This window comes from Microcella sp. (assembly GCF_025808395.1).
Lineage (GTDB): Bacteria > Actinomycetota > Actinomycetes > Actinomycetales > Microbacteriaceae > Microcella.
Window position 1 is genome coordinate 567,160 of the sequence record NZ_CP075524.1, and the last position, 229,889, is coordinate 797,048.

Here is a 229,889-nt window from a genome sequence, read left to right on the forward strand (position 1 = left end):
CCACCGCTCGCACGCGCCCGTCACCGCCTCGCGCCCCGTCGACGTCACCGTGGGAGACGACACGTTCACGATCGACCACGGCGCGGTGACGATCGCTGCGATCACGTCGTGCACCAACACCTCGAATCCCTCGGTCATGCTCGCCGCGGGCCTGCTCGCGCGCAACGCTGCGAAGAAGGGCCTCACGGCGAAGCCGTGGGTGAAGACCACCCTGGCTCCTGGGTCGAAGGTGGTCACCGACTACTACGAGAAGGCCGGGCTCACCGACGACCTCGAGGCTCTCGGCTTCTACACGGTCGGCTACGGGTGCACCACGTGCATCGGCAACTCCGGCCCACTCGCCGACGAGATCTCTGCGGCGATCAACGAGCACGACCTCGCCGTCACTGCGGTGCTCTCGGGCAACCGCAACTTCGAGGGCCGCATCAACCCCGACGTCAAGATGAACTACCTTGCGAGCCCGCCGCTCGTCATCGCGTACGCCCTCGCCGGTTCGATGAACTTCGACTTCGAGACCGACGCTCTCGGCACCGACCGCGACGGCAACGAGGTCTTCTTGCGCGACATCTGGCCCGACGCCGCCGAGGTGCAGTCGACGATCGACTCGTCGATCGACACCGCGATGTTCGACCACCAGTACGCCTCGGTGTTCGAGGGCGATGAGCGCTGGCGCTCACTGCCCACCCCAGACGGCGCAACCTTCGAGTGGGACCCGACCTCGACCTACGTGCGCAAGCCCCCGTACTTCGAGGGCCTGACGCTCGAGACCACCCCCGTGACCGACATCGAGGGCGCGCGCGTTCTCGCGAAGCTGGGTGATTCGGTCACGACCGACCACATCAGCCCCGCGGGGTCGATCAAGGCCGACTCTCCTGCCGGTCGCTACCTGACCGAGCATGGCGTCGACCGCAAAGACTTCAACTCGTACGGCTCACGTCGTGGCAATCACGAGGTGATGATTCGCGGAACCTTCGCGAACATCCGTCTGCGCAATCAGCTCTTGGATAACGTGGAGGGCGGCTTCACGCGCGATTTCACGAAGCCGGATGCCCCGCAGACCTTCATCTACGACGCCAGTGAGAACTATCAGGCCGCCGGAGTGCCGCTCGTGATCTTCGCGGGCAAAGAGTACGGTTCGGGGTCGAGTCGCGACTGGGCCGCGAAGGGCACGAGCCTGCTCGGTGTCAAGGCTGTCATTGCCGAGAGCTTCGAGCGCATTCACCGCTCGAACCTCATCGGCATGGGTGTCGTTCCGCTGCAGTTCCCTGCGGGGGAGTCGGCAGCGAGCCTCGGGCTCGATGGCACCGAGGTCGTCGCGATCTCGGGCATCACCGCACTCAACGAGGGCACGACGCCGCGCACGGTGCGAGTGGTCGCCACCCCGAGCGCTCACTCGCCCGAGGGCAAAGAGACGGTGGAGTTCGACGCGATCGTGCGCATCGACACCCCGGGTGAGGCCGATTACTACCGAAACGGCGGCATTCTGCAGTACGTGCTGCGCAGCCTCGTCTGAGCTCTCAGAAATCGTCGGTGAACACCCAGCTTGTGGGTGCCGCCGAGAGGCGGTGCCGCGAGGTTGCTCGTTTAGAGTGGTGAAATGGCACTGCTCGATGCGATCCGAACACCGCGTGACCTCGACCGTCTCACCGAGGCGCAGCTCGTCGAGCTGGCCGACGAGATCCGCAGGTTTCTGGTTGCAGAGGTGTCGAAGACGGGCGGCCACCTCGGGCCGAACCTGGGCGTCGTCGAACTCACGATCGGCATTCACCGCGTATTCGACTCACCGCGAGACGCGATCGTCTGGGATACCGGCCATCAGTCGTACGTGCACAAGCTGCTGACCGGTCGCCACGACTTCTCGCGCCTGCGGCAGAAGGGCGGCCTCGCCGGGTACCCGCAGCGCTCAGAGAGCGAGCACGACATCGTCGAGAGCTCGCACGCGTCGAGCTCGCTCAGTTGGGCCGATGGCATCTCTCGGGCCTACGCCATGACTGAGCAGCACGACCGTCACGTCGTGGCCGTCGTCGGCGACGGTGCTCTGACCGGCGGCATGACGTGGGAGGCGCTCAACAACATCAGCGACGACAACAGTCGCAACCTCGTGCTCGTGGTCAACGATAACGGCCGCTCATATGCGCCGACCATCGGCGGCATGGCGAGGTTTCTCTCGACCGTGCGCACGCGGCGCTCGTACTACCGGTTTCGTCGAGGCACCGAGAAGGTGTTCGGCTTCTTCGGCGCACCGGGGCGAGCCGTCTATCGTGGCGTGCGCGGCGGGCTGCACGGCTTTCTCTCGCGCTTCACCAACAACGAGGCGCTCTACAGCAATCTCGACATCAAGTACATCGGCCCCGTCGACGGTCATGATCTGAAAGACGTCGAGCGGGCGCTGCGCCAGGCGAAGGAGTACAGTGCGCCGGTGATCGTGCACGCGATCACCCAGAAGGGCAAGGGCTATGAACCTGCCCTCGCCGACGTCGCCGATCAGTTTCACGCAGTCGGCCAGATCGACCCCGAGACCGGTGAGTCGGTCGAGCAGGCCAGCCGCCCGTCGTGGACCTCGGTGTTCGCCGACGAGATCGTCGAGCTCGCCGACCGCGATCGCCGCATCGTCGGCATCACTGCTGCGATGCTGCGGCCGACCGGTTTGCACAAGCTCGCCGAGAAGCACCCTGACCGCATCATCGACGTGGGCATCGCTGAGCAGCACGCGGTGGCGTCGGCTGCTGGCCTCGCCTACGGCGGCATGCACCCCGTGATCGCCGTCTACGCCACCTTCATCAACCGGGCATTCGATCAGGTGCTCATGGATGTCGCGCTGCACAAGGCCGGTGTCACCTTCGTGCTCGACCGGGCCGGGGTCACCGGACCCGACGGCGCGAGCCACCACGGAATGTGGGATCTGTCGATCTTGCAGGTCGTGCCGGGCATTCGACTCGCGGCGCCTCGCGATGCCACTCGACTTCGCGAAGAACTCGCCGAAGCCGTCGCCGTCGACGATGCGCCGACGGTGGTGCGGTTCTCGAAGGGCAGCGTCGGCACCGAGTTCGATGCCGTGCGGCGTACCGACGACGGCGTCGACGTGCTGCGTGAAGCGCCTCACAAAGACGTTCTCATCGTGACGGTGGGCCCCATGGCGAAGATCGGGCTGGAGGTCGCCGAACGGCTCGCCGATCAGGGCATCGGAGCCACCGTCGTCGATCCGCGCTGGGTCGTGCCGGTGCCGCAGAGCGTCATCGAGCTCGCGCGCGATCACCGCATCGTCGTCAGCATCGAAGACGGTGTTCGCGTCGGGGGCATCGGCACGCGCATTCGGCAAGACCTGCGCGCTGCCGGGGTCGACACCGCTGTCGACGAGCTCGGCCTTCCCGATGAGTTTCTCGAGCACGCTGCGCGCGACGAGATTCTCGAGAGGGTCGGTCTCACCTCACAGGCGATCGCTCGCGACCTGGTGGCGCAGGTGCTCGGCACCCGCATCCCCGTCGCACGCCCGCTGCCTGACGAGCAGGCGGCGAGCGTCGATCACGACGAGCGCGCCCGATAGATCGACTCGACGGCGCCAGCTGAGCCGAGCGGGCGCACCGATTCGAGGTGCCACGGGATGCTCGCCGCGGCATGCGGCAGCACAGGGGTTCCTGCACCCAGCGTGACGGGCATCGTCGTGACCTGCAGCCGGTCGATGAGGCGGGCGTCGAGCAGTGCAGCGGCCAGGATTCCTCCGCCGACGACCCAGGTGTCGAGCTCGCCAGCGACAGCGCGTGCCTCCAGAAGTGCCGCCTCGGCGTCGTCTGAACGCCGAAAGTCTGCCCCGTCGATCGCGGGCAGGTCGCCGTGCGTGACCACCCACGTGGGCGTCGCCGCATAGCCCCATTGCTCAGAGTGCTCTGCGAGCCAGTGATAGGTGCCCGCGCCCATGACGATAGCGCCGACACCCGCAAAGAAGTCGTCGTACTGCTGCTGAAAGTCGTCGAACCCGAAGTCGAGCAGCCAGTCGAGCGAGCCCTCTCGGTCGGCGATGAAGCCGTCGAGGCTCTGGGCGACGTAGTAGATGGTGCGCGAGGTCATGCGGGCACCTTAGCGGCGGCCTCCGACAGGGGAGGCCGCCGCTCGTCGTCGATCAGCGGATGCCGCGGATCGGCGGGTGGTGGAACGTGTCGCCGAACACCCGCTCTGACGCACCGACCCGGTCGAGGAACGGAGTGACCCCGCCCATCTGGAACGGCCAGCCCGCGCCGAGGATCATGCAGAGGTCGATGTCTTCAGCCGCCTCGACGACACCGTCGTCGAGCATGCGGTGAATCTCATCGGCGAGGCCGTCTTCGAGTCGAGCAGTCAGTTGCTCGACCGTGTAGGGCTCGGAGCCCTCGGGCCGGTGCTTCGCCACGATCTCGAGCGCCTTCTTGTCGATGCCTTTCGACTGGCCCTTCGAGTCTTTCTCGAGCAACACGCCCGCTTCGGCGAGCTCGTGCAGGGCGCGAGACTCGAAGAATCGGTCTGGGAACGCCGAGTGGTGAGTGTCGAGCACGTGCGCCCCGACCTTGAGCCCGACGAGATCGAGCAGCACGAAGGGATCCATGGGCAGCCCGAAGTGCCGCTGGGCCTCGACGACGGTCTCGAAGGGAGTGCCGAGCTCGACGGCGTGCATGGCCTCGCCGAGCACCTTCGCGAGAATGCGGTTGACGACGAACCCGGGCGTGTCAGCCGTGATCACGGCGTTCTTGCGCAGAGCGGCCGCCGTGGCCATGGCGGTGGCCAGAGTCGCCTCGTCGGTGGCGGGCGAGTTGACCACTTCGATGAGCGGCATCACGGCGACGGGGTTGAAGAAGTGGAAGCCCACGACGCGCTCGGGGTGCGCGAGCTTCGCGCCGATCTTCTCGACCGAGAGCGACGAGGTATTGGTGGCGAGCACGGCTTCTGGCGAGATGTGCTTCTCGATCTCGGTGAAGACGTCTTGCTTGATCGACAGCTCTTCGAAGACGGCTTCGATGACCCAGTCGCAGTCGGCGAAGTCGGCCTTGTCGATGGTGCCGCTCAGCAGCGCTCGCAGCCGGTTGGCTTCGTCGGCGTCGATGCGGCCCTTCTGCTCGAGCGTCGCGATCTCACCGCGAATGTAGTCGAGGCCCTTGTCGACTCTGCTCTGGTCGAGGTCGGTGATGACCACGGGCACCTGCAGGCGGCGCAAGAAGAGCAGAGCGAACTGGCTGGCCATGAGCCCGGCTCCGAGCACTCCGACCTTCGTCACCTTCTTCGCGAGCGACTTATCAGGCGCCCCGGCGGGCTTCTTGGCTCGCTTCTGCACGAGATTGAAGGCGTAGATGGATGCTCTGAACTGGTCACCCGCGACGAGGTCGGCCAAGGCCTTGTCTTCGGCCGCGAAGCCCTCGGCCTTGGTCGTGTTCTTGGCGGCCGCGAGCAGCTCGAGGGCCGCGTACGGCGACTTCGCGACCTTGCCGAGTCGCTTCTCCAGCGTCTTGCGGGCGATGCCGATCGCGACATCCCATTTGACGGCGCGCTCGATCTTGCCGGGCTCGTTCGGGCGCTTGACCTTCACAGCACCCGAGAGCACGCCATCGGCCCAGCGCACCGAGTCTTCGATGAAGTTCGCGGGCGAGAGCAGCACGTCGGCCATGCCGAGCTCGAACGCCTCGGCGGGCTTGAGCATGCGGTTGGTCTTGAGCGGGTTCTCGATGACGACCTTGAGGGCGTTCTCGATGCCGATGAGGTTGGGCAGCAGCCAGGCGCCGCCCCACCCCGGAATCAGCCCGAGAAAGACCTCGGGCAGGGCGAGCGCCGCAGCGCTCGCATCGAGGGTGCGGTAGTCGCAGTTGAGCGCCACTTCGACGCCGCCCCCGAGGGCGAGACCGTTGATGAAGCAGAACGAGGGCACACCGAGCTCACCGAGCTTGCCGAGCGCGTAGTGGCCGAGCTGCGCCATCTGCAGACCGGCTTCGTAGCTGGGAATGTCGCCGACCTTCGACAGGTCGGCGCCTGCGGCGAGGATGAAGGGCTTGCCGGTGATCGCGAGCGCACGAATCTCGCCGGCCGCGGCTCGCGCCTTCTGCTCGTCGAGCACGGTGGCCAGTTGCGTGAGGCCCTCGGGGCCGAGAGTGCTCGGCCTCGTGTGGTCGCGGCCGTTGTCGAGGGTGACGAGGGCGAGCATCCCGCCGCTCGGCAGCGGCACGTCGCGCACGTAACTGTGCGTGACGACCTCGCCCTCGCTCAGGGCACGCAGCTCGGCGAACTGGTCGGGGGAGTACTGGGCGGTCGCGCTGGTCGCCACGGTCATGCCTTCTTTTCGTTGTAGTGCGGGTTCTCCCAGATGACGCTGCCGCCCTGGCCGAGGCCGACGCACATGGCGGTGAGGCCGTAGCGCACATCGGGGCGCTCTTCGAACTGACGAGCCAGCTGGATCATGAGGCGCACGCCCGAGCTCGCGAGCGGGTGGCCGACGGCGATCGCGCCGCCCCACGGGTTCACGCGCGGGTCGTCGTCGTCGATGCCGAAGTGATCGAGCAGGCTCAGCACCTGCACGGCGAAGGCCTCGTTGAGTTCGAAGGCTCCGATGTCGTCGATCGTGAGCCCGGCCTTCTTGAGCGCCTTCTCGGTCGAGGGGATGGGCCCGATGCCCATGACTTCAGGCGCCACCCCGGCGAAGGCGAAGCTCACGAGCCGCATCTTCTTGGTGAGACCCAGCTCGGTCGCTGCCTCGGCACTGGCGAGCAGGCTCACCGTGGCGCCGTCGGTGAGAGGTGAGGCGTTGCCCGCCGTCACCCGGCCGTGCGGGCGAAACGGCGTCTTGAGCCCGGCGAGCCCCTCCATCGTCGTGTCGGGGCGAAGGCCCTCGTCGACGGTCGCCATGCCATAGCCTGCCTCGCTGCGCAGGGCCACCGGCACGAGGTCGGGTTGAATCTTGCCGGCCTCGTAGGCGGCGGCGAGCTTCTGCTGGCTGCGCATGCCGAAACGGTCGGCGCGCTCTTTCGTGAGGGCCGGAAAACGGTCGTGCAGCCGCTCGGCGGTCATTCCCATGTTGAGGGCGTCTGCACTCACGAGCTTCTCGGCCAAGAACCTCGGGTTGGGGTCGGCATCGGCGCCCATGGGGTGGCGCCCCATGTGCTCGACCCCGCCCGCGATCGCCACGTCGTATGCGCCGAAGGCGATGCCGCCCGCAGTGGTCGTCACCGAGGTCATCGCCCCGGCGCACATGCGGTCGATCGCGTAGCCGGGAACGCTCAAGGGCAGTCCGGCGAGAATCGCCGCGGTGCGCCCGAGGGTGAGACCCTGGTCTCCTTGCTGGGTGGTCGCGGCGATCGCGACATCGTCGACGCGGTCTTTCGGCAGCGAGGGGTTGCGCTCGAGCAGCCCGATCATGGCCTTCACGATCAGGTCGTCGGCGCGCGTGCCCCAGTACATGCCCTTCTCGCCGGCGCGCCCGAAGGGCGTTCTCACTCCATCGACAAAGTAGACGTCGGTTCGTTCAGCCACAGTGGTGCCTCCCAGGGATCATCAAGCGTGCCGCTCAGCCTAGAGAGCGCGGCTCGGTGGCCGCTGGGCACCTGCGGCTTCCTACGAAGCGGGCTCGGGTGGGTCTTCTGAGACTTGGCTGGCCTCGACAAAGCCTTCGGTGATTGCCTGTGCAGTTGCGTCAATCTGCCACGGTCGTGCCCCGAGCGCCCTCATGCTCTCGGCGACGGTGCCGACCTCGATTGCTGCGGGTGGGTTCCACGCGAGGCGACGCACGTGCTCGGGGGTCAGCAGGTTCTCGAGGGGCAGCGCGAGCTCGTCGGCGATGGCCTGCAATCGAGGCTTGATCGCGCGCAGACGACGGTCGGCCTCTGGGTTGCGATCGGCCCACGCTCGCGGGGGAGGAATGCTGTCGTCGCCGCTGCGGAACGCGGGAAGATCGTCTGTGGCGAGACCCGCCTCGATCGCAGCCCACCAACGATCGAGCTGCGTGCGGCTCGCGCGACCCGAGAACGCCTTGAGCGCGGCGAGCTCGCGCTTCGACGCGAGCGCGGTGCGGGCAGCGACGATGATCGAACTGTCGGGCAGCAGTCGGCCGGGGGCGGTGTCGACCTCGCGCGCGTATGCGTCGCGGGCGAACCAGAGCTCGCGTGCCACAGCGAGAGCGCGCTGCCCCCGCACGGTGTGCAGCCCCGACAATCGGCGCCAGGGATCAGCTTTGGCCTCGGGAGCCTCGCGCGCGAGCACGGCGTCGAACTCTTGGCGTGCCAGGTCGAGCTTGCCGGCACTCTCGAGCCGAGCGTGGATGCCATCACGCACATCGAGCAGCAGTTCGACGTCGAGGGCGGCATAGGTGAGCCACGACGCCGGCAGAGGGCGGGTCGACCAGTCGGCTGCCGAGTGCTCTTTCGCCAGGTGCAGGCCCAGGGTCTCTTCGACGACGGCGCCGAGCCCGACGCGGGGCAGACCGGCGAGTCGTGCACCCAGCTCAGTGTCGAACAGCGAACCGGGCTCGAGGCCCACTTCTCGAAGACACGGCAGGTCTTGGCTGGCCGCATGCAGCACCCACTCTGCGTCGCCGATCGCCGCCTGCAGCTCGGCGAACGATCCGATCGCCGGGGGGTCGAACAAGAACGTGCCTGCGCCGCGTCGGAAGACCTGGATGAGGTAGGCCCGTTGCGAATAGCGAAACCCGCTCGCGCGTTCGGCATCCACCGCCACCGGCCCCTCCGCCGACGACAGTCGCGCGACCGCATCGAGGTACTGCTCGCGGGTCTCGATGACCACGGGCGCGGCAGCGAGCGTCGCCGTAGGAAGAGCCTCAGCGGCACCGCCCTCGAGGTCGGGCTCGTCAACCACGGGTCGCCCGTCGCGGCGGCATCGCAGTGACCCCGTCGGCCGTCGGCGGATACCCGGCGACCATGCACAGTAGCTCAGCCCAGCCCTCGATGTGCGGAGCGAGGTCGAGATCGAGCGGGGTCCACGACGCGCGCAGCTCGATCTGGGCGCCGCTGCCCTGAGCAGCGAGTTCTCCGTATCCGGTCGAGAGCACCTTGGTGGCCGTGCCGCTCGCCGCCGTGTACCGAGCGCCTCGAGTCGCCAGGGCATCGACGAGCCACGACCAGGCGACGTCAGACACGAAAGGGTCGAGGCCGATCTCGGTCTCGAGGGGAGCCTGGGCGAAGCAGACCACCCGCACGACGCCGCCCCAGCCCTCGGGCGCGTCAGGGTCGTAGAGCACGACCACTCGACCGGTGCCCAGATCTGAGTCGTCAGCGTGCCTGGCGGGGTTGACGTCGGCGGCGAGGGCGTGCGCGAACGGCGCCAGCCCGGTCGGCGCCGGAATCGCCGAGACCTGCAGCTCATCGCGCAGCACGGCCCGCTCGATCGAGGCCACCAGGCTGTCGAACACGGCCTGAGGTGTCGGCGCGGTCGTCGTGGCGGGAGACACGTGTGCAGACTAGGCGCAGTTGCTACATTCAGTGCGTGAGACTCGCCGCTCTGCGTCAGCCACGCACGTCTCGGGCTCGGTGAACGAGGTGCTGCGTCGCCCCCTCACCGCGGCCCTCACTCTCGTGGCGGTCACCAGTGCCGCACTCGTGGTGACGACGGCCTCGGTGGCCCTGCGCATCGCGCGCAACGTCGTCACCCCTCCGCGTCGACGCATCGACGATGTCGTGGTGCGGGCCGTCGACCTCGATGCGGGCACCGTCGTGCTCTCTCGCACCGCCGACACGATCGTGCCGGGTCGCTACTCGCTGTGGTTCGACTCGGGCCGAGGGCATGCCCGCATCACCGAGATCATCGCGGTCGACGAGTCGAGCGTGACGCGTCGAGTGCACTCGGTGCAGCGCGGAGACCTCACTCGAGCCACTCGCGCGCGGTGGGCGGGCTGGTGGCATCTCACTCCATCAGACCTCGAGCTCGGGTTCAGCGAAGTGGGCATCATGACGCCGATCGGCGTCGCCCCGGCCTGGCGCATCGATGCCGCCGACACGACCGACGACTGGGTCATCCAGGTTCACGGCCGAGCGGTGACGCGAGCCGAAGGGCTTCGAGCAGTGCCAGTGTTCCGTCGGGCCGGCTTCACCTCGCTGCTCATCAGCTACCGCAATGACGGGGATGCTCCCGCGAGCCTCGACGGGCGCTATGCGCTCGGCGCCGACGAGTGGGTCGACGTCGAGTCGGCGATCGCCTACGCGGTAGAGCAGGGTGCTCGCCGCGTCGTGCTCATGGGCTGGTCGATGGGCGGCGCGATCGTGCTGCAGTGCATCACCCGCTCGTCGCTCGCCCACGTCGTCACCGCCGTCGTGCTCGAGTCGCCCGTCGTCGACTGGGTGCGAGTGCTGCGCTTTCAGGCTGCCGCAGCGGGGCTGCCGGCACCGGTGCGCGATGCGGCACTCGGCATGCTCGCCTCGCACCGCGCCGCACGATGGGTCGGCCACACCGCGCCCGTCGACTTCGCTCGACTCGATCTCGTGGCACGCGCAGCCGAGCTGCAGGTGCCCATGCTCGTGCTGCACAGCATCGACGACGGATTCGTGCCGAGCGACGGCAGCGTGGCGCTGGCGGCCGCGCGGCCCGACGTGGTCACGCTCGAGCACTTCACCGTGGCCCGGCACACGAAGCTCTGGAACTACGACCCCTCGCGCTGGGAGGGGGCGGTGTCGTCATGGCTCGACTCTCTCGAGACACGCCAGCGGCCGAATTGAGCCCCGGTCTCATCGACGAGCAGCAGAGTCGGATGCACCGAGATCACCGGTGCGGGCTCGGCCGTGAGCACGGGCAGTGCCGGCCCGCCGAGCCGCGGCATGACCGTCAGGCACAGCTCGTCGACGAGCCTCGCCTCGAGAAGCTGGGCGGCGAGTCGAGGCCCGCCCTCGGCGACGATGCGTCGCAAGCCGAGTCGACGAAGGGCAGCGATGATCTCAGCGGGGTCGATGCGCTCGTCGCCGTCGAGCACGCGCACGTGGGCGCCCTCCAGCCTCTTCCTCGCTCGAGCCGCACCGCGCTCGGTCGTGAAGATGAGCACCGGGTGATCTTCACGGTCGGCGACAACTGACGACGAGAGTCGATGACCGTCGACGTCACCACTCGCCGACACGATCGCGAGCGCTGCCCGCTTCGGTCGCAGATAGCCCTCCCGCCGCACCGTCTCGGCACCGACCAGCACGACGTCGGACAGCTCGCGAATGACGCCGAGAATAGTGCGATCGGCGCGCGACGTGAGCGACTCCGAAGTGCCATCGGCGCCGGCAGCGCGGCCGTCGAGCGTCGAGACGAGGTTGAGCCGGAGGTGGTGGAGCGCGCGCGGGTCGTACCAATCGAGCAGCGTCGACCGGGCATCCTGATCACCGAGATTGACCAGCCCATCGTCGAACGGAACGACACGGCGAAGGGCCGAGCCGGCAGTGCTTCGGCGAGCGGTCACGCGGCCCAGGCTAGCGTCAGACGGCGAGGCGCGCGGCAGTAAACTAGCGCGGTGACGGCCGAACCCTCGACAAGCATGGCGCGACTGATCGACCGTCAACCGGGCATGACGGCTGCAGAGCTCGTCGGGCATCTGAGCCCGCCGCCGCAGTTCGCGACGGCAAGCCTTGAGAACTACGAGCCCGACCCTCGGTTCGCGTCGCAGCGTGACGCAGTCGAAGCGATGCGCCTCTTCGCGGGCGACCGCCCCGCAGCATCACGCGGTCTCTTCTCGCGCAAGTCGACAGCGCCGGCCCCGAAACCGGGCGTGTACCTCGACGGCGGCTTCGGCGTCGGCAAGACCCACCTGCTCGCGGCGCTCTGGCACCGCACCCGCGGCCGCAAGTACTTCGGAACCTTCATCGAGTACACCGCGATCGTCGGAGCCCTCGGCTACCGAGAGGCGGTGGCGCACTTTCGTGGGGCGTCACTCATCGCGATCGACGAGTTCGAGCTCGATGACCCCGGCGACACCATGGTCATGTCTCGCCTCCTGGGCGAGCTCGTGGCGAGCGGATCGCGCATCGCCGCGACGTCGAACACGCCACCTCACGCACTCGGTGAAGGTCGCTTCGCCGCTCAAGACTTCTTGCGTGAGATTCACGCCCTCGCCGACCGCTTCACGACCGTGCGCATCGACGGCGAAGACTACCGAAAGCGCGACATCGAGGGCCACGCCGTGTCGCTCGACGATGACGAGTTCGACGAGCGGATCGCCGACCATGCCGGCAGCGCGACGGTCGACAGCTTCGCCGACGTGCTGCGTCACCTCGCGACCGTGCACCCGAGTCGGTACGTCGGACTGATCTCGGGTCTCACGGCCATCGGTCTGCGTGACGTCGAGGTGCTGCAGAACCAGACAGACGCTCTTCGGCTCGTCGCCTTCGTCGACCGGCTGTATGACGCCCAGGTGCGCATTCTCGCGACCGGAGTCGCCCTCGACCAGGTGTTCTCAGACGACATGCTCGCGGGCGGCTACCGCAAGAAGTACCTGCGTGCGACATCGCGCATGATCGCACTCACGTCGATGCCGCGACATGCCCCCGTCGGCTGACCCGCAACTGGGCATTCGCTGTGCATCGGCGATATGCCCGCCAGGTAGGCTGGAACCGGTGAGCCGGGAAGCCTGGTCGGCGAAATGGAGCGTGCTGCGCACGCGCCGAATCACCGCCACAGCGGCGGTGTGCTCAACGACGCCCCCTCTCGAGGAGACCATGACGCCCGCCCGCCCGCTCACGTCGGACGCGACGTGACTCTCACGGCGCTGCTCGTCGCGACGCTCGCGATCGTGGCACTCACCATGGTCGCCACGCTGGTGATCGGTCGCGACGCCGGCTGGATCGCAGCCATCGGCCTCTCGGTGCTGGCGGTGCTCGTCGGCCTGCGGGTGCCCGAGGTGATCGAGCCGGGAGCCGTGGTGCGCGAGGCCGTGCCCTGGATGCCGACGCTCGACATCGCACTGCGCCTGCGTCTCGACGGGCTCGCCGCACTGTTCTTGATCATCGTGCTGGGCATCGGCGCCCTCGTCATGGCCTACTCGGCACGCTATCTGTCTGAGCGCTCGGTGCACCGACACACCGGCTACTTCGCCTGGATGCTGCTGTTCGCGTTCGCCATGACCGGCCTTGTGCTGGCGGACGACCTCGTCATGCTGTTCGTGTTCTGGGAGCTCACGACGCTGTGCTCGTTCTTCTTGATCAACCGCTCGGGGCGCCGCGCGAGCGCACCAGCCGTGCGCACACTGCTCGTGACAGCCCTCGGCGGCCTCGCGCTGCTGCTCGCGGTCGTGCTCATCATCACGCGCACCGGAACCACGGTCGTGAGCGAGGCGCTGGCCGACGGCGCCTGGCAGGCAGACCCCGGCTTCACGGCGGCGGTCTCGGTGCTCGTCGCGCTGGCGGCGATGACCAAGTCTGCTCAGTTTCCGTTTCACATGTGGTTGCCCGATGCGATGGTCGCGCCCACACCGGTCAGCGCCTACCTGCACGCGGCCGCGATGGTCAAAGCGGGCATCTACCTCGTGCTGCTCTTCTCGCCTGCGCTGGCCGGCACCGTGGTCTGGCAGTCGATTCTGGTGTCGAGCGGTCTCATCACCGCCATCATGGGCGCTGTCTTCGCCCTGCGGCGCTTCGACCTGAAAGAGATCATGGCCTACTCGACGGTGAGCCAATTGGGCTTCATCGTCGCGCTCATCGGCATCGGCACACCGTCGGCTCTGGCGACCGCTGCCCTCTACACGCTCGCCCATGCGCTGTTCAAGGCCGCGCTGTTCATGGTCGTCGGCATCATCGACCAGCAGGCAGGTACCCGCGACATCCGCCTGCTGCGAGGGCTGCGCCGCCGCATGCCGTTGACGTTCGTCACGACGGTGCTGGCCGGGCTGTCGATGGCGGGAGTCTTTCCGCTGCTCGGCTTCATCTCGAAGGAGTACCTGCTCGGTCAGATGGCCGAGCCCGGGGGGCCGTTCTGGCTGGGTCTGCTGCTGGCGGGCACTGCGGTGCTGAGCGCGACGGCGACCTTCGCATACACGGGGCGCATCGTGCTCGGCGGCTTCACCGACTACCGCGGATCTAAGCGCCCCACCGACGATCTCGATACGCATCGCATGCCCGACCGGGTTCGCGAGGCGGGCCTGCTGTTCATCGCCCCTGCCCTGCTTCCCGCCGCCCTGGGCCTTGTTCTCGGCCTCGGCATCGTCTGGCTGCACCCTCTCATCGGTGCCGCGGGCAGCGCGGCCGCGGGGCAGCCGTTTACGGCGACCTTCGCGCTCTTCGGCGGGCTCACCCTCGAACTCGCACTCTCGCTCTCGATCATCGCGCTCGGCCTCGTCGTCATCGGGCTGCGGCGTCGACTCGACCGGGTGTTCGAGCGCAGAATCTTGAGCTTCACGGCGATCGACGTGGTCGAGCGCATTCGCACCGGGTCGATCAGGCTCGGCGCTCGTGTCGGTGACCTGACCCGCAGCGACGCCCAGCCGCTGCACCTGGGCGCTCCGTGGCTGCTGCTCGGTGCACTCGCCATCGCGGCGATCGTAATGGCCCCGTCGGCGGGCGAGCTCATCGAGCCGGGCGAGCCTCTCACCGACGCTCTCATGCTCGCCCTCCTGGTGGTGACCGTCGTGCCCGCGGTGATCACCCGCTCGCGACTGACGGCGCTCATTCTGGTGGGTGGGGCGGGCTTCGTGGTCGCGCTCTGGTTCTTCGCACTCGGCGCCATCGACGTCGGGTTGACGCAGCTGCTGGTCGAGCTGCTCACGGTGGTCGCTCTTGTGCTCGTGCTGCGCAGACTGCCAGCGGTCTTCCATCGCGTCGCTCGATCACGTCAACTCGTCACCGCGCTCATCGCGGTGGGTGCTGGTGTCGCCGCGACCGTCGCAACCCTCGTCTTCACCGGCCGTCGCGGCATATCTGATGTCGGGCAATACTTTCTCGACGAGGTCTACGTCGACACGGGTGGCACCAACGTGGTGAACACGATTCTGGTCGACTACCGCGCGCTCGATACGCTCGGCGAACTGACGGTGATCGCGATCGCCGGCATCGTCATCATGGGGGTGCTCGGCACTCGCCGACTGCTCGACGAGCGCACGCCCGATCTCGACGCCTGGAGGGGCACGGCTCTCGTGAGATCAGCAGACAACACACTGCCGATTCGGGTGATCGCACGCTGGGCCGCACCCATCATCATCGTGCTGTCGATCTACCTGCTGCTGCGCGGGCACTACGAACCCGGCGGTGGATTCATCTCAGCGCTCGTCGGAGGCACCGGTTTCGCTCTCGCCTATCTCGGGGCACCGACCGACCGCAGCGCACCAGTGAGGTGGCCGTACCGCCTTCTGTTGGCTGCCGGCGTCGTCGTCGCGGTGGTGACGGGACTGGCCGGGTATCTCGTCGGCTCGTTCCTGCGACCAGTGCACGTCGACATTCCACTGCCGTGGGGCGGGGAGTACGCCTTCACGAGCGCTCTCATCTTCGACCTCGGTGTGTATTTCGCCGTCGTCGCCATCATCGTCGCCCTGCTCAACGAACTCGGCGGAGTGCGAGATCGACACGGAGAACTGAGCGAGCCCCGAGACACCGTTCACGTCGAGCTCACGCCAGGCACGGAGGTGTCCAGATGAGTCTTGCCCTCAGCATCGGCCTGCTCGCAGCAGCAGGAGTGTTTCTCGTGCTGCAGCGCGGCATGATCCGCATCATTCTCGGGTTTGTGCTGCTGACCCACGCCGTCAACCTGCTCATCATCGCCGCGGGCGGCGTCGCCCGTCGTGACGCGCCGTTCTTCGGCACCGACACCTCACAGGCGGCCGACGCTCTTCCGCAAGCCTTCGTGCTGACGGCGATCGTCATTGCGTTCGCGATCACCGTGGTCATGGCCACATTCGCTGTGATCGGCCGTCGCGATGATGACACTGAGCCCGAGACGCACGAGCCGGGCGAGCTCGACCCGACGAGGGTGGGTGAAGAACGGTGATCAGCATCATGGAGCCGCTTCTGCCGATGCTCGTGGCGGCACCGCTTCTTATGGGTGGTGTTCTGCTCGCCCTTCCCCGCCAGCATGTACTGCGCCATCTTCTCGGCATGGGCACTCTCGCGGCCATGCTCGTCGGAGCGGTCGCTCTCGTGATCGTCACCTCAGACGGAAGCGTGCTGGCGCACCAGATCGCGCTCTGGCCAGGCGGCATCTCGATTCCCTTCGTCGCAGATGCCTTCTCGAGCCTGATTCTTGCGGTGGCGGCGATCATGGGCGCCGTGAGCTTTCAGTACATGATCGCGAGCGGCGAAGCTCGGAGCCCGTCGATCACGGCGTTCGTGCTCGTTCTCATGGGCGGCGTTGCCGGCGCTCTCCTCACTGCCGATCTCTTCAACCTCTTCGTGTTCATCGAGGTCATGCTGTTGCCCTCCTACGGCCTGCTCGTGATTCTGAGCCGACGATCTGACATGGGCGGCTCGAGGCTGTACGTCACCGTCAATTTGCTGGCCTCAACACTCTTTCTCGCCGGCGTCGGCCTCATGTACGCCGTTGAAGGCACGGTGAACCTGGCCGAGCTCGCGGGCGCAGCCGAGTCGCCGGCGACGGCGATCGCCGCCGCTGTCTGCCTGGCGGCGATCGCCGTCAAGGCAGCGCTGTTTCCTGTGCACGGTTGGCTCGGCAGGGCTTACGCCTCGGCGTCGCCCGCTGTCGCGGCCCTGTTCTCGGGCTTGCACACCAAGATCGCCATTTACATCGTCTATCGCATCGGCTCCGTCGTGTTCGAAGGCGATGACACATGGATGCTCGCCATCCTGGTGCTCGCGGCCGCGACGCTCGTCGTGGGAGCGTTCGCCGCTCTCGGCGAGGCCGAACTGCGACCGTTGCTGGTCTTCCAGATGATCAGCGGCATCGGCTTCATCTTGGTCGGCGTCGCGCTCTTCACGCCCCTCGGGCTGAGCGCCGGCATCGTCTACATGGTGCACCACATGATCGTCATGGGCTGCCTGCTGCTCATCGCCGGCGCCATCGAGCAGACCTATGGCTCGGGTCGACTCGACCGGATCGCCGGGTTGCGCACGCGCGAGCCTCTGCTGACCGCGGCGTTCGTCGTCGGCGCGCTGTCGCTCGCGGGTCTGCCGCCGTTCTCGGGCTTCGTGGCGAAGTTCGCACTGGTTCTCGCGAGCGCTGACGCCGACAACGTGCTCATCGCCGCCCTGCTCATCGTCATTAGCCTGGTCGCGCTGATGTCGATGATGAAGGTGTGGGCCGCTATGTTCAACGGCAAGCGGCACTCCGACGTCGAACAGCTCGCCGCCGAAGCGCGCATTCGCGCTCGAGAGAACCTCTTCGATGACGACACCGTTGACTCGGCTGCGGTCGACGTCGAGGCCGCCCATGCAATCGAGCACCATGCTCCACCACGGGGAGCGATCACGGCGGAAGAAGACCCACATGAGCACCGGGGCACTCGCGCGCCGGCACGGCTCATCGTGCCCGCGCTCGTGCTGGCGGCACTCAGCGTGGGTCTGGGACTGGGCGGAGAGCTCATGCTCTCGCTCGCCGAGCAAGCAGCAGCCGGGCTCATCGACACGAGCGCGTACGTGCAGGCGGTGATCGGGCGATGATGACCTCACCGTGGAGCCTGCCGGTGCGGGCCATCCTGTTCACTGCGTGGTTCACCGCCCAGTTCGTCATCACGAGCGTGCGGGTGAGCCTGCTCATACTCACGCCAGGTCGACAGCCCCAGCCCGCCATCGTGCGATTCGAGATCGATGAGTTGAGCGACGCAGAGGCCAGTCTGCTGCTCGCACTCATCACGATCACACCAGACACCTTGGTGATCTCGCTCAATCGCGACGAACGGGTGATGTTCGTGCACGGCATGTTCGTGGCGGGCGACGCCGATGGCTTTCGTCGAGGGCTTCGTGAGACCCACGACCGCCTCTTGAGGGGCATTCGTTGGCGGCCACCGGTCACGGCCAGCGGTGGGGGGCACGCATGATCTCGACTGTGATCGCCGTCATCGTTCTCGCACTGCTCGCCGTGTCAGTCGTGCTCGCCGTTGTGCGCATTGTGCAAGGCCCGACGGCGGCAGACTCGGCTGTGGCTGGTGACCTTATCTTCTTCGCCTTCATCGGCGTCGTCGCGGTGTTCGGGCTCTTGTTCTCGATCGAGGCCGTCATCGACATCATCCTCGTGGCCGCCATTCTCGGCTTCCTCTCGATACTCTCGCTCGCCCGACTGCTGCAGGGGGGCCAGCGATGAACGCCGAACTCGTGGTCTCTGTCATCGGCAACGGCTTTCTCGTTCTCGGGGCCGTGATCATCGCGAGCGCTGCGATCGGCATCATCAAGCTGCCTGACCTCTACACGCGCACCAGTGCGATCGGAACAGCAGCGGGTCTCGGAGTGGCACTGATCATCGTCGGTGTCGTGACGCTCGACTTCAGCGTTCTCAATTTCATCAAGGGCATCATCGCCATCATTGCTCAAGTGCTCACGAGCGCGGTCGGCAGCTTCGCGCTGGCGCGGTCGGGGTACCTGACGGGCAGTCGTCCCGTGGCGACCACGGTTCCCGACGAACTGGCAGACTCGGCCGACCACGACGCGATCGACGCCCAGAGGGCTCTTCGCGACATCGAAGGTGACTCGCCGACTCACGAAACGTGATGTTTACGCTGGGCGCTTTCGCGTAACACTCGAGAAACACGACGACACCGGTGCTGAAACTTCTCACCTGAACACTGGGCTCGTGACCGCGGCGGATTCCCGTCGTGCTGGGTACCCCTAACCCGACGGTCGCGACCCACGTTCCACTATGAGAGGTAGAAACTGATGGATACCGGCGAACTCAGTTGGGCCATAACGGCCACCGCCCTTGTTCTCTTCATGACACCGGGTGTCGCATTCTTCTACGGCGGCCTCGTCAAAGCCAAGAGCGTCATCAGCATGATGATGATGAGCTTCGGGGCTTTGGGCCTCATCAGCGTGCTCTGGGTGCTCTACGGCTTCAACATGTCGGCCGTTGACGGGCCGGGACAGCTCTTCGGCAACCCGTTCGCTGACTTTGGTCTCATGACTCTTGCTTCGGATCTTGCCTCAGACGACGCGACGCTGGTCGCTGCGGCGAACGAGGGTCTGGTCGGCGCGACCTTCGGAGCGACCTTCGCGATCATCACCGTGGCTCTTGTCTCGGGCGCGATCGCAGACCGCGCGAAGTTCGGATCCTGGATTCTCTTCGCCGGTATCTGGGCCACTTTGGTCTACTTCCCGGTCGCGGCATGGGTCTGGGGCGGCGGCTGGATTCTCGAGCTCGGGGGCCTCTTGGGCCTCCCCGAAGTGATCGACTACGCAGGTGGAACCGCGGTACACATCAACGCCGGAGCTGCGGCACTCGCACTCGCTCTCGTTTTGGGCAAGCGTGTCGGTTTCGCCAAGGGCGCTCACGTGCCTCACAACCCGCCGTTCGTGCTTCTGGGCGCCGGAATCCTGTGGTTCGGCTGGTTCGGATTCAACGCCGGTGCAGAATTCGCGAACGGCATGGCAAACGTCGGTCTCATCGTCGTCAACACGCTCGGAGCGACAGCAGCCGCGATCCTCGGCTGGCTCATCATCGAGAAGATCAAAGACGGCAAGCCGACGTCGGTCGGTGCAGGCTCGGGTGCCATTGCTGGTCTCGTCGCCATCACCCCTGCGTGCGCCAACCTCGCGCCCGGCTTCGCTCTTCTGCTCGGCATCATCGCCGGTGTGCTCTGCGCTCTCGCGGTTGAACTGAAGTTCAAGTGGGGCTTCGATGACTCGCTCGACGTCGTCGGCATCCACCTCGTCGGTGGACTCATCGGAACCCTGTACCTTGGCTTCTTCGCCATCGGCACCGGGCTCTTCACCGGTGGCGACTTCGGTCAACTCGCCGTGCAGGCGATCGCAGCATTCGGCGTGATGTTCTACTCGTTCGTTGTCGCGTTCATCGTCGGCTTCGCGATCGAGAAGACCATCGGCTTCCGAGTGACCGAGGAAGACGAGATCGCGGGCATCGACCCGATCGTTCACGGCGAAGCGGGCTACGTCTTCGACGCCAAGTAAGCAACTCCCGTCCTTCCGCAAGGAACGACAGCAGGGGCGCTACTCTCACACTGGGAGTAGCGCCCCTCGGGCGTTGAGCGACGAAAGGGTGAGCCCATGGCCGTGAGCGATGCTGCTCTGCAGTGGCTCGCCACAGTGCTCGTAGTGCTCGTTCCCGTCGGACTCCTCCTCGCTTCGGCGCGGCGTGGCCGCGGTCTCATCATCGGCGTACTGAGCACCGGTCTAGTGGCTGCCGTGGCCTCACTGACGGTTTCCTCACTCGTGAGCAGCACCGCAGATCTGCCCGCACGGGTGCTCGACGCCGCGTTCGCCGCAGCAGTCGCGGCATCACTCGTCGTGCTCACGGCACGGAGGCTGGGCTCTGTCGGCGCAGCTGTCTTCGCCGGCTCGTGGTCGCTGCTGGTCTTTCAGCCGGTCTTCGTGGCCACGATGGGCTCGCTGCCGTCACTCGTGCAGACCGTGTTCGGCGCCGTCGACTATGCGGCAGTGCACGCCTCGCACGTGGCAGCCGCAACATCCGTCATCGCACTCACGATGTTGCCGAGGCCGGCTCTCGAGAACGATCTCACTCCAGAGACGGGTCGTGGGCGCTCTCTCATCGCGGCCGCGTTCGTCGCCGTTGGGGCGATGGGGTGGATGCTCGGAGTCGAACGCATCGTGAGTGACGCCACCGGACGCATCGCGCTCAATGCACTCGTCGGCCTCGCGCTCGGAGCCGCCGTCTGGGTGCTCACGACGCGTATCGCGGGACGACCGTTCGACGCTCGCGGTGTGGTCTGGGGGGTGGTGACGGCGTGGGGCGCCATCGGGCTCGGGCTTGCCTTCCTCTCGCCGATGGCGCTCGCGTCGACAACAGTCTTCGCCGCGGCCGCGGCCGCGGCGGTGGTCGCCAGGGGCCGCGCGGGCGCCGACAGGGGCCGTCGAGCGGCCGTGGCGGTGATCGTGGCGGTGTCTGTCGGGGGAGTGGTGCTCGCACTGCTCGCTGATGGCTTCGGGATGGCCGCCACTGGTTCGACCGCGCTCGTTCTGGGGCAGCTGGGCGCTGTGCTCGTCATCGGCATCGCCGCGTTCATGCTCGGACTGCTGTGCGGAGGCATGGCGCTGGTCGTTGTGAAGGGCAGCACGATCAGGTCGAGCTCTCGGCCCTCGTCACGGTGCGGCTGATAGCCTGCCGCTTCGATGAAGAAGCAATACCACTGGGGATACGCCGTCGTCGCCGCGACGACGCTGCTCTCGCTGCTGATCTGGATCGGCTCGATGTGGTACTTCGATGAGTGGTACGACGAGCCGTTCACCTACGTTGCGAAGGTCGGCAGCATGGGAGCCACGACGCTCATCTGCTGGACCTTCATCCTCTCGACGCGCTTCAGCGTCGTCGAGCGGCTCTTCGGCGGACTCGACAAGGTGTACAAGGCGCACCGCCACATCGGTCAAACGGCCTTCTTTCTCATTCTTCTGCACCCGCTCTTCCTGGCGGTCCGGCTGCTGCCCGAATGGCAGGAGTTCTTGCGCTTCTTCTGGTTCTCAGACGACTGGGTCAGAAACTCGGGCATCATCGCCCTGCTGCTCTTCTTCGTGCTCGTGTCGGTGTCGCTCTGGATCAGCCTGCGCTATCACGTATGGAAGCAGACGCACCACTTCTTCGGGCTGGTGCTCATCGTGGTGATCGTGCACATGATCGTGGCCAACGCCGAGATCATGACCTTCCCGGTGCTTCGGGTGTGGTTCTTCGCGTGGTTGGCGATAGCGGTGCTCTGCTACATCTACATCAGGCTGCTCTACCGCTGGATCGGCCCGCTCTACGACTACGAGGTTGTGGCCACAACGGAGCGTGGTGACATCATCGAGATCTCGCTGAAGCCAGTGCGCCCTCGACGACACCTCAAGCACCGCCCTGGGCAGTTCATCTACATCTCGTTCGACACCGAGACAGTGAGTGCCGAACCTCACCCCTTCAGCATCTCGTCGCCGCCGGAAGAACCTCACCTGCGCATCTCGGTCAAAGAGCTCGGCGATTGGACGAGCGGGCTCGACTCGCTGCAGGGCGGTGAGCGGGCGCGCATCTGGGGGCCGTACGGAAAGTTCGGCGACAACCTCGCCGCCGACCCAGACCTCGACCCAGTGCTCATCGCTGGCGGCATCGGGCTGACGCCGTTTCTCAGCATGATCAACGACGACCAGCTGATGCACGAGACCGACCGCACTATCTACCTGATCTACAGCGTCGAGACCCCAGACGAGGCGATCTATCACGACGACATCGAGTCGCTGCACCTCGACCCCGAGCGATTCGTGTACGTGCCGCACAGCTCAGACGACGACGGCTTTCTCGACGCGACGACCATCGCCGACAAGGTCGGCGGCCTCGACGGCAAGACGTTCCTCATCTGCGGGCCAGCGCCGATGATGGAGTCGATCGCCGACGACCTGAAGAAGCACGGAGTGGGAATCGAGCGCATCGCGACCGAAGACTTCAGTGTGATCTGAGGTGCGTGCAGAGCTTGCCGGTGGGCGATACCAGACTCGAACTGATGACCTCTTCCGTGTGAAGGAAGCGCGCTACCAACTGCGCCAATCGCCCGTGCGAGACCATCTTGCCATAAACGGTGGCGGCAGATTCGACCGCGCGCGAGCATCCCGTCACAAACGCGCGCCGGTTTGGCCGCTGGTGAAAATGTGGGCTAGAGTTTCGATGCAGCCCGGCAACGGGACGCGAAATGCGGATGTGGCGCAGTGGTAGCGCATCACCTTGCCAAGGTGAGGGTCGCGAGTTCGAATCTCGTCATCCGCTCGAGTGATCGCCCCAGGTAGCTGGGGGCGATCACCCACGGTGGCGTGGCCGAGAGGCGAGGCAGCGGCCTGCAAAGCCGTATACACGGGTTCGAATCCCGTCGCCACCTCACAGCTACCACACCGAGTAACACCCCATGCGAATGGGCGATTGGCGCAGCGGTAGCGCGCTTCCCTGACACGGAAGAGGTCACTGGTTCGATCCCAGTATCGCCCACCATCGTTTCCCCGGCCCAGTGACCTCGCAGTCGCTGTGGCGACTGCGCTGGTTCGATCCCAGTATCGCCCACTATCCTTTCTCCCTCGCTCGAGGCCCATCGTGAGTTTGCATCAGCAAGCGGCGGGGGACTAGCCTCGCGACTGTGAGCCGAAACGCACTGCTGATCGTGGGGGCAATCCTGGGCATCCTCAGGGGTGTGCTCGGCGCATTCTCCGGAATCGGGGGCCTCTCGACCGTGAGCATGATCGAGAGCATCATTCCCGGCTACACCCCGGTGTTCGTCTTCGAGTTCGTGCTCTCGTTCGTGGTCTTGGGTGTCGCCATCTTCGTGCTGGTGAAGTCGAACGATCCCGGCAGCGCCGGCGCCATCAGGGGATGGGGCTTCGCCATCATCGCTGCGGGAGTCATCGACCTGGTGTGGACTCTCGCGCTCGTGGGTGCCGCGCCAGAAGGCATCGCGGCGGGGCTCGGCTCGCTCGGAGCACTGGCCCTCATCGGCGGACTCTTCGTCGGCGGTGCGAACCGATTGCGCAAGGCTTCGCCGCCCCACCCGGCCTGAGGCGCACCCCGTTCTGGGGCGTCCGTCTCGGGGGCAACGCCAGTACGATCGAGTCATGGCTCTGGGGGGAGATGTGTCGGCGACCCGCGTCGCCGACAGCGAAGCGTTCGCCGCGCTGCTGCTGCAGGCGGGACTCGTGTCGGCCGAGGCGCTCGCGTTCGCACGTCAGGTGAAGCAGCGCACGGGCGCGCACATCGACGAAGTGCTCATCAGCCAGGGGCTGCTCGACACCGAGTCGTTGCTGCTCGCCGAAGCGCAAGCGTGGGGCGTGCATCCGATCGATCTTGATGCGGTGGCGTTCGATGAGAATCTGATTCGTCGGGCTCCTGGTCAGGTCTACATCGCTGAGAACTGGATGCCCATCCGGCGTTCGACGAACGGCTCGATCATTGTCGCCACGGCCAGGGGCGTCGCCCCCGAGCGTGTGGCGCGAATTCAGAGAGTGCTCAAGGAGACCGATCTGCAGTTCGTCGCCACGACGTCGTGGGGCATCAAGAATTCGTGCTTGCGGCTCTTCCGCAGTGAGATCGCCGATGAGGCGGCGAACGAATTGTGGCGTCAGAATCCGCGCATGTCGGCGCGCATCACGTTCAGCCGCAGCCAGAAGATCGGGCTCATCCTGACAGCCCTCGCGCTACTGGTGTCGGCCATCGTGTGGCCCATCGAGACGGCGATCGTCACCCTCACGGTGATGAGTCTGGTGTTTCTGGCGGGCACGAGCTTCAAGTTCATCGTCGCCATGCGAGGTGCACGCTACGACGTCGTCGAACGGGTCAGCTCTGCGCAGGTCGATGCGCTCGTCGAGCGCGAACTGCCGAGATACACGGTGCTGGTTCCCGTGTTCCGCGAGGCGAACATCGTCGGCCAGCTGATTCGCAATCTGGGGGGCATCGACTACCCGACCGAGAAGCTCGAGGTGCTGATTCTCATCGAAGAAGAAGACCACGAGACGCGCGACGCGGTGCTCACCTCGAACCCGCCCCCGCACTTTCGCATCGTCACGATTCCGAAGGGGCACCCGCAGACGAAGCCGCGAGCCTGCAATGTCGGCCTCTTCTTCGCGACCGGCGAGTACCTCGTGATCTATGACGCCGAAGACACCCCAGACCCCGATCAGCTCAAGAAGGCTGTCGTCGCGTTTCGCCGTGGCGGCAGCGAGACCGTGTGCGTGCAGGCCTCGCTCAACTATTTCAACGATCGAGAGAACGCGCTCACGCGCATGTTCACGCTCGAGTACAGCTATTGGTTCGACTACATGCTCGCCGGTCTCGACTTGGGCGATCTGCCGATTCCGCTCGGGGGCACGTCGAATCACTTCAGAACCTCGGCGCTCATCGAGTTGGGCGGGTGGGATCCGTACAACGTGACAGAAGACGCCGACCTCGGCATCAGGGCCAGCGCTCTGGGCTACCGCGTGGGCGTCATCAACTCGACGACGATGGAAGAGGCGAACACCTCGATTCCGAACTTCGTGCGGCAGCGCTCCCGCTGGATCAAGGGCTACATGCAGACGACGCTCGTGCACGCCAGGCAACCGGTGGCGCTCATCCGGCAGATCGGTCTTCGTCGGTTCTTGAGCTTCGTGCTGCTCATCGCGGGCACACCGGCGACCTTCCTCGGGGTGATCCCGTTCTACGTCGTGACGGTATTCACGATCTTCTTGCCCGTCGACACTCTCGGCCAACTGTTTCCGGTGTGGCTGCTCTGGCTGACGCTGCTCAACTTCGTCGTCGGCAACGTCATCATGATCTACCTCTCGATGATGGGCCCGTACAAGCGCGGCACCTTCCACCTCATGCTCTGGGCCCTGCTGAACCCGCTCTACTGGCTCTTGCACTCGATCGCCGCATACAAGGGGCTCTGGCAGCTCATCACCAAGCCCCACTACTGGGAGAAGACCGAGCACGGTCTGACCACTCATGTCCAGCACAACTGAGACCACGGTGCTGCGTCGAGACCGGCAGAATCGCACCGCACCTCGCACTCGGCTCGACCCCTTCCCGCGCAGCCCGCTCGCGCGATGGATGCTCCGCCTCGGGCTCATGGCCCCCCTCGTGGTCATCGCGGTGCTGGTGCAGGGCGTGCCCTCATCTGACGCGACTCCGAATGCCGGGCTCATCGATGGGGTCGCGGCGATCGACTGGAACCGGGGAGATGCCGAGTGGCTCGCCCTGCTGTATCCGCACGTCTCGAATCTGATCGCCGCCGCCAACCCGTTCGGGCGCCTCGGGCTCAGCATCATCGGTGCAGTCGCCGCCGGGTTCTTGCTGCAGAAGGTCGCTGAGATCATCGCTCAGCGAGCGATTCCGCGCTCGACCGGCATCATTCTGGTGATCGCGCTGGCGGCGAACCCGCTGTTCTTCTACTTCGCACTCGAGAACCTTCCTGGCTTCCTCGCCCTGACATTCTTCGCGCTCGCGCTGGCCGACATCGTTCGCTTCGTCAACTGGGGCAACACCGAGTCGGGTTTCCGTGGGGGAATCCTGCTGATGCTCGCCGCACTCAGCGATCCGTCGGGCATTCTCTTCGCGCTCATCGGCGCCCTGGCTTCGCCGTTCTTGCGCACGGGGCGCTCGTGGTCGCCGGGGTTGCGTGCGGCCAACACGCTCGTCATCGCCTTTCCGACGCTCGGGGCGTTCGCGACGATCGCGTTTCTCAACGTTCTCTTCTTCGGTTCTCCCTGGCCGGGGCAAGATCTCAGCGCTATCGTCGCGGGGCTGCCTGAGGGCGTCGCCGCGCTCGGCGCGCTGTACACCACGCCCACGGGATGGCTGATCGTCGCCCCGCTCGCGAGCGCCTGGCTCGTGGGCATCATCGTGCGCCGCCCGGCTGCACTCGTCGTGTCAGGCATCGTCTTCCTGCTGCTCAACGGAGCCTTCTTGCTCGGGGCCTTCCACCCCGGCGCAGCCGGCGTCACCTTCCTGCTGCTGACGCTGCTGGCCATTGCCCTGATTCCGGGCGCGCGCACGCCGCTCACCAATGCCCTGGTCGACGTCGTCGCTGTGCTGCAGATCGCGATCGCGTGGGCGGCGGCTCTCGACCGGCCTCTCGTGCTCGAGTGGATGCAGTCGGTCGCAGCCGCATCGTTGCTCGTCTTCGGCTGATCTCGAGGGCGCCGGGCGCCTCGATGCGCGCCGGTAGAGTTGGGCGAACGCATTGCCCGAGAAGGAGAACGAGTGTCTGACGCCGCCGCGGCCGAGAAGTCTGCCCCCACGACCGCACCGAAGCCGGTGGCGGTCACGGAAGCGACAGACGGATTCGGCATCTTCACCGATCGCGCCGTGGTCGCCATGCGCGTCGCTGGCGAGCTTCGCGACCTCGCCTTCACGCTGAGGCCCGGTGACGTGGCCGAGCCGGTCACGATCGATTCGCCCGATGGACTGGCGATTCTGCGGCACTCGACCGCGCACGTGCTCGCCCAGGCCGTGCAGTCGCTCAACCCTGAGGCGAAGCTCGGCATCGGCCCACCCATCACCGACGGGTTCTACTACGACTTCGATGTCGCAACCCCCTTCACGACCGACGACCTCGCCGCGCTGAGCAAGGCTATGGATCGCATCATCCGGCAGGGTCAGCGCTTCGTTCGCAGGGTGGTGACCGATGACGAGGCTCGAGCGGAGCTCGCGCACGAGCCGTTCAAGCTCGAACTCATCGGGCTCAAGGGCGCCGCTGCCGACGGGGCAGACGGCGAGAGCGTCGAGGTGGGCGCTGGCGAGCTGACGATCTACGACAACGTGAATCCGAAGACGGGGGAGGTCTACTGGAAAGACCTCTGCCGCGGCCCTCATCTGCCGAACACGCGCATGATCGGCAACGGATGGTCGCTCACGCGCGTCGCTGCTGCCTATTGGCGGGGTTCTGAGAAGAATCCGCAACTGCAGCGCATCTACGGCACCGGCTGGCCCACGAAAGACGCGCTTCGCGAGCACCTCGGGCGGCTCGAAGAGGCCGCGAAGCGAGATCACCGCAAGCTCGGTGTCGAGCTCGATCTGTTCTCGTTTCCGACCGAGATCGGGTCAGGCATGTCGGTCTGGCACCCGCGCGGTGCGATCGTGCGGCAAGAGATGGAGCAGCACGCGATGCGCCGCAATCGCGAGGCCGGCTACTCGTACGTCTACACGCCGCACATCACCAAGAGCGACCTCTTCGAGCGCAGCGGCCACTTGTCGAACTACACCGACAGCATGTTTCCGCCGATGCGCCTCGACGAAGAGCGCAACGATGACGGCGAGATCATCAAGGCAGGTCAGGACTACTACCTGAAGCCCATGAACTGCCCGTTCCACATCCTCATCTATCGCGAGCGCCCTCGCAGCTATCGCGACCTCCCGATGCGCTACAGCGAGTTCGGTGCCGTGTATCGCAACGAGCTCTCGGGCGCCCTGCACGGCTTGACGCGCGTTCGGGGCCTGACGATGGACGACGCGCACCTCTTCGTGCGCCCCGACCAGCTCGAAGACGAGGTGGGCAAGACGCTCGAGCTCGTCATCAGCATGCTGCGTGATTTCGGGCTCACCGACTTCTATCTCGAACTCTCGACCCGCGATGACGTCAAGGACAAGTGGCTCGGCGATGAGCAGATGTGGAGCGACACGACGGACGCGCTGCGGCGCGTCGCCCTGGGCTCCGGGCTCGAACTCGTCGACGACCCCGGGGGCGCTGCGTTCTACGGGCCGAAGATCTCGGTGCAGGCCCGCGATGCGATCGGCCGCACCTGGCAGCTCTCGACAGTGCAGATCGACCCGAACCTGCCCGAACGATTCGACCTCGAATACACGGCGCCCGACGGCAGCAAGCAGCGGCCCATCATGATCCACCGTGCACTGCTGGGCTCGATGGAGCGCTTCTTCGGCATTCTGCTCGAGCACTACGCCGGCGCGTTTCCGGCGTGGCTGTCTCCGGTGCAGGTCGTCGGCATTCCCGTGGCCGAGCAGTACCGCGACTATCTCGGAGACGTGATCGAGAAGCTCCGGGCGGCGGGAGTGCGGGCTGAGCTCGACGACTCCGACGATCGCATGCAGAAGAAGATCCGCACGCACACCACCGGCAAGGTTCCGTACCTGCTGATCGCGGGCGAGCAAGACCGAGCGAACGGAGCCGTGAGCTTCCGATTCCGCGATGGCTCGCAGGTCAACGGTGTGCCCGTCGAGCAGGCGATCGACCGCATTACGAGCGCGATCTCGTCGCGGTCGGCCGAACTGTAGTCGAGCATCCACTCATGACTGTCGACGGCCACGGCGCGCTCGAAGGAGTCTCTGCAGAGAACGGTGCAGAGTTCGCAGCGGTGCCTGATGCGTTCCAGCGGCTGTGGACGCCGCATCGGCTGGTGTACATCGAGAGCGGCCAGCAGCCAGACGACGATGCGTGCCCGTTCTGCCGGGCGCCCGAGCTGCCCGATGAGCAGGCGCTCATCGTCGCGCGAGGCACGCACGCCTACGTGCTGCTCAACCTCTACCCGTACAACAGCGGGCACCTGCTGGTGTGCCCGTATCGGCATATTGCGCTGTATGACGAGGCGAATGCCGAGGAGGTAGCCGAGATCGGAGCCCTCACCCAGACCGCGATGCGCGTGCTCAGCTCGACATCGGGGTGTCAGGGATTCAACATCGGCATGAACCAGGGTCGCATCGCTGGCGCGGGAATCGCCGCCCACCTGCATCAGCACATCGTGCCGCGGTGGGCACTCGACTCGAACTTCTTTCCGATCATCGCCGGCACGAAGGCTGTTCCGCGGCTGCTCGGCGAGGTTCGCGACGAGCTGGCGCGCGCCTGGCCCACAGCCTGACCGCAGTAGACTGACCCGCGCCGCCATGTACTGCAACTCTCGCGCGCTCGCGCGCGCCTCTCTCGCCGGAAAGGGCACACAGCAATGACCGAGACGACTCAGGGCTCGAGCCGCGTCAAGCGCGGACTCGCCGAGATGCTCAAGGGCGGCGTCATCATGGACGTCGTCACCGCCGACCAGGCACGCATCGCGGAAGACGCCGGCGCTGTCGCCGTGATGGCGCTCGAGCGGGTGCCCGCCGACATTCGTGCGCAAGGCGGAGTGGCACGCATGAGCGACCCCGATCTGATCGACGACATCATCGCCTCGGTCTCGATTCCTGTCATGGCGAAGGCCCGCATCGGGCACTTCGTCGAGGCGCAAGTGCTGCAGTCGCTCGGCGTCGACTACATCGACGAGTCAGAGGTGCTCAGCCCCGCCGACTACGTCAACCACATCGACAAGTGGCCCTTCACGGTTCCGTTCGTGTGCGGTGCGACCAATCTGGGTGAAGCGCTGCGTCGCATCACCGAGGGTGCCGCCATGATCCGCTCGAAGGGCGAAGCAGGCACCGGTGACGTCTCTGAGGCCACCAAGCACATTCGCACGATTCTCGGCGAGATCCGCGCCCTCTCGGCACGAACCCCCGACGAATGGTACGTCGCAGCCAAAGAGCTGCAGGCGCCGTACGAGCTCGTCGCTGAGGTGGCGCAGACCGGCAAGCTTCCGGTCGTGCTGTTCACCGCAGGCGGCGTCGCGACACCGGCCGATGCGGCGCTCATGATGCAGCTCGGGGCAGACGGCGTCTTCGTCGGCTCGGGCATCTTCAAGTCTGGCAACCCCGAAGCGCGCGCGGCCGCGATCGTCAAGGCGACGGCCGGCTACAACGACCCCGCCATCGTGGCTGCAGCATCGCGCGGTCTGGGCGAGGCGATGGTCGGCATCAACGTCGCCGACCTGCCAGCGCCGCACCGCCTCGCCGAACGTGGCTGGTAGGGCTCTTCCGCCCGTCGGCGTCTTCGCACTGCAGGGCGATGTGCGCGAGCACGTCGCGGTCTTGATGGCCCTCGGCGCGACCGTGCGCGAAGTGCGCACGGCCGAACAGCTCGCCGAGGTTGGCGGCCTCGTGATTCCGGGCGGTGAGTCGAGCGTCATGGACAAGCTCAGCCGACTGTTCGGGCTCGCTGAACCCTTGCGCGCGAGGATCGCCGACGGCATGCCCGTCTACGGCACCTGCGCAGGGCTCATCATGCTCGCCGATCGCCTGCACGACGCGATCGACGGCCAGCAGACCTGGGGCGGCCTCGACGTCGCGGTTCGCCGCAACGCCTTCGGCAACCAGCTCGACTCGTTCGAAACCGACCTCGACGTGCCAGCGCTCGGAGACCCTCCCGTGCACGCCGTCTTCATCCGCGCACCGGTGGTCGATGAGGTCGGCGCAGGGGTCACTGTTCTCGCCGCACTCGACGACGGCCGCATCGTCGCCGTCGAGCAAGGTCGACTGCTTGGCACGTCGTTTCACCCCGAGGTGGCGGGCGAGACTCGCTTTCATGAGAGGTTTCTCGAGCACGTCGCCGCCTGCAGCTGACGTCAGGCAGCCCCTCCGACGCGTGCTGGCATGACTGTTGTCGGATGGGTCGAGTAGGTGCGACCGCTCGGTGATCGCCACTCGAGCACGCCGTGCTCGAGGTGGTGAACGCTCCAGTCGGTGTGATGCTTGAGCCGGTGATGCGACGGGCACAGGTGTGCGAGATTGTCATGCGCGGTCTGACCCGCGAACTGCCAGTCGAGTGTGTGGTCGATCTCTGAGCGAGCGGCGCTGCGGCCGCACCCCGGAAACCGGCACGTTCCGTCGCGCACCCTCAACCAGAGCCTCAGATCGGAGGGCACGCTGTAGCGTTCTCGGCCGACAGAGAGCACTGTTTGCGTCTCGGGATGCGTCAGCAGCCGAGTGAACGAGGGGGCATGGGCGGCGAGCCGTCGTGCAGTCGCATCGTCGATGGGGCCGTAGCCCTCGAGCTCGGCGGGGGCGGCTGCGTCGGGCCGGCCGAGGAGGGTCAGAACCGGCACGGTGACGAGCACCTTGGCGTGCACTCCGCGGCCGAGGCCGCTGGAGGGGATGACCCCGTCGAGCAGCAAGTCGGCGAGCACGTCGGCACGACCCTGAGCAAGGGTGCGCCGGCCCGAGCCATCGGGTTCGGTGTCGTTCTCGCTCTCGAGGCTTCGCGCGATGTCGGTCAGGCGTTCGCAGATGCCGAACGCCTGCTCTGCAGGCAGCAGGGCCGTGAGACAGGCCATGCCGTCGCGCGCTGGCTCGAGGGTCACTCGTCGCGCATCGATCGCCGCTGTCCGTCGCTCTTCGATCGAGTCGGGGTGCAGGCGCTCGCGAACGATGCGAGCCCGCTGCCTGAACTGCTCGACCGTGCGAACCTCGGCCGCGGCCAGCACCGCGTCTTCGAAGCCGCCGCGTGCCTCGACGGGCAGCGACCAGGCTTGGTCGATGAGTGTCGTCGCGTGACGATAGGTGATGCGCCCCTCGGCGAGTGCACGGCGGGTGGCGGGCAGCTCGGTCTCGAGTGCCCAGGCATACTGCATGAGGTTCTCGGCTGCACGCTCGGGCAGGCGCAGCGCGGCGGCGAGCTCGGAGATGATCGTGCGGCGGGCGACGACCTCTGCGCTCCAACCAGCGATGCTCACCGCCACCTTTTGAGCGCCCTCGGCAGCGGTCACCGCCGAACGCACGTCGTTCACCAGTCGAGCACGGCGCTCGGCGATGCGGGCCTCACGCACCTCGAGCTCGATGAGCTCGTCGAGCAGCGCGTCGAGGTGCGCGTCTGCCTCGTTGCGCGCCTCGATTCGATTGCTCATGGCGATGAGTCAAGCAGCGACCACCGACAGTCGAGGCGTGCCCGATCGCCGTCGGGCAGCCGTCGCGCGAGCAGACGCAGCACAGCGCCGCCCCGGCCTGCCACCATGGGGGCATGAGCCTCTACTCTGACTACTCGGCTGCCCGCACTCGACAGATCATCGCCGACCTCATCGGTCTCGTCAGCGTCGCCATCGTCATCACCATCGGAGTGCTGGTGACCACGACGATTCGAGCCTTCGCCGCATTCGGTCGCGATCTCGAGACGGCCGGGCTCGACTTTCAGACCGGCCTCACTGACGCTGCTGAGGCCCTCGGCGACGTGCCGCTGATCGGCGACGGCATCAGGGGGCCATTCGATCTCGCGGCCGATGCAGGAGCTGCGGTGGCCGACGCGGGTCGAAGCCAGCAGGCGCTGGTCGAGACGGTGGCCATCGGAACCGGCGCGACGATCACGATCGTGCCGCTGCTGCTCATCGCACTGGTCTGGCTCGTGCCCCGCATCAGGTTCGCGCGACGCTCGACCGAACTGCGCACCCTCATCGACCGCGGCATGTCGGCAGACACCCTCGCCGTGCGCGCGCTCGGCCGGGCATCGCTGCGCGACCTCGCGGCAGTTCATCCCGACCCGGCAGCGGCGTGGCGCGATCGCGATGTCGACGTCGTGCGGGCTCTCGCGGCGATCGAGCTACGACGCGCCGGAATCAAGCCGAAGGCACTGCCGTAAACTGACCGCAGACTTCCGACCCGCAAGGAGCCCCATGTCAGGCCATTCCAAGTGGGCGACGACGAAGCACAAGAAGGCCATCATCGATGCGCGCCGTGCCAAGTCGTTCGCCAAGCTCATCAAGAACATCGAGGTCGCCGCCAAGATCGGCGGCGCCGACCTCAGCGGCAACCCCACGCTCGTCGACGCGGTGCAGAAGGCGAAGAAGACGTCTGTTCCGAACGACAACATCGATCGCGCGATCAAGCGCGGCGCCGGGCTGACCGGCGAGTCGATCGACTACCAGACGATCATGTACGAGGGGTACGGGCCCGGAGGCCTCGCGCTGCTCATCGAGTGCCTCACCGACAACCGCAATCGCGCGGCCGCCGAGGTGCGCACGGCGATGTCGCGCAACGGCGGCACGATGGCCGACCCCGGCAGCGTGGCATACAACTTCAGCCGCAAGGGCGTCATCTCGATCACCAAGACCGAGGGCGTCACCGAAGACGACATCTTGATGGCGGTGCTCGACGCGGGTGCTGAAGAAGTCATCGATCAGGGCGGCGGGTTCGAGGTCATCACCGACCCGTCGCAGCTGCTGGCCGCACGCACGGCACTGCAGGAGGCGTCGATCGAGTACGACTCGGCCGAGGCGGAGTTCGTGGCGAATCTGCAGATCGAGGCCGATGCCGACACCGCGCGCAAACTGTTCAGGCTCGTCGATGCGATCGACGACCTCGACGACGTGCAGAACGTGTTCACCAACGTGTCGTTGAGCGCCGAGGTGCGCGCCGAACTCGACGACGACGACGAGTAGCGCATGACCCGGGTGCTCGGCGTCGACCCCGGGCTGACCCGGTGCGGGGTCGGCGTGGTCGACATCGCGCCCGATCGACGCGCCACGCTCGTGGCCGTCACGGTGATCCAGACCGCTCCCGACCTCGCACTCGAGCGCCGGCTGCTCGCCATCGGCGACGAGCTCGCGGCTCTGCTCGACGAGCATCAGCCCGATGCGGTGGCGCTCGAGCGGGTCTTTGCGCAGCACAACGTGCGCACCGTCATGGGCACGGCGCAGGCGAGCGGAGTCGTCTTGCACGCAGCCGCGGCCCGAGGCCTGGTGGTGACCTTGCACACCCCGAGCGAGGTCAAGGCGGCCGTGACGGGCCACGGCTCGGCCGACAAGAAGCAGGTGACCGCGATGGTGCAGCGCATTCTGAGAATGGATGCTGCGCCGAAGCCCGCCGATGCTGCCGACGCGCTCGCCCTCGCGATCTGCCACGGGTGGCGCACTGGCGCGGCCTCGCCGGCCGTGCTCGGGGCGTCGATCGCACCGCACGGCGACTTGACCCCGGCTCAGGTGGCGTGGCGCGCGGCAGAGAAGTCGGCACGCGCCTCTAGGCTCGACAGGTGATCGCCAGCCTGAGAGGCACCGTCGTCGCTCTGGGGGGTTCCCGAGCGGTGATCGACGTGGGCGGTGTCGGCTATGCCGTGACCCTGACCGAGCGGCACGCGAGAGAGCTGCACATCGCTGACTCAGTGCTCGTGCACACCGCGCTGATCGTGCGCGAAGACGACATGAGCCTGTTCGGATTCGTCGACGAGATCGAGCTCGGGCTCTTCGAACTGCTGCGCTCGGTGTCGGGAGTCGGGCCGAAGTCGGCCATGGGAGTGCTCAGCGCCATGACCCCCGACTCGATCGCCCGTGCGATCACCGACGACGACGATGCACCGTTCAGGGCCGTCTCGGGCATCGGCCCGAAGACCGCCAAGCTCATCGTGGTGTCGCTCGCGGGCAAGCTCATGGCCCCGGCGGCGGCGAAGACCGCTGCGCAGGATGCGCCTCAGAGCGCGTCGCCCAGCACCGAGGCCGCGCTCGTCGCCGCGCTCACCGGCCTGGGCTGGCCCGAGCGCACTGCACTCGATGCGGCCCGCACCGTGGTGGCCGACGAACCGCAGGCCGAGTCGGCGGCGCTGCCCGTGCTGCTGCGCCGAGCACTGAGCCTGCTCGGCCCCGGCCACTCACGTGGTGACGTCGTGAGGGGCGACCGGTCGTGACCACTGACGACGTCTTGCGGCCCACACCCGAGAGCGACGCCGAACTGGCCTTTGAAGGCGCCCTGCGGCCGACGAGTCTCGACGAGTTCGTCGGTCAGCAGAAGGTTCGCCGGCAACTGCAGCTGCTGCTCGAGGCGGCGACGCTGCAGAATCGCTCTCCCGATCACATCCTGCTCGCAGGCCCTCCGGGGCTCGGCAAGACCACCCTCGCCATGATCGTGGCGCACGAGGGCGGTCGCGCGTTGCGGATGACGAGCGGGCCCGCCATTCAGCACGCGGGCGATCTCGCGGCGGTGCTGTCTTCGCTCGTGCCGGGCGAGGTGCTCTTCATCGACGAGATTCACCGCATGGCACGCTCGGCCGAAGAGATGCTCTACCTGGCGATGGAAGACTTTCGGGTCGACATCATGGTGGGCAAGGGCGCAGGTGCCACGAGCATTCCGCTCGAGCTGGCGCCCTTCACGCTCGTCGGTGCGACGACGCGGTCTGGCATGCTGCCCAACCCGCTGCGAGACCGGTTCGGCTTCACGGCACACCTCGAGTTCTACGAGCCCGCCGAACTGCACCAGGTGCTCGTGCGGGCCGCGAGACTGCTGAAGCTCGAGATCGGCGACGATGCCCTCGGCGAGATCTCACGTCGGTCTCGAGGCACCCCTCGCATCGCCAATCGACTGCTGCGACGAGTGCGCGACTATGCGCTCGTGCACGCGGAGGGCGCCGATCGCAGCGCCGTGCGTGCTGCGCTTGAGCTCTACGACGTCGACGAGCACGGTCTCGATCGGCTCGACCGCGCGGTGCTGTCGGCGATCGTCGAGCGGTTCGACGGAGGCCCGGTGGGTCTCTCGACGCTCGCTGCATCGGTGGGGGAGGAGGCCGAGACGATCGAGGCGGTCGTCGAGCCCTTCCTCGTGCGGTCTGGGCTGCTGTCGCGCACTCCGCGCGGTCGCGTCGCCACCACGCGCGCCTGGGCGCACCTGGGCCACACGCCCCAGCCCACCCTGACCGATGACCTATAGTTGACGGCGGGCCTCGGCTGAGCATCCGCTCGTCGACCGGCGCTCCTTCAGCGCCACGCCATAGACCTCCCTGAAAGGCTTCACTCTCATGGATCCGTTGACGCTTGTCATGCTGGGCGTTCTCGCCCTGCTGATCTTCTTCATGTTCCGCAACTCGCGCAAGCGCAAGGCAGACCTCGAGCTGCTGCAGCAGAAGATGGTGCCGGGCGCTGAGGTCATGACCAACTTCGGGCTCTTCGGCACGCTCGTCGACATCGACGACGAGCAGAACGTGGCCACGATCGAGACCAGCCCGGGCAGCACAGTGCGCGTGCACCGCCAGACCCTCGCGCGCGTCGTCGAAGATGAGCCGTTCGAGAGCGACGACGCGGCAGTCGAGATGACTGAAGACGACGCGCCTGCCGTGAGCGAGCCGACGCTCAACGAGTCGAGCCTCGACGCGCCCCCCGCGAAGCCGAAGCGCACCAAGAAGACCGAGAGCTAGACCCTCACCAGATTCTGCGCAGGGCACGTTGCTGACAGTCGTGCCCTGACACCCCCGTGAAGAAATGAGTGCCCGAGGTGGCGAGAAGCACAACTGAGCGCAAAGCCATTCGATCGTTGGTCTGGCTGCTGGTGATCATCGTGGCGTTGATCGCCGCCAACGGTGCCAGCGTGCTCTTCAACAACGGTCAATGGACCCCGAAGCTCGCCCTCGACCTCGAGGGCGGCACGCAGATCGTCTTGAGCCCGCAGATCGCCAGCGGCGAGTCGGTGTCGCAAGAGCAGCTCGATCAAGCGGTGGCGATCATCCGTCAGCGCGTCGACGCCGGTGGCGTCAGCGAGGCCGAGATCAACACCCAGGGCGGCCAGAACATCGTCGTCTCGATTCCGGGTACCCCCGATGACGAGACGCTCGCGCGCATCCAGAGCTCGGCGAAACTCGAGTTCAGGGCGGTGCTCACCGCCGATCTGGCGTCGAACACGACGGCGGGGCAGAGCCCGACCGACGACGCAGAGGGAGACGCCGCCGACGGTGAAGCAGTCGACACCGACACTGACACCGCCCCAGAGCCAGACGCCGAGCCGACCGAGGCCCCGGCTCCGACGGCGACGCCGACCAACGCGAGCGACCTGGCCTGGATCACGCCCGAGCTGCAAGAGCTGTTCGCATCGTTCGATTGCGCGAGCCTCGACGTCGTCGGCGCGAACGTGGCACCCGTCGACGAGCCCCTCGTGACGTGCGAGCAAGACTCGTCGGTCAAGTACATTCTCGGCCCCGTCGAAGTGGCGGGCGAGCGCATCGTCGACGCACGATCGGGGCTTATCGCCTCGTCGACGGGCGTCACCACCAACGAGTGGGGCGTGTTCATCGAGTTCGACGGCACGGGCACCCAGCAGTTCCGCACAGTGACCGAGCGGCTCGTCACGCTGAGCGGAGTGCAGAACCAGTTCGCCATCGTGCTCGACGGCCGCGTCATCAGCGCACCGCGCACGATCAGCGCCATCACCGACGGCCGCCCGCAGATCAGCGGCAGCTTTACCGAAGAGACTGCGCGCATTCTTGCTGATCAGCTCAAGTTCGGTGCTCTGCCCATCGGCTTCGAGGTGCAGTCGAGCGAGAACATCTCGGCCACCCTCGGTGTCTCGCAACTGCAAAGCGGCATCATCGCGGGCATCATCGGCCTGGTGCTCGTGGCGCTCTACGGGTTCTTCCAGTATCGAGCGCTCGGCGGCGTCATCATCGCGTCGCTCATCGTCGCAGGCGTCGTGACCTACCTCATCATCACCTACCTCTCGAACCAGCAGGGCCTGCGCCTCTCGCTCGCGGGCGTCGCGGCCCTCGTGATCTCGATCGGCGTCATCGCCGACTCGTTCATCGTCTACTTCGAGCGAATACGTGATGAGCTTCGAGACGGCCGCAGCGTCGATGGCGCGGTGGAGGCCGGTTGGAAGCGCGCGTTCCGCACCATCCTCATCTCTGACGTCATCAACTTCATCGCCGCAGTCGTGCTATTCCTGCTCGCGGTGGGCAACGTTCGCGGGTTCGCCTTCATGCTGGGTGTCACTACGATCGTCGACCTCATCGTTGTCGTGCTCTTCACCTACCCGATGATGCAGCTTCTCGGGCGCACCCAGTTCTTCGGCGGCGGTCACCGGCTCAGCGGCCTTGACCCCAAGGCGCTCGGGGCTGTCTACCGCGGTCGCGCGCAGTTCAGGGCTCCGGTCGGGGTGTCTACAGTCAAGGTCGCGAGTAGCAGCCGAGAGGCGCAACGTCGGCAGACGATTGCCGAGCGCAAGGCCGCCGAAGCGCGCGGCGACGGGAAGGACGAGCGATGAGCCGGTTCACGCAGCTTGGTAACGACCTCTACACGGGGGCGCGCTCGTTCGACTTCGTCGGAAAGCGGCGGCTCTGGTACGTCATCGCCGCGGTCTTTGTGATCGTCTCCATCGGGTTCACCGTGCTGCGGGGCGGTTTCGTCTTCGGCATTGAGTTCCGCGGCGGGTCTGAGTTCCGCGTACAAGGTACTTCGGCCGTCGAAGAAGGCAACGCCGCCGCGACCGCGATCGCGATCGACGCGGTCAACACCGTCGTTGCTGGGTCGAACCCCCGTGTCTCGATCGTCGGCGGCGACTCGGTGCGTGTGCAGACCGAGCAACTGACGCCGTCAGAAACCGACGACGTTCGCCGTGCGTTGGCCCAGGCCTACGCGGTGAGCGAGTCTGAAGTCAGCTCGTCGTTCATCGGTGCCACCTGGGGCGCCGACATCACGAGATCGGCCTTGCTCGCGCTCGTCGTGTTTCTCGTGCTTGCCAGCCTCGTCATGGCCATCTATTTCCGCACCTGGAAGATGGCGGCCGCGGCGATCGTCGCACTCTTCCACGACCTGATCGTCACCACGGGCGTCTACGGGGTGCTCGGCCTCGAGATCACGCCTGCTGCGGTGATTGGCTTCCTCACGATTCTCGGGTACTCGCTCTACGACACCGTGGTCGTCTTCGACAAGGTGCGAGAGAACACGAGTGAAGACGGCGTCGAATCTCGCCGAACCTTCGCGCAGTCGGTCAACCTCGCCGTCAACCAGACTCTCGTGCGCTCGATCAACACGTCGATCGTCGCCGTGCTGCCGACCGCGTCGATTCTGTTCATCGGCTCGGTGCTGCTCGGGGCTGGTACTTTGCGCGACATCGCGCTCGCCCTGTTCATCGGCACGCTCGTGGGCACGTACTCGTCGATCTTCTTGGCAGCGCCGTTCTACGTGCACTTGCGAGCGAACGAGCCAGAGGTCAAGAAGCAGGGGTCACGACCGCGCGTGGTGCGCACCGAATCGGGTGCCGTTCGCTAGCCGCCAGCACGTCAGGCCTCGCAGACTCCGGGCCGTAGAATCGAGCCGGAGGCGCGCGCATGACTGACACCACGCAACAGAGCGGGGCTCCGTTGCGCGCGCTGCTGCCGCGCATCTTCTCGCGCGCCCAGCCGGCGGGCGCGCTCGAGCACTTGCTGCGCACCGTGCGCGCAGAGCATCCCAAGGCCGATATCGCCCTCATCGAGCGCGCCTACCAGGTGGCCGAAGCGGCGCACGAGGGGCAGACCCGCAAGAGCGGCGAGCCCTACATCACCCACCCGCTCGCTGTCGCCCAGATTCTCGCCGACCTCGGCATCGGGCCCAAGACGATCGCCGCGGCGTTGCTGCACGACACGGTCGAAGACACCGACTACAGCCTCGACAAGCTGCGCAGCGACTTCGGCGATGAGATCGCCATGCTCGTCGACGGCGTCACCAAGCTCGACAAGGTCAAGTACGGCGACAGCGCGCAGTCAGAGACGGTGCGCAAGATGATCGTGGCGATGTCGAAAGACATCAGAGTGCTCATCGTCAAACTCGCCGACCGTCTGCACAACGCGCGCACGTGGGGCTTCGTGCCCGCAGAGTCGGCGCAGCGCAAGGCCCAAGAGACTCTCGACATCTATGCCCCGCTGGCGCATCGGCTGGGCATTCAGAGCATCAAATGGGAGCTCGAAGACCTCTCGTTCGCCGTGCTGCACCCCAAGATCTACGTCGAGATCGAGAACCTCGTGAAGAATCGCACACCAGAGCGAGAAGCCTTCGTGCAGCAGGTGATCGATGCCGTCAAAGATGATCTGCGGCAGGCGAAGATCAAGGGCGAGGTGAAGGGTCGGCCGAAGCAGTACTTCTCGATCTACCAGAAGATGGTGCACCGCGGTCGAGACTTCGATGAGATCTACGACCTGACAGGGGTGCGCATTCTGGTGGGCTCGATTCGAGACTGCTATGCGGTGCTCGGGGCCGTGCACGCTCGCTGGAACCCGATGCCGGGCCGCTTCAAAGATTACATAGCGACGCCGAAGTTCAATCTGTACCAGTCGCTGCACACCACGGTCTTCGGCCCCGGTGGCCGCCCGGTCGAGCTGCAGATCCGCACTCGAGAGATGCACCAGCGAGCCGAGTTCGGTGTCGCCGCGCACTGGAAGTACAAAGAGCGCACAGCCGGCGCGGCGAAGGGTTCGGGTGCGATCGAGCGATCTGACACCGACATGGCCTGGCTCGCCCACATCTCTGACTGGCAGGCAGAGACGAGCGACCCGACAGAGTTTCTCGACAACCTGCGGTACGAGATCGGCGCGAAAGAGGTCTACGTCTTCACGCCCCAGGGCAAGGTCATCGGTCTGCCCGCCGGAGCGACCCCGGTCGACTTCGCATACGCCGTGCACACCGAGGTGGGGCACCGAACGATGGGCGCCAAGGTCAACGGCAGGCTCGTGCCGCTCGAGACCGCCCTCAACAGCGGCGACTCGGTCGAGGTCTTCACGTCGAAGAACCCCGACGCGGGGCCCAGCCAAGACTGGCTGAACTTCGTCACGAGCACGCGCGCTCGTTCGAAAATTCGCCAGTGGTTCACGAAAGAGCGGCGCGATGAAGCCGTCGAGCAGGGCAAGGACGCCATCGCGCGCGCGATGCGCAAGCAGAACCTTCCGCTGCAACGTCTGCTATCGCAAGACTCGGTCGGGCAAGTGGCATCGCAATTGCGCTATGAGACGGTCGAGGCGCTCTATGCCGCGGTCGGCGAGGGCCATGTGTCGACGCAATCGGTGATCGAGAAGATCGTCGCGACGCTGCATCTCGATGCCGAGTCTGACGACGAGCCGTTCACGGTTCCGACGCGAGGCAGAACCCCCGTGCGGTCGAGCGATTCGGGGGTGCTGGTGCGCGGCGCGCCCGACATTCTGGTGAAGCTCGCGAAGTGCTGCACTCCCGTTCCCGGTGACGAGATCGTCGGCTTCGTGACACGCGGGCAGGGGGTGAGCGTGCACCGCGGCGACTGCGGCAACGTGCAAGGCCTGCTCGCCGAGCCCGAGCGCATGATCGACGTCGAGTGGGCGCCCACGACGAAGAGCGTGTTCCTGGTGCAGATACAGGTCGAGGCTCTCGACCGCAGCGGCCTCTTGTCTGACGTCACGCGCGTGCTGTCAGAGCACCATGTGAACATTCTGTCGGCGAGCGTCAACACCTCGAGAGATCGACTCGCGCTGAGCCGATTCGTCTTCGAGATGGGTGACACCACGCACCTCGATCGTGTGCTCAACGCGGTGCGCCGCATCGACGCGGTCTACGACGTGTACCGGGTCAGCAACGGCTGAGGGCAAGCCCGACGCGACGCCGGGCCCGTGCGATGTGCGACACGCTGCGGCTGCGCTCGAGCGCGCCGCGCAGTTCTGCCTCGCCCACGCCGTTGGTGCTGAGAGCGGTCGCGATGATGTCGACGACCGCGTCGTCGGCATCGAGCCGTGCAAGATCGACGACGGTGCGCAGCGGGGTGGTCACCCGAACCCCGCCCAGCTGCGCCACCTCGTCGACCCGGATGACGACTTCGCGAGTCGCCTGCAGCCGACGCGCCGTCGACGGCAGACGTGCCGCGATCGAGACGCAGGTCGACACGGTGCGGCACTCTGGCAGCCACCCCCAGACCCACGCAGCGGTGCGCTCGCTGACGATGGCGCGCGAGTCGTGCAGCGCTGGCGCGAGCGATGCCGCGCGCGCGAGCGTCGAGTCGGGCAGATCGATGAACTGGAATGCAGCGCCGATGGCCACCAGCTCGCCGTCGAGCCTCGCCGAGCTCAACTCGGCAGCGGTCAACAACCGATCGGCGTGCACCACAGGGCTCAAGCGGCTTCTCACGCCCAGCAGTGTGCACGCTCGCGGCGGCGCGAGGGGCGCCATCTGCGAATTTTGTGGAGAGTGCGCGGTGCGGGGTGAGCGGCAGCGCCCGCGCCGAGTATCAGCGCTTGTCGCTGTCGACCGCACTGAGCCAGGTGCGGCGAGCCTCGAGCGCCTCGGTCACCTCGGCGATGCGAGCGGTGTCGCCCGCAGCCGTGGCGGCGGCGAGTTCGGCTTCGAGGTCAGCGATCGCACGTTCGAGTTGAGCGGCAAGCCCTTCTGAGCGAGCCTTCTTCTCGGGGTCAGACCGGTTCCAGTGCTCTTCTTCGAGCTTCTTCACCGCGGTCTCGATCGCGCGGAGCCGGTCTTCCACCGTCTTGACCTGGTCGCGGGGCACCTTGCCGATCGCATCCCACCGCTTCTGAATGCCGGTGAGGGTGCGACGGGCGGCGACGCGGTCGGTCGCCTTCAGCAGCGGAGCCGCCTCGTCGAGAATCGCGAGCTTGGCGGCGAGGTTCTCGGCGAACTCCTCGTTCTCTCGAGCGTCGATCTCGGCCTTCGCCGCATAGAGCACGTCGCCCGCGGCCTTGAAGTCGGCCCACAGAGCGTCATCGACCTTCTTGCCGGCGCGACCCGCGAGCTTCCATTCGTCGAGCAGCCGACGGTATGCCGGAATGCCCGCTGTGCCTTGCGAGGCGAGCGCGGTGGCCTTGGCGATGAGCTCTTGCTTGCGGCTGCGGGCCTCTTTGTGCTCAGAGTCGAGCCCGGCGAAGAAGGCGCGTCGGTGAGTCTCGACGGTGGTGCGGGCAGCTCGAAAACGCTTCCACAGCTCGTCGCCCTGCTTTTTGGGCAGGCGCGGCCCGTTCTGCTGGTGGTCTTTCCAGCGTGCGAACAGCTCGTCGAGCGACGCCGAGACCTGCTTCCACTGCACAGACTGGGGGTCTTTGGCGGCGAGCGCCTCGGCGGCCTCGACGAGCGCGGTGCGTTCGGCGACCGCCGCGTCGACTGCGGCCGCGGCTTCGGCCTTCTGCTCTTCGGTGAGCTTCTCGACCGTCTCGGTGAGCGCGCTGACGCGCACGCGAAGCGACTCGAGGTCGCCCACCGCGGCCGGCTCGTCGAGCGCGCCCGTCAGCGAGGCGACCGTCTTGGCCACATCGGCCGCCGGTGCTCCGGCCTTGGCGCGCTGCTCGAGCAGCCGAACCTGACCCTCGAGCTCGGTGAACTTGCGGGTGAAGTACGCGAGGGCTTCGTCGGCGGTGCCGTCAGGAAACTGGCCGACGGCGCGCTCGACGCCGCGATCGGTGACGAACACTGTTCCGGTCTCGTCGACTCGACCCCACGATGCACTGTCGTTCACTGCCACGAGTTCTTCATCCCTTGTCGATGCGCTCGCACGATGGCCGTCCGGGCGGTTTTTCAGCGTAGTGCACGTGCTCGCGCCCTGGTGGCGCGGTCGTGCTCGCCTGACCGATCGCTATTGGATCGTGACCCCTGTGATCACGGTCGCCACGGCAGGGGGGCCGTCGGGGGCTCCATTCGCGGCGCCCTCAGCGATGACCTGCTCGAGCAGGGCATCCAGCCCGCCGGTGACGCGCCCCATGATGGTGTACCCGCCGGCGGCGTCAGACGGAATCGCCGAGTCGGCGTAGACGATGAAGAACTGGCTGCCCATGCTCGCGCCGTCGCCGCCCTGACGCGCCATCGCGATGACGCCCTCGGTGTAGATGTCGTCGAGCGGGGGGTTCTCGATCGGGCCGAATCGCCAGTCTGGGCCGCCAGTGCCATCGCCGTTGGGGTCGCCGCACTGCAGCACGAAGATGCCCTCTGTGGTGAGTCGGTGGCAGCTGAGGCCGTCGTAGAAGCCGCTCTGCACGAGCGTGACGAACGACGCGACCGCTTGCGGGGCAGCGAGCCCGTCGAGTTCGTAGTCGAGCTCGATGGCGTCGTTGATCGTCACGGTGCCCGCCCAGGTGCGAAACTCGCTCAGAGCGGGTGCCGGCGCCGCCACGGGTTCGACGGTGGGTTCGGGGCTCGCTGAGGCGACAGGTTCAGGTGCACCGGGGCCGGCGGTGAAGTAGACGACCTGCGCGGTCGCCGCCAGTGCGCCGACGACGACGAGGGCGAGCACGGCGATCACGTTGTCGCGTCGGCGACGCCGAATCTTCGTCTCGTGCACGGTCTGTCGCGCCTGATAGCGGCGAAGTCGCTCCTGCGCTTCACGATCTCGGCCGGGTGCGGCTGCCACTGCTCCTCCATTCGGCGCTGCGCGGTCTGAGTGCGGCCGGCGCCGCAGTGAACTCTAGTCGAGGGCGCCGTCGCCTCGCGCGGGCACACCGGCCAGTCGGTGCCGGCGACTAGCATCGCACCATGGATGCTCAGCCAGGCCTCGGCTCAGCCGCGGTTCCCCTGGCGGTGCGCATGCGGCCGACGAGTCTCGTCGAGGTCGCGGGCCAGCGGCACCTGTTGAGGGTCGGATCCCCTCTCGTCAGCCTGGCCAGCGACGACCCCTCCCGCGCGCCGAGTGCAGTGTCGGTGATTCTGTGGGGCCCGCCCGGCACCGGCAAGACCACGCTCGCGCAAGCCATCGCGCGCTCGAGCGGTCGTCGCTTCGTCGAGTTGTCGGCCGTGACCGCTGGTGTGAAAGACGTGCGCGAGGTCATGGAGCGCGCTCTCGCCGACCGCGACCTCTATGGCACGTCGACCGTGCTGTTTCTCGACGAGATCCACCGCTTCACGAAGGCGCAGCAAGACGCGCTGCTGCCGGGCGTCGAGAACGGGTGGGTAATCCTCATCGCTGCGACGACCGAGAACCCTTCGTTCTCGGTGATCGCGCCGCTGCTCAGCCGCAGCCTGCTGCTCACCCTCGAGACGCTGAGCAACGATGACCTCGGGCTTCTCATCGACCGCGCCATGACCGACCCGCGAGGGCTCAAGGGCGCGGTCGAGCTCGAGCCGGCAGCACGCGAGGCGCTCGTGCGGGTGGCCTCGGGCGATGCGCGGCGCGCGCTCACGGCACTCGAGGCCGCAGCGCAGTCTGCTGCGGCGGGCCACGACGGTGCGGTAGGGCATCCCGTGATCACGGCCGAGATCGTGGCGGCGGCCGTCGACCGTGCGCTGCTGCGATACGACAAGCAGGGCGACGAGCACTACGACGTCATCAGCGCCTTCATCAAGTCGATCAGGGGGAGCGACCCCGACGCCGCCCTGCACTACCTGGCGCGCATGATCGAGGCGGGCGAAGACCCGAGGTTCATCGCGCGCCGGGTGATCATCTCTGCGGCAGAAGACATCGGCATGGCCGACCCCCACGCACTGCCGATCGCTGTCGCGGCCGCGCAGGCCGTGCAGCTGATCGGCATGCCAGAGGGTCGCATCCCGCTCGCCGAGGCGGTCGTCTACCTGGCGACTGCGCCGAAGTCGAATGCCGCATACGCGGGCATCGACGAGGCGATCGCCGACGTGCGCGCCGGCCGCATCGGGCGAGTGCCGAAGCCGATGCGCGATGCGCACTATGCCGGAGCGAAACGACTGGGGCACGGCAAGGGCTACGTGTACCCGCATGACGAGCCTCTCGGCGTTGCCGCTCAGCAGTACCTCCCTGACGAACTCGTCGGCACCGAGTACTACCGGCCGACCGAGCGGGGGCTCGAGCGCGAGATCGCTGCGCGCGTGCCCAAGCTGCGGTCGATCATCCGTCGAGACGCGCGTGATGACTGAGCTCTGGTAAGCTTGCTCGGCCCGTCAGATATGGGCACATCCTCCCTCGAAGTCTCCACCGGATCGCCTCGGCGTGCGTTCGGACCGGACGGAGCGGTGTACGCCCGTGAGCCGCTGAAATTCTCGGCCACGCCCATGGAAGGAAACCGTGTCTACCAAGTCACGCACTCGCAGCAAGACCCGTCTCTCTCGCGCACTCGGCATCGCCCTCACCCCGAAGGCCGCCAAGTACCTCGAGAAGCGTCCGTACGCTCCCGGTGAGCACGGCCGCACCAAGCGCAAGGCCGACAGCGACTACGCCGTTCGTCTGCGCGAGAAGCAGCGTCTTCGCGCGCAGTACGGCATTCGCGAGGCCCAGCTGAAGATCGCGTTCAACGAGGCCCGCCGCTCGGCCGGCCTGACCGGTGAGAACCTCGTCGAGCTGCTCGAGATGCGTCTCGACGCGCTCGTGCTGCGCTCGGGCTTCGCCCGCACGACCGCGCAGGCTCGCCAGATGGTCGTGCACCGTCACATCATGGTCGACGGCCAGCTCGTCGACCGCCCGTCGTTCCGTGTCAAGCCCGGTCAGCTCATCCACGTCAAGCCGCGCTCCGAGGGCACCGAGCCCTTCCAGGTGGCCGCTGCCGGTGGTCACGTCGACGTGTTGCCCAAGGTTCCGGCCTACCTCGAGGTCGAGCTCGACAAGCTGCAGTCGCGCCTCGTGCGCCGCCCCAAGCGCTCCGAGATTCCCGTGACCTGCGAAGTGCAGCTCGTCGTCGAGTACTACGCGGCGCGCTAACGCCAGCGCAGCGTCGCGATCACCGGGGGCTTGGCCGTGCGCCAGGCCCCCGTTGTCGTCTGCACCCCCGCGTGATCGGCCCTCCTGTGGCACCGGGCGGCGGCCGCTAGGCTAGTGACTCGCCCGATCATGGGCGGCCACCATCATCCACCCCGCTGAGAGGGAGCACTCATGAAGAACGTCATCTGGCTCATCGCCGGAATCGGCATCGGCTTCGTTGCCGCCCACCAGGTCTCGCGTACCCCGCAGGGTGCCCAATTCTTCGACGATGTCGACACGAAGGCGCGCGAGTTCGGCGCGGCCGTGGTCGACGGCTACAAGGCGCGCGAGGCCGAGCTGCGCGCTGCCGTCGCCGAGGCCGAAGACACCATCGCCGACCTCACCAGCCGCCTCAAATAGCCGGCGGGGCGTCAGGCCCCGCACTCTCGATTCAGGACTCCGCCTTCATGCAGACCGCCGACATCCAACGCCGGTGGCTCGAGTACTTCGGTGCTCGCGGTCACACCGTCGTGCCCTCCGCCTCGCTCGTCAGCGACGACCCGACGCTGCTGTTCACGGTGGCAGGCATGGTGCCCTTCGTGCCCTACCTCACCGGAGTCGTGCCAGCGCCGTACCCCCGCGCGACGAGTGTGCAGAAGTGCATTCGCACCAATGACATCGAAGAGGTGGGCAAGACGCCGCGGCACGGCACCTTCTTCCAGATGAACGGCAACTTCTCGTTCGGCGACTACTTCAAAGAGGGCGCGATCGAGTACGCCTGGGAGCTCTTGACGAGCTCGCAGGGCGACGGCGGGTTCGGCTTCGATGAGAAAGACCTCTGGGTCACGGTCTACAAAGACGACGATGAGGCGATCGCGCTCTGGAAGAAGGTCGCCGGCCTGCCAGACGAGCGCATCCAGCGCCTGGGCATGGACACCAACTACTGGTCGACGGGTCAGCCCGGCCCGGCCGGCCCGTGCAGCGAGATCTTCTTCGATCGCGGCCCCGAGTACGGCATCGATGGCGGCCCGGCCACCGACGATGACCGCTATGTCGAGATCTGGAACCTGGTCTTCATGCAGTACCTGCGGGGTGCGGGCACCGGCAAGGGAGACTTCGAGATTCTCGGTGAGCTGCCGAGCAAGAACATCGACACCGGCATGGGCATGGAGCGCGTCGCCTTCCTGCTGCAGGGCGTCGAGAACATGTACGAGATCGACCAGGTTCGCCCCGTGCTGGATGCTGCTGCCGAGCTCTCCGGGCGCCGCTACGGTGCCGACCACGACGACGATGTGCGCATGCGCGTCATCGCCGACCACGTTCGCAGCGGCCTCATGCTCATGACCGATGGCGTGGCGCCCGGCAACGAGGGCCGCGGATACATTCTGCGTCGCCTGCTACGGCGCAGCATCCGCGCGATGCGACTGCTCGGTGTCGACGTGCCGAGCTTCGAGGTGCTGTTCGCAGCCTCGCGCGACGCCATGAGCGCCGCCTACCCCGAGGTGGCGCAGAACTACGACCGGGTGTCGAGGCTGGCGCTCGGCGAAGAGGACGCGTTCTTGCGCACCCTCGCGGCAGGCACGAGCATTCTCGACCTCGCGGTGGCTGAGACCACGAAAGCCGGCGGCACTGTGCTCGCTGGCGACACCGTGTTCCAGTTGCACGACACCTTCGGGTTTCCGCTCGATCTCACGCTTGAGATGGCCGAAGAGAACGGGCTCACTGTCGACCGCGATGCCTTCGACCGGCTCATGACCGAGCAGCGAACGCGCGCGAAGGCCGATGCGAAGTCGAAGAAGGGCGCCTTGGCCGACCTCTCTGTGTACGGCGAGTTTCGTGCGCACGGAGAGACGGCGTTTCTCGGCTATGACGCCCTCGAGGCAGAGACGCGAGTGCTCGGGCTCATCGTCGACGGAGCGAGCGTCGCGGTGGCGCACGCCGGAGATGTCGCCGAGGTGATTCTCGCCGAGACCACCCTGTACGCCGAGTCTGGTGGCCAGGAGTCAGACGAGGGCATCATCGTCGGTAGCGGCTTTGAGCTCGAGGTGCTCGACGTGCAGCGGCCGATCAAGGGCCTCGTCAGCCACCGGGTTCAGGTGGTGCACGGCCAGGTCGAGGTCGGAGCCGCCGCGACCACGAAGGTCGACCCGCTCTGGCGGCGCTCGGCGACGCAGGCGCACTCTGCCACCCACGTCATCCACGCTGCGCTGCGCCAGACCCTCGGCGACGAGGCCCACCAGTCTGGCTCGTACAACAAGGCCGGCTATATGCGGCTCGACTTCAGCTGGAATCAGGCTCTCAGCGCCGCCACCCGCAGCGAGATCGAAGAGATCAGCAATCTGGCCGTGCGCGACAACCTGCCCGTCGAGACCCGGGTGCTGCCGCTCGACGAGGCGAAAGCCCTCGGAGCGATGGCGCTGTTCGGCGAGAAGTACGGTGACGAGGTGCGCGTCGTCGACATCGGTGGGCCGTGGTCGCGAGAACTGTGCGCGGGCACGCATGTGGCGTCGTCTGCCGAGATCGGCATGATCAGCCTCGTGAGCGAATCGTCGGTGGGGTCGACCAACCGCCGCGTCGAAGCGCTCGTGGGCTTCGAGGCGTTTCGCGAGCTCGCCACCGAACGCGCGATCGTGCAGCAGCTGACGAGCACGCTGAAGACTCCGCGTGATCAGCTCGCCGACCGCATCGCCGATCTCGCCGCTCAGCTCAAGGCTGCTGAGAAGAAGATCGCGCAGTTCGAGTCGGCGCGCTTGAGCGAGCGGGTTCCGACGCTGGTCGCGTCGGCGGCGACGGTCGGGCCGTACACGGTGGTGGCCGAGAACCTCGGCCAGCTCGGGTCGGCCGACGACGTGCGCTCGCTCGCCACGAATGTGCGCGGCAGGCTCGGTGACGCAGCCGCTGTCGTCGTGCTCGCAGCAGACGTCGCTGGCAAGGCGGCGATCATCATCGCAACCACGCCCGCAGCACGCGAGAAGGGTGCATCAGCGGGAGCGCTGGCGCGCGTTGCCTCGAGCGTTCTCGGCGGTGGCGGTGGTGGCAAAGACGATCTGGCGCAGGGCGGGGGAGCCGACCCGTCGGCGATCGGCCGGGCGATCGAGGCAGTGCTGACCGAACTGCGCAGCTAGATGCGCTCGGGCACGCGGCTGGCCGTCGATGTGGGCACGGCTCGCGTCGGCGTGGCGCGTAGCGACCCGCACGGCCTGCTCGCGACCCCCGTCGAGACCCTCGCGCGCCGAACCGACGTCATCGCGGGCATCTCGAGGCTCGTCGACGAGCATGAGGTCGTCGAGGTCATCGTCGGTCTGCCACTGTCGCTCAGCGGAGCAGAGACGGCCTCGACGGCCGACGCACGCGACGTGGCCGAGGCGCTGGCCGATGCCGTCGACGTGCCTGTGCGACTTGTCGATGAGCGCCTCACCACGGTGACTGCGGCGCGCGGCCTGCGCGACGCCGGGCGAACTGCGAAGAACTCGAGATCGGTCGTCGACCAGGCGGCCGCTGTTATTCTGCTCCAGCACGCCCTCGACCTCGAGCGCGCCTCGGGCAATCCGCCCGGAGTGCTCGTCGACCCGCACGAAAGCCGAACAGCCGAGTGACGAACAACGACAACTGGGACGACATCTTCCGCCCGCAGCCGAGCGACGAGCCGGTGAGCCCCGAGGCCGCCGGTGCCTCGGCACCCGCCACCGACGACGCGCCGCAGAGCAGGCGGGCGGCGCGCGAGAGCGAGGGCCGTCGTGGTGCGAAGACGGGCAAGCCCGGGCGGCCACCGCGTCGTCGCAAGCGCTGGCCGTGGGTCGTGCTCGGCATCCTGTCGCTGCTGCTCGGCATCGGCGCTGCCGGGGCCTGGTATGTCTGGACCAACTACGAGCCGCAAGTGCGCGAGCTGCTGGGCTGGCAGCTGCCGAACGACTACGAAGGCTCAGGCAACGGCACCGAGGTGCTCGTGACGATCTACCCCGGTGAGATCGGCTCAGACGTCGCCACCACGCTCGTCGAGCAGGGCGTCACCATGACGTTCCAATCGTTCTACTCGTTGCTGCTCGCCGACCCGTCGATTCAGTTCGTTCCCGGCACCTTCCGTCTGCAAGAGCAGATGTCGGCGCAGTCGGCATTGGATGCCCTGCTCGACCCCGCCAACAAGGTCGAGCTGAGCGCCACCATCAGAGAGGGCCTGCGCGCCGGCGAAGTGATCGCCTCGCTCTCGGCCGGCACCGGCATTGCGATCGAAGACTACGAGGCCGCCATCGCCGACCCCTCGATCTACGGTGTTCCGGCCGAGGCCCCCAACATCGAGGGCTACCTCTTTCCGGCCACGTACCGGTTCGAGCCGAACACGACGGCCGAAGACCACATCAGAACCCTCGTCACCGAGACCTTCAGGCGACTCGATGCGGCGGGCGTCGCCGAGGCAGACCGGCACGTCGTGCTCACCAAGGCCTCGCTCATTCAACGTGAGGCGCGCATCGCCGAAGACTTCTACCGCGTCTCGCGCGTCATCGAGAATCGTCTCGAGGCCGGGTGGCGCCTCGAGTTCGACTCGGCGAGCCAGTACGGCGCTGGCGAGACAGGCTCGGTGTGGTCGAGCGGCGACGCGCTCGGAGCCGATAACCCCTACAACACGTATGTGATCACGGGGCTGCCGATCGGCCCGATCGCGGCGCCCGGCGATGTCGCGATCGACGCCGTCATGAACCCGGCAGACGGCCCGTGGTTCTTCTTCGTCACCGTCAACCTCGCCACCGGAGAGACGGTGTTCTCAGAGACCCTCGCGCAGCACGAGCGAGGCGTCGCCCAGTTGCGGGCCTGGTGCCGCGCGAGCGAGGAGAACCGAAGCTACTGTGCCTAGGCGCCTCGCCGTGCTCGGGCACCCCGTCGAGCACTCACTCTCGCCCGTGCTGCATATGGCCGCATACCGGCACCTGCAGCTCGACTGGCAGTACGACCGGCACGACGTGCGCGAGCCCGAGCTGGCCGGCTTTCTCGACGGCCTCGACAGTCAGTGGCGAGGCGTCTCGGCGACGATGCCGCTGAAGGAGCAACTGCTGCAGCTCGCCGACGAACGAGACGCCGCCAGCAGCCTCACCGGGGCGGCGAACACGCTGCTGCTCGCTGACGACGGCCGTCGACTCGCGCGCAACACCGATGTGCCCGGCATCGAACGCGCACTGCGAGACGCCGGACTCGACGACGCGACGCACGCGGTCATCGCCGGCGCCGGCGCCACGGCGCGATCGGTCATGGTGGCCCTCGAGGCCTTCGGTCTGCGCAGCGTGACGGTGGCCGTGCGCGACAGTGCACGAGCCGGTTCTGTGCTCGATCTCGCCGACGAGCTCTCGCTCGAGCTCGACATCGTGAGCCTCGCCGACTTCGCCGACGTCGTCGACGAGGCAGACGTCGTGGCGTGGACCCTGCCGAACGGGGTGCCGCTCGACGACTCGATCTCGGTCGACACACGACTCAGTGCCGTGGCGCTCGACGTCACCTACCACCCCTGGCCCGGCCCCCTCGCGGCGCAGTGGCTCGAGGTCGGCGGAAGCGTGGCGTCTGGTCGCGACATGCTGCTGCACCAGGCAGTGCGGCAAGTGCGGTTCTTCGTCTCCGGCCAGGGCGACGAGCCGCTCGACGACGAGACGGCCGTCGAAGAGGCGATGCGGCGTGCGCTCGACGCGGCCTGAGGGTCGCGCGGCCCGCGGTGGGCATCCCTCGCCTCAGGCTCGTGGGAGGATGGAGCAATGCTGCGCTGGTTGACCGCGGGAGAATCTCACGGCCCCGAACTGATCGCCATTCTCGAGGGTCTGCCTGCCGGCGTGCCCGTGCTGCGCGAGACCATTCAGGCCGACATGCAGCGTCGCAAGCTCGGCTACGGCCGCGGCGCGCGCATGAAGTTCGAGCAAGACGAGTTGTCGATCTCGGGCGGAGTGCGCCACGGCCGCAGCATCGGCAGCCCCATAGCGCTGCGCATCGGCAACACCGAGTGGCCCAAGTGGACCACGATCATGAGCGCCGATCCGGTCGACCCCGCCGAACTCACCGGTGCACGCGGGGCCCCGCTGACGAGGCCGCGCCCCGGGCACGCAGACCTCGTCGGCATGCAGAAGTACGGCTTCGACGAGTCGCGCCCCGTGCTCGAGCGCGCGAGCGCCCGCGAGACGGCCGCGCGCGTGGCGCTCGGAGCCGTCGCGCGTTCACTGCTGAGCGAGCTGGGGGTGCGACTGGTGTCGCACACGCTGTCGATCGGCCCCGTGCGCGTGCCAGACGATGCCGCGCTGCCGGTTCCTGACGACGTCGAGCGGCTCGATGCTGACCCCTTGCGATGCCTGCACGCTGAGACGAGCGCGGCGATGGTCGCCGAAGTCGACGATGCGCACAAGTCGGGCGACACCCTGGGCGGTGTCGTCGAAGTGCTCGCCTACGGAGTTCCGCCGGGGCTCGGATCGTATGTGCACTGGGATCGCCGACTCGACGCGAGGCTCGCCGCAGCGCTCATGGGAATCCAGGCCATCAAGGGAGTCGAGGTCGGCGACGGCTTCGAGACCACGCGCCGCCGGGGTTCGGCCGCGCACGACGAGCTCGTCGTCGACGACGGGCTCATCGAGCGGTTGAGCGACCGCGCTGGTGGCACCGAGGGCGGCATGAGCACCGGCACGGTGCTGCGCGTGCGAGCAGGAATGAAGCCGATCGCCACCGTGCCGCACGCGCTGCGCACCGTCGACACGTCGACGGGCGAGGCCGCGCCGGCGCACCACCAGCGCTCAGACGTGTGCGCGGTGCCGGCCGCGGGAGTGGTCGCCGAAGCCATGGTGGCGCTCGTGCTCGCCGATGCCATGCTCGAGAAGTTCGGTGGCGACTCTCTCGCCGAGACGCGTCGCAACCTCGACGGGTATCTCGCGTCGATTCCTGCGACCCTCACCACCGCGGTCGCCGACGGTCGTGCCTGAGCCTCTCGCCGAGCTGGGATCACCCGCCGTGGTGCTCATCGGCCCCCCGGCTGCGGGCAAGACTCGGGTCGGCAAGCGGGTCGCCCGCTCGCTCGACCTGCCCTTCATCGACACAGATCGCATGATCGTCGCCGAGCACGGGCCGATCGCCCAGATCTTCGAGCGCTCTGGCGAAGCGCACTTCCGCGCCCTCGAAGCAGACGCAGTGTCGCACGCGCTCACGCACCGGGCCGTCATCGCGCTCGGCGGCGGCGCCGTCATGACCGCGAGCGTCGCCGAAGCCCTCGCCGGGCATCCGGTCGTGCTCCTCACCCTCACCCCCGAGGCCGCCTCGCAGCGCCTCGACCCCGTCACCCGGCCTCTCGTGCGAGACGGCATCGACGCCTGGAGCGCGCTCGTCGAGTCGCGCATGCCCACCTACCGTGCACTCGCCCAGGCCACGTGGGATACCTCGACGCGGCCGATCGACCGCATTGCGAGCGAGGTGGCGCAGTGGGCCCGAGACCGCAGTTCAGCGCAAGGAGAACCATGACCGAGCCCACGACCATCACCGTCGAGGCGGGCAGCCCGTACGACGTCATCGTGGGGCGAGGCGTGCTCGCGCAGCTCGAGAGCGTGCTGCCGCCCACGGTGGCCAAGGTGCTCGTCGTGCACGCGCCGCCACTCGCCGATCACGCGCAGGCGCTGCGCGAGCGGCTCGCCGGGCGCGTCGAAGTGCTGCTCGCCGAGGTTCCCGATGCCGAGGGTGCGAAGCGCGTCGAAGTCGCCGCCTTCTGCTGGCAGATCATGGGTCAGACCGACTTCACGCGAACCGATGCCGTGGTCGGCCTGGGCGGCGGAGCCACGACCGACCTGGCCGGCTTCGTCGCCGCCACCTGGCTGCGCGGGGTGCCCCTCGTGCAGGTGCCGACGACCGTGCTCGGCATGGTCGATGCCGCGATCGGCGGAAAGACCGGCATCAACACGGCCGAGGGCAAGAACCTCGTCGGCGCATTCTGGGCTCCCGCGGCCGTGCTCGTCGACCTCGACCTGCTCGAGGGGCTGCCGCAGAACGAGATTCTCGCCGGGTTCGCCGAGGTCGTGAAGTGCGGGTTCATCGCCGACACCGCCATTCTCGACCTGCTCGAAGCCGACGTGACACGCGCCACCGATCGCACGAGCGACGAGTTTCGCGAACTCGTCGAGCGCAGCATCCGGGTCAAGGCAGAGATCGTGGCCGAAGACTTCACCGATGTCGGTCGACGCGAGCACCTCAACTACGGGCACACGCTCGGTCACGCCATCGAGCACGCTGAGCGCTACCGCTGGCGGCATGGGGCTGCCGTGGCGATCGGCATGGTGTTCGCGGCCGAGCTCTCGCATCTCGTCGGCTCGTTGCCCGCCGAGCAGGTCGACCGCACTCGACGCATACTGGCGTCGCTCACCCTGCCCACCGGCTACCCCCTGGGTCGCTGGAAGACGCTGCTCGCCACGATGCAGCGCGACAAGAAGGCGCGCGCCGGCATGCTGCGATTCGTGCTGCTCGATGATGTCGCGCACCCGCGGGTTCGCGGCGGCATCGACGAGTCGATGCTCTTCGCCGCCTATCAAGAAGTGGGGGAGTGATGCGCCTCGCCGATAGGGTGTCGGCATGACCGCCTCGCGCGTGCTCGTGCTCAACGGGCCGAACTTGAACCGCCTGGGCACTCGCGAGCCCGAGGTGTACGGCACGGCGACACTCGACGACATCCGCTCGTCTCTGGCGGCTGCGGCCGACGGGGTCGAGATCGACCTGCGGCAGTCGAACGACGAGGCCGAGCTCATCGGCTGGCTGCATGAGGCGGTGGATGCCCGCACGCCGGTCATTCTCAACCCGGCGGCCTTCACCCACTACAGCTACGCCCTGCGCGACGCCGTGGCACTGGTCACCGAGGCAGGCGTTGCCGTCGTCGAGGTGCACCTCTCGAACCCGCATGCGCGCGAGACCTTTCGCCACACGAGCGTCATCTCGGGGGTCGCGACGGGCGTGATCGCCGGGTTCGGCATCGACTCGTACCATCTGGCGCTCGCGCACCTGCTGCGCCTGCCGTAGGGGTCTCTCTCGGCCGTCGACTAGACTTTCGCGGCGGCGCTCACGGGCGCTGCCGAACCGACCTCTCTCTCATCGAAACGGAACACAGACTCTCATGGCGACCACCAACGACATCAAGAACGGCAGCGTGCTGAACCTCGACGGGCAGCTGTGGAACGTCATCGAGTTTCAGCATGTGAAGCCCGGCAAGGGTGGCGCGTTCGTGCGCACGAAGATGCGCAATGTGATGAGCGGCAAGGTTGTCGACAAGACCTTCAATGCGGGCACCAAGGTCGACTTCGCGACGGTCGACCGCCGTGACTACTCGTACCTGTATCAAGACGGCGCCGACTACGTCTTCATGGACACCACCGACTACGAGCAGGTCACCGTGCCTGCCGCGGTCGTCGGTGACGCTGCGAACTTCATGCTCGAGAACCAGCAGGTGACGATCGCGATGCACGAGGGTGCGCCGCTGTACCTCGATCTGCCGGCCTCGGTCGTGCTCGAGGTCACCTACACCGAGCCCGGCTTGCAGGGCGACCGCTCGACCGGCGGAACCAAGCCAGCAACGCTCGAGACCGGCTATGAGATTCAGGTGCCGCTGTTTCTCGAGGCCGGAACCAAGGTGAAGGTCGACACGCGCTCGGGCGACTACCTGGGTCGCGTCAACGAGTAGTGAGCGCTCGAAGCAAAGCCCGCAAGCGGGCTCTCGACATGCTGTACATCGCCGACGTGCGGCAAGTGCCACTCGCCGACGTGCTCGCCGACGAGGCGCGACGCGCGGCGGCTCAGCCGCAGCGGGCCTCGAGTTGGCCGTATGCCGAGCAGATCGTGCGCGGAGTCGACGAGAACCGTGCAGACATCGATGCGTTGATCGAGCAGCACGCTGTGGGCTGGACCTTGGCACGCATGCCCGTGGTGGATCGTGCCATCCTCCGCCTGGGCATCTGGGAGCTCGGATTCAATCCCGAGACTCCGGCCGCCGTGGCCATCTCAGAAGCGATGCAGCTCGCGAGCGTGCTGTCGACCGACGAGAGCGCCACCTTCGTCAACGGCGTGCTCGGCGCGATCGCTGACGCGCTGACATCGCCCGAGACGCACTCGGCCCCATGACGCTTGTGTGACGTACTGTTTCGTCACGTGTCGTCTCGTGTCTGAGCGGTTTGGCGCTCGAATGTCAGCCCTCGTACGGTGGCGGCATGTCGACCATCACGGCTCCCTCCACAGCGACGGCCGCGCTGCCCGTCTCGCTGCGCGGCGTCGGGCGCACGTTCCCCTCGCCGGGTGGTGCCGAGCCTCGACTGGTGCTGCGCGACATCGATCTGACCATTGCCCCTGGTGAGATCGTCGCCCTGCTCGGCCCTTCAGGGTGCGGCAAGAGCACGCTGCTGCGTCAGATCAGCGGTCTCGACCGGCCGTCGACCGGGTCACTGACGATCGACCGGGCGCCGGTCGCGACCGCAGACCAGCGGTGCGCAGTGGCCTTTCAAGAGCCGCGACTGCTGCCGTGGCGCACAGTGACCCGCAACGTCGAGTTGGGGCTACCGCGAGCACTGGATCGCGAAGCAGGTCGCGAGCGAGTCGCCGAGCTTCTCGAACTGGTGCAGCTCACCCCTGCGGCGGCCCTCAAGCCGCGGCAGATCTCGGGGGGAATGGCCCAGCGCGTCTCGCTCGCGCGGGCGCTCGCTCGCGGCCCCGGTGTGCTGCTGCTCGACGAGCCCTTCGGCGCCCTCGATGCTCTTACCCGATTGACGATGCAAGACCTGCTCGTCGACATCCACCGTGCGAAGCCGGCGACGATCGTGCTCGTGACGCACGACGTCGACGAGGCGCTCGCTCTGGCCGATCGCATTGTGCTGCTCGGCACTCGGCACGACCGGCCCGGTGCGACGATCAGCCGCATCCTCGAGGTGCCGGGCGCGAGACCCCGCGACCGCGCCTCGACCGTGCTCGCCCGACTTCGCGCTCAGTTGCTCGATGCGCTCGGCGTGCCGAGCCACCACGGCACCTGAGCCTCTCTGACGTCCTCTCCCACCCCATCCATTGGCCGCCCGGCCGACCACTGAAAGGCAATCATGACCATCCGCACCCGCTCGACCCTGCTGACCGCGACCCTCGCCGTGGCCGCCATGGCCATGACCGGGTGCGTTGCCGGTGAAGGCGCCCCGGCCGCGCAGCCCGAAGAGGGCTCTGAGTGGTCATCGACCACGCTCACGCTTGACTTCGCCACCTACAACCCGCTCAGCCTGATCATCAAAGACCAAGGCTGGCTCGAAGACGAACTTGGTGACGATGTCACGGTGACGTGGGTGCAGTCCGCAGGCTCGAACAAGGCGAACGAGGCTCTGCGTGCCGGCGCGATCGACGTCGGCTCGACGGCGGGCTCGGCGGCACTGCTGGCTCGCTCGAACGGCAGCCCCATCCACACGATCGCCGTGTACACGCAGCCGAACTGGGCGGCGATCCTGGTGCCGACGGGGTCAGACATCAGAGAGGTCTCTGACCTCGCCGGTCGCAACGTGGCCGCAACGAAGGGCACCGACCCCTACTTCTTCCTGCTGCAGGCGCTCGGCGAAGCAGGACTCTCGCTCGACGACATCTCGCTGCAGAACCTTCAGCACGCAGATGGCCGCGGCGCGCTCGAGACCGGCGCGGTCGACGCCTGGGCAGGTCTCGACCCGCTGCTGTCGACCTCGGTCTACAACGGCAACGCCGAGATCATCTACGACAACGTCGCGTTCAACTCCTACGGCTTTCTCAACGCGACAGAAGAGTTCATCGAGAACCACCCTGATCTCGCACAGCTCGTCGTGAACGCCTATGAACGAGCTCGTGCGTGGGCGCTGCAGAACCCCGACGAGACTGCTGCGATTCTCGCCGAGGTCGCCGGTATCGAACTGCCCATCGCCGAGGCGACGATCGCCCGCACCGTGATCGACACCGACCCGGTGCCCGGCGAGGTGCACCGCGCCGTGCTCGCGATCATCGGCCCGATCTTCGTCGAGAGCGGCGACGTGGCGAACCAGCAGCTCATCGACGACGCGCTCGCATCGTTGTTCTTCACCGAGTTCGCGGTCGCGGCAGACCCGAACGCCGTCGGCTGAGCATGAGCTTCGACGAACGCGGAACCGCGAGTCTCGCCGGCGCCGCCCGCCCTGAGCAGTCAGGGCAGGCGGCGCCGCGCCGGCGCGCCGCCACACTCTTCGGGTGGGCAGACTCGTTCGGCTTCTCGGCGGCCGGCACCGCCGTCTCTGACGGGCTCGAGGGTCGACCGACCGCGCGAACCGTGCTGCTCGGGCTGCTCGTGCCCGGCATCATCATGCTCGCGTGGTGGTCTGTCACCGAGTTCACCGACATCTCGGCGGTCGTGCTGCCGTCACCCGAGCAGGTGGTCATCGCGGGGGTCGAGCTCGCACAGAACGGGCTGCTCGGCACCTATGTGCTGATCTCGCTGCAGCGAGTGTTCATCGGGTTCGCCATCGGGGCGACGGTCGGCCTCCTGCTCGGAGCACTGGTCGGGCTGTCTCGCACCGCTTCGCAGTTGCTGGGGCCGACCCTCGGAGCGATTCGTGCCGTGCCCTCGCTGGCCTGGGTGCCGCTGCTCACGATCTACCTCGGCATCTTCGAAGAGCCCAAGATCACGCTCATCGCGATCGGCGCCGCTTTTCCGGTGTTCACGACGGTCGCCGGTGCGCTTCGACACGTCGACGCACACCTCGTCGAAGCAGGACGAGCATTCGGGCTGGGTCACACACGGTTGCTCACGACCGTGCAGCTGCCGGCAGTGGTGCCCTCGATCGTGTCGGGGTTGCGGCTCGCACTGGCGCAAGCCTGGCTGTTTCTCGTCGCGGCCGAACTCATCGCCTCGTCGATGGGCCTCGGATTCTTGCTCACCGACTCGCAGAACAACGGCCGCGTCGATCGCATCTTCCTCGCGATCATCCTGCTCGCGATTCTCGGCAAGACCACCGATGCGATTCTCGGCATCGGAGAGCGCGCCCTGCTCAAGCGCTGGGGCTAGACGCACTAGACTTGACTCGTACGACGTCCTTTAAGCACCGTCCTGTGAGGCGGGGAAGGAGGTCAGAGTGAGTGCACGCACGGTGCTGCACGACGCTGACATTGCGCGCATTCTGCGACGCATCGCCCACGAAGTGCTCGAGAGCCGTCGGGGCGATGGGCGCATCGTCTTTCTCGGTATCCCTACCCGCGGTGCCACGATCGCTCAGCGCATCCACCGCATCGTCGACGAGATCGAGCCCGGTGTCTCGAGTGTCGGATCACTCGACATCACGCTCTACCGTGACGACCTCGCGCGCACGCCGACGCGCACTCCGGCACCCACCCGCATGCCCGAGGGCGGCATCGATGACGCCATCGTGGTGCTCGTCGACGACGTGCTGTACTCGGGCCGCACGATTCGGGCTGCCCTCGACGCGCTCGTCGACCATGGGCGGCCGCGCGCCGTGCGACTGGCCGTCGTCATCGACCGCGGGCATCGCGAGCTGCCGATTCGCGCCGACTTCGTCGGCAAGAACCTGCCGTCTGCGACGAGCGAGCGTGTCTCAGTGCGACTCGTCGAGATTGATGGGGTCGATGAGGTGACGATCGAGCCATGAAGCACCTGCTGAGCACGCGCGACCTCGACCGCGACACCGCGGTGGGCATTCTCGACGTGGCCGAAGACATGGCCCAGACCGCTGACCGCGAGGTTCGCAAGCTGCCGCCCCTGCGGGGCAAGACGGTCGTCAACCTGTTCTTCGAAGACTCGACGCGCACGCGCTTGTCGTTCGAGTCAGCGGCCAAGAGGCTCAGCGCAGATGTCATCACCTTCAGCGCCAAGGGGTCGAGTGTCTCGAAGGGCGAGAGCCTCAAAGACACCGCGCAGACCCTGGCGGCGATGGGAGCAGATGCGATCGTGGTGCGGCACGCAGAGTCGGGAGCCGCGCACCTTCTCGCCCACGCCGGGTGGATCGACGCGGCGATCATCAATGCGGGCGACGGCACGCATGAGCACCCGACGCAAGCACTGCTCGACGCCTACACGATGCGCAAGCGAGTCTTCGGCGACGCGTCACGAGGCCGCGACCTCGCGGGGCTCAGGGTCGTCATCGTGGGCGACATTCTGCACTCGCGCGTGGCCAGGTCGAATGTGTGGCTGCTCTCGACGCTCGGCGCCGATGTCGCCCTGGTGGCGCCGCGCACGCTACTGCCGCACGGGGTCGAGCATTGGCCGACGACCGTGCACGAGCACCTCGACGACGCACTCGCGGTGCCTGCCGACGCCGTCATGATGCTGCGCATCCAGAGTGAGCGCATGACCGGGGGCTACTTTCCGTCGACGCGCGAGTACGCGCGCGAGTGGGGTCTCACCGCCGAGCGGTTCGCCCAGTTGGGGCCGGATACGATGGTGATGCACCCTGGGCCGATGAACCGCGGCCTCGAGATCTCTACCGCCGCCGCCGACTCTGAGAGGTCGACGGTGCTCGATCAAGTCACGAACGGGGTGTCGATACGCATGGCAGTGCTCTACCTGCTGGTCGCCAGTGCTGAGGGGGCCGAGCGATGAGCCGGCTTCTCGTGCGCGGGGCATCACTGCTCGGCGATCACGTCGACGACCTTCGCATCCGCGATGGTGTGATCATCGCGCGCGGCCCCTTGACCGCTGAAGTCGGCGAGCGGGTGATCGATGCCGAAGGCCTCATAGCGCTGCCTGGCCTCGTCGACCTTCACACTCACCTTCGCGAACCCGGCGGCGAAGCGAGCGAGACCGTGCTCTCGGGCACGCGGGCGGCCGCCGCGGGGGGATTCACCGCTGTGCACGCCATGGCCAACACCACTCCCGTCGCCGACACCGCCGGAGTGGTCGAGCAGGTCGAGCGGCTCGGAGTGCGTCACGGCTATGCCACGGTGCGCCCCATCGGTGCGGTCACCGTCGGGCTGGCCGGCGCGCAGCTGGCCGAGATCGGGGCGATGGCGAGATCGTCGGCCCGCGTGCGAGTCTTCAGCGACGACGGCATGTGCGTGCATGATCCGCTCATTATGCGGCGCGCGCTCGAATACGTGGCGACGTTCGACGGCGTCATCGCTCAGCACGCGCAAGAACCCCGGCTCACCGAGGGGGCGCAGATGAACGAAGGGCACCTCTCGGGCGAGCTCGGGCTGGCGGGGTGGCCAGCGGTGGCTGAAGAGTCGATCATCGCGCGCGATGTTCTGCTCGCTGAGCATGTTCGTGCCCGACTCCACGTGTGCCACGTCTCGACGGCGGGCTCTGTCGACGTGGTGCGCTGGGCCAAAGCCCGGGGCATCGCCGTGACGGCGGAGGTCACTCCGCATCACCTGCTGCTCACCGAAGAGCTCGTGCGAGGCTATGACGCGCGATTCAAGGTCAACCCGCCGTTGCGTCGAGACGACGATGTGCACGCTCTGCGCGAGGGCCTCGCCGACGGAACGATCGACATCGTCGCCACCGATCACGCACCTCACCCGGCTGAGGCGAAAGAGTGCACGTGGGCCGAAGCGGCCTTCGGCATGGTCGGCCTCGAGTCTGCGCTCAGCGTGGTGCAGCTCGCCATGGTGCAATCGCAGAGCTTCGCCTGGGCAGACGTCGCCCGGGTGCTCTCGACGACTCCTGCCGCGATCGGCCGGCTCGAGGGCTATGGCGCCCCCCTCGAGGTGGGCAGCCCCGCGCACCTGACGCTCGTCGACCCCTCGGCCGAGCGCACCTGGAGCACTGACGACCTGCGGGGTCGCAGCACCAACACGCCGTACTCGGGCCGTGATCTTCCGGGCAGGGTCGTGCACACGATCTACGGGGGAGTGCAGACCGTGATCGACGGGCAGCTCGTCGAGCCTGACGCGGTGGCCGCGAGGCACGCGGAGGTCTCTCATGGATAGGGTCTGGCCCACGCTCGTGATCATCGCCGTGCTCGGTGCCGTCATCGCGCTCATGGCGATGGGGTGGCGGGCGCGCCGTCGACGGCAGTCAGCGGTCTCGCGGCCTCAGGCTGTGCCCGATGCGCTCGGGCCCGCGGCGCTGAGCATCGACGGGTACTACGTCGCCACGACGCCGTCTGGCGAGCCGCTCGAGCGCATCGCGGTGCACGGTCTCGGCTTCAGATCTCGCACGACGGTGTCGGTGCACGACGAGGGACTCGTGATCGCACTGCGCGGTGCCGCGACGGTGCACGTGCCGACCCGTGACCTGCGCGGAGTCGGTCAGGCCACCTGGGCGATCGATCGGGTCGTCGAGAAAGACGGCTTGGTGGTCGTGATGTGGATGCTCGGCTCGATGCTCGTCGACTCATACTTTCGCGTGACCGACCGTGCTGAGGCGACCGCCCTGATCGCTGCCGTCGCCGACCTTGTCTCTCTCGCCGAACCCCGTGAAGGAATCGCCTCGTGACCATCTCCACCGCCGTACTGGTTCTCGAAGACGGCACCCGCTTTGTCGGGCGCCGCTATGGCGCTGCAGGGCGCACTCTCGGTGAAGCGGTCTTCGCCACCGGCATGAGCGGCTACCAAGAGACGCTCACCGACCCGAGCTACGCGGGCCAGATCGTCGTCATGACGGCCCCGCACATCGGCATCACCGGCATGAACGACGTCGACCCCGAATCGCGCCGCATCTGGGTCGAGGGGTTCGTCGTGCGCGACCCTGCCCGCATCGTGTCGAACCACCGTGCCACCCGCAGTCTCGACGACGACCTCGAGTCGAACGGCGTGGTGGGCATCAGCGGCATCGACACCCGCGCCCTGACTCGTCGCATCAGAGAGGGGGGCGCCCTGCGCGCCGGCATCTTCTCGGGTGCTGATGCCGAGCTGAGTGCCGACGAGCAGCTGTCAATCGTGCGCGACTCGGCCGTCATGACCGGGCGCAACCTGTCGGCCGACGTCTCTGTCTCGACGACGAGAGTCGCGCCGGCGGTGGGCGAGAGCATCGGCACCCTGGCCGTGATCGACCTCGGCATCAAAGAATCGACGGTGCGGCACCTCGCCGAGCGTGGCTTCGACGTGCACGTCATGCCCCAGTCGACGACGGTCGATGAGCTGCTCGCGATCGAGCCCGTCGCCGTCTTCTACTCGAACGGCCCCGGCGACCCGGCGGCGAGCGAGGCCCATGTCGAGCTTCTGCGGGCCGTGCTGCGAGCAGGGCTGCCCTTCTTCGGCATCTGCTTCGGCAACCAGCTGCTCGGCCGCGCCCTGGGGTTCGGCACCTTCAAGCTGCCCTATGGCCACCGCGGCATCAACCAGCCCGTGCTCGACAAAGAGACAGGACGCATCGAGATCACCGCACACAATCACGGGTTCGCCGTCGACGCCCCCGTCGAGGGTATCGTCGACAGCCCCGCGGGCTTCGGTCGGGTCGAGGTGAGCCACGTCGGCCTCAACGACCAGGTCGTCGAAGGGCTCCGCGCTCTCGACATTCCCGCGTTCTCGGTGCAGTACCACCCCGAGGCGGCGGCGGGCCCGCACGACTCCACCTACCTGTTCGACCGGTTCAGAGACCTTGTCGTCGCTCAGACCCAGAAGGGCGATGCCTGATGCCCAAGCGCGACGACATCACCAGTGTGCTGGTCATCGGCTCAGGGCCGATCGTCATCGGCCAGGCGGCCGAATTCGACTATTCGGGAACACAGGCGTGCCGCGTGCTGCGCGCGGAGGGCATCCGGGTCATTCTCGTCAATTCGAACCCCGCCACGATCATGACCGACCCCGATTTCGCTGACGCGACCTACATCGAGCCCATCACGCCCGCCGTGATCGAAGCGATCATCGCGAAAGAGAAGCCGGATGCCGTGCTGCCGACCCTCGGAGGCCAGACGGCGCTCAACGCGGCCATCGCGCTGCACGAGCAGGGCATTCTCGCGAAGTACGACGTCGAACTCATCGGCGCATCGTTCGATTCCATCCACAAGGCAGAAGACCGGCAGCTGTTCAAGCAGCTCGTGCTCGACGCAGGAGCCGACGTGGCCCGCAGCCACATCGCGCACACGGTGGCCGAAGCCGTCGACTTCGCCGAAGACCTCGGCTACCCCCTCGTGATTCGCCCCTCGTTCACGATGGGGGGGCTCGGCTCGGGGTTCGCGCACGATCGCGAGCAGCTCGTCAGAATGGTGACAGACGGTCTGCACCAGTCGCCGACCACCGAGGTGCTGCTCGAAGAGTCGATTCTCGGCTGGAAAGAGTACGAGCTCGAGCTCATGCGCGACAAGGCAGACAACACCGTGGTGGTCTGCTCGATCGAGAACGTCGACCCCGTCGGCGTGCACACGGGCGACTCGATCACGGTGGCCCCTGCCCTGACCCTCACCGATCGCGAGTATCAGAACCTGCGCGACATCGGCATTCGCATCATCCGCGACGTGGGCGTCGACACCGGAGGCTGCAACGTGCAGTTCGCGGTCGACCCCGCCACAGGTCGGGTCATCGTCATCGAGATGAACCCGCGAGTGTCGCGATCGAGCGCTCTCGCCTCGAAGGCCACGGGCTTTCCGATCGCGAAGATCGCGGCGAAGCTCGCGATCGGCTACCGGCTCGACGAGATTCCGAACGACATCACCCGGGTGACGCCCGCGAGCTTCGAGCCGACGCTCGACTACGTCGTCGTGAAGGTGCCGCGATTCGCGTTCGAGAAGTTTCCGGGTGCCGACTCTGAGCTGACGACGACCATGAAGTCTGTCGGCGAGGCGATGGCGATCGGCCGCAACTACTCGACGGCGCTGCAGAAGGCGCTGCGCAGTCTTGAGAAGCGCGGCAGCAGCTTCCACTGGCAGGGCGAACCCGGTGACAAGACCGAGTTGGTGGCTCTCGCCTCGACGCCCACCGACGGCCGCATCGTGACCGTGCAGCAGGCGCTGCGCGCGGGGGCGACGATCGACGAGCTGTTCGTCGCCACCGGCATCGACCCCTGGTTTCTCGACCAGATCGCTCTGATCAACGAGGTTGCTCACGAGATCTCGGCGGCGAGTGCGCTCACGGCAGACGTGCTGCGCCACGCGAAAGACCACGGCTTCAGCGACGCGCAGATCGGACAGCTGCGCGGGCTCGATGAGGCCGCCGTGCGAGCGCAGCGCTGGTCGGGGGGAGTGCGACCGGTGTTCAAGACGGTCGACACCTGCGCAGGAGAGTTTCCGGCGCTCACGCCGTACCACTACTCGAGCTATGACGACGAGACCGAGGTCGCGGCGAGCGATGCGCGCAAGGTCGTCATTCTGGGCTCGGGGCCCAACCGCATCGGCCAGGGAATCGAGTTCGACTACAGCTGCGTGCACGCGAGTTTCGCCCTGCGCGACGCGGGTCTCGAGACCATCATGATCAACTGCAACCCCGAGACGGTGTCGACCGACTACGACACGAGCGACCGCCTGTACTTCGAGCCGCTGACGCTCGAAGACGTGCTCGAGGTCATCCACGCAGAGTCGCAGTCTGGCGAGGTGCTCGGCGTGATCGTGCAGCTCGGCGGGCAGACCGCCCTCGGTCTGGCCCACGGTCTCGAGCAGGCGGGGGTGCCCATTCTCGGCACGAGCCCGAGCGCCATCGACCTCGCCGAAGAGCGCGGCCTGTTCTCAGACATCTTGAGCGCGGCTGGCCTGCGAGCTCCCCGCAACGGCACTGCCATCGACGTCGGAAGCGCCGTCGAGGTCGCCGAAGGCATTGGCTACCCCGTGCTCGTGCGACCCAGTTTCGTGCTGGGCGGTCGCGGCATGGAGATCGTCTACGACAGCCCGTCTCTCGTCGACTACTTCGATCGCGTGCGCGATCAGGCGATCATCGGCCCCGGCCAGCCCCTGCTCGTCGACCGCTTCCTCGACGACGCGGTCGAGATCGACGTCGACGCTCTCTACGACGGCGAGCGCCTCTATGTGGGCGGCGTCATGGAGCACATCGAAGAGGCGGGCGTTCACTCGGGAGACTCGGCGTGCACGCTGCCCCCGGTGACTCTGGGGCGCGACGTCATCAACCGGGTGCGAGAGGCCACCGAGAGCATCGCAGCCGGCATCGGAGTTCGGGGCCTCATCAACGTGCAGTTCGCGATCGGTGCTGGCGTGCTTTACGTGCTCGAGGCGAACCCGCGCGCTTCGCGCACTGTGCCCTTCGTGTCGAAGGCGCTCGGCATTCCGCTCGCCAAGGCGGCCTCGCTCATCATGGTCGGCCACAGCATCGACGCGCTCATCGCTGAGGGGCTCTTGCCCGAGCACGACGGGTCGCGCGTGCCGATCGATGCGCCCGTCTCGGTGAAAGAGGCTGTGCTGCCGTTCAAGCGGTTCCGCACGCGCGAGGGCGTCATCGTCGATTCGGTGCTCGGGCCCGAGATGCGCTCGACCGGAGAGGTCATGGGAATCGACCGCGATTTTCCGCGAGCGTTCGCGAAGAGTCAGGATGCCGCCTACGGCGGACTGCCCCAGAGCGGCGTGGTGTTCGTCTCGGTCGCCGACCGCGACAAGCGCAGCATCGTGCTGCCCGTGCTGCGTCTCAGCCAGCTCGGGTTCGAGATCTGGGCGACGGGCGGAACCGCCGAAGTGCTGTCGCGCTACGGCATCGCCGCGCGTCAGGTTCGCAAGCACGGCGACGCTCCGGCCGCTGAGGGCGACGACCCGTCGATCGTCGATCTCATCAACGCCGGTGAGGTCGATGTCGTCATCAACACACCGAGCGGCCGCACTGCGCGCGCCGACGGTGCCGAGATTCGCACGGCCACCGTGGCTGCCGACAAGCCCTTGTTCACGACGATCGCCCAGGTCGGGGCCGCTGTCGCCTCGCTCGATTTCGCCGATCAGCCGCTCACCGTGACGAGCCTGCAAGATTACGCGCTCGAGCGCGCGGGGCGCGCATGACCCACTTCGGTGACCGGCTTCGCTCTGTGGTGGATGCCCACGGCAGGTTGTGCTTGGGCATCGACCCGCACGACTCGCTGCTGCTGCAGTGGGGGCTCGAGGTCGACGCCGCCGGAGCCCGCGAGCTGTCGCTGCGGGCACTGGAGGCGGCGCACGGCCGAGTCGGCATCGTGAAGCCGCAGGTGGCGTTCTTCGAGCGCTTCGGCGCAGCCGGCTACACCGTGCTCGAAGAGGTCATCCGCACGGCGCGTGGTGAGGGACTGCTGGTGATTGCCGACGTGAAGCGCGGCGATATCGGATCGACGGCGGCGGCCTATGGTGAGGCCTGGCTCTCGCCGAGCTCGCCGCTCGAGGCAGACGCGATGACGGCCGTCGCCTACCAGGGTCTCGGGTCTCTCGACCCGGTCATCGAGCTGGCCATCGAGCACGGCAAGGGCGTGTTCGTGCTCACCGCCACCTCGAACCCCGAGGGGCGGGGCGTGCAGCAATCGGTGGGCGACTCGGGGCGCTCGGTGGCGGGCCAGTTGGCGCGAGACGTCGCCGTGCGCAACGCGAGTGCGCGAGGGTGGGGTTCTCTCGGCGTCGTGATCGGCGCCACCGAGCCGATCGCATCGAGCGGCATCGACCCCGTTCTTCTGCAGCACACTCCCGTTCTCGGCCCCGGATTCGGGCATCAGGGAACCCGCCTCGCGCAGCTGCGCGATGTCTACGGGGTCGCCGAGAGCTCGGTGATTCCGACCGTCACCCGCAGTGTGCTCTCGGCCGGGCCCGACGGCGTCGCGGCCGCTCTCGACGCCCACCGATCAGAACTCGAGTCAGCATGAGCACGCCGATGCCCGAGGTCGACAGAGTCGCGGCGTCTCGGGCCGCGGTGGCGGCGCGCCGAGCTCGCGCTGCCGTGAAGCAGGCCGTCAGCACGGGGGCCCGCAGCGCGAGTGATGTCGCCGAGAGCTCCTGGCGAGACGCGACCGGCCCCGAGGCCGGCCTGCGCGTCGCCGAACTGCTCGGCGCCCTGCGGGGCTTCGGGCCCGCTCGGGTCTCGCAGCTGCTCGAACGCCTGCAGATCGCTCCGGTCAAGAAGCTCGGAGGGCTCGGGGTCAAGCAGCGCGGTCGACTGCTCGAATGGCTTCACGAGCATGAATCGGTGGTGCGACGTGGGCGCCTCATCGTGCTCGCAGGCCCCACGGCGGTCGGCAAGGGAACCGTGTCGTCGTACATTCGCGACCACCATCCGACCGTGCTGCTGAGCGTGTCGGCCACGACTCGCGCACCGAGGCCGGGCGAGCGCGACGGCGTGCACTACTACTTCGTCGACGACAGCCGATTCGACGAGATGATCGCCAACGGAGAGCTGCTCGAGTGGGCCGTCGTCCACAACGCCTCGCGGTACGGCACCCCGAAGGCTCCCGTGGTCGCGGCGCTCGACGAGGGCCGAAGCGTGCTGCTCGAGATCGACCTGCAGGGCGCGCGTCGAGTGCGCGCGACCATGCCGGAGGCCGTTCTGGTGTTTCTGCTGCCGCCGAGCTGGGAAGAACTGGTGCGTCGCTTGACCGGTCGCGGCACCGAATCGGCAGAAGAGCAGGCCCGCAGACTCGCGACGGCCCGGGTCGAGCTCGCCGCCCAAGACGAGTTCGACGAACTCATCGTCAATGACGATGTGAGCCGTGCCGCTCAAGAGGTCGTAGACTTGCTCGCAGTGCCCAGCGGTGCAGCGCGCGTCACAGAGCGCGCCGGCTCGGGTGCGATGACCCGCCCCGCGGTCACGAACCGACGGGCAGAACGAGAGCGAGACACTCATGGCTGACAAGAATTCCGGCATCATCGAACCGCCGATCGACGAACTGCTGTCGAAGGTCGACTCGAAGTACGAGCTCGTCATCTTCGCCTCGAAGCGCGCTCGTCAGATCAACGACTACTACGCAGACCTGCACGAAGGCAGCCTGTTCGACAACGTCGGGCCCCTCGTCGACTCGACGGTCGACGACAAGCCCCTGTCGGTAGCGCTGCACGAGATCAACGACGACAAGCTCGTTCTCACCCGCGTGACCGACTGACGGCGACCTGCATGACCTCGATCGACGGTGAGCTCGCGCCTCGCCTGACGGTCGTCGTCGGCATCACCGGAGGCATCGCCGCCTACAAGGCGGTCGGCGTCGTGCGCGGTCTCGTGCTGCACGGTCATGACGTGCACGTCGTCGCCACCGAGGCTGCGCTGCGCTTCGTCGGCCGGCCCACGCTCGAGGCGATCAGCCGCAACACCGTGCACACCGATCTCTACGACGGCGTCGCAGAAGTGCGGCACGTCGCGCTCGGCCAGCGCGCCGACCTCATCGTGGTCGCCCCGGCGACCGCCCACACCATCGCCTCGCTCGCGGCGGGCCTCGCCGGCGACCTGCTCGGCACGACCGTGCTCGCGAGCAGAGCTCCCCTCGTGGTCGCTCCGGCGATGCACACCGAGATGTGGACCCATGCCTCGACGGTCGCCAACGTGGCCACCCTGCGGTCGCGCGGAGTCGTCGTCGTCGGCCCCGCCAGCGGCCAGCTCACCGGTGACGACACCGGTCAAGGTCGCATGGCAGAGGCAGATGAGATCATCGCGCACGCTCTCGCCGCCGCGGGGCCGAAAGACCTTCGCGGTCGGCGGTTCGTGGTGTCGGCGGGAGGAACCCGCGAACCGATCGACCCGGTGCGCTTCATCGGCAATCGCTCGAGCGGACGCCAGGGAGTAGCCCTCGCCTCGGCGGCCGCCGAACGCGGGGCGAGCGTCGTGCTCGTGGCCGCTCATCTCGACGTCGAGGTGCCATCGACGGTCACGCTCGTCGAGGTGCAGACCGCAGCAGAGCTCCACTCGGCCATGGTCGAGCATGCGGGCCAGGCCGACACCGTCATCATGGCGGCCGCCGTCGCCGACTTCAGGCCTGCCGAGGTCGCCGAGGCGAAGATCAAGAAGACTGTCGAGACGACCGGTCTCGTCCTCGAGCTCGAGCGCACACCTGATGTGCTCGCGGGGCTCAGCGAGCACCGTCGACCTGGCCAGCGCATCATCGGCTTCGCCGCCGAGACCGAGCGTGATGACGAGGCGATGCTGCGCGTCGCGGGCGAGAAGGCGCGCCGAAAGGGCGTCGACCTGCTCGTCGTCAATCGAGTCGGGTGGAACGAAGGCTTCGGCGCGACGACCAACAGCGTCATCATGGTCGACGGTGACGGTAGCGTGGTGAGTCGAGCCGAGGGCGACAAGGTGTCAGTGGCCCACCGTATTCTCGATCTTCTCCGCTGACCCTGACAGGAACACTTGCGATGACCGCGCTGCGACTCTTCACCTCTGAATCAGTGACGGAAGGGCATCCAGACAAGATCTGCGACCAGGTCTCTGACAGCATCCTCGATGCGCTGCTCACCGTCGACCCGCACAGCCGCGTGGCCGTCGAGACCCTCGTGACGACCGGTCTCGTGCACGTCGCCGGAGAAGTCACCACGAGCGGCTACGTCGATATTCCCGGCATCGTGCGCAAGCGCATCACCGATATCGGCTACACCTCGAGCGACGTCTGGTTCGACGGCCGGTCATGCGGCGTCTCGATCTCGATCGGTGAGCAGTCTCCTGACATCGCCACGGGGGTCGACTCGGCGTTCGAGACGCGCGAAGGGGGCTCGGTCGATCTCGACGATGTGCAGGGCGCCGGCGACCAGGGCATCATGTTCGGCTACGCGACGAACGAGACGGCCGCACTCATGCCCCTGCCGATCTGGCTGGCGCATCGCCTGGCAGAGCGCCTCGCCGAGGTTCGCAAGAGCGGAGTGCTCGACTATCTGGCGCCCGACGGCAAGACGCAGGTCACCATCGGCTACGAGGGCTCTGTGCCCCGCACGGTCGAGACGGTCGTGCTCTCGACCCAGCACAGTCCCTCTGTGACGACCGAGCAGCTGAGGCTCGAGGTCGAGCGAGACGTCATCGTTCCGGTGCTCGAGGCCGCGGGGTTCGATGCATCCGCCCCCCGAGTGCTCATCAATCCGACAGGCAGGTTCGAGGTCGGGGGGCCGCACGGCGATGCCGGTCTCACCGGCCGCAAGATCATCGTCGACACCTACGGCGGGGCTGCGCGACACGGCGGCGGCGCCTTCAGCGGCAAAGACCCGTCGAAGGTCGATCGCTCGGCGGCCTATGCGATGCGGTGGGTCGCGAAGAACGCGGTGGCCGCAGGGCTCGCCGATCGGCTCGAGGTGCAAGTCGCCTACGCGATCGGCACCGCCGCACCCGTGGGGCTGTACGTCGAAACCTTCGGCACGGCCCACGTCGACGAGCAGCGCATCATCGACGCGATCAGATCGGTGTTCGATCTGCGACCAGGAGCGATCGTGCGAGAGCTCGACCTCTTGCGCCCGATCTACTCGGCGACGAGCACCTACGGGCACTTCGGCCGTGAGCATGGAGACTTCACGTGGGAGCGACTCGATCGAGTCGACGCCCTGCGCTCGGAGGTCGGGCTGTAGTCGTGGCCGCAGCGCGCATCGCCCGCGTTCTGCTCGAGTCGCCCCTGCCGCAGCTCGATCGACTCTTCGACTATCAGGTTCCCGATCGGTTGAGCGACGTCGCCCTCCCCGGGGTTCGGGTCATCGTTCCTCTGCGCTCGGCGGGCAGGCAGGCCAAGGGCCTCATCATCGAGATCGTCGACGCGGTCGACTACACAGGCGTGCTCAGCGAGATCGACGAGGTCGTGTCACCGGTCGCCGTGCTCTCGCCCGATATCTGGCGGCTCATCAGGCGCGCCAGTGATCGCGCAGCCGGTGTGGCGAGCGACATCGTGCGGCTCGCCGTGCCGCCCAGACACGTGCGCATCGAGAAGGCGTGGATGGCGCGGCGCGAAGACTCCGCCGCAGCGACGGCGATGCTCGACGAGCGGCGTCCGACTGCTCCGCTGATCGAGGAGTACGACCCCGAGCGCATCGCATCGCTGCTGTCGGCAGACGCCGAGCTCGAGGGCGCCGACTCGAGTCGCCGAGCGGCACTCAGCGCGGTGCCCCACCCGGTCGAGGTGCGTGAGGGAGTGTGGGTCTCGAGCGCCATGAGAACGCTCGCCGACCTCGCCATCGCCACGCTCGCCACCGGTCGATCGGCGATCGTGAGCGTTCCCGACTACCGTGACCTCGACCAGCTCGAGGTCTGTCTCGAGTCGAGCGTCTCCGCCGACGACATCGCTCGACTCGATGCGAAGCAGCCTGCCGCCGACCGGTACCGAGCATTCTTGCGCGCGCTCGACGAGCGCCCGGTGATCGTCATCGGCAACCGCTCGGCATTGCTGGCCCCTGCCGCTGCGCTGGGTCTCATCGCCGTCTGGGACGACGGCGATTCGCTGCACGTCGAGCCGCGAGCCCCCGGTATCCACAGCCGTGACCTCGCGCTGCTGCGGCAAGAAGACACCGGCTGCTCGCTCGTCTTCGCCGCGCACGCGCGCAGCACCGAGGTGCAGCGCCTGGTCGAGCTCGGCTGGTTGACGGTCGTCGAACCGACGGGCCGGTGGCGGCGTCGCATCACGCCCACGGCACAGGCGGCCGTGGCGCACGAGGCCGCAGCCGCACGCATTCCCTCGTCGGCATGGAAGACGGCGGCAGACGCTCTCGAGCGCGGCCCGGTGCTCGTGCAGGTGGCGAGGCCCGGCTTCGCTCCTCGCATCGCCTGCGTCGACTGCGGCGAGACACCGCGATGCCAGCAGTGCAGCGGCCCCCTGTCGGTTGCTCGCGCGCACGCGGCACCCTCGTGCCGGTGGTGCGGAGTGCTCGCGCTCGACTGGTCGTGCCGCTCGTGCGGGGCGCAGCGCTGGAGGTCGGTCGGGCGCGGGTCGGCCCGCACCGCCGACGAACTAGGGCGGGCCTTTCCTGGTGCGCGCGTGGTGGTCTCCGATGGTGCGACTCCAAAGTCGAGCGCGCCCTCTGGCCGAACGCTCGTCGTCGCGACGCGCGGCGCCGAGCCGATCGTGCCGGGCGGCTATCGCGCCGTGCTGCTGCTCGACGGCGAGGGCATGCTCGCCCGCGAGAGCCTGCGCGTGGTCGAAGACTGCGTTCGCTGGTGGAGCAACGCCGCAGCCTTGGCCGCGCCCGACGCCCCGGTCGTGCTCGTCGGCGTCGGCGGGGCCGTGGCCACCGCCCTCGCGACCGGTCACCCCGAGCGGGTGAGCGCGGCAGAGCTCGCCGACCGTCGGGCCCTGCGGTTTCCGCCGGCGGTGCGCGTGGCCGCCATCGCGGGCACGCCCGCCGCCGTGGCCTCCGCCATCGAGGCGGTCGCGGCGCTCGACGGCGTCGACGTGCTCGGCCCGATCGAGCTCGAGGTGGGTCGAGTGCGCGCCATCGTGCGGTTCGACTACGCGAGGGGTCACGACGTCGCCACCCAGCTCAAGGCCGAGCTCGTGCGCGGGGCGACCGCCCGGGTGCCCCGGGTGCCGGGTGCACCGCCGCGGCGCCGCGTGCCCGCCCTGCGCGTGCGCTTCGACGACGCCGAGCCCTTCGATGACCCGGGCGTGGGTCGAGCATCCGATTGAATAGAGCCATGCCCGCTCTGCGACTCGTCATCGCCGGCAGCCCTCAGGCCGCCGTGCCGACGCTCGCCGCACTCGCCGCGAGCGACCACACTATCGAGTGCGTCATCACCCGCCCGCCGACGCCGCAGGGTCGCAAGAGGCTGCTCACCCCGACCCCGGTCGCCGACGAGGCAGCTCGACTGGGCCTGCCCGTGCTCGAAGCGCGTCGAGTGAGCGACCTCGACGACGAGCTGCTGCCGCTCGACGTCGACCTGGGCGTCATCGTCGCCTACGGATCACTGGTGCGCCCGCCGCTGCTCACCTGGCCCCGATTGGGCTGGATCAATCTGCACTTCTCGCTGCTGCCGCGCTGGCGAGGGGCTGCCCCGGTGCAGCACGCCGTGATCGCGGGCGACGCGCAGACCGGTGCAACCGTCTTCCAGCTCACCGAAGGGCTCGACGAGGGCGACATCTTCGCCACGATCACGACCCCGATCGGTGCCCACCGCACTGCCGGATCGCTGCTCGACGAGTTGAGCGAATCTGGGGCGGCGCTCGTGCGTGCGGTGGTCGACTCGCTCGCCGCCGGCACAGCGCACGCACGACCGCAGCGCGGAGACGTGACGCTCGCACCGAAACTCGGTCGCGACGACGCCCGGCTGCGGTGGAACGAGCCGGCCGAGGCAGTGCACGCTCGACTGCGCGGCGTCACGCCAGAGCCCGGGGCCTTCACGCACTGGGGTGATCAGGTGATCAAAGTGCTCGAGGCGGCGATCGCACGAGACGCCGCTGCGCTGCGCGCGGCCGAGGTGCGCCGCGAGGGAGCTCGTGTGCTCGTCGGCACCGCCACCGAGCCTCTCGAACTGCTGCGGGTGCAGCCCGCGGGCAAGCAGGCGATGTCGGCGGCCGACTGGGTGCGCGGCCTGCCGGCAGACCGCGTCGTGGTGTTCGCGTGACGCGGCGGCCCGCCGTCACACCTCGCGAAGTGGCACTCGACGTGCTGCGCGCCGTGTCGACCGACGACGCCTACGCGAACCTTCTGCTGCCGACACGGCTCCGGCGGGCCCGGCTGCACGGTCAGGAGGCGGCGTTCACCACCGAGCTCACCTACGGCACTCTGCGGCGACGGGGATACTACGATCTCGTGATCGCCGCGGCGGCAGGGCGAGACCTCGCCGCGATCGACCCGGTCGCCCTCGATGTGCTGAGGCTGGGCGCGCACCAGCTTCTCGGCATGGCCACGGCGGCGCACGCGGCCGTCTCTGAGACGGTGGGGCTGACGAAGTGGATGGGGGCCGCGAGGGCGACGGGTTTCGTCAACGCAGTGCTGCGCACCATCTCGCAGGCAGACGAGTCGACGTGGACCACTCGACTGCTCGACGGCGTCACCGACCCGGTCGAGCGGCTCGCTCTCGAGTTCGCGCACCCCGGCTGGGTCGTGCGTGCCGTGCGCGACGCGCTGCACCGTGAGGGGCGGGCGCACGAGCTGCAGCAGGTGCTCGCCGCCAACAATGCTGCGCCGCGCGTGATGCTCGTCGCGCTGCCCGGCCTGGCCGACCCCGAGGCTCTCGGTGAGGTGTCGCTCTTCGCGCCCACGGCGGTACCGTCGGCCGCGGGCGACCCCGCCGGCCACCCGCTCGTCGCGCAGGGGCGCGCACGGGTGCAAGACGAGGGCTCGCAGCTCGCCGCGCTCGCGCTCAGCCGATGCCGTCCGATCGTCGAGGGCGAGCGCTGGCTCGACCTGTGCGCTGGCCCAGGAGGCAAGGCGGCTCTGCTGGCCGCCGAGGCGAAGCTCGGGGGCGCCACGCTCGTCGCCAACGAGATCGTGCCGGCTCGTTCTCGCCTCGTACGGTCGGCGCTGCATGCCGTCGACCGCGCCGTCGAGGTGCGCACGAGCGACGGTCGTGAGTTCGGCGAGCGTGAGCCTGCCGCGTTCGACCGCATCCTGATCGATGCGCCCTGCACAGGGCTGGGCGCACTGCGACGACGGCCCGAAGCGCGGTGGCGCAAGACCGAGGGCGATGTCGGCCCTCTCGTGCAGCTGCAGACCGAGCTGCTGCGCAGCGCTCTCGCGGCGCTCGCACCCGGGGGAGTGCTGGCCTATGTCACGTGCTCACCGCACGTCGCCGAGACGACGGGGGTGGTGGATGCTGTGCTCACCGAGCGGCAGGGCGAGGTCGTGCCACTCGATGCTCGAGAGGTGCTGCGTCGCGTGGCACGCACAGAGATCGACCTTGCCGAGCTCGACAACGGTGCCGCGCAGCTGTGGCCCCATCGTCATGGCACTGACGCCATGTTCGTGCAGCTGCTCACCCGCCGGTGACCCGGTCGCTACGCTGGCGAGGTGACCGTGCGCATCAACCCGAGCATTCTCTCGGCCGATTTCGTCAATCTTCAACGAGACGTCGAGCGCATCGCGTCGGCAGATCTGGTGCACGTCGATGTGATGGACAACCATTTCGTGCCGAACCTGACGTTCGGGCCGCAGATGGTCGGTCGCCTGCAGGCGATCTCACCGGTGCCGCTTGATGTGCATCTCATGATCGCTGATGCCGACCGCTGGGCGCCGGGCTACGCCGAGCTCGGTGCGTTCTCGGTGACCTTCCACGCCGAGGCCGCGGCCGATGTCGTGACGACCGCTCGTGCCCTGCGCGAGCGCGGCAGTCGGGCGGGCCTCGCTGTCAAGCCGGGCACCGCGATCGAGCCGTACCTCGAGCTGCTCGGCGAGTTCGATCAAGTGCTGGTCATGACCGTCGAGCCGGGCTTCGGTGGCCAATCGTTCATGCCAGAGACCATGCCCAAGCTGCGGGCGCTGCGCGCGGCCGTCGACGCGCACGCACTCGACGTCTGGCTGCAGGTCGACGGAGGAGTCACGCTCGACACCATCGGCATCGCGGCCGAGGCCGGTGCCGACACGTTCGTCGCAGGCTCGGCGGTCTACGGTCGCGACAGCGTCGAGAACGCGATCGCCGAGCTGCGTGCGGCGGCGCAGGCTGCCCACGCGCACTGAGCGCGCCCGCGATTCTGGTTGGATAGTGGCATGAGCCAGAACACGAAGCCCGAGATCGACTTCTTCGAGGGCCCGGCGCCGACCGAGCTCGTCATCACCGACCTCGTCGTCGGCACAGGGGCCGAGGCCACCGCCGGCGCCACTGTCGACGTGCACTACGTCGGAGTCGAGTTCGAGACCGGCGAAGAGTTCGATGCATCGTGGAACCGCGGGTCATCGATCAACTTTCCGCTCGGCAGCCTCATCGCAGGCTGGCAGAAGGGCATTCCGGGCATGAAGGTGGGCGGCCGTCGACAGCTCGTCTGCCCCCCTCATCTGGCCTACGGCCCCGCAGGCGGCGGGCATCGGCTCTCAGGAAAGACGCTCGTCTTCGTCATCGACCTGCTCGGCGTCTCCTGACCAGACGGAGTGCACGGTGCAGGGCCGGTACCCTGGGCCGGTGAAGACTTTTGACGAGCTGTTCGCTGAGCTGAGCGAGAAAGCGCGCTCGCGCCCAGAAGGGTCTGGCACCGTCGCGCAGCTGGATGCGGGCATCCACGCCATCGGCAAGAAGATCGTCGAAGAAGCCGCCGAAGTCTGGATGGCGGCCGAATACGAGAGCGACGACTCGACCGCCGAAGAGGTGTCGCAACTGCTCTACCACCTGCAGGTGCTGCTCGTCGCGAAGGGCCTCACGCTCGACGATGTGTACAAGCACCTCTAGACCGCACTGCTGAAGATCACGGCTCGTCACTCGCGCCCCCCTCATGAAGAGAACACCATGCTGAGAATCGCCGTACCGAACAAGGGCTCGCTCGCCGAGACCGCCGTCGAGATGCTCGTCGAAGCGGGATACGCCGGGCGGCGCGACCCGCGCGCGCTGACCGTCGCTGATCCGCGCAACGGCGTCGAGTTCTTCTACCTGCGACCGAGAGACATCGCGACCTACGTCGGTTCAGGCGCCCTCGATGTCGGCATCACCGGGCGCGACCTCCTGCTCGACTCAGGGTCAGCGGCCATCGAGATACAGTCGCTCGACTTCGGGCACTCGACCTTCCGGTTCGCCGCACCCCCCGGCAGCGTCGCGCAGCTCAGCGACCTCGCGGGCATGAGGGTCGCCACGAGCTATCCGGGGCTGGTCGAGGCCTTTCTCGAACGGCACGGTGTCGTCGCCGAGCTCATCAGGCTCGACGGTGCCGTCGAATCGGCCGTGCGGCTCGGAGTCGCCGACGCCGTCGCCGACGTCGTCTCGACAGGGTCGACCCTTCGCGCGCAGGGCCTCGAGATCGTCGGGCCGGTGATTCTCGACTCCGCAGCAGTGCTGATCAGTGCGCAACCAGAGCGGGCGGGCATCTCGACGCTGCAGCGCCGGCTGCAGGGCGTGCTCGTGGCCCGGCAGTACGTGCTCATCGACTACGACCTGCCGCGCGAGCTGCTCGAGCGGGCGCAGGCGATCACGCCGGGTCTCGAATCGCCGACGGTGTCGCCGCTGGCCGACGGCAGTTGGGTCGCCGTGCGGGCGATGGTGCCGCGCGACGAGACGAATCACGTGATGGATGCGCTCTACGACCTCGGTGCGCGAGCCATTCTGGTCAGTTCGATCCACGCCGCTCGCATCTGATGTCTGTCGCCGTTCGGGTCATCCCGTGTCTCGACGTCGCCGCGGGCCGCGTCGTGAAGGGTGTCAACTTTCTCGATCTGCGAGACGAAGGTGATCCGATCGAGCTCGCCCGCACCTACTACGAGCAGGGTGCCGATGAGATCACCTTTCTCGACGTCAAGGCGACGGTTGACAACCGCGAGACGATGTTCGACCTCGTGCGCTCCACTGCAGAGCAGGTGTTCATTCCGCTCACCGTCGGGGGCGGAGTGCGAACGGTCGACGACGTGGCCAGGCTTCTCGCGCACGGCGCAGACAAGATCGGCGTCAACAGCGCCGCGATCGCGCGGCCGTCGCTCATCGACGAGATCGCCGATCGTTTCGGTGCGCAAGTGTGCGTGCTCTCGCTCGATGTCACACGAGATGCCGACTCGCCGAGCGGCTTCGTGGTCACGACGCACGGGGGGCGCGAACGCACGAGCCTCGACGCGATCGCCTGGGCACTCGAATCGATCGAGCGGGGTGCGGGCGAACTGCTCGTCAACTCGATCGACGCCGACGGTACGAAGAACGGTTTCGACCTTGAACTGATCTCGGCGATCGCCGACGTGGCCACGGTGCCGGTCATCGCCTCGGGCGGCGCCGGGTCGCGAGAGCACTTCGCCCCCGCAGTGCAGGCTGGTGCCCACGCTGTTCTTGCGGCGAGCGTGTTCCACCGGGCAGAGCTCACGGTCGGCGACGTGAAGGCCGCGTTGCGAGCAGAAGGAGTGATGGTGCGATGAACGATGCAGCAGACGTCGTGTCGCGAGTGCGCTTCGACGACGCGGGACTCATTCCCGCCGTCATCCAGCAGCACGACTCGGGCGAGGTGCTCATGGTGGGCTGGATGGACGCTGAGGCGGTGCGCCGCACGCTCAGCGAGGGGCGAGTGACGTTCTGGAGCCGTTCGCGCCAGCAGTACTGGCGAAAGGGCGACACGAGCGGCCACGTGCAGTACGTTCGCGGCGCCGCCCTCGACTGCGACGGCGACACACTGCTCGTGCAGGTCGAGCAGGTGGGTGTCGCATGCCACACAGGCGCCCGGTCTTGCTTCGATGTCGACCCCCTGCTGCCGACGATCGGGGCCGCATCATGACTGACACGACACGCGACGAGTTCGATGCCCACGTGCGTGAGGCGCGAGTCGTGCCCGTCATCCGCACGATGTTCGCCGACGCACTGACCCCCGTCGCCCTCTATCGGTCGCTCGCCGCGGGTCGGGCCGGCACGTTCCTGCTCGAGTCTGCCGAGCAGGGCGGAATCTGGTCTCGATACTCGTTCGTGGGGGTCGGATCATTCGGCGTGCTCACCGAGCACGATGGTGCAGCGGTCTGGTTGGCAGAGTCGATCGATGCCGAGCGGGCGTTCGGCGGCGACATGCCGGCCTCGTCGCTCGCCGCACTCGACGCTCTCTACGCGCGGTGGCGTTCTCCTGACAACCCCGCTCACCCTCCGCTCACCGGGGGTCTCGTCGGCTTCATCGGCTGGGATGCCGTGCGCCAGGTCGAGCACCTGCCAGACGCCCCGCCGAACGACTTCGACTGCCCTGAGCTGGGCATGACCTTCGTGAGCGAGCTCGTGGTCATGGATCACCGTCAGGGCACGGTCTCGCTCGTCGTGAGCGTGCTGGCCGACGGGGTCGACGATGACGACGCGATGTGGGCCGATGCCCACCGCCGCCTGGATGAGCTCGAAGCAGCCTTGCGCGCTCCAGCGGAGCCCGACATCGCGCGCATCGACCTCGAGGCCTCGCCGAACGCCGTGCATCGGTCGACACCGACCGAGTACCTCGACGCCGTCGCTCGATCGAAAGACTTCATTCGCGACGGCGACGTCTTTCAGGTGGTGATCGCTCAGCGGTTCGACCACGAGCTCACGGCGAGCCCGCTCGATGTCTATCGCGTCTTGCGCGCACTGAACCCCTCGCCGTACATGTATGCGCTCGCTCTCGAGACGGCCACCGGCAAGCCTTTCGCGATCGTCGGCTCGTCTCCAGAGGCGCTCGTCAAGGTGACGAAGGGGCGCGCCCACATGCACCCCATCGCGGGCTCACGGCCGCGCGGCGACACGCCCGAGCACGACGGCGAGCTCGCCGAAGAGCTGCTCGCCGACCGCAAAGAGCAGGCAGAGCATCTCATGCTCGTCGACCTCGGTCGCAACGACCTGTCGAAGGTGTGCCGGGCCGGCACCGTCGAGGTCACCGAGTTCATGCAGGTGGAGCGGTTCAGCCACATCATGCACCTCGTCTCGAGCGTCGAGGGCGATCTGCGCGATGACGCGACGCCCATCGACGTCTTCAGGGCGACGTTTCCGGCCGGCACTCTGAGCGGCGCCCCCAAGCCGCGAGCGCTGCAGATCATCGACGAGCTCGAGCCGGCCCGCCGCGGGGTCTACGGCGGGGTCGTGGGGTACTTCGGCTTCTCGGGCGACCTCGATCTGGCGATCGCCATCCGCACCGCCTTCCTGGCCGATGGTGTGGCCCGCGTGCAGGCGGGTGCCGGACTTGTCGCCGACTCGGTCGCCGAGACAGAGTTTCACGAGACCTTGTCGAAGGCGGCGGCGCCGCTGCGCGCCGTGGCGATCGCGAACGCGCTGGCGAAAGACCGCTCGTGAACCCACGTCGGGTCAGGATGCTCGCCATGGTGCTGCCGATCGCACTCGCGGCTCTCGCGCTGCTGGCCTGGTCGCAGACCTGGATCATGGTGACGCTGGATGATGGGCGGGTGCTCGCCGTCGGGGGAGGCCTGGCCGCACCGGCGATTCCGCCGCTCGCGCTCGCGGGGCTCGCGCTCGTCGGCGCTCTCGCTCTCGCGGGTGTGGTCTTCAGGGTGATTCTGGGGTTCATGCAAGCGCTGCTCGGGGTCGGCATCGTCGCATCAGCGGCGTTCGCCTTCGCTGATCCAGTGCTCTCTGCGGCATCGGCGATCACCGACGCCACCGGCGTCGAAGGCAGCAGCTCGGTGCGCGAGATCGTCACCCAGTCGGCCTCGACGGCGTGGCCGCTCGCGGCTCTCGTCATCGGTGCCGCCTCGATCGTCGTCGGCATCGGCATCTCGGCCACGGCTCGCCAGTGGCCTAATCGCGTGCGCAAGTACGACGCACTGCGCACGGTCGACTCGTCGTCGGGTGAGGGGCGCGACGAACTCGACGCGTGGGACTCCCTGAGCGACGGAGACGACCCGACGGCACGATAGACTCGACGCACGCCCCCCCGACGTGAAACAGGAGTGTTGATGAACGCGAACAACGACCCCGGCCACGGACACTCGCCCGCCGCCTGGACGGCCGTCGTCATCATGCTCGTCGCCGTGACCGTCGGCACCGTCGCGTTCTTCTTCGAGATCGCCTGGCTGGTCTGGGCGAGCGCAGCGGCAATGCTGGTCGGCTGGATCATCGGCGGCATCATGGCCAAGGCCGGCTACGGCGTCAGGGGCCCGAAGTACCGCCCGAAAGCGCACTCCTAGGTGCTCGACGGCCTCGTCGCCGGCGCGCTCGACGACGCGGCGCGACGTCGAGAGACCCGGCCCCTCGCCACTGTCGAAGCGGCCGCACTGGCGGCATCGCCCGCGATCGATGCCTGCGCGGCGCTGCGCAGGGCAGAGCAGGTCAAGGTGATCGCCGAGGTGAAGCGGGCGAGCCCCTCGCGTGGCGCGCTCGCGAGCATTCCCGACCCTGCCGTGCTCGCACGGCAGTATGCAGCAGGGGGCGCCTCGGCCATCAGCGTGCTGACCGAAGAGCGGCGGTTCGGCGGCAGTCTTGCCGACCTCATGGCCGTGCGCGAGGCCGTGTCGATTCCGGTGCTGCGCAAAGACTTCATCGCCGACGAGTACCAGGTGCTCGAGGCGCGGGCCGCCGGGGCCGATCTCGTGCTGCTGATCGTCGCCGCTCTCGATGACTCGACTCTGGCAACGCTGCACTCGCTCATCATCGAGCTCGGCATGACGCCCCTCGTCGAGACGCACGACGCCGACGAGCTGAGCCGGGCGATCGACCTCGGCGCAGAGGTGATCGGAGTGAACGCGCGCGATCTCAGCACCTTCGAGCTCGACCGCGACCTGTTCGGCCGACTCGCGCCCCAGATGCCCGACGGCGTGATCCGCATCGCAGAGTCTGCTGTCAGCTCGGTCGCAGACGTCGAGCACTACCGTCGAGCCGGCGCCGATGTCGTGCTCATCGGCGAGGCACTGGTCACCGGTGGCGATCCCGTCGCCACCCTCAACGAGTTTTTGGCGGTCTCATGAACCTGCGTGAACACGTCGGCCCCTACTTCGGAGAGTTCGGGGGGCGTTTCGTGCCCGAATCGCTCGTCGCCGCACTCGACGAGCTCGACGCGGCCTACCAGAGCGCGCGGGTCGACGCGGAGTTTCAGCGCGAGCTGCACGAGCTGCACCGCACCTACACGGGGCGGCCGTCGATCATCACCGAGGCCCGGCGATTCGCCGAGCACGCGGGCGGCGCGCGCATCATCCTCAAGCGCGAAGACCTGAACCACACGGGCAGTCACAAGATCAACAACGTGCTGGGCCAGGCGCTGCTGGCGAAGCGACTGGGCAAGACGCGCATCATCGCCGAGACGGGCGCTGGGCAGCACGGCGTCGCGAGCGCGACCGCGGCCGCTCTGTTCGGCCTCGACTGCGTCGTCTACATGGGCGAGGTCGACACCGAGCGCCAGGCTCTCAACGTGGCGCGCATGAAGCTTCTCGGTGCCGAGGTCGTACCAGTGACAGTGGGCTCGCGCACGCTCAAAGACGCCATCAACGAGGCGCTGCGCGACTGGGTGGCGAATGTCGAGAACACGCACTACCTGCTCGGCACTGTCGCAGGCCCGCACCCCTTCCCGACGATGGTTCGCGACTTTCACGCGGTCATCGGCATCGAGGCTCGTGAGCAGGTCATGGCGCTCACCGGCCGCCTGCCCGATGCCGTCGTGGCGTGCGTCGGCGGCGGCAGCAACGCGATGGGCATCTTCCACGCCTTCCTCGATGACGAGGGGGTTCGGCTCGTGGGCAACGAGGCGGCCGGTGACGGGGTCGACACTCCGTTCCATGCCGCGACGATCACGAAGGGCCGCGCCGGGGTTCTGCACGGCGCGCGCAGCCTCATGCTGCAAGACGACGACGGCCAGACGATCGAGTCGCACTCGATCTCGGCGGGGCTCGACTATCCGGGGGTGGGTCCCGAGCACGCATGGCTCGCCTCGATCGGTCGTGCTGAGTACCGCCCCGTCACCGATGCGCAGGCGATGGATGCTCTCCGCCTGTTGAGCCGCACCGAAGGCATCATTCCCGCCATCGAGACCGCGCACGCTCTGCACGGTGCGCTCGAACTGGGCCGTGAACTGGGCGAGGAAGGCATCGTGCTGGTCTCGCTCAGCGGTCGCGGAGACAAAGACATGGAGACGGCGGCGCGGTACTTCGGGCTGCTCGACGCCGCAGAGAGCGACAAGTCATGAGCCAGGTGGCCGACACCATTCGACGCCGCAATGATGAGGCCTCGGGCGCGCTCATCGGGTATCTGCCGGTTGGTTTTCCGAGCCTGAACGCGAGTGTCGATGCGGCCGTGGCTCTCGTCGAGAACGGCGTCGACATCGTCGAACTGGGCCTGCCCTACAGCGATCCGGTCATGGACGGCCTCACGATTCAACGGGCGACGCAGACCGCCCTGCGCAACGGCTTCAGGCTGCGCCACGGCTTCGAGGCCGTCGAGCGCATCCGCGCCCGCGTCGATGCGCCGCTGCTCGTCATGACCTACTGGAACCCGGTCGTGCAGTACGGCGTCGATCGATTCGCCGCTGATCTCGCGAACGCCGGGGGAGCGGGCCTCATCACTCCCGACCTGATTCCCGACGAAGCGCACGAGTGGATGACCGCCTCGCAGCAGCACGATCTCGACCGCGTGTTTCTCGCGGCCCCGTCGTCGAGCGACGCGCGCATGACGCAAGCGGTCGAAGCGAGCCGAGGCTTCGTCTACGCCGTCTCGACCATGGGCATCACGGGTGCTCGCGATGACGTCGACAAGGCTGCGCGCGGTGTCGTCAGCCGGCTGCGCGCGGCGGGTGCGACCGCTGCCTGCGTCGGCCTCGGCATCTCGACGGCCGAGCAGGTGGCCGACGTCTTGAGCTACGCAGACGGCGCGATCGTCGGGTCGCGGCTCGTCGCCGCTCTCGAGCACGGCGGGGTCGCTGAAGTGGCGGCCGTCGCCGCTGACCTCGCCGCCGGCACTCGCTAGGCTGGCGTGCGCCCCCTGAGAAAGGTCTTGCCACCGTGATTCTTCCCTTGAGCATCCCGAGCCCGCCTGCCGAATGGCAGGTCTTCAACCTCGGGCAGTGGTTGCGCGATATCGGGCTCACCTGGTTCGGCCTCAACCTCAACATCTACGCATACGCGCTGTGCATTCTGGCCGGCATCGTGGCGGCTGTCTGGCTCACCAACCGCCGACTGACCGCGCGGGGTGCCGAGCCATGGATCACGCTCGATGTCGCGCTCTTCGCGGTGCCCTTCGGCATCATCGGCGGGCGCATCTACCACGTGCTCACGCACCCCAATGACTACTTCTTCGACGGCGCTGACCTGTTGCGCACCCTCTACATCTGGGAGGGCGGCATGGCGATCTTCGGCGCCCTCATCGGTGGCGCCTTCGGCGCCTGGGTGGGGTGCCGCGTCACCGGCGTGCGCTTCTGGTCGTTCGCCGACGCGCTCGCGCCCGGTCTGCTTCTCGCACAGGCCTTCGGCCGGCTCGGCAACTGGTTCAACCAAGAACTCTTCGGGCTGCCGACCGACCTGCCCTGGGGCCTCGAGATCGATCGGCCCAACCCGGCGATCCCGGTCGGCATTCCGGCAGACACGCTCTTCCACCCCACCTTCCTCTACGAGATCGTCTGGAACCTGGCGGGCGTCGCTGTCATCCTGCTGCTCGACAAGCGCCTTCGACTGCAGTGGGGCAAGCTGCTCGGCGTCTACCTCATCTGGTACGGAGCGGGCCGCAGCGTCTTCGAGACCATCAGGCTCGACCCGAGCGAGCTGTTCCTCGGCATCCGCGTCAACGTGTGGGGCGCCTGGGCCGCCGTGCTCATCGGCATCGTCATCATCTTCGTGCAGTCGCGACGGCACCCCGGCTTCGAACCCTCGCCGTATGTCGCGGGTCGGGAGTGGTCGCTCGAGGCTCCTGTAGACTCCGAAGACGTCTACACCGATTTCGACGTCGAGGGCAATGACGCCCCCGCCATCTCCGGTGCCAACGGTTCGACCGACGCCACAAGCGGGTCCGCCGCGAAGCCGTAGTCCGCCGATCGCCACCACTTTCGATCCGGCATTCGCGGCGCACGCTGTGCGCACAACTCATCCCTGGGCCAGCGACGTCCCACTCGGTCACCGCAACCACGTGAGGACGGTTTTCGCCATGGAAGTCACATCGCCGATGCAGCGATTCTCTTCCGTGCCCGCAGCCCAGGGCATGTACGACCCTCGTCGCGAGCACGACGCGTGCGGGCTCGCCATGGTCGCGACCCTTCGCGGTACCGCAGGTCACGACATCATTCAGGCGGCACTCGACGCGCTGCGCAATCTTGAGCACCGTGGTGCAGTCGGCTCTGACGCGGGCACGGGAGACGGCGCCGGCATCGTCACCCAGATTCCCGACGGCTTCTTCCGCGCAGTCGCACCGTTCGCGCTGCCCCCGGCTGGTCGCTACGCCGTCGGCACAGTCTTCTTGCCCACCGACGACGACGAGCGCGCGGCAGAGAAGACGGCGATCGAAGCAATCGCCGTCGATGAAGGGCTCACGGTCATCGGGTGGCGCGAGGTGCCCACCGACGACTCGCTCATCGGCAGCCTCGCCAAGGCGTCGATGCCCGTCTTCGAGCAGTTGTTCATCTCGTCGGCCCGCGCCGACGACGCCGGCGTCTCGCTCTCGGGTGCCGACCTCGATCGGCAGGCGTTCCGGTTGCGCAAGCGAGCCGAGCGCGAGCTCGGGTCGTACCTGCCGTCGCTGTCGTGCAGAACCATTGTCTACAAGGGCATGGTCACGACTCTGCAGCTCGAGCCGTTCTACCCCGACCTCAGTGATGAGCGCTTCACGTCGAAACTCGCGCTCGTGCACTCTCGGTACTCGACGAACACCTTCCCCTCGTGGCCATTGGCCCAGCCGTTCCGCATGATCGCGCACAACGGCGAGATCAACACCGTGCAAGGAAACCGCAATTGGATGCGCGCTCGCCAGTCGCAGCTGCGATCTGAGCTCTTCGGCGATCTGCGCGATGTCTTTCCGATCGTCACGCCGGGCGCGAGCGACTCGGCGTCGTTCGACGAGGTCGTCGAGCTGCTGACGCTCGGCGGCAGGTCGCTGCCGCACGCGATCATGATGATGGTGCCCGAGGCCTGGGAGAACCAGACAGACATCGATCCGTCCCTGCGCGACTTCTACGAGTACCACGGCATGCTCATGGAGCCGTGGGATGGCCCTGCTGCGCTCGTCTTCACCGACGGCTCGCTCGTCGGGGCGACACTCGACCGCAACGGACTGCGACCGGGGCGCTTCGTCGTCACCGACGATGGTCTCGTCGTGCTCGCGAGCGAGATCGGGGTGCTCGACATCGAGCCCAGCCGCATCGTGCGCAAGGGGCGCTTGCGCCCCGGCAAGATGTTCGTCGTCGACACCGTCGATGGCCGGCTCATCGAAGACGACGAGATCAAGGCAGAGCTCGCGACGATGTCTCCGTGGGGCGAGTGGCTCGACGGCCAGCGCATCCACCTGAAAGATCTGCCAGAGCGCGAGCACATCGTGCACACGCCCGCCTCGATCGTGCGTCGTCAACGCACCTTCGGCTACACCGAAGAAGAGGTGCGCGTGCTGCTCGCGCCGATGGCGCAGCACGGAGCCGAACCGCTCGGTGCCATGGGTTCAGACACGCCGATCGCGGTGCTCTCAGACCGTCCGCGGCTGCTGTTCGATTACTTCACCCAGCAGTTCGCGCAAGTGACGAACCCCCCGCTCGACTCGATCCGCGAAGAAGTCGTCACGTCGATGAGTCTCGGTCTCGGCCCCGAGCGCAACCTGCTCGACGCTACTCCGCGCCACGCCCGGCAGGTGGTGCTCGACTTCCCGATCATCGACAACGACGAGCTCGCGAAGATCCAGCACATCGACCCGCGCCCCGGTAGTTCGCTGACCACGACGATCAAGGGCCTCTACCGGGTCGACAAGGGCCCGCGTGCGCTCGAGAAGCGCCTGCTCGCCATCTGCGACGAGGTCGATGCCGCGATCGACGATGGCGCGGAGTTCATCGTGCTGAGCGACCGAGACTCGACGGCAGACCTCGCGCCGGTGCCGTCGCTCTTGATGCTCGCCGCGGTGCATCACCACCTCATCCGCACCGAGAAGCGCATGCAGGTAGGGCTCGTCGTCGAAGCAGGTGACGTGCGCGAGGTGCACCACTGCGCCGTGCTCATCGGCTACGGCGCCTCGGCGATCAACCCCTACCTCGCGATGGAGACGGTCGAGAATCTCGTGCGGGGCGGCATGATCGTCGGCATCACGCCCGAGAAGGCCGTGCGCAACGTGATCAAGGCGCTCGGCAAGGGCGTGCTCAAGATCATGTCGAAGATGGGCATCTCGACCGTCGGCTCGTATGCCGGCGCCCAGGCGTTCGAGGCAGTCGGCCTCAGCCACGAGTTCGTCGAGCGGTACTTCACGGGCACGTCGAGCGTGCTCGGGGGAGTGGGCATCGACACCATCGCCGCCGAGAATGCGTCGCGGCACGCTCTGGCATACCCCGTCGCCGTGCCGGTGAACCCGCACGAGCGGCTGCAGACCGGTGGCGAGTATCAGTGGCGGCGCGAAGGGCCGCCCCACCTGTTCAATCCTGAGACGGTGTTTCGACTGCAGCACGCCACGCGATCGAAGCGCTACGACATCTTCCGTGAATACACGAAGGCCGTCGACGAGCAGGGCGAGAAGCTCATGACCTTGCGCGGACTCTTCCGCCTCAAGACCGACGAGCGCACGCCCGTGCCGCTCGATGAGGTCGAATCGGTCGAGTCGATCATCCGTCGCTTCACCACCGGCGCGATGAGCATGGGAGCCATCAGCCCCGAGATGCACGAGACCCTCGCGATCGCGATGAACCGCATCGGCGGGCGCAGCAACACGGGTGAGGGCGGTGAGAGCCCTGAGCGGCTTCTCGACCCCGAGAAGCGCAGTGCGATCAAGCAGGTCGCATCGGGGCGATTCGGCGTCACGAGCCTCTACCTGACGCACGCTGATGACATCCAGATCAAGATGGCACAGGGCGCGAAGCCGGGCGAAGGCGGCCAGCTGCCGGCCAACAAGGTCTACCCGTGGATCGCGCGGTTGCGGCACGGCACCCCGGGTGTCGGCCTCATCTCGCCGCCTCCGCATCACGACATCTACTCGATCGAAGACCTCAAGCAGCTCATCTTCGACCTCAAGCGGGCGAATCCGCTCGCGCGCGTGCACGTCAAGCTCGTGAGCCAGTCGGGCATCGGCGCTGTCGCGGCCGGAGTCGCCAAGGCGAAGGCCGACGTCATTCTCGTGTCGGGTCACGACGGGGGCACCGGGGCGAGCCCCTTGAACTCGCTCAAGCACGCTGGCACCCCGTGGGAGCTCGGGCTCGCCGAAGCGCAGCAGACGCTCATGCTCAACAACATGCGCGGGCGCGTCACGGTGCAGGCAGACGGTCAGATGAAGACCGGTCGCGACGTCATCGTCGCGGCGCTGCTGGGCGCCGAAGAGTTCGGCTTCGCCACGGCGCCGATGGTCGTCTCAGGCTGCATCCTCATGAGGGTCTGCCACCTCGACACCTGCCCGGTGGGCGTCGCCACGCAGAACCCCGAGCTGCGGAAGCGCTTCACGGGCACCCCCGAGTTCGTGATCACCTTCATGGAGTATCTGGCGCAAGAGGTGCGCGAGTACCTCGCGGCTCTCGGCTTCAGAACCCTCGAAGAGGCCATCGGTCGTGCCGACCTGCTCGACGTCGATCGGGCGATTCGCCACTGGAAGGCAGACGGGCTCGACCTCGCACCCATCCTGCATGGCCCGCAGTTCGATGACTCCGCGCCGCGCACGAAGCGAGAAGAACAAGACCACGAGCTCGATGAGCACTTCGACAACGAGCTGATCAGACTCAGCTCTGATGCGCTGCAGCACGGCGCGCCGGTGCGCATCGACCTGCCGGTGCGCAACACCGAGCGGGCGATCGGAACGATGCTCGGCAATCACGTGACGCGACTGCATGGCGAGCACGGGCTGGCCGCCGACACGATCGACATCACCCTGACCGGTTCTGCTGGCCAGAGCCTCGGCGCCTTCATGCCGGGGGGCATCACTCTGCGCCTCTATGGCGACAGCAACGACTACGTCGGCAAAGGCCTCTCAGGTGGTCGTGTGATCGTGCGCCCCAGCCGCGACTCGGTCTTCGCCGCCGAGCGCAACGTCATCGCCGGCAATGTGATCGGGTACGGTGCCACGAGTGGCGAGATGTTCATCAGAGGCATCGTCGGAGAGCGGTTCATGGTGCGCAACTCTGGCGCGACCGCGGTGGTCGAGGGGGTCGGAGACCACGCCCTCGAGTACATGACGGGCGGGGTGGCGCTGATTCTGGGCACGACCGGTCGCAACCTCGGCGCTGGCATGTCGGGCGGCGTCGCCTATGTGCACGAGCTGAAGGCCGAGCGGGTCAATCGCGATGCCCTCGACACGGGTGAGCTCGCGCTGCTGCCGCTCGATGACGACGATCGAGCTGCCGTCTCCGCCCTGCTGAACAGACACCACGACGAGACCGAATCGGCCCTGGCCGCGCGACTCATCGCTGAAGGATCGGCCGCTCTCGATCGTTTCGTCAAGGTCATGCCGCGCGACTACGCTGCGGTGCTCGTCACGCGGCAGACCGCTCTCGATGAAGGCCTCGACCCCGACGGCGACGTCGTATGGGGGCGCATCCTGGAGGTGACCGGTGGCTGATCCCCGTGGTTTCATCACAGTGCCCGAGCGCGAGCTGCCTCCTCGCCGGCCCGTTCCGATTCGACTCATGGACTGGAAAGAGGTCTACGAGCAGGGTGACCCCAGCGTTCTGCGTCGACAGGCCGGGCGCTGCATGGACTGCGGCATCCCGTTCTGCCACCAGGGGTGCCCGCTCGGCAACCTGATTCCCGAGTGGAACGACCTCACGTGGCGCGGAGAAGGCCGTCAGGCCATCGAGCGGCTGCATGCGACGAACAACTTTCCGGAGTTCACGGGCAAGCTGTGCCCTGCTCCGTGCGAGTCGTCGTGCGTGCTGGCCATCAATCAGCCCGCCGTCACGATCAAGCAGGTCGAGGCCTCGATCATCGAGAACGCCTGGAACAACGGGTGGGTGCACCCGGTTCCTCCCGAGCGACTCACGGGCAAGACCGTCGCCGTGGTCGGTTCGGGGCCCGCGGGGCTCGCGGCTGCGCAGCAGCTCACACGAGTCGGGCACACCGTCGCCGTCTTCGAGAAGGACGACCGCATCGGAGGCCTGCTGCGGTACGGCATCCCCGATTTCAAGATGGAGAAGCGCCATCTGGATGCTCGCCTCACGCAGATGCAGGCCGAAGGCACCCGGTTCCGCGCCGGTGTCGAGATCGGCCTCGACATCACCTGGGATGAGCTGCGCACTCGCTACGACGCGATCGTCATCGCGACCGGAGCCCCGGTGCCCCGCGATCTGCCGATTCCCGGCCGCGACGCGCTCGGCGTGCACTTCGCCATGGAGTACCTCACGCAGGCCAACAGGGTGCAGGCGGGCGACGAGGTTGCCGACCAGATCACCGCAGAAGGCAAGCATGTGGTCGTCTTGGGCGGCGGCGACACCGGCGCAGACTGCATCGGAACAGCGCATCGGCAGTCGGCGCTGTCGGTCACCAACCTCGCGATCGGCCAGCAGCCACCGCACGAGCGGCCCGCGACGCAGCCGTGGCCCGTGCAGCCGACGCTCTTCGAGATGCAGAGTGCTCACGAAGAGGGCGGCGAACGCGTCTTCTTGGCGAGCACGGTCGAGTTCTTGACCAACTCAGCCGGAGAGGTGCGTGCCATTCGCGTCGCCGAGACTGAGTATGTCGACGGCGCGCGCGTGCCCAAAGCGGGCACCGAGCGCGAGATCCCTGCCGACCTCGTGCTCTTGGCTCTCGGCTTCACTGGCGCGCAGGGCGACGCGCTCGATGAGCAGATCGGGCTGCCCCTCGATGCCTCGGGGGCGATGAGCCGCGGGGCCGACTACACCACCAACGAAGCTGGCATCTTCGTCGCCGGTGACGCGGGGCGGGGCGCATCACTGATCGTCTGGGCGATCGCCGAGGGTCGAGCCGTTGCTGCGGCCGTCGACGCCTATCTGCAAGGCTCGAGTGACCTGCCCGCACCAGTGAGGGCCACTGATCGACCACTGACCGTCTAGGCACACGCACGACCTCGAACTTCGCACCACCCCTACCACCACCAGCACGTGAGGAACCCATGAGACGCGCCAAGATCGTTGCCACCCTCGGGCCGGCGACAGCCAGTTACGAGAACATTCGAGCCATCATCGAAGCGGGCGTCAACGTCGCGCGCATGAACCTGAGCCACGGCACCTACGACGTTCACGAAGAGGTGTATCGCAACGTGCGCCAGGCGTCGCACGACGCCAAGAAGCCGGTGGCGATTCTCGTCGACCTGCAGGGGCCGAAGATCAGGCTCGGAAAGTTCGAGAATGGTCCGCACCTTCTCGCCGAGGGCGACATCTTCACCATCACGACAGAAGACATCCTCGGCACGAAAGACATCTGCTCGACCACCTTCAAGGGTCTCCCTGCCGATGTGAACCCCGGCGACTTCCTGCTCATCGACGACGGCAAGGTGCGCGTGCGCGTGCTCGACAGCGACGGTGTGCGGGTGCGCACCGAGGTGGTCGTCGCCGGCCCCGTGTCGAACAACAAGGGCATCAACCTTCCGGGAGTCGCGGTCAACGTGCCCGCGCTCTCAGAGAAAGACGAAGACGATCTGCGCTGGGGCCTCGGGCTCGGCGCCGACTACATCGCCCTGTCGTTCGTGCGCAATGCCTCAGACGTCAACCGGGTGCACCAGATCATGCGAGAAGAGGGTCGAACGGTTCCCGTCATCGCCAAGATCGAGAAGCCGCAGGCCGTCGACAACCTCGAAGAGATCGTCGACGCGTTCGACGGCATCATGGTCGCCCGCGGAGACCTCGGCGTCGAGCTGCCGCTCGAAGCAGTGCCGATCGTGCAGAAGCGCGCCGTCGAACTCGCCCGGCGGATGGCCAAGCCGGTCATTGTCGCGACGCAGATGCTCGAGTCGATGATCAGCAGCCCCATTCCCACTCGTGCCGAGACCAGCGACGTCGCGAACGCCGTGCTCGATGGGGCCGACGCGGTCATGCTCAGTGGTGAGACGAGCGTGGGGGAGTTTCCGGTCATCACCGTCTCGACCATGGCTCGCATCATCGCGTCGACCGAAGAGCACGGCCTCGAGCGCATCCCGCCCTTGGGCACCAAGCCGCGCACTCAAGGCGGAGCCATCACCCTCGCGGCCGCAGAGGTGGCCGACTTCGTCGAGGCGAAGTTCGTCTGCGTCTTCACCGAGTCGGGTGACTCCGCTCGGCGCATGTCGCGACTGCGCTTCCGCATTCCCATGAAGGCGTTCACCCCCTACGAGTCGATTCAGCGTCGCATGTCGTTGACCTGGGGCATCGAGTCATACCTGGTCGACCGGGTGACCCACACCGATGAGATGTATCGGCAGGTCGATGAGACCCTCTTGCGCGAAGGGCTCGCAGACGAGGGCGACAAGATCGTCGTCATCTCGGGGTCGCCCCCCGGCATCTCCGGCTCGACCAACGACCTGCGTGTGCACGTCGTCGGCGATGCCATCAACGCCAAGGCGCCGGCGTGGCAGGCTGGCGAGCACGCAGACTAGAGCGTCAGTCGGTCGGCGGCGTGACGCCGTTGCGCTCTGAGAACGCGAATTCGGGGTCGGCGGCACGCCACCGATCGGCGACGAGTTCGAACGGCAGCGTCTCGACGAGGGGGCGCACCGCCTCGTCGTCGTCGCCGTCGAAGCGCACCGTGATCTCTGCGCCATCGATCTCGCCCCCGACCCCTGCATAGCGCGCGCCGCGCAACTGCAGCCACTCGACCGCCTGCGAGTCCCAGCGCGACCCGGCGAGGATGCCTGCGCGGTAGTCGTGCGTTCGCGCGGTGTAGAGGTCGACGTGAGCCCAATCGCCGGTCTCGCAGGCGACCGCAAGACGCCGCGGAAGCTCGCGAATCATGAGTGCTGCCTGCTGCGCTGAGCCGAAGCGCTCGACCGGAGCGAGAACATGGGTGCCGAATGCCGAGAGCAGCAGGTCGGCGAGATCGTCGAGCCAGGCCGCACTGCTCTCGAGCAGTGCGTGGCTCGACTGCGCTGCCGCGGTCAGCGCGCGAGCCGCGTCGCGAGACTCTGCGAGGGCGAGCAGACGCTCGAGCACGACGATGGTGTGCCGATAGGTGCGGCTCGCGACTCCGCTGACCTCCACCCCGGCGTGCAGCGGGCTCACCGCATCGGCCATGCCCGCCAGCGCAGACTCGCCGTCATTCGTGACGGCGATCAGTCGCCCGTGGCCGGCGAATCGCTCAGCCGCCGTGATGACCTCGGCGCTGCGCCCGGTCGCCGAGACCGCGATGACCACGAGGTCGTGCGACGGGGGTGGCAGCTGCTCGGTGCTCGCCAGCTCGTCCCATACGACCATGCCGCGCGCTCGCGCTCTGCGGCTGACGCCCGCGGCCGCATAGCGGCTAGACCCCATGCCGATGATGAGCAGGCGTGAGTGCGGGGTGGCGCGAAGAAGGTCGACCCCGTCATCCGGGTGGTCGAGCTGCTCCGCGAGGGCGAGATAGCGCTCGGGAATCTGCGTCAGGTCGTCGGCAAAGCGGGCGGTATCCATGAAGGGTCCTCTGCGTCGGGTCGGGGCGAGTAGCGGTGAGAGATGGCCCAGTCGGCCGCGTACGACCACCGCGGCAAGTAGTCTCGCGCGTACGTCAGCTCGCGCACGAGCTGCGCGGCCCGCAGCCCGGGCAGACGCGCGGCGTCAAGCAGCTCGCTCGATCCTCGACGGGCGAGCTCAGTGCGGTACGCCGAGAGTAGCTGCTGCTGCATCTGCGTGCACCAGTCGATGATGCGGGGGTCATCGTGCTGGCGCCGCTTGGCAGCGATCGCTCCCACGAGGTCGATCGAGACGAGCAGGTGAGCGAGATCGACGGCGGCATCGGCCTCGTCGTGGCCGAGCGCCGCTTGTGGGTCGCCGTCGAAGTCGATGAGCGTGAACCGATGGTCGAGATCGCGCAGCAGTTGTCCGAGGTGCAGGTCGCCGTGGATGGCGAAGCGAGGCGCCGAGCCCGCGGTGAGGGCTGTCACGTCGTGCAGCATCGCGTCGAGCCGTGCGGCCAGCCGGCGGGCGAGCGGGTCATCGTCGGTCGACAGTTCGTGGGCGTCTCGCACGAACGCGCTCACGAGGTGCGCATCATCCGCTGAGCAGCCGACGGCCTCGGTCTCGCGACGCAGCGCGGCGTGCACCCCGGCGAGCATCGCCCCCACCGCGGCCGGCCATGCCGTCGACGCGCCGCCGTCGAGGTGCGCCTCCAGTTCGTCGACGGCCCATGTCCAGCCGTCGACGGCCCCCGGCACGAGAGCCGTCGCCGTCGCGACGACCGCCACGTCGTCAGGGGAGTGCAGTTCGAGGGCGCCATAGAGCGTCGGCACGGCGTCGGGCGCGTGTCGTGACACCGCGCTCACGAGCCGCACGGCGCGATCGCCGTCACCCAGCCGTGTGGTCACCTTGATGATGACGACGTCGTCGATCACGACGTTCCAGTTGGTCATGTCGACGCCGTCGCCGACAGCCCTCTCGACACCGCGCAGTGGGGGCATCGTGCTGAAGACTCTCGCCTGCACCGCAGGCGGTGCCGAGCCGGCGCCAGCCAGCAGCCCGGCGATCGCTGCAGCGACTCCATCACCCGCGGCCGCTGGCTGATCGAGCGGCCCGAGCACGGCCACACGACCCGCAGCATCCCAGAGGAGCCTTCCGGGCCCGAGTGCGACGCTACCGGCGGTTGCGATGAGATCCTCATTCTTTGAACGGCAATTGAAACAATTGTGTTACAGACTCGGCGTTTCGACCATCTTGTCATTGTCGTCAGTTGCGACTCGGTGCAAGAATCGCCGAAACCCGTTCTGGGATCACCCCGTAAGGAGGCACCATGCGCATCACACGACCCGCCATGGCCGTGCTCGCCCTGGCCAGCGCAGGAATATTGACGGCGTGCGCCGGCACCGGCGGCACAGACCCGATCGACCCCGATGCTGACATCACCCAGCAGTCGCTCACCGTGAGCATCTGGGCCGACTACTACCCCGCAGACCTCGCAGAACGGTTCGAAGCCGAGACAGGCGTGCGAGTCACGATCGTGAACCACGCGACGAACGAAGACGTCGTCGCCAAGCTCACGACGGGCGCCGATTCGGGAATCGACGTCGCCTTCGTGAGCGGGCAGTACGCGCAGGCGCTGGCAGAGCAGGGCCTGCTCGCCACGCTCGAGAAGTCGCTGATCCCCAACGAGGCCAACCTCTACCCCGAAGCGGCCCAGCTCGACTACGACCCGGGCAACGTCTACTCGCTGCCGTACGCCTGGGGAACAACCGGGCTGTGCTACCGGCCCGACCTCACCGGTTTCGCGCCCACCTCGTGGGGCGACCTGCTCGAGCCTGTCGACTCGCTGCAGGGCAAGGTCACGATGCTGGCGACCGAGCGCTGGATGGTGCTGCCCGCGCAGAAGTACCTCGGCTTCTCGGCCAACACGACCGACGCTGACGAGATGGCCGAGGTGCGCGCGCAGCTCGAGTCGACGAAGCCGCAGCTGCTGGCCTTCGACGACACCACGTTCTACGCCAAGCTCGTGAGCGGCGAAGCGGCGATGGTGCAGGCGTGGGACGGCTGGTGCAACTACGGCATCGCCGAAGACCCCTCGATCGAGTTCGTCGTGCCGAGCGAAGGCAGCGACCTCTGGACAGACACGATGACGGTGCTGGCATCGAGCCAGAACAAGGAGGCCGCCATGGCCTTCTTGAACTTCATCCTCGAACCCGAGGTGCACAGCTGGGTCGCCGAGAACATCCTCTACAAGGTTCCGAACCGCGTGGCCATGGAGGCACTCGACCCCTCGCTGATCGAGGCGTTCCCGAACATGGGCATCACCCCGGCCGAGCTGCTCGAGCAAGAGGTGCTCGTCGACTTGGGCGAGTTCACGGTCGAGTACTCGCGACTCGCCACCGAGATCCAGGCAGGCTGACCCGCGGCATGCCGGCTGTCTCGACTCGCGCGCCCGGCGGCGCGGTGGGCTCTCGCCCGCCCCGCCGCTGGGCGCCGGTCGCCTTGCTCGGCCCGGGGTCGCTGTACCTCGCGCTGTTCTTCCTCGTTCCCCTCGGCCTGATCGTCGGCTACGCCTTCCTGACGCGCGGCCGCTTCGGGGGAGTGGTGCCCGAGTTCACGCTCGACAACTTCGCCAGACTCGTCGAGCCGGTGTATGTGCAGGTCATCACGACCTCGCTCGGAACGGCGGCGATCACCACCCTGCTCGCACTCGCGCTGGGTTTTCCGACCGCATACGTCATCTCGCGACTGCCGCGTCGGTGGCGCACTACTGCGCTGATTCTGGTGCTCCTGCCGTTCTGGACGAACTTCCTCATCCGCACCTACGCCTGGATCATCCTGCTGAACGACGCTGGCTGGATCAACGGCGCGCTCGTCGCGGTCGGCATCGTCGACGAACCGATCAGGATGCTCTACACCCAGCCTGCGGTCGTCGTCGGCCTGCTCTACATCTACCTGCCGCTCATGATCCTGCCCCTCTATTCGGCCATCGAGCGCATCGATCCCTCGCTCGAAGAAGCGGCGACGAACCTCGGAGCATCCCGGTGGCGCGTCTTCCGCACCGTCACGATTCCGCTGGCACTCCCCGGCATGCTGATCGGGTGCGTATTCGTCTTCGTGCCGTCGATGGCGAACTTCGTGATTCCAGAGCTCATCGGCGGCGGCAAGTCGTTGCTGCTCGGCAACCTCATCCGCGACCAGTTCCTCAAGGCACGAGACTGGCCATTCGGTGCCGCTCTCGCACTCGTGCTGACGGCGATCCTCGTGCTGCTGCTGGTCTTGCAGGCACGGGCGGCAGCCAGAGCCGAAGGGGGTGGCGATCGTGCGCACACCTAGAGCATTCGCCGCGCCGTTCTGGCTGACCTTCGCGTTTCTGTACATTCCGATCGTCGTGGTCGTCATCATGTCGTTCAACGCCTCATCGAGCCTGTTCGTGTGGCGCGGGTTCTCACTCGAGTGGTACGCCGAGGTGTTTCGCGATGGCGCCCTGATGCAGGGCCTCGGCAACACCCTCATCGTCGCCTCGGGCTCGACGGCGATCGCCACAGTGCTCGGCACGCTCTTGGCCGTCGGCATCAGCCGGTACACGAGGTCGGGGCTCATCAGAGCCTTCGCGATCGCTCCGGCGCTGCTGCCAGACCTCTTGCTCGCCATCGGGCTCTTGAGCCTGTTCGGCCTCGTGCAGCTGACGCTCGGGCTGCACTCCGTGCTCATCGCCCACGCGGTCTTCTCCATGGCCTTCGTCACGGCCATCGTGCTCGCACGCTTGTCGCACGTCGATCCGAGTCTCGAAGAGGCATCACGCGATCTCGGAGCGGGCCCCGTGCGAACGCTGCTTCGCGTCACGATCCCGCAGCTCGCACCCGGCATCGTCGCCGGGGCGCTGCTCGCCTTCACCCTCTCACTGGACGAGTTCGTGATCGCCTTCTTCACGGCCGCACCGAACACCCCCACCCTGCCGATGGTGATCTACTCGATGGTGCGCTTCGGGGTCACCCCCGAGGTCAACGCACTCGCGACCATGCTGCTCGGTGTCAGTCTTCTCGCCATCATCGCCACGCAGCGCCTCACCCGCATCACGGAGTCACTATGAGCCCATCACCCCTGCTCTCGATCCGCCACCTGCGCCACAGCTACGGCGACACGATCGCACTCGACGACGTGAGCCTCGACATCGGCGAGAACGAGTTCTTCGCGCTGCTGGGCCCCTCGGGGTGCGGCAAGACGACGCTGCTGCGGTCGATCGCGGGCTTCGAGCATCCCCGTGACGGAGACATCGTGCTCGACGGCGAATCGTTGCTCACGAAGCCCGCCCACCAGCGGCCGATCAATCTGATGTTCCAGTCGTACGCCCTGTTTCCGCACATGACCGTCGAGCGCAACATCGCCTACGGTCTTGAGTCAGAACGACTGGCTGCAGCCGAGGTGAAGCGGCGCGTCGGCGAGGTGCTCGACACGGTGGGGCTCACGGCGCTGGCGCGGCGTCGACCGTCGGCGTTGAGCGGGGGCCAGCGGCAGCGTGTGGCTCTTGCGCGCGCCATCGTGAAGCGGCCCAGACTGCTGCTGCTCGACGAACCGCTGTCGGCGCTCGACCGGCAGGTGCGAGGCGATATGCAGCTCGAGCTCAAGCGCCTGCAGCACGAGGTGGGGCTCACCTTCGTGGTGGTCACGCACGATCAAGAAGAGGCGATGTCGATGGCAGATCGCATCGCCGTGCTCGACCATGGTCGCGTGCGCCAGATCGACACACCCGCGCGACTCTACTCAGAGCCGGCCGACCACTTCGTCGCCTCGTTCATCGGGTCATCCACCCAGTTCGCGGGCACCCTGACGGCGACCGGTCTCGACACCGCCCTCGGCACCATCACCGGTGATCACGACGGAGTCGTCGGAGAGCAGGGCATGCTCATCGTGCGGCCCGAAGACGTGACCTTCACCGACGTCGACACGGGCCGCGTCAGCGGAGTCGTGGTCGACACGACCTTCCACGGCGGCAGCACGACCGTGCGCGTCGAACTCGAGGGCGCCCTCGGCGTCATCTCGGGCACCGTGCACGCCGAAGACACCCCTCGGCGAGGCGCTCGACTCGGTGCGAGCTGGCACGACGATCGTGCCCGCATCGTCGCGGTCGACCCGCGCCCGACTCACTCGTCGGTGAGCGGATGACCCGTCGCGAGCCTCGCGTAGTCGAGCAGCAGCTCTGCCGCCTCGCTGTGCCCGATCGAGGGATGACGAGCGACGATGCGATAGCCGTAGGCATCTTCGAGGGCCACGAGGTTGCGCGCGATGCGCTGAGAAGCCTCGCGCAACGCGAAGTGGCCTCTCGCGGCTCCCTGCTCGAGCACGGTCTGGTACAGAGTGACCTGCCGGTCGAACAGCGTCGTCAGCAGCGCAGCGAGCACCGAATTGCGCCCCGCAGAACCGCCCAGTTCGCAGAGCAGGCGAACACCCGGGTCGTCTGGATCACGCGGCAGGCCCGAGACGATGAGCGCCCGGAGCCTCACCACCGGGTCGTCGGGCAGCGAGTCGATCATGCGCATGCGCTCGTCGTAGAAGCGCTCCATGCCGACACGGTTGGCCTCGAGCACGAGCTCGTCGATGTCGGGGTAGTAGTACAGCACGGCGCCAGAGGTGAGACCGGCCTCAGCGGCCACCCGGTTCAACCGCACGCCGTCGGGCCCGCTCTTCAAGATGGCGCGCTGCGTCGCGGCGACGAGCTCGTCGCGCCGAGCATCCTGCTTCTTGGGCCTTGCCATGTGTGCTGCCTCTCGCTGCGACTCGGTCGGCCTGGCCCGCCGCGGGCACTCCATGATAGGGCCGCTCGTCACCACCGACACACTCAACCCCGATGGAAAGGACACCACTCATGCCAGAGAAGCTGACGTTTCTGTTCATGCCGGAGAGCGCCTACGGCCCCACCAACAACTGCATCGGAATCGGCAACGAGCTGCTGCGTCGCGGGCACCGCGTGGTGTTCGCGGCCGAGGCGTCGTGGGCCGGCAAGCTGAGCGCGCTGGGCTTCGAAGAAGACCTCGTCGACCTCGCACCGCCGCCCGACGACGCCGTCGAGCAAGATGCCGGCCAGTTCTGGAAGGACTACATCACGGCGGTCAGCCCGGAGTTTCGTCGATCGACGAGAGAGCAGCTCGAGACCGTGACGGCACCCATCTGGCAAGAGCTCATCGACGGCGCTCGCTACTGCGAGCCGCAACTGCAGGCGATCATCGAGCGCACGAAGCCCGACGTCATCATCGAGGACAACGTCATCACCTTCCCGGCACTGGTCACCGCTGGCGTGCCCTTCGTGCGCATCGTGTCGTGCAATCCGCTCGAGGTTCGCGGTGAGGCGATCGCTCCGGTGTTCTCGGGCCTGCCCGAGACCGAGAGCGACGAATGGCACGCCTTCCGCGCCGAGTACGACCGCACGCATCGACCGATGTGGCGCGAGTTCGACACGTGGGTGCAAGAGCAGGGTGCGGCCCCGCTGCCCGACCTCGACTTCATCCACACGGGCGATCTCAACCTCTACGTGTATCCAGAAGAGCTCGACTACGTCGATGCCCGCCCACTCGACGACTCGTGGCTGCGCATCGACTCGTCCGTGCGCGAGACCGATGCCGAGCCCGAGATTCCTGAAGAGTTTCTCGCGCTCGACGGGCCGCTGGTGTACTTCAGTCTCGGCTCGCTGGGCAGCGCAGACGTCGACCTCATGCGCTCGGTCATCGCGGCTCTCGCCGACCAGCCGTATCGCGTGATCGTCTCGAAAGGCCCCCGCCACGCAGAGATCGAACTGGCCGACAACATGTGGGGGGCCGAGTTCTTGCCGCAGACCCGCATTCTGCCGCTCGTCGACCTCGTGATCACGCACGGCGGCAACAACACCACGACCGAGGCGATGCACTTCGGCAAGCCCATGGTGCTGCTGCCGCTGTTCTGGGATCAGTACGACAACGCGCAGCGGGTGCACGAGAAGGGCTTCGGCGTGCGGCTGTCGACCTACGAGTTCAGCGCCGAAGAGCTTCGAGCCGCCATCGACGACCAGCTCAACGACCCTGCGCGCGTCGAGCGCTCTCGAGCGACGGGCGAGGCCATCCGGTCTCGATCAGGGCTGCGGCTGGCCGCCGACCGCCTCGAAGCGCTGGGCCAGGGTCGCCGTCAGTGACAGAAGCCCAACTACCCGCGTCGCTGCGAGATGCAGTGCGCGCGCCGTTCTGGACTGATCGTGCCGATGCACCGGCACCTCGGGCGCCGATCGAGAACGGTCTCGAGGTCGACCTGCTGATCGTCGGGGGCGGCTTCACCGGGCTGTGGACGGCGTGGCGCGCGCTCGACAGAGACCCGGCGCGTTCCATCGCCATCGTCGACGCCGAGACGATCGGCTTCGGTGCGAGCGGGCGCAACGGGGGTTTCGTGTCGGCGTCGCTCACGCACGGTCTCGCGCACGGCGAGGCGCTGTGGCCTCGAGACATGCCGGCGATCACGCGCGAAGGCCGAGCGAATCTCGAGGCGATGCGTGCCGACTTGGAGGGTGCAGGTATCGACTGCGGATTCTCGATGGTCGGCAAGACGACGCTCGCGATCGAGCCATGGCATGTTCCGCACCTGCAGAGCGCGCACGAGCTGGCGCTGCGATACGGCGAAGACGCCGAGTGGCACGACCGAGAACAGGTGCAGGCCGATGTGCATTCGCCCACCTACCTCGCCGGGCTGAGGGTGCGCACCGGCAACGCGCTGGTCGATCCTGCCCGCATGGCGTGGGGCATGGCCGCGCACCTCGAACGCCGAGGAGTGCAGATCTTCGACCGCAGCCGGGTGACGTCGCTGAGGCGCGACGGTGCGGGAGTGATCTCGAGGCAGGCCGACGGCTCGAGCGTTCGCGCGCGGCACGTCGTCGTCGCGACCGCGGCATACCGGTCGCCGCTGCGGCGACTGGGCGGCTACATCATGCCGTTGTACGACCACGTGCTCATGACCGAGCCGCTCACCCCCGAGCAGCGATCGTCGCTCGGCTGGGCCGAACGGCAGGGCCTCACAGACGCGGGCAACCAGTTTCACTACTACCGGCTCACCGACGACGAACGCGTGCTGTGGGGCGGGTGGGACGCGGTGTATCACCGAGGGGGGCGAATCGACCCCGCACTCGACTATGCGGGCTCGTCGCATGCGCTGCTCGCTCGGCAGTTCGCCGAGACCTTCCCGCAGCTGCGCGATGTCAGGTTCAGCCACATGTGGGCGGGGCCGATCGACTCGACGACGCGATTCACGGCCGCCTACGGCACGGCCGTCGGAGGCTCAGTCGCCTATGCGATCGGGCACACCGGTCTGGGAGTCGGGGCAGCGCGATTCTCTGCCGACGTCGCCCTCGACCTGCTCGAACGAGCCGACTCGGCCCGAGTGCGCTACGGCATCGTGCGGCGGCGCCCGATTCCCATCCCTCCCGAGCCGCTGCGCAATCCGATCATCCAGTTCACTCGACGATCGATCATCAACTCCGACGCCCGCGAAGGTCGACGCAACCTCTGGCTCCGCACCCTCGATCGTCTCGGGCTCGGGTTCACGTCGTGACAGTGCCCGAGCAGAAAGGTCAACGACCATGACCACCTCCACCATCATCGCCGGCCGCAGCGAAGAGGGGCGGGGCGAGCGCATCGAGCTCGTCAATCCCGCCGACGAGATCGTCTCGGCCCAGTTCGCGCAATCGAGCGTCGAGCAGGCCTCGAGCGCGGTCTCGGCGGCGCGGGCGGCGCAAGAAGAGTGGGGGGCGCTCACGCCCGGCGCTCGGTCGGCGCACATGCTGCGGTGGGCAGACGCCGTCGAGCGGCATGCAGACTCCCTCGCCGAGGCAGAGATGCTCGACACCGGAAAGCCGCTGACCGTCGCGCGCGACGGCGAGCTGCCCTTCGCCGTCGACAACCTGAGGTTCTTCGCCGGGGCCGCGCGCAGCCTCGAGGGCACCGGGGCGGGATCGTTGAGCGAGGGGTACACCTCGATCATCACCCGCCGCCCGGTCGGCGTCGTCGCTGGCATCACGCCCTGGAACTTTCCCCTGATCATGGCGGTGTGGAAAGCGGGCCCGGCGATCGCCGCGGGCAACACGATCGTGCTCAAGCCAGCGCCCACGACGCCTCGCTCGACCCTGCGGCTCGCCGAGCTGGCGCACGAGGCAGGAATTCCCGACGGTGTGATCAACGTCGTGACCGGTGGGGGCGACATCGGAGAATCACTCGTGCGGCATCCCGAGGTCGACATGATCTCGGTGACCGGCTCGACCAGCACAGGTCGCGCCGTGATGTCGGGGGCGGTAGATCGCGTGAAGCGCGTGCACCTCGAGCTCGGCGGAAAAGCGCCAGTACTGGTCTTCGCCGATGCCGACCTCGCGAGCATGGCCCACGCCGTCGCCCTCGGTGCCACCTACAACTCCGGCCAAGACTGCACGGCTGCCACACGCGTCTACGTCGAGCGCTCGGTCTACGCCGAGGCTGTCGACGCACTGCGCGAGCGGCTCGCCGCGGTGCGCGTCGGCGACCCGCTCGATGCGGAAACCGACATCGGGCCGCTGGTGACCGGCGTTCATCGCCGGGCAGTGCAGGGCTTCGTGGCGCGAGCGACGGCAGAAGGCGCCGAGGTGCTCACCGGGGGTGTCGCTCTCGATCGACCCGGGTTCTACCTGACACCCGCGCTCATCGTCGGTGCAGCTCAAGACTCCGAGATCGTGCAGGGCGAAGTGTTCGGCCCCGTGCTCGTCGTGCTTCCCGTCGACGACGAAGCGCAGGCCGTGGCCTTCGCGAACGACAGCGCGTACGGTCTCGCATCGTCGGTGTGGACTCGCGACGTGTCGCGGGCGCTTCGCGTGAGCGCGAAGCTCGACGTCGGAGTCACGTGGGTCAACGACCACCTGCCGATCGCCTCAGAAGCGCCGCACGGGGGAGTCAAGCAGTCTGGCTTCGGCAAAGACATGAGCATCGAGCCGCTGCTCGAGTACTCGGTGAGCCGCCACCTCATGATTCGCCACGCGCTGCCGCCCGAGACCACGGGCTTCAGACCAGCGTGAGTAGTGGTGAGTTTGTACCGGCTGTGGGGCTCGAACCCACACGTCCTCTCGGACAACGCATTTTGAGTGCGCCGCGTCTACCATTCCGCCAAGCCGGCTCGGGCCGCTGCGGCCCTTCGTGCTCGACGATACCGTAGGCTCTGTGGCGTGAGTGACCAAGATCTCAACGCAAGCGCACCCCGTCGAGTCGTCGTCGCCGAGGACGAGTCGCTCATCCGGATGGACATCGTCGAGATTCTTCGCGACAACGGCTTCGATGTGGTCGGTGAGGCGGGCGACGGTGAGACGGCGGTAGCTCTCGCGACCGAGCTGAGGCCCGATCTGGTCATCATGGACATCCGCATGCCGCAGCTCGACGGCATCGAGGCGGCCAAGCGGCTGAGCGAGAACCACATCGCTCCGGTGGTGCTGCTCACCGCCTTCAGTCAGAAAGAACTGGTCGAGCAGGCGAGCGAGGCGGGCGCGCTCGCCTACGTCGTGAAGCCCTTCACGCCCAACGACCTGCTGCCGGCGATCGAGATCGCACTCAGCCGCTACCAGCAGATTCTCACGCTCGAGGCCGAGGTCGCCGATCTCGTCGAACGGTTCGAGACGCGCAAGCTCGTCGACCGCGCCAAGGGGCTCCTCAACGAGCGCATGGGCCTCACCGAGCCCGAAGCCTTCCGATGGATCCAGAAGGCGTCGATGGATCGCCGAACGACCATGCAGGCGGTCGCCCAGGCGATCATCGACCAGTTGGGCACCAAGAAGGAGTCGCCCAAGAAGTCAGGCGACGACGCATCGTCGTAGGGCTCTGAGCGCCGATCGTCAGCGGTCGCGCAGCATGTTGGTCATGCGCACGGTCGAGAGCCGGCGCCCCTGCTCGTCGGTCATGACGATCTCGTGCGTGCACAGTGTTCGACCCAGTACGAGCGCCGTGCATGTTCCGGTGACGAGCCCCTCGGTGACAGACCTGCTGTGCGTGGCATTGATCTCGATGCCGACCGCGTAGCGGCCCGGCCCGGCGTGCATCGCCGACGAGATCGAGCCGAGGCTCTCGCCCAGCACGACGTGCGCGCCGCCGTGCAGCAGGCCGATCACCTGGGTGTTGCCCTCGACGGGCATGGTGGCGACCGATCGCTCGGCCGAGAGCTCGAGAAACTCGATGCCCATGCGCCGCGTCAGCGCTCCGCCGCCGCTCGAGACCAGTCGTTCGAACAGCTCTGGGTCGAGGTCGGGGGGCAGGATCGTCATGATTGGTGTCCTCGAAAGGGGCAGGCAGTGTGCCGTTCACGGCGTCGGATCGCCTGAGTAGGCTGAGCGGCGTGACGAACTCCGACAAGCCTACTCTGCTGCTCATCGACGGTCATTCTCTGGCCTTCCGCGCCTTCTACGCTCTGCCGATCGACAGTTTCGTCACGCGCGACGGCCAGCACACGAATGCGATCCACGGCTTTCTCTCGATGTTCTTGAGCCTGCTCGCGAAAGAGAAACCGACCCACGCCGCTGTGGCGTTCGACATCTCGCGATTCTCGTTCCGCACGCGCGAGTACCCCGAGTACAAGGGCACGCGCGGCGAGACGCCGCCCGAGTTCGTGGGGCAGGTGCCGCTCCTGCAAGAGGCACTCGCAGCCATGAGCATCCCGACCATCACGAAAGAAGATTTCGAGGCAGACGACATTCTCGCGACGCTGGCGACACGGGCGGCCGCAGAGGGTTTCCGCGTGCTCGTCGTCTCGGGCGACCGCGACACCATTCAGCTCGTCACCGACGATGTGACGCTGCTCTACCCGAACGCCCGCGGCGTGTCTGAGCTCAAGCGCTACGACCCCGATGCGGTGCGCGAGCGGTACGGCGTGAACCCCGAGCAGTACCCCGAGATCGCGGCGCTCGTGGGCGAGACGAGCGACAACCTTCCGGGTATCGATAAGGTCGGCGAGAAGACCGCGGTGAAGTGGATCACCCAGTACGGTTCGCTTGACGGCATCTTCGAGCACATCGACGAGATCGGGGGAGTGGTCGGCACCAATCTTCGCGAGCAGCGCGACCGGGCCGAGCGAAACCGCAGGCTCAACCGCCTGGTCACCGACCTCGACCTGCCCGTGGCGCCGCACGACCTCGATCGTCGGCCGATGGATGTCGCCGCGGTCAAGCAGGTGTTCGAGCGGTTGCAGTTTCGAACGCTCACCGAACGTGTGCTCAAGATCGCCGAGGCCGAGGGCGCCGATATGGGCGAGGTCGCCGAGACCGCGCCGCGCACCGACCTTCCCGCGGTGCGCACGCTCGTCGACGAAGAGCTTGCAGCGTGGTTGCGCGCCGCCGATCAGGCCGGCCTCGAGGTCGCGGTGGTGGTGGATGCTCCGCACGGGCAGCTCGCCGCCTTCGGTCTTGCCACCGCCACCGAATCGGTGCAGGTGAACTGGGCCGCGCACCGGCCCGACTATGCGGCTCTCGAGGCGTGGCTGTCGAGCGACAGCCCGAAGCTGCTCGCCGATGTGAAATCGGCGGCAGGAGTGCTCGCCGGGCTCGACATCGAGCTCAACGGGGTGGTGTGGTGCTCTCGACTCGCCGCGTGGCTCGAGCGCCCCGGTGCCAAGTCGTACGACTTGGTCGATCTGGTGCGAGACGCGCTCGACGAGTCGATGCCGCAGGCCGACCCGAACCAGCTGGTTCCCGACACCGCGAGCATCTCTCCGGCCACGGTGGCGTGGTTCTTGCATCGTCTGGTGGGTGAGCAGCGCCGCACCCTGCCTGAGTCGAGCGCTGGGGTGCTGCGCGACATCGAACTGCCTTCCGCCCCCGTGCTCGCGCTCATGCAGCGCACGGGCATCACCGTCGATCGTGCGGCTCTCGATGCCCTCAACGCAGAGTTGGGCGCGACGACGACCGACATCGCGCAGAGGGCGTTCGCCGAGATCGGGCGAGAAGTAAACCTCGGGTCGCCCAAGCAGCTGCAAGAGGTGCTGTTCGACGAGTTGGGCATGCCGAAGACTCGCGCGACGAAGACGGGGTACTCGACCGACGCTGCCGCTCTCGCCGACCTGCAAGAGGCGCATCCGCATCCCTTCCTCGGTCTGCTGCTGCAGCACCGCGACGCGACGAAGCTCCGTCAGATCGTCGAGACTCTTTCTTCGGCGATCGCCGCCGATGGACGCATCCATACGACCTACGATCAGACCGGCACGACGACAGGGCGCATCTCATCGACCGACCCGAACCTGCAGAACATTCCGGTGCGCACCGAGGTCGGGCATCGCATCAGGGCGGCCTTCACCGCCGGGGAGGGCTTCGAGAGCCTGCTCACGGCCGACTACTCGCAGATCGAGATGCGCATCATGGCGCACCTCTCGGGCGACGAAGGCCTCATTGAGGCGTTTCGGTCGGGCGAAGACCTGCACCGCTTCGTCGGAGCACGCATCTTCTCGGTCGATCCGGCAGACGTGACGCCCGAGATGCGCACCAAGGTGAAGGCGATGAGCTACGGGCTCGCCTACGGGCTCAGTGCTTTCGGCCTGAGCAAGCAGCTGCGCATCGACACCTCTGAGGCGAAGCAGCTCATGGCCGACTACTTCGCGAGATTCGGCGCGGTGCGCGACTATTTGCGCAGTGTCGTCGAGCAAGCGCGCGCCGACGGCTACACCGAGACGATCTTCGGCCGCCGCCGGCCGTTCGCCGACTTGAAGAGCACGAACCGCGTGCTGCGTGAGAACGCAGAGCGACAAGCCCTCAACGCCCCCATTCAAGGCTCGGCTGCCGACATCATGAAGATCGCGATGAACACCGTCGCGGAAGACATGGCGCGGCAGTCGCTGCGCTCGCGGATGCTGCTGCAAGTGCACGACGAGCTCGTCTTCGAGGTCGCTGAGGGTGAGCGTGAGGCGCTCGAGGCGATCGTGCGCGAACGCATGGGCGCTGCGGCCGATCTCGCGGTGCCGCTCGACGTGCAGGTCGGCGTGGGCCGTGATTGGGACGACGCTGCGCATTAGGCTGGCGGGCATGTCTGACTCGACCGCACCACGAACGCCCACCGCCGTCGACACGATCGCCGAGCGCTGGGTGTCGACCCTTGCAGAACTCGTCCCCGACGTCGCGATCTATGCCGGGGTGCCCGGCCCCGTCGAGCGCTTCGCCGACTATTCGCCGTCTGGCACTGCGGCGCTGCGCGCCGCCGCCGAGGCGACCCTCAGCGAACTCGACTCGTCGACCCCCGTCGACGATGTCGACCGCGTGACGATCGCCGATCTCTCGAGCGAGCTGCGGTTGCAGCTCGAGCTCGACGACGCCGGATGGACGCAGCGCGACCTGAACGTCATCGCCTCACCCGCGCAGAGCGTGCGCGAGATCTTCGACCTCATGCCGACCGCGACAGAAGCAGACTGGTCGACGATCTCGACGAAGCTCGCGAACGTCTCAGACGCGCTGAGCGGCTATGCCGAGACGCTGCGCGAGGGCATTCGCCTCGGGCGCACTCCCGCCAGACGGCAAGTGGTCGAAGTGCTCGTGCAGGCGCGGCGCAACGCCGGCGCTGACGGCTTCTTTACCGAGTTCGCCTCGTCGGCCGCGATCGATGGCGGCACGCTGAGCGAAACGCTGCAGAGCGATCTGCAGCGCAACGCCGACGGCGCGCGCCAGGCCTATGCCGACTTCGCAGAGTTTCTCGAGCACGAGTTGGCGCCGGCAGCGGGCGACGTCGATGCCGTGGGTCGAGAGCTCTACGCTCTGCACTCCCGCAGCTTCCTCGGCGCGACGATCGACCTCGACGAGACCTATGAGTGGGGAATCGACGAACTGCGGCGCATGGTCGACGAGCAGACGCGGGTCGCGAACGAGATCGTGCCGGGCGCGAGCGTCGAAGAGGCCATCGCCCATCTCGAGCAAGACCCCTCGCGCAAGCTGCACGGGCGCGAGGCGCTGCAGGCGTGGATGCAGCAGCTGAGCGACACGGCGGTCGACGAGCTGTCGCGCACGCACTTCGAGATTCCTGAGCCTGTGAAGCGACTCGAGTGCATGATCGCGCCCACTCCGGGTGGCGCGATCTACTACACGGGCCCCACCGATGACTTCTCGCGCCCCGGGCGCATGTGGTGGAGCATTCCCGAGGGCGTTGACGAGTTCGACACCTGGCGCGAGACCACGACCGTCTACCACGAGGGCGTTCCCGGCCACCACCTGCAGATCGGGCAAGCCGTCTACAACCGGGCGCAGCTCAACTCGTGGCGCCGGCTGCTCGCCGGCACGAGCGGGCACGCCGAGGGCTGGGCGCTCTACGCCGAGCGCCTCATGCAAGAACTGGGCTACCTCGACGACCCCGCCGACATGCTCGGCATGCTCGACGGCCAGCGCATGCGCGCCGCGCGGGTGGTGCTCGACATCGGCGTTCACCTCGGCAAGATCCACCCCACCACGGGTCGTGTCTGGACGAGTGACGACGCCTTCGCGTTCATGCGCGAGAACGTCAACATGAACGACGGGTTCGTGACGTTCGAGGTGAACCGCTATCTGGGCTGGCCCGGCCAGGCGCCGAGCTACAAAGTCGGCCAGCGCCTGTGGGAGCAAATTCGCGACGCCGCCAAGGCTCAGCAGGGCGCCAACTTCTCGAACAAGACCTTCCACAAGCAGGCTCTCGATCTCGGAGGCGTCGGCCTCGACACGCTCAAGTCGACCCTGCTCGGCTGAGACGGTGCTCTCGGCCTGGGAGGCCGCGCTCGGTTCGCGGGCCGAGGCGCTGCACCCGCGCATTCGCGAGTATGTGCGCGCGGTGCCGACCGGTTTCGTGGGTCGCGGCGAGGGAGTGTTCACCGAGGCCGGAAGCTCGTCGACGGTGCTGCGCCCGGCGCTGCGACTCGCGGCAAGGTGGGGCATAGCCTTCGCTGAGCGTGGTGCGAGCATCCCGTTCACGATCGAGAACCGAGGGGATGCCCGCGGCGCGGTGCGCGCACGTCGAGAGCTGCGCTTCCCTGAACGCCGACGGGTCATGGTCGACCTGGTGCGAGAGCAGCGCGGGCGTGTCGTCGACGCTCTCGGGAGGGGCGGCCGACTCGAGGCAGCCTTGCGTGTGGGCGTGCGCGATGGCGCTCTCACCGCACGATCGGGTGCTGTGCGCGTGCGCCTCGGCAGGCTCTGGTGGCGCGTGCCGGCCCCGGTGCGGCCGACCGTCTGCCTCGTCGAGCGATGGGACGAGTCGGTAGGGCGCCAGCACGTCGACGTGTCGGTGACGCTGCCAGGGTTCGGGCGCATCTACGGCTATCACGGCTGGTTCGACTACGCGGTCGAGCCTGACCTGCAGGGGAGGGGCGCACATGGGTGAGCAGAACACGGGCCGAGTAGTCGTGGCGGGGGCGTCGGGGTTCGTCGGGCAGGCGCTCGTCGCCTCGTACCGCTCTTCTGGCAGACAGGTCGACCTCGTCGGGCGCCGCGAAGCGACCACGTGGGACGACCCCGAGGCGCTCACGGCGCTGATCGACGGCGCCAGCGCCGTCGTGAACCTCGCCGGCAAGAGCGTCAACTGCCGATACGGCCCCGCGAACCGCGCAGAGATTCTGCGCTCGCGCGTCGAGACGACGCGCGCACTCGCGACGGCGATCGCTGCAGCGGCACAGCCGCCCGCACTGTGGATCAACGCCTCGACGGCCACGATCTACCGGCACGCCATGGATCACCCGCAGACCGAGTCGACGGGCGAGCTCGGCACCGGATTCTCGGTGTCGGTCGCGCGGGCGTGGGAGCAGGCGCTGTTCGAGCCGGTGCTCGCCGACACGCGCCGCGTGGCACTGCGCATGGCGATCGTGCTCGGCGACGGCAGCGCGCTGCGCCCCCTCGTGGCGCTCACGAAGCTCGGCCTCGGCGGGCCGCAGTGCGATGGCCCGTGGCCGGTGTCGCGACGACGACGCGAAGCGGGCACAGAGCATGAGCCGGGCAGTCGAGGGGGAGCCCAGCGATTCAGCTGGGTGCACCTCGACGACGTCGTGCGTGCGCACCACTGGGTCGAAGCGCACCCCGAGATCGACGGCGCGGTCAACGTCTCGAGCCCGAACCCCGAGACGAATCGCGAACTCATGGCGCACCTGCGCGACGTGCTTCATCGGCCCATCGGGCTGCCGGCTCACCGGTGGATGCTCGAACTCGGCACCTGGGCACTGCGCACCGAGACCGAGCTCGTGCTCAAGAGCCGATGGGTGCTGCCCGAGCGGCTCGAGGCGGCCGGCTTTCGCTTCGAGCACCCGAGCTTGCGCGCGGCCTTGGCGAGCATCCTGACCCAGCGGCAGTGAGCATCGTTTCGGGCGGTTTGCCGCTGAGAGCGGCCGCAGGATAAGCTGGAGAGTCGTCGATTTGACGACAGTCCTGTCCGCATGCCCGGGTGGCACCGCCTCGTGCCCGCCATTCTGGCCTGAAACCACTGTCCGCATCGGAGCAACCACTACATGACCCCCGCAACGACCCAGGCCCCCAAGCAGATCGCCATCAACGACATCGGCTCTGCTGAAGACTTTCTGGCCGCGGTCGAACTGACTCTCAAGTTCTTCAACGACGGCGACCTCATCGAAGGAACCGTTGTCAAGATCGACCGCGACGAGGTTCTTCTCGACGTCGGCTACAAGACCGAGGGTGTCATCCCCTCGCGCGAACTCTCGATCAAGCACGACGTCGACCCCACCGAGGTCGTCGCTGTCGGCGACATGGTCGAAGCCCTCGTTCTTCAGAAAGAAGACAAAGAGGGTCGACTGATCCTCTCCAAGAAGCGCGCGCAGTACGAGCGCGCCTGGGGCGACGTCGAGAAGATCAAAGACGCCGACGGCATCGTCACCGGCACCGTCATCGAGGTCGTCAAGGGCGGCCTCATCGTCGACATCGGGCTTCGCGGCTTTCTTCCCGCCTCGCTCATCGAGCTGCGCCGTGTTCGCGACCTCACGCCGTACCTCGGCCAAGAGATCGAGGCCAAGATTCTCGAGCTCGACAAGAACCGCAACAACGTCGTGCTGTCACGCCGTGCACTGCTCGAGCAGACGCAGTCTGAGAGCCGCTCGACCTTCTTGAACAACCTCGCCAAGGGCCAGGTTCGCAAGGGTGTCGTCTCGTCGATCGTCAACTTCGGCGCCTTCGTCGACCTCGGCGGCGTCGACGGCCTCGTGCACGTCTCAGAGCTCAGCTGGAAGCACATCGAGCACGCCAGCGAGGTCGTCGAGGTGGGTCAAGAGGTCACCGTCGAGATTCTCGAGGTCGACCTCGAGCGCGAGCGCGTGTCGCTGTCGCTCAAGGCCACGCAGGAAGACCCCTGGCAGGTCTTCGCCCGCACGCACGCAATCGGTCAGGTCGCGCCGGGCAAGGTCACGAAGCTGGTTCCGTTCGGTGCGTTCGTTCGCGTCGCCGACGGCATCGAAGGACTCGTGCACATCTCAGAGCTCTCGGCCAAGCACGTCGAGCTGGCCGAGCAGGTCGTCTCGGTCAACGACGAGGTCTTCGTCAAGGTCATCGACATCGACCTCGAGCGTCGCCGCATCTCGCTGAGCCTCAAGCAGGCCAACGAGGGTGTCGACCCCGAGGGCACCGAGTTCGACCCCGCCGTCTACGGCATGCCGACCGAGTACGACGAGGCAGGCAACTACAAGTACCCCGAAGGCTTCGACCCCGAGTCGGGCGAATGGCGCGACGGGTTCGACGAGCAGCGCGCGAAGTGGGAGCAAGACTACGCCGCCGCCCAGGCCCGCTGGGAGCAGCACAAGAAGCAGGTCGTCGCCTCGCTCGCCGAGGAAGACCTCGAGCTGCCGGCCGCCGCTGCGTTCGCGAACGACTCGAGCTCGGCTGGCACGCTCGCCGACGACGAGTCGCTCGCCGCTCTGCGCGAGAAGCTCTCGAGCAACAGCTAGCACGATCAGCGCTACCAGAACGGGTCGCCCTTCGGGGCGGCCCGTTCTGTCGTGATACCGCTACGCCGGCGCGACCGATTGGCGCCGCTTGCGCATTCTTCTGAAGATCGAGAACACCAGCACGACGAGGGCGATGATCGCGACGATCACCAGAATCGGAATCACGATGGCGAACAGGCTCAGCACGACCGAACCGATATCTTCGCCGGTCGAGAGCACAGGGGCAGCGGCACCGGCCGTCAGCGCGTTCGCAGCCGGCCGCACGAACATCTTGGTGGCGTGCACGCCCAGCGCGATCACGATGCCCGCAACGATCGGCACCCACTGGTTCGACTCGAAGAAGGCAGCGGGGTCGGTGACCGCTGCCGTCTGAGACGCAGAACCCGTGCCGAACACGATGCCGCCCGAGGCGGGCCGCACGATCGACTGGATCCAGTCGTTGATCGAGTCGACGGCCGGTATCTTGTCGGCGACCATCTCGATGACGAGCAGCACGGTGAGAATGACCAGCACCCACTCGTTCTGCAGCCACGACCACCCGGCGGGCAGTTCGACGAAGTCGACGAACCTGCCGGCGAGACCGAGCATGAGCAGCGGCACGTACGCGTTGAGCCCCGCCGCGACGGCGAGGCCGGTGCCGGTGAGCAGTTCGAGCACGGTGACCTCCTGAGAGCGACTGGCCCTCATGCTACCGGCTGAGTCTGACGGCAGACGTTAGGGTCGGGCCGTGAACGTCATCGCCCTCACTGGCGGCATCGCCGCCGGAAAATCGACCGTGGCCGGCCTGCTGGCCGATCGGGGAGCCCAGGTGATCGATGCGGATGCTCTCGCTCGAGCCGCCGTCGAACCGGGCACGCCGGGCCTGGCGTCGGTGCGCTCGCGCTTCGGCGACGAGATCGTGCGCGCTGACGGCACGCTCGACCGAGCGGCACTGGGGGCGATCGTGTTCGGCGATGCGGCTGCCCGCGCCGACCTCAACGCGATCGTGCATCCCGAAGTGGGGCGCCTCTACCGCGAGCGACTCTCGCAGCTCGAGCGCACGATGCCAGAGGCGATCGTCGTCTACGACGTGCCGCTGCTGGTCGAGGCCCGATCGGTCGATGAGTTCGAGCTCGTCGTGGTGGTGCACGCTCCGGCCGAGCTGCGCGTGCAGCGTCTCGTCGAGCTTCGCGGCATCACGCCCGACGAAGCGCGGAGGCGCGTCGACGCGCAGGCTTCTGACGAGCAGCGCCTGGCCATCGCCGATGTCGTGATCGACACGAGCGGCTCGCTCGAGAGCACCATCGAGCAGGTCGAGGCGCTGTGGCAGCGTCTCGTCGCCGAGCGCCCGCCTCGCACGGGAGTGTCAGACCCCCTCTCGTAGGCTGTGGCCATGGAACCCACGCGATCGGTACGACCCTTCGAGGTCGTGAGCGACTACCGCCCGAGCGGCGATCAGCCTCAGGCGATCGCCGAACTCACCGCCCGCATCAATGCTGGCGAGACCGATATCGTGCTGCTGGGTGCCACCGGCACCGGAAAGTCGGCCACGACCGCCTGGCTCATCGAGCAGGTGCAGCGCCCCACGCTCGTGCTCGCGCACAACAAGACCCTGGCGGCCCAGCTGGCCACCGAGTTTCGCGACCTCATGCCGCACAACGCCGTCGAGTACTTCGTGTCGTACTACGACTACTACCAGCCCGAGGCCTATGTTCCGCAGACCGACACCTTCATCGAGAAAGACAGCTCGGTCAACGCCGAGGTCGAGCGCCTGCGCCACTCGACAACCAACTCGTTGCTCAGTCGACGCGACGTCATCGTCGTGTCGACGGTGTCGTGCATCTACGGGCTCGGCGCTGCCGAAGAATACCTCGAGGCCATGGTCGCGCTGCAGGTCGGCCAGAGCATTCCGCGCGACGTGCTCATTCGCCAATTCGTCGGCATGCAGTACCAGCGCAACGATGTCGACTTCTCGCGCGGCAAGTTCCGCGTGCGAGGAGACACCATCGAGATCATCCCGATGTACGAAGAGCTCGCCATTCGCATCGAGATGTTCGGTGACGAGATCGAGGCGCTCTACGCCCTGCATCCGCTGACGGGCGACATCGTCAGGGCACTCGACGCAGTGTCGGTGTTTCCCGCGACCCACTACGCCGCGTCGCCCGACACCATGCAGCGCGCGATCGTCACGATCAAGGACGAGCTCGAGGGCAGACTCGCCGAGCTCGAGCGGCAGGGCAAGCTGCTCGAAGCCCAGCGGCTGCGCATGCGAACGACCTTCGATCTCGAGATGATGGAGCAGATCGGGTTCTGCAACGGCATCGAGAACTACTCGAGGCACATCGATGGGCGTTCACCCGGTGAACCGCCCAACTGCCTGCTCGACTACTTTCCCGACGACTTCCTCGTCGTGATCGACGAGAGCCACGTGACGGTTCCGCAGATCGGTGCCATGTACGAGGGAGACGCGTCGCGCAAGCGCACTCTCGTCGAGCACGGGTTCAGACTGCCGAGTGCGCTCGACAACCGGCCCTTGCGCTGGGAGGAATTTCTCGAGCGCACGGGGCAGAAGGTCTACCTGTCGGCGACTCCCGGCAAGTACGAGCTCGGCATCACCGACTCGGTCGTCGAGCAGATCATCAGGCCGACCGGCCTCATCGATCCCGTGATCGTGGTCAAGCCGAGCAAGGGCCAGATCGACGATCTGCTCGAGCAGATCCGACAGCGCACCGAGCGCGACGAGCGCGTGCTCGTGACGACGCTCACGAAGAAGATGGCCGAAGAGCTCACCGAGTTTCTCACCGAGGCCGGCGTGCGTGTGCGCTACCTGCACTCTGACGTCGACACCCTTCGGCGCGTCGAGCTTCTCAGCGAGCTGCGTCAGGGCGTCTACGACGTGCTCGTGGGCATCAATCTGCTGCGAGAAGGCCTCGACCTGCCCGAGGTGTCGCTCGTGGCCATTCTCGACGCCGACAAAGAGGGCTTCTTGCGCTCGTCGACCTCGCTCATTCAGACGATCGGTCGTGCGGCCCGCAACGTCACGGGTGAGGTGCACATGTATGCCGACACCGTCACCGCGTCGATGGCGCAGGCCATCGACGAGACCAACCGGCGCCGCGACAAGCAGGTGGCGTACAACCTCGAGCACGGCATCGATCCGACACCGCTGCGCAAGAAGATCGCCGACATCACCGATCAGCTCGCGCGCGAGGGTGCCGACACCGCCGAGCTGCTCGCGAGCAGACGAGGCGGCGGCAAGAAGTCGCCGACACCGGCCCTGCGGCGCGAGGGCCGCGGCGCCGAAGGCGCGGCAGAACTCGAGTCGATCATCGGCGACCTCACCGAGCAGATGCTGACCGCTGCCGCCGAGCTGAAGTTCGAGCTCGCCGCGCGATTGCGCGACGAAGTGCAAGACCTGAAGAAAGACCTGAGGGGCATGCTCGAGGCGGGCCACGTTCGCTGACAGTGGCGGGCGCAGAGCAGTGTCAGTCGTCGCGCCTACAATGACGAGAGTGCCAGCGACCCCTCTCGAAACTGCTCCCCATCTGAGCGTGCGCGGCGCGCGCGTGCACAACCTGCGAGACGTCGACCTGGTGATACCCCGCGATGCTCTCGTGGTCTTCACCGGCCTGTCGGGGTCAGGAAAGAGCTCACTCGCGTTCGACACCATCTTCGCCGAGGGCCAGCGGCGCTATGTCGAATCGCTGTCGGCCTATGCACGCCAGTTTCTCGGGCAGGTCGACCGACCCGATGTCGACTTCATCGAAGGGCTCAGCCCCGCAGTGTCGATCGACCAGAAGTCGACCAACCGCAACCCGCGGTCGACCGTCGGAACGATCACCGAGATCTACGACTACATGCGCCTGCTCTGGGCCCGCGTCGGCACCCCGCATTGCCCCGAGTGCGGCGAGAGAATCCAGCGGCAGACCGTGCAGCAGATCGCCGATGAGCTCATGACCCTCGAGACAGGTACGCGGTTTCAAGTGCTGGCACCGGTCGTCAGCCAGAAGAAGGGCGAGTTCGTCGACCTGTTCGCCGAGCTCGCGGCGTCTGGCTACGCCCGTGCAGTCGTCGACTCCGAGGTCATCCAGCTCAGCGACCCGCCCACCTTGAAGAAGCAGATCAAGCACGACATCTCGGTCGTCGTCGACAGACTCGTCGCCAATGATGATGCGCTGACCCGACTCACCGACTCACTCGAGACAGCTCTCAGCCTCACCGATGGGCTCGTGGTCATCGACTTCGTCGACCGCGACGGGGCCGACGGCACGCGGGTCTTCAGCGAGCGGCTGAGCTGCCCGAACCGGCACCCGCTGCAGCTGACCGAGATCGAGCCTCGCACGTTCTCGTTCAACGCCCCGTTCGGCGCCTGCCCGGTGTGCTCGGGTCTCGGCACGCGCATGGCCGTCGACGTCGACCTCTTGATCGGCGATCCGTCGCTCTCGCTCAACGACGGCGTCATTCTGCCCTGGAACCAGCAGGGCAAGGGTCTGTACAGCTACTTTCAGAAGCTGCTCGCCGGGCTCGGCCGCGACCTGGGCTTCTCGCTCGATACACCCTGGGGCGAGCTCGAAGAGAGCACCCAGCAGGCGATTCTGCACGGCAACGACTTCGATGTGCGCGTCAAGTGGCGCAATCGGTACGGGCGCGACGTCACCTACTCGACCGGTTTCGAAGGCGTCATCCCCTACATCGAGCGCAAGTACTCAGAGGCAGAGAGCGACTGGTCGCAGCAGAGGTTCGCCGAGTATCTGCGCGAGGTTCCCTGCTCAGAGTGCGACGGGGCACGACTCAAGCCCGAGGTCTTGGCGGTCACCGTCGACGGGCGCAGCATCTCAGAAGTGTCGTCGCTCAGCCTGCAAGACGCCTACGCCTTCATGCAGTCGATCACCCTCACCGAGCGCGAGGCGGCTATCGCAGCGGCCGTGCTGCGCGAGATTCGTGCACGACTCGAGTTCTTGCTCGAAGTGGGCCTCGGGTATCTCAGCATGGCGCGCGCCGCCGGAAGCCTCTCGGGGGGTGAAGCGCAGCGCATCAGGCTCGCGACGCAGATTGGCTCAGGGCTGACGGGCGTGCTCTACGTGCTCGACGAACCGAGCATCGGTCTTCACCAGCGAGACAACCGTCGCTTGATCGAGACCCTCGTGAAGCTCAAGAACCTGGGCAACACGCTCATCGTCGTCGAGCATGACGAAGACACCATCCGCACCGCCGACTGGATCGTCGACATCGGCCCGGGCGCGGGCGAGCATGGCGGTCGAGTCGTGCACTCCGGCTCGTATGCCGAGCTCATCGCGAATCCGGCGTCGATCACGGGCGACTACCTCGCCGGGCGACGACGGGTGATCGATGAGGTGGCACGCCGTCCCATCGACCCAAGTCGCGTCGTGACGGTCGAAGGCGCGAGGGCCAACAACCTGCGGGGCGTCACGGTCGAGTTTCCGCTCGGAGTGTTCGTCGCCGTCACAGGCGTCAGCGGCTCGGGCAAGTCGTCGCTCGTGAACGACATTCTCTACAAGGTGCTCGCCAACAAGCTCAACGGTGCTCGGCAGGTGCCGGGCAAGCACGTGCGCGTCACCGGTCTCGAGCACCTCGACAAAGTCGTGCACGTCGACCAGGCGCCCATCGGCCGCACCCCGCGCTCGAACCCGGCGACCTACACGGGAGTCTTCGACCGCATTCGCGCACTGTTCGCCGAGACGACCGAGGCGAAGGCTCGTGGCTACCTGCAGGGCCGCTTCAGCTTCAACGTCAAGGGTGGCCGGTGCGAGAACTGCGCAGGAGACGGCACGATCAAGATCGAGATGAACTTCTTGCCCGACGTCTACGTCGCGTGCGAGGTGTGCGGGGGCGCCCGCTACAACCGCGACACCCTGACGGTGCACTACAAGGGCAAGAACATCGCAGAAGTGCTCGACATGTCGATCGAAGAGGCCGCAGAGTTCTTCGAACCCATCTCGGCCATCCATCGCTATTTGAAGACGCTCGTCGATGTCGGGCTGGGGTATGTGCGACTGGGCCAGAGCGCCACGACCCTGTCTGGCGGTGAAGCCCAGCGCGTCAAGCTCGCCACCGAGCTGCAGAAGCGATCGAATGGGCGCAGCGTCTACGTGCTCGACGAACCGACGACAGGCCTGCACTTCGAAGATGTGCGGAAGCTCTTGATGGTGCTCGGCGGGCTGGTCGACAAGGGCAACACGGTCATCGTGATCGAGCACAACCTCGACGTCATCCGTGCCGCCGATTGGCTCATCGACCTCGGGCCAGAGGGTGGCGCCGGCGGGGGAGACGTCATCGCCATCGGAACACCCGAGCACCTTGCCACGGTCGACGAGAGCCACACCGGCAGGTTTCTGCGCGAACTGCTGCCCGGAGTGCAGAAAGACTGACATGGCGGGGCGGGATGAGTGGCGCCCGAAGCGCGGAGAGATACCGACCGAGCCGGGTGTCTACCGCTTTCACGACGAGCACGGTCGCGTGCTCTACGTGGGCAAGGCCAAGAACCTGCGCAGCCGGCTGAGCAACTACTTTCAGCCGCTCTCGAGCCTGCACGAGCGCACGAGACGCATGGTCACGACCGCGCGCGGCGTGGAGTGGACGGTGGTCGGCAGCGAGCTCGAGGCGCTCTCGCTCGAATACACCTGGATCAAAGAGTTCGCGCCGCCCTTCAACGTCAAGTTCCGCGACGACAAGAGCTACCCCTCTGTCGCCATCACGCTCGGCGAGCGCGTGCCTCGAGTGATGGTGACTCGCACTCGGGGCATTCGCGGCGCACGCTACTTCGGGCCGTACACCAAGGTCTGGGCAGTGCGCGAGAGCGTCGACCTCATGCTCAAGGCCTTTCCGATGCGGTCGTGCTCTGATGCGACCTACAAGAGGGCGAACGCCACCGGCCGGCCGTGCCTGCTCGGCGATATCGGCAAGTGCGCGGCTCCGTGCGTCGGCCGGGTCACCCCCGAAGAGCACCGCAGCATCGCGCTCGACTTCGCCTCATTCATGGCGGGAAACGACGAGACGCACGTTCGCAGACTGCGGCAGCAGATGGATGCCGCGGCGCGCGAACTCGACTACGAAACCGCTGCGCGGCTTCGCGATCAGATCGGCGCGCTCGAGACCGTGCTCGCCAAGAACGCCGTCGTGCTCACCGACGACACCGACGCCGACGTCTTCGGCATCGCGCACGATCAGCTCGCAGCGGCCGTGCAGATGTTCATCGTTCGGGGCGGCCGCATTCGCGGCGTGCGAGGGTGGGTCGTCGACACCGAGCTCGATGTCACGCTCGCTGAGCTCGTCGACAGCGTGCTGCAGAACGCCTACGACGACACCGTGGTCCCGGCCCGCGAGGTGATCGTGCCCGTGGTGCCCGACGACGCGACGGCACTGCAGACGGTGCTCACCGAGAGGCGGCGCGCGTCGGGCGAGCGCGGAGGAGTGGTCATCAAGACGGCCGTGCGAGGGGAGAAGGCCGCACTCGCCGCAACCGTCGCGACGAACGCCTCGGGAGCCCTCGTGCAGTACTCGACGCGTCGCAGCGCAGACTTCACGGCTCGCTCGCAAGCGCTCAACGACCTTCGCGACGCCCTCGGTCTCGACGAGGCACCGCTGCGACTCGAGTGCTTCGATGTCTCGCATCTCGGCGGCACGAATCAAGTCGCCTCGATGGTGGTCTTCGAAGACGGCCTGCCGCGCAAAGACCAGTACCGCAAGTTCTCGATCGCACAGGCAGCCGATGACACCGATGCGATCTATCAGGTGCTGCGACGACGCCTCGCCTACTTGTCGGCACCCGATGACGCAGAGCCAGTCGACGGCGCGGCCCCCGAACCCCGCAGCAAGACGGCTTTCCACTACCGCCCAGGGCTGCTCGTGATCGACGGTGGGCAGCCGCAGGTGGCGGCAGCGGCTCGGGCCCTGCGCGACGAAGGCATCGACGACCTCGCCGTGTGCGGCATCGCGAAGCGACTCGAAGAGATCTGGCTGCCCGACAGCGAGTATCCGGTGATCTTGCCTCGAGCATCCGATGCGCTCTTCCTGCTGCAGCGCTTGCGCGACGAGGCGCACCGCTTCGCCCTGCGGTACCAGCGCACCACGCGATCACGCGACATCACCACCGTGCTCACGACCGTTCCCGGCCTCGGGCCCACGCGCATTCGACAGCTGCTGACCCACTTCGGATCTGTTGCCCGACTGCGTGCGGCGAGCGTCGACGAGCTGCGCGGTGTCGACGGAATCGGGGCGACGACCGCTGAGCTCGTCCATCGAGCGTTGCGCAGCGGCGGGTAGGCTGGCACCACCCTGACGAGTTGAATCACGAGGACAGATGCCTGACACCGCCCCCCACGACGTGCTCATCGTCACGGGCATGTCGGGTGCTGGCCGCTCGACAGTGGCGAACGCTCTCGAAGACCTCGGGTGGTACGTCGTCGACAATCTGCCCCCGCAGATGCTGCGCCCCCTCGTCGATCTCGCCGTGCACCCCGGCAACGCGCTGCCACGCATCGGGGCCGTCGTCGACGTGCGAGGGGGCCGGCTCTTCGCTGATCTCGCGCACATCATCGGCGAGCTGCGCGGTCGAGCGTCGGTGCGAGTGCTGTTTCTCGAAGCCACCGACGGCGCTCTCGTGCGTCGCTTCGAGCAAGTGCGACGACCGCACCCTCTGCAGCAAGACGGCACCCTGCTCGACGGAATAGCTCGCGAACGTGAGCAGATGCTCGAGGTGCGCGAGCTCGCCGACATCATCATCGACACCACCGAGTTCAACATCCACCAGCTGGCGACCACGATCACCGAAGTCTTCGCTCCGCAGGGCACGGCCGACGTCTCGGTCACGCTCGAGAGCTTCGGTTTCAAGTACGGCTCGCCCACCGACGCCGACATCGTCGCCGACGCGCGCTTTCTGCCCAACCCGTTCTGGCAGTCAGAGTTGCGAGAGTCGACGGGCCTCGACGCGGCCGTCAGCGAGTACGTGCTCGCTCAAGACGGCGCTCGCGAGTTTCTCGACAGCTTCGTGGCCATGCTGCAGCCGGTGCTGCGGGGCTACGCCCGTGAGAACAAGAGGCACGCGACCATTGCGATCGGCTGCACCGGGGGCAAGCACCGCTCGGTCGCGCTCATCGATGATCTCGCGGCGCACCTTCGCGGCCTGCCAGGGGTCGCAGTGACTGTGAAGCATCGTGACCTCGGACGCGAGTAAGGTCGACTCTCGTACCTCACCAGACATTCGACACTTGAAAGGGCGGCACCCGTGGCCTTGACCGCTGACGTGAAAGAAGAACTCGCGCAGCTCGCGGTCACGAAGACCACGGTTCGAGCCGCTGAGCTCGCCACGATCTTGCGGTTCGCCGGCGGTCTGCATCTCATCTCGGGTCGAGTCGCCGTCGAGGTCGAGCTCGACACACCGTCGATCGCTCGACGGGTGCGCAAAGACCTCGTCGAGCTGTTCGGCATGCGCAGCGATGCGAGCGTGCTCTCACCCGGCGGCATTCGCAAGACGCCCGCCTATGTGGTTCGCGTGCTCGACGGCGGCGAGACCCTCGCGCGCCAGACCGGCCTGCTCGATGCTCGACGCCGGCCGGTGCGGGGCCTTCCGAACAAGCTCACCACGGGTTCGGCCGAAGAGCTCGCCGCTGTGTGGCGCGGCGCGTTCCTCGCCCACGGCTCGCTCACCGACCCCGGCCGGTCTGCCGCACTCGAGATCTCGTGCCCCGGCAACGAATCGGCGATGGCGCTCGTCGGTGCAGCCGGTCGCCTCGGCATCTCGGCGAAGGCTCGTGAAGTGCGCGGGGTGCATCGCGTGGTCATCCGTGATGGCGAGAAGATCAGTCAGATGCTGCGCATCATCGGGGCCGAGTCGACCGTGCGCGATTGGGAGGCCCTGCGCGCGCGGCGCGAGGTGCGGGCGACCGCCAACCGACTCGTCAACTTCGACGATGCCAACCTGCGTCGCTCGGCGCAGGCAGCGGTCGCGGCGTGCGCCCGAGTGGAGCGCGCACTCGAGATTCTCGGAGACGATATTCCCGACCACCTGCAGTACGCGGGCCGGTTGCGACTCAACCATCGCGAGGCGAGCCTCGATGAGCTCGGGCACTTCGCCGACCCGCCGATGACGAAAGATGCCGTCGCCGGCCGCATCAGACGACTGCTGGCGATGGCCGACAAGCGAGCAGAAGTTCTCGGCATTCCCGGCACCGATGCGAACCTGCCCGCTGACTACGACGGCGCGTAGCGGGGCATTCTCGCACGCGAGCAGCACCGGGAACAGCCCAGCGACTCTGCGCGTTGCCCTCAGTAGACTGGCTCTCTGCCAGCGTCGCCGCCATCACCGCAGCGGCACAACCGCACATCGCGAGGAGAAGATCGACCTATGTCCGTATACACACTCCCCGAACTGGGCTATGACTACGCCGCGCTCGAGCCGCACATCAGCGCTCGCATCATGGAGCTTCACCACTCGAAGCACCATGCCGCGTACGTCGCCGGAGCCAACGCCGCGCTCGAAGGCATGGCCGAGGCGCGCGAGTCGTCGAGCTTCGCCAACATCAACCGGCTCGAGAAAGACCTCGCCTTCCACCTCGGCGGGCACGTCAACCACTCGATCTTCTGGACGAACCTGTCGCCAGACGGCGGCGACAAGCCCACGGGCGAGCTCGCGGCCGCCATCGATGAGTTCTTCGGCTCGTTCGATGCATTCGTCGCCCACTTCACCGCGGCGTCGATGGGCATTCAGGGCTCCGGCTGGGGCGTGCTCTCGTGGGATCCGATCGGGCGCCGACTCATCATTCAGCAGCTCTTCGACCAGCAGGGCAACACCGCGCAGACCACGGTGCCGCTGCTGCAGCTCGACATGTGGGAGCACGCCTTCTACCTCGACTACGTCAACGTGAAGGCCGACTACGTGAAGGCGTTCTGGAACATCGTCAACTGGCCGAACGTGGCCGAGCGCTTCGCGGCGGCGCGCTCGTCGACCGATGGGCTCCTGCTACTGTCATAGAGGCGTCGTGGCCGGGGCTGAGGCCCCGGCCATCTACGTTTGACCACACGACAGCACCACCGCTTCTCCCACCACCTCTACCACCACCTCTACCACCACCCAATGGCGCCCTCGGCGTCTGAGCTACAGGAGTTCACTCGTGAGCGTGAAAGTCGGCATCAACGGATTCGGCCGCATCGGCCGCAACTACTTGCGGGCGGCTCTCGCCCAGGGCAGCGACATCGAGATCGTGGCAGTCAACGACCTCACCGACAACGCCGCTCTGGCGCACCTGCTGAAGTACGACTCGGTCGGGGGAGTGCTCGCCCACGACGTCTCGCACGATGGCGATTCGATCACGGTCGGAGACCACCGCATCCGCGTCTTCGCCGAGCGCGACCCCGCTGCTCTGCCCTGGGGCGAGCTCGGTGTCGACATCGTCATCGAGTCGACCGGTCACTTCACCAAGGCAGACGATGCCAAGAAGCACATCGCCGGCGGCGCGAAGAAGGTGCTCATCTCGGCTCCTGCGACCGACGACGACGCGACGATCGTCATGGGCGTCAACGAAGAGACCTACGACCCGGCCACCGACGTCATCATCTCGAACGCCTCGTGCACGACCAACTGCCTCGCGCCGCTCGCGAAGGTCTTCAACGACTCGTTCGGCATCGAGCGCGGCTTCATGATGACCACGCACGCGTACACCGCAGACCAGAACCTGCAAGACGGCCCGCACCGCGACCTTCGTCGCGCCCGCGGTGCCGCGATCAACATCGTTCCCGCCTCCACCGGTGCGGCGAAGGCCATCGGTCTCGTGCTGCCCGAGTTGCAGGGAAAGCTCAGTGGTTCGTCATACCGCGTGCCGGTGCCGACGGGATCGATCGTCGACCTAACGATCATCACCCCGGCCGAGGGCCTCACCGTCGAGAAGATCAACGCCGCATACAAGGCCGCTGCGAGCGAGGGTCGTCTCAAGGGCTACCTGCAGTACACCGAAGACCCCATCGTGTCGAGCGACATTCAGCAGAACCCGCACTCGTCGATCTTCGACGCCGAGCTCACGACCGTGAGCGGCAACCTCGTCAAGGTGTCGGCGTGGTACGACAACGAGTGGGGCTACTCGAGCCGCCTCGTGGACCTCACCGAGTACGTCGGCGCGCGACTCTAGCCCCGAGCCGAACAGAGAGCAACCTGTGGCCCTTCGCACGATCGAATCGCTCGGCGACCTGAGCGCTCGGCGCATCATCGTCCGGTGCGATCTCAATGTTCCCCTGCGTGATGGCGTGGTCACCGACGACGGGCGCATCCGCGCGTCGGTGCCCACGCTGCGACGACTCACCGATCACGGCGCCAGGGTGGTCGTCATCTCTCACCTCGGCAGGCCGGAGGGCGCTCCTGACGCGCGCTACAGCCTGCGCCCCGTCGCAGAACGACTCGGCGAGCTGCTGGGTGCTCCCGTGCGCTTCGCGGCCGACACCGTCGGCGACGCAGCGGCGGATGCCGTGGCCGGCCTCGCCGACGGAGAGGTGGCTGTTCTCGAGAACCTTCGCTTCAACCCCGGCGAGACCTCGACGTCAGCTGACGACCGGGCGGCGTTCGCGGCTGAACTCGCCCGATTCGCCGACGTGATGGTGTCAGACGGCTTCGGAGTCGTGCACCGCAAGCAGGCGAGCGTCTACGAGCTCGCCCAGGCGCTGCCGAGTGCCGCAGGGCTCTTGATCGAGGCCGAGACCGACGTGCTCGACCGGCTCACCGAGCGGCCCGAGCGACCGTACACGGTCGTGCTCGGCGGGTCGAAGGTGTCAGACAAGCTCGGCGTCATCGCGCACCTGCTGCCGCGCGTCGATCGACTTCTCATCGGCGGAGGCATGCTCTTCACCTTTCTCGCGGCTCTCGGCCACCGCGTCGGAGCGAGCCTGCTCGAGGCAGACCAGCTCGACACGGTGCGCAGCTACCTCGCCGACGCCGAGCAGCGAGGGGTGCAGATCGAGCTGCCCACCGACGTGCTCGTGGCAGAGAGCTTCGCCGCGGATGCCCCGTTCACCGTGCAGTCGGCAGATGACATCGAGGGCGGCCCGGTCGGAGCATCCGGAATCGGTCTCGATATCGGCCCAGCCACGGCGGCGCGCTTCGCCGAGCTCGTCGCCTCGTCGACCACGGTGTTCTGGAACGGGCCGATGGGCGTCTTCGAGTTCGCGAACTTCGCCGGCGGCACGAAGTCGGTGGCAGAGGCACTCACTCGCGTGAGCGGGCTCGGCGTGGTCGGCGGCGGCGACTCGGCGGCCGCCGTGCGCGCTCTCGGGTTCGCAGATGACGACTTCGGCCACGTCTCGACGGGCGGCGGCGCCAGCCTCGAGTTTCTCGAGGGCAAGAAGCTTCCCGGACTGGAGGTACTCGGATGGCAGTGACACGTGTTCCGCTCATCGCGGGCAACTGGAAGATGAATCTCGACCACCTGCAGTCGATCGCGTTCGTGCAGAAGCTCGCGTGGAGCCTGCGCGACGCGAAGCACGATTATGCGGCCACCGAAGTGGCGGTGTTTCCTCCGTACACCGACCTGCGCAGCGTGCAGACCCTCGTGTCGGCCGACAAGCTCGAGCTGCGCTACGGCGCTCAAGACCTCTCGCAGCACGACTCCGGCGCATACACGGGCGAGATCTCGGGTGCCTTCCTGAAGGCTCTCGACTGCCGCTACGTCATCATCGGGCACTCTGAGCGTCGGCAGTACCACTCAGAATCTGACGACGTCGTCGCCAGCAAGACCGTCGCGGCTCTTCGCCACGGCCTCGTACCCGTGGTGTGCGTCGGCGAGACGGCCGACGACCTCGAGAAGCACGGGCCGTCGGCGGTGCCGGTCGCACAGCTCGCCGTGGTGCTGGGGCAGATCGCTGCCGACGCTGACATCGTGGTCGCCTATGAGCCTGTCTGGGCGATCGGGTCTGGCCAGGCGGCGACTCCCGAGCAGGCGCAGCAGGTCTGCGCAGCTCTGCGCGAGAGCATTGCCGCGGCGCTCGGTGACGAGATCGCCCAGCGCACGCGCATTCTGTATGGCGGTTCAGTGAAGGCCGCGAACATCGCGGGATTCATGAAGCACCGCGATGTCGACGGCGCGCTCGTCGGCGGAGCGAGCCTCGATGTGGACGAGTTCTCGGCGATCATTCGCTTTCGTCAGCACGTCGGCACCGTCTGACACCCGCCCCGCCCTGCGTCCGGTAGGGTAGGAGACTGTCCGAAACACCCGAGAGGTCGCCATTCGTGGAAATTCTTCAGGTCGTGCTCCAGGTCATCCTGGGCATCACGAGCCTTCTGCTCACGCTGATGATCCTGTTGCACCGCGGTCGCGGTGGCGGGCTCTCTGACATGTTCGGCGGCGGTGTGACCTCGAACCTCGGCGCCTCAGGCGTCGCCGAGCGCAACCTCAACCGCATCACGATCATTCTCGCCCTCGTCTGGGTCAGCGCGATCGTCGTACTCGGCCTCATCACGCGCTTCGACGCGGCCTAAGGGAGCACCAGCATGGTTTCAGGCGGCAGCGCCATCCGCGGTTCACGCGTCGGCTCGGGCCCGATGGGCGAGCAAGATCGCGGCATTCACGCCGATCGCATCGCGATCTCATACTGGGATGCTCTCGGCAATGAGACGGTGCGGTACTTCGCGGCGAACCTGCCCGATGACGAAGTGCCCGACGTGATCGACTCGCCGACCTCGGGCCTGCCCGCGGGCCGCGATCGCGACAACCCGCCGCAGGTCGCGAAGAACGAGCCGTACAAGACCCACTTGGCCTACGTGAAAGAGCGCCGCACAGAAGAAGAGGCGACGCAGATTCTCGACGAGGCGCTGCTGAAGCTGCGTCAGCGCCGCGGCACCGCCTGAGCGGCACCGCGACGTCGTCATTCGGCTGAGGGGCTCCAGTCGGGCTGGTCCATGGCGCCCGTCCAGTAGTTCGTCGGGGCGATGAGCGACTCCGGCACCTCTGACGACGCGGCCTCGTCGACGAAGAAGACAGTGCGCTCGGTGCCCAGCACGCCCGCCACGGGCACATCGGCGGTCGAGGCTCCCGCAAGAGCGAGCCCCAGCGCCGGCGCCTTGTCAGCGCCCGCCAGCACCAGCCAGATGCGTTCAGATCGATTGATGAGCGGCAGCGTCAGGCTGAGTCGACCGGGAGGCGGTTTGGGCGAGTCGTGCACGGCGATGACGTCGGCCTCGGTCAGGCGGGGGCCCTCGTGCTCAGGAAAGAGCGATGCGACGTGACCATCTGGCCCGACACCGAGAAAGGTGATCGCGAAGGTCGGAAACTCTCCGTCGCCGACCGCCAGCAGCTCGTCGCGATAGCGGCGCGCCGCCTGCTCGAGATCGAGCCCCTCGTCAGCGGCCGGAAACGGGTGCACATTGGTCGAGGGAATCGTGAGGTGGTCGATGAGGGCATCGCGAGCCTGCTGATCGTTGCGGTCGGCATGGCCAGCAGCGACCCAGCGCTCGTCGCCCCACCACAGGTGAACACGGCTCCAGTCGAGAGCGTCTCGATCGGGGTGCTTCGCCATGGCCTCGAGCACCTCGATGCCCACGCTGCCGCCGGTCAGCACGACGTGCGCGAGAGATCGCTCGGCGAGCACCTCGGCCATTCGCGTGTAGAACCGACCTGCCGCCGAGTCTGCGAGGGCCTGTCGGTCGTCATGAACGAGCACGCTGCGGTCGTGGGTCACGATGGTGGTGCCTTTCTGGTGGAGCGGGCGCGGTCGACGCGCTGGAATCAGTTCGACGGCCCTGCGCCGAACCCGCTCGCGAGCACAGCGCCGAACTCGTCGTCAGGGTCGAGCCTACGCAGTTCTTCGGCGAGGCATTCGCGCAGACCCCGGCGCGGCATCGAGAGCTCGTGCGTCGGCTGACCTGGCTGCTGCAGCGTCGCGACGCCGCTTCGGGTGCGTTCCAGCCTGATCTCGCCGCTTGCGCGGTGCAGAATCACCCGGTGGATGCCCGACGAGGGGTTTCCGTCGTCGACATCGACCTCGACCGGCACCGACAGCCGCAGCCCGAGCCAGGCTGCGAGCAGCGCAGTCGACGGACTGTCGGGAGCACCCGACACCTGCACGCGAGTGATCTGCTCGTACGGCGGCTGGTCGAGCGCGGCAGCCAGCTGGGCACGCCAGAGGGTCAGTCTCGTCCAGGCGAAGTCGGTGTCTCCGGGTCGATAGCCTGCGGCGATGCGCTCGAGGGTCTCTCGAGGGTCGCGAGTCGCCGCCGAGTCGGTGATGCGGCGCTGCGCCAACCGACCGAGCGGCGTCTCGCACACGGCATCAGGGCATTCGCCGGGCCACCACGTGACGACGGGAGCATCGGGCAGCAGCAGGCCGGTGACGAGACCTCGCAGGTCGCTCGCCGTGTCGCCATGAGCCCGCAAGACGATGACCTCGCTGGCGCCCGCATCGCCGCCGACGCGGATCTCGGCGTCGAGCCGTGCCGCGGCGGCGGCACTATCGGTCGAGACGACGATGATGCGCATCGGGTGCTCGCGCGAGGCCTCGTTCGCGGCGGCGATGACGTCTTCTTCTTCGCCGATGATGCTCGAGATGATGAGGGTGAGCACGCGCCCGAGGGCGACTGCTCCGGCTTCGTCACGAATACGCACGAGGGTCTTCGAGACCTGGCTCGCCGTCGTGTCGGGCAGATCGATGATCACGGGCGCCTCCAGACTCGTCCATCGCGCGCGAGCAGCTCATCTGCCGAGCGCGGGCCCCAGGTGCCGGGGGAGTAGGGCTCGGGGGCGCCCCCTGCTGCCCAGAACTCTTCGATCGGGTCGAGTATCTTCCAGCTCAGCTCGACCTCTTCGTGCCGCGGAAACAGCGGAGGGTCGCCGAGCAGCACGTCGAGGATGAGGCGCTCGTATGCTTCGGGGCTCTGCTCGGTGAATGCATGCCCGTAGCCGAAGTCCATGGTGACGTCGCGCACCTGCATGCCGGCTCCCGGCACCTTCGAGCCGAACCTGATCGTGACCCCTTCATCGGGCTGCACTCTGATCACGAGCGCGTTCTGGCCCAGCGCCGAGGTCTGCGCCTCGGCGAAGAGATACTGCGGAGCGCGCTTGAAGACGACGGCGATCTCGGTGACCCGACGGCCCAGCCGTTTGCCCGCACGCAGGTAGAACGGCACTCCCGCCCATCGCCGAGTGCCGATATCGAGCCTCATGGCCGCGTAGGTCTCGGTCACCGATCGGGGGTTCATGCCCTCCTCTTCGAGAAAGCCCGGAACCCACTCGCCCCCTTGCCACCCGCTCACGTACTGCCCACGGGCGGTGCCGGTCGAGAGGTCGCGCGGCAGGCGCACCGCCGACAGCACCTTCTCCTTCTCGGCCCGCAGATCGGCCGCATCGAACGACACCGGCTCTTCCATCGCAGTCAGGGCGAGCAGTTGCAGCAGGTGATTCTGAATGACGTCGCGGGCAGCGCCGATGCCGTCGTAGTAGCCCGCCCGGCCCCCGACGCCGATGTCTTCGGCCATCGTGATCTGCACGTGGTCGACGTAGTTCGCGTTCCAGAGCGGCTCATAGAGCATGTTGGCGAAGCGCAGCGCGAGAATGTTCTGCACCGTCTCTTTGCCGAGGTAGTGGTCGATGCGAAACACCGAGTCGGCCGGAAACACCGACTCGACCACATCGTTGAGCTCTCGAGCCGTCTGCAGATCGCTGCCGAACGGCTTCTCGATGACGACGCGCCGCCACACGCCCGGCGTCGCCTCGGCGAGCCCGCTGCGACGCAGCTGCTCGGTGACGAGCGGAAACGACTTCGGCGGAATCGACAGGTAGAAGGCGTGGTTGCCCATCGTGCCGCGTTCACGGTCGAGCTCGGCGAGCGTCTGCGAAAGACGCTCGAAGGCGTCGTCGTCGTCGAAGTCTCCTGAGACGAAGCGGATGCCCGCCGCCAGTTGGCGCCAGACCTCTTCATCGAACGGCGTGCGCGAATACTGCTTCACGGCATCATGCACGACCTGCTCGAAGTCTTGCGTCTGCCAGTCGCGGCGGGCGAAGCCGACGAGTCCGAAACCGGGCGGCAGCAGACCGCGGTTCGCGAGGTCGTACACCGCGGGCATGAGCTTCTTGCGCGAGAGGTCGCCCGTCACGCCGAAGATGATGAGCCCGCTCGGGCCCGCGATGCGGTTCAGGCGTCGATCATCGGGGGAGCGCAGCGGATTCGTATCGCGGTCGATAGCGGCCGGAGCCATTGTTCTCCTCGAAGGGCCGAGCGGATCAGGGCGAGTCGGTGGTCACGACAGGGCGTCGAGCAGCACCGGCAGGTGGGCTTCGTCGCTGACGCGCAGCGTGAGCACGGGGGCTCCGTGCTCACCGAGCACGACGGCGTCGCCCGCGGCCTGCGCCGCGATGAGCTCACCGTAGGTGAAGGGCCGGTCGGGAATCGACAGGTCATCGCCGATCGCGCCGGTGATCTGCAGAAACGCGCCGTGGGCGGGGCCGCCCTTGTGGTACTGGCCCGTCGAGTGCAAGAAGCGGGGGCCCCAGCCGAAGGTCACGGGGCGACCGCTGCGTGCGGCCAGCCGGTGGCGCAGCACTTCGAGCTCGGGGTGGGCAAGTCTGTCGAGGTAGACCTGCACGGCGATGTAGCCGTCGCCGGGCACGCTCGCCACGAAGCGCTCGATGGCCGCGGCGACCGTCGTCGAATCTGCGAGCAGGTCGGCAGCACCGACCACCTCGACTCCGCGGTCGACGAAGGCGGGCGCCACGGGCTCGGGGCGAGCATCCAGCAATCCTCGAGCGGCCACCTTCGCCGACTCGACGTCGGGCTGGTCGAAGGGGTTGATGCCGAGCAGCATGCCGGCCACGACGGTGGCGTACTCCCACGTCATGATCATCGCGCCCAGCGTGCCCGAGAGCTCGATCTCGTCGTCGAGCACCTCGCGGGTGGCCCGCAGGTCGGCGACGAGGCGCACCACCTGCACGTCGTCGGCGCGCACATCGAGCTCAGGAGCATCGGGGCCGACCACGACCGGCAGCACGCCCGTGCCGTTCTTGCCGGTCGACTCGGCGACGAGCTGCTCGATCCAGTCGCCGAGCCCGACGATGTGCGTGCCGTCGGCGACGATCACGAGCTTGTCGCGACGGGGAGCGGTGCCGGCGATGGCGGCGCCCAGCATGAGGCCCGGGTTCGAGGCCTTGTCGACGGCGAGCGGCAGCGATGCCGCTTCTGCTTCATCGAGCAGTGCATCGAGATCGACACCCGCGAGGCCCGAGGGCACGAGGCCGAACGCCGTGAGGGCGGAATAGCGACCGCCCACGGTGGGGTCGGCGGTGAACACGCGATAGCCGGCCGCGGTCGACGCCTGCTCGAGCGGCGACCCTGGGTCGGTCACGATGATGATGCGCTCGGCGGGGTCGATGCCGGCGTCGCGGAAGGCGGCTTCGAAGCTTCGCTTCTGGCTGTCGGTCTCGATCGTCGACCCCGACTTCGACGAGACGACGACGGCGGTGTGGCCGAGGTGCTCAGAGAGCGCTGATCGCACCTGGTTCGGCTCGGTCGAGTCGAGCACGACGAGGTCGACCCCCGCGGTGCGCGTGATGACCTCGGGCGCGAGCGATGAGCCTCCCATGCCGCACAGCACGATGCGCGTCACTCCGCGCTCGGCGAGCTGCTGCCGCAGCTCGGCGATCTCGGCGACGAGCGGGCGCGAGACCGACACAGCTTGCGTCCATCCGAGGCGGATGCTCGCCTCGGGTTCGGCCTCGGGGCCCCACAGGCTGGCGTCGCCCGCCGTGATGCGGCTCGCGACGAGCTGCTCGACGAGCACGGGAACGTGCGTGTCGATCGCCTGCTGCGCTGATCCGCGAGCAGCCACCGTGACGGTCACTGAGCCGCCTCGAGCGCTGCGCTGACCGTGTCGAGCAACTCGTTCCAGCTGACGACGAACTTCTCGACGCCCTCCTTCTCGAGCAAGGCCGTGACCTCGTCGTACGAGACTCCGAGCGCGTCGAGCGCGGCGAGCACTGCCCGCGACTCGTCGTAGCTGCCGCTGACGGCATCGCCGTCGATCGTCGCGTGGTCGAACGTCGCCTCGAGCGTCTTCTCGGGCATCGTGTTGACCGTGTTCGCCACGGCGAGCTCGGTGACGTACAGAGTGTCGGGCAGGCTCGGGTCTTTCACCCCGGTGGAGGCCCAGAGGGGGCGCTGGCGGTTGGCGCCTGCGGCGAGCAGCGCCTGTGCCCGCTCGCTCGCGAACTCTTGCTTGAAGACCTCGTAGGCGAGCCTGGCGTTGGCGATGCCCGCCTTGCTCTTGAGCGCGAGAGCCTCGGGAGTGCCGATGGCCTGCAGCCGCTTGTCGATCTCGGTGTCGACTCGCGACACGAAGAATGACGCCACCGAGTGGATGCTCGTCAGATCGTGCCCGGCCGCCTGAGCCTTCTCGAGACCCGCCAGGTAGGCCTCGATGACGGCGCGGTGCCGCTCGAGGCTGAAGATGAGGGTGACGTTGACGCTGATGCCGGCCCCAATCGTCTCGGTGATCGCCTCGAGGCCTGCGAGCGTCGCAGGAATCTTGATCATCGCGTTGGGGCGACCGACCTTCTTCCACAGCTCGTGCGCTTGCGCGATGGTGCCGGCGGCGTCGTGCGCGAGACCGGGCTCCACCTCGATCGAGACTCGACCGTCAGCCCCGCCCGACGAGGCGTAGACGCCGGCGAAGATGTCGCTCGCGGCGGCCACGTCGTCTGTCGTGATCTCGAAGACGGCACGCGTCACGTCGGTCTTGGCAGCCGCCAACTCACGCACCTGGTCGTCGTAGGTGGTGCCGGTGGCCAGCGCCGCGGCGAAGATCGTCGGGTTGGTCGTGACGCCGACAACGTTGCGGTCGGCGATGAGGGCCTTGAGCCCGCCGGAGGTGATGCGGTCTCGTGAGAGGTCGTCGAGCCAGATGCTGACGCCGAGCTCACTCAGTTGAGCGGTGGGTGTGGAACTCATGGTGGCCTCTATCGTGTCGGTACGGGTGGTGATCAGTGTGCAGCGAGCGATTCGCGCGCCGCGGCGACGGCAGCCTCTGCCGTGATGCCGAACTCGCGGAAAAGCGTCTGGTAGTCGGCGGATGCTCCGAAGTGCTCGATCGAGATCGCGCGGCCGCGGTCACCGATGTAGCGGTGCCAGGTGAGGGCGATGCCTGCCTCGATCGAGACTCGCGCGGTCACGGCGCTCGGCAGCACAGACTCGCGGTACTCGGCCGACTGCTGCTCGAACCACTCGAGGCAGGGGGCAGACACGACGCGCGCGTGCACCCCCTCGGCCGCGAGCTGCGTTCGTGCCTCGAGCGCGACCGCGACTTCAGAGCCGGTCGCGATGAGGATGACATCGGGGGCTCCGTTCGCAGCCTCGGCGAGCACGTATGCGCCCTTCGAGACGTGGTGCGCGGCAGCGAGCTCGTCGCCCGACGCCGTGTCTGCGCCGCGCTCGAAGACGGGGATGTTCTGCCGGGTGAGAGCGATGCCGGCGGGCTCGCGGCGCTCGAGCACCGTCTTCCATGCGTGAGCCGTCTCGTTCGCGTCGGCGGGGCGCACGACAGAGAGCCCGGGAATCGCTCGCAACGATGCGAGCTGCTCGACCGGCTGGTGCGTCGGGCCGTCTTCACCCAGCGCCACGGAGTCGTGAGTCCAGACGTAGGTGACGGGAACATTCATGAGCGCGGCCAGGCGCACCGAGGGTCGCATGTAGTCGCTGAAGATCAGGAAGGTTCCGCCGAACACCCTCGTGCGGCCGTGCAGGGCGATGCCGTTGAGAATCGCCCCCATGGCGTGCTCGCGAATGCCGAAGTGCAAGATGCGACCGTAGGGGTTCGCCGACCACTCGTGCGTCGAGTGCTCGGTCGGCGCGAACGAGCCGCCGCCCGCGATGGTCGTGAGGTTCGACTCGGCGAGGTCGGCTGATCCGCCCCAGAACTCGGGCAGCACGGCTGCGATCGCGTTGATGACCTTGCCAGACGCGGCGCGCGTCGAGACGCTCGCGCCGCCCTCGAACACCGGCAGGGCATCCGCCAGATTCTCAGGAAGCTCACCCGACTGCATGCGCTCGAGAAGGGCAGCGCGCTCGGGGTTCGCGGTGGCCCAGGCCTCGAATCGCGTGTTCCAGGCGGCGCGCCGCTCGTGGCCGCGTTCGACCGCCTTCCGCGTGTGTGCGAGCACCTCGTCGCGAACGACGAAGTGCTGCTCGGGGTCGAAGCCCATGAGGGTCTTGGTGGCGGCGAGCTCGTCTGCACCGAGGGCGGAGCCGTGGATCTTGCCGGTGTTCTGCTTCGTCGGGGCGGGCCAGCCGATGATGGTCTTCACGATGATGAGGCTGGGCTTGCTCGACTCTGCCTTCGCCGCCTCGACCGCCTCGTGCAGCGCCTGCACGTCTTCGGTGTACTCGCCGGTCTTCTTCCAGTCGATCGTCTGCACGTGCCAGCCGTAGGCCGCATACCGCGCGGCGACGTCTTCGGTCATCGCGATGTCGGTGTCGTCTTCGATCGAGATCTGGTTCGAGTCGTAGATGACCACGAGGTTGCCGAGCTGCTGGTGGCCCGCGAGCGAGCCCGCTTCGCTCGTGACGCCCTCTTGAATGTCGCCGTCGCCGGCGATGACGAAGATGTGGTGGTCGAACACGCTCTCGCCGTGCGGGGAGTCTGGGTCGAGCAGACCGCGCTCGAAGCGTGCCGCGTAGGCGAACCCGACCGCTGAGGCGAGACCCTGGCCGAGGGGGCCGGTGGTGATCTCGACTCCGTCGGTGTGGCCGTACTCGGGGTGCCCGGGCGTCTTCGAACCCCAGGTGCGCAGCGCCTTCAGGTCGTCGAGCTCGAGACCGTAGCCGCCGAGGTACAGCTGCACGTACTGCGTGAGCGAGCTGTGCCCCGCCGAGAGGATGAAGCGGTCGCGACCGAGCCACTGCGGGTCGCTCGGGTCGTGCTGCATGACCTTCTGGTGCAGCAGGTATGCCACCGGGGCGAGAGACATCGCCGTGCCGGGGTGCCCGTTGCCGACCTTCTCGACAGCATCCGCCGCCAGCAGCCGAGCGGTGTCGACCGCTTCTTGGTCGATGTCGTGCCACGTGAACTGGGTCATGATGTCGGTGAGACCTCTCTCGAAATCGGAAAGCGGGGGCGTCGTCGACCCCCGCCAGTATAGAGAGGCCCATATGCCCTGAGCGCCGTCGGGCCGAGCGCTCAGTGTGCTCCCGTAGACTGGGCGCACTTCGCCCGCCTTGAAGAAGGAGCCATGGATACCGCTCTCGATCACGCCGTCACGACGAGACCGCGAGGAATCCGCCGCACCATCTCGGCGTATGTGGCGTTGACGAAGCCGCGCGTCATCGAACTGCTGCTCGTGACGACCGCGCCGGTCATGATTCTCGCTGCCGGAGGGTTGCCGAGCATCTGGCTCGTGCTGGCGACGCTCATCGGCGGTGCGCTCTCGGCGGGCTCGGCGGGCGCCTTCAACATGTACATCGATCGCGACATCGATCGACTCATGAACCGCACCCGCAACCGTCCGCTCGCGACGGGTGAGATCTCAGACCGCGCCGGACTGACGTTCGCCTACGTTCTCGGCGTCGTGGCGATCGCCTGGCTCGCCCTCACGACCAACTGGCTCGCAGCGACGCTGTCGCTCGCGGCGATCGTGTTCTACGTCGTCATCTACAGCCTCGTGCTCAAGAGGCGCACCGAGCAGAACATCATCTGGGGCGGCATCGCCGGGTGCTTTCCCGTGCTCATCGGCTGGAGCGCCGTCACCGGCTCGCTCGACTGGCCGCCCTTCATCCTCTTTCTCGTCGTCTTTCTCTGGACCCCTCCGCACTACTGGCCGCTCTCGATGAAGTACCGCGACGACTACCAGTCTGCGCAGGTGCCGATGCTCGCCGTCATGCGCGATCGTGCGACCGTGGGCGTGCAAGTGGTGCTCTACGCGTGGGCGACCGTGATCGCATCGCTGCTGCTGATTCCGATCGCGCCGATGGGCGCGCTCTACACGGCGGTCGCGCTACTCTCGGGCGGGTGGTTCATCGTCGAGAGCCATCGACTGCACGGCCGCGCCACTCGCGGTGAAGAAGCGTCGCCGATGCGCGTCTTCCACGCGAGCATCACGTATCTCACGCTGCTCTTCGTCGCGGTCGGCATCGACCCGCTGCTGCCGTTCTAGCGAACGGCCGCAGACTCCGCGGGCTCCGGCTGCGCTGCCCGCTGCGGCTCGCTCTCACGCTGGGTAAGCAGCACGAGGGTCACGACCGCGATGAGCACGCACGCGAGCACCATGTGGATGCCCACGAGCAGTTCAGGAAGCCCGAGTCGCGCTTGCGCGAGCCCGACACCGATCTGAGCCGCTTCGACAGCGACGAGCGCAAGAGCAGCAGTGCGCAGTGCCGGTACTCCGGCACGCAGCGCGACCACCAGCAGCGCGAGACTGAGGGCGAACGTGACGTAGGCCGGCCACGAGTGCAAGTGCTGCAGCAGCTCTGAGTCGAGACCGTTGCGCGCTGCGCCGCCGTCGCCCGCATGCGGGCCAGAGCCGGTGACGACGATGCCGACGAGCACGGTCACCCAGGCGCCCGCCGCGGTGGCGAGCGCGAGCGTGCGCACCGGGGCAGGCACCCTCAGGTGCGACGTCGAGCGCCCCCGATAGACGCGGTAGACGAACACTGTCGCGAGGGCCACGAGCACGGCCGAGACGACGAAGTGAAGACCGACGACCCACGGGTTCAGGCCCGTCAGCACCGTGATGCCGCCGATGACGGCCTGCACCGGGATTCCGAGACCGAGCGCGACGGTGAGCCGCAGCAGTTCGGGGCGTTCGTGCCGCAGCCGCAGCACGAACAAGAACGCCAGCACGGCGATGATGATGAGCACGAAGGTCAACAGGCGGTTGCCGAACTCGACAGCGCCGTGAATGCCCATCTCGGGCGTCGCGACGAACGACTCCGCTGTGCACCGCGGCCACGTCGGGCACCCGAGCCCCGAGCCGGTCAGGCGAACAGCGCCTCCGGTGCCGACGATGAGGGTCTGGCTGACGAGCGATGCCCAGGCGATGAACCGCACGCGGCGGTCTGCGGTCGAGGTGGGCAGCCAACGGTACAGCCGGTTCACAGCCAGCTTCCTCCTGTTTCAGCATCCTCCCTGTAGAATCAGGGAGTTCTCCATCAGTGACGATCGTGGGTTCATCAGTCGGCGCGGCCGACTCGCACGACACGTCGTGCGTCAGTGTAGATGCGCTGGATGAGCATCTGCCGCACAGTCTGGCGCACCGCAGCCGCACACCACGATTCGAGTCGAAGACGGGAATGCCCCGCCGCGAATCGGGTTGGGTTCAGCAAGTGGAGTTCGGCAAAGAGAAGAGGAACACCGTGTCTGACGTGCTCATCGACCGACCAGAACTCGAAAGTCTGGGCCAGTACGAATTCGGCTGGTCAGACTCTGACGCTGCCGGTTCGACCGCGCGCCGCGGCATCGACGACAGCGTGGTGCGCAACATCTCGACGCTGAAAGACGAGCCCCAATGGATGCTCGACCTGCGTCTGAAGGGCCTCAAGCTGTTCGGCCAGAAGCCCATGCCCCTGTGGGGCGCAGACCTGTCTGGCATCGACTTCGACAACATCAAGTACTTCGTGCGCTCGACCGAGAAGCAGGCCACCACGTGGGAAGAACTGCCGGAAGAGATCAAGAACACCTACGAGAAGCTCGGCATCCCCGAGGCTGAGCGCCAGCGCCTCGTCGCGGGTGTCGCCGCGCAGTACGAGTCTGAGGTGGTCTACCACCAGATTCGCGAAGACCTCGAGGCTCAGGGCGTCATCTTCATGGACACCGACACGGCCCTGCGCGAGCATCCCGAATTCTTCACCGAGTACTTCGGAACCGTGATTCCGGCCGGTGACAACAAGTTCGCCGCCCTCAACACTGCCGTGTGGTCGGGCGGGTCGTTCGTGTACGTGCCGCCTGGCGTGCACGTCGAGATTCCGCTGCAGGCCTACTTCCGCATCAACACCGAGAACATGGGCCAGTTCGAGCGCACGCTCATCATCGCCGACGAGGGCTCCTACGTGCACTACATCGAGGGCTGCACGGCGCCGATCTACAAGAGCGACTCGCTGCACTCGGCCGTCGTCGAGATCATCGTGAAGAAGAACGCGCGCGTTCGCTACACGACCATTCAGAACTGGTCGAACAACGTCTACAACCTCGTCACCAAGCGCGCGGTCGCGCACGAGGGCGCGACCATGGAGTGGATCGACGGCAACATCGGCTCGAAAGTGACGATGAAGTACCCCTCGATCTTCCTCATGGGCGAGCACGCCAAGGGCGAGACCCTATCGGTCGCGTTCGCCGGCCCCGGCCAGCACCAAGACGCCGGCGCCAAGATGATTCACATGGCGCCGCACACGACCTCGTCGATCGTCTCGAAGTCGATCGCCCGCGGGGGAGGGCGCGCGGGGTACCGCGGCGAGGTGCGCGTCGACGCGACCGCGCACCACTCGGCCAACACCGTGCGCTGCGACGCCCTGCTCGTCGACACGATCTCGCGCTCTGACACCTACCCGGCGATCGACATTCGCGTCGACGACGTGCAGCTCGGTCACGAGGCGACCGTCTCGCGCGTCAGCGAAGAGCAGCTGTTCTACCTGCAGTCTCGAGGGCTGCCCGAAGACGAAGCCATGGCCATGATCGTGCGCGGGTTCATCGAACCCATCGCGCGCGAGCTGCCGATGGAGTACGCGCTTGAGCTCAACAAGCTCATCGAGATGAGCATGGAAGGCAGTGTCGGCTAGATGAGTTCAGCCCCCACGACCCCGTCGATCGACGAGGCCGGTCACGCAGGCGCGCGGCCGCACTCTCACGGCCCCGGATCACCGGTGCCCGTGCAGACCCGCTCAGAGCGCTTCGCCTCGAGCGTGCACGCAGACTTCGAGGCGGTGACCGGCCGAGAGCTCGAATGGCGGCTGACACCCGTGGCGAGCATCCGCGACCTCATCGATGACGCGCTCGACGGCTCGCCGTTCGCTGCCGAGGTGACCGAAGCGCCCGGTGTCGCCGTCGAATGGATCGACCGCACCGACGACCGCATCGGGTCGGCGGGCCTCGCCGAAGAGCGTGCCGCCGCGAACGCCTGGTCGAGCTTCGAACGCGCCCTCGCCGTGACGCTCTCGGCCGAAGAGCGCGTCGTCGTCACGATCGACCGCACTGGCGTCGACCACGCCCCTCGCGCTGCGCACACCGTCATCACGGCGCGGCCGAACGCGCGCGGTCTCGTGATCATCGACAACCGCGGCAGCGCGAGACTCAGCGAGAACGTCGAGATCGTCGCTGAGGCGGGCAGCGATCTGACGGTCGTCAGCCTGCAAGAGTGGGATGACGAGTCTGTGCACCTGTCGAGCCAGTTCGGTCGAGTCGAGCGCGACGCTCGGCTCACCCACGTGGTCGTTTCGCTCGGCGGGTCGATCGTGCGCGTCAACCCCTCGGTGCACCTCGCGGGCGCCGGGGCCGACGGCCAGCTGCACGGGCTATACTTCGCCGACGCCGGGCAGCATCTCGAGCAGCGCGTCTACGTCAACCACATCGCTCCGCACACGATCAGTCGCGTCACCTATAAGGGCGCCCTCAACGGCGCAGGAGCGCGCACGGTGTGGGTCGGCGACGTGCTCATCGGCCGAGACGCGACGGGCACCGACTCGTACGAGCAGAACCGCAATCTCGTGCTGAGCGACGGCACGCGCGCCGACTCGATTCCGAACCTCGAGATCGAGACGGGCGATATCGCTGGCGCCGGTCACGCGAGCGCGACAGGGCGATTCGACGACGAGCAGCTGTTCTACTTGCGCTCACGCGGCATCGACGAGCAAGAAGCACGTCGGCTCGTCGTGCTCGGCTTCTTGATCGAAGTGGTGCAGAAGATCGGCGATGAGGCGCTCGAGACCCGCCTCATCGACGCCATCGAGCGTGAGCTCGAAGCGGTCGAGGTGGTGTGACGTGGTGGCAACCCGTGTCTGCTCGCTCGACGAGCTCAGCCCCGCCAGCGCCAAGAAGGTCGTCGTCGATGGCAAGCCTGTGGCCGTGGTCATGGATTCAGAGGGATCGGTGCACGCGCTCGGCGACACCTGCACGCACGGCGAGATCTCGCTGAGCGAAGGCTTCGTCGAAGACGACGCCATCGAGTGCTGGGCGCACGGCTCGAAGTTCGAGCTCGCCACCGGCACACCCCGCAACTTTCCGGCATACGAGCCGGTTCCCGTCTACACCGTCACCGTTGAGAACGGCGACGTGCTGGTAGACGTCGAGACGATCCGCACCCCGTAAGGAAGATTCACACATGTCAACTCTTGAGATTCGCGATCTGCACGTCAGCATCGAGACCGATCAGGGCGCCAAGCAGATTCTGCGCGGCGTCAACCTGACCATCAACTCGGGCGAGACCCACGCGATCATGGGCCCCAACGGCTCAGGCAAGTCGACGCTCGCGTACACGATCGCCGGCCACCCCCGCTACACCGTCGACAGCGGATCGATCACGCTCGACGGAGCCGACGTGCTCGAGATGAGCATCGACGAGCGCGCTCGCGCCGGCTTGTTCTTGGCCATGCAGTATCCGGTCGAGATTCCCGGCGTCACGGTGTCGAACTTCTTGCGCACCGCCAAGACTGCACTCGATGGTGAAGCCCCTGCACTGCGCTCGTGGATCAAAGACCTGCGCGGCTCGATGGAGGCCATGCGCATGGACACCTCGTTCGCCGAGCGCAACGTCAACGAAGGCTTCTCGGGCGGCGAGAAGAAGCGTCACGAGATCGTGCAGCTCGAACTGCTCAAGCCGAAGATCGCCGTGCTCGACGAGACCGACTCGGGCCTCGATGTCGACGCCCTCAAGGTGGTGTCAGAAGGCGTCAATCGCGTGAAAGAGACCACGGGTGTCGGCGTGCTGCTCATCACCCACTACACGCGCATCCTGCGCTACATCACGCCCGACTTCGTGCACGTCTTCGTCGACGGCGCCGTCGCCGAAGAAGGCGGCCCTGAACTGGCAGAGCGCTTGGAGAACGAGGGCTACGATCGCTACCTGACCGGCTCGAACGTAAGCTAGGCGCATGCCCACCGCACTCGAACCTCAACTCTTCGACAAGGTCGAAGAGGGGCTGAAAGACGTCGTCGACCCCGAATTGGGCGTCAACATCGTCGATCTCGGCCTCGTCTACGACCTGGCGTGGGATGACGAGAGCGATGCCCTCATCATCTCGATGACGCTCACCTCTGCCGGTTGCCCCCTCACCGACGTCATCGAAGAGTCGATCGCGAACTCCCTCGACGGCATCGTCGAGCAGTTTCGCATCAACTGGGTCTGGATGCCCCCGTGGGGCCCCGAGCGCATCACCGACGACGGCCGCGACATGATGCGCGCGCTTGGCTTCAGCATCTGAGAGCCCAGTGGGCTCTCAGGGCCAAGCGCGCCGCCGACAGGCGGTTGGGCTTTAGCATCTGACAGCCCAGTGGGCTGTCAGGCCCAATGCGCCGCCGAAGGCGGCTGGGCTTCTCCATCTCACCATCGAGCGCCTGCGTGTGAGACGCCCGGCGTTGTGGGCGGTTTGTGGCATGAGTGGCCGAAAGTTCGAACACCAATGCCACAAAGCGCCCCAAACGCGCTGACTGCACGCAGAGCGCGTGCCGTCAGCGATCAGCCGCGCTTCTGCGCTCGATCTGCCGCAGCCCAGAGGGCCGGCAGCACTGCCGCCGCGATCGCGGCCTTGATGAGCCCGCCGATGATGAACGGGTAGAAGCCCGCGATGAGCACCGACTGCAGATCGTTGGGCAGGCCGAGCTGGCCGAGCGAGACCGCGAGCCAGGGGAGCCCGATGGCGAACACCACGAGCGAGCCGCCGATGAAGGTGATGATGGGCTTGTACCAGCCGCGATCCCACGCACGCTCGGCGGCCCAGCCGACGAGTGCTGCCGAGGCGATGAAGCCGATGATGTACCCGCCGGTGGGGCCGAGCAGCACGCTCCAGCCGCCCGAGGCGTCACTGTAGATCGGCAGGCCGATGCCGCCCAAGATCGCGTAGAGCGCAAGAGCTGCCGCTCCGCGCGCGGCGCCGAGACTCGCGCCGACGAGCAGCACCGCGAGAGTCTGCCCCGTGACGGGCACGGGCCACAGCGGAATCGCCACCTGCGCGAGCACTGCGACGAGCGCGGTGCCCGCGACGACGAGGGCGATGTCGCTCAGCCAGGTGCGAGTGACGACCCGATCGACGAGAGTGGGGCGAACGAGGGCAGTAGTGGCGATCGTCACAGTGGGCTTCCTCACGGGGGCGGGCTGCAGGGGACACGGCTAGACTATCGGGCTGGCCCCCCACTCGTCGGCTGGTCGAAACCCACCAAAGAAACGGACGTTCGCTGTGCTCGCTGTGCAAGACCTCGAGATTCGGGTCGGTGCGCGCCTGCTCATGGAGAACGTGAGCTTTCGCGTGGACAAGGGCGACAAGGTCGGCCTCGTCGGGCGCAACGGCGCTGGCAAGACCACGATGACTCGAGCCCTCGCCGGTGAGGGTCAGCCGACAGGCGGCACCATCAGTCGCACGGGCGAGATCGGCTATCTGCCGCAAGACCCCCGCGCCGGCGACCCCGAGCAGCTCGCTCGCACGCGCATTCTCGACGCACGCGGGCTCGGCCAGATCGTCATCGACATGCAGCGCGCCACAGTCGACATGGGCAGTGAGGATGCTGAGGTCGCCGAGAAGGCGATGTCACGCTACAGCCGCCTCACCGACCGCTTCCAGTCGCTCGGAGGGTATGCGGCCGAAGCGGAGGCTGCCGCCATCGCGAGCAACCTGAGCCTGCCCGATCGCATTCTGAGCCAGCCGCTCAGCACCCTGTCGGGTGGTCAGCGGCGCCGCATCGAGCTGGCCCGCATCCTGTTCAGCGACGCCGAGACGATGATTCTCGACGAGCCGACCAACCACCTCGACGCCGACTCGGTGGTGTGGCTGAGGGAGTTCTTGAAGCAGTACCAGGGCGGCTTCATCGTCATCAGCCACGACGTGGCGCTCGTCGAAGAGACCGTCAACCGGGTGTTCTACCTCGACGCCAACCGTCAGGTCATCGACATCTACAACATGGGCTGGAAGAACTACCTGCGGCAGCGCGAGTCTGACGAAGAGCGCCGCAAGAAAGAGCGCGTCAACGTCGAGAAGAAGGCGACGCAGCTGCAACTGCAGGCGGCACGCTTCGGCGCCAAGGCGAGCAAGGCCGCCGCCGCCCACCAGATGGTGGCGCGCGCCGAGAAGATGCTCTCGGGGCTCGATGAGGTGCGCGCGGTCGACCGCGTGGCCAAACTGCGGTTTCCGGAGCCGGCCCCTGTGGGCAAGACCCCCCTGCAGGCGCACGGCCTGTCGAAGAGCTACGGCTCGCTCGAGATCTTCACGGCCGTCGACCTCGCCGTCGACCGCGGGTCACGCGTGGTGATTCTGGGCCTCAACGGTGCAGGAAAGACCACACTGCTGCGCATTCTCGCCGGCGTCGACACTCCAGACACGGGCACTCTCGAACCCGGGCACGGGCTGCGCATCGGCTACTACGCGCAAGAGCACGAGACGCTCGACGTGCATCGCAGCGTGCTCGAGAACATGATGAGCGCGAGCGAGGCCATCACCGAGCGCGAGGCGCGCAGCGTGCTGGGTTCGTTCTTGTTCGTCGGCGACGACGTGCAGAAGCCCGCCGGGGTGCTCTCGGGCGGAGAGAAGACCAGGCTCTCGCTCGCCACGCTCGTGGTGTCGAAAGCCAATCTGCTGCTGCTCGACGAACCCACCAACAACCTCGACCCCGCGAGCCGTGCCGAGATTCTGGGGGCACTCGCGAGCTATTCGGGAGCCGTCATCTTGGTCAGCCACGACGAGGGCGCCGTCGAGGCGCTCAACCCCGAGCGCGTGCTCATCATGCCCGACGGCGTCGAAGACCTCTGGACGGCCGACTACGCCGAGTTGATCTCGCTCGCCTGAGCCTTCGGTCAGCGCTCGCGCGCGTCGAGAATGGCGTCTTCGACCTCGGCGTCGATGCCGCGCTTGGGCTTCGGCAGCGCCTCACCGGTCTCGGTCGCTCGCAGCACTCGATGCTCATGCCGCAGCGCCCAGCCGAAACCGATGAACCCGAGCAGCGCGAAGAGGTACCACTGAAAGGTGTAGCTCAAGTGCGGGCCCTCGTCGTTGACGGGTCGCAGCGCGGCGATCGGGCGCTCGGGAACCGGGGGAGTCTCGCTGTCGAGCAAGCCGTAAGCGCCCGTGATGACGGGCCCGACGTCGATGCGCTCGGCGAGCTCGGGCAGGTGGATCGTCGCGATCTGCCCCTCGGGGGCACCACGGCCCGCGATGGTCGGCTCGCCGGGCTTCAGCCGCACGACGACCTCGACACGGCCCTCGGGCGGTGCCGGCACGGTGTCGGGGGAGTCTTGCGCCGAACCCGAAGGCAGCCATCCCCGATCGACGATGAACACCTCGCCGGTCTCGAGCACGAGCGGCGTGAGCACTTCGAACCCCGGTCGTGCGTTGAGCGGGCGATTGCGCACGAGCACCTGATCATCGGTGAGGTATTCGCCCTCGAGCGTGACGGGGCTCCACTCGCGGGCGGGGTCGAGGTCGCCCCCCGCCGGCAGCACATCGCGCAGGGCGACAGCGGGCGCATCCCAGTTCTCGGCGACGACGCGCATCTGCGCGACCACCTCGACGCGCCTGGCCCATTGCCATTGCGCCAGCAGCACGCACACGACGGCGAACACGGTCGTGAACGCCAACCAGCCGAGCCAGCGACGGGTCATGGCCAGCGAGAGAATGCTCATCGACCGCTATTCTGCCGGGTCGGGCACTCGCTCGACGACGACCCCCGCCGGAGTGATCGTCACCGGAAACCCTCGCGCCGCGACATAGTCGTAAAGAAAGTCGCGGTGATCTTCGCACGCGAGCCACACCTTCACGCGCTCGGGGCCGTGAATGCGCGGGTTTCGCCAGTTGACCGCCCACTCGGCAGCGGCGCGGCACCCGCTGCGCGAGCACCGGTTGCTCGTGATGGCCCCCGGCAGGTCGATCACAGTCGCCCGTCACTGGGTGAGTACGGCAGCAGGGCACCCGGCCGTTCGACGGCGGGGCCGGCCCGGTTGACGACAGTGTTCGCGGCGACGACGGCGAAGTAGGGCAGCACGACGGCTCCGAACGCGGGAATCAGCAGCCACCACCCCGGAGTCACGAAGCAGGCTGCGATGCAGATCATGCGAATGCCCATCGCCGCGGCGTATTTGATCATGCGTGTGCGGCGCTCGTCATCGGGAGACGTCGGCAGGCTCGTGATGGCGCTGGACGGAGGTGTCGGCACACGGGAATCGTAGCTCTCAACGTTGCGCATATGCTGGGGAGCCATGACGACCCAGCGCACCGTTCTCATCACCGGCGGCAATCGCGGAATCGGCTTCTCGATCGCCCAGGAGTTTCTCGCACAGGGCCACCGCGTCGCCGTCACCGCCCGATCGGGCGCCGGCCCAGAAGGCGCCCTCACCGTGCAGGCCGACGTCACCGACACTGCCTCGATCGATGCCGCGTTCACCGCCGTCGAAGCCGAGCTGGGCCCCGTCGAGGTCGTCGTGGCCAACGCCGGCATCACGCGAGACACGCTGCTCATGCGCATGAGCGACGACGACTTCACCGACGTCGTCGACACCAACCTGACGGGCGCCTTCCGCACGGTCAAGCGAGCCTCGAAAGGCATGCTGAAGGGGCGCTTCGGCCGCATCATTCTGATCTCGAGCGTCGTCGGCCTCTACGGCTCGGCCGGGCAGGTCAACTACAGCGCCTCGAAGTCGGCTCTCGTGGGCATGGCGCGGTCGCTGACGCGCGAACTCGGCGCACGCGGCATCACCGCGAACGTCGTCGCCCCGGGGTTCATCGAGACGGATATGACGGCAGAATTGCCCGACGAGCAGGTGGCCGCCTACCAGAAGGCTATTCCGGCCGGTCGCTTCGCGACGCCGCTCGAGGTCGCGCGTGTCGTGACATGGCTCGCGAGCGACGACGCCGCCTACGTCAGCGGAGCGGTGATTCCGGTCGACGGCGGCCTCGGCATGGGCCACTGACCTCGGCCGTCAACCTCTGAGCCCGAGCACGGCCAGCACTGACGACAGGTCGCGCTCGTCGAGCACGAGGTCTGCGTGCTCGCGCACGACAGGCTTCGCGTCGAACGCGATCGACAGCCCGGCTGCAGACATCATCTCGAGGTCGTTCGCGCCGTCGCCGATCGCCACAGTGCGGTGCAGCGGAACCTGGAAGGCGTGCGCCCACTCGAGCAGGGCTTGCTGTTTCGCGGCCGCGTCGATGACCGGCCCGCGCGTGCGACCCGTCAGCCGACCGTCGACGATGTCGAGACGATTCGCGCGATGCACGTCGAGGCCGAGGTCGGCGGCGTGCGCATCGAGCAGTTCGTGAAAGCCTCCTGACACGACCGCGATGCGGCCGTCTGCAGCGTGGATGCCCTGCACGAGTTCGCGCACTCCGCGAGTGAGCTCGATGCGCGCCGAGATCTGCTCGAGCGCAGCCTCATTGAGCCCCTCGAGAGTTTCGACGCGTTCGATGAGCGACTGCGCGAAGTCGAGCTCGCCGGCCATCGCGCGCGCGGTGATCTGCGCGACGACATCGAGAGAGCCCGCCTGCTCGGCGAGCAGCTCGATCGCCTCCTGCTCGATGAGGGTCGAGTCGACGTCGAGCACGACGAGCACCGACGTCATGATGGCTCCTGCGCGGCTCGGGCGGCCGCGGCCGCGCTATTCGATGTGGGTGCCCTTGCCCGCCACGGTGATGCCGGTGTCGGTCACGGTGAGCCCCCGGGCTCGATCGGCATCGTGATCGACGCCCACCTGGGCGCCCGGCGCGATGACGACTTCTTTGTCGAGAATAGCCCGCCGCACGACGGCTCCCGCGCCGATCACGGTGCGTTCGAACACGACCGTGTCGGTGACGGTCGCCGATTCGACGGTCACCCATGGCCCGAGCACGCTGCGCTCGATGTGCGACCCCGAGATGACTGAGCCGAGCGACACGATCGAGTCGATCACAGCGCCCGTCGACCCTGCACCGTCGCGCACGAACTTCGCCGGCGGTGAGTTGAGCTGCTGAGCGTAGATGGGCCACGCGGTGTTGTAGAGGTTGAACACCGGCAGCGCCGAGATGAGATCTTGGTGGGCGTCGAAGAACGACTCGATCGTTCCGACATCGCGCCAGTAGAAGCGATCGCGCTCGGTCGAGCCGGGCACCTCGTTGCGATTGAGGTCATACACGAAGGCCTCGCCGCGTCGCACGAAGTCGGGCACGATGTCGCCGCCCATGTCGTGCGACGAATCGGCGTCGTCGGCGTCACGCGTCACGGCATCCATGAGCACATCGGCGTCGAACACGTAGTTGCCCATCGATGCGAGAACCTCGTGCGGGGCATCCGGCAGCCCGGTCGGCGACGTGGGCTTCTCGTGGAAGGCGGCGATGCGCTGGGGGTTCGCCGGGTCGGTCTCGATGACCCCGAACTGGTCGGCGAGCGCGATCGGCTGCCTGATGCCGGCCACCGTGACTCCGGCACCGTTGGCGATGTGCGAGTCGATCATCTGGGTGAAGTCCATGCGGTAGACGTGGTCGGCGCCGACCACCACGACGATGTCGGGCTTCTCGTCGCGAATCAGGTTGAGGCTCTGAAAGATCGCGTCTGCCGAACCCGAGAACCACCGTTTGCCGAGCCGCTGCTGGGCCGGAACCGAGGCGACGTACGAGTTGAGCATGCCGCTGAGCCGCCACACCTGACTCACGTGCCGGTCGAGCGAATGGCTCTTGTACTGGGTGAGCACGACGATCTGCCGAAGCCCAGAGTTGATGAGGTTCGAGAGCGCAAAATCGATGAGGCGATAGCCCCCCGCGAAGGGCACTGCGGGCTTCGCTCTGTCGACCGTGAGCGGCATGAGCCGCTTGCCTTCGCCACCGGCGAGCACGATTCCGAAGATCTTTGCAGTCGACATGGCCCCACACTAGGCGAGGCAAGCGTGCAGGGGGAGAGGCGGGGCTGTACTAGCGTCAAACCATGCGCGTCGACGTGATCAGCCGAGAATATCCGCCCGAGGTCTACGGGGGAGCCGGTGTGCACGTTGCCGAGCTCGTGCGCGCACTGCGCCAGTCTCTCGACGTGCGAGTGCGGTGCTTCGGTGCTCCGCGCAACGAGGCTGACACGCACGCCTACCTGGTGCCAGGAACCCTGAGCTCAGCGAACCCCGCACTCGCCACTCTCGGTGTCGACCTGGCGATCGCCGACGACGTCGACGGTGCAGACCTGGTGCACTCGCACACCTGGTATGCCAACGCGGCCGGGCAGCTCGCCCAATTGCTGCACGGTATTCCGCACGTCGTCACGGCCCACAGCCTCGAGCCGCTGCGCCCGTGGAAGGCCGAGCAGCTCGGCGGCGGCTACCGCGTCTCGCGCTGGATCGAGCAGAACGCTTTCGAGAGCGCCGACGCCGTCATCGCCGTCAGCGAGGGCATGCGCCGCGACATTCTGCGGTGCTACCCCGAGATCGACGAGTCACGTGTCTCGGTCATCCACAACGGCATCGACCTCGAACGCTGGCAGCGCGTGATCGATCACGACGCAGTGCGCTCGCTCGGTATCGACCCCGACCGCCCCGCGGTCGTCTTCGTCGGCCGCATCACGCGCCAGAAGGGCCTGCCCTATCTCTTGCAGGCTGCCCGGCGGCTGCCCCCCGAGGTGCAGCTCGTGCTGTGCGCGGGTGCCCCCGATACTCCCGAGATCCTGCGCGAGGTGCAGCACGGGGTGGCCGCGCTGCAGGCTGAGCGCACCGGCGTCGTGTGGATCGAGCGCATGCTCTCGCCGCTCGAGCTCTCGGCCGTGCTCTCGAGTGCCACGGCGTTCGTGTGCCCGAGCGTCTACGAACCGCTCGGCATCGTCAACCTCGAGGCGATGGCGTGCGGCGTCGCGGTGGTCGGCACGAACACGGGGGGTATTCCCGAGGTCGTCGACGACGGCGTCACCGGTCGACTCGTGCCCATCGACCAGGTGCATGACGGCTCGGGAACCCCGCTCGACCCTGAGCGGTTCATCGCCGATCTGGCCGCCATTCTCACCGAGGTGGTGAGCGACCCGGCCGCGGCCCACCTCATGGGAGCCGCGGGTCGGCAGCGGGCCGAGCAGATGTTCTCGTGGCAGACCATCGCCGCGCGAACGATCGAGCTCTATCGCGGCCTGGTGGTCTGAGAACGGCCAGCCGGGTGCTCTACGCTGGAGGCATCATGGCCAGCGTTCTCGAGTTCGACGAAGTGTCTCTGACCCGTGATGGCAACGCCATCCTCGACCGCGTTACGTGGCGCGTCTCGTCTGACGAGCGCTGGGTCGTGCTCGGCCCGAACGGCGCGGGCAAGACGACGATGCTGCAGGTCGCGGCCTCGCTCATGCACCCCACGTCGGGCTCTGCTGTGGTGCTCGACGAGCGCCTCGGTTCGACCGACGTCTTCGAGCTGCGCCCGCGCATCGGCTTCGCCTCGACCGCGCTCGCCCGTCGGATTCCGGGCAACGAGCGAGTGCTCGACGTGGTCATGACGAGCGCGCACGCTGTGACGGGCCGGTGGAACGAGACCTACGACGAGGTGGATGTTCGCCGCGCCCAGCGCGTGCTGCGCGAGTGGCACCTCGACCAGTTCGAAGACCGACTCTTCGGCACGTTGAGCGATGGTGAGCAGAAGCGCGTGCAGATCGCACGGGCGATCATGACCGACCCCGAGCTGCTGCTGCTCGATGAGCCGGCCGCGAGCCTCGACCTGGGCGCGCGAGAAGAGCTGCTGCAGCTGCTCGGAGCGTACGCGAGCGAGAAGAGCTCGCCCGCGATGGTCATGGTGACGCACCATGTCGAAGAGATTCCGCCGGGGTTCACGCACGCGATGCTGCTGCGCGAAGGCCAGATCGCGGCATCTGGGCCGCTCGACGAGGTGATCACGGCGGCGAACCTGAGTCTGACCTTCGGGTTGTCGCTCGCGGTGTCGCATGACGACGGGCGCTTCTCGGCGCGCGCGTCGTGAGCGCTGACCTTCGCGCGACCCTCTGCTATTCTTGACCGTTGGGCCTCGCGGCCCTTTCTCGTGCCCCGGTGGTTGCCCGCCGGCCAAGACTTTTCAAGGACACCGCTCATGAAGACTGACATTCACCCCGAGTACGCAGCTGTCGTGTTTCGCGACCTCGCCTCGGGCGAGACCTTCCTCACCCGGTCGACCGTCACGAGCGAGAAGACGATCGAGCTCGACGGTGAGACCTACCCGGTGATCGACGTCGAGATCTCGTCGGCCTCGCACCCGTTCTACACCGGCAAGCAGCGCATTCTCGACAGCGCCGGTCGCGTCGAGAAGTTCAACCAGCGCTTCAAGAACTTCGGCAACTAGCGCACACTCGCTGCACGAACGGCCCCGCCTCTGGGTGGGGCCGTTCGCCGTCAATGCCGAGTGTGCCCGTTGGGCGCAAATGTTCTGCTGCGGGACGAGCACATTCGCGCGGGACAGGCACACTCGCGGCAGGCTGGGCGCGCGCTGGCGCCCTGAGTGCGTGCCTCAGGCGCGCACGGGCCATCCGCGGTCGGCCGTGAAGGTGTGATCACGCTGCGTGCGCATGTAGTCCTCGAAGCTGGTGGCCTGCTGCTCGTGCCAGGCAACCTGCGCCGCGTGCAGTTCGGCGAGGGTCGCGGGCAGCGCCGCCGCATGCTGCTCGGCGATGGCGCGGGCGACCAGCCCTGCGGCGATCGCGTCGACTCCGGCGTCGTGGGCCCCGTCGAGAGCGACCCCGTAGTGCGCGGCCGCAGCCTCGAGGGTGCGCTTGCCCTTGCGGTAGCGGTCGACAGCCTTGTCGATCACGAGCGGGTCGACGACCGGAGCCGGGTCGACGAGGGGCGCCACCGCGTGCCGGGCGGCCTCGTGCGCGAGCAGCGTCAAGTCGTAGGGGGCGTTGTAGACCACGAGGGGCCTGCCGCGCTCGAGCACTGCGCGCAGCTCGGCGACGACCTCGGCGACGACCTCGACTGCTGGGCGGCCCTCGGCACGCGCACGCTCGGTGCTGATGCCGTGCACCGCTGCCGCACCCTCCGGGATCTCGACCCCGGGGTCGGCGAGCCAATCTCGACGAGAGACGACGGCCCCGGAGTCGTCGAGCAGGGCGACGCAGGCGGTGACGATGCGGGCGGTGCGAACATCCACCCCCGTCGTCTCGAGGTCGAAGACGGCGAGGTCGCGCTGCAGCAGGGTCACGCGCCCAGCCTAGGGGCCACCGGCGACGCTCAGTCGGCGTGCAGCCAGTAGAAGCTCTGCGTGCCGAGCGTGAGCGTCAGCGAGCCGTCGTCGCCGACATTCGGGAAGGGAGCGCCACCGAACAGGTCGCGCAGGCTCGCGCCCTCGAGCCCGACCGCCGAGATCGTCGCCGACACGGGGTTGTGCGCGAACGAGAACACGCACAGGATGCGCTCGGCCGAATCGCCGAGGTGCGTGCCGGTTCCGCGATACTCGCGCACGAATGCAAGCACCGACTCGTTGTCGGTCTCGAGCACGCGCATGCTGCCGAGCCCGAACGTCGGGTGAGCCTTGCGCACGTGGATGACGTTGCGAATCCAGTGCAGCAGCGAGCGCGACTGGGCCAGCTGGCTCTCGACGTTGATCTGGTTGTAGTGGTACACGAGCGACTGCACGACGGGCAGGTAGAGCTTGCCAGGGTCAGCGTGCGAGAACCCAGCGTTGCGGTCGGGAGTCCACTGCATGGGCGTGCGCGAACTGTCGCGGTCGGGCAGCCAGATGTTGTCGCCCATGCCGATCTCGTCGCCGTAGTACAAGAACGGGCTGCCCGGCAGGCTGAACAGCAGCGCGTGCGCGAGCTCGAGCTCGGCGCGCGCGTTGTCGAGCAGGGGAGCGAGGCGGCGTCGAATGCCGATGTTGGCGCGCATGCGGGGGTCGTAGGCGTACCAGCCGTACATCGCCTGGCGGTACTCCTCGCTCACCATCTCGAGCGTCAGCTCGTCGTGATTGCGCAAGAACACGCCCCACGCGCTGCCCTCAGGAGCGGGAGTCTCTTCGCTCAGCTGCCGCTGCAGCTCGGTCGCCTGCTGCGAGCGCAAGGCGTAGAAGATGCGCGGCATGACCGGAAAGTCGAACGCCATGTGGCACTCGGGCTCGTCGTCGGTGCCGAAGAATGCTGCGACCTCGTTGGGCCACTGATTCGCCTCGGCGATGAGGATTCGGCCCGGGTATTCGCGATCGACCATCTCGCGCAGCTTGACGATGAACGCGTGCGTCTCGGGCTCACTCTCGCCCGTGCCGCCGTCGGTCTCATACAGGTAGGGAATCGCGTCGAGTCGAAAACCGTCGACGCCCAGATCGGCCCAAAACCGCACGACATCGAAGATCTCGTCGTGCACCTTCGGGTTCTCGAAGTTCAGGTCGGGCTGGTGCGAGAAGAAGCGGTGCCAGTAGAACTGGCGACGAATCGGGTCGAACGCCCAGTTCGACTCTTCGGTGTCGACGAAGATGATGCGCACGTCTTCGTACTTCTCATCGGTGTCGCTCCACACGTAGTAGTCGCCGTACGGCCCCTCGGGGTCTTCGCGCGAGGCCTGGAACCACGGATGCTGGTCGCTCGTGTGATTGATGACGAGATCAATGACGATGCGCATGTTGCGCTCGTGCGCCTTGGTGACGAGTTCGCGAAACTCTTCGATCGTGCCGAACTCGGGCAGCACCGAGGTGTAGTCAGACACGTCGTAGCCGCCATCGCGCAGCGGGCTCTGGAAGAACGGCGGCAGCCACAGCGCGTCGACGCCGAGCCACTGCAGGTAGTCGAGCTTCTGGATGAGTCCGCCGAGGTCGCCGGTGCCGTCACCGTTCGAATCCATGAACGAACGCACCATCACCTCGTAGAACACGCTGCGGCGGTGCCACTGCGGGTCGAGGGTCAGGCCAGGCAGGGTGATGGGAGCAGTGAACGACACCTGCCTAGACTAATCGCGATGCCCGCTCTCTCTCCGTACGCCGCCGACCTCGCGCGGGTGCCCGCCGTCGAGCACTCGACCGAGGTGCTGGGCTCGCGCACGCACTGGGTCGACTACGGGCCTGCCGACGCCGCCCGAACAGTCGTGCTCGTGCACGGTTTTCGCGGTGACCACCACGGACTCGGGCCTGTCATCGCCCAGCTTCCGGAGGTGAGGCTCATCGCCCCCGATCTTCCTGGTTTCGGCACGAGTGAGGCGCTCGTCGATCGGGAGCACGATCTCGAGGGCTACACCGCCTGGCTTGACGCCTTTCTGCGCGCGACAGGCGTGCACGGCACTGCAGTGCTGCTGGGCCACTCGTTCGGCTCGATCGTCGTGTCGGCGGCCGTCGCCTCGGGCGTGCCGACCCCGCGCGTGATTCTCGTGAACCCGATCGGGCAGAATGCGCTCGCGGGCCCACGCGGCGTGCTCACTCGCCTCGCCGTCGGCTTCTACCGAGTGGGGGCCGCACTGCCCGAGAAGCTCGGCTTCGCCGTGCTGCGCAGTCGGCTCGTCACGCGCATCATGAGCGTGACGATGGCGAAGACCGACGACAGGGCGCTGCGCCGATGGATTCACGAAGAGCACGACCGCTACTTCTCTGCGTTCGCCTCGCGGCAGAGCCTGCTTGAAGCCTTTCGCACGTCGGTGTCGCACGATGTGAGCGAGTTCGCGCCGAGCATCCAGCAGCGGACGTTGCTCATCGCCGCCGATGAAGACGACATCACTCCTCTCGAGGCACAGCGTCGCCTCGTGACGTTGTTTCCGGATGCTGCGCTCGAGGTCATCGAGGGAGTCGGGCATCTCATCCACTACGAGAAGCCGCTCGAAGCGGCCGCGGCGATTCGCCGGTTCGTGGCGTAGCGCATGAAGATCGTCGTCGACTGCCGTTATGTGCGGTTTCCGCGCCACGACGGCATCAGCCGTTTCACCGCGGGGATCGTCGGTGCGCTGCGTGGCCTGCTGGCCGAGCACGAGTCGCTCGAGCTGCTCATCAGCGATGAGCGGCAGCTCGCCATGCTGCCTCAGGGGTTGCCGTGGCACCTCGTGAGCGGCCCCACGAGCCCCCGTGAGCCGTTCGTAGCGCGGCAGGTGAATCGAGTGACGCCCGACGTCATCTTCAGCCCCATGCAGACGATGGGTGCGTTCGGGCGTCGATACTCGCTCGTGCTGACCCTGCACGATCTCATCTACTATGCGCACCCCACGCCGCCGCGCGATCTGCCGTGGCCCGTGCGCCTCGGCTGGAGGCTGTATCACCTGGCGTGGTGGCCGCAGCGCGTGCTGCTGAACCGCGCCGACGCGGTCGTGACGGTGAGCGAGACGACGCGCGACCTCATGCGGCAGCACCGCCTGACGAAGCGCTCGATCACCGTCGTGCCGAACGCGGCCGACCGGCCGGCCGTCGTGGCGCGTCGCGAGCGCCCTTCGGGAATCGAGCTCGTCTACATGGGTTCGTTCATGCCCTACAAGGGCGTCGAGACGCTCGTCGAGGCGCTGCACTCGCTGCCGGGAGCACGGCTGCACCTGCTGAGCGGTATTCGTGCCGCAGACCGCGAGCGATTCGAGGCGGCCGCCCCATCGGGCGCTCTCGTCGTGCACGACGGCGTGAGCGATGAGGAGTATTCCGCGCTGCTCGAGGGTGCGACGGCGCTCGTGAGTGCGTCGCACGCTGAGGGCTTCGGCATTCCGCTCGTCGAGGCGATGGGGCGTGGCACGCCGGTGGTCGTGAGCGACATTCCGATCTTCCGTGAGATCGGCGGAGAGACGGCGCTGTACGCGACCGCAGGGGATGCCGGCTCGTTCGCGGCTGCCGTCTCACAGCTGCTGCAGCCGGGGGAGTGGGAGCGGCGGTCGGCCGCGGCGCCCGCCGAGGCGGCGAGGTTCGAGTGGGGTCGCTCGGCCGAAGTGCTGCTCGAGCTGCTGCGCGAGCAGGCTGTGCTCAGGAGACGCTAGCGGGTGCCGATGTCGGCGAGCTCGCCGCCCGTCCACTCGACGAGCTGCTGGGGGGTCGCCGAGAAGACGTCGAACGCGCTGCCTGCGGCCGACCAGACGGTGTCGAACCGCAGCAGATCGCGGTCGATGATCGTGCGCACCGGTTCGGGATGCCCGAGCGGGGGTACCCCGCCGATCGAGTACCCCGTCGCGAGTTTGACGGTCTTCGCGTCGGCCTTCTCGATGCGAGCATCGAGCACCGCGGCAAGAGCGTCGAGGTCGGCGCGGTTGTCGCCGCAGACGAGGGCGAGCACCGGTTCGCGGCTGTCGTCGGCGTGCACGGCGACGAAGACCAGCGACTTCACGATCGCCCCGACCTCGCAGCCCGCGGCAGCCGCAGCTGAGGCGGCGGTGTGGGTCGAGTCGGGCATCCGGATCGGAGAGATCGACAGGTGCGCGGTCGCTGCCAGAAAGCGCTCGGGGCCGCTCGCCACTAGCGACCCGCCTCGCGCGCTGCGAGCGGATTCTGCTCTTCGAAGTCGTCGGCGAACGGAAAGATCGACCGCTCGTCGATGGGGTCGTCGAAAGCGACCAGCTCGAGTGCACCATCGGCGTGGCGGAAGGAGTGCACAGATCCGTTCGTGATCATGCCGCGGTGACGCCCGGGCTCAACCGACTCGAGCACGCTGCGGATCACGCCGCCGTGCGCGACGACGATGACTGCCTCACCGGGGTGCCGCGCCGCGAGGTCGTGCAGGGCGTCCACGGCGCGCACGGCGACAGCCTCACGTGGCTCGCGCCCGGGAACCTCAGCACCGTCGGGGTAGCGGGCATCGATCTCTGAGCCCGTGAGCCCTTCGGCAGCCCCGTAATCCCGTTCGACGAGGCGCGGTTCGAGCTCTGGCTCGCTCAGACCGACGTGCTCGCCGATGAGACGCGCGGTCTCGGCGGCGCGCGAGAGTGGTGAAGCGACGAGCGCGTTCCACCGGCGGCTCGCGAGCAGCGCTCCAGTCGCCCGAGCTTGCTCACGCCCCGTGTCATTGAGCGGAATATCGGTCGAGCCCTGGATGCGCCGCTCGCGGTTCCAGTCGGTCTCGCCGTGGCGCACGAGTGCGAAGACGGTCATGGTGTCCTTCCGTCGGCTCCGACGGTCAGAGCCCGGTCAGGCGCGCAGAGCCTCGCTCAGAGCGGCGAGGGTCTCGGTGGTGCCTGCTTCGATCTTAATGGCCGCGCGACTGTCGGCTTTCGTCTCGCCCCGGTTGACGATGATGGTGGGCAACCGCTTCTTGGCGGCCTGCCCCACAAGACGGATTCCCGAATTCACGACGAGCGACGACCCGAGCACGAGCAGCGCATCAGAGCGGGCCACGATGCCGCGAGCCTCTTCGAACTTCACGGGCGGCACGAACTCGCCGAAGAAGACGATGTCGGGCTTGAGGGTTCCGCCGCAGACCGAGCACTCGGGCACGGCGAAGCGCGACACATCAGCTACCTCGGCGTCGCCGTCGGGGTTGAGTGTGGCGTCGGCGTCGCTCAGCCACGGGTTGAGCACCGCGATGCGCTCGGCGATCGCCCCACGATCGAAGGTCTGCCCGCAGTGCAGGCACGTCACGCGGTCCATGCTGCCGTGCAGGTCGACCACTCGGCGGCTGCCTGCCCGAACGTGCAGACCGTCGACGTTCTGGGTCACCACTCCCGTCACGATGCCGCTGAGCTCGAGGTCGGCGAGCGTGCGGTGGCCGTCGTTCGGCGCCGCCGCGGCGAACCGCTTCCACCCCAGATGACTGCCCGCCCAATAGCGCTTGCGGTACGGCTCGTCGGCGAGAAACTGGCTGAACGTCATCGGCGTGCGCACCGGCGCGCCGGCGCCCCGATAGTCGGGAATGCCCGAGTCGGTGCTGACCCCGGCCCCTGTCAGCACCGCGATGCGACGACCGCGCAGCAACTCGATCGCCCGCTCGACGGCGGCGCGCGCGACCGCGTCGAGCTCGACGGGCGGTGCGGCGATCGACATGTGGCCTCCGAAAGTGCGTACCACGCAGACTAGAACGCTCTGGTTTCGGATATGTTTCGGAAGGCTGGCAGGGCGAGTCGCGCCCCGTTGACGAGCGGAAGAGCATCCATGCGCATCGAGCACATCACCACCCTCGATGCGCCCGCCCTCGCCGACTACGCGCGCCTCACCGATGTGGCCCTGCGCCGTGTGACCGAGCCCGCGGGCGGGCTGTACATCGCCGAGTCGATCACCGTCATCGGGCGCGCGCTGCGCGCGGGCCACCGACCGCGCTCGGTGCTCACGAGCGAGCGCTGGCTGCCAGAACTCGAGGCGCTGCTGGGTCAGATTGATGTGACCGTCTACGTGGGCGAGCCGGGAGTGCTCGAAGACCTCACGGGCTTTCACCTGCACCGAGGCGCGCTCGCGAGCATGCATCGGCCCGAGCCTCTCGACCCCGCGATGCTGCTGCGGGATGCTCGGCGCATCGTCATCGTCGAAGACGTCATGGATCACACCAACGTCGGCGCCATCTTCCGTTCAGTGGCGGGCCTCGGCGCCGACGCCGTGCTCGTCACCCCTCGATGCGCCGACCCGCTCTACCGCCGAAGCGTGCGCGTGTCGATGGGCACCGTGCTGCAGGTGCCGTGGACTCGACTGTCGGAATGGGATGACGCCGTGCCACTGCTGCACGACGCGGGCTTCACGATCGCCGCACTGGCCCTCGCCGACGATGCGGTCGCACTGCGCGACTTCGCATCGACCGCTCCCGAGCGAGTGGCGATCGTCGTCGGATCAGAGGGCGACGGGCTCAGTCGTGCCGCCCTCGACGCGGCCGACGTGGTCGTGACGATTCCGATGGGGCACGGCGTCGACTCGCTCAACGTCGCGGCCGCGAGCGCGGTGGCGTTGTACGCGCTGACGACCTAGCGCGACGCGCGAGAAGCAGGCACGGCTCGCTCGTGATCGGATCAGTCCACGGCAGTAGCCCGCAGCAGAAGCGCCTGCTCAGGTGCGAGCAGCGGCACGGGCAGCCCGAGCTCGGCGAGCAATCGACCCGTGATCGTGATGCCGCCGTCGGCGAGCCACGCGGGGGGAGCATCCTGCACGGTGCGCGGCGCCCCGCCCACGGTCAGCGGCTCAATGCGGTAGCGACGGTCGGCGTCGAGGCCCGGAAACCGCAACGGCGGTGGCACGGCGACCACCGCAGTCGCAAGCGTGACGAGCGCGATGAGCGCCTCAGAGCGGTCGGAGGCGACGAGACCGTGCACATAGCGTTCGTCGACGGCCTCATCGGTGCGTACCGTGCGCCCTGTCGTCAGCAGTGGGCGCAGCTGCTTGACCGACGTCACCCACTCGCGCAGCGCCTCGAGCTGGTCGACATCGGCCGTCGTCACATTCCACTCGATGCCGGCGCTGCCGAACAGGGCTGTCGCGAGACGGAACGAGAGGTCGTGCGTGCGCCCCGTGATGTGCGCGCGCGGGGCGCCCACATGCCCGCCGAGCAGCTCGGGCGGCATGAGGAGCGCGCTGTAGCGCTGAATGCGCTGCCGATCGAGGGCGTCGTTCGTGTCGCTCGTCCAGAATCGGTGCACACGGCTCGCCAAGCCGAGATCGATGCGTGCCCCGCCCGAGGCGCAACTCTCGATCGCCACATGCGGAAAGCGCTCGCGCACATCATCGATGAGGGCGTACAGCGCACGCGTGTGGGCCGAGGCCGTGCCAGCGTGCTGGTCGCGATTGTGATCCCACTTGAGAAATGAGATGGGGTATTCGGTCAGCAGGGCGCTGAGGGCGTCGAGCACGTGATCGCGCGCAGCCCGCACGGTGAGGTCGAGGGAGTGCTGGAACCGCCAGGTTGGCGGATGGTGCGCCGCAGACTCTGCGATCGGTTCGGCGAGCATCCACTCGGGATGCTCGCGCGCGAGCCGCGAGTCGGGACTCACCATCTCGGGCTCGACCCACAGGCCGAACTCCATTCCGTGAGCGACGACCGCATCGGCGAGCGGGTGCAGGCCCGAGGGCCAGCGATCAGGGTCGACCGTCCAATCGCCGAGAGCCCTGCGGTCGTCGGTGCGCCCCGTGAACCAGCCATCATCGAGCACGAACCGCTCGATGCCGAGCTCGGCCGCGGTGTCGACGAGAGGCAACAGCGCGTCGGCGGAATGGTCGAAATACACGGCCTCCCACGTGTTGAGCACGACCGGACGACGGGTCGGGGGAGTCAGGGAGCGCACAAAGGGATGCAGCCGATCGCTCACCCCGTCGAGACCCTCGATCGACCATGCCAGCACGGATTCAGGCGCGGTGTAGGTCTCACCCGCAGCGAGCACGACCTCTGCCGGGTCGAGCAGCTCGGCGGCGAGCAGGCGGCGATGACCCGTCGGAAGCGACTCGACGCCGGTCGTGCTGTTGCCGCTCCAGGCATGGTGCAACGCCCAGACCTCGCCGCTGCGAAAACCGAACCCCTGGGTGCCGATCACGGTGAGAAAGGGGGCGTCGTGGCCAGGTCGACCACGACGCTGATCGCGAAGGTGCAGGCCGTCGCGCACGAGACCACGGTGCGGCATCCGCTCACCGGCCCAGACCCCGCTGAAGTCGAGCAGTTCGCTCGCTCGGGCGGGAACCGGCAGGGTCGCGGCGAGACGGTGCAGCTCGACGCCCTCGGGGGCTTCTGCGCGGGCATCCAGCCCGATCACCAGCACGCCCTCGGGCGACAGCCGGGCATGCCAGCCGATGGTGAGCAACGCCCCGCCGTCGTCGTGCGCGACGAGCTCGACCGAGACGGACGACTCATCGGGCTGCGACATTCCGGTGCGATGGATGCGCAGCGGCAGCCGGGCGGGTGCGCTCGCCGAGCGGTGCGCGATGAGAGCGGGGAACCCGCTCCAACCCTCTGCGGGACCCGCGAGCACTGAAGGCAAGAGCGGCGCATCTGGCGAACTGGGGGCGATGGCGGGCACGGCCGCAGCAACCTGCTCGAGCATCGTCGACTCGACCTCACCGAGATCGCGACCCCAGTGCACGACCCGTGGCACGGCCGTGCCGCGGGCGTCGAGCACGAAGCTGACACCCGCGGCACGGAGGTGGAGAAACGAGATGCTTACTCCTTGACGGGAATCGAGGCCGCCTTGAGGGCTGCGATCGTGGAGGACTGACCGGCGGTCAGTGCTTCCAGGAGCGTACCGTTGCCCGAGACGGCGCCGGCGAAGCCGTCGGCGACATCGTTGTAGACCTGCGTCATCGTCGGGCCCCACGTGAAGTCGGGGTTGACGTTCTTGCCGGCCTCTGCGAACACCTCGTAGATGTTCTGGCCGCCGTAGAACTCGAGCCCCTCACCGAACACGGGCAGGTTGCCTCCTGCGATCGTGGCGGGGTAGATGTTCGCCGTGCGGTTCATCGCCGTCAGCGCGTCGGCGTCGGTGTTGAGCCACAGCGCGAACTGTGCGGCTTCGTACGGGTGGTCAGAACCCTTGAGCACCGCAGTGGTCGAGCCACCCCAGTTGCCCGCTGCACTCGCGCCGGCCTCCCACTGCGGCATCGGGGCGACAGCCCAGTTGCCGGCAGTGTCGGGCGCGCCGCTCGCGATGGTGTTGGCACCCCAGACCGCCGAGACCCAAGTCCACAGCTCGCTCGAGTTGTATGCGGCGTTCCACTCATCCGTCCACGGAGGGTAGACGGCGACGAGATCGTTGTCGATGAGGCCCTGCCAGTACTCGGCGACCTGCGTGGTCTCGGCACCTGTCAGGTCGACTGTCCAGCCATCGGCATCGGTCGAGAACCACTGGCCGTCGGCCTGCCACACCAGTCCTGCGAAGGCGTTGATGTCGCTCTGCGAGAAGTTGTTGATGTAGCCGCCGAGTTCGCGAATCTGCACCGCTGCAGCCTCGTACTCCTCCCACGTGGTCGGAACGGGGATGCCCGCCGCCTCGAAGAGGTCGGCGCGATAGAACATGGCCATGGGGCCGGTGTCTTGCGGAATCGCGTAGACAGCGTTCTCTTCACCGAAGGTCACCTGGCTCCAGGTCCACCCGACGAACTGATCTTCTGCCGCGAGAATGCCCTCGCAGGCTGCGATGTTCTCGAGGCCGTCCTGCACACGGAAGTTCGGCATCGCGTCGAATTCGATCTGACCGAGGTCGGGCGCGTTGCCTGCCGCGAGCTGGTTGAAGAAGTTCTGGTAGGTGCCGCCGTTGCCGTTCGGTCCGGTCTGCACCTCGACCTGGATGTCGGGGTTCTCGTCGTTCCAGATCGCCACGGCCTCTTCGACGCCGGGCAGCCAGCTCGTGAAGGTCAAGGTGACTGGCCCGTCTGAGGGGGCGCAGTCGCCGCTAGCGCCGGGGGCGTCGGTGCCGCCGGTCGCGCAGGCCGAGAGTGCGAGTGCGGAGATGGCCGCGATGGCCCCCGCACGCGCGATTCGCGTGATCGCCATGCTGTGTTCCTTTCGATTGGTGGTGCAGGTGGTGGTGCGTGGAGCGATGCTCCGCTCGGCCGCAGCGCGGTCGAGGGTCTGCCGGCGGCTCACTTGAGCCCGCCGTTCGCCAGCCCCGACTGCCAGAAGCGCTGCAGTGCGAGGAAGGTGACGATGAGGGGGATGACCGATAGCAACGAGCCGATGACGACAAGAGCGCGGATGTCGGGAATCTGACTGACCTGGGTGTTCCAGACGTAGAGGCCGAGCGTGACAGGAAACAGGTTCTCGTCGCGCAGCATGATGAGCGGCAGGAAAAAGTTGTTCCAGATCGCCACGAACTGGAAGAGGAAGATCGTGACGAGTGCTGGTGCCATCAGGCGCGTGGCGACCGTGAAGAACGTGCGCACCTCGCCGGCTCCATCGATGCGGGCTGCCTCGATGATCTCGTCAGGCACGCTCGCGGCGGCGTAGATGCGCGACAGGTAGACCCCGAACGGGCTCACGAGGCTCGGCAGCAGCACCGCCCAGATGGTGTTTGTCGCGCCTGCCTGGCTGAAGATCAGGAACAGGGGCAGGGCCAGCGCCGTCGCAGGAACGAGCACGCCTCCCAGCACGACATTGAACAGCGTCTCTCGGCCTCGGAACGCGTACTTCGCAATCGCGTACCCCGCCATCGCTGCGAAGAGCGTTGCGAGCGCTGCCCCCACGCCGGCATAGAGAGCGCTGTTGCCCAGCCAGCGCACGAAGACGCCACCGCGGTAGTCGAGCAGTGCGGCGATGTTGTCGAACAGTGAGAAGTCGGCGAACCACAGCGGAGCCGTGGTCGTGAAGTCTGGTCGGTTCTTGGTCGCGGCGACGAAGAGCCACCACAACGGCGTCAAGAAGTAGAGCGTCGCCACCACCATGACCGACATCGCCACGGTGCGCGACACAGCGCTTTCGCGAATGCCTCCCGAGCGAGACGGTCGGCGCTGCTTCTTCACTGATGACGTGGTCACAGGGCGGCCCTCCGTTGCGTGAGCTTCAGCACGGTGAACGACAGCACGAAGGTCGCCACGGCGAGCACGACAGACATCGCGGCAGCGAGGCTGATGTTCGGCACCGACGCTGTCGAGTAGATCGTGAGGTTCGGCGTGAAGGTGCTCGTGACCGCCGATGAGAAGCTTCTGAACACCTGAGGCTCGGCCAGGAGCTGCAGGGTGCCGATGATCGAGAAGATTCCGGTGAGCACGAGTGCGGGTACGACGAGGGGGATCTTGATCGACCACGCGATGCGGAACTGGTTCGCGCCGTCGATGCGCGCTGCCTCGTAGATCTCTTGCGGAATCGAGAGCAAGGCCGAGTAGATGATGAGCATGTTGTAGCCGACGTACACCCAGGTGACGACGTTGGCGATGGACCAGAGCACGGCATCGGCCGAGAGGAAGTCGACGCTGCGCGTCACCGCGGTGAACGGAGACAGGTTGGGAGAGTAGAGAAAGCCCCACATGATCGCTGCGATGACGCTGGGCACCGCATACGGGGCGAAGAACGCGAGTCTGAAGAACTTGGTGCCTCGCACGAGCGGTGAATCGAGCAGCAGGGCGAACACCAGGGCGAGCCCCAGCATGATCGGCACCTGCACGACGCCGAACATGAGCATGCGGCCGATCGATGCCCAGAACGGCTCGTTCTGGAACACAGCGATGTACTGCGTGAGGCCGCCGAACACCTGCACAGCAGGGCCGAAGGTTCCCTCGCGCTCGACGGTGAGCAGCGATTGGTAGACGGCGTAGAGGATGGGAATGATGTAGAACATCGCGAACAGCGCCCCGAACGGCAGCAGAAAGACGGCGAGCGCCCTTCTGTGGCTCACGGCTTTCGACGGGGTGACCGCAGTGTCACGCGCCACGATTGCTCCTCTCTGACACGATGACTCGAACGGATCCGGCGTCGATGCGCGCCGCACCCCCGATGACGTCACCGCTGATGAGATCGAGGCCGGCGACCGGCACCGTGATCGACTCTGTGCGGTGATTGATGATGAACGTCGCGCGCATGCTCTCGGTCACGCGGGTCACGACATCGACGTCGAACCCCAGCTCGAGGGTGTCGACACCCGCATCGGCGCACACCCGACGCAGCATCGACAGCAGGCCTTCGTCATCGAGCATCGTCGCGGTGTACCAGGCGCGACCGCTGCCCACGTCACGACGAGTGAGCGCGGGCGAGGCTGATGCCGGGCCATCATTGAAACGGTCGATCACCTCGGCATCATGCACGACGACCGATTCGCTCCAGATCGAGCCTCTGGCTCCCGATGCGAGCGACACCCACTCGTCGGCTGCGAGCGGTCGGAACTCGTCGACCGTGACTCCGAGCAGTTCGCGGAAGGCTCCGGGGAAGCCTCCGAGCCTGATCGCGTCGGACTCATCGACGATGCCGCTGAACGGCGTGACGAGCACGGTCGCACCGCGATCTGCTGCGCGGGCGATCACGTCGGCATCAGCATCCGTGACGGCATACAAGGTGGGCACGATGACGAGGTCGTATGCGTCGAGCGCGGCGCCGGCGCTGACGATGTCGACAGTGACGCCGAGCGCCCGCAGGGCGCGGTGGTAACGGTGAGCCTCGGGGAGGTAGCGCACGAGACTGCTGGGCTGGGAGTCTCCCTCCGCCGCCCACCAGGCGGGCCACGAGAAGACGATGGCCGCCCGGGCGTCGACTCGTGATCCGACGATGGGCGACAGCTTGTCGAGCACAGCAGACAACTCGAGGCTCTGCGCCCACCCCGCGCCGTGAGTGCCACTGTGCGGCAACAGCGCAGAATGGAACTTCTCGGCGCCACGCCTCGATGCGCGCCACTGGAAGAAGCAGATCGAATCGGCGCCCCGAGCGACGTGGCCGAGCGCGGTGCGCAGCAGTTCTCCATCGCGCTTCGCATGGTTGACGGGCTGCCAGCTCACGGCGCTCGTCGACGTCTCCATCAGCATCCACGGTCGGCCTCCGGCGAGGCCGCGCGTCAGATCGGCGCTGAAGGCGAGCTCTGCCAGCGGATCGGCCAGACGGTGATCGAGGTAGTGGTCATTCGCGATCAGGTCGAGGTCGTCGACCCATGAGAAGTAGTCCTGGGTGGTGATGTGCGCGGTGACCATGAGATTGGTGGTCACGGGCGCTGACGAGACTTGGCGGATCACTGCGGCTTCGGCCCGGTAGTACTCGAGAAGTTCGTCAGAGGAGAACCGCTTGAAGTCGAGGATCTGGCTGGGGTTGCCCGCGGAGCGCGTCGTGCGCGGGGGCAGCACATCGCTCCAGTCGCCGAAGCGCTGACTCCAGAACGAGGTTCCCCAAGCCTCATTGAGCGCATCGAGTGTTCCGTATCGGCGCTCGAGCCAGCCCCGGAATGCCGCCGCCGAGACGTCGCAGTAGCACAGGGCGTTGTGGCAGCCGAGCTCGTTCGACACGTGCCACAGGGCGATTGCGGGGTGCCCTGCGTATCGCTCGACGGTGGCGGAGACCAGGGCGAGCGCGTGTTCGCGGAAGACCGGCGAGCTCGGGCACCATGCCTGCCGACCCCCCGGCCACGCGAGCGTGCCGTCGGCGAACCGAGGCAGCGTTTCGGGGTGCACCCGTGCGAGCCAGGGCGGGGGAGACGACGTGCCCGTGCCGAGATTGATCCTGATTCCGGCGTCGTGCAGCAGTTCGATGATGCGGTCGAGTCGGCGGAAATCGTAGGGGCCGGGGGCAGGCTGCAGCTGCGCCCACCCGAAGATGTTGATGGCCACGAGGTCGACGCCGAGCTCTGTCATCAGCGCGATGTCGTCGACCCACACCGACTCGGGCCACTGCTCGGGGTTGTAGTCGCATCCGAGAATCACGTCGCGGGTCGCCCAGCCCGGCACGAGCGCGCTGCCGGCGCTCAGGGTGTGGGGAGTGCTCACAAGCCGTCCTTCTCAGGTTCGGTGGTCAACGTCGTCGTCGCTCGATCTCGAGCACTCTGTGAGCGTGCACAGGGCCAGTCGCGCATCGAATGTTTCGAGATTCTGTGAGCGTGCACAGATTAGGCACGACCGATTGCGAATGTCAACAGCAACGGCGTGTCGCCGTGGATACACTGGGCCCCGTGCCTGAATCCACCTCGCGCCACAAGCGCGCCACGATCTTCGATGTGGCGGCCGAAGCGGGAGTGTCACGGGGCACAGTCTCGCGCGTCTTGAACGGCGAGCCCTACGTCTCAGCCTCCGCGCGTGAAGCGATCGAAGCAGCCATCGCAAAGGTCGGCTACGTGCGCAACACGGCAGCGCGAAACCTCGCGACGCAGTCGTCAGGAGCGATCGCGCTCATCGTGCACGAGCCGCACTCGGTGTTCGTCGACGACCCCAACATCGGGGCCATACTGCTCGGCATCAACGCAGCGCTCTCTGAAGCCGACTATCAGCTGGTCTCGCTCGTGATCGACACCGAGCGCGACTCGCAGCGAGTGACGGGGTACCTCGGCGGAGGCTTCGTCGACGGCGCCATCATTGTGTCGGCGCGAGCGGGTGATCCGATCTCGCAAGCGATCGCCGATCTGCGTTTGCCCGCGGTGATGATTGGTCGGCCCGACAATCAGCCTCAGCTGCCGTGGGTCGGCATCGACAATCGGGGGGCAGCACGTGAGATCACCGATCGACTCTCGGCGACCGGTCGTCGACGCATCGGCATGATCGCCGCGGGCCTCGACCGCGACAGCGGCCGCGACCGGTTGTCGGGGTTTCAAGATGCCCTTGGCGCGAGATTCGACGACTCGATGGTGTCGCGCCAGAACCTCTACACCTTCGCGGCCGGCGTCGCCGGCATGACCGAGCTGCTCGCGATCGACTCGAGCATCGACGGAGTCTTCGCCGCCTCAGACGCTGTGGCTGCGGGCGCCCTCGAAGCCTTGCGCATTGCGGGTCGAACAGTGCCGGGCGACGTCGGAGTCGTGGGCTTCGACGACAGCGCGTGGGCTCGGCGCACGCGCCCGGCGCTCTCGACAGTTCGTCAACCTGCGGCAGAACTGGGCGCCCGGGCCGCGCAACTCGTGCTCGATCAGGTGCAAGCGGGCGAATCGCACTCTGACGGAGTGCTGCTGCAGACTGAAGTTGTCTGGCGACACTCGGCGTGACAGCGAGGTCTCTGAACTCGACACCGCCCGAGACGGTGCGTCGACCCACGCCGCGATGGAGAGGCGCGCTCGCGGTCGTGACGTCAACGGCGCTGCTGGTGTCGTCGGCCTACGGCGCCTTTGCCGTGCTCGCGCCGGTCGAGCCGGTGCAGCCCGAGGTTCTCGCACTCGACTCGGTGTCGACGCCCGAGGCGGTGGTCGCGCTGCCGGGCTACGGCGGCAGCGCCATCGGCGATGCTGACAGCGACCACCTCTTTGCCGGCGTCGACATCGATACGGCGCGACCTATCGCGTCGCTGACCAAGGTGGTCACCGTGCTGGTCGTGCTGAGCGAGCGCCCGATCGAGGCGGGGTCAGACGGCGCGACGATCACGCTCTCCACGCAAGACTCGCAACTCGTCGCTCGCTACGCCGCCATCAACGGCACGACTGCGCCCGCGCCCGTCGGCCGCACGATCACGCAGCGCGAGGTCGTCGAGCTCATGATGGTGCACTCGGCCAACAACTACGCCGAGACCCTCGCGGTGTGGGCCTTCGGCTCGGTCGACGCCTACCTCGTCGCCGCGCGAGCGTGGCTCGACGGCCAGGGTCTCACGGGCATTCAGATCGCCGACACGACGGGATTCTCACCAGGCAACGTCGGCAGCCCGCGCGAGCTGTTGAGGCTCGCACGCATCGCTGCGGCCGACCCTGTTGTCGCAGAGGCAGCGGCCAAGCCACGAGTGTCGGTGCCCGGCATCGGCAGCTATGACAACCGCAACCTGATCGTCGGTGTCGACGGAGTGACCGGGTTGAAGACCGGCACCCTGAGAGCCTCCGGCGCATCCTTGCTGTTCTCTGCCGAGCACGCGGGCCCGACGGGCGAGCACCGCGTCGTCGGCGTCGTGCTCAACGGCCCCGATCATGTGCGCGTCGCCGCCGATGTTCGAGCACTGCTCGAAAGCGTGCGCGATGACTATCACGAGGTGAGCCTCGTGCGCGAGGGCGCCGTCGTGGCCCGCTACTCCACGCCGTGGGGCGACACCGCTGAGCTGCGCGTTGCGCGGGCGGTCGACGATGTGGTCTGGGGGCCGATCAGCTCGGTCGCGGTCGTGCACGCGTCGCCCCTGCAGCCGGGTGTGGATGGCGAGGTCGCCGCCCATGTCGAGCTTCGATACGGGGGCCGACGCGTCATGGTTCCGGTGCAGTGGGTGGGCACGATCGGTGAACCGCCCCTCGACTGGCGCTTGGCGCAGCCCCTCGCGGGACTGGTCGACTCGCTGCAGGGCGACTGACCTACTGGGGAGGCAAGGTGGGTCGCTTCGGCCTCACTCGGTCGCCCGACGACTGATGGCGCACGCGGCGCACGACCCAGGGCACGAGATACTCGCGGGCCCAGCCGATGTCGTCGACGCGGGCGGCGCGCCACGAGCGGGCGGGAATCGGCTCCGGATGCTGAGGCTCGAGACCGTGGTCGATGCCGAGCGACTCGAGCATCATGATCGCGATCGTGTGATGGCCGAGCGGCGAGAAGTGCAAACGATCGGGAGCCCACATCTGCGGATTCTGCAACTGCCGCAGCGCCCACATGTCGGCCACGATGGCATCGTGCTTCGCCGCGATGTAGCGCAGGTTCTCGTTGTAGATCGCGACCTTGCCGCGCACCCGTCGCAATACCGGGGTCATGCCGATGTCGGGGCCGTTGAACATGACGACCGTCGCGCCATCAGACCGCAGTCGGGCGATCGTCTCGTCGAAGAGCTCGGCGACACGATCGGGGTCGGTGCCGGGGCGGATGATGTCGTTGCCGCCGCCCGAGATCGAGATCAGATCGGGCCGCAGCGCGAGAGCGGCATCGACCTGCTCATCGGCGATCTGCTGCAGCAGCCGACCCCTGATGGCCAGGTTGGCGTAGGCGAAGTCGACCGTGCGCTCGGCGAGCACCTCGGCGACCCGGTCGGCCCACCCGCGGTGGCCGCCGGGGCTCTGCGGTTCAGGGTCGCCGATGCCTTCGGTGAATGAATCGCCGATGGCGACATAGCGCGACCAGGGCTGCAATTGCGGCATGCGTCTAGCCTAGAAGATGAGGCTCACTGTGAGCTTGCTGAGAGGTCTACCCCCGAACGGGGGGTGTTCTGGTTGACTATCGCCCGGGCGTTTCCTATGAAGAACGCCTGACCACGCTGTGCTCCGACCGGGAGCCGGCACAACGAAAGGAACACCTGTGGGATTCCTCGGATTCATCCTGCTCGGTCTCATCGCTGGCGCCATCGCCATCGCCATCCTTCCTCGCAAGGGAGCCGGCGGGTTCCTCGGCGCTCTCGTCGTCGGCGTGCTCGGCGCGCTGCTCGGTGGCTGGATCGGAAGCCAGCTCGGTCTCGGCAGCATCGACTCGTTCTTCGACATCGGCACGTGGTTGCTCGCCATCGGCGGCTCACTGCTCGTGCTCGTGATCTACGGAGCCGTCACCGGCCGTCGCCGCTGATCGGCGCACTCACGACACCGACGGGGTGGGGGCTGCGGCCCCCACCCCGTCGTTCTGTCTCGCCCGTCGGCCGTGCGTGACACGATCGACTCGTGAGCAAGCAAGACGGCAGCGGGCGGCAGGTGACGCTCGAGCCGACGGATGATCGCACGGCGAGCATCCTGCACCTCGACATGGACGCGTTCTTCGCGAGCGTCGAACTGCTCGACCGGCCAGAATTGCGAGGCAAGCCCGTCGTCGTCGGCCACCGCGGGGCGAGATCGGTCGTCACAGCAGCCACCTACGAGGCACGACGATACGGCGTCAACTCGGCGATGCCCATGGCTGTGGCTCTGCGGCGGTGCCCCTCGGCGATCGTGCTCGAGCCGCACTACGAGCGCTATCAGGCTGCGTCGCGCTCGGTCATGCAGATTCTCGGCGACGTGACCCCGCTCGTCGAGCCGCTCAGCATCGATGAAGCCTTTCTCGACGTCAGCGGTGCGATGGCACTCTTCGGCCCGCCCTACGTGATCGCCACGGAGCTTCGCTCTCGCATTCGCGCGGAGACCGGCCTCGTCGCCTCGGTCGGTGCGGCAGCGACCAAGTTCGTGGCCAAGCTCGCCTCGAGCCGTGCCAAGCCAGACGGGCTGCTGATCGTGCCGCTCGCAGAGACCCTCGACTTCTTGCGGCCCCAGCCGATCACGGCGCTGTGGGGCGTCGGAACAGCCTCGGCGCAGCGCCTCGAGAGGCTAGGGCTGCGCACGATCGGCGATGTGGCAGATGCCCCGCTCGACGCGCTCGCGCGCGCACTCGGCCCAGCGTCGGCCGGTCACCTGCACGAACTGTCGCACGGCCGCGACCCGCGACCGGTCACGGTGCACCGAGCCGAGAAGACCATCGGTCACGAAGTGACCTTCGAGCACGACATCGCCGATCGCGCGTCGATCGAGCGCGAATTGCTGCGGCTCGCCGACCGGGTCGCCGAACGATTGCGTCGCGGCGGCTGGGTCGCACGCACAGTGTCGGTGAAGCTGCGGTTCGGTGCCTTCGAGACCATCACTCGAACGCAGACCCTCGCTGAGCCCACCGATGTCGCACAGCGCATCGCCGCCGAGGCGCGCGCGCTCTACACCGCGTCGCCCGTCGTCGGCCAGGGGCTGAGGCTCGTCGGCGTGCGCGCCGAGAACCTGCTGCCCACCGGCGCGGTCGCACGCGGGCTCTGGAACGACGACGAGTCATGGCGAGACGCCGAAGAGACAGTAGATGCTCTCACGGCGAAGTTTGGCCGAGGAGCGGTGCAGCGAGCATCGCTGCTGCGCGACGAGACACTTCGCCGCGGCAGCGTGCCGACCAGCGGCGACGGTGGTGTCGACTAGCATCGAGGTCTCGTGACAGCCTCTTTTCGCCGCGCTCCGCATGTGGGCACCTTCGCAGCAGAGCACCTGTCACCGGCCTACCCTGAACGCGCCGCTCGCGGCACGGCCGACCGCCTGCGCGCCTGGCAGGCAGAAGCGCTCGACCGCTACTTCGAGACCGAGCCGCGCGACTTTCTCGCCGCCGCGACCCCCGGAGCGGGCAAGACCACCTTCGCGCTCAGACTCGCGGCCGAGCTGCTCGCGCGCCGCACGGTCGAGCGGGTCATCGTCGTCGCACCGACCGAGCACCTCAAGCGCCAGTGGGCCGACGCCGCTCATCGCGTGGGCATACGGCTCGACCCAGCGTTTCGCAACTCGTCACGCGTCATCGCCCGCGCATTCCACGGTGCCGCCGTCACCTACGCCCAAGTCGCCGTGCAGCCGTTCGTGCACCGCACCCTCGTCGAACAGGCGACGACGCTCGTCATTCTCGACGAAGTGCACCACGGCGGCGACGCACTGAGCTGGGGCGACGCGCTGCGCGAGGCATACTCGAGTGCGACTCGCCGACTGTCACTCACCGGGACACCCTTCCGCAGCGACACCGCCCCCATACCGTTCGTCAGCTACGTCGCAGACGCAGAGGGAGTGCGGCTCTCGCAGACCGACTATCAGTACGGCTACGGTCGCGCGCTTCGCGACGGCGTCGTGCGGCCCGTGCTCTTCATGTCGTACGGCGGCCGCACTCGGTGGCGCACCACCAGCGGCGATGAGATGGAAGCCGTGCTCGGCCAGGACGACACCGCCGACATCACTGCCCAAGCATGGCGCACCGCCCTCGACCCCGGCGGCGAGTGGATGAGCGGCGTGCTGCGCGCCGCCGACACCCGACTCACCGAAGTGCGCCACGCCATACCCGACGCCGGCGGGCTCGTCATCGCGACCGACCAGGCGACAGCGCGCGCCTACGCCGCACTGCTGACCACCATCGCCGGAGAAGAACCCGTCGTGGTGCTGAGCGACGAGGCCGGAGCATCCGACCGCATCGCTGAGTTCGCCGAGTCGGAATCACGCTGGCTCGTCGCCGTGCGCATGGTCTCTGAAGGGGTCGACGTGCCGCGGCTGGCGGTGGGGGTCTACGCGACCAGCGCATCCACACCCCTGTTCTTCGCTCAAGCGATAGGCCGCTTCGTGCGTGCGCGCCGCCGCGGCGAGACAGCGTCGATCTTCATTCCCAGCGTGCCGAGCATTCGCCGACTGGCCAGTGAACTCGAGCGCGAGCGCGATCACGCGCTCGACCGCGCGGGCGACGAGCTGCTCGACGACTCGCTGCTCGCCGACGCCGAGCGCGACGAGAAGGCGAGCGACTCCGAGCTGGCCGAATTCACCTACCAGGCGCTCGAATCGACGGCGACGTTCGACTCGGTCGTCTATGAAGGCGACGACTTCGGGCACCTCGCCGAAGTCGGCAGTCTCGAAGAACTCGACTTTCTCGGGCTGCCCGGCATTCTCGAACCAGATCAAGTGCGCGAGGTGCTGCGCGCCCGGCAGCAGCGGCAATCGCGTCGGGCGGCCGAGCGGCCGGCCACCCAACCGGCACCGCAAGCGCTCTACCGCTCGCTGAAAGAGCAGAGGTCGCTGCTCAACAGTCTCGTCGGCCTGCGTGCCAAGCTCACCGGTCAACCGCACGGCCACATTCACGCCGAATTGCGCCGACTGTGCGGCGGGCCCGCGGTCGGCCAGGCGACCGTCGCGCAGCTGCAGTCGCGCATCGAACTGCTGCGCAAGCAGATGGCGGGCGGCTGACAGGCCCGACGCGAGATGATGGGGGAGTGCGCGATACCCCCTACCTCTCCGTCGACGAACGACTGCTCGAGGTGAACCTCAGCGCCATGGCCGACCACGCGCGCACGATCGGGGTCGACCTGCGCCCGCACGCGAAGACGCACAAGAGCATCGAGATCGCGCGTCGACAGCTCGCGCACGGGGCCGTGGGCCTCACCGTCGCGACGGTGGCCGAGGCCGAAGTCTTCGCCGACGGCGGAATCGACGACCTCTTCATCGCGTATCCGGTGTGGGCCGAGGGGCCGCGTGCCGAGCGAGTGCGAGCGTTGGCGAGTCGCGTGCGGCTTCGGGTGGGCATCGATTCGATCGAGGGGGCGCGGATGCTCGCGCAGGCGACGACGAGCGGCGAGCATCCGGTGCCCATCGGTGTGGCAGTCGAAGTCGACAGCGGTCATCACCGCACGGGAGTCGAGCCCGCACAGGCAGGCATCATCGCCGCGGCCGCCGCCGACTACGGGGTGCGCGTCGACGGGGTCTTCACGTTTCCGGGTCACTCGTATGCGCCAGAGGCGCGCGCGAGCGCCGCGCACGACGAAGCGCACGCACTCGCCACGGCGCGAGACTCGCTGCTCGGCCTCGGCATCGCCTGCGCGGTCGTCAGCGGAGGCTCGACACCGAGCGTCGACGCCGCCACGGGCCGAGCGGCTGGCGGAGTGCTCACCGAGATGCGCCCCGGCGTGTACCCGTTCTACGACGCCCAGCAGTGGGAGCTCGGCACCGCCGGGCCCGGCCGCATCGCCCTCACCGCGGTGGCCACCGTCGTGAGCGTGCGCGGCACGCGCGCCGTCGTCGACCTCGGCAGCAAGGTGATCGGCGCAGACCGACAGTCGTGGGCCACCGGTTTCGGTCGCCTTCCCGCGCACCCCGACGCGCGCATCATCGCGCTCTCAGAGCACCACGCGACCATCGAGTTCGCCGATGACGGCGCAGGGGCACCCGCACTCGGCACGCGCCTGCGCATCGCCCCCAACCACGTGTGCACTGCCGTCAACCTCGCCGACGAACTGGTCGTCGAGCGCGACGGCAACGACGTCGCCGTCGTCTCGGTCGATGCTCGCGGGGCCAACACGTGAGCGGTGCGCAGACCGACCCGGCCGTGCGGCACTATGCCGATGCGCTCAGCGAACCCCGTCGGCCCTGGTGGGTCGCGGCCAGCGCTCTGGTCGTATTCGGCGCCGCCGTGGTCGCGGTCAGCGTGCTGCTGTCGCTCGCGGCGATCGAGGTCGACCTCGTGCTGGGCCTGACGACCGAGGCCGCCGTGAACTCGGGTGCCGTGGTGTTGACGCCGACGGTGTTCCTCGCGAACAACCTGGTGCTCGCCTCGCTCGTGCCGATCTCGATGGTCACGCAGTGGATGTTCTTCGGTGTTCGACCCCGATGGATGCTCTCGGTCACGGGAACGTGGCGCTGGCACCTCATGGCACGGTCTGCGCTCTTCATCGTGCCGATCTTTCTGCTCTATGCCGGAGGAGGAATCGTGCTCGCCGCCGCAGAGCTCATCGCCGTGCCCCCGAGCGGCACCACGGTGGCGCTGCTGGTCATGATCGTGCTGACGACTCCGCTGCAAGCCGCTGGTGAAGAGTTCGGCTTTCGCGGCTTTCTCACCCGCACCGTCGGGTCATGGTCGCGTCGGCCCGGAGTGTCGTTCGCGATCGGCACCCTCGTCTCATCGATCGCATTCGCTCTCGTGCACTTCGCGGCCGACCCCTGGCTCATCGCCTATTACCTGGTCTTCGCCGTGGCCATGTCGCTCATCGTTCGAGCGACCGGCGGTCTCGAGATCGCGGTGTTCATCCACGTGCTGAACAACGTGCTGCTGCTCGGCCCTGCGGTCGTGCTCAGCACACTGGAAGAGTCGTTCGACCGCAGCGACGGCAGCGCAGGCCCTTTCGCACTGGTGCCGATGACGGTGATCGCGATCATCACGCTCATCGTGCTGTGGTGGGCGCCACGCCGCCGCGTGCAGAGTGCCGCGCCCCCGCCCCCCGGCCGCGCTGCTCGACGAGCGACCGACGTCGACTCGGGCCGCACCGGGGCCTAGATGCGCGACAATCGGGCCCGCGCGAAGCCGTAGACGCCGTAGACCGCGAGGCCCACACCGATGAGCCCCAGCATCACAGGCCCGAGAAACACGTCGCGCACTGCCGTGAACGTGCCGTCGAGACCGGTGATGCCAGTCGCATCCGACTCGAGCGCCTCGACGACGATCAGCAGCCCGAGCAGCACGAAGGCGACGCCGCGCGCGATGTACCCGATCACGCCAGCGGCCCGCACGGCGCGACCGCGGCGCGGCGGCAGAGGCCGCAGCTCCCACGAGAAACGGCGCATGATTCCCTTCAGCACGAAGTACACGCCCGACATCATCACTCCCGCGCCGAGCATCACGAGAAGGAAGGCTCCACCCGGTGTCTCGAGCAGAAAGGTGGCGATGCGCCGAACGACGCCACCGCGCGGGAAGCTGCCGCCGAAGAGGATCACCATCGGCAGCGCCGCGAGCGCGAGGTACACGACGCCCTGTGCGACACTCGCGATCGCCGAGGTCCACCGCTGCCGTGGCCCGCGGTTGAGCGCAGCGTCAGAGATCATCCAGAGCCCGAGACCGACGAGCGACACGGTGACCACCACGAGCAGCACGCCGCCGATCGGCGGAGCAGCCAGCGCCTGAAACGCCCCCACCTCATCGGCGCGCACGCCGCGATCGCCCAGCGCGAGCGCGATCGCGAGGCCCCCGATGAGCATATGGAGAAGGCCGGTTGCCGCCCAGCCCGACCGCGCCACAAGAGTGAACACCCGGCTCTCATGCGCTGAGCGCACGACCTCGACCACCCCGTGGGCGTCGACTGCATCGGCGTCTCTCTCGTCAGCTCGCTGGCCTGACGACGTCAGGTCGGAGGCCGCGCTCATCGTGCCACGCTATCGGTCTCAGCTATAGCCACGCTCGTCAGAGCTTCGCTCTTCGCGCCCGAACGAAGCAGTAGAACCCGTACGCCATGAGCCCGAGAGCGACCAGCACGAGCATGATCGCTCCGAACGGAAGCTCTGCGACAGACCGAAATGCTTCGTCGAAGCCTCCCGCCGACGACGGATCGGCCGTGACAGCGGTCACGATCACGAGCACGCCGACGGCGATGAGGGCTGCGCCCTTCGCGATGTAGCCGACGGTGCCCACCACGGCGACGGCCTTTCGCGTGTCTCCCAGGGGGGTGCGGATGTCGTCCAGGAAGGTCATGCGCGCGCCCTTCATGATGAAGAACGCCCCGACCGCGACGACTGCCAGGCCCGCCACGATGAGCACCACGATGCCGAGCGGCGTCTGCACCAGAGAGGCGCTCACCTCGCGCACGTCGGAGTCGCTATCGACCTGCCCTCCGAGCCCGATGGTCACGGCAGGAACAGCGAGTGCACCATAGGCACTCGCCTTGGCGAGCATGACGAGCCCCGGTCTCCATTCGCGCTCGAGCAGGTGCTGGAGAACCGCTTCAAGCAGAAACCAGATCGACAGAGCGGCGAGCCCGGCCGCGAGTACCCAGACCAGCGCGAGCCCACCGGGCGTCTGCGCCACAGCGCGCAGCGCTCCGCCCGGATCAGCGTCGTCAGCACCCGCACCGACGGCAACCGAGATGGCGAGCACCCCGATGAGCACGTGCAGCAGACCGTTGACTGCGAAGCCGGTGCGCGCTGCGCGTTCGAACCACCGGCTCGTGTGCAGTTCGTGGGCCGTCTCTGCGGCTTGTTTCGCTGTTCTCTGCGCTGTCGTCTTCGCCGCGTCTGTCATCAGTTCAGGCTAGGGACGAAAGCGGCAGTGAGACATGCCTTGACTGAGAAGACGACGGCCGCTACCGAAAGTCGCGGCTCGGCATCGTGACGCGCAGGGGCAGCGACTCGACGCGGTCAGCGACGATGTTGACGACGCCCTCGGGCGAGCGCTCGAGCGTGCCCCGCACGATGAGGGCGCGGCTCTCGCGCACCGTGCGCCGGTAGCGACCCCAGAGCCCCACCGAGCAGATCACATTGACGAGGCCCGTCTCGTCTTCGAGGTTGAGGAAGGTGATGCCGCTCGCGGTCGCCGGCCGCTGACGGTGGGTGACGACGCCCGCCACCTCGACTCGGCGGCCCGGCTCGGCACCACGCAGCTCGCGCGAGGTCAGCACTCCGCGCTCGCGCAGCAGGGCGCGCACGAAGCGCACGGGATGGTCGCCCGGTGCGATGCCCGTCGACACGAGGTTCGCGACCATGAGCTCGTAGTCGTCGAGATCGGAGAACAGCGGCGGCTGCACGGCCGTCACGACGCCGGGCAGGTACTCGGGTCTGGCGTGCGCCGCCGCACCCGCCGCCCACAGCGCCTCGCGACGCGACATGCCGAGCACGTCGAAGGCTCCGGCGGTGGCCAGGGCTTCGACCTGGGCGGCAGTCAGCCCGGTGCGGTACACGAGTTCGGTGAGGTCGCGGTAGGGGCCGCCGCGCTCGCGCTCGGCGACGATGCGCTGGGCCGTCGGCCGACCGATGCCCGTGACCTCGGCGAGCCCCAGGCGCACCGCGAGCTCGGCATCTCGGCGGTGCAGCGCGCAGTCGGCGAGATCGCCGTTCGTCGAGGCTACATCGAACTCGGGCACGGGGGGCTGACGGCGGTGGATGCACTGCTCGAGCCCCGTGGGCGACGCGCGGCGGGCATCCGGAGCCACCGGTTCGTGCGCTGAGGCGACCACCAGATCGACCCGCTCGAGCCCCGCCTCGACCCCCGAGCGCAGAATGCAGGGGGTGCGCACCTCGACTCCGTGGCGCTCGGCATCGGCCGTGAGGCTCGCGGGAGAGTAGAAGCCCATCGGCTGGGCACGCAGCAGTGACGCGAGAAAGACGCCGGGGTAGTGCAGTTTGAGATACGAACTGGCATAGACGAGCAGAGCGAAGCTGATCGAGTGGCTCTCAGCGAAGCCGAAGTTGGCGAAGGCCTGAATGCGGCCGTAGATCTCGTCGGCGAGCTGGCCCGTGATGCCGTTCTCGGCCATGCCGGCGTAGAGCGTCTCGCGCAGTGACTCGATGCGCTCGAGGCCGCGCTTGCTGCCCATCGCGCGGCGCAGCAGGTCGGCGTCGTCTCCTGTGCAGCCGCCGACCGCCATGGCCACCTGCATGAGCTGCTCTTGAAAGATCGGAACCCCGAGCGTGCGCTCGAGCGGCTCGACGAGCTTCGGGTGGTCATAGGTGACGGGCGCCTGGCCCAGCTTGCGGCGCACGAAAGGGTGCACGGCGCCACCCTGAATCGGCCCAGGCCGCACGAGCGCGATCTGCACGACGAGGTCGTAGAACTTTCGCGGCTGCAAGCGCGGCAGCAGGCCCATCTGCGCGCGGCTCTCGACTTGGAACACGCCGATCGAGTCGGCACGGCACAGCATGTCGTAGGTCGCCTGCTCTTCTTTCGGCAGGGTGTCAAGTTGCCACGTCTCACCCAGGTGCTCATCGATGAGGTCGAAGGCATACTGCAGGGCGGCGAGCATGCCCAGCCCGAGCAGGTCGAACTTGACGAGGCCCATCCACGCGCAATCGTCTTTGTCCCACTGCAGCACCGTGCGGTTCTGCATGCGGGCGTGCTCGATGGGCACGATCTCGCCGACCGGCCGGTCGGTGAGCACCATGCCGCCCGAGTGGATGCCCAGGTGCCGAGGGTAGGTGAGCACCTGCTGCGCGAGGTCGACGACGGGGTCGGGAATGTCGTGGTCATCGCTCGAGAGCACGGCGCCCCATCTCTCGACCTGGCGGCTCCAGGCATCTTGCTGACCGGTTGAGTAGCCGAGCGCCCGCGCCATGTCGCGCACAGCGTTCTTCGGCCGATAGCTGATGACGTTCGCCACCTGAGCCGCGTTGCGCCTGCCGTACTTCTCGAACACGTATTGAATGACCTCTTCGCGCCGATCTGAGTCGAAGTCGACGTCGATGTCGGGTTCTTCATCACGCAGCGCCGAGAGAAAGCGCTCGAACGGCAGCTTGTAGCCGATCGAGTCGACTGCCGTGATGTCGAGCAGGTAGCACACGGCAGAGTTCGCCGCCGAGCCGCGCCCCTGGCAGAGGATGCCGCGGCCGCGGGCGAACTGCACGATGTCGTGCACGATGAGGAAGTAGCCGGGAAAGTCTTTCATCTCGATGACGTCGAGCTCGCGCGCGATGCGGGCCCGATCGGCGTCGCTCGCCTCGGGATACTTGCGCGGTACGGCCGACCAGACGAGCTCGCGCAGCCAGCTCATCGGGGTGTGGCCCGGCGGCACCTCTTGCGTCGGCAGATTCGGCTTGGCCTGTCGCAGGCTGAACCCGAGCTCATCGGCGAGCTCGACGCTGCGCGCCACAGCACCGGGGTAGCGCGCGAACAGTCGCTGCATCTCGGCGCCGCTGCGCATGTGCGCCGTGCCGGCGGCCGGCAGCCAGCCCTGCATGTCGTCGAGACTGCGGCGCGCACGCAGGGCGGCGAACGCGGTGGCGAGCGGGTACCGCGCCGGGGTCGCGTAGTGCACGGCCCCCGTCGCGACGACGGGCAGCCCGCGCTCGGCGGCGAGAGCGGCGAGCACGTCGTTGTGCACGGTGTCGAGGGGGCGGCCGTGATCGAAGATCTCGATGCAGACATTGGATGCTCCGAACCGGTCGACGAGCGCGTCGAGCTCGGCGCCCGCGGCGGCGATGCGGGCGCGCGTCGGCCGTGCGCGGGCGACGCCATCCGCCGCCGCGCCATCGTTGCCCGCCCGCTTCGTATCACGGCCTTCGAGGGCCGACCGCACGGCGCCCTTGCGGCAGCCGGTGAAGATCATCCAGTGGTCGCCTGCGGTCGCATCGCCTCCGCGCCCCGCATGCTCGGCGAGCACGTCGAGGTCGTAGACCGGACGACCCTTCTCGGCACCCGCGAGCTGCGCGTCGGTGATGGCGGCGGCGAGCCTGTGGTAGCCGGCTTGGCCGCGCGCGAGCACGAGCAGGTGCGTGCCCTCTGGGTCGGCGACACCCTGCTGGGGCCCGGTGAGGTCGAGCGAGAGCTCGGCGCCGAACACGGTCGTGATGCCGTACGGCTCTGCTGCCTCGGCCATGCGCACGACGCCGTAGAAGCCGTCGTGATCGGTCATCGCGAGGCCGGTCAGCCCGAGGCGCGCGGCCTCTTCGAGCAGCTCTTCGGGGCTCGAGGCGCCGTCGAGAAAGCTGAACGACGAGTGCGCGTGCAGTTCGGCGTACGGCACGACCGTCGAAGGGTCGGGCCGCTCGACACCGGTCGCACGGTATGGCGCCCGCTTCGGCGACCACGCCGGCGAGTCACCGCCGTCAGCGCCGACGGGCGGCGTCGTGCCTGGCCTGCGCCCCTCACGCAGGCCGCGTTCGAACTCGCTCCACGGTATCGGCGGGTTGTGCCAGCCCATCAGCGCACCCTGGCATGTGCCGAGCGCCGGCTAGTCATAGCGAGCCTCGGCCCACCAGCTGGTGCCCTCGAGCACGAGCAACCAGGCAACGCCCGCCGCGTCGACGACCTGCAGGCGATGCAGTCGCCGCCGGCGGATGCTCCACCACTGCTCGTCGAGCGGCCACGGCCCTGCCCACGAGGCGACCGGCCGGGTCGTTCCGCCCGCGGCAGGCGCGAAGCCAGCAGGAGCGGCAGAGAGCCTCATGCGGTCGTCGATGCTCACGATGGCACCGTGCGCGTCGACCACCGTCACTGCATGCCGTGAGGGGAATACTGTGGCGGGTGCGGGCAGCGGCAGCGCGCCAGGCCATGGCCGATCTCGGGGCCGGGTGATGACCGCGCGATCGCCCCAGGGCACGAGCATCGTTCGTTCGGCCAGCGTGCGCCCCCCGCCGCGCTGCGCGGTGAGCACGGCGTCATGACCGAGCAGGCTCTGCACCCGCGACAGAGCGTGGTGCACGCGCTCGTCGGGCGCCGTGCCCCACAGCCCTGGCTCATGGTGGGCGAGGTCGTCGACGCTCTCGGGCACGATGCGCACCCGGGTGATGGCCGAGCGCAGGCCGGGGCCGCGGTCGGCCTCGGGCGCTCTGACAGAGCCCAGTGCGCCTGCCGTGCGCGTCTCGCCGCTGAGCTGCCAGCGCACGCGGTCGACGATCTCACTGGCTCGGAACGATCGCGGGTGCAGCCACGCTCGCTCGGTCTCAGTGCCGTGCTCGTCGCGAAAGCCGATGCGGATGGCGGTGGCGACGAGCAGTCGGCTCGTGAGGGTCTCGACGAGCTCATCGGCGAGTTGCCGCACGGCGAAGGCGAGCTGGTCGACGCGGTCGAGGGGCGGTTCGAGCTCGAGCACCCGTTCGAGGTCGGGCGGGGGAGTGCGCGGCACGAGCACGGTGGCGTCTGCGGCGCCCGCGAGCGCGTGCCGGTGGGCTCCGGCGGCACCGAACCGATCGCGCACGGCATCGGCGGGCAGGGCTGCGAAGTCGCCGAGCGTGCGCACACCGAGTCGGCCGAGCAGCGTCGCGAGCTCGGGGTCGCCGAGCGTGGTGACCGAGAACTCGGCGAGAAACGATGCCGAGGCCTCAGCCGCCACGATGCGCACCGGCTCGGCGGGTGAGGCAGTGCGCGCAGCGAGCTCTGCCGCGAACGGCCCGTCGGCAACACCGATGCGCACATCGTGCACGGCTTCGGCGAGCACTGCACCACGCAGCGCGATCGCGGCCGCGCGCTCACCGCCGTAGTAGCCGGCAGGGCCTCGGGCTGCGATCGCCAGCAGGCCTGGCCGCACGACCTGCACGCCAGCGACGAGGGCTTCGACGGCGTCGATGAGCGGAGCGAACAGGCGGTGGTCGCGCCCCTCGTCGACGGCAACGACGACGAGCGAGGTGCAGAGCGACTGCGCCTCGCGCCGCCGCTGCCCCGCGCGCACTCCTTCACTGCGAGCGGCCGGCGAGCACGCCACGACGCGGTTCGCCGCCATCACCGCGACCGGCGCCCCCTCGCGGGCGAGCCCCTCACGCACGGCCGCGATGACGGGCCAATCAGGCACCCACAGCACGAGCGTGCGCTGCATCAGCCGACCCGCCTCGCCGCGTCGCGCTCGGGCAGCCATCGATCACGCGCGCGATCTGCCGCGGCACCGCCATCGACCCGACGGATGCCCAGCTCAGCATCAGGCATCATCACTCGCGCACTGCGGGGGCGCCCGCCGCGCCTCGAACTCACCGTCACCGTGACCTCGCGCTCGCTCAAGCACCCGTGCCCGTCACCGAGCCCCGACCAGCGGCTCTCGGTGAGACTGATCATCGCTTCGGCCTGGGGCCATGCCCCGAGCACGAGCAGGATCGAGCCACGCTCGCGAAGGCGGCCCGCAAGCTTGGCGATCGCGCCGTCGCTCGCCGCTCGCCCCGGCCGCACGGCGACAACGCTGAGTGCGTCGGCGATCGCCGCCGTCACCGTCAGCCACGCATCACCCGGGTGCGGAACCAGCACGAGTCGATCGAGATCGATGCCCATCGCCTCGGCGGCCTCGACCCCGAACTCGGGCATGCCCACGACACCGCACCACGAGCCGGCCTGCGAGGGGCCGGCGAGCAGCGCCATGACGAGTGCGCTCGAGGGGCTGAGAGCGTAGGTCGCGCCTTCACGCAGCCCGCCGTCGGGCAGCAGGTCGGCGAAGGCCTCGTGGGTCGGCATGAGGCGGGAGTCGAGCCGCGTGCGCTGCAGCGAATCGATGCGGGCCTGCAGAGCCTGCACGGTCTCGACCGACTGGATGCGCGCTGTGCTCGCAGCACCCGAGTGCGCGCTCCCGCCCACGTCGACGGGGTCGACAGCGGGGGAGAGCGCAAGGGCTGGCATCTCTCCATGATCGAACATACGTTCGAATATGGCAACTTGCACCGACATTCACACGGCGTGTCGCCATCTACCCCTCCGCACCCCAGCCCCTCCACACCGGACTCTCACTACCGGCTCACCCTCACTGCGCACCTCACGTTCAGCACACTTCAACAACTACGGAACTAGACGAATCGCACTCAACTTATTCCGTAGTTGTTGAAGTCCACACCTCACGACCCAGTCGTGCCCGGGGAGACGTGGCACACGACCCGAGGCGACCGCACGACCCGGGCAGTGCACGCCCAGAAAGCGGCCGCGCGGCACAGGAGGCGCGGCCGGCCCGGAAGGGCCGCATCAGTGAAAGCGATGCGGGCATCCTGGGCAGTCGCTCAGTATCGGCGCCGCAGCAGCACAGCCCTGAAATGATGTCTTCAGACCCATGACGAGGAGGAATCGCCATGCCGAACGCATTCGTCACCCGCCTGTTTCCTGACCGCGAAGACCCCCACGTTCGGCTGCAGCAGCTGTTCGACGACTACTCGACCACCATGGGCGCCCCGCCGAGTTCTCGCACGTGGGCAGAAGACGTGCTCAAGAAGAACCGCATCGATCCGCGCACCGATCCCGAAGACGCCATCAACGCTCTGCGCGCAGCGCACCCGCGCATCACCCGCCGCATCGCACGTTTTCTCGTCGACGACGCCCGCATGCGCTGAGGCACGCGCACGCGATCAGGGCAGGTCGGCGACCCGCTCGCGCAAGAACGCAGCCCCGGCGGCATCATTGACGAGCGTGGTGTCGGCGACCACCCGATACGGCCTCTCGAGCACGCCGTCAGCCGGGCGCACGTCGATGTGCGTGACCGGGATGCCCCGCGCATGCACCGCGTCGGCCATCAGGTAGTCAGATCGCGAGTCTCCGGCTGACCACCAGCGCTCAGCCGTGACCCCGCGGGCGGCGAACCAGTCGAGAGCGCGATCGGCTCCGCGGTCTTTGTCGAGCAGCACCGACTCGACATCGGTCGAGATGATCGTCGGCTCGATGCGCCACGGCACGGCACCGTCGGCGTCTGGATGCTCGCGCTCGCCGTACCGCACGCCGACGCCGAGCCCCTGCAGCAGCGCGAAGACCTGCTCCTGGTAGCGCGACTGCGCTGCCTGGTACTCGGCCGGCGACACGTCGACGCTCGCCTCGAGCGAGATCATCACATGCTTGGCCTCGTCGACGAACATCGAATCGGCGAAGCGCTCGCGCGCAAGCCCTTCGACCGCATCGCGCACCGGCGCGTCGATCGCGAGGGCGTGATCGATCTCGAGCTCGCCGAGCCCCTGCGGCGTCACGGGCGCCCAGCAGCCGCCCTTCTCGAAGACTCCGAACACGTGCGAGCGAGCATCCAGACCGCCGTCCACCAGTCGGGCCACGACCTGCTCACGCATGAACGCGTCGCTGCGGCCCGTGATGAACGCGATCGGGATGCCTGCTGACGCGAGCGTCAGCAGGTCGCTCACGATCGACTCGATCGCGATCGTGCGGCTCACGGGGCTCGCGATCGGCCCATCGACGTCGAGCAAGAGCCCGAAGGGGGCAAGGTGGGTCACGGTGCTCCTAGAAGACTCGGTCGGTGTCGACGCCGCAGTGCCGCAGCACGTCGGCCGAGAAGCTCGCGGTGCCGATCGCGAGCACAGTGGGCGCCGAGCGCAGCAGGGCGGGCAGCTCAGCGGCGGTCGCCCAGTCTCCCGGCCATTCGTCGCGGGTGGGGTAGTGCAGGTGCTCGCGGTCGAGCCGCACGAAGACGACGGGCGTCGTCAGCTCGTCGGCGAGCGCTCGAAACCCTGCCAGGTCTTTCGTGCTCGGCACCGAGACCAGGGTCAGTGCTGGTGCACCGCCTGTTTCGCGCTCGACATGCCGCAGCGCATTGGCGAACCCCTCGCGCGATACAGCCGAGTCGACGAAGACCACCGATGACCCGAGATCGTGCCGCGACAGCCTGCCCGGGTAGCGCACGCGCGAGGCCGCCACCCGAACCTGCTCGTCGGTGATGGCGGCTCGACCGAGAGCGGCGAGCATGGCCCTGCCAGCGATGAGACCGTGCGCCGCATTGACCCCGCCGAGCCCCTCGCCGACCATGCCCGCATACGCAGCTCTCATGGCGGAGTCGACGCGCATCCGCTCCGCACCGATCTCGTCGCAGTGCCGACTGATCACCTGCTCTGCCTCGGCGCTCTGCGCGAGGTGGCTCACGAAGCGAGTGCCCGCCCTCGCTGCCCCCACCTTGTCGTCGGCGATCTGCCCGATCGTGTCGCCGAGCAGATCGGTGTGCTCGAGAAAGACTTCGGCCATGGCGAGCCCGGTGAGCGCGACATGGCTGAGGTCGTCTCGGCGCCCGCCGATTCCGGCCTCGAGCACGAGCAGGTCGCACCCGACCGCGGCGAAGTGGGCGAGCCCGGCGATGAGAAAGAAGCCGCTGGGTGCGAGGTAGCCGTCGACCGGCTCGGGCAGAGCGCGCAACGCTGTGTCGACGCGCTCGAGCAGCGCCGCGTACTCCTCGAGCGGCAGCACTGCGCCGTCGACGCGCAGCCGGTCTCGATTGGTGATGAGGCCGGGGCTGAAGACGGTGCCGACAGTCGCCCCCGACTCTGCGAGCAGCGCCGAGGCGTAGGCCACCGTCGTGCCCTTGCCTTTCGATCCGACCACACCCAGGGCGGCAGCAGGGCTCTCGAGATCGAGGCCGAGGGCCGTCGCCAGGTGCACAGCCCGTTGCCGGTCGGCTCGCTGGCCGGGCGCGCGGGCGGTCCATTCTCGAAACGCCGTCGACGATTCCAGCGCGTGCAGCTCGGGCGAGTCGGCTCCCGGCACAATGGCTGCATGACTCGTCATTGGAACGCCCCAGCCATCGTGTTCCTCATTCTTGCGATCGCGGGCCTCATCGGCACCTGGACGTACAACATCATCGCCATCATCGAGCGCAACGACTTTCTCGGCGACTGGTTCGACAACGGCCCTGCCGTGGGCTCGCTCACGACCGACCTGCTCATCTTGGCAGTCGCGGCGTGCGTCGTCATCGTCGTCGAAGGTCGGCGTCTCGGCATGAAGCATCTCTGGGCCTACATCGTGTTCTCTGGTCTCACCGCGATCGCCTTCACGTTTCCTCTGTTCCTCGCGAACCGCGAGCGCCGACTCGTCGCCGTGCGGCAGACCGTGGCACCCTCGTAGCACGACGGCGAGCGCCGGGAGGGGGCACGGGTGACACGGTCGCGCTTCTTCGGCGTGCTTCGGCTCGCCACCGCCGTGCTCGGTGTCGTCGCCCTCACCAGCCGTTTCGTCTACGGCCTGGGGTTCAGCAGCTTCGCCTCGCAGAACTTCTTCGGCTATCTGACGGTGCAGAGCAACATGCTCGCGGTCGTCGTGTGCGTCATGAGCGGAGTGGTCGCCCTGCGATCGCGACCAGAACCGGTGTGGATGCCCGGCCTGCGAGTCTCGATCACCACGTTTCTCGTGGTCGCTGGCATCGTGTTCACGCTGCTGGTCACGCAGTCGGCCGAGCGCGGGTACTACCTCGAAGTGCCGTGGAGCGACCAGATTCTGCACTACTGGCTGCCCGTGATCCTGCTCGTCGACTGGCTCGTGGGCCCCGGGAGCCAGCGCACGCCGTGGCGCACGCTCGTGTACGTCATCGGGTATCCGCTCGTGTGGGGGCTCGCCACGCTCGTGCGTGGAGCCGTGGTCGGCTGGTACCCCTACTTCTTCATGGATCCTGGTCAGGTGTCGGGCTGGGGCGAGTTTCTTGCCTATGCCGTCGGAGCGCTGACGCTCTTCGCGGCCGTCGCGTCGCTGCTCATGGTGGCGCCGCTGCTCATCGCGCGCCTCGACAGCCTGGTCACGCTGATCGGAAGAAGGGCGCGAGCTCGTCCATCACCTGATCGATGAGCTCGTCGTCGGTGAGCTGCTCGAGAATGGCGACCCGCTGCGGGCCGATGAGCCCCACCAGCACGGGCGCTCCGGCGACCGACTGCAGGTTGATCCACTCGCTCACGATCGCCTCTGCAGTGGGATCACCGTGCCAGATGGCAGCAGTCTCACTCCACGTCGCCGCCTCGAATCGCAGGGCAACCGTCTCGAGCTCGCCCACTCCGAGTGAGGCGATCGCCTCGCGGTGGGCTGCAGGCAGGGGCGGATCGAACGCCACCCCGCCGTCTTTCAGCACCCCGAGGGGAATCGTGATGACGACGCGATCGACCGAGATCGATTCTCCCGTTCCCAACCGGATAGCCACACCCTCGTCGTCGTAGATGAGGGCCGTCACGGCGCTCGACCGCAGCACGTCGATGCCGTCGATCAGGTCGGCGACGTACTGCTGCAGGCTGCCGCCGACCGCTGCATCCCAGCGGGGTGCGAGCTCATCGATGCCGTTCGCGGCAGACAGTTGACGTGCGAGCGCACCAGCACGGCCGCCGACGATCTCGGCGACCGCGGCCGCTGCCGCCTCTTCTTCGCTGAGCGCCCCTGCCTCCGAGTCGTCGCCGAGCGGCGCGAGAGCCGTGAGAGCGGTCGACAGCGGCACGTCGTAGCCGAAGTTCTCGGCCGCCGCTCTCGCGCGGTCGAGCACCCGTTCGCGCGCGCCGTCGTGCTGTATCTGTGCGCCATCTGCCGCTCGTCTGGCCGTCGAGTCGAGTGCGCGCACGGGCACTCCCGCCTCGGCGAGGTCGTCACGCAGCGAACTCGAGCCCTCGGCGGCTGCACGCATGCCGCCCAGCTCGACCGCGAGGCCCCACTCTGCCGCGTCGAGTGACAGCACCCGACCGCCGACCCGATCGCGGGCTTCGATCACGATGACGTCCAGATCTGCGGCGCTGAGCGCTCGAGCGCACGCGGCGCCCGCCATGCCGGCGCCGATCACGGCGATGCGCTCACCAGCGCTCGCCGCGCGCACAATCTGCTCCGCGGCGCGCACTCCCGTGTCGCGCGCACCCTCGAGCTGGTTCGGCGCCTCGACCGAGGTGGCCTCGCCCGCGAAGAACAGCCGCTCTGCAATGGGGTGGGCGAGCCGGGCTCTGTGCGCAGCAGTGCCCCCGACGGGCAGGTAGCTGGTCGAGCCCTGCGAGAACGGTTCGCGCGACCAGTGAGAGCGTGCGATGGCCGTGGGGCGTGCGCGCGACGGTGTCGGGCTCACCGTCGCAGTGGGCGCGGGGGAGGGCGTCGACGTGCAGGCCGCGATCGTCAGCACGGTCGCACCGGTTGCTCCGGCGATGACGGTACGGCGCGAAATGCTCATGACAGGGTCACTGTAGCGTCGCGAGCCTCAGGTTTCGGGAGTGCTCGATGGTTCACAGCAGTAGGCCCCGCAGACGTACTGTCTGCGGGGCCTCCTGCGTACTGTCTCAACCAGTGTGCGCGAGGGGGGACTTGAACCCCCACGCCCTTTCGGGCACTAGCACCTCAAGCTAGCGCGTCTGCCATTTCCGCCACCCGCGCTGGTCGTTCCGGCGCCACTCGAATGCGGCGCGAACGGAGACGACATTAGCACGAATGCCGCCTGCCCTTCCGCGCACCGCAACACTGGCGCGATACGCCCGATAGCGTTGAGGCATGGCTTCAGATGCTGCACTCGACTCGCTCGACGACACCGCACGCATCGCCCGCGACCTCATCCGTTTCGACACCACCAACTACGGCGAAGGCCGCAGCAACGGTGAGACCGAAGCTGCCGAGTACGTCGAGGCGATCTTGCGCGATCTCGGGCTCGCCCCCGAGTTGATTGACTCGGCACCGGGGCGCACGAGCGTGGTGGCTCACGTGAAGGGTCGGTACGAGCATCCGATCGATCGATCGCGCGGTGACCGGCCCGCTCTCGTGGTGCACGGACACCTCGACGTCGTGCCCGCCGACCCGGCGAACTGGAGCGTCGACCCCTTCGCCGGAGAAGTGCGCGACGGGCTCTTGTGGGGGCGCGGGGCGGTCGACATGAAGAACATGGACGCGATGATGCTCACCGCGCTGCGCGAGGTGATCGCGAGCGGAGGCCCGAACCGCGACCTCGTGATCGCCTTCTTCGCCGATGAGGAGAACGGCGGCGAATACGGCTCGCACCACCTCGTGAAGACCCGCGCAGAGCTGTTCGCCGGAGCCACCGAAGCCATCAGCGAAGTGGGCGGCTACTCGGTCGAGCTCGCCGGTCGGCGCGCCTACCTCTTGCAGACGGGCGAGAAGGCGCTCGTCTGGATTCGCCTGCGAGCTCGCGGCACAGCGGCGCACGGTTCGCGCGTCATTCGCGACAATGCCGTGACGAAGCTCGCCATCGCGGTCGCCGCCCTCGGGCAGGCTGAGTGGCCGATGCAGCTGACGTCGACGACAGAGTTGCTGCTCGGCGAGCTCGCGCGAGTGCTCGGCGTCGACCCGGGCAGCCTGAGTGCCGACGAGCTGCTCGAACGCACCGGTTCGGCCGCAGGGTTCTTGACAGCTACCATCCGCACCACGAGCAACCCGACACTGCTGACGGGCGGCTACAAGCACAACGTGATTCCTGACACAGCCGAGGCGCTCATCGACATCCGCACTCTGCCGGGGGAGGAAGACGCCGTGCTTGAAGAAGTGCGGCGCATCGTCGGCGATGACATCGAGATCGAGATCGTCGTGCGCGATATCGGACTCGAGAACCCGTTCTCGGGCGCACTCGTCGACGCCATGGTCGGCACTCTGCAGCGCCACGACCCCGGTGCCGAAGTGCTGCCCTACCTCTTGAGCGGAGGCACCGACAACAAGGCCCTCTCTGAACTCGGCATCGTCGGCTACGGTTTCGCTCCGCTCAAGCTCACGCCCGACCTCGACTTTCCTGCGATGTTCCACGGAGTCGACGAGCGTGTGCCGCTCGACGCGCTCGCCTTTGGGCACCGCGCGCTCACCGACCTGCTTCGTTCTTACTGAAGGGCTGCCAGACGACCATGCTCGAGGCGATCATCCTCGGAATCATTCAAGGGCTCACCGAGTTTCTGCCCGTCTCGTCGAGCGCGCACTTGCGCATCGCCGCACTCGTGCTGCCGAGCGCGACCGATCCGGGTGCGACCTTCACCGCGATCACCCAGATCGGCACAGAGGTCGCCGTGCTCGTCTACTTCTGGCGCGACATCACCCGCATCATCAGTCGCTGGTTCGCGCACGTCACCCGCCGGGGCGTTGCGGCGAACGACCCCGACGTGCGCATGGGGTGGCTCATCATCATCGGTTCAGTGCCGATCGTGCTCGTCGGCTACTTCGCCCAAGAGTACATTCGGTCGACCTTCCGCTCGCTCTGGCTCGTCGCCATCGTGCTCATCGTGTTCGGGCTACTGCTCGGACTCGCCGACTGGCTCGGCCGCCGCACTCGAGAGCTCACCGACCTCACCTACCCGCACGGCTTCGCCTACGGCCTTGCGCAGACGCTGGCACTGGTTCCCGGCGTCTCGCGGTCGGGGGCCACGACGAGCATGGGGCTCGCGCTCGGCTACACCCGGCCGGCTGCGGCTCGATACGCGTTTCTGCTGGCCGTGCCCGCCGTATTCGGCAGCGGGTTCTACGAACTGCTGACCGCCATTCGCGACCCCGGTTCGAGCCCCTTCACAGGGCTCGAGACCGCGATCGCCACGCTCGTCGCCTTCTTCGTCGGGCTCGCTGTCATCGCCGGGCTCATGGCATACATCTCGAAGCGCTCGTTTCTGCCGTTCGTGATCTATCGCGTGCTGCTCGGCTCGACGCTGCTGGTGCTGCTGTCGATGGGTGTCATCGAGCCGCTCTAGCGGTCACAGCGGCCCCAAGGTCGCAGCCGGGTCTGCGGTGAGTTCGAGTGAGGCCAGCACCTCGAGCAGCGCCTTCTCTTCATAGCGGAAGTGGCTCTCCATGATGGCAGCTATGCCGTCGAGGTGCCGCTCGAGCTCAGCGGTCGATGCCGCACGTTCGACGGCCGCGCGCAGTCCCAGCACCAGGTGTCTGATCATCGAGTGATCGCGCGCGAGCGATCGCAGCACGTCGGTCAGGTGCGGATGAGCCTGCTCGATCGCCGGAAAGAGCACGCGGTCTTCGCCCTGATGATGGCCGTCGAGTGCCGCGCAGAACCCGTGGCAGTAGACCAGCAGGTCGCGCGCTGCATGCTCGGTCGAGTGCCCGGCGCTCACGGCCTCGCGCGTGAGCTCGAGCGCGTCTCGCAGCCGCGCGTGCACGCGGCGCAACTCGGTGCTCCAGGCGATGAGCCTGGTCGTCTCGCGCTCAGTCACGCGAGAACGAAAGGGGTGACGAGTGCATCGTCGACTCCTTCGGTTCGGCGCCTCCATGCCTGACACGGTCTGCCACCGGCACGCGACGCTGCTTCGACCCTAGCGAAGACGCGCGAGCTTTTCGAGGCCGCGGTGCGAGCATCCCGCATCGACGCTGTCGCTTCACCCCGGAAGAACTGGCGACACGCCGTGCGCTCGCGCCGACACGCCGTGCGTCGTGGGCAGATTCCGGGGCGAGCGGACACGTTCGCGTGAGGGGCAGGAGGAGAGGGCGTAGGCCCGAGGGACGGCGGGGGAGGGCGTAGGCCCGAGGGACGGCGGGGTAGGGCGCGCCGAAGACTGCGGGCGGCGGTGTCTGAGGGCAGCGGAGGCTGCGCGGCAGCGGTTCAGCTGGCGCGCGGGCCGTCGGTCGGCGGTTCGTCGTCGCGCTTGCGCAGGTAGCGCTCGAACTCTTGCGCGATCGCCTCGCCGCTCGCCTCGGGCGCCTCGACGGCGTCGCGCGCCCGCTCGAGCTGGTCGATGTACGACCGCATCTCGTCGTCGTCGTTGGCGAGCGCGTCGATGCCTTCCTCCCACTCGCGAGCCTCGTCGAGCAGGTCGCCACGAGGGATGACGACATCGACGAGCTCTTCGAGCTTGTCGAGCAGGGCGAGGGTCGCCTTGGGCGAGGGGGCGTTGTGCACATAGTGAGGCACGGATGCCCACAGCGCGACCGTCGGAATGCCTGCCTCTTCGGCCATCGCCGCGATGACACTGAGAATGCCGACTGGCCCCTCGTAGCTGCTGCGCTCGACGCCGAGCTCGTCGCGCACCTCGGGGTTCTCGCTCGAGGTGTGGATGGCGATCGCGCGCGTGTGCGGCACATCTGCGAGCAGGGCTCCGAGCAGGATGACGCCCGTGATGTCGGCCGTGAGCGCCTGGTCGATCGTCTCGGTCGCGAAGGTCTTCCAGCCCCGCGAGGGCTCGGTGCCGAGCAGCAGATAGATGTTCTCGTGATTGGTGCCGCTGACCCCGATCGGGTCATCGGCCACGGCCCGCTCGCGCGGCAGCCCGTCGTCACCCGCGGGGCCGTAGAGCGTCACGCCGGGCCAGCGCAATCGTCGCTGGCCGTCGTCGTCGAGCTCGATGTGCGGTCGGTTGAGCTGAAAGTCGTAATAGTCTTCGGGGTCGATGTCGGCGATCGGCACCACGTCGAGCACGTTCTTGAGCGCGCGCACCGCACCGCTCGCCGCTTCACCGGCGTCGTTCCAGCCCTCGAAGGCGACGACCAAGAGTCGCCCGCCGCGGAACAGATCACTCGACGTCACGAATACACCTCACTGCTGCGACGGTTGCCCCACCGATCGGAGGGGACTCCCCAGGATAGAACGCAACTAGACTCGTGCGTCGTGAGCCCTCCGAGACCTGCCGCCGTTCTGTGGGATATGGATGGCACCATCGTCGACACCGAGCCGTACTGGATGCGCGCCGAAACTGACCTGGTGACCGAGCATGGCGGCTCGTGGAGCCCCGAGCAGGGCATGCAGCTCGTCGGCTCTGGCCTCGTGCAGTCGGCCCGCATTCTGCAGCAGGCGGGGGTCGCACTCGAGGTCGACGAGATCATCGACACGCTCACCGACCGGGTCATGGTGCAGATCGACTCGGGGCTTCCGTGGCGGCCGGGCGCTCGCGAACTCATTGCCGAGCTGCGCGAAGCAGGTGTTCCGATCGCCCTTGTCACGATGTCGATCAGGCGCATGGCACTCAAGGTGGCGTCGGCGATCGGCGACGGCGTGTTCGATGTGGTGATCGCGGGCGATGATGTCGAGCACGCCAAACCCCACCCTCAGCCCTACCTTCTCGCCGCTGAGCGCCTGGGAGTCGCCATCGGCGACTGCGTGGCGATCGAAGACAGTGAGTTCGGGCTCGTCTCTGCCGTCTCATCGGGGGCCGCCACGATCGGAGTGCCGCTGCACCTCACCCTGCACGAGGCGCCGACGCACGAGCTCTGGCCGACGCTCGAGGGCACCACTCTCGCCGACCTCACTGCCGCCCTCGAGCGGCACCACCACCGAGCCACCGGGGCCGACGCATGAGCGTCAGACGACAGAGCGGGCCGTTCGTCGTGGGCGATCAAGTGCAGCTCACCGACCCGAAGGGTCGCCTGAATACGGTGACCCTCGAACCGGGCAAAGCTTTTCACAGCCACCGCGGCGTGCTCGACCACGACGTGCTCATCGGCCTGCCCGACGGCAGCGTGGTCGAGAATTCACAGGGCGTCTCATACCTCGCGCTGCGCCCGCTGCTCACCGATTTCGTCATGTCGATGCCGCGTGGCGCTGCCATCATCTACCCGAAAGACGCCGCGCAGATTCTGGCGCAGGCCGACATCTTTCCGGGTGCCCGCATCGTCGAGGCCGGTGTCGGCTCGGGTGCTCTGAGCATGTGGTTGCTGCGCGCCATCGGCGAGCACGGCCACTTGTTCTCGTTCGAGCGCCGCGAAGAGTTCGCGCAGATCGCCGAAGGAAACGTCAGTGCCTACGTCGGCACTCGGCCCGAAAATTGGACGATCACGCTCGGTGATCTGCAGGATGCCCTGCCGCTGGCCGTGCCCGCGGGCACCGCCGATCGCGCCGTGCTCGACATGCTCGCTCCCTGGGAGTGCCTCGACGCCGTCGCCGAGGCGCTCACGCCCGGGGGAGTGCTGCTCGTCTACGTTGCCACGGCGACGCAGTTGTCGCGCGTGGCGGAGGCCATTCGTCACACCGAGACGTTCACTGAGCCGGTCTCTACCGAGACGATGGTGCGCGGCTGGAACGTCGACGGATTGTCGGTGCGCCCCGACCACCGCATGGTGGCGCACACCGGGTTCTTGCTGACGGCGAGGCGTCTGGCCGACGGAGCCGGCCGGTTCGTGAAGGCGAAGCGCGGGTCGAAGACCGAGCACGGCGATGACGATGTCGAGTTGTGGACGCCTGGGGCGGTGGGCGACCGACAGGCGAGCGACAAGCGCTTGCGCAAGGCGGCTCGCGAGGCCCAGTCGCTCGCCGCGAAGTCGTCGCGCCGCCCGATAGAGTGAGGGTCGTGACTGCGACCCCCCGGCGCCTTGTGCGCACCGCTTCAGCGCTCGTGGCGACGTTCGCCCTCATCGGCTCGCTCGCGGCCTGCACCGGCCCGTTCGACTCTGCCGAGTGCGTTCCCGTCGTCGAGCGCGGCCCCTCGGCTGCTCTCGTGTCGGCGACCGGCAGCTTCGGCTCGGCGCCGAGCGTCGATTTTCCGACCCCCCTGCGCACGACGGCGACGCAGAGCGCCGTCATCGACGCAGGTGACGGCGAGCAGATCGCGGCTGGCCAGTTCGTCGACTTTCAGGTCAGCGTGTTCAATGCCCTCGATGGCGAGCTGATCACCAAGAGCGCGTACGACCCTGCGCAGGCACCGCTGCGACGGGCCGCCGGTGCCGATGTCGACCTGCTCGCAGAGTCGCTGCAGTGCGCAACGGTGGGCTCTCGACTCGCCGTGACCGGCACGATCGAAGACGTCTTCGGCGCCGGCAACCTGCCTGCAGAGCTCGGCATCGACGATGCCGACCCGATCGTGCTCGTTTTCGACGTGCAGGCCGCCTACCTGGGGCGCGCGAACGGCACCCCGCAGCTGGGTGCGGCGGGCATTCCCGCTGTCGTGTCGGCACCCGATGGGCGCCCCGGCATCACGGTGCCGAAAGAAGAGCCCCCGGCAGAGCTGCGGTCGCACACCCTCGTGCTTGGTTCAGGCGCACCGCTGGCCGAAGGCGACCGGGCTGTGCTGCACTACACGGGCCTGCTGTGGAGCACCGCCACCATCTTCGACTCGAGTTGGGATCGCGGCGCGCCCGCCACGTTCACGATGGCGAGTTTTCTCGATGATCCGAACGGCGTTGTGCCAGGGCTCGCGCAAGGCCTGATCGGCGCGACGATCGGCTCGCAGGTGATCGTGGTCATTCCGCCAGAGCTCGGCTACCCCGAGGGGCAGTCGCCCGCGTCGATTCCTGCGGGTGCGACGATGATCTTCGTCGTCGACGTGCTCGGGGTGGAGGGCTAGGGCGTCTGATGGCCGGCTCGCCGCGCCGCGTTCCCGTCGAAGAGCGCCTCTTCAGTCTCGTGCTCGCGCTACTCGCCACCGAGCAAGGTCTGACGAAGGCCGAGATTCTGTCGACCGTGACGGGGTACGCCGCTCGGTTCGAGCGGGCGAGCGATCGCGCCAATCTTGAGCGGCAGTTCGAACGCGACAAAGAAGATCTTCGCGACCTCGGGGTTCCGCTCGAGACCGTCGACGAGCGCGGAGCCGAAGGCGATACCAAGCTGCAGCGCTATCGCATTCCTCCCGCGCGCTATCAACTGCCCGACGACATCGAATTCTCGGCCGCAGAGTATGCGCTGCTTACTCTTGCCGCGCAGGTGTGGCGCGAAGGCTCGCTGTCGACCGACTCTCGGCGAGCCCTGACGAAGCTGCAGTCGCTCGGGCTGCGCATCGATGAGGCCGTCATCGGCTTCGCCCCGACCATCCGCACTCGCGACCCTGCGCACGAACCGCTGAGCGCCGCGATTGACCGAGGCCAGCAGGTGTCGTTCGACTACCTCAAGCCGGGCCAGCCCGCGGCAGATCGTCGGGTGGTGTCGCCGCTCGCTCTCGTCTACCACGAGGGTCGCTGGCATCTTCACGCGCACGACGATCGGGCGGATGCTGCACGCACCTTTCTGCTGCGTCGCATCGTGAGCGGCATCGAGCCGACGGGTGCTCCTGCGACGCAACGGCCTGCCCTCGACGAGCCCGCACAGGTGCTGAGCGAGCTCGATGAGCTCTGGCGATCGACGGTGGCGACGGTATCGGCGCGACCGGGCAGCGAAGCTGATGTCGTGATGCGCAATCGACCGGGCACGACCGAGACTGACGGTGCGCTCATCATTCACACGACCGACCTCGACATCTTGGCTGACGAGCTCGCCGCGTTCGGGGCAGACATCAGCGTGATCTCACCGCCGAACCTGCGCGACGCGGTGCGCGCGCGGTGGCAGAGGGTGGTCGAGGCTCATGGCTGAACGATCGCCCGCGCCGCGGGCCACCGACAAGCTGGCGTTCTTGCTGGCGCTCGTGCCCTACCTCATCGACCAGGTGCGCGTCACCGTTGACGAGGCTGCCGAGCACTTCGGCATCAGCACTGACGAGATGCGCAAGTCGGTGACGCTCATCGCGATGAGCGGCACGCCCGGTGCTGTCGGTACCTACACGCACGAGACCTTGTTCGACATTGACTGGGACGAGTTCGAGCAGCGCGACATCATCAGGTTTCGACGCGCCCCCATGGACGACAAGCCGCGATTCTCGGCGCGCGAGGCTGCGGCGCTACTGGCGGGATTACAGAGGGTCGCATCGCTCACTGAGTTCTCGGGCAGCGTCGATGTCGCCGGCCTCATGGCAAAACTTGCTCGGGGGGCGTCCTCGACGCCTGCCCCGCTCGCGGTGCGGGCGGGCGCCGATGACGAGGTGCACGTACTGCTCGGCACGGCGATCGCAGAGCAGCGTCGCGTTCGTATCGACTACGTCACCACACGCGGTGATCGCGAACTTCGTGAGGTTGATCCGCTGCGACTCGACGGTGTCGACGAGGCGTGGTACCTGCACGGCTGGTGCCTGACCCGCGACGCCGAGCGCACCTTCTTGCTCGACCGCATGGCGAGTGTCGAACTGCTCGGCGACGCCGATCGACACGAGTCATCGGCCGATCGTCGTGAGCTCTTTCGCAGTAGCGCTGATGACCTGCGAGTGACGATCGCGCTGCCGGTCGCTGGGCTTCCGCTGATCGCCGACTATCGCAGCCCCGACGACGCTGCGCACGTCGACGGCGACCGCGCCGTGCTCACTCTCGCGATCTCGCACTGGGGCATTCTCGGGCGCATCGCCGCCCGCCTCGCCGGGAGCGTCGAGGTTCTTGACCCTCCTGATGCTCGGGCGGCCGTCGCCGAGTGGGCGCGCGCCGCCCTCGCCGCCGATGACGAACGCGAGGCGTGACTGTCACCCTCATGTTCACGCAGGGTGCCGAGACCCGCGCGCGATACACTTGCCCACACTGCACCCATGACCGTAAGGACGTAGCGACAATGCCGGCAAATCTCGGAGGCTGGACCGGCCTCATCCTGCTGCTCGTGGTGATCTTGCTGTTCGCCGCGCCGAAGCTTCCGCAGCTCGCGCGCAGCCTTGGTCAGTCGATGACGATCTTCAAGAAAGAGATCAAGAACAAAGACGGCGACCCCGCCGCCGAATCGACGGCCGAGCAGGCACCGGCGTCGCCTGCCGAGGGCACCGACTCGTCCGCCTCGAAGTAGCTCGTGGCGGGTCGCGAACCGCGGCCCCGTAACACCGAGGGCCGCATGAGCCTCGGCCAGCATCTCGTCGAGTTGCGCAAGCGGCTGACGTGGTCGGGGGTCGCCATTCTGGTTGCCGCCGTCGGTGGTTGGTTTCTCGCCGCCCCGGTCTGGGCCGCTCTCAGTGCTCCTGTGCGCGAAGCCGCCGAGCAGCGCGGCCGTGACGCCACCATCAGCTACACGACGGTCTCTGAAGCATTCGACACCCAGTTGATCATCGCGATCACTCTGGGCATCGTGATCGCGTCGCCCTTCTGGCTGTATCAGCTCTGGGCCTTCATCGTTCCCGCGCTGCACAAGAAGGAGAAGCGCTACGCGATTGGCTTTCTCTCGGCGTCGATCCCGCTCTTTCTCACTGGGTGTCTTGCGGGTTGGCTCGTGCTACCCAACATCGTTCGGCTGCTCACCAACTTCGCCGCCGATGACACCGCCACATTGCTGACGGCACGGTTCTATCTCGACTTCGCGGTGAAGCTCGTGCTGGCGATCGGCATCGGCTTCGTGCTTCCGGTCGTGCTCGTGATGCTGAACTTTGCGCGAGTGCTCACGGGCACGGCGATTCTGAAGGGCTGGCGCTGGGCGATTCTCGCGATCGCCACCTTCACGGCCATCGCCACGCCCGCTGCCGACGTCTACTCGATGATTCTGCTGGCGATACCCATGGTGGGGCTCTACTTCTTGGCAGCGGCGATCGCGAAGCTCAACGACAAACGGGTTGCCAAGCGCGAGGCGGCGCTCAACGCTGAGTACGGCATCCCGGTCGATGACTGACCCCGCGCCCAGCCCCGCCGAGCGCTACGCAGCCCAGCGCGAATTGCGATCGCTGCCGCGGTTGCGCGCGTTCCGCGACGGGCTCACGATCGAGCTCGACCCGTTTCAGCACGCCGCCTGCGCAGCACTAGAGCACGGGCGCAGTGTGCTCGTCGCCGCGCCGACCGGTGCCGGCAAGACGATCGTCGCCGAGTTCGCCGTCTTTCTGGCCATGTTTGAGCCGACGGCCAAGATCTTCTACACGGCACCGATGAAGGCGCTCAGCAACCAGAAGTACACCGAGCTGGTCGCGCAGTACGGCGCCAGCGAGGTCGGGCTACTGACGGGTGACACCAACGTCAACGCCCGCGCGCGCATCGTGGTGATGACCACCGAAGTGCTGCGCAACATGCTCTACGCCGACTCTGATCTGCTGGCAGACCTTTCGTACGTGGTGATGGACGAAGTGCACTATCTGGCCGATCGCTTTCGTGGAGCGGTGTGGGAAGAAGTGATCATTCACCTTCCGCAGCATGTGCGCATGATCTCGCTGAGCGCGACGGTGTCGAACGCCGAAGAGTTCGGTGATTGGCTGCAGGCCGTTCGAGGTGACACCGATGTCATCGTGAGCGAGACCCGACCGGTGCCGCTCGATCAGCACGTGTTGGTGCGGTCGAAACTGGTCGACTTGTTCGACTCGTCGGGCAAGGCGGCGACGAACCGGGTCAACCCCGAGCTGATGCAGCTCGCGCGAGCGGGTGGGCACGTGCCGCACAAGGGGCGTCAGCATCATCCGCGCCGGTGGGAGAAACGGCCGGCCGGTGAGGGCCGGGCCGACCGCGCCGAGATCGTCGGCCTGCTGGGTGCACGCAACCTGCTGCCCGCGATCTTCTTCATCTTCAGCCGAGCAGGGTGCGATGCGGCAGTGCGCCAACTGGTGCGCTCGGGTTTGCGGCTTACCGACGCCGCTGAGCGCGACGAGATTCGCATGATCGTCGAAGAACGATGCAGAACCCTGCGTGATGACGATCTGGCCGTGCTCGGCTACTGGGAATGGCTCGACGGTCTGCAACGCGGCGTCGCCGCACACCACGCCGGGTTGCTGCCCGCCTTCAAAGAAGTCGTCGAAGAGCTTTTTCAGAAGAAGCTGTTGCGCGTGGTCTTCGCCACTGAGACGCTCGCCCTCGGCATCAACATGCCGGCGCGCACCGTCGTGCTCGAAAAGCTCGAGAAGTTCAACGGCGAGGCTCGAGTGCCGATCACACCGGGGGAGTACACCCAGCTGACGGGGCGCGCGGGGCGCCGAGGCATCGACACCGAGGGTCACGCGGTCATCCAGTGGGCCCCCGGGCTCGACCCGCAAGCGGTGGCGTCGCTGGCCTCGCGGCGCACCTACCCGCTCAATTCGAGTTTTCGACCGACCTACAACATGGCGGTCAACCTCATCGAGCAGTTCGGGCGTGATCGCACGCGCGAAATTCTCGAGTCGAGTTTCGCGCAGTTTCAGGCAGACCGCGCCGTCGTCGACCTCGCCCGCACGGTGCGCAAGAACCACGAGGCGCTGGAGGGCTACGCGCGCTCGATGACCTGCCACCTCGGCGACTTCGAGCAGTATTCGGCACTGCGGCGACAACTCAGTGATCTCGAACGTGGCAGCAAGCGCGTCGGAGAACCGGGGCAGAAGACAGACCGGGTGCGCAGACAGAAGCAGATTGAATCGGTGCGAGTGAACCTGCGCAAGCACCCCTGCCACGGCTGCTCTGACCGCGAGGCCCACGCGCGGTGGGCCGAGCGTTGGTGGCGGCTGAAGAAAGAGACCGACAAGGTGAGTCGGCAGATCTCGGGCCGCACGGGGGCAGTGGCCGCCGTGTTTGACCGCATCACCGAGATTCTGACCGAGCTCGACTATTTGCGTGTCGATGTGTCGCAGGCCGACGAACGCGCGCAGCTCGGGCTCACCGTGCACGGCAGATCGCTGAGGCGCATCTACGGTGAGCGAGACTTGCTGGTCGCCGAGAGTCTGCGCCGTGGCCTGTGGAAAGATCTTGACGTGCCGTCGCTCGCCGCGATGGCGAGCGCGATCGTATTCGAAGCGCGACGTGACGATGGTCAGGCTCCTGAGTTCGCGTTGCCGCGGGGCGCCTTTCGCCCCGCCCTCGAGCGCACGCAAGAACTGTGGGCGAGACTCGACGATCTCGAGCGCGAGCACCGACTGCCGGGCACCGAGCCGCTCGCCACAACGCTTGCCCTGCCGATGCACCGTTGGGCCGCGGGCGGCTCGCTCGACGCCGTGCTGCGCGACGCCGACCTCGCGGCAGGCGACTTCGTGCGCTGGACGAAGCAGACGATCGATCTGCTCGATCAGGTGTCGCTCGTCGCCGACGGGCACGTGGGGCGCACCGCACGGGCGGCGCTTGAGGCGATCAGGCGCGGCATCGTTGCCTACAGTTCGGTGTCGTGACGGCAGCCCTCTGACGGCTGACCTAAGATTGCCCCTCGTGACCGTGTCGACTGCAGTGCCGTTCGCGGCACCGACCTCGTCACCTTTCGTCGCTTCGAGTTCTGCGCCGCTGCCGATCGGCCTCGCGCTGCTCATGGGCGTCGCTGGCGGTTGGCTGACCGATCTCGGGTACCCCGATGTCGGCTGGTGGCCCCTCACGATCGTGGGCACTTCGCTCGTTCTCGGCAGCTTGCGGGGCCGCAGCGTCGGCGGTGCTCTGCTCGTCGGCGCTGTCAGCGGCTTCGCCTTCTACGGCACGCTCATCGAGTGGCTCACGGTCTATCTCGGTGTCGTGCCGTGGCTCGCTCTCACCCTCGCGCAGGTGTTCTTCACCTCGCTCGGCGGCGTGCTCATCATGCTGGCGTGGCGCTGGGTGCCGCGAGTGTGGCCGGGAGCCGCCGGACGACTCGTGCTGACCCCGGCGGTCGTCGCAGCGGCGTGGACGACGCGCGAAGCGGTCGCGAGCGTGTTTCCGTTCGGGGGCTTCGCGTGGGGCCGCCTCGCCCACAGCCAAGCCGAGGGGCCGCTCGTGCACTGGGCGGCGTGGGTCGGCTTTTCTGGCCTCACCTTTCTCATCGCGTGGTTCGCCGCGGCACTCGTCGCGGTGGCGATCGAACGCGAGATCGGGATGCTGCGCCGCAGTATCGCCGTCGCCGGAGCATCCACAGCGCTGCTCGTCTGGCCTGCCGTGCCCATCACTGTCACGGGCACGATCAGCGTGGCGGCCGTGCAGGGCAACTCGAACTCGGGGCTCTTCGCCGAGTATGAGCGCGGCGAGATCTTGCAAGACCACTATGACGCCACGAGAGTGCTCTTCGATCAGGGGCTCGACCTCGACGTGATCGTCTGGCCCGAGAACGCGAGCGACCTCGACCCCTTGCGCAGTGCGTACGCCGCTTCGGTGCTCGACCTCGTGAGCACCCGCCTCGACACACCCATCGTCGTCGGCACCCAGACCTTTGACGAAGCCACCGACAGGCGATTCAACTCGGTGCTGCTGTGGCGGGCGGGGGAGGGTGCGGTCGATCAGTACGACAAGGTGCATCCTGTTCCGTTTGCCGAATACTTGCCCGCTCGCGAATTCTTCTATCCGCTCGCCCCGGACTTGTTTGATCTCGTGCCCCGCGACTTCTCGTTCGGCGAGCGCGACACGGTCGTCGACCTTGATGGAGTCATCGCCGGTATCTCGATCTGCTACGACATCGTCGATGACGACCTGCTAGCCAGGCAGCTCGACGAGGGTGCCCAGGTGCTGCTCGCCCCCACCAACAACGCCGACTTCGGCCGCACCGATCAGAGCGTGCAGCAGCTCGCGATCGCGCGGCTACGCGCCGTGGAAGCGGGGCGCAGCCTCGTCAACGCCTCGACGGTCGGAGCAAGCGCCATCGTGCTGCCCGACGGCTCGACGCTCGACAGCTTGCCCCGGTTCGAACCTGGCACGATGGTGCAGCAGGTGCCATTGAGCGACACCGTGACCCCGGCGAATGCGCTCGGTCGCACGGTCGAGTGGGGAGTCGTGCTCTTTGGGTTCGCCACCGTGCTCATGGCCGGTCTGTTGCTGAGACGCGAGCGCCCGTGATGCGCACGCTCATCATCATGCCGACGTACAACGAGGCGCAGAGCATCAGCAGCATGGTCGATCGGGTTCGCCTCGCGATGCCCGATGCCGACCTGTTGATCATCGACGATGGCTCGCCCGACGGCACCGGAGCGCTCGCCGACGAGCTCGCCGTCGCCGACCCGCAGGTGACGGTGCAGCATCGCCTCGAGAAGCTCGGCTTGGGCTCGGCATACCTGCAGGGCTTCGCTCGGGCAATCTCGCAGGGATACGACGCCGTGGTCGAGATCGACGCTGACGGGTCGCACGATCCGGCCGAGTTGCCGACCATGGTCGACCTGCTCGAGCGTCGCTCTGCCGATCTGGTGATCGGTTCGCGCTGGGTCGAGGGCGGGTCGGTCATCAACTGGCCATGGGTGCGGCGCGCCATCTCGCGATCGGGAAACCGCTATGCGCGGTGGATGCTGCGCTCGAGCATCCGCGACATGACCGCCGGCTTTCGGGTCTATCGCACGACCGCGTTGCACGGGCTCGACCGGGCTGTCGTGTCATCGCAAGGCTATTGCTTTCAAGTAGAACTCGCGTGGCGTGTCGAACGCTCGGGAGCCACAGTGGTCGAGCATCCGATCGCGTTCGTCGAGCGCGCGAGCGGAACCTCGAAGATGCACGCTGGCATCGTGGTCGAAGCGCTCATTCGCGTGACCGGGTGGGGCATTGCGATGCGCCTCGGGCGAATGCCGATGCGCTAGTCAGCGATCGTGCGGGTTCAGGCGCCTCGGCGGGCCGCGGTGCCACCACGGCGGGCACGCAACAGTTCGAGTCGCTCGGCGAGCAATTCTTCGAGCTCGTCTCGCGAGCGCCGCTCGAGCAACATGTCCCAGTGCGTGCGGGGTGCCTTGATGTCGCCTGCGTCGATGTCGATGGGGGTTCCGTCTGGTGAGAGCAGAATGCCTTCACGGCCGCTCTTGGGTGACTCCCATTGCTCAGGCACCTCGGCGTCGGCGGCGAAGACGACGTCGAACTCTTCGCCGTCATCGGTGCGGTACTGGGCGCGTTGGCGGTGAGCAAACTCGACGCCTTCTTCGCTCTGCATGCTCTGGGCGCCGAGCCTCATGCCGCGGAGTGTGCGGTCGGCCATTGTCGGTCTCCTTCGTCAGGCAGCAAAAGTTCTATGAATAGGTATAGACCAGCGAGGGCGCGTTGCCCGTCAGGCCAGGTCTCCTCTCAGTGCATTGCCAGTGTCATGCCAGCGAGTCGACGACCTCGACTGCAATGTCTGCGCGATCAGTAACGATGCCGTCGACGCCTCGCGCAAGCAGCTCTCGCATAGTGGCGGCGTCGTTGATCGTCCACACGTGCACTTCGACGCCAGCGCGGTGAAACGCCTCGATTCGTGAGGGAGTGACGGTGTCGAGCCCGAGTGCCCGTTGCGGAATCTGCACGGCGTGCAGACCGCGGAGGGCAGCTCGCACGGCGGGTCCGCCGCGCACGACGGTTGCCAGTAGCGCCGCGGCGAAGCGCGGACCCGAGGCGCTCGTCGCGACGTCGGGCAGCAACTTCAGCGCCGCGTGGCGGCGCCGTTCACTGAACGAGGTGAGCAAGACACGGTCTTCTGCTCGCGCCGCTGTGATGGCCTCGACAGCGGGTGTGACGGCCGCCATCGTCTTCAGGTCGATGTTGAAGAACGCGTCGGGTAGAGCGTCGAGAGCCTCTGCCAAGGTCGGCATGTGCTGATCTTCGCCGAGGTCGAGCGCGGCGAGTTCGCGGGCGGTGAGTGCGTCGACGGTTGCGTCGAGGCCCGCCACGCGCTGCAGGTCGGGGTCGTGCGCGATCACGGCAACACCGTCGGCGCTGACGTGCACATCTGTCTCGAGGTGTGTCACCCCGCGCGCCATCGCGTGGGCGAAGGCCAGCAGGGTGTTCTCAGGCGCTTCGAGCGCGAGACCCCGGTGCGCCAGTACGCGCGGGGGAGTGCTCTCGAAGAACGGCAGCGCCCCGAGCATCACGCGTTGGGAGCGGACTTTCCTGCGCGCGGAGTGGCGGTCGCACCACCCGTGAAGCCAGCGCCGATGCCTTTGAGCGCCTCGGTGAGCTCGCTCGGAATAATCCACATCTTGTTCGACTCGCCTTCGGCGAGCTTCGGCAGCGTCTGCAGGTATTGGTACGCGAGCAGCTTGCTGTCGGGGTTGCCCACGTGAATGGCCTCGAACACGGTCTTGATGGCTTCTGCCTCAGCTTCGGCGCGCAAGATCTGCGCCTTCGCCTCGCCCTCGGCTTTCAGAATGGCGGCCTGCCGCATTCCCTCCGCTTCGAGAATCTGCGACTGCTTCGTGCCTTCTGCGGTCAAGATGACGGCACGGCGGTCGCGCTCGGCCCGCATTTGCTTCTCCATCGAGTCTTGAATGCTCGCGGGCGGGTCGATGGCCTTGAGCTCGACGCGGTTGACGCGCAGGCCCCACTTGCCGGTGGCCTCGTCGAGCACGACACGCAGTTGGCCGTTGATGTTGTCGCGGCTCGTGAGCGCTTCTTCAAGGTTGAGACCACCCACCACGTTGCGCAAGGTGGTGACGGTCAACTGCTCAACGCCGGCGAGATAGTTGGCGATTTCGTAGGTCGCCGCGCGAGCATCCGTCACCTGAAAATAGATGACGGTATCGATCGAGACGACCAGGTTGTCTTCGGTGATGACCGGCTGGGGCGGAAACGACACCACCTGCTCGCGCATGTCGACGAGCGGCCGCATGCGGTCGATGAAGGGCACCAAGATATTGAGGCCCGGCTGCAGCGTCTTGCGGTATCGACCGAGGCGTTCGACGACGCCGGCGTAGGCCTGCGGCACGATGCGGATCGAGCGGATCAGCACGACCACGACGAAGATCGCGACGACCACGACCAGCACGGTGACGAAGATCTGGCCGATGAATGCGGCGGGGGTAATCATGGTGTTTCACTCCGTTCTCTCGGAGCAACCTCTGCGGTCGCCCCGTCGATGCGAGTGACGACCACGCGGTCGCCCTCGATGAGGGTGATGGCTTCGAACTGCTCGGCCAGTCGCGCCGACCACGTCTCGCCGTTCGCAAGCTTGACGAAGCCGGTGCCCGCAACGAACGGTGCCGTAGCACGAGCATTCATGCCCACGAGCGCGTCGACGTTCGTCAGCGCGGGTGGCTCGCCGCGGTTAAGGGTCTTCAGCAGCAGGGGTCTGATGGTGAAGAGCAGCAGACCCGAGATGGTGGCGGCAGCCAGAATCTGCACCCACCACTCGGCACCGATCACGTTCGCGCCGAGACCGCCGATCAGCGAGCCAGCGGCGATCATCATGAAGGTGAACTCGAGGGTCAGCACTTCGATGATGACGCAGAGAATGACGAACACGAGCCACATGATCCACAGGTACTGCGTCAGGTCGATCATGCTCTGCTCCTCCCGGCGTCGTCGCGGTTCGCTCACGCTATCACCGCCAGGTGAGCACCCGCCGAGCGTGCTCTGACGGTAGGGTCGAGAACCGTGAACACCCCATTGCAGCCCGGCTCGCTCGCCGGAAAGACCGCTCTCGTCACCGGCTCGTCGCGCGGCATCGGCGCCGACACCGCACAATACTTCGCCGCCGCTGGCGCGAATGTCGTGATCAACTACCGCGCCAAGGCTCCGCGCGCTGAGAAGCTCGTCGCCGAGATCGAGGCGGCGGGCGGTCAGGCGATCGCGGTCGGCGCAGATCTCACTGACCCCGCTTCGGTCGCCGCGATGATGGATGCTGCGCGCGAGCACTTCGGCTCTCTCGACATTCTCGTGCTCAACGCATCCGGCGGCATGGAGTCGGGCATGGGTGACGACTACGCACTGAAGCTCAATCGGGATGCGCAGGTGAGCGTGCTGACGCAGGGCGCCGAGCTCATGAGCGAGGGCGGCCGCGTCGTTTTCGTGACGAGTCACCAGGCGCACTTCATTCGTACGGTGCCGACGATGCCCGAGTATGAGGCTGTCGCGTTGTCGAAGCGTGCTGGTGAAGACGCGCTACGCGAGCTGATACCCACGCTCGAGGCGAAGGGCATCGGGTTCACGGTCGTCTCGGGCGACATGATTGAGGGCACCATCACCGCAACCCTGCTTGAGCGTGCCGCTCCTGGCGCGATCGATGCGCGCAAAGAGGCGGCGGGCAAGCTCTACAACGTGAGCGAGTTCGCGGCTGAGGTGGCCCAGGCCGCCGTCGAGCCGGTGCCCGCTGACAACACGCGCCTCGTGGGCGACGTGAGCTACTTCACCGAGTACTCGGGGGAGTAGGGCCGTGGGGCCTCAGCGCGGCCTTCGGAGAACATCCCGAATCATTCTCATGGATGCGGACGGTGCCGCGCTGCTGTTTTTCACTGCGGCGCCCGACTCGACCCGATTCGCGCGCTGGATCACCCCCGGCGGGGGAGTCGACCCGGGGGAGACCCACGAGCAGGCGGCGATTCGAGAGTTGTTCGAAGAGACCGGGCTCGTCGTCGAGAGCGTGGGGGAGCCAGTGTGGAGCCTCGACTTCGACGTCGCGTGGGACGACGCCGATCATGATCGCGGCCACGCTGAGTACTACGTGGTGCGGTGTGAACGGTTCGAGCCCGTGGCGACGAACTGGACCGACGATGAGCACGTCGACGTGACGGCGCACGGCTGGTTCACGGTAGACGAACTGCTGCGTTCGGGCCAGCCCTTCGAGCCCTACGACCTACCGAGGTTGCTGCGAATGGTGGCCAGGGGAGCCTGACAGACTCGACCCATGGACGACCATCTCGATACGTCGGCCGGCGCGGCGTTCACGCTGCGCGAGCCCCGCCTCGACGACGTCGAGCGACTCGCACACGTGCACGTGCAGGCATGGCGCGAGACCTATGCCGATCAGTTGCCAGACGAGTTCTTCGGGGAGCGAGCACTCGAGTTTCGGCGCAGCCTGTGGCGGCGAATGGTCGGTGATCCCGCACCAGGGTCGCGCACCGTGCTCGCAGAGCTGCACGGGGAGATCGTGGGCTTCGCTTCTGCGGGCACGCCCGTCTCACCAGAGCAACCGGCTCCGGCCAGTCTCGAGCTGTTCATGATCTACCTGCTCGAAGCTCACCACGGGTGCGGCGCCGCGCAGGCGATGCTTGACGCGGTTCTCGGCGATGAACCAGCGTTTCTCTGGGTGGCGGCGGAGAATCCACGCGCTCAGGCCTTCTACGAGCGCAACCGATTTCGCGCTGACGGCCTCGAGAAACCCGACGACCGAGTGCCGACCTTTCTCGAACGACGCATGGTACGGAGACGCTACTGGCGTCGCGACTGGAACTTTTCCGCCAAACGCCCGCGCCGAGCTCTTGAATGACTGGCCGGAGTAGGTGCTGTCAGCAGATCACAGCGAATCAGCTTGGTGTGCACGTCTCGTCTAACTCCGATAATGCACATTATGTCAGATCGCGCGATCTGACGATGCCCTATCGAGTCGCATAGGCGTCTCTGCGGTGCGTGACCGACACCACTTCGATCACCAGGCGCTGCTCAACGATGCGGTAGATGATGCGGTACTCGCCTCGCCGGGCGGAGAACAATGGAGCCAGTGGCTCGCGGAGCGCCTTGCCCACGCGCCGTGGGTTCTCGCGCAGGTCTCCCATGATGAACTCGAACGCTGCGGCAGCGATCTTCTCCGGCAACTCGACCTCGAGCGCCCGCCGCGCAGCGCGCGTGAAGACGACGTCGTAGACAACCGTCACTCAACTATCCGCCCCTGAGCGATCATCGCAGCGCGCACGTCGTCAGCGCTCGACAGCGCTCCAGTCTCAAGGTCGTCGATCCCCCGCCTGATTGCCGCGATCTCCTCAGCGCGGCTCAAGATGTCGACGGTCTCCATGAGCGAGTCGAAGTCGTCTGCGCTCATGAGCACCGCCACCCGGTCGCCGTTGCGCGTCACCTCGAAGCGTTCATGCGTCGTGACGGCTGACTCGACGATGCGCGAGAGGTTGGCGCGAGCATCCGCAAGAGGCAGAGTTGTCATGTACAGAATTATAGCGCACTTGCACCTCGGGCGGGGCGTTGCCGCCACCTTCGTCTCCTCCTCCTCCCCCGATCGCTAGAGTCCAGATGTGAGCATTCCTGCGCCCCGGCCCCCGCAGGTGCCGAAGCCACCGGGCACCCACTTCATGGTTGAGCCAGTCAGAGTTCGATCGGTCTGGCTCAAGGTCGGATACGTCGTCGTCTGGTTTCTGGTCGCGCGCATCCTCCTCGCCCAGCTCATTTCTCCAGATATCCCGCTTGTCGTCTACGCGATCGTCGGCTCTGTCCTCGATCTCGGTGCCATCGTTCTCGGCGCACGGATCTTCCGCTCTCGTCACGAAGACCCTCTTCCTCCCCGTCCTTGGTGGCAACTGACAGGCAGGCCTCGCGCTGGCTTTGTCATCGGTGGGCTGATCTCCGTGGGTAGTCTGGCGACCTACGTATCGGATCTCGTCAACCCCGACAGGGTCGATGTGGTTCTTGTGATCGCGAGCTTAGGAATCAACCTCGCCATCGCCTTTGCCTACGTGCGTTCTTCGGTGTTGCTGCAACGACGCACGCGAGCCTGACCTTACCCCCCGAAGAACGGCCGCAGCTCGATCACGCGGTTGCAGGCGCGCGACCCTTCGGCGGCGAGCTCGAGCGCAGCATCCCGATCGGCCGCCTCGATGATCCAGAATCCCGACACGAACTGCTCAGTGTCGTGAAGCGGGCCGGGCGTGACAACCCCCGCTCCCCCGCGGTTGTCGATGACCGTGGATGCCCGGGGTGCCGCCAGACCCTCCGCCATGATCAGCTGGCCGGCGCTCTGAAGTCGCTCGTTGAAGGCGTCGATCGCGGCAATCTCGACTTTCGAACCCGAACCACTCTCACTATCAATCACGCAGATCATGAACTTCATGGCAGTCCTCCCACCTCTCGATGACAGTAGCGAAGGGATCCGTCGGGGTCGAGAGCCGGGCACGCGGCATGCTTGACCTGTGATCATGCGCTGCCCCTGCCTGAGTGGGCTCCCCTTCGCCGAGTGCTGCGAGCCGCTGCATGTCGGCCAAGCCGAAGCCCCGACCGCCGAGCAGCTCATGCGCTCACGATTCAGCGCTTTCGCCGTCGGTGACGTCGACTATCTGCTGAGCACCTGGCACCCGTCGACGCGTCCGTCGATGCTCGAGCTCGACTCCGAGTTGCGCTGGTACCGCCTTGACATCGTCGACCGCCTCGCCGGCGGCCCGCTCGACTCGCGCGGCGAGGTCGAGTTCGAGGCCTTCTGGCGCTCTTCTGACGCCCGCGGCTCGCAGCGCGAGCGCAGCAGCTTCGTGCGCGAGGGCGGGCGCTGGTACTACGTCGCCGAGGCGTGAGCCGGGGTGGCCTGTTCGAGCTCGACAGCGCCAAGGGCTCCCTCGAGGTCGCGCCACAGATCGACAGCCGACTCGAGGCCGATCGACAGGCGCACGATGCCGGCCCCGGGGCGGGCATCCGGCGCCACCGGGCGGTGCGTGAGCGATGCCGGATGCTGCACCAGAGAATCCACTCCCCCGAGCGACACGGCATGCGTGAAGAGTCGCAGCGCGCCGATGAACCGCTCGGCAGCTGCGTACCCGCCCGCAAGCTCGAGGGCGAGCATCGCCCCTGCACCTCGCAATTGCGTGCCCAGCAGCCCTCGAGGGTCAGCCCCGGGCAGCCCCGGGTAGTGCACCGAGGCGACGGCGGGGTGCTGGGTCAGCAGCTCGGCCAGCTGCCCCGCCGTCGCCTGCTGAGCGCGCACCCGCAGCGCGAGCGTCGGCAGCCCGCGGTGCAGCAGGTAGGCGCCGAGCGGGTGCAACAACCCGCCGGTGATCGCCCGCACGGGCCTGATCGCCGTCGCCCACTCGGCGCTCGTCGCCACCACTCCCCCCATCGCGTCGCCGTGGCCGCCCAGATACTTCGTGGCACTGTGCAACACGATCTCGGCGCCGTGCGCGAGCGGGTTCTGCAGCACGGGCGTCGCGAACGTGTTGTCGACCATGACCGGAACGCTGCCCGCCGCCGACACCACCGCGGCAATGTCGATGAGCTCGAGTGTCGGGTTGCACGGCGTCTCCATCACCACCAGGCACGTGTCGTCGCGCACCGCGTCACCGACCTCGTCGGGTGAGCAGAAGGTCGTCTGCGCGCCCAGCAAACCCGACGCCAGCAGGTGGTCGGTGCCACCGTAGAGCGGCCGCACGGCCACCACGTGCCGCCCCCGCCCGCGGTTCATGGCCGCGAGCAGTGTCGCCGAGAACGCAGCCATGCCCGTGCCGAACGCGACAGCGTCGTCGGCTCGTTCGAGCAGGGCGAGGGCAGTCTCAAACCGGGCGACCGTCGGATTCCAGAGCCGTGCGTAGACGCTGCCACCCTCGGTCGGATGCCCTCCCGTCGCGATCGCCTCGTACGACCCGCCGCCGAGCTCGATGTCGGGCAACGGATTCGTCGTCGACAGATCGATCGGCAGTGCGTGAACCCCCATCGAGGCGAGGTCGTCGCGCCCCGCGTGCACGGCTACCGTCTCGAAAGCCTCATCGCTCGACATGCGTCGAGTGTTGCGTAGTCTGCACCCATCAGCGATTATTGCCGAAGTTTCTGCGTTGATTGACACCTGAATCGCGCATGCTTCATGCTGACGGGATGCCCGACTCGACTCTGACGAAGAACGCGCGGCCAGCATCCCTCGACGCCGTCGACCTTGCGATGCTCGCCGAACTCGAACGCAACGGCCGCCTCACCAACGCGGCGCTCGCCGCACGCGTGGGCATCGCTGAGTCGACCTGCACCCAGCGGTTGCGCTCGCTGCGTGATCGCGGCGTCATCACGGGGTTTCGAGCCGACATCGATCCGGCCGCGCTCGGGCTCACCCTGCAGGCACTCATCACGGTGCGACTGGGCACTCACGGCAGAGAGCAGATTCGTGCCTTCGAAACCACGGCGCGGTCACTGCCCAACGTGCTCACCGCGTTTCATGTGGCCGGCGCCGACGACTACTTGCTGCACGTCGCCGTGTCGTCGGCGGTTGCGCTGCGCGAACTCGTGCTCGAACACCTCACGACCCACCCGCACGTGCGCCACGTCGAGACGCAATTGGTGTTCGAAGTGCTCGAGGGCGCGGGCGTCATGCGCTCTGCGCGATGAGTTCGATCTCAGCGACCACCTCGTGCAGCGGTCGCACGGTAGAGATCTCATGCGTTGCACTCGACCGCAACAGCGGTTCAACATCGGCGTGGTCTCGTCGAATCGCCGCGCGCTCAGCACGCCGACGCCCGAACGGGTTCGAGTTGCGAGTGACGACCCGCTGCAGCATCGTCTCCAGCGGCGCCGACAGCAGCACTATCGCGTCGAAACGGTCGTAGAAGCGCCCCTGATTGACCACGGTGCCCGCCACCGCGAGCGGTGCGCTTCGCGGCGCTGCGAGCAGTCGAGCCATGTGGCCCTCGTGCCACAGACGCTCACCTGACGATGCTGCGTCGTCAGACGAATGGATGATCCACTCTGGCATGTCGGTGTCGACGGTGCTCCACCCTCTGCAGGCGAGTTCGACGAGCACGGTCGATTTGCCAACGCCAGACATGCCCGTGAGCAAGACGGCTCTCATAGCGCTAGCCGTTCGACGACTCTGCAGGTCGACGAACCGAGGGGCCCCCTCCGAGCTCTTCGAAGAGCGTTAACTCAATGCCATCGGGCGCGGCGAGCCGAGCGTTGAGCGAGTGCCAGGGAGTCTCGCGCGCCGAGGCGATAACCCGCGCACCTGATTTTTCAAGCTCAGAACTCATCGTTCGAGAGTCGTCGACCTCGATGGCCACACGCAGCGGCGGGCTGTGGTGATCGTCTGTCTCGATGCGATCGATGAGGTCAACTTGCGCCGCGTTCGCGAGCTCGATCGTGGCGCGGCCCACTTCGAGAATCATCACTCGGGCGTCGCCCTCTCCCTCGAATGCCGCCGTTTCTTCGAGCCCGAGCGCATCGCGCCAGAACGACACAGCCGCATCGTAATCGTCGACCCGGATGACCAGCCGAAGCTGCCGAGCGGTCACGACGAGGCCGCCGCTGAAGTGGTCGCTGTTGCCCACGCGTCGAGTTTCGCCGCTGCTGCCCCAGAGTCGATCGCCTCGGCTGCCACCGCAAGCTGCTCGTCGAGTCTTTCGACCAACGGGCGCCGCAGTTGATCAGAATCTTGGGCCAAGCCAAACGAGACGAGCCCCGCCGCGGCGTTCAGCAGCACTATGTCACGCACGGGGCCGGGCTCACCCGCCAGCACCGACTGCGCGAGGCCCGCATTGTGCTGAGGGGAAGCACCGAGCAGGTCGTCGATCTGAGCGGTTGCGATGCCGAGCTCACGCGGGTCAAGGTCGTGCTCGGTCACGAAACCGCGCGACACCTCCCAGATGTGACTGTGACCGGTCGTCGTGAGCTTGTCGATGCCGTCGTCACCTCGATAGACGAGAGCCGTTGCCCCTCGAGTGCGGAACACGCCCACGACCAGCGGAACCCGGTCAAGACTCGCAACGCCCACCGCTGACGCCTCAGGGCGAGCAGGGTTGCACAGCGGGCCGAGAATGTTGAAGACCGTGGCGATGCCGAGTTGCCGCCGCGGCGGACCGGCATGCCTGAAACCCGGGTGAAAGACAGCGGCGTTGAGATAGGTGAGACCCACCTCGGCGAACACGTGCGCGACGCGGTCAGGTTCAAGATCGATGTTGACGCCCAACACGGCAAGAACATCTGACGCGCCCGACGACGAACTGGCCGCACGATTGCCGTGCTTGGCCACCGGAACACCCGCGGCCGCAGCGACGATCGAGGCGATCGACGAGACATTGACGACGGCGCCGTACGGGTCGCCGCCGGTGCCGACAATGTCGAGAACCATGGGGTCGATCTCGACTGATCGTGCATGGCTCAGCGCAGCATCCCGAAAGCCCACGATCTCATCGACCGTCTCGCCCTTCGCCTTCAACGCGACCAAGAAACCCGCCAGCTGCGCCTCAGAGGCCTCACCTGAGACAACCTGCTCCATCGCCCACGTCGCCTCAGCGATCGACAAGTGCTCGCCGTCGAGCATGCGCGTCAGCAAACGGGGCCATGTGGGGGTCGTCGACATGCCTCGATGCTACTTTCTCGCGTCAATCGGGCATGTCGGCGGGCCAGACCTGCCTCGAACATCGGTCATAATGGAGAGGTGACCAGTACTGCACTGTCGAGCTCGCTCAGCGCGCCTACGATCAACCGACCGAACGTCGTCGCCGTGGGCACGATCGTGTGGCTCGGAAGCGAGGTGATGTTCTTCGCCGGCCTGTTCGCCATCTACTTCACGTTGCGATCAACCTCGCCGGGGCTGTGGGAAGAAGGCACAGCGAAGTTCAACGTTCCCTTCGCCCTCACCATCACCACGATCCTCGTGCTGTCATCGGTCACGTGCCAGTTCGGAGTATTCGCCGCCGAGCGTCTGCAGGCCCGCCGCACCGGGTGGAAGCCCACGCAGTGGGGCATGATCGAATGGTTCTTTCTCACCTACATTCTTGGCGCGATCTTCATCGTCGGGCAGACCTACGAGTACTCAGTGCTGGTGAGTGAATACGTCACCCTCAACTCTGACGCTTTCGGTTCGGCCTTCTACCTCACGACCGGCTTCCACGGCCTGCACGTGACCGGCGGCCTGATCGCGTTTCTGCTGGTGATCGGCCGCGCATATGCCGTGAAGACGTTCACTCACCGCGATGCCACGAGCGCGATCGTGGTCTCCTATTACTGGCACTTCGTCGACGTGGTCTGGATCGGTCTGTTCCTCGTCATCTACGTGCTCCAATAACCGCAGAATCGAGACGCTCCTGACCATGGCTTCCACCTCAACCGCTTCTTCTCGCCGCGCTGGCCGTCGATCGCCGCTCGCGACCACGGCCCTGCTCGTCGTCGGCCTGCTCGCGACTGGCGGCGCCTACGCGCTCGCCACCACGGCAGCCTCAGCCGATACTCGTGCCGCGAGCCAGCAGCTCGTCGACGAAGGCGGCAAGCTCTTCGCCGCTAACTGCGCGAGCTGCCACGGTCTCAACGGCGAAGGCACCGCCGCAGGGCCCACGGTCATCGGTGCCGGAGCGCTCGCCGTCGACTTCCAGGTCGGAACCGGTCGCATGCCCATGGCAGCCTCGGGGCCGCAGGCCGAAGTGAAGCCTGTGCAGTTCACCCAGCCTCAGATTGACGCCATGGCTGCCTGGGTCGCCGACCTCGCTCCCGGCCCGGCAGTGCCGGCCGACCGCTTCATCGCCGGCGACGGCGACGCCGCCATCGGCGCCGAACTGTTCCGCATCAACTGTGCAATGTGCCACAACGTCGCAGGTGCCGGTGGTGCGCTCACCGAGGGCAAGTGGGCCCCGGGGCTCGCGGGTGTCGACCCCGTTCACATCTACGGCGCCATGGTCACCGGGCCGCAAAACATGCCGGTCTTCAGCGACATGAACCTGACACCCGAAGAGAAGAACGACATCATCACCTACCTGCTGTACATCGAGGAGAACCCCTCGGTCGGTGGGTGGGATCTCGGCAGCCTCGGCCCCGTCTCCGAGGGCCTGTTCATCTGGATCTTCGGCCTCGGCGGACTCGTCGCAGTGACCATCTGGCTCACCGCGAAGTCCAACTGAGCCCACCCCCGCGATACTGCTAAGAAAGGACGACAATGGCTGACGCTCACGACGGCCCCGACCACGGCGAGAATGCCGGCTCGGCTGTCGCACGCCAAGACGACCACACGGTGCCGGCACCGGCGGTCGCCGTCGTTCGCACCGACCGCGTTCCGAACCCGGGGTTTCCGCCCGAGCGTCTGAGGGTCACCGACCTCGACCCGAAGAAGGCGAAGACGGCCGAGCGCACGATTTCTGCGCTGTTCGTGCTGTCGGTCGTGGGCAGCGTGTTCGCGGTCGCCGCGTACATCCTGTTCCCCATCAACGAGGCAGACCCCAGCTCGATCCGACTCAACAACATGCTCATCGGCGTGGGCATCACGCTGGGCCTGCTCGGTATCGGCATCGGAGCCGTGCACTGGTCGAAGGCCCTCATGCACGGGCACGAAGAGGTCGAGCAGCGACACCCGACTCGCGGCAGCGACGAGTCTCGTGAGCGAGCGGTCGAGATCTTCCGTCAGGCCAACGCAGAGTCGGGCTTCACTCGTCGAAGCCTCGTGCGCAACACCCTCATCGGTGCGCTCGTCGCAACCCCGATTCCGGCCATCGCTCTCTTCCGCGATCTGGCCCCGGCCGAAGACCCCATCGCCTTGCTCAAGCACACGATGTGGGACACGGGCGTGCGCCTCACTCGCGACCCTTCGGGCACGCCCATTCTGGCGTCGGAGGTGACGATCGGTTCGGCATTCCATGTGATCCCAGAGGGACTCGCTGAGCTCGAGTCGCACCGCATCGAAGAAAAGGCCAAGGCAGTCGTTCTGCTCATGCGACTGCCCGTCGACGAACTCAACGAGCGCGAAGACCGCGCCGACTGGTCGTACGACGGCATCGTCGCGTACTCCAAGATTTGTACGCACGTCGGGTGCCCCGTCGCGCTGTACGAACAGCAGACTCACCACCTGCTGTGCCCGTGCCACCAGTCGCAATTCGACGTTGCAAACCACTGCGAGGTCATCTTCGGACCGGCGGCACGCCCCCTCCCCCAGCTCCCGATCACTGTGGATGACGAGGGTTACCTTGTCGCGAAGAGCGACTTCACCGAACCTGTGGGTCCGAGCTTCTGGGAGCGTGCACTGTGAGCACCACAGCAACACCGCCCGCCACGTCAACCGAGGTCGCGCCGTCGCGCGGAATGCGGTTCACCGGCTGGGCTGCCAACTATGTCGATGAGCGCACGAGCGCATCCACGGCCGTCAAAGCGCTCGGGCGCAAGATCTTTCCCGATCACTGGTCGTTCATGCTCGGTGAGGTGGCGCTGTACAGCTTCATCGTCATCCTGCTCAGTGGAACGTTCCTGACCTTCTTCTTCGACCCGTCGATGACCGAGGTCGAGTACCAGGGCTCGTACGTGCCGCTGCAGGGAATCCCGATGTCGGTGGCCTACCACTCGGCGCTCGACATCAGTTTCGAGATTCGTGGTGGGCTGCTCATGCGGCAGGTGCACCACTGGGCGGCACTGCTCTTCATCGCCGCCATCGGGTTACACATGCTTCGGGTCTTCTTCACCGGCGCCTTCCGCAAGCCTCGCGAATTGAACTGGATCATCGGGTTCTTGCTCTTCGTGCTGGCGATGGCACTCGGCTTCACCGGCTACTCGTTGCCCGACGACGTGCTGTCGGGCAACGGTCTGCGCATCATCGACGGCATGGTCAAGTCGTTCCCCGTCATTGGCGCATGGACGTCATACCTGCTGTTCGGCGATGAGTTTCCGGGCACCGACATCATTCCGCGCCTCTACGTGCTGCACATCATGCTGTTGCCCGCGATCACGATCGCCTTGATCGGTGTACACATGGTCTTGCTTGTCGTCAACAAGCACACGCAGTTCGCTGCTCCAGGGCGCACGAACGACAACGTGGTGGGCTCTCCCGTGCTGCCCGGCTTTGCCGCGAAGGCCGGTGGGTTCTTCTTCCTCGTCTTCGGCGTCATCGTCTTGATCTCATCGTTCTTCACGATCAACCCGATCTGGAACTACGGGCCATATGACCCCTCCCCCGTCTCTGCGGGAACTCAGCCCGACTGGTACATCGGCTTTGCCGACGGTGCCATGCGGTTGATTCCCTCGGGGCTCGAGTCGGTGATCTTCGGGTACACCTGGCCGTGGGGTGTGCTCATCCCCGTCGTCGGGTTGGCCCTCTTCATGGCCGTCGTCGCCCTGTACCCCTTCTTCGAAGCCTGGGTGACAGCCGACAAGCGCGAGCACCACATCGCTGAGCGCCCGCGCAATGCACCCACTCGAACCGCAATCGGGGCCGCAGGAGTCTGGTTCTACGCGGTGCTCTGGGCGGCCGCTAGCTCTGATCTGATCGCAACCCACTTCAGACTGTCGATTGAGGGTGTCATCTTCGCCCTCCAGATGCTCGCAGTGTTCGGCCCCTTCGCCGCCTACTTCATTACGAAGCGAGTGTGCCTGGCGCTGCAGCGCAAAGACCGCGAGATCGCCCTGCACGGTTTCGAATCGGGGCGCATCGTGCGACTGCCCGGCGGAGAGTACATCGAAGTGCACGAGCAGCTCGATGACTACGAGCGCTGGAAGCTCGTGAGCTTCGACGAGTACCAGCCGATCATGATCAGGCCTAACAGCAAGGGAAAGATCACCGTCAACCAGCGTCTGCGCGCGAGCCTCTCGCGGTGGTTCTTCGAAGACCGCATTGCACCGGTCACGATGAGCGAGCTCGAGTCGCAGAAGCACTAGCTGCTCTCCGGTCAACAGCGACGCGTTCGGCCCCGCCCCTCTTTCGTAGGGAGCGGGGGCGAGCGCATTCGCCTCAGAGTGGGCGACTCACGATGTGCGCGATCCACTCTCGACGTAAGAGTGCGTTGCGCTCGAGCGTGGTTCACTCCCCTGTGAACCAGTCGATCACGGCGGTGAGGGCTTCGAGAGCATAGCCAGACTTCTGATGCTCCCGAGCGAGAGTGATACCGACTTCATCAGTGTCAGGTTGGTGCGGGTCGGCACCCATCGCGACATCGCCGATCAGCGTCGGCGACCCGAAATCGCCCGGATGCCACGAACAAGGGCAGGTCGGCCGTAGTCAGCGCCGAGATGAGCAAGCGCTCGGTGCGCAACCTGCCTACCACTGTTGACGCGATGTCAGGTCAGAAGACGCGACGCATGTATTCGGCACCCTGCGAATAGCCCAGCCGGTCGTAGAAGCCACCCGCGCGCCTCGCGGCAACCGTGAGCTGGCGCACGCCTCGAGCGATGCACTCTGCCTCAACTTCGTGCACGAGCAGTGTGCCCAGCGACTGCCCACGGGCGTCATCGTCGACGACGATCTCTTGCAACTGGGCAGAAGGCCCGTTCGTCGACAACAGGCGCGTAATGGTCGTGAGCGCATAGCCCTGCACAGTTCCATCGTCGCCTTCTGCTACGAGCACGAGAGCGTCGTTATCGGCGATAAGGGCGTCAAGACTCACGTCGAACGCCGAGCGCACTGGCACGAAGGCTGCACCGAGCTGGCAGACCAACTCGAACACCACATCGGCATCGGCTGCGGTCGCACGGCGGACGAGCGCCATGGTCAGCGCCCGAAGTTGCCGCGGTAGTACTCGTAGACCCAGCCCACAATGCCGAGCAGTGCGAACGGCACTGCGTAGGCAACGATCCAGAACGAGATCGACAGGCCGAGGAAGGCAATCGCGGCGGCACCCGCCAGAATCACCGGCCACCACGACCACGGGGGAAAGAAGCCCTGCTCCGCATCGCCGTCATCGATCGCTGCGTCGAGACGATCTTCAGCGAGCTCACCGCCCTGGTTGCGATGCACGAGCCTCAGATAGAAGGCGATGAACGCCGAGAGCACTGCGCACAGGCCCAGCCCCACCGCTCCGACCCACTCGACATACCCCGTATCGAGAAGTGCCCACACAACATACACGGCGCACAACGCCGCGAAGAAGACAGTGAGAATCCAAAACAGGTTGACATTCGTCTTCATGGCGAGCCCTACTTCACTTGTCCGTCGGAGAGGTCGCGCACCGGTGCGTCGGGCGCATCTTTGCCTGGCCCAATGCCGACAGGCATGCTCGCCTCGGGGTGGTGCAGGTCGAACGCCGGCGACTCAGAGCGAATGCGCGGAATCGACGTGAAGTTGTGGCGCGGGGGCGGGCACGAGGTCGCCCACTCGAGCGAGCGGCCGTAGCCCCAGGGGTCATTGACCGTCACGAGCGGAGCCCGCCGCGCGGTGATGTAGACGTTCAAGAGGAACGGAATCATCGAGACAGCCAACAGGATCGATCCGAAGGTCGACAGTTGGTTCATCCAGGTGAAACCGTCTTCGACAAGGTAGGTAGCGTAGCGGCGAGGCATGCCGACCACCCCGAGCCAGTGCTGCACCAAGAACGTGGCGTGGAACCCGATGAAGAGCGTCCAGAAGTGAATCTGACCAAGGCGCTCGTTGAGCATCTTGCCCGTCCACTTCGGCCACCAGAAGTAGAAGCCGGCGAACATCGCGAAGACGACGGTGCCGAAGACGACATAGTGGAAGTGCGCCACGACGAAGTACGAGTCAGACACCGCGAAGTCGAGCGGCGGCGACGCGAGAATCACGCCGGTGAGACCACCGAACACGAACGTGATCAAGAAGCCCAGGGTGAAGACCATAGGGCTCTCGAAGGTGACAGAGCCCCGCCACATCGTGCCGATCCAGTTGAAGATCTTCACGCCTGTCGGCACCGCGATGAGCATCGTCATGAGTGCGAAGAACGGCAGCAGCACAGATCCGGTGACGTACATGTGGTGGGCCCACACCGTCATCGAGAGGGCCGCGATGGCGATCGTCGCGTAGACCAGCGTCTTGTAGCCGAAGATCGGTTTGCGGCTGAACACAGGGATGATCTCTGACACGATTCCGAAGAACGGCAACGCCAAAATGTACACCTCAGGGTGCCCGAAGAACCAGAATAAGTGCTGCCAGAGAATGGCGCCGCCGGTTGCGGCATCGAACACGTGCGAGCCGAACATGCGGTCTGACCCGAGCGCGAAGAGCGCAGCGGCCAGCACCGGGAAGGCCATGATGACGAGCAGCGACGTCACGAGGGTGTTCCACGTGAAGATCGGCATGCGCCACATCGTCATGCCCGGTGCTCGCATGGTGATGATCGTCGTGATGAAGTTGACAGCACCGAGAATGGTGCCGAAGCCGCTCATCGTCAACCCGAAGACCCACATGTTGCCGCCGAGCCCTGGTGTGAAGGTCTGACTCGAGAGCGGCGCATAGGCGAACCAGCCGAACGACGCTGCGCCCTGGGGGGTGAGAAAGCCGGCGACGGCGATGAGCGAGCCGAACGAGTAGAGCCAGTAGGCGAAGGCGTTCAGTCGAGGGAACGCCACATCGGGTGCACCGATCTGCAGCGGCATGAGCACGTTCGCGAAACCTGCAAACAGCGGCGTCGCGAACATGAGCAGCATGATCGTGCCGTGCATGGTGAAGAGCTGGTTGTATTGCTCTTTCGTCGCGACGATCTCGAGGCCCGGTGCGAAGAGCTGCGCGCGGATCACGAGCGCCATCACACCGCCGATGAGGAAGTAGATGAACGACGTGATCAAGTACATGTACCCGATGGTCTTGTGGTCGGTGGTCGTGATCCACCCGACGAACACGTTGCCCTTGCGGCGAACGGTCGGCGAAACGTGCTCTGGGGCAGAGCCGGTGACTGACGGGCGAGGTGCGGTCGAGGTCATGAGGGCCGGTTACTCCTCTTCGCTGGCGCCGGTACCCGGCAGGTTGGAGTTGGTGTTGAGCTCGGGGCCGAGTCGACCCTCGTTGCCGGCAGCGCGCAACGACTCGATGTGGGCGTCGTACTCGGCCTGAGAGACGACCTTCACGTTGAAGAGCATGAGCGAGTGATACTCACCGCAGAACTCTGCACACTTGCCCGTGTAGGTTCCCTCTTTCTCGGGGATGAAGTACCAGTAGTTGGTCTGGTTCTCGCCCGGGAGCATGTCTTTCTTGTAGAGAAAGTCGATGATCCAGAAAGAGTGGATGACGTCGCGAGACTCGATGCGAATCTCGACCTTCTGCCCGACGGGCAGGTAGAGCGTCGGCAGCGTCGAGACATCGATCGTGTTGTTCGGCCCGGTCTCTTGCGCCTGAATGCCGGCGTAGTAAACGTTCTCGTTGAGGTAGTTGAAGTCCCACGCCCAGCGCTTGCCGTACACCTCGATCGTGACGTCGGGGTCGGCGAGCGGCTCTTCGATGATCGCCTGGTCACGCGCGGTGAAAGCGAAGAAGCCCAGCACGAGAATCAACGGCACGACCGTGTAGAAGATCTCGATGGGCATGTTGTAGCGCAACTGCAACGGAAGGCCCGTTTGACCCTGGCGACGGCGATACACGATCGCGGCCCAGATGATGAGCGCCCAGGTGATGACACCGACGACGAGCAACACGATCCACGAGGTGACCCACAGCCCGATCACCCGGTCGACCTGGTTGGTGAGGCCTGGTTCGGTGGGCAACCACCCGAGCTGCATCTGCGTCGTGCAGCCTGCAAGGGCGATCGTGGTGACGAGGGCGAGCGGTATCGCCGTCAATCGAAGACGTCGGTTGGAACGCACCAGAGACCTCTCGTGGCGGGGGCGGGGAACGCTTCTCAGTCTATGTCACTGGCGATGGTCACGAGGCCGAGCGACGCTCCGAAAACGCCGTCAGATCGACCTAGTGAAAGCTATCGCCGCAAGCACAGCTGCCACCGGCGTTGGGGTTGTCGATCGTGAACCCCTGCTTCTGAATGGTGTCTTCGAAGTCGATCGATGCGCCATCGAGGTAGGGCACGCTCATTTTGTCGACGACGACCTCGACTCCATCGAAGTCGCTCACGGCGTCGCCGTCGAGCACGCGCTCGTCAAAGTAGAGCTGATAGATGAGCCCAGAGCAACCGCCCGGCTGCACGGCGAGGCGCAACCGCAGGTCGTCGCGACCCTCTTGGTCGAGCAGAGAGCGCACTTTGGTGGCGGCGGCATCGGTCAGGCTGACGCCGTGGGTGCTGAGTGCTGTTTCGCTCATGGTGACTCCTCGAAATATCGGCTGACTGTGGTCAGTGTACGCCGAGATTCTGGATGCTCACGGTAGGTCGACCGCGCCGTTGAGCCGCGCGAGCAGCACTGCTTCGGTGAGCACGGCACGATGAAACACGCCAAGGTGCAGCGACTCGTTGGGGCTGTGCGCGCGCGTCTCGGGGTCTTCGACCCCCGTGACGAGCACTTGTGCCTCGGGAAAGGTTTCGACCAGTTGTGCGATGAACGGAATCGAGCCACCGACGCCGGCGAGCACCGGTTCGGCGCCCCAGGCTTCGGTCATCGCGGTGATCGCCTCGTCTGCCGCCCAGCCGCTGGTGTCGACGAGAAATGGGTCACCGAGGTCGACCGAGTCGATGCTCAGATGAGCCCCAAACGGCGCGTGTGCCTGCAGGTGCCGCTCGACGGCGGCGAACGCGTCGCTCGCCTTCTGGCCTGGGGCGACCCGCACACTGACCTTCACGCGCACCGCGGGAATGAGGGTGTTCGAGGCGTTCTGCACGCTCGGTGCGTCGACGCCCGTGACGGTGATCGACGGCTGCGCCCAGATGCGGTGCAGCTTCTCGCCGCGCCCGATGAACTGCACCCCCTCGAGCAGCCCGGTGTCGGCCCGCAGCTGGTCGTCGCTCACGACGGGCACCGCCTGATCGTGCGAGTGCAGACCCGCCACGGCGACAGCCCCGTCAGCATCGTGCAGTGTGGCCAGCAAGGCGATGCTCGCGAGCAGGGCATCCGGAACCACGCCACCGAACATTCCCGAATGCGAGGCGTGCGCGAGCGTCGACACCGTGAGCGCGAACGTCACATTGCCGCGGAGTCCAACCGTCAACGACGGCGTGTCGACCGACCAGTTGTCTGAGTCGGCGACGACGATCACGTCGGCCGAGAGCAGGTCACGGTGCCGGTCAAGAAGTGCGGCGAACGAACGAGACCCGAACTCTTCTTCACCCTCGATGAAGACCGCGATGCCCAGGTCGGGGTCGGGGAAGATCTCCAGCAGCGCGCGGATTGCGGCGACGTGGGCGACGACGCCCGCCTTGTCATCAGCCGCGCCGCGCCCGTACAGGCGGTCTCCGCGCACCGTGGGCTCAAAAGGCGGCGTCGACCACTCGGCGTCGTCGCCAGGCGGTTGCACGTCGTGGTGAGCATAAAGCAGCACGGTCGGCCGGCCATTGCGCGGGGCTCGGCGTGCGAGCACCGCTGGCTGCCCGAGAGCACCGTCGGCCGCCGGTGCGCGGTCGATCTGCACTGTCTCGAAGATCTGCAGTGAGCGCAGCAACTCGGCAGTGTGCTCGGCAGTCTGGGCGACGTGCGACTCATCGAAGCCGAGCCACGACACCGAGGGAATGCGCACGAGCGCAGAGAGGTCGGCGATCGAGGCCGGCATACCCTCGCGAACACTGCTCTTCAGCCGGTCGAGAACCTCGGGCGGTGTGACGGGACGTTCGTGAGATGACATGCCGGTAATCTTAAGGCTCTGCCCGACCGGAAGGATGTGCCGCTGTGGCCGCCCGCGACAACGTAAACCCCTCCCCCGCCGACACCGCCGACTCGCACGAAGAGTCTGCTGCAGCGGGCAAGGGTCGTCCGACTCCGACGCGCAAAGAGCGCGAGGCCGCCCGCAAGCGCCCTCTTGTTCCCAACGACCGCAAGCAAGCGGCGAAGGAGCATCGCGAGAAGCTGAACGCGGCTCGTGAGAAGGCGCGCATCGGCATGGCCAACGGCGACGAGAAATACTTGCCGATGCGCGACAAGGGGCCGCAGAAGCGCTGGGTGCGCGACTACGTCGACGCGCGCATCTCGATCGGCGAGTTTCTCATTCCCGTGATGTTCTTCGTGATCATCTTGACCTTCATTCCGTCGATCGAGGCGCAGACGATCTCGATCATCGGACTGTGGGCGTTCTTCTTGGTTGCCGTGCTCGACTCGACGCTGCTCGGGTTCATCGTGCGCCGCAAGCTCACGCAGAAGTACGGCGCAGACAAGGTCGAGAAGGTGCGCTGGTATGCCGCGATGAGGTCGCTGCAGCTGCGCGTGCTGCGTCTACCGAAGCCGCAGGTCAAGCGCGGGCAGTTTCCTTCCTGAGCCCGGCGAGCCGTCGAGTGATCTGCCGCGCCCACCCCGGCCCGCGGTAGAGAAACGCCGTATACCCCTGCACGAGCGTGGCTCCGGCGTCGAGTCTTTGCTGTGCATCCGCAGCAGTCTCGATGCCGCCCACCGAGATCACGCAGAACTCTGCAGGCACCCTACTGCGCACTCGGCGAAGCACCTCGAGCGATCGCTCGGCCAGGGGCGCACCGCTGAGCCCCCCGACACCCGCCGCGTCAACCACGTCGGGCGGTGTGTCCAGGCCATCGCGACCGATGGTGGTGTTCGTCGCGATGATGCCGGCAAGGCCGAGCTCGAGGGCGAGGGCGCACACCGAGTCGATGGCGGTGTCGTCGAGGTCGGGAGCAATCTTGACGAGCACCGGCGTGCTGCCGGCTTCGTCGAGTACCGCGGTCAGTAGTGGTCGCAACAGCGCTTCGTCTTGCAGCCCTCGAAGCCCTGGAGTGTTCGGCGAGCTGACGTTCACGGCCACGTAGTCGGCCACGGGCGCGAGCACTCGCGCCGAGAGACGGTAGTCGTCGACGGCCTCGTCGACTGAGACCACGCGGCTCTTGCCGATGTTCGCCCCGACGATCGGGCGATGACGCCGACGGCGCTCGCGGGCGACACGCACGGCGGCCGCAGCGGCTCCCCCGTTGTTGAAGCCCATGCGATTGATCACCGCACGGTCGTCGACCAGTCTGAAGAGCCGCGGCTTCGGGTTGCCGTCTTGCGCGATCGCGGTGACGGTTCCGATCTCGACGTGGCCGAATCCGAGCGCCCACAGGCCCCGGATGCTGCGCGCATCTTTATCAAAACCGGCAGCCATGCCGAAAGGCGACTCGAAATGCAACCCGAGGGTGTTCACGGCGAGTGACCGGTCGGGCCGAGTCGCGAGGCGCACGACGGCGGTGAGTCGCAGCGCCGCGATCGCTCTGATCACGCCCACCGCAAGATGGTGCGCTCGCTCGGGATCAATACGGCGCAACACCGTGCGAAAGAGCAACGAGTACACGGCTGAGCTCAGTCGAGGCTCGCGGCGCTCGACGCGGCGTCGTGGTCGACGCGCAACTGTGCGATGGCCGACTCGAAGTCGTCGAGGTTCTGGAAGGCCTGGTAGACGCTCGCGAAGCGCAAGTACGCCACTTCATCGAGCGTGCGCAACTCGGGCAGAATCGCGAGGCCGATGTCGTTGGCGTCGAGTTGCGAGGCGCCCGTGGCTCGCAGGTTCTCTTCGACGCGCTGCGCCAGCTGCGCCAGGTCTGCATCGGTCACGGGCCGACCCTGGCAGGCCTTGCGAACGCCCGCGACGATCTTCTCGCGCGAGAAGGGCTCGACGACGCCGCTGCGCTTGATCACCATGAGGCTCGCTGTTTCGGTTGTGCTGAATCGGCGGCCGCACTCGGGGCACTGCCGCCGGCGGCGAATCGCGAGCCCGTCATCACTCGTGCGAGAGTCGATGACTCTGCTGTCTGAGTGTCGGCAGAAAGGGCAGTGCATGGTGCCGCCAGCCTAGAGCAACCGCGCCCGCACGGCGTCGCCGTGTGCGGGAAGGTGCTCTGCTTCGCTCAGGGCGAGCACGTGCGGTGCCACCTCGGCAAGGGCCGCACGGTCATACTCAACGACCTGTTGCGGCCGCAAGAAGGTATAGGCACCGAGCCCGGAGGCGAATCGCGCTTGGCCGCCAGTGGGTAACACATGATTCGAGCCTGCCGCGTAGTCTCCGAGGCTGACGGGAGTGTGGTCTCCGACGAAGATCGCCCCGGCGCTGTCGAGCTGATCGATGAGCGCGTGCGGTTCAGCAACGTGCAGTTCGAGGTGTTCAGGGGCATAGGCGTTGCTGAAGAGCACCGCCTGCTGCAGGTCGTCAACGATCACGATTGCCGACTGCGGCCCCGAGAGAGACGCCGTGACGCGCTCGCGGTGCGTTGTCGCCTCGACCGCCGCGGGCAGCGCGATTCGCACCGCCTCGGCTAGCTCGGGGTCGTTCGTGACGAGCACGCTCGCCGCGAGCTCGTCGTGCTCTGCCTGACTGATGAGGTCGGCGACAAGGTAGTCGACGCGTGCCGTCGCATCGGCGATGACGAGAATCTCAGTCGGCCCCGCCTCAGAGTCGATGCCGACGACTCCCTTTACCGCGCGCTTGGCGGTGGCCACGAACAGGTTGCCGGGGCCGGTGATGACCTGCACAGGGTCGAGCTCGATGTCAGAAACACCGTAGGCCAGAGCTGCGATCGCGCCCGCCCCGCCCATCGCGTAGACCTCGTCAATGCCGAGTAGCGATGCCGCAGCCAGAATCGTGGGGTGCACGCCGCCGCCGAAGTCGGCCTGCGGCGGCGAGGCCACCGCGATCGACGCCACGCCAGCCACCTGGGCTGCCACGACGTTCATCACGACGCTCGACGGGTAGACAGCCTTGCCACCGGGTACATACAGCCCCACGCGAGCGACAGGCAGCCACCGCTGCACAATGCGCGCGCCGGGCGCCACCTCGGTCGACTGCGAGGCTGGCACCTGAGCCGCGGTCGCCTGGCGCACACGATCAATCGCCAGCTCGAGCGCCTCGCGCACTGCGCTGTCGAGTGCGGCCTCGGCCTCGCGCAGCGCGCCGAGCGGCACGCGCACGTGCGGCGGGCGCACGCGATCGAAGCGCTCCGCCTGATCGAGCAGGGCTGCGCTGCCGCGTTCGCGGACATCCTGAATCAGGGCGTCGACCGTGTCGACAGCCGAGGGCACGTCGCTCGCCGCTCGGGGGATGAGGGCGAGCAGGTCGGCGGCAGAAAGCGCGCGGTCGCGCAAGTCGAGAGTTCGCATCATGGCGACATCAGCCTAATCGCGGCCCGCCTCGGGAATACCCGGGGCTGAATGCGGTTGCATAGACCGTGATGACCACTGCTCCAGACGCCACCGGATTCGACGCCTTCGCCCAGGCGTTTCGACGTCATGCTGCCGGCGTATCGGTGATCACGGCGCTCACGCCTGACGGTCGACCGGTCGGCTTCACGGCGACGTCTCTCGCGTCGCTCGCTGCGGTGCCTCCGCTCGCCACGTTCAACATGGCGCGATCTGCCAGCTCGTGGCCGGCCATCGAACAGACCGACCGGGTCGCCATCCACATGCTGGGCCAAGACGACTACACCGTCGCCCGCATCATGGCTGGCGACAATGCGCTGCGGTTCATCGGCGACCACTGGGAGCCGGGGCCGCACGGCCTGCCGATTCTGAAGAACGTGACGGCCTGGATGGTCGGCACAATTGTGGCCCGAACACCGGTCGCCGACAACGCGATGATCGCTGTGCAGATCGACCAGGGCGCGCTCGGCGAGCCAGACGAGCCCTTGCTCTACCACGAGCGAACCTTCCGGGCTCTCGGCGCTGAACTGAGCTAGCGATTAGGTGAGCGCGCGAGGCCCCAGCAGACCCTTCACCTCGCCATAGAAGCCCGCGCTCGTCTCAACACGGTGGGGCAGCTCGAACACCCGCGCGGTGTCGTCGCGCACCAGCCGCAGTCGAACCTCGGTCTCGCCCTTGTGTCGGTTCAACACCGAGTCGAGCTCGCTCACCACCTCGACGGTCGCCCGCTGTTCGCGCACGGTGAGCGTCAAGGGGCCCGTGTCGGCGCTCACACCGAACTCGGGCTGCTGCAGGGTCATAGCCTGCAGCGTGATGCCGTCATCACGGTGGTTGACGCGACCGCGCACGACGACGATGGTGTCGGCCACGAGCCGTGACCCGAACTCGGTATAGGTCTTGCCGAGAAACATGATCGTGACCTCGCCACCGAAGTCTTCGAGCGTGATCATGCCGTAGGGGTTTCCCGACTGCCGGGCAACGCGGTGCTGCACGCTCGTGATGAGTCCGGCCACCGTCACTTGCTCGCCATCGGCCGGCGGGTTGTCGTTGAGCTCGGCGATGCCCGTGCCGGCGTGCTGCGCGAGGGCTCGCTCGAGCCCCGCGAGGGGGTGATCAGACACATACAACCCGAGCATTTCGCGCTCGAACGCGAGCTTGTCTTTCTTCGCCCATTCGGGGCGCTCAGGCACGTGCTCAGCGCCCTGCTCTGGCTCGTCGAACAAGCTGTCGAAGTCGAACCCGACATCGCCGACCTCTTCGGCGCGCTTCTCTTTCACGGCCGCCTCGACGGCGCCCTCGTGCACCTCCATAAGCGCTCGTCGTGTCGAGCCCAGCGAGTCGAAGGCCCCCGCCTTGATGAGCGACTCGATCGCTCTCTTGTTCGCAACCGGTGCGGGAACCTTCTTCAAGAAATCGTGGAACGAGGTGAATCGCGAGGTCGACTCGCGCGCGGCGACGATGTGCTCGACCACGGCGAACCCGACGTTGCGCACCGCCCCCATACCGAACCTGATGTCATCGCCTACGGCGGCGAAGTAGCCGATCGACTCGTTGACATCGGGCGGCAGCACCGTGATGCCCATGCGGCGGCACTCGTTGAGATACACCGCCATCTTGTCTTTCGAGTCGCCAACGCTGGTCAGCAGCGCCGCCATGTACTCGGCCGGATAGTGCGCCTTGAGGTAGGCGGTCCAGTACGACACCACACCGTAGGCGGCCGAGTGCGCCTTGTTGAAGGCGTAGTCAGAGAACGGCAACAGGGTGTCCCAGAGCTTCTTGGTGGCCGCTGCGCTGAAGCCGCGCTCGGTCATGCCTGCTTCGAAGGTCTCGTACTGCTTGTCGAGCTCTTCTTTCTTCTTCTTGCCCATGGCGCGACGCAACAGGTCGGCTTGCGCGAGGGTGTAGCCGGCGAGCTTCTGGGCAATTGCCATGACCTGCTCTTGATAGACGATGAGCCCATACGTGCCGCCGAGAACCTCGTCGAGCGCGTCGGCGAGCTCGGGGTGAATCGGTGTGATCTCTTGACGGCCGTTCTTGCGCAGGGCGTAGTTGGTGTGCGAGTCGGCGCCCATCGGCCCCGGCCGATAGAGGGCCAAGACCGCCGAGATGTCTTCGAAGTTGTCGGGCTTCATCATGCGCAACAGCGAGCGCATGGGGCCGCCGTCGAGCTGGAACACCCCCAGGGTGTCGCCCCGGGCAAGCAACTCGTAGGCAGCGGCATCATCGAGCGTGAGCTCTTCGAGCACGAGCCGTTCGCCGCGGTTGGCCTCGATGTTGTCGAGCGCGTCGTCGATGATCGTGAGGTTGCGCAACCCCAAGAAGTCCATCTTGACGAGGCCGAGGGCCTCAGATGCTGGATAGTCGAACTGGGTGACGATCTGCCCGTCTTGCTCGCGCTTCATGATCGGAATGATGTCGATGAGCGGCTCGCTCGACATGATCACCCCGGCCGCGTGCACGCCCCACTGACGTTTGAGGTTCTCGAGCCCCAGCGCGGTGTCGAAGACGGTGCGGGCTTCAGCGTCGGCCTCGATGA

The 229,889-nt window shown here is 67.2% G+C and carries 219 protein-coding genes, 6 tRNA genes and 1 pseudogene (2 of these 226 only partly in view); 152 read left to right on the forward strand and 74 right to left on the reverse strand.

Going from position 1 to position 229,889, the window contains the following annotated elements:
* On the forward strand, positions 1-1,513 hold the 3' portion of the coding sequence (locus tag KIT89_RS02795; RefSeq protein ID WP_297603005.1) for an aconitate hydratase. The gene continues 1,301 nt to the left of window position 1, outside the view; 1,513 of the gene's 2,814 nt are visible here — the last part of the coding sequence; its start codon lies off the left edge, out of view; its stop codon occupies positions 1,511-1,513.
* Between the two features lie 84 nt (positions 1,514-1,597).
* Positions 1,598-3,544 carry a 1-deoxy-D-xylulose-5-phosphate synthase gene (dxs, locus tag KIT89_RS02800; protein ID WP_297603007.1) on the forward strand — a complete coding sequence of 649 codons (1,947 nt, stop codon included), beginning with the start codon at positions 1,598-1,600 and terminating at the stop codon, positions 3,542-3,544.
* Here dxs and KIT89_RS02805 read toward each other — a convergent pair.
* The 5 genes from KIT89_RS02805 to KIT89_RS02825 all read right to left on the reverse strand — a co-directional run bounded on the left by KIT89_RS02805 (position 3,523) and on the right by KIT89_RS02825 (position 9,412).
* Positions 3,523-4,065, reverse strand: a complete 543-nt coding sequence (locus tag KIT89_RS02805; protein WP_297603009.1) for a dihydrofolate reductase family protein — start codon at positions 4,063-4,065, stop codon at positions 3,523-3,525. The genes dxs and KIT89_RS02805 overlap by 22 nt on opposite strands.
* Before the next feature lie 52 nt (positions 4,066-4,117).
* Positions 4,118-6,286, reverse strand: coding sequence for a 3-hydroxyacyl-CoA dehydrogenase NAD-binding domain-containing protein (locus KIT89_RS02810; RefSeq protein ID WP_297603011.1), 2,169 nt, complete (start codon positions 6,284-6,286; stop codon positions 4,118-4,120).
* The gene (locus tag KIT89_RS02815) at positions 6,283-7,482 is read right to left on the reverse strand and encodes a thiolase family protein (RefSeq protein ID WP_297603013.1); all 1,200 of its coding nucleotides are present in this window, start codon (positions 7,480-7,482) and stop codon (positions 6,283-6,285) included. The genes KIT89_RS02810 and KIT89_RS02815 overlap by 4 nt, the downstream gene beginning before the upstream one ends.
* Positions 7,483-7,563: 81 nt before the next feature.
* Positions 7,564-8,748 (reverse strand): HRDC domain-containing protein, encoded by a 1,185-nt coding sequence (locus tag KIT89_RS02820; RefSeq protein WP_297603888.1) that lies wholly within the window; start codon positions 8,746-8,748, stop codon positions 7,564-7,566.
* 64 nt (positions 8,749-8,812) lie between these two features.
* Positions 8,813-9,412, reverse strand: a complete 600-nt coding sequence (locus tag KIT89_RS02825) for a DUF3000 domain-containing protein (RefSeq protein WP_297603015.1) — start codon at positions 9,410-9,412, stop codon at positions 8,813-8,815.
* A gap of 31 nt (positions 9,413-9,443) precedes the next feature.
* Between KIT89_RS02825 and KIT89_RS02830 the strand changes: the two genes are divergently transcribed.
* The gene (locus KIT89_RS02830) at positions 9,444-10,673 is read left to right on the forward strand and encodes an alpha/beta fold hydrolase (RefSeq protein WP_297603017.1); all 1,230 of its coding nucleotides are present in this window, start codon (positions 9,444-9,446) and stop codon (positions 10,671-10,673) included.
* Here KIT89_RS02830 and KIT89_RS02835 read toward each other — a convergent pair.
* Positions 10,598-11,392 (reverse strand): dihydrofolate reductase family protein, encoded by a 795-nt coding sequence (locus KIT89_RS02835; protein WP_297603019.1) that lies wholly within the window; start codon positions 11,390-11,392, stop codon positions 10,598-10,600. The two genes, KIT89_RS02830 and KIT89_RS02835, sit on opposite strands and share 76 nt — an antisense overlap.
* 75 nt (positions 11,393-11,467) lie before the next feature.
* Here KIT89_RS02835 and zapE point away from each other — a divergent pair, with 75 nt between their 5' ends.
* From zapE to KIT89_RS02885, 10 genes are all read left to right on the forward strand, one after another.
* Complete coding sequence (gene zapE / locus KIT89_RS02840) at positions 11,468-12,484, forward strand: cell division protein ZapE (protein ID WP_297603021.1); 1,017 nt, start codon at positions 11,468-11,470, stop codon at positions 12,482-12,484.
* A gap of 195 nt (positions 12,485-12,679) precedes the next feature.
* On the forward strand, positions 12,680-15,550 hold the full coding sequence (gene mbhE, locus KIT89_RS02845; protein WP_297603023.1) for a hydrogen gas-evolving membrane-bound hydrogenase subunit E: 2,871 nt from the start codon (positions 12,680-12,682) through the stop codon (positions 15,548-15,550).
* On the forward strand, positions 15,547-15,900 hold the full coding sequence (locus KIT89_RS02850) for a sodium:proton antiporter (RefSeq protein WP_297603024.1): 354 nt from the start codon (positions 15,547-15,549) through the stop codon (positions 15,898-15,900). Before mbhE ends, KIT89_RS02850 begins: the two co-directional genes overlap by 4 nt.
* 8 nt (positions 15,901-15,908) lie before the next feature.
* Positions 15,909-17,525, forward strand: a complete 1,617-nt coding sequence (locus tag KIT89_RS02855; RefSeq protein ID WP_297603025.1) for a monovalent cation/H+ antiporter subunit D family protein — start codon at positions 15,909-15,911, stop codon at positions 17,523-17,525.
* Entirely contained in the window at positions 17,522-17,902 is a 381-nt protein-coding gene (locus KIT89_RS02860) for a Na+/H+ antiporter subunit E (RefSeq protein WP_297603027.1), read from the forward strand. Before KIT89_RS02855 ends, KIT89_RS02860 begins: the two co-directional genes overlap by 4 nt.
* On the forward strand, positions 17,899-18,165 hold the full coding sequence (locus KIT89_RS02865) for a monovalent cation/H+ antiporter complex subunit F (protein ID WP_297603029.1): 267 nt from the start codon (positions 17,899-17,901) through the stop codon (positions 18,163-18,165). Before KIT89_RS02860 ends, KIT89_RS02865 begins: the two co-directional genes overlap by 4 nt.
* On the forward strand, positions 18,162-18,569 hold the full coding sequence (locus KIT89_RS02870) for a monovalent cation/H(+) antiporter subunit G (protein ID WP_297603031.1): 408 nt from the start codon (positions 18,162-18,164) through the stop codon (positions 18,567-18,569). The genes KIT89_RS02865 and KIT89_RS02870 overlap by 4 nt, the downstream gene beginning before the upstream one ends.
* A 165-nt stretch (positions 18,570-18,734) precedes the next feature.
* Complete coding sequence (locus tag KIT89_RS02875; RefSeq protein ID WP_297603033.1) at positions 18,735-19,982, forward strand: ammonium transporter; 1,248 nt, start codon at positions 18,735-18,737, stop codon at positions 19,980-19,982.
* 96 nt (positions 19,983-20,078) lie between these two features.
* The gene (locus KIT89_RS02880) at positions 20,079-21,146 is read left to right on the forward strand and encodes a hypothetical protein (protein ID WP_297603035.1); all 1,068 of its coding nucleotides are present in this window, start codon (positions 20,079-20,081) and stop codon (positions 21,144-21,146) included.
* A 15-nt stretch (positions 21,147-21,161) separates the two neighbouring features.
* Positions 21,162-22,469, forward strand: a complete 1,308-nt coding sequence (locus KIT89_RS02885) for a ferric reductase-like transmembrane domain-containing protein (protein WP_297603037.1) — start codon at positions 21,162-21,164, stop codon at positions 22,467-22,469.
* A gap of 21 nt (positions 22,470-22,490) precedes the next feature.
* On the opposite strand, the gene KIT89_RS02890 is transcribed toward KIT89_RS02885, so the two are convergent.
* Positions 22,491-22,563: transfer RNA gene (locus KIT89_RS02890), tRNA-Val, on the reverse strand.
* 138 nt (positions 22,564-22,701) lie between these two features.
* Here KIT89_RS02890 and KIT89_RS02895 point away from each other — a divergent pair.
* From KIT89_RS02895 to pdxT, 10 genes are all read left to right on the forward strand, one after another.
* Positions 22,702-22,773: transfer RNA gene (locus KIT89_RS02895), tRNA-Gly, on the forward strand.
* Positions 22,774-22,811: 38 nt separating this feature from the next.
* Positions 22,812-22,882 (forward strand) — tRNA-Cys (locus KIT89_RS02900).
* A 35-nt stretch (positions 22,883-22,917) separates the two neighbouring features.
* A tRNA-Val gene (locus KIT89_RS02905) sits at positions 22,918-22,992 on the forward strand.
* A 142-nt stretch (positions 22,993-23,134) separates the two neighbouring features.
* Positions 23,135-23,551, forward strand: a complete 417-nt coding sequence (locus KIT89_RS02910) for a hypothetical protein (RefSeq protein ID WP_297603039.1) — start codon at positions 23,135-23,137, stop codon at positions 23,549-23,551.
* Between the two features lie 55 nt (positions 23,552-23,606).
* Positions 23,607-25,487, forward strand: a complete 1,881-nt coding sequence (locus KIT89_RS02915) for a glycosyltransferase (RefSeq protein ID WP_297603041.1) — start codon at positions 23,607-23,609, stop codon at positions 25,485-25,487.
* Entirely contained in the window at positions 25,471-26,655 is a 1,185-nt protein-coding gene (locus KIT89_RS02920; protein ID WP_297603043.1) for a hypothetical protein, read from the forward strand. The genes KIT89_RS02915 and KIT89_RS02920 overlap by 17 nt, the downstream gene beginning before the upstream one ends.
* 186 nt (positions 26,656-26,841) lie before the next feature.
* Entirely contained in the window at positions 26,842-28,755 is a 1,914-nt protein-coding gene (gene thrS / locus KIT89_RS02925) for a threonine--tRNA ligase (protein WP_297603889.1), read from the forward strand.
* 14 nt (positions 28,756-28,769) lie between these two features.
* Positions 28,770-29,336: an HIT domain-containing protein gene (locus KIT89_RS02930; protein ID WP_297603044.1), complete on the forward strand. Its 567-nt coding sequence runs from the start codon at positions 28,770-28,772 to the stop codon at positions 29,334-29,336.
* Positions 29,337-29,420: 84 nt separating this feature from the next.
* Positions 29,421-30,311 (forward strand): pyridoxal 5'-phosphate synthase lyase subunit PdxS, encoded by an 891-nt coding sequence (gene pdxS / locus KIT89_RS02935; RefSeq protein WP_297603046.1) that lies wholly within the window; start codon positions 29,421-29,423, stop codon positions 30,309-30,311.
* The gene (gene pdxT / locus KIT89_RS02940) at positions 30,301-30,903 is read left to right on the forward strand and encodes a pyridoxal 5'-phosphate synthase glutaminase subunit PdxT (protein ID WP_297603048.1); all 603 of its coding nucleotides are present in this window, start codon (positions 30,301-30,303) and stop codon (positions 30,901-30,903) included. The genes pdxS and pdxT overlap by 11 nt, the downstream gene beginning before the upstream one ends.
* 2 nt (positions 30,904-30,905) lie before the next feature.
* Here the strand turns inward: pdxT and KIT89_RS02945 are convergent, their stop codons facing one another.
* On the reverse strand, positions 30,906-32,183 hold the full coding sequence (locus KIT89_RS02945) for an HNH endonuclease signature motif containing protein (RefSeq protein WP_297603049.1): 1,278 nt from the start codon (positions 32,181-32,183) through the stop codon (positions 30,906-30,908).
* Between the two features lie 113 nt (positions 32,184-32,296).
* Between KIT89_RS02945 and KIT89_RS02950 the strand changes: the two genes are divergently transcribed.
* The 9 genes from KIT89_RS02950 to KIT89_RS02990 all read left to right on the forward strand — a co-directional run bounded on the left by KIT89_RS02950 (position 32,297) and on the right by KIT89_RS02990 (position 41,602).
* Positions 32,297-32,908 (forward strand): hypothetical protein, encoded by a 612-nt coding sequence (locus KIT89_RS02950; protein ID WP_297603050.1) that lies wholly within the window; start codon positions 32,297-32,299, stop codon positions 32,906-32,908.
* A 34-nt stretch (positions 32,909-32,942) separates the two neighbouring features.
* A complete protein-coding gene (locus KIT89_RS02955; RefSeq protein ID WP_297603052.1) occupies positions 32,943-33,707 on the forward strand; it encodes a YebC/PmpR family DNA-binding transcriptional regulator in 765 nt (254 codons plus the stop codon).
* Between the two features lie 3 nt (positions 33,708-33,710).
* Positions 33,711-34,301: a crossover junction endodeoxyribonuclease RuvC gene (gene ruvC, locus KIT89_RS02960; protein ID WP_297603053.1), complete on the forward strand. Its 591-nt coding sequence runs from the start codon at positions 33,711-33,713 to the stop codon at positions 34,299-34,301.
* Positions 34,298-34,945, forward strand: a complete 648-nt coding sequence (ruvA, locus tag KIT89_RS02965; protein ID WP_297603054.1) for a Holliday junction branch migration protein RuvA — start codon at positions 34,298-34,300, stop codon at positions 34,943-34,945. Before ruvC ends, ruvA begins: the two co-directional genes overlap by 4 nt.
* A complete protein-coding gene (gene ruvB / locus KIT89_RS02970; RefSeq protein WP_297603055.1) occupies positions 34,942-35,961 on the forward strand; it encodes a Holliday junction branch migration DNA helicase RuvB in 1,020 nt (339 codons plus the stop codon). The genes ruvA and ruvB overlap by 4 nt, the downstream gene beginning before the upstream one ends.
* Positions 35,962-36,049: 88 nt before the next feature.
* Positions 36,050-36,445 carry a preprotein translocase subunit YajC gene (yajC, locus tag KIT89_RS02975; protein ID WP_297603056.1) on the forward strand — a complete coding sequence of 132 codons (396 nt, stop codon included), beginning with the start codon at positions 36,050-36,052 and terminating at the stop codon, positions 36,443-36,445.
* A gap of 77 nt (positions 36,446-36,522) precedes the next feature.
* Entirely contained in the window at positions 36,523-38,280 is a 1,758-nt protein-coding gene (gene secD, locus KIT89_RS02980) for a protein translocase subunit SecD (protein WP_297603057.1), read from the forward strand.
* Positions 38,277-39,287 (forward strand): protein translocase subunit SecF, encoded by a 1,011-nt coding sequence (gene secF, locus KIT89_RS02985; RefSeq protein ID WP_297603059.1) that lies wholly within the window; start codon positions 38,277-38,279, stop codon positions 39,285-39,287. Before secD ends, secF begins: the two co-directional genes overlap by 4 nt.
* 59 nt (positions 39,288-39,346) lie before the next feature.
* The gene (locus KIT89_RS02990; RefSeq protein ID WP_297603060.1) at positions 39,347-41,602 is read left to right on the forward strand and encodes a bifunctional (p)ppGpp synthetase/guanosine-3',5'-bis(diphosphate) 3'-pyrophosphohydrolase; all 2,256 of its coding nucleotides are present in this window, start codon (positions 39,347-39,349) and stop codon (positions 41,600-41,602) included.
* On the opposite strand, the gene KIT89_RS02995 is transcribed toward KIT89_RS02990, so the two are convergent.
* From KIT89_RS02995 to KIT89_RS03005, 3 genes are all read right to left on the reverse strand, one after another.
* Positions 41,589-42,140 carry a hypothetical protein gene (locus KIT89_RS02995; RefSeq protein WP_297603061.1) on the reverse strand — a complete coding sequence of 184 codons (552 nt, stop codon included), beginning with the start codon at positions 42,138-42,140 and terminating at the stop codon, positions 41,589-41,591. The two genes, KIT89_RS02990 and KIT89_RS02995, sit on opposite strands and share 14 nt — an antisense overlap.
* 100 nt (positions 42,141-42,240) lie before the next feature.
* A complete protein-coding gene (locus KIT89_RS03000) occupies positions 42,241-43,482 on the reverse strand; it encodes a DUF349 domain-containing protein (RefSeq protein ID WP_297603062.1) in 1,242 nt (413 codons plus the stop codon).
* A gap of 111 nt (positions 43,483-43,593) precedes the next feature.
* Positions 43,594-44,364: a peptidylprolyl isomerase gene (locus KIT89_RS03005; RefSeq protein ID WP_297603064.1), complete on the reverse strand. Its 771-nt coding sequence runs from the start codon at positions 44,362-44,364 to the stop codon at positions 43,594-43,596.
* A 122-nt stretch (positions 44,365-44,486) separates the two neighbouring features.
* Here KIT89_RS03005 and KIT89_RS03010 point away from each other — a divergent pair, with 122 nt between their 5' ends.
* The 46 genes from KIT89_RS03010 (at position 44,487) to pyk (ending at position 93,507) form a co-directional block, all read left to right on the forward strand.
* Positions 44,487-45,836: a replication-associated recombination protein A gene (locus KIT89_RS03010; RefSeq protein WP_297603065.1), complete on the forward strand. Its 1,350-nt coding sequence runs from the start codon at positions 44,487-44,489 to the stop codon at positions 45,834-45,836.
* 148 nt (positions 45,837-45,984) lie between these two features.
* A complete protein-coding gene (rpsD, locus tag KIT89_RS03015; RefSeq protein ID WP_297603066.1) occupies positions 45,985-46,614 on the forward strand; it encodes a 30S ribosomal protein S4 in 630 nt (209 codons plus the stop codon).
* A 171-nt stretch (positions 46,615-46,785) separates the two neighbouring features.
* Positions 46,786-47,013: a hypothetical protein gene (locus KIT89_RS03020; protein ID WP_297603067.1), complete on the forward strand. Its 228-nt coding sequence runs from the start codon at positions 46,786-46,788 to the stop codon at positions 47,011-47,013.
* A gap of 47 nt (positions 47,014-47,060) precedes the next feature.
* Complete coding sequence (gene alaS, locus KIT89_RS03025; protein WP_297603068.1) at positions 47,061-49,718, forward strand: alanine--tRNA ligase; 2,658 nt, start codon at positions 47,061-47,063, stop codon at positions 49,716-49,718.
* Positions 49,719-50,189 carry a Holliday junction resolvase RuvX gene (ruvX, locus tag KIT89_RS03030; RefSeq protein ID WP_297603070.1) on the forward strand — a complete coding sequence of 157 codons (471 nt, stop codon included), beginning with the start codon at positions 49,719-49,721 and terminating at the stop codon, positions 50,187-50,189.
* Entirely contained in the window at positions 50,186-51,442 is a 1,257-nt protein-coding gene (mltG, locus tag KIT89_RS03035; RefSeq protein WP_297603071.1) for an endolytic transglycosylase MltG, read from the forward strand. Before ruvX ends, mltG begins: the two co-directional genes overlap by 4 nt.
* 10 nt (positions 51,443-51,452) lie before the next feature.
* A complete protein-coding gene (locus KIT89_RS03040; protein ID WP_297603072.1) occupies positions 51,453-52,271 on the forward strand; it encodes a shikimate dehydrogenase in 819 nt (272 codons plus the stop codon).
* A gap of 57 nt (positions 52,272-52,328) precedes the next feature.
* The gene (gene aroC / locus KIT89_RS03045; RefSeq protein WP_297603073.1) at positions 52,329-53,534 is read left to right on the forward strand and encodes a chorismate synthase; all 1,206 of its coding nucleotides are present in this window, start codon (positions 52,329-52,331) and stop codon (positions 53,532-53,534) included.
* A complete protein-coding gene (locus KIT89_RS03050) occupies positions 53,527-54,066 on the forward strand; it encodes a shikimate kinase (protein WP_297603074.1) in 540 nt (179 codons plus the stop codon). Before aroC ends, KIT89_RS03050 begins: the two co-directional genes overlap by 8 nt.
* Positions 54,063-55,139 (forward strand): 3-dehydroquinate synthase, encoded by a 1,077-nt coding sequence (gene aroB, locus KIT89_RS03055; protein ID WP_297603076.1) that lies wholly within the window; start codon positions 54,063-54,065, stop codon positions 55,137-55,139. Before KIT89_RS03050 ends, aroB begins: the two co-directional genes overlap by 4 nt.
* A 25-nt stretch (positions 55,140-55,164) precedes the next feature.
* A complete protein-coding gene (aroQ, locus tag KIT89_RS03060; RefSeq protein WP_297603077.1) occupies positions 55,165-55,605 on the forward strand; it encodes a type II 3-dehydroquinate dehydratase in 441 nt (146 codons plus the stop codon).
* 94 nt (positions 55,606-55,699) lie between these two features.
* Positions 55,700-56,263, forward strand: coding sequence for an elongation factor P (gene efp, locus KIT89_RS03065; RefSeq protein WP_297603078.1), 564 nt, complete (start codon positions 55,700-55,702; stop codon positions 56,261-56,263).
* Complete coding sequence (gene nusB, locus KIT89_RS03070; RefSeq protein ID WP_297603079.1) at positions 56,263-56,700, forward strand: transcription antitermination factor NusB; 438 nt, start codon at positions 56,263-56,265, stop codon at positions 56,698-56,700. Before efp ends, nusB begins: the two co-directional genes overlap by 1 nt.
* A gap of 86 nt (positions 56,701-56,786) precedes the next feature.
* Positions 56,787-57,599 (forward strand): ABC transporter ATP-binding protein, encoded by an 813-nt coding sequence (locus KIT89_RS03075; protein ID WP_297603081.1) that lies wholly within the window; start codon positions 56,787-56,789, stop codon positions 57,597-57,599.
* A gap of 63 nt (positions 57,600-57,662) precedes the next feature.
* Positions 57,663-58,691: an aliphatic sulfonate ABC transporter substrate-binding protein gene (locus KIT89_RS03080; protein ID WP_297603083.1), complete on the forward strand. Its 1,029-nt coding sequence runs from the start codon at positions 57,663-57,665 to the stop codon at positions 58,689-58,691.
* Between the two features lie 2 nt (positions 58,692-58,693).
* Positions 58,694-59,608 (forward strand): ABC transporter permease, encoded by a 915-nt coding sequence (locus KIT89_RS03085; RefSeq protein ID WP_297603084.1) that lies wholly within the window; start codon positions 58,694-58,696, stop codon positions 59,606-59,608.
* Positions 59,609-59,675: 67 nt separating this feature from the next.
* Positions 59,676-60,206, forward strand: a complete 531-nt coding sequence (gene pyrR, locus KIT89_RS03090) for a bifunctional pyr operon transcriptional regulator/uracil phosphoribosyltransferase PyrR (RefSeq protein ID WP_297603085.1) — start codon at positions 59,676-59,678, stop codon at positions 60,204-60,206.
* The gene (locus KIT89_RS03095) at positions 60,203-61,156 is read left to right on the forward strand and encodes an aspartate carbamoyltransferase catalytic subunit (RefSeq protein ID WP_297603086.1); all 954 of its coding nucleotides are present in this window, start codon (positions 60,203-60,205) and stop codon (positions 61,154-61,156) included. Before pyrR ends, KIT89_RS03095 begins: the two co-directional genes overlap by 4 nt.
* Complete coding sequence (locus KIT89_RS03100; RefSeq protein WP_297603087.1) at positions 61,153-62,484, forward strand: dihydroorotase; 1,332 nt, start codon at positions 61,153-61,155, stop codon at positions 62,482-62,484. Before KIT89_RS03095 ends, KIT89_RS03100 begins: the two co-directional genes overlap by 4 nt.
* Positions 62,477-62,992 carry a hypothetical protein gene (locus KIT89_RS03105; protein ID WP_297603088.1) on the forward strand — a complete coding sequence of 172 codons (516 nt, stop codon included), beginning with the start codon at positions 62,477-62,479 and terminating at the stop codon, positions 62,990-62,992. The genes KIT89_RS03100 and KIT89_RS03105 overlap by 8 nt, the downstream gene beginning before the upstream one ends.
* Positions 62,989-64,131 (forward strand): glutamine-hydrolyzing carbamoyl-phosphate synthase small subunit, encoded by a 1,143-nt coding sequence (gene carA, locus KIT89_RS03110; RefSeq protein ID WP_297603089.1) that lies wholly within the window; start codon positions 62,989-62,991, stop codon positions 64,129-64,131. Before KIT89_RS03105 ends, carA begins: the two co-directional genes overlap by 4 nt.
* Positions 64,131-67,424, forward strand: coding sequence for a carbamoyl-phosphate synthase large subunit (gene carB / locus KIT89_RS03115; protein WP_297603090.1), 3,294 nt, complete (start codon positions 64,131-64,133; stop codon positions 67,422-67,424). The genes carA and carB overlap by 1 nt, the downstream gene beginning before the upstream one ends.
* A complete protein-coding gene (gene pyrF, locus KIT89_RS03120) occupies positions 67,421-68,248 on the forward strand; it encodes an orotidine-5'-phosphate decarboxylase (protein ID WP_297603092.1) in 828 nt (275 codons plus the stop codon). Before carB ends, pyrF begins: the two co-directional genes overlap by 4 nt.
* The gene (gene gmk, locus KIT89_RS03125; protein WP_297603094.1) at positions 68,245-69,228 is read left to right on the forward strand and encodes a guanylate kinase; all 984 of its coding nucleotides are present in this window, start codon (positions 68,245-68,247) and stop codon (positions 69,226-69,228) included. The genes pyrF and gmk overlap by 4 nt, the downstream gene beginning before the upstream one ends.
* Positions 69,221-69,478, forward strand: coding sequence for a DNA-directed RNA polymerase subunit omega (gene rpoZ / locus KIT89_RS03130; protein ID WP_297603095.1), 258 nt, complete (start codon positions 69,221-69,223; stop codon positions 69,476-69,478). The genes gmk and rpoZ overlap by 8 nt, the downstream gene beginning before the upstream one ends.
* Before the next feature lie 44 nt (positions 69,479-69,522).
* A complete protein-coding gene (gene coaBC, locus KIT89_RS03135; RefSeq protein ID WP_297603890.1) occupies positions 69,523-70,701 on the forward strand; it encodes a bifunctional phosphopantothenoylcysteine decarboxylase/phosphopantothenate--cysteine ligase CoaBC in 1,179 nt (392 codons plus the stop codon).
* A 20-nt stretch (positions 70,702-70,721) separates the two neighbouring features.
* Positions 70,722-71,915: a methionine adenosyltransferase gene (gene metK / locus KIT89_RS03140; protein ID WP_297603096.1), complete on the forward strand. Its 1,194-nt coding sequence runs from the start codon at positions 70,722-70,724 to the stop codon at positions 71,913-71,915.
* Between the two features lie 2 nt (positions 71,916-71,917).
* The gene (locus KIT89_RS03145) at positions 71,918-73,957 is read left to right on the forward strand and encodes a primosomal protein N' (protein ID WP_297603098.1); all 2,040 of its coding nucleotides are present in this window, start codon (positions 71,918-71,920) and stop codon (positions 73,955-73,957) included.
* 17 nt (positions 73,958-73,974) lie between these two features.
* Positions 73,975-74,892, forward strand: coding sequence for a methionyl-tRNA formyltransferase (gene fmt / locus KIT89_RS03150; RefSeq protein ID WP_297603891.1), 918 nt, complete (start codon positions 73,975-73,977; stop codon positions 74,890-74,892).
* Entirely contained in the window at positions 74,889-76,259 is a 1,371-nt protein-coding gene (locus tag KIT89_RS03155) for a transcription antitermination factor NusB (protein ID WP_297603099.1), read from the forward strand. The genes fmt and KIT89_RS03155 overlap by 4 nt, the downstream gene beginning before the upstream one ends.
* A 21-nt stretch (positions 76,260-76,280) precedes the next feature.
* Positions 76,281-76,946, forward strand: coding sequence for a ribulose-phosphate 3-epimerase (gene rpe, locus KIT89_RS03160; RefSeq protein WP_297603101.1), 666 nt, complete (start codon positions 76,281-76,283; stop codon positions 76,944-76,946).
* Between the two features lie 30 nt (positions 76,947-76,976).
* The gene (locus KIT89_RS03165; protein ID WP_297603102.1) at positions 76,977-77,345 is read left to right on the forward strand and encodes an FKBP-type peptidyl-prolyl cis-trans isomerase; all 369 of its coding nucleotides are present in this window, start codon (positions 76,977-76,979) and stop codon (positions 77,343-77,345) included.
* A 40-nt stretch (positions 77,346-77,385) separates the two neighbouring features.
* Positions 77,386-77,649 carry a phosphoribosyl-ATP diphosphatase gene (locus tag KIT89_RS03170; RefSeq protein ID WP_297603103.1) on the forward strand — a complete coding sequence of 88 codons (264 nt, stop codon included), beginning with the start codon at positions 77,386-77,388 and terminating at the stop codon, positions 77,647-77,649.
* Positions 77,650-77,706: 57 nt separating this feature from the next.
* Positions 77,707-78,546: an ATP phosphoribosyltransferase gene (hisG, locus tag KIT89_RS03175; protein WP_297603104.1), complete on the forward strand. Its 840-nt coding sequence runs from the start codon at positions 77,707-77,709 to the stop codon at positions 78,544-78,546.
* Entirely contained in the window at positions 78,546-79,307 is a 762-nt protein-coding gene (gene hisF / locus KIT89_RS03180; RefSeq protein WP_297603105.1) for an imidazole glycerol phosphate synthase subunit HisF, read from the forward strand. Before hisG ends, hisF begins: the two co-directional genes overlap by 1 nt.
* Positions 79,304-79,660, forward strand: a complete 357-nt coding sequence (hisI, locus tag KIT89_RS03185) for a phosphoribosyl-AMP cyclohydrolase (protein WP_297603107.1) — start codon at positions 79,304-79,306, stop codon at positions 79,658-79,660. Before hisF ends, hisI begins: the two co-directional genes overlap by 4 nt.
* Positions 79,657-81,177, forward strand: a complete 1,521-nt coding sequence (locus tag KIT89_RS03190; protein WP_297603108.1) for an anthranilate synthase component I — start codon at positions 79,657-79,659, stop codon at positions 81,175-81,177. Before hisI ends, KIT89_RS03190 begins: the two co-directional genes overlap by 4 nt.
* A 26-nt stretch (positions 81,178-81,203) precedes the next feature.
* Positions 81,204-81,758: a Trp biosynthesis-associated membrane protein gene (locus KIT89_RS03195; protein WP_297603109.1), complete on the forward strand. Its 555-nt coding sequence runs from the start codon at positions 81,204-81,206 to the stop codon at positions 81,756-81,758.
* Positions 81,759-81,797: 39 nt separating this feature from the next.
* On the forward strand, positions 81,798-82,028 hold the full coding sequence (locus tag KIT89_RS03200; RefSeq protein WP_297603110.1) for a DUF6704 family protein: 231 nt from the start codon (positions 81,798-81,800) through the stop codon (positions 82,026-82,028).
* Complete coding sequence (gene trpC, locus KIT89_RS03205) at positions 82,029-82,805, forward strand: indole-3-glycerol phosphate synthase TrpC (RefSeq protein WP_297603112.1); 777 nt, start codon at positions 82,029-82,031, stop codon at positions 82,803-82,805.
* Positions 82,802-84,016: a tryptophan synthase subunit beta gene (gene trpB, locus KIT89_RS03210; protein ID WP_297603113.1), complete on the forward strand. Its 1,215-nt coding sequence runs from the start codon at positions 82,802-82,804 to the stop codon at positions 84,014-84,016. Before trpC ends, trpB begins: the two co-directional genes overlap by 4 nt.
* Positions 84,013-84,792 (forward strand): tryptophan synthase subunit alpha, encoded by a 780-nt coding sequence (gene trpA, locus KIT89_RS03215; protein WP_297603114.1) that lies wholly within the window; start codon positions 84,013-84,015, stop codon positions 84,790-84,792. The genes trpB and trpA overlap by 4 nt, the downstream gene beginning before the upstream one ends.
* Positions 84,793-84,893: 101 nt before the next feature.
* Entirely contained in the window at positions 84,894-85,844 is a 951-nt protein-coding gene (lgt, locus tag KIT89_RS03220) for a prolipoprotein diacylglyceryl transferase (RefSeq protein WP_297603892.1), read from the forward strand.
* A 118-nt stretch (positions 85,845-85,962) separates the two neighbouring features.
* Positions 85,963-90,540: a glutamate synthase large subunit gene (gene gltB, locus KIT89_RS03225; protein WP_297603116.1), complete on the forward strand. Its 4,578-nt coding sequence runs from the start codon at positions 85,963-85,965 to the stop codon at positions 90,538-90,540.
* Complete coding sequence (locus KIT89_RS03230) at positions 90,533-91,990, forward strand: glutamate synthase subunit beta (protein WP_297603117.1); 1,458 nt, start codon at positions 90,533-90,535, stop codon at positions 91,988-91,990. Before gltB ends, KIT89_RS03230 begins: the two co-directional genes overlap by 8 nt.
* Before the next feature lie 59 nt (positions 91,991-92,049).
* The gene (pyk, locus tag KIT89_RS03235; protein ID WP_297603118.1) at positions 92,050-93,507 is read left to right on the forward strand and encodes a pyruvate kinase; all 1,458 of its coding nucleotides are present in this window, start codon (positions 92,050-92,052) and stop codon (positions 93,505-93,507) included.
* Between the two features lie 4 nt (positions 93,508-93,511).
* Here pyk and KIT89_RS03240 read toward each other — a convergent pair whose 3' ends face one another.
* Together KIT89_RS03240 and KIT89_RS03245 are read right to left on the reverse strand one after the other, a co-directional pair.
* The gene (locus tag KIT89_RS03240) at positions 93,512-94,516 is read right to left on the reverse strand and encodes an SIS domain-containing protein (protein ID WP_297603119.1); all 1,005 of its coding nucleotides are present in this window, start codon (positions 94,514-94,516) and stop codon (positions 93,512-93,514) included.
* On the reverse strand, positions 94,486-95,625 hold the full coding sequence (locus KIT89_RS03245) for a hypothetical protein (RefSeq protein ID WP_297603120.1): 1,140 nt from the start codon (positions 95,623-95,625) through the stop codon (positions 94,486-94,488). The genes KIT89_RS03240 and KIT89_RS03245 overlap by 31 nt, the downstream gene beginning before the upstream one ends.
* A gap of 203 nt (positions 95,626-95,828) precedes the next feature.
* Here KIT89_RS03245 and KIT89_RS03250 point away from each other — a divergent pair, with 203 nt between their 5' ends.
* From KIT89_RS03250 to KIT89_RS03265, 4 genes are read left to right on the forward strand one after another with little or no spacing between them, the layout of a single operon-like run.
* Positions 95,829-96,917, forward strand: coding sequence for a spermidine/putrescine ABC transporter substrate-binding protein (locus KIT89_RS03250; RefSeq protein WP_297603121.1), 1,089 nt, complete (start codon positions 95,829-95,831; stop codon positions 96,915-96,917).
* Positions 96,918-96,925: 8 nt separating this feature from the next.
* Complete coding sequence (locus tag KIT89_RS03255; RefSeq protein ID WP_297603122.1) at positions 96,926-97,834, forward strand: ABC transporter permease; 909 nt, start codon at positions 96,926-96,928, stop codon at positions 97,832-97,834.
* Complete coding sequence (locus KIT89_RS03260; protein WP_297603123.1) at positions 97,821-98,591, forward strand: ABC transporter permease; 771 nt, start codon at positions 97,821-97,823, stop codon at positions 98,589-98,591. The genes KIT89_RS03255 and KIT89_RS03260 overlap by 14 nt, the downstream gene beginning before the upstream one ends.
* Positions 98,588-99,664 (forward strand): ABC transporter ATP-binding protein, encoded by a 1,077-nt coding sequence (locus tag KIT89_RS03265; RefSeq protein ID WP_297603125.1) that lies wholly within the window; start codon positions 98,588-98,590, stop codon positions 99,662-99,664. The genes KIT89_RS03260 and KIT89_RS03265 overlap by 4 nt, the downstream gene beginning before the upstream one ends.
* Here KIT89_RS03265 and KIT89_RS03270 read toward each other — a convergent pair.
* Positions 99,643-100,254, reverse strand: coding sequence for a TetR/AcrR family transcriptional regulator (locus KIT89_RS03270; protein WP_297603126.1), 612 nt, complete (start codon positions 100,252-100,254; stop codon positions 99,643-99,645). The genes KIT89_RS03265 and KIT89_RS03270 overlap by 22 nt on opposite strands.
* A 110-nt stretch (positions 100,255-100,364) precedes the next feature.
* On the opposite strand from KIT89_RS03270, the gene KIT89_RS03275 reads away from it, so the two are divergent.
* From KIT89_RS03275 to KIT89_RS03285, 3 genes are read left to right on the forward strand one after another with little or no spacing between them, the layout of a single operon-like run.
* Positions 100,365-101,660 carry a glycosyltransferase gene (locus KIT89_RS03275; protein ID WP_297603127.1) on the forward strand — a complete coding sequence of 432 codons (1,296 nt, stop codon included), beginning with the start codon at positions 100,365-100,367 and terminating at the stop codon, positions 101,658-101,660.
* Complete coding sequence (locus tag KIT89_RS03280) at positions 101,657-103,063, forward strand: FAD-binding oxidoreductase (RefSeq protein WP_297603128.1); 1,407 nt, start codon at positions 101,657-101,659, stop codon at positions 103,061-103,063. The genes KIT89_RS03275 and KIT89_RS03280 overlap by 4 nt, the downstream gene beginning before the upstream one ends.
* A 28-nt stretch (positions 103,064-103,091) precedes the next feature.
* On the forward strand, positions 103,092-104,549 hold the full coding sequence (locus tag KIT89_RS03285; RefSeq protein ID WP_297603129.1) for an aminobutyraldehyde dehydrogenase: 1,458 nt from the start codon (positions 103,092-103,094) through the stop codon (positions 104,547-104,549).
* Positions 104,550-104,564: 15 nt separating this feature from the next.
* Here the strand turns inward: KIT89_RS03285 and KIT89_RS03290 are convergent.
* Positions 104,565-104,647: transfer RNA gene (locus tag KIT89_RS03290), tRNA-Leu, on the reverse strand.
* A 49-nt stretch (positions 104,648-104,696) separates the two neighbouring features.
* On the opposite strand from KIT89_RS03290, the gene KIT89_RS03295 reads away from it, so the two are divergent.
* A complete protein-coding gene (locus tag KIT89_RS03295) occupies positions 104,697-105,338 on the forward strand; it encodes a response regulator (RefSeq protein WP_297603130.1) in 642 nt (213 codons plus the stop codon).
* Positions 105,339-105,356: 18 nt separating this feature from the next.
* On the opposite strand, the gene KIT89_RS03300 is transcribed toward KIT89_RS03295, so the two are convergent.
* Positions 105,357-105,782, reverse strand: a complete 426-nt coding sequence (locus KIT89_RS03300) for a hotdog fold thioesterase (protein ID WP_297603132.1) — start codon at positions 105,780-105,782, stop codon at positions 105,357-105,359.
* Positions 105,783-105,853: 71 nt separating this feature from the next.
* On the opposite strand from KIT89_RS03300, the gene polA reads away from it, so the two are divergent.
* The 5 genes from polA to rpsA all read left to right on the forward strand — a co-directional run bounded on the left by polA (position 105,854) and on the right by rpsA (position 113,392).
* Entirely contained in the window at positions 105,854-108,514 is a 2,661-nt protein-coding gene (gene polA / locus KIT89_RS03305; RefSeq protein WP_297603133.1) for a DNA polymerase I, read from the forward strand.
* Positions 108,515-108,524: 10 nt separating this feature from the next.
* Entirely contained in the window at positions 108,525-110,204 is a 1,680-nt protein-coding gene (locus KIT89_RS03310; protein ID WP_297603134.1) for a DUF885 domain-containing protein, read from the forward strand.
* 4 nt (positions 110,205-110,208) lie between these two features.
* Entirely contained in the window at positions 110,209-110,835 is a 627-nt protein-coding gene (locus tag KIT89_RS03315; protein WP_297603135.1) for a DUF4166 domain-containing protein, read from the forward strand.
* Complete coding sequence (locus KIT89_RS03320) at positions 110,828-111,796, forward strand: DUF1731 domain-containing protein (RefSeq protein ID WP_297603136.1); 969 nt, start codon at positions 110,828-110,830, stop codon at positions 111,794-111,796. The genes KIT89_RS03315 and KIT89_RS03320 overlap by 8 nt, the downstream gene beginning before the upstream one ends.
* 153 nt (positions 111,797-111,949) lie before the next feature.
* Positions 111,950-113,392, forward strand: a complete 1,443-nt coding sequence (gene rpsA / locus KIT89_RS03325; RefSeq protein WP_297603137.1) for a 30S ribosomal protein S1 — start codon at positions 111,950-111,952, stop codon at positions 113,390-113,392.
* Positions 113,393-113,452: 60 nt separating this feature from the next.
* Here rpsA and KIT89_RS03330 read toward each other — a convergent pair whose 3' ends face one another.
* On the reverse strand, positions 113,453-114,049 hold the full coding sequence (locus tag KIT89_RS03330) for a DUF4126 domain-containing protein (protein ID WP_297603138.1): 597 nt from the start codon (positions 114,047-114,049) through the stop codon (positions 113,453-113,455).
* Positions 114,050-114,119: 70 nt separating this feature from the next.
* On the opposite strand from KIT89_RS03330, the gene coaE reads away from it, so the two are divergent.
* The 12 genes from coaE to KIT89_RS03390 all read left to right on the forward strand — a co-directional run bounded on the left by coaE (position 114,120) and on the right by KIT89_RS03390 (position 128,216).
* Positions 114,120-114,755, forward strand: a complete 636-nt coding sequence (gene coaE / locus KIT89_RS03335; RefSeq protein WP_297603139.1) for a dephospho-CoA kinase — start codon at positions 114,120-114,122, stop codon at positions 114,753-114,755.
* Positions 114,756-114,764: 9 nt separating this feature from the next.
* A complete protein-coding gene (uvrB, locus tag KIT89_RS03340; protein ID WP_297603141.1) occupies positions 114,765-116,834 on the forward strand; it encodes an excinuclease ABC subunit UvrB in 2,070 nt (689 codons plus the stop codon).
* A 40-nt stretch (positions 116,835-116,874) separates the two neighbouring features.
* Positions 116,875-119,760, forward strand: coding sequence for an excinuclease ABC subunit UvrA (uvrA, locus tag KIT89_RS03345; protein ID WP_297603142.1), 2,886 nt, complete (start codon positions 116,875-116,877; stop codon positions 119,758-119,760).
* Position 119,761: 1 nt separating this feature from the next.
* A complete protein-coding gene (gene uvrC, locus KIT89_RS03350) occupies positions 119,762-121,654 on the forward strand; it encodes an excinuclease ABC subunit UvrC (RefSeq protein ID WP_297603143.1) in 1,893 nt (630 codons plus the stop codon).
* Between the two features lie 37 nt (positions 121,655-121,691).
* Entirely contained in the window at positions 121,692-122,564 is an 873-nt protein-coding gene (rapZ, locus tag KIT89_RS03355) for an RNase adapter RapZ (protein WP_297603144.1), read from the forward strand.
* Between the two features lie 51 nt (positions 122,565-122,615).
* Complete coding sequence (gene whiA / locus KIT89_RS03360; protein ID WP_297603145.1) at positions 122,616-123,596, forward strand: DNA-binding protein WhiA; 981 nt, start codon at positions 122,616-122,618, stop codon at positions 123,594-123,596.
* A 138-nt stretch (positions 123,597-123,734) separates the two neighbouring features.
* Entirely contained in the window at positions 123,735-124,361 is a 627-nt protein-coding gene (locus KIT89_RS03365) for a superoxide dismutase (protein ID WP_297603146.1), read from the forward strand.
* A 139-nt stretch (positions 124,362-124,500) separates the two neighbouring features.
* Positions 124,501-125,511, forward strand: coding sequence for a type I glyceraldehyde-3-phosphate dehydrogenase (gap, locus tag KIT89_RS03370; RefSeq protein WP_297603147.1), 1,011 nt, complete (start codon positions 124,501-124,503; stop codon positions 125,509-125,511).
* Positions 125,512-125,536: 25 nt separating this feature from the next.
* The gene (gene pgk, locus KIT89_RS03375) at positions 125,537-126,751 is read left to right on the forward strand and encodes a phosphoglycerate kinase (RefSeq protein ID WP_297603148.1); all 1,215 of its coding nucleotides are present in this window, start codon (positions 125,537-125,539) and stop codon (positions 126,749-126,751) included.
* Positions 126,742-127,533 (forward strand): triose-phosphate isomerase, encoded by a 792-nt coding sequence (gene tpiA, locus KIT89_RS03380; RefSeq protein WP_297603149.1) that lies wholly within the window; start codon positions 126,742-126,744, stop codon positions 127,531-127,533. Before pgk ends, tpiA begins: the two co-directional genes overlap by 10 nt.
* A gap of 65 nt (positions 127,534-127,598) precedes the next feature.
* Positions 127,599-127,847: a preprotein translocase subunit SecG gene (gene secG / locus KIT89_RS03385; RefSeq protein ID WP_297603150.1), complete on the forward strand. Its 249-nt coding sequence runs from the start codon at positions 127,599-127,601 to the stop codon at positions 127,845-127,847.
* Positions 127,848-127,859: 12 nt separating this feature from the next.
* Positions 127,860-128,216, forward strand: a complete 357-nt coding sequence (locus KIT89_RS03390; protein WP_297603151.1) for an RNA polymerase-binding protein RbpA — start codon at positions 127,860-127,862, stop codon at positions 128,214-128,216.
* A 17-nt stretch (positions 128,217-128,233) separates the two neighbouring features.
* Here the strand turns inward: KIT89_RS03390 and pgl are convergent, their stop codons facing one another.
* The 6 genes from pgl to tkt are packed head-to-tail and all read right to left on the reverse strand — an operon-like array spanning position 128,234 to position 136,425.
* Positions 128,234-129,046, reverse strand: coding sequence for a 6-phosphogluconolactonase (pgl, locus tag KIT89_RS03395; RefSeq protein ID WP_297603152.1), 813 nt, complete (start codon positions 129,044-129,046; stop codon positions 128,234-128,236).
* 47 nt (positions 129,047-129,093) lie between these two features.
* Complete coding sequence (locus KIT89_RS03400) at positions 129,094-130,020, reverse strand: glucose-6-phosphate dehydrogenase assembly protein OpcA (RefSeq protein ID WP_297603153.1); 927 nt, start codon at positions 130,018-130,020, stop codon at positions 129,094-129,096.
* Positions 130,017-131,558, reverse strand: a complete 1,542-nt coding sequence (gene zwf, locus KIT89_RS03405; RefSeq protein WP_297603154.1) for a glucose-6-phosphate dehydrogenase — start codon at positions 131,556-131,558, stop codon at positions 130,017-130,019. The genes KIT89_RS03400 and zwf overlap by 4 nt, the downstream gene beginning before the upstream one ends.
* Positions 131,559-131,600: 42 nt before the next feature.
* The gene (locus KIT89_RS03410; RefSeq protein ID WP_297603155.1) at positions 131,601-133,196 is read right to left on the reverse strand and encodes a glucose-6-phosphate isomerase; all 1,596 of its coding nucleotides are present in this window, start codon (positions 133,194-133,196) and stop codon (positions 131,601-131,603) included.
* Entirely contained in the window at positions 133,193-134,302 is a 1,110-nt protein-coding gene (tal, locus tag KIT89_RS03415) for a transaldolase (RefSeq protein WP_297603156.1), read from the reverse strand. The genes KIT89_RS03410 and tal overlap by 4 nt, the downstream gene beginning before the upstream one ends.
* Before the next feature lie 32 nt (positions 134,303-134,334).
* Positions 134,335-136,425: a transketolase gene (gene tkt / locus KIT89_RS03420; protein ID WP_297603157.1), complete on the reverse strand. Its 2,091-nt coding sequence runs from the start codon at positions 136,423-136,425 to the stop codon at positions 134,335-134,337.
* Positions 136,426-136,578: 153 nt separating this feature from the next.
* Between tkt and KIT89_RS03425 the strand changes: the two genes are divergently transcribed.
* Entirely contained in the window at positions 136,579-137,499 is a 921-nt protein-coding gene (locus KIT89_RS03425) for a heme o synthase (protein WP_297603159.1), read from the forward strand.
* On the opposite strand, the gene KIT89_RS03430 is transcribed toward KIT89_RS03425, so the two are convergent.
* Positions 137,496-138,431: a COX15/CtaA family protein gene (locus tag KIT89_RS03430; RefSeq protein ID WP_297603893.1), complete on the reverse strand. Its 936-nt coding sequence runs from the start codon at positions 138,429-138,431 to the stop codon at positions 137,496-137,498. The genes KIT89_RS03425 and KIT89_RS03430 overlap by 4 nt on opposite strands.
* A gap of 266 nt (positions 138,432-138,697) precedes the next feature.
* Between KIT89_RS03430 and sufB the strand changes: the two genes are divergently transcribed.
* From sufB to KIT89_RS03455, 5 genes are read left to right on the forward strand one after another with little or no spacing between them, the layout of a single operon-like run.
* On the forward strand, positions 138,698-140,116 hold the full coding sequence (sufB, locus tag KIT89_RS03435) for a Fe-S cluster assembly protein SufB (protein WP_297603160.1): 1,419 nt from the start codon (positions 138,698-138,700) through the stop codon (positions 140,114-140,116).
* On the forward strand, positions 140,117-141,313 hold the full coding sequence (gene sufD, locus KIT89_RS03440) for a Fe-S cluster assembly protein SufD (protein ID WP_297603161.1): 1,197 nt from the start codon (positions 140,117-140,119) through the stop codon (positions 141,311-141,313).
* A 1-nt stretch (position 141,314) separates the two neighbouring features.
* The gene (locus KIT89_RS03445) at positions 141,315-141,641 is read left to right on the forward strand and encodes a non-heme iron oxygenase ferredoxin subunit (RefSeq protein ID WP_297603162.1); all 327 of its coding nucleotides are present in this window, start codon (positions 141,315-141,317) and stop codon (positions 141,639-141,641) included.
* Positions 141,642-141,654: 13 nt separating this feature from the next.
* Positions 141,655-142,419 (forward strand): Fe-S cluster assembly ATPase SufC, encoded by a 765-nt coding sequence (gene sufC / locus KIT89_RS03450; RefSeq protein WP_297603163.1) that lies wholly within the window; start codon positions 141,655-141,657, stop codon positions 142,417-142,419.
* Between the two features lie 4 nt (positions 142,420-142,423).
* Positions 142,424-142,753 carry a metal-sulfur cluster assembly factor gene (locus KIT89_RS03455; RefSeq protein WP_297603164.1) on the forward strand — a complete coding sequence of 110 codons (330 nt, stop codon included), beginning with the start codon at positions 142,424-142,426 and terminating at the stop codon, positions 142,751-142,753.
* A gap of 254 nt (positions 142,754-143,007) precedes the next feature.
* Here the strand turns inward: KIT89_RS03455 and KIT89_RS03460 are convergent, their stop codons facing one another.
* On the reverse strand, positions 143,008-143,619 hold the full coding sequence (locus KIT89_RS03460; protein WP_297603165.1) for a biotin transporter BioY: 612 nt from the start codon (positions 143,617-143,619) through the stop codon (positions 143,008-143,010).
* A 106-nt stretch (positions 143,620-143,725) separates the two neighbouring features.
* Here KIT89_RS03460 and KIT89_RS03465 point away from each other — a divergent pair, with 106 nt between their 5' ends.
* Complete coding sequence (locus KIT89_RS03465) at positions 143,726-145,324, forward strand: ABC-F family ATP-binding cassette domain-containing protein (RefSeq protein ID WP_297603167.1); 1,599 nt, start codon at positions 143,726-143,728, stop codon at positions 145,322-145,324.
* 8 nt (positions 145,325-145,332) lie between these two features.
* On the opposite strand, the gene KIT89_RS03470 is transcribed toward KIT89_RS03465, so the two are convergent.
* The 3 genes from KIT89_RS03470 to KIT89_RS03480 are packed head-to-tail and all read right to left on the reverse strand — an operon-like array spanning position 145,333 to position 146,687.
* Entirely contained in the window at positions 145,333-146,157 is an 825-nt protein-coding gene (locus tag KIT89_RS03470) for an SURF1 family protein (protein ID WP_297603168.1), read from the reverse strand.
* A gap of 6 nt (positions 146,158-146,163) precedes the next feature.
* Positions 146,164-146,406: a hypothetical protein gene (locus tag KIT89_RS03475; protein WP_297603170.1), complete on the reverse strand. Its 243-nt coding sequence runs from the start codon at positions 146,404-146,406 to the stop codon at positions 146,164-146,166.
* Positions 146,403-146,687 carry a DUF3099 domain-containing protein gene (locus tag KIT89_RS03480; RefSeq protein WP_297603172.1) on the reverse strand — a complete coding sequence of 95 codons (285 nt, stop codon included), beginning with the start codon at positions 146,685-146,687 and terminating at the stop codon, positions 146,403-146,405. Before KIT89_RS03480 ends, KIT89_RS03475 begins: the two co-directional genes overlap by 4 nt.
* Before the next feature lie 43 nt (positions 146,688-146,730).
* On the opposite strand from KIT89_RS03480, the gene fabG reads away from it, so the two are divergent.
* Positions 146,731-147,441: a 3-oxoacyl-ACP reductase FabG gene (fabG, locus tag KIT89_RS03485; protein WP_297603174.1), complete on the forward strand. Its 711-nt coding sequence runs from the start codon at positions 146,731-146,733 to the stop codon at positions 147,439-147,441.
* A gap of 9 nt (positions 147,442-147,450) precedes the next feature.
* On the opposite strand, the gene serB is transcribed toward fabG, so the two are convergent.
* Positions 147,451-148,089, reverse strand: coding sequence for a phosphoserine phosphatase SerB (gene serB, locus KIT89_RS03490; RefSeq protein ID WP_297603175.1), 639 nt, complete (start codon positions 148,087-148,089; stop codon positions 147,451-147,453).
* A 36-nt stretch (positions 148,090-148,125) separates the two neighbouring features.
* Positions 148,126-149,361, reverse strand: coding sequence for a glucose-1-phosphate adenylyltransferase (glgC, locus tag KIT89_RS03495; RefSeq protein ID WP_297603176.1), 1,236 nt, complete (start codon positions 149,359-149,361; stop codon positions 148,126-148,128).
* Between the two features lie 62 nt (positions 149,362-149,423).
* Between glgC and glgA the strand changes: the two genes are divergently transcribed.
* The 3 genes from glgA to KIT89_RS03510 all read left to right on the forward strand — a co-directional run bounded on the left by glgA (position 149,424) and on the right by KIT89_RS03510 (position 151,783).
* Positions 149,424-150,608 (forward strand): glycogen synthase, encoded by a 1,185-nt coding sequence (glgA, locus tag KIT89_RS03500; RefSeq protein WP_297603177.1) that lies wholly within the window; start codon positions 149,424-149,426, stop codon positions 150,606-150,608.
* Between the two features lie 35 nt (positions 150,609-150,643).
* Entirely contained in the window at positions 150,644-151,426 is a 783-nt protein-coding gene (locus KIT89_RS03505) for an ABC transporter ATP-binding protein (protein WP_297603178.1), read from the forward strand.
* Positions 151,427-151,534: 108 nt separating this feature from the next.
* Positions 151,535-151,783, forward strand: a complete 249-nt coding sequence (locus KIT89_RS03510; RefSeq protein WP_297603179.1) for a type B 50S ribosomal protein L31 — start codon at positions 151,535-151,537, stop codon at positions 151,781-151,783.
* Positions 151,784-151,948: 165 nt separating this feature from the next.
* Here the strand turns inward: KIT89_RS03510 and KIT89_RS03515 are convergent, their stop codons facing one another.
* Both KIT89_RS03515 and treS read right to left on the reverse strand, forming a co-directional pair.
* A complete protein-coding gene (locus KIT89_RS03515; protein WP_297603181.1) occupies positions 151,949-152,638 on the reverse strand; it encodes an exonuclease domain-containing protein in 690 nt (229 codons plus the stop codon).
* 29 nt (positions 152,639-152,667) lie between these two features.
* Positions 152,668-154,365: a maltose alpha-D-glucosyltransferase gene (gene treS / locus KIT89_RS03520; protein WP_297603182.1), complete on the reverse strand. Its 1,698-nt coding sequence runs from the start codon at positions 154,363-154,365 to the stop codon at positions 152,668-152,670.
* An 18-nt stretch (positions 154,366-154,383) separates the two neighbouring features.
* Here treS and KIT89_RS03525 point away from each other — a divergent pair, with 18 nt between their 5' ends.
* Both KIT89_RS03525 and KIT89_RS03530 read left to right on the forward strand, forming a co-directional pair.
* The gene (locus tag KIT89_RS03525; RefSeq protein WP_297603183.1) at positions 154,384-155,268 is read left to right on the forward strand and encodes an alpha/beta hydrolase; all 885 of its coding nucleotides are present in this window, start codon (positions 154,384-154,386) and stop codon (positions 155,266-155,268) included.
* Positions 155,269-155,271: 3 nt separating this feature from the next.
* The gene (locus KIT89_RS03530; protein WP_297603184.1) at positions 155,272-156,360 is read left to right on the forward strand and encodes a glycosyltransferase family 1 protein; all 1,089 of its coding nucleotides are present in this window, start codon (positions 155,272-155,274) and stop codon (positions 156,358-156,360) included.
* Here KIT89_RS03530 and KIT89_RS03535 read toward each other — a convergent pair.
* The 3 genes from KIT89_RS03535 to KIT89_RS03545 are packed head-to-tail and all read right to left on the reverse strand — an operon-like array spanning position 156,357 to position 158,353.
* Positions 156,357-156,833, reverse strand: coding sequence for a YbaK/EbsC family protein (locus tag KIT89_RS03535; RefSeq protein WP_297603186.1), 477 nt, complete (start codon positions 156,831-156,833; stop codon positions 156,357-156,359). The genes KIT89_RS03530 and KIT89_RS03535 overlap by 4 nt on opposite strands.
* Positions 156,833-157,465, reverse strand: coding sequence for a histidine phosphatase family protein (locus tag KIT89_RS03540; RefSeq protein ID WP_297603187.1), 633 nt, complete (start codon positions 157,463-157,465; stop codon positions 156,833-156,835). Before KIT89_RS03540 ends, KIT89_RS03535 begins: the two co-directional genes overlap by 1 nt.
* 36 nt (positions 157,466-157,501) lie before the next feature.
* On the reverse strand, positions 157,502-158,353 hold the full coding sequence (locus tag KIT89_RS03545) for a Sir2 family NAD-dependent protein deacetylase (protein WP_297603188.1): 852 nt from the start codon (positions 158,351-158,353) through the stop codon (positions 157,502-157,504).
* A 108-nt stretch (positions 158,354-158,461) separates the two neighbouring features.
* Here KIT89_RS03545 and KIT89_RS03550 point away from each other — a divergent pair, with 108 nt between their 5' ends.
* A complete protein-coding gene (locus KIT89_RS03550) occupies positions 158,462-159,262 on the forward strand; it encodes an RNA methyltransferase (RefSeq protein ID WP_297603189.1) in 801 nt (266 codons plus the stop codon).
* 41 nt (positions 159,263-159,303) lie between these two features.
* On the opposite strand, the gene KIT89_RS03555 is transcribed toward KIT89_RS03550, so the two are convergent.
* The 5 genes from KIT89_RS03555 to KIT89_RS03575 form a co-directional block, all read right to left on the reverse strand.
* On the reverse strand, positions 159,304-161,394 hold the full coding sequence (locus tag KIT89_RS03555; RefSeq protein WP_297603190.1) for an alpha-galactosidase: 2,091 nt from the start codon (positions 161,392-161,394) through the stop codon (positions 159,304-159,306).
* A 41-nt stretch (positions 161,395-161,435) separates the two neighbouring features.
* Positions 161,436-162,764 (reverse strand): ABC transporter substrate-binding protein, encoded by a 1,329-nt coding sequence (locus KIT89_RS03560; RefSeq protein ID WP_297603191.1) that lies wholly within the window; start codon positions 162,762-162,764, stop codon positions 161,436-161,438.
* 89 nt (positions 162,765-162,853) lie between these two features.
* Positions 162,854-163,744 (reverse strand): carbohydrate ABC transporter permease, encoded by an 891-nt coding sequence (locus tag KIT89_RS03565; protein WP_297603192.1) that lies wholly within the window; start codon positions 163,742-163,744, stop codon positions 162,854-162,856.
* Positions 163,741-164,640 (reverse strand): carbohydrate ABC transporter permease, encoded by a 900-nt coding sequence (locus KIT89_RS03570; RefSeq protein ID WP_297603894.1) that lies wholly within the window; start codon positions 164,638-164,640, stop codon positions 163,741-163,743. The genes KIT89_RS03565 and KIT89_RS03570 overlap by 4 nt, the downstream gene beginning before the upstream one ends.
* Entirely contained in the window at positions 164,627-166,666 is a 2,040-nt protein-coding gene (locus tag KIT89_RS03575) for a beta-galactosidase (RefSeq protein ID WP_297603194.1), read from the reverse strand. The genes KIT89_RS03570 and KIT89_RS03575 overlap by 14 nt, the downstream gene beginning before the upstream one ends.
* A gap of 182 nt (positions 166,667-166,848) precedes the next feature.
* Here KIT89_RS03575 and KIT89_RS03580 point away from each other — a divergent pair, with 182 nt between their 5' ends.
* Together KIT89_RS03580 and KIT89_RS03585 are read left to right on the forward strand one after the other, a co-directional pair.
* Positions 166,849-167,871: a LacI family DNA-binding transcriptional regulator gene (locus KIT89_RS03580; RefSeq protein WP_297603195.1), complete on the forward strand. Its 1,023-nt coding sequence runs from the start codon at positions 166,849-166,851 to the stop codon at positions 167,869-167,871.
* Between the two features lie 77 nt (positions 167,872-167,948).
* The gene (locus KIT89_RS03585) at positions 167,949-169,145 is read left to right on the forward strand and encodes a hypothetical protein (protein ID WP_297603196.1); all 1,197 of its coding nucleotides are present in this window, start codon (positions 167,949-167,951) and stop codon (positions 169,143-169,145) included.
* 1 nt (position 169,146) lies between these two features.
* Here the strand turns inward: KIT89_RS03585 and KIT89_RS03590 are convergent, their stop codons facing one another.
* Positions 169,147-169,917, reverse strand: coding sequence for an SGNH/GDSL hydrolase family protein (locus KIT89_RS03590; protein ID WP_297603197.1), 771 nt, complete (start codon positions 169,915-169,917; stop codon positions 169,147-169,149).
* A 157-nt stretch (positions 169,918-170,074) separates the two neighbouring features.
* Between KIT89_RS03590 and KIT89_RS03595 the strand changes: the two genes are divergently transcribed.
* The 5 genes from KIT89_RS03595 to KIT89_RS03615 all read left to right on the forward strand — a co-directional run bounded on the left by KIT89_RS03595 (position 170,075) and on the right by KIT89_RS03615 (position 175,555).
* Positions 170,075-170,335 carry a GlsB/YeaQ/YmgE family stress response membrane protein gene (locus tag KIT89_RS03595; RefSeq protein ID WP_297603199.1) on the forward strand — a complete coding sequence of 87 codons (261 nt, stop codon included), beginning with the start codon at positions 170,075-170,077 and terminating at the stop codon, positions 170,333-170,335.
* 92 nt (positions 170,336-170,427) lie between these two features.
* Positions 170,428-171,690 (forward strand): DNA polymerase IV, encoded by a 1,263-nt coding sequence (locus tag KIT89_RS03600; protein WP_297603200.1) that lies wholly within the window; start codon positions 170,428-170,430, stop codon positions 171,688-171,690.
* 12 nt (positions 171,691-171,702) lie between these two features.
* Positions 171,703-173,475 (forward strand): DEAD/DEAH box helicase, encoded by a 1,773-nt coding sequence (locus KIT89_RS03605; RefSeq protein ID WP_297603201.1) that lies wholly within the window; start codon positions 171,703-171,705, stop codon positions 173,473-173,475.
* Positions 173,476-173,501: 26 nt separating this feature from the next.
* A complete protein-coding gene (locus KIT89_RS03610; protein ID WP_297603202.1) occupies positions 173,502-174,587 on the forward strand; it encodes an alanine racemase in 1,086 nt (361 codons plus the stop codon).
* Positions 174,584-175,555 (forward strand): CPBP family intramembrane glutamic endopeptidase, encoded by a 972-nt coding sequence (locus KIT89_RS03615; protein ID WP_297603204.1) that lies wholly within the window; start codon positions 174,584-174,586, stop codon positions 175,553-175,555. Before KIT89_RS03610 ends, KIT89_RS03615 begins: the two co-directional genes overlap by 4 nt.
* Here the strand turns inward: KIT89_RS03615 and KIT89_RS03620 are convergent.
* The 5 genes from KIT89_RS03620 to KIT89_RS03640 form a co-directional block, all read right to left on the reverse strand.
* A complete protein-coding gene (locus tag KIT89_RS03620) occupies positions 175,552-176,418 on the reverse strand; it encodes a DUF1206 domain-containing protein (RefSeq protein ID WP_297603205.1) in 867 nt (288 codons plus the stop codon). The two genes, KIT89_RS03615 and KIT89_RS03620, sit on opposite strands and share 4 nt — an antisense overlap.
* 37 nt (positions 176,419-176,455) lie before the next feature.
* Positions 176,456-177,289 carry a DUF1206 domain-containing protein gene (locus KIT89_RS03625; RefSeq protein WP_297603206.1) on the reverse strand — a complete coding sequence of 278 codons (834 nt, stop codon included), beginning with the start codon at positions 177,287-177,289 and terminating at the stop codon, positions 176,456-176,458.
* A 61-nt stretch (positions 177,290-177,350) separates the two neighbouring features.
* Positions 177,351-180,899, reverse strand: coding sequence for an error-prone DNA polymerase (locus tag KIT89_RS03630; RefSeq protein ID WP_297603207.1), 3,549 nt, complete (start codon positions 180,897-180,899; stop codon positions 177,351-177,353).
* Between the two features lie 30 nt (positions 180,900-180,929).
* Positions 180,930-182,510 carry a DNA polymerase Y family protein gene (locus KIT89_RS03635; RefSeq protein WP_297603209.1) on the reverse strand — a complete coding sequence of 527 codons (1,581 nt, stop codon included), beginning with the start codon at positions 182,508-182,510 and terminating at the stop codon, positions 180,930-180,932.
* Positions 182,510-183,295, reverse strand: a complete 786-nt coding sequence (locus KIT89_RS03640; protein ID WP_297603211.1) for a hypothetical protein — start codon at positions 183,293-183,295, stop codon at positions 182,510-182,512. Before KIT89_RS03640 ends, KIT89_RS03635 begins: the two co-directional genes overlap by 1 nt.
* 440 nt (positions 183,296-183,735) lie before the next feature.
* Here KIT89_RS03640 and KIT89_RS03645 point away from each other — a divergent pair, with 440 nt between their 5' ends.
* Complete coding sequence (locus KIT89_RS03645; protein ID WP_297603212.1) at positions 183,736-183,993, forward strand: hypothetical protein; 258 nt, start codon at positions 183,736-183,738, stop codon at positions 183,991-183,993.
* 15 nt (positions 183,994-184,008) lie between these two features.
* Here the strand turns inward: KIT89_RS03645 and KIT89_RS03650 are convergent, their stop codons facing one another.
* On the reverse strand, positions 184,009-184,875 hold the full coding sequence (locus KIT89_RS03650) for a hypothetical protein (RefSeq protein WP_297603213.1): 867 nt from the start codon (positions 184,873-184,875) through the stop codon (positions 184,009-184,011).
* Between the two features lie 7 nt (positions 184,876-184,882).
* Positions 184,883-186,154: a hypothetical protein gene (locus KIT89_RS03655; protein ID WP_297603214.1), complete on the reverse strand. Its 1,272-nt coding sequence runs from the start codon at positions 186,152-186,154 to the stop codon at positions 184,883-184,885.
* Here KIT89_RS03655 and KIT89_RS03660 point away from each other — a divergent pair.
* Together KIT89_RS03660 and KIT89_RS03665 are read left to right on the forward strand one after the other, a co-directional pair.
* Positions 186,143-186,490, forward strand: a complete 348-nt coding sequence (locus KIT89_RS03660) for a DUF2834 domain-containing protein (protein WP_297603215.1) — start codon at positions 186,143-186,145, stop codon at positions 186,488-186,490. The genes KIT89_RS03655 and KIT89_RS03660 overlap by 12 nt on opposite strands.
* Positions 186,491-186,520: 30 nt before the next feature.
* A complete protein-coding gene (locus tag KIT89_RS03665) occupies positions 186,521-187,204 on the forward strand; it encodes a Pr6Pr family membrane protein (protein ID WP_297603217.1) in 684 nt (227 codons plus the stop codon).
* Here the strand turns inward: KIT89_RS03665 and KIT89_RS03670 are convergent.
* Both KIT89_RS03670 and KIT89_RS03675 read right to left on the reverse strand, forming a co-directional pair.
* On the reverse strand, positions 187,155-188,549 hold the full coding sequence (locus tag KIT89_RS03670) for an FAD-dependent oxidoreductase (RefSeq protein WP_297603218.1): 1,395 nt from the start codon (positions 188,547-188,549) through the stop codon (positions 187,155-187,157). The genes KIT89_RS03665 and KIT89_RS03670 overlap by 50 nt on opposite strands.
* A 116-nt stretch (positions 188,550-188,665) precedes the next feature.
* A tRNA-Leu gene (locus KIT89_RS03675) sits at positions 188,666-188,749 on the reverse strand.
* A 114-nt stretch (positions 188,750-188,863) separates the two neighbouring features.
* Here KIT89_RS03675 and KIT89_RS03680 point away from each other — a divergent pair.
* Positions 188,864-190,198, forward strand: a complete 1,335-nt coding sequence (locus KIT89_RS03680; protein ID WP_297603219.1) for a M20/M25/M40 family metallo-hydrolase — start codon at positions 188,864-188,866, stop codon at positions 190,196-190,198.
* 17 nt (positions 190,199-190,215) lie between these two features.
* On the forward strand, positions 190,216-191,046 hold the full coding sequence (locus KIT89_RS03685) for an undecaprenyl-diphosphate phosphatase (protein ID WP_297603221.1): 831 nt from the start codon (positions 190,216-190,218) through the stop codon (positions 191,044-191,046).
* Positions 191,047-191,049: 3 nt separating this feature from the next.
* Here KIT89_RS03685 and KIT89_RS03690 read toward each other — a convergent pair whose 3' ends face one another.
* Both KIT89_RS03690 and KIT89_RS03695 read right to left on the reverse strand, forming a co-directional pair.
* The gene (locus KIT89_RS03690; protein WP_297603222.1) at positions 191,050-191,520 is read right to left on the reverse strand and encodes a hemerythrin domain-containing protein; all 471 of its coding nucleotides are present in this window, start codon (positions 191,518-191,520) and stop codon (positions 191,050-191,052) included.
* 386 nt (positions 191,521-191,906) lie between these two features.
* Positions 191,907-192,827 (reverse strand): PAC2 family protein, encoded by a 921-nt coding sequence (locus tag KIT89_RS03695; RefSeq protein WP_297603223.1) that lies wholly within the window; start codon positions 192,825-192,827, stop codon positions 191,907-191,909.
* Between the two features lie 81 nt (positions 192,828-192,908).
* Between KIT89_RS03695 and KIT89_RS03700 the strand changes: the two genes are divergently transcribed.
* The 10 genes from KIT89_RS03700 (at position 192,909) to KIT89_RS03745 (ending at position 203,454) form a co-directional block, all read left to right on the forward strand.
* Positions 192,909-193,595, forward strand: a complete 687-nt coding sequence (locus KIT89_RS03700; protein ID WP_297603224.1) for an HAD family phosphatase — start codon at positions 192,909-192,911, stop codon at positions 193,593-193,595.
* A complete protein-coding gene (locus tag KIT89_RS03705) occupies positions 193,592-194,578 on the forward strand; it encodes a tRNA (adenine-N1)-methyltransferase (RefSeq protein ID WP_297603225.1) in 987 nt (328 codons plus the stop codon). Before KIT89_RS03700 ends, KIT89_RS03705 begins: the two co-directional genes overlap by 4 nt.
* A gap of 5 nt (positions 194,579-194,583) precedes the next feature.
* Positions 194,584-195,576 carry an FKBP-type peptidyl-prolyl cis-trans isomerase gene (locus KIT89_RS03710; protein WP_297603226.1) on the forward strand — a complete coding sequence of 331 codons (993 nt, stop codon included), beginning with the start codon at positions 194,584-194,586 and terminating at the stop codon, positions 195,574-195,576.
* Positions 195,577-195,584: 8 nt separating this feature from the next.
* Positions 195,585-196,574 (forward strand): YafY family protein, encoded by a 990-nt coding sequence (locus KIT89_RS03715; RefSeq protein ID WP_297603227.1) that lies wholly within the window; start codon positions 195,585-195,587, stop codon positions 196,572-196,574.
* Positions 196,567-197,544, forward strand: a complete 978-nt coding sequence (locus KIT89_RS03720) for a YafY family protein (RefSeq protein WP_297603228.1) — start codon at positions 196,567-196,569, stop codon at positions 197,542-197,544. The genes KIT89_RS03715 and KIT89_RS03720 overlap by 8 nt, the downstream gene beginning before the upstream one ends.
* 89 nt (positions 197,545-197,633) lie before the next feature.
* Positions 197,634-197,858, forward strand: coding sequence for a twin-arginine translocase TatA/TatE family subunit (locus KIT89_RS03725; RefSeq protein ID WP_297603229.1), 225 nt, complete (start codon positions 197,634-197,636; stop codon positions 197,856-197,858).
* 45 nt (positions 197,859-197,903) lie between these two features.
* Positions 197,904-198,668, forward strand: a complete 765-nt coding sequence (tatC, locus tag KIT89_RS03730; protein WP_297603230.1) for a twin-arginine translocase subunit TatC — start codon at positions 197,904-197,906, stop codon at positions 198,666-198,668.
* Positions 198,661-201,108 carry a DEAD/DEAH box helicase gene (locus KIT89_RS03735; protein ID WP_297603231.1) on the forward strand — a complete coding sequence of 816 codons (2,448 nt, stop codon included), beginning with the start codon at positions 198,661-198,663 and terminating at the stop codon, positions 201,106-201,108. Before tatC ends, KIT89_RS03735 begins: the two co-directional genes overlap by 8 nt.
* A gap of 37 nt (positions 201,109-201,145) precedes the next feature.
* Positions 201,146-202,726, forward strand: coding sequence for an apolipoprotein N-acyltransferase (gene lnt / locus KIT89_RS03740; protein WP_297603233.1), 1,581 nt, complete (start codon positions 201,146-201,148; stop codon positions 202,724-202,726).
* The gene (locus tag KIT89_RS03745; RefSeq protein ID WP_297603895.1) at positions 202,726-203,454 is read left to right on the forward strand and encodes a polyprenol monophosphomannose synthase; all 729 of its coding nucleotides are present in this window, start codon (positions 202,726-202,728) and stop codon (positions 203,452-203,454) included. Before lnt ends, KIT89_RS03745 begins: the two co-directional genes overlap by 1 nt.
* A 17-nt stretch (positions 203,455-203,471) precedes the next feature.
* Here KIT89_RS03745 and KIT89_RS03750 read toward each other — a convergent pair whose 3' ends face one another.
* The 4 genes from KIT89_RS03750 to KIT89_RS03765 form a co-directional block, all read right to left on the reverse strand.
* Positions 203,472-203,843 carry an RNA polymerase-binding protein RbpA gene (locus tag KIT89_RS03750; protein WP_297603235.1) on the reverse strand — a complete coding sequence of 124 codons (372 nt, stop codon included), beginning with the start codon at positions 203,841-203,843 and terminating at the stop codon, positions 203,472-203,474.
* A 103-nt stretch (positions 203,844-203,946) separates the two neighbouring features.
* Positions 203,947-204,708, reverse strand: a complete 762-nt coding sequence (locus KIT89_RS03755; protein ID WP_297603896.1) for a glycerophosphodiester phosphodiesterase family protein — start codon at positions 204,706-204,708, stop codon at positions 203,947-203,949.
* Positions 204,708-205,646: an SPFH domain-containing protein gene (locus KIT89_RS03760; protein WP_297603236.1), complete on the reverse strand. Its 939-nt coding sequence runs from the start codon at positions 205,644-205,646 to the stop codon at positions 204,708-204,710. The genes KIT89_RS03755 and KIT89_RS03760 overlap by 1 nt, the downstream gene beginning before the upstream one ends.
* The gene (locus KIT89_RS03765; protein WP_297603237.1) at positions 205,643-206,119 is read right to left on the reverse strand and encodes an NfeD family protein; all 477 of its coding nucleotides are present in this window, start codon (positions 206,117-206,119) and stop codon (positions 205,643-205,645) included. Before KIT89_RS03765 ends, KIT89_RS03760 begins: the two co-directional genes overlap by 4 nt.
* A gap of 93 nt (positions 206,120-206,212) precedes the next feature.
* Here KIT89_RS03765 and KIT89_RS03770 point away from each other — a divergent pair, with 93 nt between their 5' ends.
* The 3 genes from KIT89_RS03770 to KIT89_RS03780 are packed head-to-tail and all read left to right on the forward strand — an operon-like array spanning position 206,213 to position 208,043.
* Complete coding sequence (locus KIT89_RS03770; protein ID WP_297603238.1) at positions 206,213-206,986, forward strand: SDR family oxidoreductase; 774 nt, start codon at positions 206,213-206,215, stop codon at positions 206,984-206,986.
* A gap of 4 nt (positions 206,987-206,990) precedes the next feature.
* On the forward strand, positions 206,991-207,449 hold the full coding sequence (locus KIT89_RS03775) for an NUDIX domain-containing protein (RefSeq protein ID WP_297603239.1): 459 nt from the start codon (positions 206,991-206,993) through the stop codon (positions 207,447-207,449).
* A 12-nt stretch (positions 207,450-207,461) separates the two neighbouring features.
* Positions 207,462-208,043, forward strand: a complete 582-nt coding sequence (locus KIT89_RS03780) for a GNAT family N-acetyltransferase (RefSeq protein ID WP_297603241.1) — start codon at positions 207,462-207,464, stop codon at positions 208,041-208,043.
* Between the two features lie 109 nt (positions 208,044-208,152).
* On the opposite strand, the gene KIT89_RS03785 is transcribed toward KIT89_RS03780, so the two are convergent.
* Complete coding sequence (locus KIT89_RS03785) at positions 208,153-208,428, reverse strand: type II toxin-antitoxin system RelE/ParE family toxin (protein WP_297603243.1); 276 nt, start codon at positions 208,426-208,428, stop codon at positions 208,153-208,155.
* Entirely contained in the window at positions 208,425-208,709 is a 285-nt protein-coding gene (locus tag KIT89_RS03790) for a type II toxin-antitoxin system Phd/YefM family antitoxin (protein ID WP_297603244.1), read from the reverse strand. Before KIT89_RS03790 ends, KIT89_RS03785 begins: the two co-directional genes overlap by 4 nt.
* 88 nt (positions 208,710-208,797) lie before the next feature.
* Here KIT89_RS03790 and KIT89_RS03795 point away from each other — a divergent pair, with 88 nt between their 5' ends.
* Positions 208,798-209,277 carry a hypothetical protein gene (locus KIT89_RS03795; protein WP_297603245.1) on the forward strand — a complete coding sequence of 160 codons (480 nt, stop codon included), beginning with the start codon at positions 208,798-208,800 and terminating at the stop codon, positions 209,275-209,277.
* A gap of 2 nt (positions 209,278-209,279) precedes the next feature.
* Here the strand turns inward: KIT89_RS03795 and KIT89_RS03800 are convergent, their stop codons facing one another.
* Complete coding sequence (locus KIT89_RS03800; RefSeq protein WP_297603246.1) at positions 209,280-209,609, reverse strand: YciI family protein; 330 nt, start codon at positions 209,607-209,609, stop codon at positions 209,280-209,282.
* 85 nt (positions 209,610-209,694) lie between these two features.
* On the opposite strand from KIT89_RS03800, the pseudogene KIT89_RS13570 reads away from it, so the two are divergent.
* Both KIT89_RS13570 and KIT89_RS03805 read left to right on the forward strand, forming a co-directional pair.
* Positions 209,695-209,745, forward strand: a pseudogene (locus KIT89_RS13570) (SEC-C metal-binding domain-containing protein); the annotation flags it as partial.
* Between the two features lie 42 nt (positions 209,746-209,787).
* Complete coding sequence (locus tag KIT89_RS03805) at positions 209,788-210,063, forward strand: YchJ family protein (protein WP_367275886.1); 276 nt, start codon at positions 209,788-209,790, stop codon at positions 210,061-210,063.
* Here KIT89_RS03805 and KIT89_RS03810 read toward each other — a convergent pair.
* Complete coding sequence (locus KIT89_RS03810) at positions 210,045-211,256, reverse strand: PLP-dependent aspartate aminotransferase family protein (protein WP_297603247.1); 1,212 nt, start codon at positions 211,254-211,256, stop codon at positions 210,045-210,047. The two genes, KIT89_RS03805 and KIT89_RS03810, sit on opposite strands and share 19 nt — an antisense overlap.
* 95 nt (positions 211,257-211,351) lie before the next feature.
* Here KIT89_RS03810 and KIT89_RS03815 point away from each other — a divergent pair, with 95 nt between their 5' ends.
* Positions 211,352-211,852, forward strand: a complete 501-nt coding sequence (locus KIT89_RS03815) for an Lrp/AsnC family transcriptional regulator (RefSeq protein WP_297603248.1) — start codon at positions 211,352-211,354, stop codon at positions 211,850-211,852.
* Here KIT89_RS03815 and KIT89_RS03820 read toward each other — a convergent pair.
* From KIT89_RS03820 to trpD, 3 genes are read right to left on the reverse strand one after another with little or no spacing between them, the layout of a single operon-like run.
* Complete coding sequence (locus KIT89_RS03820) at positions 211,833-212,312, reverse strand: AAA family ATPase (protein ID WP_297603249.1); 480 nt, start codon at positions 212,310-212,312, stop codon at positions 211,833-211,835. The genes KIT89_RS03815 and KIT89_RS03820 overlap by 20 nt on opposite strands.
* A 4-nt stretch (positions 212,313-212,316) precedes the next feature.
* Positions 212,317-212,787: a VOC family protein gene (locus KIT89_RS03825; protein WP_297603250.1), complete on the reverse strand. Its 471-nt coding sequence runs from the start codon at positions 212,785-212,787 to the stop codon at positions 212,317-212,319.
* Entirely contained in the window at positions 212,748-213,818 is a 1,071-nt protein-coding gene (trpD, locus tag KIT89_RS03830) for an anthranilate phosphoribosyltransferase (RefSeq protein ID WP_297603252.1), read from the reverse strand. The genes KIT89_RS03825 and trpD overlap by 40 nt, the downstream gene beginning before the upstream one ends.
* A 78-nt stretch (positions 213,819-213,896) precedes the next feature.
* Between trpD and KIT89_RS03835 the strand changes: the two genes are divergently transcribed.
* Genes KIT89_RS03835 through KIT89_RS03850 form a run of 4 tightly spaced genes read left to right on the forward strand, consistent with a single transcriptional unit; the run spans position 213,897 to position 218,086 of the window.
* Positions 213,897-214,526: a heme-copper oxidase subunit III gene (locus tag KIT89_RS03835; RefSeq protein ID WP_297603253.1), complete on the forward strand. Its 630-nt coding sequence runs from the start codon at positions 213,897-213,899 to the stop codon at positions 214,524-214,526.
* Between the two features lie 25 nt (positions 214,527-214,551).
* Complete coding sequence (locus KIT89_RS03840) at positions 214,552-215,352, forward strand: cytochrome c (RefSeq protein ID WP_297603254.1); 801 nt, start codon at positions 214,552-214,554, stop codon at positions 215,350-215,352.
* Positions 215,353-215,387: 35 nt separating this feature from the next.
* Entirely contained in the window at positions 215,388-216,470 is a 1,083-nt protein-coding gene (locus tag KIT89_RS03845) for a ubiquinol-cytochrome c reductase iron-sulfur subunit (protein ID WP_297603255.1), read from the forward strand.
* Positions 216,471-216,523: 53 nt separating this feature from the next.
* Entirely contained in the window at positions 216,524-218,086 is a 1,563-nt protein-coding gene (locus tag KIT89_RS03850) for a ubiquinol-cytochrome c reductase cytochrome b subunit (protein WP_297603898.1), read from the forward strand.
* Between the two features lie 142 nt (positions 218,087-218,228).
* On the opposite strand, the gene KIT89_RS13575 is transcribed toward KIT89_RS03850, so the two are convergent.
* The 7 genes from KIT89_RS13575 to KIT89_RS03880 all read right to left on the reverse strand — a co-directional run bounded on the left by KIT89_RS13575 (position 218,229) and on the right by KIT89_RS03880 (position 223,871).
* Positions 218,229-218,372 carry a GNAT family N-acetyltransferase gene (locus KIT89_RS13575; protein ID WP_367275887.1) on the reverse strand — a complete coding sequence of 48 codons (144 nt, stop codon included), beginning with the start codon at positions 218,370-218,372 and terminating at the stop codon, positions 218,229-218,231.
* Positions 218,373-218,490: 118 nt separating this feature from the next.
* Complete coding sequence (locus KIT89_RS03855) at positions 218,491-218,913, reverse strand: GNAT family N-acetyltransferase (RefSeq protein ID WP_297603256.1); 423 nt, start codon at positions 218,911-218,913, stop codon at positions 218,491-218,493.
* Between the two features lie 2 nt (positions 218,914-218,915).
* Positions 218,916-219,332 carry a cytochrome c oxidase subunit 4 gene (locus KIT89_RS03860; RefSeq protein WP_297603257.1) on the reverse strand — a complete coding sequence of 139 codons (417 nt, stop codon included), beginning with the start codon at positions 219,330-219,332 and terminating at the stop codon, positions 218,916-218,918.
* A gap of 8 nt (positions 219,333-219,340) precedes the next feature.
* Positions 219,341-221,077 carry a cytochrome c oxidase subunit I gene (gene ctaD, locus KIT89_RS03865; RefSeq protein WP_297603258.1) on the reverse strand — a complete coding sequence of 579 codons (1,737 nt, stop codon included), beginning with the start codon at positions 221,075-221,077 and terminating at the stop codon, positions 219,341-219,343.
* Positions 221,078-221,086: 9 nt separating this feature from the next.
* Positions 221,087-221,953 carry a cytochrome c oxidase subunit II gene (gene coxB, locus KIT89_RS03870; protein WP_297603259.1) on the reverse strand — a complete coding sequence of 289 codons (867 nt, stop codon included), beginning with the start codon at positions 221,951-221,953 and terminating at the stop codon, positions 221,087-221,089.
* Positions 221,954-222,053: 100 nt separating this feature from the next.
* Positions 222,054-222,401, reverse strand: coding sequence for an iron-sulfur cluster assembly accessory protein (locus KIT89_RS03875; RefSeq protein WP_297603261.1), 348 nt, complete (start codon positions 222,399-222,401; stop codon positions 222,054-222,056).
* Between the two features lie 57 nt (positions 222,402-222,458).
* Positions 222,459-223,871, reverse strand: coding sequence for a dipeptidase (locus KIT89_RS03880; RefSeq protein ID WP_297603262.1), 1,413 nt, complete (start codon positions 223,869-223,871; stop codon positions 222,459-222,461).
* A gap of 44 nt (positions 223,872-223,915) precedes the next feature.
* Here KIT89_RS03880 and KIT89_RS03885 point away from each other — a divergent pair, with 44 nt between their 5' ends.
* Positions 223,916-224,497, forward strand: coding sequence for a DUF3043 domain-containing protein (locus tag KIT89_RS03885; RefSeq protein WP_297603264.1), 582 nt, complete (start codon positions 223,916-223,918; stop codon positions 224,495-224,497).
* Here KIT89_RS03885 and KIT89_RS03890 read toward each other — a convergent pair.
* Genes KIT89_RS03890 through hisD form a run of 3 tightly spaced genes read right to left on the reverse strand, consistent with a single transcriptional unit; the run spans position 224,472 to position 227,317 of the window.
* Positions 224,472-225,515, reverse strand: a complete 1,044-nt coding sequence (locus tag KIT89_RS03890; RefSeq protein WP_297603265.1) for a quinone-dependent dihydroorotate dehydrogenase — start codon at positions 225,513-225,515, stop codon at positions 224,472-224,474. The genes KIT89_RS03885 and KIT89_RS03890 overlap by 26 nt on opposite strands.
* 8 nt (positions 225,516-225,523) lie before the next feature.
* Positions 225,524-226,000 (reverse strand): transcriptional regulator NrdR, encoded by a 477-nt coding sequence (gene nrdR, locus KIT89_RS03895; RefSeq protein WP_297603266.1) that lies wholly within the window; start codon positions 225,998-226,000, stop codon positions 225,524-225,526.
* Between the two features lie 12 nt (positions 226,001-226,012).
* Positions 226,013-227,317 carry a histidinol dehydrogenase gene (hisD, locus tag KIT89_RS03900; RefSeq protein ID WP_297603267.1) on the reverse strand — a complete coding sequence of 435 codons (1,305 nt, stop codon included), beginning with the start codon at positions 227,315-227,317 and terminating at the stop codon, positions 226,013-226,015.
* 68 nt (positions 227,318-227,385) lie between these two features.
* On the opposite strand from hisD, the gene KIT89_RS03905 reads away from it, so the two are divergent.
* Positions 227,386-227,889, forward strand: coding sequence for a flavin reductase family protein (locus KIT89_RS03905; protein ID WP_297603899.1), 504 nt, complete (start codon positions 227,386-227,388; stop codon positions 227,887-227,889).
* A gap of 3 nt (positions 227,890-227,892) precedes the next feature.
* Here the strand turns inward: KIT89_RS03905 and dnaE are convergent, their stop codons facing one another.
* Positions 227,893-229,889: the 3' portion of a DNA polymerase III subunit alpha gene (gene dnaE / locus KIT89_RS03910; RefSeq protein ID WP_297603268.1), read on the reverse strand. 1,519 nt of this gene lie beyond the right edge of the window; the window shows 1,997 of its 3,516 coding nt (coding positions 1,520-3,516); its start codon lies off the right edge, out of view; its stop codon occupies positions 227,893-227,895.

Coding starts and splice junctions, on each gene's coding strand:
- dxs (WP_297603007.1), top strand. CDS start 1,598: ATGGCACTGCTCGATGCGATCCGAACACCGCGTGACCTCGACCGTCTC.
- KIT89_RS02805 (WP_297603009.1), bottom strand. CDS start 4,065: ATGACCTCGCGCACCATCTACTACGTCGCCCAGAGCCTCGACGGCTTC.
- KIT89_RS02810 (WP_297603011.1), bottom strand. CDS start 6,286: ATGACCGTGGCGACCAGCGCGACCGCCCAGTACTCCCCCGACCAGTTC.
- zapE (WP_297603021.1), top strand. CDS start 11,468: ATGGCGCGACTGATCGACCGTCAACCGGGCATGACGGCTGCAGAGCTC.
- KIT89_RS02850 (WP_297603024.1), top strand. CDS start 15,547: ATGAGTCTTGCCCTCAGCATCGGCCTGCTCGCAGCAGCAGGAGTGTTT.
- KIT89_RS02855 (WP_297603025.1), top strand. CDS start 15,909: ATGGAGCCGCTTCTGCCGATGCTCGTGGCGGCACCGCTTCTTATGGGT.
- KIT89_RS02860 (WP_297603027.1), top strand. CDS start 17,522: ATGATGACCTCACCGTGGAGCCTGCCGGTGCGGGCCATCCTGTTCACT.
- KIT89_RS02865 (WP_297603029.1), top strand. CDS start 17,899: ATGATCTCGACTGTGATCGCCGTCATCGTTCTCGCACTGCTCGCCGTG.
- KIT89_RS02870 (WP_297603031.1), top strand. CDS start 18,162: ATGAACGCCGAACTCGTGGTCTCTGTCATCGGCAACGGCTTTCTCGTT.
- KIT89_RS02875 (WP_297603033.1), top strand. CDS start 18,735: ATGGATACCGGCGAACTCAGTTGGGCCATAACGGCCACCGCCCTTGTT.
- KIT89_RS02880 (WP_297603035.1), top strand. CDS start 20,079: ATGGCCGTGAGCGATGCTGCTCTGCAGTGGCTCGCCACAGTGCTCGTA.
- KIT89_RS02885 (WP_297603037.1), top strand. CDS start 21,162: ATGAAGAAGCAATACCACTGGGGATACGCCGTCGTCGCCGCGACGACG.
- KIT89_RS02915 (WP_297603041.1), top strand. CDS start 23,607: ATGGCTCTGGGGGGAGATGTGTCGGCGACCCGCGTCGCCGACAGCGAA.
- KIT89_RS02920 (WP_297603043.1), top strand. CDS start 25,471: ATGTCCAGCACAACTGAGACCACGGTGCTGCGTCGAGACCGGCAGAAT.
- thrS (WP_297603889.1), top strand. CDS start 26,842: ATGCGCGTCGCTGGCGAGCTTCGCGACCTCGCCTTCACGCTGAGGCCC.
- KIT89_RS02930 (WP_297603044.1), top strand. CDS start 28,770: ATGACTGTCGACGGCCACGGCGCGCTCGAAGGAGTCTCTGCAGAGAAC.
- pdxS (WP_297603046.1), top strand. CDS start 29,421: ATGACCGAGACGACTCAGGGCTCGAGCCGCGTCAAGCGCGGACTCGCC.
- KIT89_RS02945 (WP_297603049.1), bottom strand. CDS start 32,183: ATGAGCAATCGAATCGAGGCGCGCAACGAGGCAGACGCGCACCTCGAC.
- KIT89_RS02950 (WP_297603050.1), top strand. CDS start 32,297: ATGAGCCTCTACTCTGACTACTCGGCTGCCCGCACTCGACAGATCATC.
- KIT89_RS02955 (WP_297603052.1), top strand. CDS start 32,943: ATGTCAGGCCATTCCAAGTGGGCGACGACGAAGCACAAGAAGGCCATC.
- ruvC (WP_297603053.1), top strand. CDS start 33,711: ATGACCCGGGTGCTCGGCGTCGACCCCGGGCTGACCCGGTGCGGGGTC.
- yajC (WP_297603056.1), top strand. CDS start 36,050: ATGGATCCGTTGACGCTTGTCATGCTGGGCGTTCTCGCCCTGCTGATC.
- secF (WP_297603059.1), top strand. CDS start 38,277: ATGAGCCGGTTCACGCAGCTTGGTAACGACCTCTACACGGGGGCGCGC.
- KIT89_RS02990 (WP_297603060.1), top strand. CDS start 39,347: ATGACTGACACCACGCAACAGAGCGGGGCTCCGTTGCGCGCGCTGCTG.
- KIT89_RS03010 (WP_297603065.1), top strand. CDS start 44,487: ATGGATGCTCAGCCAGGCCTCGGCTCAGCCGCGGTTCCCCTGGCGGTG.
- KIT89_RS03020 (WP_297603067.1), top strand. CDS start 46,786: ATGAAGAACGTCATCTGGCTCATCGCCGGAATCGGCATCGGCTTCGTT.
- alaS (WP_297603068.1), top strand. CDS start 47,061: ATGCAGACCGCCGACATCCAACGCCGGTGGCTCGAGTACTTCGGTGCT.
- ruvX (WP_297603070.1), top strand. CDS start 49,719: ATGCGCTCGGGCACGCGGCTGGCCGTCGATGTGGGCACGGCTCGCGTC.
- aroC (WP_297603073.1), top strand. CDS start 52,329: ATGCTGCGCTGGTTGACCGCGGGAGAATCTCACGGCCCCGAACTGATC.
- aroB (WP_297603076.1), top strand. CDS start 54,063: ATGACCGAGCCCACGACCATCACCGTCGAGGCGGGCAGCCCGTACGAC.
- aroQ (WP_297603077.1), top strand. CDS start 55,165: ATGACCGCCTCGCGCGTGCTCGTGCTCAACGGGCCGAACTTGAACCGC.
- efp (WP_297603078.1), top strand. CDS start 55,700: ATGGCGACCACCAACGACATCAAGAACGGCAGCGTGCTGAACCTCGAC.
- KIT89_RS03075 (WP_297603081.1), top strand. CDS start 56,787: ATGTCGACCATCACGGCTCCCTCCACAGCGACGGCCGCGCTGCCCGTC.
- KIT89_RS03080 (WP_297603083.1), top strand. CDS start 57,663: ATGACCATCCGCACCCGCTCGACCCTGCTGACCGCGACCCTCGCCGTG.
- KIT89_RS03085 (WP_297603084.1), top strand. CDS start 58,694: ATGAGCTTCGACGAACGCGGAACCGCGAGTCTCGCCGGCGCCGCCCGC.
- KIT89_RS03095 (WP_297603086.1), top strand. CDS start 60,203: ATGAAGCACCTGCTGAGCACGCGCGACCTCGACCGCGACACCGCGGTG.
- KIT89_RS03100 (WP_297603087.1), top strand. CDS start 61,153: ATGAGCCGGCTTCTCGTGCGCGGGGCATCACTGCTCGGCGATCACGTC.
- KIT89_RS03105 (WP_297603088.1), top strand. CDS start 62,477: ATGGATAGGGTCTGGCCCACGCTCGTGATCATCGCCGTGCTCGGTGCC.
- carB (WP_297603090.1), top strand. CDS start 64,131: ATGCCCAAGCGCGACGACATCACCAGTGTGCTGGTCATCGGCTCAGGG.
- pyrF (WP_297603092.1), top strand. CDS start 67,421: ATGACCCACTTCGGTGACCGGCTTCGCTCTGTGGTGGATGCCCACGGC.
- gmk (WP_297603094.1), top strand. CDS start 68,245: ATGAGCACGCCGATGCCCGAGGTCGACAGAGTCGCGGCGTCTCGGGCC.
- rpoZ (WP_297603095.1), top strand. CDS start 69,221: ATGGCTGACAAGAATTCCGGCATCATCGAACCGCCGATCGACGAACTG.
- metK (WP_297603096.1), top strand. CDS start 70,722: ATGACCGCGCTGCGACTCTTCACCTCTGAATCAGTGACGGAAGGGCAT.
- KIT89_RS03165 (WP_297603102.1), top strand. CDS start 76,977: ATGAGCCAGAACACGAAGCCCGAGATCGACTTCTTCGAGGGCCCGGCG.
- hisG (WP_297603104.1), top strand. CDS start 77,707: ATGCTGAGAATCGCCGTACCGAACAAGGGCTCGCTCGCCGAGACCGCC.
- hisF (WP_297603105.1), top strand. CDS start 78,546: ATGTCTGTCGCCGTTCGGGTCATCCCGTGTCTCGACGTCGCCGCGGGC.
- hisI (WP_297603107.1), top strand. CDS start 79,304: ATGAACGATGCAGCAGACGTCGTGTCGCGAGTGCGCTTCGACGACGCG.
- KIT89_RS03190 (WP_297603108.1), top strand. CDS start 79,657: ATGACTGACACGACACGCGACGAGTTCGATGCCCACGTGCGTGAGGCG.
- KIT89_RS03195 (WP_297603109.1), top strand. CDS start 81,204: ATGGTGCTGCCGATCGCACTCGCGGCTCTCGCGCTGCTGGCCTGGTCG.
- KIT89_RS03200 (WP_297603110.1), top strand. CDS start 81,798: ATGAACGCGAACAACGACCCCGGCCACGGACACTCGCCCGCCGCCTGG.
- trpB (WP_297603113.1), top strand. CDS start 82,802: ATGAACCTGCGTGAACACGTCGGCCCCTACTTCGGAGAGTTCGGGGGG.
- trpA (WP_297603114.1), top strand. CDS start 84,013: ATGAGCCAGGTGGCCGACACCATTCGACGCCGCAATGATGAGGCCTCG.
- gltB (WP_297603116.1), top strand. CDS start 85,963: ATGGAAGTCACATCGCCGATGCAGCGATTCTCTTCCGTGCCCGCAGCC.
- pyk (WP_297603118.1), top strand. CDS start 92,050: ATGAGACGCGCCAAGATCGTTGCCACCCTCGGGCCGGCGACAGCCAGT.
- KIT89_RS03240 (WP_297603119.1), bottom strand. CDS start 94,516: ATGGATACCGCCCGCTTTGCCGACGACCTGACGCAGATTCCCGAGCGC.
- KIT89_RS03250 (WP_297603121.1), top strand. CDS start 95,829: ATGCGCATCACACGACCCGCCATGGCCGTGCTCGCCCTGGCCAGCGCA.
- KIT89_RS03255 (WP_297603122.1), top strand. CDS start 96,926: ATGCCGGCTGTCTCGACTCGCGCGCCCGGCGGCGCGGTGGGCTCTCGC.
- KIT89_RS03265 (WP_297603125.1), top strand. CDS start 98,588: ATGAGCCCATCACCCCTGCTCTCGATCCGCCACCTGCGCCACAGCTAC.
- KIT89_RS03270 (WP_297603126.1), bottom strand. CDS start 100,254: ATGGCAAGGCCCAAGAAGCAGGATGCTCGGCGCGACGAGCTCGTCGCC.
- KIT89_RS03275 (WP_297603127.1), top strand. CDS start 100,365: ATGCCAGAGAAGCTGACGTTTCTGTTCATGCCGGAGAGCGCCTACGGC.
- KIT89_RS03285 (WP_297603129.1), top strand. CDS start 103,092: ATGACCACCTCCACCATCATCGCCGGCCGCAGCGAAGAGGGGCGGGGC.
- KIT89_RS03300 (WP_297603132.1), bottom strand. CDS start 105,782: ATGACGATCCTGCCCCCCGACCTCGACCCAGAGCTGTTCGAACGACTG.
- KIT89_RS03310 (WP_297603134.1), top strand. CDS start 108,525: ATGTCTGACTCGACCGCACCACGAACGCCCACCGCCGTCGACACGATC.
- KIT89_RS03320 (WP_297603136.1), top strand. CDS start 110,828: ATGGGTGAGCAGAACACGGGCCGAGTAGTCGTGGCGGGGGCGTCGGGG.
- rpsA (WP_297603137.1), top strand. CDS start 111,950: ATGACCCCCGCAACGACCCAGGCCCCCAAGCAGATCGCCATCAACGAC.
- uvrB (WP_297603141.1), top strand. CDS start 114,765: ATGGAACCCACGCGATCGGTACGACCCTTCGAGGTCGTGAGCGACTAC.
- uvrA (WP_297603142.1), top strand. CDS start 116,875: ATGACGAGAGTGCCAGCGACCCCTCTCGAAACTGCTCCCCATCTGAGC.
- uvrC (WP_297603143.1), top strand. CDS start 119,762: ATGGCGGGGCGGGATGAGTGGCGCCCGAAGCGCGGAGAGATACCGACC.
- rapZ (WP_297603144.1), top strand. CDS start 121,692: ATGCCTGACACCGCCCCCCACGACGTGCTCATCGTCACGGGCATGTCG.
- KIT89_RS03365 (WP_297603146.1), top strand. CDS start 123,735: ATGTCCGTATACACACTCCCCGAACTGGGCTATGACTACGCCGCGCTC.
- tpiA (WP_297603149.1), top strand. CDS start 126,742: ATGGCAGTGACACGTGTTCCGCTCATCGCGGGCAACTGGAAGATGAAT.
- KIT89_RS03390 (WP_297603151.1), top strand. CDS start 127,860: ATGGTTTCAGGCGGCAGCGCCATCCGCGGTTCACGCGTCGGCTCGGGC.
- zwf (WP_297603154.1), bottom strand. CDS start 131,558: ATGGCTCCGGCCGCTATCGACCGCGATACGAATCCGCTGCGCTCCCCC.
- tal (WP_297603156.1), bottom strand. CDS start 134,302: ATGAGTTCCACACCCACCGCTCAACTGAGTGAGCTCGGCGTCAGCATC.
- tkt (WP_297603157.1), bottom strand. CDS start 136,425: ATGACCCAGTTCACGTGGCACGACATCGACCAAGAAGCGGTCGACACC.
- KIT89_RS03425 (WP_297603159.1), top strand. CDS start 136,579: ATGGATACCGCTCTCGATCACGCCGTCACGACGAGACCGCGAGGAATC.
- sufD (WP_297603161.1), top strand. CDS start 140,117: ATGAGTTCAGCCCCCACGACCCCGTCGATCGACGAGGCCGGTCACGCA.
- sufC (WP_297603163.1), top strand. CDS start 141,655: ATGTCAACTCTTGAGATTCGCGATCTGCACGTCAGCATCGAGACCGAT.
- KIT89_RS03455 (WP_297603164.1), top strand. CDS start 142,424: ATGCCCACCGCACTCGAACCTCAACTCTTCGACAAGGTCGAAGAGGGG.
- KIT89_RS03470 (WP_297603168.1), bottom strand. CDS start 146,157: ATGAGCATTCTCTCGCTGGCCATGACCCGTCGCTGGCTCGGCTGGTTG.
- fabG (WP_297603174.1), top strand. CDS start 146,731: ATGACGACCCAGCGCACCGTTCTCATCACCGGCGGCAATCGCGGAATC.
- serB (WP_297603175.1), bottom strand. CDS start 148,089: ATGACGTCGGTGCTCGTCGTGCTCGACGTCGACTCGACCCTCATCGAG.
- glgC (WP_297603176.1), bottom strand. CDS start 149,361: ATGTCGACTGCAAAGATCTTCGGAATCGTGCTCGCCGGTGGCGAAGGC.
- glgA (WP_297603177.1), top strand. CDS start 149,424: ATGCGCGTCGACGTGATCAGCCGAGAATATCCGCCCGAGGTCTACGGG.
- KIT89_RS03505 (WP_297603178.1), top strand. CDS start 150,644: ATGGCCAGCGTTCTCGAGTTCGACGAAGTGTCTCTGACCCGTGATGGC.
- KIT89_RS03510 (WP_297603179.1), top strand. CDS start 151,535: ATGAAGACTGACATTCACCCCGAGTACGCAGCTGTCGTGTTTCGCGAC.
- KIT89_RS03525 (WP_297603183.1), top strand. CDS start 154,384: ATGCCCGCTCTCTCTCCGTACGCCGCCGACCTCGCGCGGGTGCCCGCC.
- KIT89_RS03530 (WP_297603184.1), top strand. CDS start 155,272: ATGAAGATCGTCGTCGACTGCCGTTATGTGCGGTTTCCGCGCCACGAC.
- KIT89_RS03540 (WP_297603187.1), bottom strand. CDS start 157,465: ATGACCGTCTTCGCACTCGTGCGCCACGGCGAGACCGACTGGAACCGC.
- KIT89_RS03545 (WP_297603188.1), bottom strand. CDS start 158,353: ATGTCGATCGCCGCACCGCCCGTCGAGCTCGACGCGGTCGCGCGCGCC.
- KIT89_RS03550 (WP_297603189.1), top strand. CDS start 158,462: ATGCGCATCGAGCACATCACCACCCTCGATGCGCCCGCCCTCGCCGAC.
- KIT89_RS03560 (WP_297603191.1), bottom strand. CDS start 162,764: ATGGCGATCACGCGAATCGCGCGTGCGGGGGCCATCGCGGCCATCTCC.
- KIT89_RS03590 (WP_297603197.1), bottom strand. CDS start 169,917: ATGCCGCAATTGCAGCCCTGGTCGCGCTATGTCGCCATCGGCGATTCA.
- KIT89_RS03620 (WP_297603205.1), bottom strand. CDS start 176,418: ATGAGCGCGGCCTCCGACCTGACGTCGTCAGGCCAGCGAGCTGACGAG.
- KIT89_RS03625 (WP_297603206.1), bottom strand. CDS start 177,289: ATGACAGACGCGGCGAAGACGACAGCGCAGAGAACAGCGAAACAAGCC.
- KIT89_RS03630 (WP_297603207.1), bottom strand. CDS start 180,899: ATGGGCTGGCACAACCCGCCGATACCGTGGAGCGAGTTCGAACGCGGC.
- KIT89_RS03635 (WP_297603209.1), bottom strand. CDS start 182,510: ATGCAGCGCACGCTCGTGCTGTGGGTGCCTGATTGGCCCGTCATCGCG.
- KIT89_RS03640 (WP_297603211.1), bottom strand. CDS start 183,295: ATGCCAGCCCTTGCGCTCTCCCCCGCTGTCGACCCCGTCGACGTGGGC.
- KIT89_RS03645 (WP_297603212.1), top strand. CDS start 183,736: ATGCCGAACGCATTCGTCACCCGCCTGTTTCCTGACCGCGAAGACCCC.
- KIT89_RS03660 (WP_297603215.1), top strand. CDS start 186,143: ATGACTCGTCATTGGAACGCCCCAGCCATCGTGTTCCTCATTCTTGCG.
- KIT89_RS03655 (WP_297603214.1), bottom strand. CDS start 186,154: ATGACGAGTCATGCAGCCATTGTGCCGGGAGCCGACTCGCCCGAGCTG.
- KIT89_RS03670 (WP_297603218.1), bottom strand. CDS start 188,549: ATGAGCATTTCGCGCCGTACCGTCATCGCCGGAGCAACCGGTGCGACC.
- KIT89_RS03680 (WP_297603219.1), top strand. CDS start 188,864: ATGGCTTCAGATGCTGCACTCGACTCGCTCGACGACACCGCACGCATC.
- KIT89_RS03685 (WP_297603221.1), top strand. CDS start 190,216: ATGCTCGAGGCGATCATCCTCGGAATCATTCAAGGGCTCACCGAGTTT.
- KIT89_RS03705 (WP_297603225.1), top strand. CDS start 193,592: ATGAGCGTCAGACGACAGAGCGGGCCGTTCGTCGTGGGCGATCAAGTG.
- KIT89_RS03715 (WP_297603227.1), top strand. CDS start 195,585: ATGGCCGGCTCGCCGCGCCGCGTTCCCGTCGAAGAGCGCCTCTTCAGT.
- KIT89_RS03720 (WP_297603228.1), top strand. CDS start 196,567: ATGGCTGAACGATCGCCCGCGCCGCGGGCCACCGACAAGCTGGCGTTC.
- KIT89_RS03725 (WP_297603229.1), top strand. CDS start 197,634: ATGCCGGCAAATCTCGGAGGCTGGACCGGCCTCATCCTGCTGCTCGTG.
- tatC (WP_297603230.1), top strand. CDS start 197,904: ATGAGCCTCGGCCAGCATCTCGTCGAGTTGCGCAAGCGGCTGACGTGG.
- KIT89_RS03735 (WP_297603231.1), top strand. CDS start 198,661: ATGACTGACCCCGCGCCCAGCCCCGCCGAGCGCTACGCAGCCCAGCGC.
- KIT89_RS03745 (WP_297603895.1), top strand. CDS start 202,726: ATGCGCACGCTCATCATCATGCCGACGTACAACGAGGCGCAGAGCATC.
- KIT89_RS03750 (WP_297603235.1), bottom strand. CDS start 203,843: ATGGCCGACCGCACACTCCGCGGCATGAGGCTCGGCGCCCAGAGCATG.
- KIT89_RS03755 (WP_297603896.1), bottom strand. CDS start 204,708: ATGCTCGGGGCGCTGCCGTTCTTCGAGAGCACTCCCCCGCGCGTACTG.
- KIT89_RS03760 (WP_297603236.1), bottom strand. CDS start 205,646: ATGATTACCCCCGCCGCATTCATCGGCCAGATCTTCGTCACCGTGCTG.
- KIT89_RS03765 (WP_297603237.1), bottom strand. CDS start 206,119: ATGATCGACCTGACGCAGTACCTGTGGATCATGTGGCTCGTGTTCGTC.
- KIT89_RS03780 (WP_297603241.1), top strand. CDS start 207,462: ATGGACGACCATCTCGATACGTCGGCCGGCGCGGCGTTCACGCTGCGC.
- KIT89_RS03790 (WP_297603244.1), bottom strand. CDS start 208,709: ATGACAACTCTGCCTCTTGCGGATGCTCGCGCCAACCTCTCGCGCATC.
- KIT89_RS03800 (WP_297603246.1), bottom strand. CDS start 209,609: ATGAAGTTCATGATCTGCGTGATTGATAGTGAGAGTGGTTCGGGTTCG.
- KIT89_RS03805 (WP_367275886.1), top strand. CDS start 209,788: ATGCGCTCACGATTCAGCGCTTTCGCCGTCGGTGACGTCGACTATCTG.
- KIT89_RS03810 (WP_297603247.1), bottom strand. CDS start 211,256: ATGTCGAGCGATGAGGCTTTCGAGACGGTAGCCGTGCACGCGGGGCGC.
- KIT89_RS03815 (WP_297603248.1), top strand. CDS start 211,352: ATGCCCGACTCGACTCTGACGAAGAACGCGCGGCCAGCATCCCTCGAC.
- KIT89_RS03820 (WP_297603249.1), bottom strand. CDS start 212,312: ATGAGAGCCGTCTTGCTCACGGGCATGTCTGGCGTTGGCAAATCGACC.
- trpD (WP_297603252.1), bottom strand. CDS start 213,818: ATGTCGACGACCCCCACATGGCCCCGTTTGCTGACGCGCATGCTCGAC.
- KIT89_RS03840 (WP_297603254.1), top strand. CDS start 214,552: ATGGCTTCCACCTCAACCGCTTCTTCTCGCCGCGCTGGCCGTCGATCG.
- KIT89_RS03845 (WP_297603255.1), top strand. CDS start 215,388: ATGGCTGACGCTCACGACGGCCCCGACCACGGCGAGAATGCCGGCTCG.
- KIT89_RS03850 (WP_297603898.1), top strand. CDS start 216,524: ATGCGGTTCACCGGCTGGGCTGCCAACTATGTCGATGAGCGCACGAGC.
- KIT89_RS03855 (WP_297603256.1), bottom strand. CDS start 218,913: ATGGCGCTCGTCCGCCGTGCGACCGCAGCCGATGCCGATGTGGTGTTC.
- KIT89_RS03860 (WP_297603257.1), bottom strand. CDS start 219,332: ATGAAGACGAATGTCAACCTGTTTTGGATTCTCACTGTCTTCTTCGCG.
- ctaD (WP_297603258.1), bottom strand. CDS start 221,077: ATGACCTCGACCGCACCTCGCCCGTCAGTCACCGGCTCTGCCCCAGAG.
- KIT89_RS03875 (WP_297603261.1), bottom strand. CDS start 222,401: ATGAGCGAAACAGCACTCAGCACCCACGGCGTCAGCCTGACCGATGCC.
- KIT89_RS03880 (WP_297603262.1), bottom strand. CDS start 223,871: ATGTCATCTCACGAACGTCCCGTCACACCGCCCGAGGTTCTCGACCGG.
- nrdR (WP_297603266.1), bottom strand. CDS start 226,000: ATGCACTGCCCTTTCTGCCGACACTCAGACAGCAGAGTCATCGACTCT.
- hisD (WP_297603267.1), bottom strand. CDS start 227,317: ATGATGCGAACTCTCGACTTGCGCGACCGCGCGCTTTCTGCCGCCGAC.
- KIT89_RS03905 (WP_297603899.1), top strand. CDS start 227,386: ATGACCACTGCTCCAGACGCCACCGGATTCGACGCCTTCGCCCAGGCG.